This window comes from Algivirga pacifica (assembly GCF_039543525.1).
GTDB classification, from domain to species: Bacteria; Bacteroidota; Bacteroidia; order Cytophagales; family Flammeovirgaceae; genus Algivirga; species Algivirga pacifica.
Window position 1 is genome coordinate 309 of record NZ_BAABJX010000036.1, and the last position, 230,686, is coordinate 230,994.

At 40.5% G+C, this 230,686-nt stretch carries 166 protein-coding genes, 1 tRNA gene and 1 riboswitch (1 of these 168 running past the window's edge); of the genes, 62 read left to right on the plus strand and 105 right to left on the minus strand.

What is annotated here, in order from left to right; genetic code table 11:
• Window positions 1-41: 41 nt before the first annotated feature.
• The 3 genes from ABD985_RS12070 to ABD985_RS12080 form a co-directional block, all read right to left on the minus strand.
• A tRNA-Asp gene (locus ABD985_RS12070) sits at window positions 42-118 on the minus strand.
• Window positions 119-298: 180 nt separating this feature from the next.
• Window positions 299-1,183, minus strand: a complete 885-nt coding sequence (ispE, locus tag ABD985_RS12075) for a 4-(cytidine 5'-diphospho)-2-C-methyl-D-erythritol kinase (protein ID WP_345372071.1) — start codon at window positions 1,181-1,183, stop codon at window positions 299-301.
• 45 nt (window positions 1,184-1,228) lie between these two features.
• On the minus strand, window positions 1,229-2,755 hold the full coding sequence (locus tag ABD985_RS12080) for a sodium-dependent transporter (protein ID WP_345372073.1): 1,527 nt from the start codon (window positions 2,753-2,755) through the stop codon (window positions 1,229-1,231).
• A 351-nt stretch (window positions 2,756-3,106) separates the two neighbouring features.
• Between ABD985_RS12080 and cmk the strand changes: the two genes are divergently transcribed.
• Window positions 3,107-3,793 carry a (d)CMP kinase gene (gene cmk / locus ABD985_RS12085; protein ID WP_345372075.1) on the plus strand — a complete coding sequence of 229 codons (687 nt, stop codon included), beginning with the start codon at window positions 3,107-3,109 and terminating at the stop codon, window positions 3,791-3,793.
• Window positions 3,794-3,955: 162 nt separating this feature from the next.
• Here the strand turns inward: cmk and ABD985_RS12090 are convergent, their stop codons facing one another.
• From ABD985_RS12090 to ABD985_RS12110, 5 genes are all read right to left on the minus strand, one after another.
• Window positions 3,956-4,882 carry an AAA family ATPase gene (locus ABD985_RS12090; protein WP_345372369.1) on the minus strand — a complete coding sequence of 309 codons (927 nt, stop codon included), beginning with the start codon at window positions 4,880-4,882 and terminating at the stop codon, window positions 3,956-3,958.
• A 303-nt stretch (window positions 4,883-5,185) separates the two neighbouring features.
• Window positions 5,186-6,136 (minus strand): LysR family transcriptional regulator, encoded by a 951-nt coding sequence (locus ABD985_RS12095; protein ID WP_345372077.1) that lies wholly within the window; start codon window positions 6,134-6,136, stop codon window positions 5,186-5,188.
• A 531-nt stretch (window positions 6,137-6,667) separates the two neighbouring features.
• Complete coding sequence (locus tag ABD985_RS12100; RefSeq protein WP_345372079.1) at window positions 6,668-8,014, minus strand: peptidylprolyl isomerase; 1,347 nt, start codon at window positions 8,012-8,014, stop codon at window positions 6,668-6,670.
• Window positions 7,998-8,879 (minus strand): peptidyl-prolyl cis-trans isomerase, encoded by an 882-nt coding sequence (locus ABD985_RS12105; RefSeq protein ID WP_345372081.1) that lies wholly within the window; start codon window positions 8,877-8,879, stop codon window positions 7,998-8,000. Before ABD985_RS12105 ends, ABD985_RS12100 begins: the two co-directional genes overlap by 17 nt.
• A 688-nt stretch (window positions 8,880-9,567) precedes the next feature.
• A complete protein-coding gene (locus ABD985_RS12110; protein WP_345372083.1) occupies window positions 9,568-10,092 on the minus strand; it encodes a thioredoxin family protein in 525 nt (174 codons plus the stop codon).
• Window positions 10,093-10,315: 223 nt separating this feature from the next.
• On the opposite strand from ABD985_RS12110, the gene ABD985_RS12115 reads away from it, so the two are divergent.
• A complete protein-coding gene (locus ABD985_RS12115) occupies window positions 10,316-10,963 on the plus strand; it encodes a hypothetical protein (RefSeq protein ID WP_345372085.1) in 648 nt (215 codons plus the stop codon).
• A 236-nt stretch (window positions 10,964-11,199) separates the two neighbouring features.
• Here the strand turns inward: ABD985_RS12115 and rplT are convergent, their stop codons facing one another.
• The 3 genes from rplT to infC form a co-directional block, all read right to left on the minus strand.
• The gene (gene rplT, locus ABD985_RS12120; RefSeq protein WP_345372087.1) at window positions 11,200-11,544 is read right to left on the minus strand and encodes a 50S ribosomal protein L20; all 345 of its coding nucleotides are present in this window, start codon (window positions 11,542-11,544) and stop codon (window positions 11,200-11,202) included.
• A 56-nt stretch (window positions 11,545-11,600) separates the two neighbouring features.
• A complete protein-coding gene (gene rpmI, locus ABD985_RS12125) occupies window positions 11,601-11,795 on the minus strand; it encodes a 50S ribosomal protein L35 (RefSeq protein ID WP_345372089.1) in 195 nt (64 codons plus the stop codon).
• Window positions 11,796-11,968: 173 nt separating this feature from the next.
• Entirely contained in the window at window positions 11,969-12,484 is a 516-nt protein-coding gene (gene infC / locus ABD985_RS12130) for a translation initiation factor IF-3 (RefSeq protein ID WP_345372091.1), read from the minus strand.
• A 314-nt stretch (window positions 12,485-12,798) separates the two neighbouring features.
• Here infC and ABD985_RS12135 point away from each other — a divergent pair, with 314 nt between their 5' ends.
• Window positions 12,799-14,148, plus strand: coding sequence for a S41 family peptidase (locus tag ABD985_RS12135; protein ID WP_345372093.1), 1,350 nt, complete (start codon window positions 12,799-12,801; stop codon window positions 14,146-14,148).
• Between the two features lie 140 nt (window positions 14,149-14,288).
• Here the strand turns inward: ABD985_RS12135 and pdxA are convergent, their stop codons facing one another.
• Complete coding sequence (gene pdxA / locus ABD985_RS12140) at window positions 14,289-15,974, minus strand: 4-hydroxythreonine-4-phosphate dehydrogenase PdxA (RefSeq protein ID WP_345372095.1); 1,686 nt, start codon at window positions 15,972-15,974, stop codon at window positions 14,289-14,291.
• Window positions 15,975-16,353: 379 nt separating this feature from the next.
• On the opposite strand from pdxA, the gene rsmA reads away from it, so the two are divergent.
• The 3 genes from rsmA to ABD985_RS12155 all read left to right on the plus strand — a co-directional run bounded on the left by rsmA (window position 16,354) and on the right by ABD985_RS12155 (window position 19,323).
• A complete protein-coding gene (rsmA, locus tag ABD985_RS12145) occupies window positions 16,354-17,142 on the plus strand; it encodes a 16S rRNA (adenine(1518)-N(6)/adenine(1519)-N(6))-dimethyltransferase RsmA (RefSeq protein WP_345372097.1) in 789 nt (262 codons plus the stop codon).
• Window positions 17,143-17,324: 182 nt separating this feature from the next.
• Window positions 17,325-18,431 (plus strand): DNA-processing protein DprA, encoded by a 1,107-nt coding sequence (dprA, locus tag ABD985_RS12150; RefSeq protein ID WP_345372099.1) that lies wholly within the window; start codon window positions 17,325-17,327, stop codon window positions 18,429-18,431.
• Window positions 18,432-18,831: 400 nt separating this feature from the next.
• The gene (locus ABD985_RS12155) at window positions 18,832-19,323 is read left to right on the plus strand and encodes a lecithin retinol acyltransferase family protein (RefSeq protein WP_345372101.1); all 492 of its coding nucleotides are present in this window, start codon (window positions 18,832-18,834) and stop codon (window positions 19,321-19,323) included.
• A 194-nt stretch (window positions 19,324-19,517) separates the two neighbouring features.
• Here ABD985_RS12155 and ABD985_RS12160 read toward each other — a convergent pair whose 3' ends face one another.
• The 4 genes from ABD985_RS12160 to ABD985_RS12175 form a co-directional block, all read right to left on the minus strand.
• Entirely contained in the window at window positions 19,518-23,273 is a 3,756-nt protein-coding gene (locus tag ABD985_RS12160) for a sensor histidine kinase (RefSeq protein ID WP_345372103.1), read from the minus strand.
• A gap of 129 nt (window positions 23,274-23,402) precedes the next feature.
• The gene (locus ABD985_RS12165; RefSeq protein WP_345372105.1) at window positions 23,403-23,678 is read right to left on the minus strand and encodes a hypothetical protein; all 276 of its coding nucleotides are present in this window, start codon (window positions 23,676-23,678) and stop codon (window positions 23,403-23,405) included.
• Window positions 23,679-23,696: 18 nt separating this feature from the next.
• Window positions 23,697-24,281 carry a DUF420 domain-containing protein gene (locus tag ABD985_RS12170; RefSeq protein WP_345372107.1) on the minus strand — a complete coding sequence of 195 codons (585 nt, stop codon included), beginning with the start codon at window positions 24,279-24,281 and terminating at the stop codon, window positions 23,697-23,699.
• A gap of 668 nt (window positions 24,282-24,949) precedes the next feature.
• The gene (locus tag ABD985_RS12175) at window positions 24,950-25,684 is read right to left on the minus strand and encodes a hypothetical protein (RefSeq protein ID WP_345372108.1); all 735 of its coding nucleotides are present in this window, start codon (window positions 25,682-25,684) and stop codon (window positions 24,950-24,952) included.
• A 312-nt stretch (window positions 25,685-25,996) separates the two neighbouring features.
• Between ABD985_RS12175 and mnmE the strand changes: the two genes are divergently transcribed.
• Window positions 25,997-27,388 carry a tRNA uridine-5-carboxymethylaminomethyl(34) synthesis GTPase MnmE gene (mnmE, locus tag ABD985_RS12180; RefSeq protein WP_345372110.1) on the plus strand — a complete coding sequence of 464 codons (1,392 nt, stop codon included), beginning with the start codon at window positions 25,997-25,999 and terminating at the stop codon, window positions 27,386-27,388.
• 146 nt (window positions 27,389-27,534) lie between these two features.
• The gene (locus tag ABD985_RS12185; RefSeq protein ID WP_345372112.1) at window positions 27,535-28,110 is read left to right on the plus strand and encodes a hypothetical protein; all 576 of its coding nucleotides are present in this window, start codon (window positions 27,535-27,537) and stop codon (window positions 28,108-28,110) included.
• A 147-nt stretch (window positions 28,111-28,257) separates the two neighbouring features.
• Here ABD985_RS12185 and ABD985_RS12190 read toward each other — a convergent pair whose 3' ends face one another.
• From ABD985_RS12190 to ABD985_RS12210, 5 genes are all read right to left on the minus strand, one after another.
• Window positions 28,258-29,457, minus strand: coding sequence for a Wadjet anti-phage system protein JetD domain-containing protein (locus ABD985_RS12190; RefSeq protein ID WP_345372113.1), 1,200 nt, complete (start codon window positions 29,455-29,457; stop codon window positions 28,258-28,260).
• Window positions 29,458-29,660: 203 nt separating this feature from the next.
• A complete protein-coding gene (locus ABD985_RS12195) occupies window positions 29,661-33,053 on the minus strand; it encodes an ATP-binding protein (RefSeq protein WP_345372115.1) in 3,393 nt (1,130 codons plus the stop codon).
• Entirely contained in the window at window positions 33,034-33,615 is a 582-nt protein-coding gene (locus ABD985_RS12200; protein WP_345372117.1) for a DUF4194 domain-containing protein, read from the minus strand. The genes ABD985_RS12195 and ABD985_RS12200 overlap by 20 nt, the downstream gene beginning before the upstream one ends.
• Before the next feature lie 5 nt (window positions 33,616-33,620).
• Window positions 33,621-35,060, minus strand: coding sequence for a DUF3375 domain-containing protein (locus ABD985_RS12205; RefSeq protein ID WP_345372119.1), 1,440 nt, complete (start codon window positions 35,058-35,060; stop codon window positions 33,621-33,623).
• Window positions 35,061-35,311: 251 nt separating this feature from the next.
• Window positions 35,312-36,895: a DUF1186 domain-containing protein gene (locus ABD985_RS12210; protein WP_345372121.1), complete on the minus strand. Its 1,584-nt coding sequence runs from the start codon at window positions 36,893-36,895 to the stop codon at window positions 35,312-35,314.
• Window positions 36,896-37,071: 176 nt separating this feature from the next.
• Between ABD985_RS12210 and ABD985_RS12215 the strand changes: the two genes are divergently transcribed.
• Window positions 37,072-37,317 (plus strand): SWIM zinc finger family protein, encoded by a 246-nt coding sequence (locus ABD985_RS12215; protein WP_345372123.1) that lies wholly within the window; start codon window positions 37,072-37,074, stop codon window positions 37,315-37,317.
• 19 nt (window positions 37,318-37,336) lie between these two features.
• Here the strand turns inward: ABD985_RS12215 and ABD985_RS12220 are convergent, their stop codons facing one another.
• Window positions 37,337-38,017 carry an RNA-guided endonuclease InsQ/TnpB family protein gene (locus tag ABD985_RS12220; RefSeq protein ID WP_345372125.1) on the minus strand — a complete coding sequence of 227 codons (681 nt, stop codon included), beginning with the start codon at window positions 38,015-38,017 and terminating at the stop codon, window positions 37,337-37,339.
• Between the two features lie 56 nt (window positions 38,018-38,073).
• On the opposite strand from ABD985_RS12220, the gene ABD985_RS12225 reads away from it, so the two are divergent.
• Window positions 38,074-38,331, plus strand: coding sequence for a hypothetical protein (locus ABD985_RS12225; protein ID WP_345372127.1), 258 nt, complete (start codon window positions 38,074-38,076; stop codon window positions 38,329-38,331).
• A gap of 185 nt (window positions 38,332-38,516) precedes the next feature.
• Here the strand turns inward: ABD985_RS12225 and ABD985_RS12230 are convergent, their stop codons facing one another.
• Window positions 38,517-40,079: a DUF3843 family protein gene (locus ABD985_RS12230; protein WP_345372129.1), complete on the minus strand. Its 1,563-nt coding sequence runs from the start codon at window positions 40,077-40,079 to the stop codon at window positions 38,517-38,519.
• Between the two features lie 136 nt (window positions 40,080-40,215).
• Here ABD985_RS12230 and ABD985_RS12235 point away from each other — a divergent pair, with 136 nt between their 5' ends.
• Both ABD985_RS12235 and ABD985_RS12240 read left to right on the plus strand, forming a co-directional pair.
• Window positions 40,216-41,352, plus strand: a complete 1,137-nt coding sequence (locus ABD985_RS12235; RefSeq protein ID WP_345372131.1) for a plasmid pRiA4b ORF-3 family protein — start codon at window positions 40,216-40,218, stop codon at window positions 41,350-41,352.
• Window positions 41,353-41,712: 360 nt separating this feature from the next.
• Entirely contained in the window at window positions 41,713-42,390 is a 678-nt protein-coding gene (locus tag ABD985_RS12240; protein WP_345372133.1) for a hypothetical protein, read from the plus strand.
• Between the two features lie 86 nt (window positions 42,391-42,476).
• Here ABD985_RS12240 and ABD985_RS12245 read toward each other — a convergent pair whose 3' ends face one another.
• The 5 genes from ABD985_RS12245 to ABD985_RS12265 form a co-directional block, all read right to left on the minus strand.
• Window positions 42,477-43,124 (minus strand): class I SAM-dependent methyltransferase, encoded by a 648-nt coding sequence (locus tag ABD985_RS12245; RefSeq protein ID WP_345372135.1) that lies wholly within the window; start codon window positions 43,122-43,124, stop codon window positions 42,477-42,479.
• Between the two features lie 225 nt (window positions 43,125-43,349).
• Window positions 43,350-44,969: a DUF1186 domain-containing protein gene (locus ABD985_RS12250; RefSeq protein ID WP_345372137.1), complete on the minus strand. Its 1,620-nt coding sequence runs from the start codon at window positions 44,967-44,969 to the stop codon at window positions 43,350-43,352.
• A gap of 423 nt (window positions 44,970-45,392) precedes the next feature.
• On the minus strand, window positions 45,393-46,601 hold the full coding sequence (locus tag ABD985_RS12255) for an S-layer homology domain-containing protein (RefSeq protein ID WP_345372139.1): 1,209 nt from the start codon (window positions 46,599-46,601) through the stop codon (window positions 45,393-45,395).
• Between the two features lie 393 nt (window positions 46,602-46,994).
• Window positions 46,995-47,522, minus strand: coding sequence for a hypothetical protein (locus ABD985_RS12260; RefSeq protein ID WP_345372141.1), 528 nt, complete (start codon window positions 47,520-47,522; stop codon window positions 46,995-46,997).
• A 446-nt stretch (window positions 47,523-47,968) separates the two neighbouring features.
• Window positions 47,969-48,475: a hypothetical protein gene (locus ABD985_RS12265; RefSeq protein WP_345372144.1), complete on the minus strand. Its 507-nt coding sequence runs from the start codon at window positions 48,473-48,475 to the stop codon at window positions 47,969-47,971.
• A 250-nt stretch (window positions 48,476-48,725) separates the two neighbouring features.
• On the opposite strand from ABD985_RS12265, the gene ABD985_RS12270 reads away from it, so the two are divergent.
• A complete protein-coding gene (locus ABD985_RS12270; protein ID WP_345372145.1) occupies window positions 48,726-49,415 on the plus strand; it encodes a metallophosphoesterase family protein in 690 nt (229 codons plus the stop codon).
• A 30-nt stretch (window positions 49,416-49,445) separates the two neighbouring features.
• A complete protein-coding gene (locus ABD985_RS12275) occupies window positions 49,446-50,396 on the plus strand; it encodes an aldo/keto reductase (RefSeq protein WP_345372147.1) in 951 nt (316 codons plus the stop codon).
• A gap of 256 nt (window positions 50,397-50,652) precedes the next feature.
• On the opposite strand, the gene ABD985_RS12280 is transcribed toward ABD985_RS12275, so the two are convergent.
• Entirely contained in the window at window positions 50,653-51,444 is a 792-nt protein-coding gene (locus ABD985_RS12280) for a hypothetical protein (protein ID WP_345372149.1), read from the minus strand.
• A 355-nt stretch (window positions 51,445-51,799) separates the two neighbouring features.
• On the minus strand, window positions 51,800-52,108 hold the full coding sequence (locus ABD985_RS12285) for a hypothetical protein (protein ID WP_345372151.1): 309 nt from the start codon (window positions 52,106-52,108) through the stop codon (window positions 51,800-51,802).
• 337 nt (window positions 52,109-52,445) lie between these two features.
• On the opposite strand from ABD985_RS12285, the gene ABD985_RS12290 reads away from it, so the two are divergent.
• From ABD985_RS12290 to ABD985_RS12320, 7 genes are all read left to right on the plus strand, one after another.
• On the plus strand, window positions 52,446-54,023 hold the full coding sequence (locus ABD985_RS12290; RefSeq protein WP_345372153.1) for a tetratricopeptide repeat protein: 1,578 nt from the start codon (window positions 52,446-52,448) through the stop codon (window positions 54,021-54,023).
• A 298-nt stretch (window positions 54,024-54,321) separates the two neighbouring features.
• A complete protein-coding gene (locus ABD985_RS12295; protein WP_345372155.1) occupies window positions 54,322-56,349 on the plus strand; it encodes an MGH1-like glycoside hydrolase domain-containing protein in 2,028 nt (675 codons plus the stop codon).
• A 321-nt stretch (window positions 56,350-56,670) separates the two neighbouring features.
• A complete protein-coding gene (gene lacZ, locus ABD985_RS12300; protein ID WP_345372157.1) occupies window positions 56,671-59,838 on the plus strand; it encodes a beta-galactosidase, LacZ type in 3,168 nt (1,055 codons plus the stop codon).
• Between the two features lie 67 nt (window positions 59,839-59,905).
• Window positions 59,906-63,007, plus strand: a complete 3,102-nt coding sequence (locus ABD985_RS12305) for a SusC/RagA family TonB-linked outer membrane protein (RefSeq protein ID WP_345372159.1) — start codon at window positions 59,906-59,908, stop codon at window positions 63,005-63,007.
• A gap of 12 nt (window positions 63,008-63,019) precedes the next feature.
• A complete protein-coding gene (locus ABD985_RS12310; protein ID WP_345372161.1) occupies window positions 63,020-64,462 on the plus strand; it encodes a RagB/SusD family nutrient uptake outer membrane protein in 1,443 nt (480 codons plus the stop codon).
• 159 nt (window positions 64,463-64,621) lie between these two features.
• A complete protein-coding gene (locus ABD985_RS12315; RefSeq protein WP_345372163.1) occupies window positions 64,622-66,898 on the plus strand; it encodes an aminotransferase class III-fold pyridoxal phosphate-dependent enzyme in 2,277 nt (758 codons plus the stop codon).
• A gap of 100 nt (window positions 66,899-66,998) precedes the next feature.
• Window positions 66,999-67,151, plus strand: a complete 153-nt coding sequence (locus ABD985_RS12320; protein ID WP_345372165.1) for a hypothetical protein — start codon at window positions 66,999-67,001, stop codon at window positions 67,149-67,151.
• 109 nt (window positions 67,152-67,260) lie between these two features.
• Here the strand turns inward: ABD985_RS12320 and ABD985_RS12325 are convergent, their stop codons facing one another.
• Window positions 67,261-67,854: a PhnA domain-containing protein gene (locus ABD985_RS12325; protein WP_345372167.1), complete on the minus strand. Its 594-nt coding sequence runs from the start codon at window positions 67,852-67,854 to the stop codon at window positions 67,261-67,263.
• A gap of 381 nt (window positions 67,855-68,235) precedes the next feature.
• Here ABD985_RS12325 and ABD985_RS12330 point away from each other — a divergent pair, with 381 nt between their 5' ends.
• A complete protein-coding gene (locus tag ABD985_RS12330; protein WP_345372169.1) occupies window positions 68,236-69,354 on the plus strand; it encodes a redoxin domain-containing protein in 1,119 nt (372 codons plus the stop codon).
• A 43-nt stretch (window positions 69,355-69,397) separates the two neighbouring features.
• Here the strand turns inward: ABD985_RS12330 and ABD985_RS12335 are convergent, their stop codons facing one another.
• Window positions 69,398-70,261, minus strand: a complete 864-nt coding sequence (locus ABD985_RS12335) for a hypothetical protein (RefSeq protein WP_345372171.1) — start codon at window positions 70,259-70,261, stop codon at window positions 69,398-69,400.
• 299 nt (window positions 70,262-70,560) lie between these two features.
• Here ABD985_RS12335 and meaB point away from each other — a divergent pair, with 299 nt between their 5' ends.
• Window positions 70,561-71,577 carry a methylmalonyl Co-A mutase-associated GTPase MeaB gene (gene meaB / locus ABD985_RS12340; protein ID WP_345372173.1) on the plus strand — a complete coding sequence of 339 codons (1,017 nt, stop codon included), beginning with the start codon at window positions 70,561-70,563 and terminating at the stop codon, window positions 71,575-71,577.
• A 45-nt stretch (window positions 71,578-71,622) separates the two neighbouring features.
• Here the strand turns inward: meaB and ABD985_RS12345 are convergent, their stop codons facing one another.
• Together ABD985_RS12345 and ABD985_RS12350 are read right to left on the minus strand one after the other, a co-directional pair.
• Window positions 71,623-71,751, minus strand: a complete 129-nt coding sequence (locus tag ABD985_RS12345; RefSeq protein WP_345372175.1) for a 30S ribosomal protein THX — start codon at window positions 71,749-71,751, stop codon at window positions 71,623-71,625.
• 107 nt (window positions 71,752-71,858) lie between these two features.
• Window positions 71,859-72,035, minus strand: a complete 177-nt coding sequence (locus tag ABD985_RS12350; RefSeq protein ID WP_345372177.1) for a hypothetical protein — start codon at window positions 72,033-72,035, stop codon at window positions 71,859-71,861.
• A 505-nt stretch (window positions 72,036-72,540) separates the two neighbouring features.
• Here ABD985_RS12350 and ABD985_RS12355 point away from each other — a divergent pair.
• Together ABD985_RS12355 and ABD985_RS12360 are read left to right on the plus strand one after the other, a co-directional pair.
• Complete coding sequence (locus tag ABD985_RS12355; protein ID WP_345372179.1) at window positions 72,541-72,966, plus strand: tetratricopeptide repeat protein; 426 nt, start codon at window positions 72,541-72,543, stop codon at window positions 72,964-72,966.
• 105 nt (window positions 72,967-73,071) lie between these two features.
• Window positions 73,072-74,115: a flavin-containing monooxygenase gene (locus ABD985_RS12360; protein ID WP_345372181.1), complete on the plus strand. Its 1,044-nt coding sequence runs from the start codon at window positions 73,072-73,074 to the stop codon at window positions 74,113-74,115.
• A gap of 69 nt (window positions 74,116-74,184) precedes the next feature.
• Here ABD985_RS12360 and lpdA read toward each other — a convergent pair whose 3' ends face one another.
• The 4 genes from lpdA to ABD985_RS12380 form a co-directional block, all read right to left on the minus strand.
• Entirely contained in the window at window positions 74,185-75,579 is a 1,395-nt protein-coding gene (gene lpdA, locus ABD985_RS12365; RefSeq protein WP_345372183.1) for a dihydrolipoyl dehydrogenase, read from the minus strand.
• Between the two features lie 184 nt (window positions 75,580-75,763).
• Complete coding sequence (odhB, locus tag ABD985_RS12370) at window positions 75,764-77,299, minus strand: 2-oxoglutarate dehydrogenase complex dihydrolipoyllysine-residue succinyltransferase (protein ID WP_345372185.1); 1,536 nt, start codon at window positions 77,297-77,299, stop codon at window positions 75,764-75,766.
• A 124-nt stretch (window positions 77,300-77,423) separates the two neighbouring features.
• Entirely contained in the window at window positions 77,424-77,855 is a 432-nt protein-coding gene (locus ABD985_RS12375) for a GNAT family N-acetyltransferase (protein WP_345372187.1), read from the minus strand.
• 129 nt (window positions 77,856-77,984) lie between these two features.
• A complete protein-coding gene (locus ABD985_RS12380) occupies window positions 77,985-80,738 on the minus strand; it encodes a 2-oxoglutarate dehydrogenase E1 component (protein ID WP_345372189.1) in 2,754 nt (917 codons plus the stop codon).
• Between the two features lie 565 nt (window positions 80,739-81,303).
• Here ABD985_RS12380 and ABD985_RS12385 point away from each other — a divergent pair.
• Window positions 81,304-83,727, plus strand: a complete 2,424-nt coding sequence (locus ABD985_RS12385; RefSeq protein ID WP_345372191.1) for a TonB-dependent receptor — start codon at window positions 81,304-81,306, stop codon at window positions 83,725-83,727.
• Between the two features lie 174 nt (window positions 83,728-83,901).
• Here ABD985_RS12385 and ABD985_RS12390 read toward each other — a convergent pair whose 3' ends face one another.
• From ABD985_RS12390 to ABD985_RS12405, 4 genes are all read right to left on the minus strand, one after another.
• A complete protein-coding gene (locus tag ABD985_RS12390; protein ID WP_345372193.1) occupies window positions 83,902-86,088 on the minus strand; it encodes a 7TM diverse intracellular signaling domain-containing protein in 2,187 nt (728 codons plus the stop codon).
• Entirely contained in the window at window positions 86,054-86,761 is a 708-nt protein-coding gene (locus tag ABD985_RS12395; RefSeq protein WP_345372195.1) for a transmembrane-type terpene cyclase, read from the minus strand. The genes ABD985_RS12390 and ABD985_RS12395 overlap by 35 nt, the downstream gene beginning before the upstream one ends.
• A 13-nt stretch (window positions 86,762-86,774) precedes the next feature.
• Complete coding sequence (locus ABD985_RS12400; RefSeq protein WP_345372197.1) at window positions 86,775-88,007, minus strand: oxygenase MpaB family protein; 1,233 nt, start codon at window positions 88,005-88,007, stop codon at window positions 86,775-86,777.
• A gap of 226 nt (window positions 88,008-88,233) precedes the next feature.
• On the minus strand, window positions 88,234-89,049 hold the full coding sequence (locus tag ABD985_RS12405; RefSeq protein WP_345372199.1) for an ion transporter: 816 nt from the start codon (window positions 89,047-89,049) through the stop codon (window positions 88,234-88,236).
• 363 nt (window positions 89,050-89,412) lie between these two features.
• Here ABD985_RS12405 and ABD985_RS12410 point away from each other — a divergent pair, with 363 nt between their 5' ends.
• The 3 genes from ABD985_RS12410 (at window position 89,413) to ABD985_RS12420 (ending at window position 92,446) form a co-directional block, all read left to right on the plus strand.
• Complete coding sequence (locus tag ABD985_RS12410; protein WP_345372201.1) at window positions 89,413-90,150, plus strand: hypothetical protein; 738 nt, start codon at window positions 89,413-89,415, stop codon at window positions 90,148-90,150.
• A gap of 45 nt (window positions 90,151-90,195) precedes the next feature.
• Window positions 90,196-91,290 (plus strand): hypothetical protein, encoded by a 1,095-nt coding sequence (locus ABD985_RS12415; RefSeq protein WP_345372202.1) that lies wholly within the window; start codon window positions 90,196-90,198, stop codon window positions 91,288-91,290.
• 103 nt (window positions 91,291-91,393) lie between these two features.
• Window positions 91,394-92,446, plus strand: a complete 1,053-nt coding sequence (locus ABD985_RS12420) for a hypothetical protein (protein WP_345372203.1) — start codon at window positions 91,394-91,396, stop codon at window positions 92,444-92,446.
• Window positions 92,447-92,525: 79 nt separating this feature from the next.
• Here the strand turns inward: ABD985_RS12420 and ABD985_RS12425 are convergent, their stop codons facing one another.
• The 16 genes from ABD985_RS12425 to ABD985_RS12500 all read right to left on the minus strand — a co-directional run bounded on the left by ABD985_RS12425 (window position 92,526) and on the right by ABD985_RS12500 (window position 115,106).
• On the minus strand, window positions 92,526-94,493 hold the full coding sequence (locus tag ABD985_RS12425; RefSeq protein ID WP_345372205.1) for a response regulator: 1,968 nt from the start codon (window positions 94,491-94,493) through the stop codon (window positions 92,526-92,528).
• 4 nt (window positions 94,494-94,497) lie between these two features.
• Window positions 94,498-95,088, minus strand: a complete 591-nt coding sequence (locus ABD985_RS12430) for a YfiR family protein (protein WP_345372207.1) — start codon at window positions 95,086-95,088, stop codon at window positions 94,498-94,500.
• Between the two features lie 37 nt (window positions 95,089-95,125).
• Window positions 95,126-97,378 (minus strand): TolB family protein, encoded by a 2,253-nt coding sequence (locus ABD985_RS12435; RefSeq protein WP_345372209.1) that lies wholly within the window; start codon window positions 97,376-97,378, stop codon window positions 95,126-95,128.
• A 119-nt stretch (window positions 97,379-97,497) separates the two neighbouring features.
• Window positions 97,498-98,733 (minus strand): hypothetical protein, encoded by a 1,236-nt coding sequence (locus ABD985_RS12440; RefSeq protein ID WP_345372210.1) that lies wholly within the window; start codon window positions 98,731-98,733, stop codon window positions 97,498-97,500.
• A gap of 205 nt (window positions 98,734-98,938) precedes the next feature.
• Complete coding sequence (pheA, locus tag ABD985_RS12445) at window positions 98,939-100,006, minus strand: prephenate dehydratase (RefSeq protein ID WP_345372212.1); 1,068 nt, start codon at window positions 100,004-100,006, stop codon at window positions 98,939-98,941.
• A gap of 436 nt (window positions 100,007-100,442) precedes the next feature.
• Complete coding sequence (locus ABD985_RS12450; protein ID WP_345372213.1) at window positions 100,443-100,877, minus strand: hypothetical protein; 435 nt, start codon at window positions 100,875-100,877, stop codon at window positions 100,443-100,445.
• A gap of 59 nt (window positions 100,878-100,936) precedes the next feature.
• Window positions 100,937-101,830, minus strand: a complete 894-nt coding sequence (locus tag ABD985_RS12455) for a hypothetical protein (protein ID WP_345372214.1) — start codon at window positions 101,828-101,830, stop codon at window positions 100,937-100,939.
• A 503-nt stretch (window positions 101,831-102,333) separates the two neighbouring features.
• Entirely contained in the window at window positions 102,334-105,468 is a 3,135-nt protein-coding gene (locus ABD985_RS12460; protein WP_345372216.1) for an ATP-binding cassette domain-containing protein, read from the minus strand.
• Window positions 105,469-105,791: 323 nt separating this feature from the next.
• The gene (locus ABD985_RS12465) at window positions 105,792-106,154 is read right to left on the minus strand and encodes a DUF1987 domain-containing protein (protein WP_345372217.1); all 363 of its coding nucleotides are present in this window, start codon (window positions 106,152-106,154) and stop codon (window positions 105,792-105,794) included.
• A gap of 2 nt (window positions 106,155-106,156) precedes the next feature.
• Entirely contained in the window at window positions 106,157-106,681 is a 525-nt protein-coding gene (locus tag ABD985_RS12470; RefSeq protein WP_345372219.1) for a SiaB family protein kinase, read from the minus strand.
• A 313-nt stretch (window positions 106,682-106,994) separates the two neighbouring features.
• Entirely contained in the window at window positions 106,995-110,474 is a 3,480-nt protein-coding gene (locus ABD985_RS12475; protein WP_345372221.1) for a PAS domain S-box protein, read from the minus strand.
• A 165-nt stretch (window positions 110,475-110,639) separates the two neighbouring features.
• Entirely contained in the window at window positions 110,640-111,635 is a 996-nt protein-coding gene (locus ABD985_RS12480; RefSeq protein ID WP_345372223.1) for a GAF domain-containing protein, read from the minus strand.
• Window positions 111,636-111,734: 99 nt separating this feature from the next.
• Entirely contained in the window at window positions 111,735-112,319 is a 585-nt protein-coding gene (locus tag ABD985_RS12485) for a chemotaxis protein CheB (protein WP_345372225.1), read from the minus strand.
• Between the two features lie 22 nt (window positions 112,320-112,341).
• Window positions 112,342-113,172, minus strand: coding sequence for a CheR family methyltransferase (locus ABD985_RS12490; RefSeq protein ID WP_345372227.1), 831 nt, complete (start codon window positions 113,170-113,172; stop codon window positions 112,342-112,344).
• Between the two features lie 294 nt (window positions 113,173-113,466).
• Window positions 113,467-113,604, minus strand: a complete 138-nt coding sequence (locus tag ABD985_RS12495; RefSeq protein ID WP_345372228.1) for a hypothetical protein — start codon at window positions 113,602-113,604, stop codon at window positions 113,467-113,469.
• A gap of 434 nt (window positions 113,605-114,038) precedes the next feature.
• Window positions 114,039-115,106: a homoserine O-acetyltransferase family protein gene (locus tag ABD985_RS12500; RefSeq protein ID WP_345372370.1), complete on the minus strand. Its 1,068-nt coding sequence runs from the start codon at window positions 115,104-115,106 to the stop codon at window positions 114,039-114,041.
• A 190-nt stretch (window positions 115,107-115,296) separates the two neighbouring features.
• A riboswitch (SAM riboswitch) is annotated at window positions 115,297-115,400 on the minus strand.
• 303 nt (window positions 115,401-115,703) lie between these two features.
• On the opposite strand from ABD985_RS12500, the gene cysM reads away from it, so the two are divergent.
• A complete protein-coding gene (cysM, locus tag ABD985_RS12505) occupies window positions 115,704-116,588 on the plus strand; it encodes a cysteine synthase CysM (protein ID WP_345372230.1) in 885 nt (294 codons plus the stop codon).
• Window positions 116,589-116,862: 274 nt separating this feature from the next.
• Here the strand turns inward: cysM and ABD985_RS12510 are convergent, their stop codons facing one another.
• The 4 genes from ABD985_RS12510 to dacB form a co-directional block, all read right to left on the minus strand.
• Window positions 116,863-117,573, minus strand: coding sequence for a cytidylate kinase-like family protein (locus tag ABD985_RS12510; RefSeq protein ID WP_345372231.1), 711 nt, complete (start codon window positions 117,571-117,573; stop codon window positions 116,863-116,865).
• Between the two features lie 63 nt (window positions 117,574-117,636).
• A complete protein-coding gene (locus ABD985_RS12515) occupies window positions 117,637-119,154 on the minus strand; it encodes a tetratricopeptide repeat protein (protein WP_345372232.1) in 1,518 nt (505 codons plus the stop codon).
• Window positions 119,155-119,244: 90 nt separating this feature from the next.
• Entirely contained in the window at window positions 119,245-120,159 is a 915-nt protein-coding gene (locus ABD985_RS12520; RefSeq protein WP_345372234.1) for a hypothetical protein, read from the minus strand.
• A 385-nt stretch (window positions 120,160-120,544) separates the two neighbouring features.
• Window positions 120,545-121,984, minus strand: a complete 1,440-nt coding sequence (dacB, locus tag ABD985_RS12525) for a D-alanyl-D-alanine carboxypeptidase/D-alanyl-D-alanine endopeptidase (RefSeq protein WP_345372236.1) — start codon at window positions 121,982-121,984, stop codon at window positions 120,545-120,547.
• Window positions 121,985-122,206: 222 nt separating this feature from the next.
• Between dacB and ABD985_RS12530 the strand changes: the two genes are divergently transcribed.
• From ABD985_RS12530 to ABD985_RS12545, 4 genes are all read left to right on the plus strand, one after another.
• The gene (locus tag ABD985_RS12530; protein WP_345372237.1) at window positions 122,207-123,181 is read left to right on the plus strand and encodes a PhoH family protein; all 975 of its coding nucleotides are present in this window, start codon (window positions 122,207-122,209) and stop codon (window positions 123,179-123,181) included.
• 123 nt (window positions 123,182-123,304) lie between these two features.
• Window positions 123,305-123,994 (plus strand): rhomboid family intramembrane serine protease, encoded by a 690-nt coding sequence (locus ABD985_RS12535; protein ID WP_345372239.1) that lies wholly within the window; start codon window positions 123,305-123,307, stop codon window positions 123,992-123,994.
• Between the two features lie 24 nt (window positions 123,995-124,018).
• A complete protein-coding gene (locus ABD985_RS12540; protein ID WP_345372241.1) occupies window positions 124,019-126,082 on the plus strand; it encodes a thioredoxin domain-containing protein in 2,064 nt (687 codons plus the stop codon).
• 122 nt (window positions 126,083-126,204) lie between these two features.
• Window positions 126,205-127,191 (plus strand): OmpA family protein, encoded by a 987-nt coding sequence (locus tag ABD985_RS12545; protein ID WP_345372243.1) that lies wholly within the window; start codon window positions 126,205-126,207, stop codon window positions 127,189-127,191.
• A 154-nt stretch (window positions 127,192-127,345) separates the two neighbouring features.
• On the opposite strand, the gene ABD985_RS12550 is transcribed toward ABD985_RS12545, so the two are convergent.
• From ABD985_RS12550 to ABD985_RS12560, 3 genes are all read right to left on the minus strand, one after another.
• Window positions 127,346-128,053: a S24 family peptidase gene (locus tag ABD985_RS12550; protein WP_345372245.1), complete on the minus strand. Its 708-nt coding sequence runs from the start codon at window positions 128,051-128,053 to the stop codon at window positions 127,346-127,348.
• 209 nt (window positions 128,054-128,262) lie between these two features.
• Entirely contained in the window at window positions 128,263-130,542 is a 2,280-nt protein-coding gene (locus ABD985_RS12555) for an N-acetylmuramoyl-L-alanine amidase (RefSeq protein ID WP_345372247.1), read from the minus strand.
• 53 nt (window positions 130,543-130,595) lie between these two features.
• Window positions 130,596-131,417, minus strand: a complete 822-nt coding sequence (locus ABD985_RS12560; RefSeq protein WP_345372248.1) for a TolB-like translocation protein — start codon at window positions 131,415-131,417, stop codon at window positions 130,596-130,598.
• 750 nt (window positions 131,418-132,167) lie between these two features.
• Between ABD985_RS12560 and ABD985_RS12565 the strand changes: the two genes are divergently transcribed.
• The gene (locus ABD985_RS12565) at window positions 132,168-133,085 is read left to right on the plus strand and encodes a glutaminase (RefSeq protein ID WP_345372249.1); all 918 of its coding nucleotides are present in this window, start codon (window positions 132,168-132,170) and stop codon (window positions 133,083-133,085) included.
• 239 nt (window positions 133,086-133,324) lie between these two features.
• On the opposite strand, the gene ggt is transcribed toward ABD985_RS12565, so the two are convergent.
• On the minus strand, window positions 133,325-135,022 hold the full coding sequence (gene ggt, locus ABD985_RS12570) for a gamma-glutamyltransferase (protein ID WP_345372372.1): 1,698 nt from the start codon (window positions 135,020-135,022) through the stop codon (window positions 133,325-133,327).
• Between the two features lie 229 nt (window positions 135,023-135,251).
• Window positions 135,252-136,385 carry a fatty acid desaturase family protein gene (locus ABD985_RS12575; protein WP_345372250.1) on the minus strand — a complete coding sequence of 378 codons (1,134 nt, stop codon included), beginning with the start codon at window positions 136,383-136,385 and terminating at the stop codon, window positions 135,252-135,254.
• A 731-nt stretch (window positions 136,386-137,116) separates the two neighbouring features.
• Between ABD985_RS12575 and ABD985_RS12580 the strand changes: the two genes are divergently transcribed.
• Window positions 137,117-137,665 (plus strand): ankyrin repeat domain-containing protein, encoded by a 549-nt coding sequence (locus ABD985_RS12580; RefSeq protein WP_345372251.1) that lies wholly within the window; start codon window positions 137,117-137,119, stop codon window positions 137,663-137,665.
• A gap of 658 nt (window positions 137,666-138,323) precedes the next feature.
• Here the strand turns inward: ABD985_RS12580 and ABD985_RS12585 are convergent.
• From ABD985_RS12585 to ABD985_RS12645, 13 genes are all read right to left on the minus strand, one after another.
• Window positions 138,324-140,231, minus strand: coding sequence for a WG repeat-containing protein (locus ABD985_RS12585; RefSeq protein ID WP_345372252.1), 1,908 nt, complete (start codon window positions 140,229-140,231; stop codon window positions 138,324-138,326).
• Window positions 140,232-140,508: 277 nt separating this feature from the next.
• Window positions 140,509-146,157 (minus strand): golvesin C-terminal-like domain-containing protein, encoded by a 5,649-nt coding sequence (locus ABD985_RS12590; protein ID WP_345372253.1) that lies wholly within the window; start codon window positions 146,155-146,157, stop codon window positions 140,509-140,511.
• Window positions 146,158-146,263: 106 nt separating this feature from the next.
• The gene (locus tag ABD985_RS12595; RefSeq protein ID WP_345372255.1) at window positions 146,264-151,921 is read right to left on the minus strand and encodes a family 10 glycosylhydrolase; all 5,658 of its coding nucleotides are present in this window, start codon (window positions 151,919-151,921) and stop codon (window positions 146,264-146,266) included.
• A 130-nt stretch (window positions 151,922-152,051) separates the two neighbouring features.
• Window positions 152,052-152,867, minus strand: a complete 816-nt coding sequence (locus ABD985_RS12600; protein ID WP_345372256.1) for a TolB-like translocation protein — start codon at window positions 152,865-152,867, stop codon at window positions 152,052-152,054.
• 739 nt (window positions 152,868-153,606) lie between these two features.
• Window positions 153,607-155,916: a TonB-dependent receptor gene (locus ABD985_RS12605; protein WP_345372257.1), complete on the minus strand. Its 2,310-nt coding sequence runs from the start codon at window positions 155,914-155,916 to the stop codon at window positions 153,607-153,609.
• Between the two features lie 184 nt (window positions 155,917-156,100).
• A complete protein-coding gene (locus ABD985_RS12610) occupies window positions 156,101-158,287 on the minus strand; it encodes a fasciclin domain-containing protein (protein ID WP_345372259.1) in 2,187 nt (728 codons plus the stop codon).
• A 348-nt stretch (window positions 158,288-158,635) separates the two neighbouring features.
• The gene (locus ABD985_RS12615) at window positions 158,636-159,349 is read right to left on the minus strand and encodes an RluA family pseudouridine synthase (protein WP_345372260.1); all 714 of its coding nucleotides are present in this window, start codon (window positions 159,347-159,349) and stop codon (window positions 158,636-158,638) included.
• Between the two features lies 1 nt (window position 159,350).
• Entirely contained in the window at window positions 159,351-160,424 is a 1,074-nt protein-coding gene (locus tag ABD985_RS12620) for a sensor histidine kinase (RefSeq protein ID WP_345372262.1), read from the minus strand.
• Window positions 160,425-160,638: 214 nt separating this feature from the next.
• Window positions 160,639-161,778: an SO2930 family diheme c-type cytochrome gene (locus ABD985_RS12625; RefSeq protein ID WP_345372264.1), complete on the minus strand. Its 1,140-nt coding sequence runs from the start codon at window positions 161,776-161,778 to the stop codon at window positions 160,639-160,641.
• Window positions 161,756-163,042 carry a parallel beta-helix domain-containing protein gene (locus ABD985_RS12630; RefSeq protein WP_345372265.1) on the minus strand — a complete coding sequence of 429 codons (1,287 nt, stop codon included), beginning with the start codon at window positions 163,040-163,042 and terminating at the stop codon, window positions 161,756-161,758. Before ABD985_RS12630 ends, ABD985_RS12625 begins: the two co-directional genes overlap by 23 nt.
• Before the next feature lie 317 nt (window positions 163,043-163,359).
• Window positions 163,360-164,139, minus strand: a complete 780-nt coding sequence (gene proB, locus ABD985_RS12635; protein WP_345372267.1) for a glutamate 5-kinase — start codon at window positions 164,137-164,139, stop codon at window positions 163,360-163,362.
• 451 nt (window positions 164,140-164,590) lie between these two features.
• Window positions 164,591-165,784, minus strand: coding sequence for a glutamate-5-semialdehyde dehydrogenase (locus ABD985_RS12640; RefSeq protein WP_345372268.1), 1,194 nt, complete (start codon window positions 165,782-165,784; stop codon window positions 164,591-164,593).
• A 197-nt stretch (window positions 165,785-165,981) separates the two neighbouring features.
• Window positions 165,982-166,764 (minus strand): tRNA pseudouridine synthase A, encoded by a 783-nt coding sequence (locus tag ABD985_RS12645; protein WP_345372270.1) that lies wholly within the window; start codon window positions 166,762-166,764, stop codon window positions 165,982-165,984.
• Window positions 166,765-167,184: 420 nt separating this feature from the next.
• On the opposite strand from ABD985_RS12645, the gene ABD985_RS12650 reads away from it, so the two are divergent.
• From ABD985_RS12650 to ABD985_RS12660, 3 genes are all read left to right on the plus strand, one after another.
• The gene (locus tag ABD985_RS12650; RefSeq protein WP_345372272.1) at window positions 167,185-168,735 is read left to right on the plus strand and encodes an arylsulfatase; all 1,551 of its coding nucleotides are present in this window, start codon (window positions 167,185-167,187) and stop codon (window positions 168,733-168,735) included.
• 69 nt (window positions 168,736-168,804) lie between these two features.
• Complete coding sequence (locus ABD985_RS12655; RefSeq protein WP_345372273.1) at window positions 168,805-169,839, plus strand: HAD family hydrolase; 1,035 nt, start codon at window positions 168,805-168,807, stop codon at window positions 169,837-169,839.
• Window positions 169,840-169,932: 93 nt separating this feature from the next.
• Entirely contained in the window at window positions 169,933-170,145 is a 213-nt protein-coding gene (locus ABD985_RS12660; RefSeq protein ID WP_345372275.1) for a YgaP family membrane protein, read from the plus strand.
• Between the two features lie 118 nt (window positions 170,146-170,263).
• On the opposite strand, the gene ABD985_RS12665 is transcribed toward ABD985_RS12660, so the two are convergent.
• Window positions 170,264-171,529, minus strand: coding sequence for an aminotransferase class I/II-fold pyridoxal phosphate-dependent enzyme (locus tag ABD985_RS12665; protein ID WP_345372276.1), 1,266 nt, complete (start codon window positions 171,527-171,529; stop codon window positions 170,264-170,266).
• Window positions 171,530-171,829: 300 nt separating this feature from the next.
• Here ABD985_RS12665 and ABD985_RS12670 point away from each other — a divergent pair, with 300 nt between their 5' ends.
• On the plus strand, window positions 171,830-172,528 hold the full coding sequence (locus tag ABD985_RS12670; RefSeq protein WP_345372278.1) for a Crp/Fnr family transcriptional regulator: 699 nt from the start codon (window positions 171,830-171,832) through the stop codon (window positions 172,526-172,528).
• Between the two features lie 124 nt (window positions 172,529-172,652).
• Here the strand turns inward: ABD985_RS12670 and ABD985_RS12675 are convergent, their stop codons facing one another.
• Window positions 172,653-174,524: a mechanosensitive ion channel family protein gene (locus ABD985_RS12675; RefSeq protein ID WP_345372279.1), complete on the minus strand. Its 1,872-nt coding sequence runs from the start codon at window positions 174,522-174,524 to the stop codon at window positions 172,653-172,655.
• 204 nt (window positions 174,525-174,728) lie between these two features.
• A complete protein-coding gene (locus ABD985_RS12680) occupies window positions 174,729-175,403 on the minus strand; it encodes a hypothetical protein (RefSeq protein ID WP_345372280.1) in 675 nt (224 codons plus the stop codon).
• Between the two features lie 397 nt (window positions 175,404-175,800).
• Between ABD985_RS12680 and ABD985_RS12685 the strand changes: the two genes are divergently transcribed.
• Window positions 175,801-176,481: a hypothetical protein gene (locus ABD985_RS12685; protein WP_345372282.1), complete on the plus strand. Its 681-nt coding sequence runs from the start codon at window positions 175,801-175,803 to the stop codon at window positions 176,479-176,481.
• A 56-nt stretch (window positions 176,482-176,537) separates the two neighbouring features.
• Here ABD985_RS12685 and ABD985_RS12690 read toward each other — a convergent pair whose 3' ends face one another.
• From ABD985_RS12690 to ABD985_RS12700, 3 genes are all read right to left on the minus strand, one after another.
• Window positions 176,538-178,424: a M23 family metallopeptidase gene (locus tag ABD985_RS12690; protein WP_345372284.1), complete on the minus strand. Its 1,887-nt coding sequence runs from the start codon at window positions 178,422-178,424 to the stop codon at window positions 176,538-176,540.
• Between the two features lie 187 nt (window positions 178,425-178,611).
• Window positions 178,612-179,436, minus strand: coding sequence for an energy transducer TonB (locus ABD985_RS12695; RefSeq protein WP_345372285.1), 825 nt, complete (start codon window positions 179,434-179,436; stop codon window positions 178,612-178,614).
• Between the two features lie 351 nt (window positions 179,437-179,787).
• A complete protein-coding gene (locus ABD985_RS12700) occupies window positions 179,788-180,852 on the minus strand; it encodes an aminotransferase class V-fold PLP-dependent enzyme (protein ID WP_345372286.1) in 1,065 nt (354 codons plus the stop codon).
• Window positions 180,853-180,982: 130 nt separating this feature from the next.
• Here ABD985_RS12700 and ABD985_RS12705 point away from each other — a divergent pair, with 130 nt between their 5' ends.
• The 4 genes from ABD985_RS12705 to ABD985_RS12720 all read left to right on the plus strand — a co-directional run bounded on the left by ABD985_RS12705 (window position 180,983) and on the right by ABD985_RS12720 (window position 184,392).
• Window positions 180,983-181,816, plus strand: a complete 834-nt coding sequence (locus tag ABD985_RS12705) for a queuosine precursor transporter (RefSeq protein WP_345372287.1) — start codon at window positions 180,983-180,985, stop codon at window positions 181,814-181,816.
• A gap of 117 nt (window positions 181,817-181,933) precedes the next feature.
• A complete protein-coding gene (locus tag ABD985_RS12710; RefSeq protein WP_345372289.1) occupies window positions 181,934-182,299 on the plus strand; it encodes an Hpt domain-containing protein in 366 nt (121 codons plus the stop codon).
• Between the two features lie 214 nt (window positions 182,300-182,513).
• Window positions 182,514-183,539 (plus strand): pseudouridine synthase, encoded by a 1,026-nt coding sequence (locus tag ABD985_RS12715; RefSeq protein ID WP_345372290.1) that lies wholly within the window; start codon window positions 182,514-182,516, stop codon window positions 183,537-183,539.
• 280 nt (window positions 183,540-183,819) lie between these two features.
• The gene (locus ABD985_RS12720; RefSeq protein WP_345372291.1) at window positions 183,820-184,392 is read left to right on the plus strand and encodes an NUDIX domain-containing protein; all 573 of its coding nucleotides are present in this window, start codon (window positions 183,820-183,822) and stop codon (window positions 184,390-184,392) included.
• Between the two features lie 304 nt (window positions 184,393-184,696).
• Here ABD985_RS12720 and ABD985_RS12725 read toward each other — a convergent pair whose 3' ends face one another.
• Window positions 184,697-185,650, minus strand: a complete 954-nt coding sequence (locus ABD985_RS12725) for an L-threonylcarbamoyladenylate synthase (protein WP_345372293.1) — start codon at window positions 185,648-185,650, stop codon at window positions 184,697-184,699.
• 344 nt (window positions 185,651-185,994) lie between these two features.
• On the minus strand, window positions 185,995-186,417 hold the full coding sequence (gene aroQ / locus ABD985_RS12730) for a type II 3-dehydroquinate dehydratase (protein WP_345372294.1): 423 nt from the start codon (window positions 186,415-186,417) through the stop codon (window positions 185,995-185,997).
• 87 nt (window positions 186,418-186,504) lie between these two features.
• Here aroQ and ABD985_RS12735 point away from each other — a divergent pair, with 87 nt between their 5' ends.
• Window positions 186,505-188,046, plus strand: a complete 1,542-nt coding sequence (locus ABD985_RS12735) for a hydroxymethylglutaryl-CoA reductase (protein WP_345372296.1) — start codon at window positions 186,505-186,507, stop codon at window positions 188,044-188,046.
• Window positions 188,047-188,198: 152 nt separating this feature from the next.
• Here the strand turns inward: ABD985_RS12735 and ABD985_RS12740 are convergent, their stop codons facing one another.
• From ABD985_RS12740 to ABD985_RS12755, 4 genes are all read right to left on the minus strand, one after another.
• Window positions 188,199-188,762, minus strand: coding sequence for an AraC family transcriptional regulator (locus tag ABD985_RS12740; RefSeq protein ID WP_345372297.1), 564 nt, complete (start codon window positions 188,760-188,762; stop codon window positions 188,199-188,201).
• 142 nt (window positions 188,763-188,904) lie between these two features.
• The gene (locus ABD985_RS12745; RefSeq protein WP_345372299.1) at window positions 188,905-191,571 is read right to left on the minus strand and encodes a SpoIIE family protein phosphatase; all 2,667 of its coding nucleotides are present in this window, start codon (window positions 191,569-191,571) and stop codon (window positions 188,905-188,907) included.
• Window positions 191,572-191,854: 283 nt separating this feature from the next.
• Window positions 191,855-192,898, minus strand: coding sequence for an ABC transporter ATP-binding protein (locus tag ABD985_RS12750; protein ID WP_345372300.1), 1,044 nt, complete (start codon window positions 192,896-192,898; stop codon window positions 191,855-191,857).
• Window positions 192,898-193,965 (minus strand): iron chelate uptake ABC transporter family permease subunit, encoded by a 1,068-nt coding sequence (locus tag ABD985_RS12755; RefSeq protein WP_345372301.1) that lies wholly within the window; start codon window positions 193,963-193,965, stop codon window positions 192,898-192,900. The genes ABD985_RS12750 and ABD985_RS12755 overlap by 1 nt, the downstream gene beginning before the upstream one ends.
• A gap of 155 nt (window positions 193,966-194,120) precedes the next feature.
• Between ABD985_RS12755 and ABD985_RS12760 the strand changes: the two genes are divergently transcribed.
• The 5 genes from ABD985_RS12760 (at window position 194,121) to ABD985_RS12780 (ending at window position 200,828) form a co-directional block, all read left to right on the plus strand.
• Window positions 194,121-194,768 (plus strand): HAD-IA family hydrolase, encoded by a 648-nt coding sequence (locus ABD985_RS12760; RefSeq protein WP_345372302.1) that lies wholly within the window; start codon window positions 194,121-194,123, stop codon window positions 194,766-194,768.
• Between the two features lie 303 nt (window positions 194,769-195,071).
• Window positions 195,072-196,211: a hypothetical protein gene (locus tag ABD985_RS12765; RefSeq protein ID WP_345372304.1), complete on the plus strand. Its 1,140-nt coding sequence runs from the start codon at window positions 195,072-195,074 to the stop codon at window positions 196,209-196,211.
• A gap of 242 nt (window positions 196,212-196,453) precedes the next feature.
• Window positions 196,454-198,904: a penicillin acylase family protein gene (locus ABD985_RS12770; RefSeq protein WP_345372306.1), complete on the plus strand. Its 2,451-nt coding sequence runs from the start codon at window positions 196,454-196,456 to the stop codon at window positions 198,902-198,904.
• Between the two features lie 15 nt (window positions 198,905-198,919).
• Window positions 198,920-199,267 carry a hypothetical protein gene (locus ABD985_RS12775; protein WP_345372308.1) on the plus strand — a complete coding sequence of 116 codons (348 nt, stop codon included), beginning with the start codon at window positions 198,920-198,922 and terminating at the stop codon, window positions 199,265-199,267.
• 217 nt (window positions 199,268-199,484) lie between these two features.
• Window positions 199,485-200,828, plus strand: a complete 1,344-nt coding sequence (locus ABD985_RS12780) for an NAD(P)/FAD-dependent oxidoreductase (RefSeq protein ID WP_345372310.1) — start codon at window positions 199,485-199,487, stop codon at window positions 200,826-200,828.
• Window positions 200,829-200,873: 45 nt separating this feature from the next.
• Here the strand turns inward: ABD985_RS12780 and ABD985_RS12785 are convergent, their stop codons facing one another.
• On the minus strand, window positions 200,874-201,755 hold the full coding sequence (locus ABD985_RS12785) for a YicC/YloC family endoribonuclease (RefSeq protein WP_345372312.1): 882 nt from the start codon (window positions 201,753-201,755) through the stop codon (window positions 200,874-200,876).
• A gap of 320 nt (window positions 201,756-202,075) precedes the next feature.
• On the opposite strand from ABD985_RS12785, the gene ABD985_RS12790 reads away from it, so the two are divergent.
• From ABD985_RS12790 to ABD985_RS12810, 5 genes are all read left to right on the plus strand, one after another.
• Window positions 202,076-202,492: a SpoIIAA family protein gene (locus ABD985_RS12790; protein ID WP_345372313.1), complete on the plus strand. Its 417-nt coding sequence runs from the start codon at window positions 202,076-202,078 to the stop codon at window positions 202,490-202,492.
• Window positions 202,493-202,597: 105 nt separating this feature from the next.
• Complete coding sequence (locus ABD985_RS12795; protein WP_345372314.1) at window positions 202,598-202,813, plus strand: heavy-metal-associated domain-containing protein; 216 nt, start codon at window positions 202,598-202,600, stop codon at window positions 202,811-202,813.
• Between the two features lie 4 nt (window positions 202,814-202,817).
• Window positions 202,818-204,998, plus strand: a complete 2,181-nt coding sequence (locus ABD985_RS12800; RefSeq protein WP_345372315.1) for a heavy metal translocating P-type ATPase — start codon at window positions 202,818-202,820, stop codon at window positions 204,996-204,998.
• A 59-nt stretch (window positions 204,999-205,057) separates the two neighbouring features.
• A complete protein-coding gene (locus ABD985_RS12805) occupies window positions 205,058-205,891 on the plus strand; it encodes a thymidylate synthase (protein WP_345372317.1) in 834 nt (277 codons plus the stop codon).
• 296 nt (window positions 205,892-206,187) lie between these two features.
• Window positions 206,188-207,543, plus strand: coding sequence for an N-acetylmuramoyl-L-alanine amidase family protein (locus tag ABD985_RS12810; protein ID WP_345372318.1), 1,356 nt, complete (start codon window positions 206,188-206,190; stop codon window positions 207,541-207,543).
• A gap of 193 nt (window positions 207,544-207,736) precedes the next feature.
• On the opposite strand, the gene ABD985_RS12815 is transcribed toward ABD985_RS12810, so the two are convergent.
• Entirely contained in the window at window positions 207,737-208,435 is a 699-nt protein-coding gene (locus ABD985_RS12815; RefSeq protein ID WP_345372319.1) for an LrgB family protein, read from the minus strand.
• Complete coding sequence (locus tag ABD985_RS12820) at window positions 208,432-208,794, minus strand: CidA/LrgA family protein (RefSeq protein WP_345372321.1); 363 nt, start codon at window positions 208,792-208,794, stop codon at window positions 208,432-208,434. Before ABD985_RS12820 ends, ABD985_RS12815 begins: the two co-directional genes overlap by 4 nt.
• Before the next feature lie 277 nt (window positions 208,795-209,071).
• Here ABD985_RS12820 and ABD985_RS12825 point away from each other — a divergent pair, with 277 nt between their 5' ends.
• On the plus strand, window positions 209,072-210,190 hold the full coding sequence (locus ABD985_RS12825) for a tetratricopeptide repeat protein (RefSeq protein ID WP_345372322.1): 1,119 nt from the start codon (window positions 209,072-209,074) through the stop codon (window positions 210,188-210,190).
• Window positions 210,191-210,199: 9 nt separating this feature from the next.
• Window positions 210,200-212,227, plus strand: coding sequence for an OmpA family protein (locus ABD985_RS12830; RefSeq protein WP_345372324.1), 2,028 nt, complete (start codon window positions 210,200-210,202; stop codon window positions 212,225-212,227).
• Window positions 212,228-212,383: 156 nt separating this feature from the next.
• Here ABD985_RS12830 and ABD985_RS12835 read toward each other — a convergent pair whose 3' ends face one another.
• The 3 genes from ABD985_RS12835 to ABD985_RS12845 all read right to left on the minus strand — a co-directional run bounded on the left by ABD985_RS12835 (window position 212,384) and on the right by ABD985_RS12845 (window position 217,174).
• A complete protein-coding gene (locus ABD985_RS12835; protein ID WP_345372325.1) occupies window positions 212,384-213,514 on the minus strand; it encodes a hypothetical protein in 1,131 nt (376 codons plus the stop codon).
• Window positions 213,515-213,556: 42 nt separating this feature from the next.
• A complete protein-coding gene (locus ABD985_RS12840) occupies window positions 213,557-216,481 on the minus strand; it encodes a toll/interleukin-1 receptor domain-containing protein (protein ID WP_345372327.1) in 2,925 nt (974 codons plus the stop codon).
• Between the two features lie 63 nt (window positions 216,482-216,544).
• A complete protein-coding gene (locus ABD985_RS12845) occupies window positions 216,545-217,174 on the minus strand; it encodes a toll/interleukin-1 receptor domain-containing protein (protein ID WP_345372328.1) in 630 nt (209 codons plus the stop codon).
• Window positions 217,175-217,424: 250 nt separating this feature from the next.
• Between ABD985_RS12845 and ABD985_RS12850 the strand changes: the two genes are divergently transcribed.
• Window positions 217,425-218,033 carry a hypothetical protein gene (locus tag ABD985_RS12850; protein ID WP_345372330.1) on the plus strand — a complete coding sequence of 203 codons (609 nt, stop codon included), beginning with the start codon at window positions 217,425-217,427 and terminating at the stop codon, window positions 218,031-218,033.
• A 169-nt stretch (window positions 218,034-218,202) separates the two neighbouring features.
• On the opposite strand, the gene ABD985_RS12855 is transcribed toward ABD985_RS12850, so the two are convergent.
• Complete coding sequence (locus ABD985_RS12855; protein WP_345372331.1) at window positions 218,203-219,387, minus strand: MFS transporter; 1,185 nt, start codon at window positions 219,385-219,387, stop codon at window positions 218,203-218,205.
• A 128-nt stretch (window positions 219,388-219,515) separates the two neighbouring features.
• On the opposite strand from ABD985_RS12855, the gene ABD985_RS12860 reads away from it, so the two are divergent.
• Window positions 219,516-220,937 carry an MptA/MptB family glycosyltransferase gene (locus ABD985_RS12860; protein WP_345372332.1) on the plus strand — a complete coding sequence of 474 codons (1,422 nt, stop codon included), beginning with the start codon at window positions 219,516-219,518 and terminating at the stop codon, window positions 220,935-220,937.
• Complete coding sequence (locus ABD985_RS12865; RefSeq protein WP_345372334.1) at window positions 220,934-222,238, plus strand: pyridoxal phosphate-dependent aminotransferase; 1,305 nt, start codon at window positions 220,934-220,936, stop codon at window positions 222,236-222,238. The genes ABD985_RS12860 and ABD985_RS12865 overlap by 4 nt, the downstream gene beginning before the upstream one ends.
• A gap of 91 nt (window positions 222,239-222,329) precedes the next feature.
• Here ABD985_RS12865 and ABD985_RS12870 read toward each other — a convergent pair whose 3' ends face one another.
• From ABD985_RS12870 to ABD985_RS12895, 6 genes are all read right to left on the minus strand, one after another.
• Window positions 222,330-223,322 carry a DUF4097 family beta strand repeat-containing protein gene (locus ABD985_RS12870; protein ID WP_345372336.1) on the minus strand — a complete coding sequence of 331 codons (993 nt, stop codon included), beginning with the start codon at window positions 223,320-223,322 and terminating at the stop codon, window positions 222,330-222,332.
• A complete protein-coding gene (locus tag ABD985_RS12875) occupies window positions 223,300-224,088 on the minus strand; it encodes a hypothetical protein (protein ID WP_345372338.1) in 789 nt (262 codons plus the stop codon). Before ABD985_RS12875 ends, ABD985_RS12870 begins: the two co-directional genes overlap by 23 nt.
• Before the next feature lie 10 nt (window positions 224,089-224,098).
• The gene (locus tag ABD985_RS12880) at window positions 224,099-224,617 is read right to left on the minus strand and encodes an RNA polymerase sigma factor (protein ID WP_345372339.1); all 519 of its coding nucleotides are present in this window, start codon (window positions 224,615-224,617) and stop codon (window positions 224,099-224,101) included.
• Between the two features lie 381 nt (window positions 224,618-224,998).
• Entirely contained in the window at window positions 224,999-225,421 is a 423-nt protein-coding gene (locus tag ABD985_RS12885; RefSeq protein ID WP_345372340.1) for a Fur family transcriptional regulator, read from the minus strand.
• Between the two features lie 261 nt (window positions 225,422-225,682).
• Window positions 225,683-226,300: a hypothetical protein gene (locus ABD985_RS12890; protein WP_345372342.1), complete on the minus strand. Its 618-nt coding sequence runs from the start codon at window positions 226,298-226,300 to the stop codon at window positions 225,683-225,685.
• A 6-nt stretch (window positions 226,301-226,306) separates the two neighbouring features.
• Window positions 226,307-227,260, minus strand: a complete 954-nt coding sequence (locus tag ABD985_RS12895; protein WP_345372343.1) for an MlaD family protein — start codon at window positions 227,258-227,260, stop codon at window positions 226,307-226,309.
• A gap of 469 nt (window positions 227,261-227,729) precedes the next feature.
• Here ABD985_RS12895 and ABD985_RS12900 point away from each other — a divergent pair, with 469 nt between their 5' ends.
• Window positions 227,730-230,686, plus strand: the 5' portion of a protein-coding gene (locus ABD985_RS12900) for a putative LPS assembly protein LptD (protein ID WP_345372345.1). The gene runs 46 nt beyond the window's last position; the window shows 2,957 of its 3,003 coding nt (coding positions 1-2,957); the start codon lies at window positions 227,730-227,732; the stop codon falls past the right edge of the window.

Here is a 230,686-nt window from a genome sequence, read left to right on the forward strand (position 1 = left end):
GCTCCTTTTCCGATTACTTTTTAGACCTATCGGTGGTCTGTTGGCGGAACAGACGGGACTCGAACCCGCGACCCCCTGCGTGACAGGCAGGTATTCTAACCAACTGAACTACTGCTCCAGTGTTTTTTTATTGAACTTTCCCGTGAAAAGCGATGCAAATATGCATGGTCCATTTATATTTTGCAACTGTATCCTCAAAAAAAACAACCCTCGTGTTAACATATGATGCTAACCCTCTAGTAATCAAATATGAAAATTTAATCTTTTAATTTTCATATTTGATCAACCTTGTATCATGTTAGAGTGTCCCTTCCCAAGTCATTATCTCCTTTTCAAAAGACAGCCCTAGAGGTTTCTCATCAAAAATTCCAAAAACGGTAGACCCAGAACCTGTCATGCTTGCGTATACCGCTCCTTTTTGATACATATATTCTTTTAGATTTTGAATAGCTACATACTTTTTTGCTATAGGCTCTTCAAAATCATTCTTCACAAACGCTTTCCAGTGGGCTATATCCCCTTCTAATTCTTTTTTAGTGTTCCTAGTTGGTTCTTGAGGAGTAATCGCACCATACGCCTCCGCTGTGGATATGTGGATACCCGGATTAGCTAGGACGATATATTTCCCGGATAAATCCAATTCAACAGGCTCAAACACCTCTCCTCTTCCAGTTACCCATACCGGCTTATTCTCAATAAAAAATGGGCAATCACTTCCCAATTGCTCCGCATAAGTTTGTAGCTTTTTTATACTTAACCCCAAACCAAACAAATCATTTAAGCCCTTCAAGGTAAAAGCTCCATCTGCAGATCCTCCTCCAAGACCTGCACCAATAGGTACAATCTTATGAAGGTGTATATGTACTGCTGGTATATCGAAGTCTTTTTTCAGTAAATCATATGCCTTCGTACAAAGATTGTTGGAAGGATCTCCGGGAATCTCTATTCCTGTAGAAGTAAATTTATACGATTCAGCCTCTGTTATTTCTAGCACATCGGCCCATCCTACGGGATAAAAACAGGATTGAAGAGCATGAAAACCATCTGGACGCTTATACAGCACGTTTAGTCCCAGATTAATTTTTGCATTTGGAAAAAGAATCATCTTTTGTTGAAAGAATAAGGTAAGAAAAGTAGGAAAACATGAACCTTCCATATAGCTATTCGCTAAAGGATGACTCATGTTTTCCTTAAAAACTTGTAAGTAATATTAGAGCTTATTTATAGACTAGTCTACTACAACAGATTCATGCTTTTTAGGAGTATAAAGCTTATAAATCATATTGTTAAAGAGTACTGCTATTCCTAAGATAAATCCCCATTGTGTTACCACAGTCGCATTAGAATAGACATCAATCACATTCCACACACCATCTTCAGTAAACCAAGGGTTTTCACTATATCCCTGCGACATCCACCAATAGATCAAGATTCCTCCCAATGGAAGAATAGCCCACATAGTGGCTACATAGAACCAGTCTGGAAGAATGATGTCGGAATCCTTATCAATGTACTTATGCTTAAATGATTTTAAGCCCTCTTTATGAGCCACAATCACCATGAAAAGTCCTGAGATGATCAAACCTAGACCCCAAACCCAATCTTGATTAGTAAAGAAGTCCAATGACCAAGCTGACGGAAAACCAAAAATAAAACAACCTGCCGCTGCAATCAAAGAAGAAACCCTTCTACTGATCCCTAAGTCTATCGTCAGACGAATACACATCTCTATCATCGTCAACAGCGAACTAAACGCCGCCAGTGTAAAAGCTGAAAAGAAAATAATAGAAAGAATGTCTCCACCTGGGATCTCTGCAAACAGCTGAGGAATTACCGTAAACGTCAAGGCTTGGTTTCCTGACTGCAAAAGGGAAATTGCCTCCGCTTCTGTGTTAGCTAAAGCAAATACAGAAGGTAAGATCGCCATACCTGCGACAATAGAGGAAAAGTTGTTTCCAATACCACTAATCAAGATATTGAGTGTTACATCTTCTTTTTCTCGGCTATAAGAAGATAACGTCAGGATCAATCCCCATCCAGCACCGGTAGACCATGCTGATTGTGACAATGCTTCAATCCAAACTTTTGGTTCGGAAAATAAAGCCATATCCAAACGGAACATATATTTAAGTCCATCGATACCTCCTTCTTCTTGTAAGGCAATACCCGATACTAAGAAAAGAAGTATAAACAGGGATGGAATCAATACCTTATTCACCTTCTCCAAGCCTTTCTGAATACCGAAATACAGTACCAAAGCACCAACTGCTACGGCAACCAGGTGTAAAACTACTGTCGTGGTGTCTCCTGTTGAGATATTGGTCCAAAATGTATTCAAAAACTCGCTATCCTTGGCCAGGTGATCCGATAATGGCTCCTTGGACATTACAAAGAAATCCAATGCCATTCCTAAATAACGTAATCCCCATGCAGTGACAACAGAATAATAAAAAGTAATTCCTAGTGTACAGAGCGCTATAAAGGTTCCCATCCAAGCATACTTCCTCCCAGCTGCTTGTGAGATAGATGCAATCACTCCTTTTTTATAACGCTTACCAATAGAAAACTCTGTCAATAAAATAGGCACGGACCATATAAACAGGAACAATAGCCATAATACAAGGAATGTTCCTCCGTACTGCCCTGCCAATCGAGGGAATCGCCACAGGTTACCTGCGCCAATTGCCATACCCAAGGCAGCTAAAATTAATCCCCATCTACTACTAAATTCTTCATTCTTTTTAATTTTACTCATTACAGTTTAAGAAGTTCTGTTAGTTGAAAATTAGTGTTTACTACTTTTTTACGCGCTTGTCTAGACTATCTATAGTAATAGTTTGTCTTCGTAACTCCAAAAATGAACCTTGTCATTCGGGAGTTTTTTAGTTTATTTGCTTCTAGTCGCCTTAGATTATTCTGATTCTACTCCCCTCTAATTTCATAAAAGAAGGGGGATCTTTGATTTAAAAAGCTTATTAAAAGCCAGTTAATAAAATAAAAAAACTGAAGCGACAGTGCATATGGTATAAAATTAATATGGATTTTACAACTTCTATCCTTGATTTAATACTATAACATTGCCAATCGTGATTCAACTTTCAATAATATGTCATCAAAAAATAAAATTGTTATAGCCATGGATGGCCATGCCGGATGTGGTAAAAGCAGTACTGCCAAGGCACTCGCTAACAAGCTAGATTATATTTATATTGATACTGGCGCCATGTATCGAGCCGTTACCCTTTATTTACTTCAGCACAATATTCCTATAGATAATCAACAAGAGGTAGAAAAGGAGTTAAGTAACGTTCATCTCTCATTCGCTCATAACCCATCCAATGGACGTAAAGAAATTGAACTCAATGGAATGATTGTGGAAGAACAAATCCGTACTCTTAACGTATCATCCAAAGTAAGTAAAGTCAGCAGCATCCCTGCCGTTCGTCACTTCCTGGTAGAGCAGCAACAAGCAATGGGAAAGCAAAAGGGTATCGTTATGGATGGTAGAGATATTGGCACGGTAGTCTTCCCCGATGCGGAACTAAAGATCTTTATGACTGCTTCGGCAGAAGTGAGAGCTAAAAGAAGACAGTTAGAAATGGAGGAAAAAGGACAAAAAGTAGCCTTTGAGGATGTCTTGAATGATCTGGTAAGTAGAGATAAAGAAGATAGCAGCAGAGCTGAGAGTCCACTTAAAAAAGCTGATGATGCTATTGAGGTAGATACTTCTAATTGCACTTTTGAGGAACAATTGGATAAAGTATATCAATTAGCAATTGATGCGATACAATAGTCTTTTGTTGAGGCGGCTTACGCCGCTGGTTGAGCGCTTTGCTGTTGAGTAGCCCTTCGGGCTGTTGAGAAAGAACAGTACTGTAAAATCTCAACGGAGCGAAGCTCCACTCAACGGCACGCAGTGCCTCTCAACCAGCGGCGTAAGCCGCCTCAACTTAGCTTATAGCAATTCTCTGATAACATCCTGAATCGTAATCCCTTCTGCCTCTGCCTTAAAGTTACGAACTACCCTATGACGCATAATTGGCAAAGCCACTTCCTGCACATCTTCAATATCTGGAGAATACTTCCCATTCAATAAGGCATTACACTTAGCAGCCATCACCAAGAACTGTGAAGCCCTTGGCCCTGCTCCCCACTCCAAGTATCGATTCGTAAACTCGGTAGCATGAGCTGTACCTGGACGGGTTTTCCCTACCAGTTTCACAGCATACTCTACTACGTTATCAGCGATAGGCACCTTACGCACTAATTCCTGAAAAGCAATAATTTCTTCTGCCGTAACAACTTGTCCTGCTTTAGGCTTGGTACTACTCGTAGTATTTTTAACAATGTTGACCTCATCCTCATACGATGGATAATCTAAAGTGATATTAAAAATAAAACGATCCAGCTGGGCTTCTGGCAAGGGATATGTTCCTTCCTGCTCAATTGGGTTTTGTGTCGCGAGTACAAAGAAAGGTGCCGGCAGTGCAAAATGTTGATTGGCAATAGTCACCGAACGCTCTTGCATCGCTTCCAACAAAGCTGACTGGGTCTTTGGAGGGGTACGGTTAATCTCATCCGCAAGAACTATGTTGCTGAAAATAGGTCCCTTGACAAACTTAAACTGTCTATCTTTATCCATCGTCTCTGCTCCCAGAATGTCGGAAGGCATCAAGTCAGGTGTAAACTGCACCCTATTAAACTCTAAGTCCATCACGGAAGAGATCGTCTGTATCAAAAGGGTTTTGGCCAATCCCGGCACCCCTTCCAGTAAAGCATGTCCCTGGCAAAACATCGCTGTCAAAACTAACTTGACAGTTTCATCTTGTCCTACAATTACTTTCCCGATCTCTTCTTTTAGCTTTTGGTAAGAAGCATACATCGCATCTGCCGCTTCTTTGTCTGATTGAAATTCTACTGTTGTTCTCAATGTGTATAGGCTTTTAGTTGATTTAGCTATTGACCGATGATGTCACTGAAGCATATGTTTAGAACACCAAGTCTTCTAGTTGAGGATTTCTATTTAAATTAGAATTTTTCAAATAGGATACCAAATATATTACTCCTTCCTGTCATAAGAGTGCCTCCTCCATCCTATCAGCACAGTAAACCCATTGCTACAGGTCATATCATTTCATCACGCTACGATCAATATTTACTCTTTATATCAAGTTGTATGCTTCTTTTAGCTTTTCCCTTTAATGCTCTTGGCTACATACTCATCAATCCACCCAAACTGCTCCTTAATAATGGCATCCTTTTCTTTTTGAATTAACTGCAGAAAGGCTGTTGCTACAGATGTTAATCGCTTCTTCTTGAGCCAGATCAAGTGCCAAGTAGATTGTATCGGAAACCCTTCTACCGGAAGTATTTTCAATAAGCCATCATTCAGCTCATTTTTCAAGCCAATCACAGGCATAATTGAGCAGCCTAATCCTGCCAATACAGCTTGCTTAACTGCTTCATTAGTTGTCAGCTCCATTTTCTTCTCAACAGCTATATTATTAGCCTTAAAGAACTGCTCCATGACTTGTCGAGTACCAGATCCCTGTTCCCTGTAGATCAAAGGAATATTCGTCAAATCTTCCCATGTATTAATATCATACTGGGAAGCCAACTCGGTGTTAGCTACCACATAAAGTTGGTTATACATTAATGGCATATGCTCCAGAGAGATACCCCCTGGCATCACGGACACCAAAGCAAAATCTACTTCATTATTTTCAAGACTCTTGATCACAGAACTTTTATTTGTCACGTCCATGAGTAGATCTACACCTACATGCTCTTTCATAAAGTCCGATAGCAAATAAGGCATGATATATTTTCCTGTGGACACTACAGAAATCTTGAGGCGACCAGCCAACAGGTTTCCATAAGCCGAAGAGATATAGTTGATCGCATTGGCTTCTTCCAATATTTTTTCCGCAGCCGCTGCTATTTCTTTTCCAAAGTCTGTGATATACAATTTACGGCCCACCACCTCTGTTAAGGGCATCTCAAACTGATCTTGAAAGTTTTTCAACTGTATGGAGACTGCTGGCTGCGTTAAATGCAACTCTTCTGCCGACTTTGTAATACTCCCTGTTCGAGAGATAGTTAAAAAAACATGGAGTTGATGTAATGTATAATTCATAAAATCGTCGTATAAATTAGCCACTTAATATAACTAAAATACAGATACTTCGTTTGTGGCGGACAAGTAATTCAGTTTATTGATAGATAGTTTTGGTTATAAGCATAGTCAAAAGAGATAGGGTATTACGATTCCCATAAGTACTCATAGAATATAAATATAAGCCATCCCGTATTAACAAATGACTTAGGTTTCTGAGAATTCATCACTTTACAGCTATATCACAAGCCCTTTATAAGCTTCTTCATTTTTTCCTTGATGAAAAAACGAAGCAAAAAAATCAAGGCTTTGAAGAATTTGCCTAATTTTTAATCGCAAAAGCTAAAACCATTACATGGCGTATTCAACTCGCTACGCTCAAACAATGGAATTTTATTAACGCTTTTACGAGTAAAAATTTTGACGGCAATTCTTCAAGGCCGTTTTCAAATATATAAAGGCCCTTTTTTTACAAAAAAAACATGAGTTACCCCTTAAATATTAATATGGGATAACTCATGTTCTTTATCTAATAAAAGATATTTCACCTTATCAATTCTTGAACTCTTCGATAAAGGCACATCCTTTAAATTTATCATCTATTTCAACATAAACATCCTTACGAGCTTTTTTGACCCACTCTTGAAGGATATCATTCTTACGAGCATTCAATGTCAACTGGTAAAGCTTCTGGAAATCATCCTTTAGGTTTGCAGTATGTGGCTCCTTATAGTCTTTGTAGTAAAGGATTCTTACCGCTTCTTTCCCTTCGGCAGTACGGTACTGCATAGGCTTCGTGATATTCCCAACGGTCATGGTGTCAATTGTAAAAAAGACCGTAGGCTCCAACTCATCTGTAGAAACCATTGAGCTACCTGTCAGCTGGTTTGTAAAATATCCGGCATTTGCTCGTGTCTGTTGATCTACAGAAAACTCCTGAGCAGCCTCAGGAAAAGTCATACTATCTGCCAAAATAAGTCCTCTAACACTATCCGCTTTGGCATAGGCTTGCTCCAGATCTTTACTATTGGACTTCGGACGAATCAAAATATGTCTTGCATTAAAACGGTTTCCTCTTCTTTCCATCAACTGAATTAAATGGTATCCAAATTCTGACTCTACCGGATTAGCGATTTCTCCTTCTTCAATCGTCAATGCAACTTCCTCAAATTCTGGTACCAATTCCCCTCTTCCGTGCCAGCCAAGTTCTCCTCCTTTTCTACCTGAACCATAATCTTCTGAATACTGCTTAGCCAAAGTAGCAAAGTCCTCTCCATCCAAGACCCTTTGCTTGATTTGCATCAATTGCTCCTTTACTTTCTCTTTCTCACTCTTGCTTACCTCAGGCTCTAGTACAATTTGACCTACTTGCACTTCAGCAGAAAGGAAAGGCACCTCTGAATCCGGAATAGCCTCGTAGAACTTCTCTATTTCCTTAGGAGTAATCTTTACATCGTTGATGATCTGACGTTGCATATTCTGTACAGTCATCTGCTCCTTAACTTGCTCACGAAGATCATCTCTCAACTCACCCATGCTCATACCATAAGTCTTCTCAAGCTTTTCCTGTGATCCAATCTGCAGAATCATGTATTGCATTCTGCGGTCCATCTCTTGCTCAACACCGGCGTCATCTACAGCTATAGAGTCAATCTCTGCCTTGGCATACAAGACCTTGTTCATGATCAAACTCTTAAGGATTTCACACTTAGCTTCTTCCTTATTGGGAGGATACTCCCCATTGGACAGCATTTGCTGATACATTGCCTCTACTTCAGAAAGTAGAATAATATGATTATCTACCTTTGCAACAATCTTGTCAACGACCTGTTCTTGCGCTAGCAAACTGTGCCCAAATAAAAATACACTTAGAAAAAATGTGCTAATTAAATATTTCATAGTCTTCATTAATTGTCGCTTTTTGATAAAGATCTTTACTCAAATTAGTGGATAGTCGTACCTTTCGTCGATTGAGAATAACGGCTTCTACCTGATCTCTCACAAACTCCAACGGAGATACCTGATCTACAATCTTATACTCTCTGATATAGAAAAAATAAGCATAGCCTCCATCTTCAGTTTTCCAAAAGCGCTTACGTTTCAACATTTGTAACTGATCAGAAGTAGTTTTCATAAAAGGTGTCCCAAACAGCAACTCATCCAACTCCATCCAAGAATCATCATTGGTATAAGCAAAATCCGCATAACTCAACGCAAGACTTCTGATTTTAGCCATAGATGCGTCTCCATCATCCTTCATCCACTGTTCTAACTTATCCAGATTAGGGGTTTCTTCAGGGAACTTCAAAAAAACACCTCTTACAATATTAGACTTAAGAACAAACTCTTTCTCATTCTCCCCATAATATTTTTCCAATTCTTCTTCCGTCACCAAGGTATCCAGGTTTTCAGCTACATATTTTTGCTCATAAGCATAAGCCAATAACTGAAATTTATACTCCTCGATTTTACGCTCCAACTCTGCCTCATCCATTTCCATATTCTCTTCAGCCTCATGCAAAAGCAACTCTTTACGCACCCATGAATTGACATAACGCTTGACTAAGGTAGAATCTGCCTCTGATGCCACCGTCAAATCCATTATCCCAGCAAGATCTTTTTCGTAAAGAACCTTGTCATGTACTCTCGCCAAAGCCTTCCCTTTACTGGCAGTGATGTCTTTTGCAGAAGAAAATACCGTACGCACCTCCTCACAAGCGCTCAGCGATAGCGCGGCCAGAAAAAATATAATATACTTGTTCATCCTCGTTCAGTCTTGTAATCTATATGAAATGACACTTCATAATTGAAAAAAGTGGCACATCCATCCAATCTCTCTTTATACTAGACACTTTTCATGCCTAAAGTATTTCTTAATATTCACAAAGAAAGTAAGCCCAAAGAGCAATCAAAGGATTGCGTTCCTTTATTTAATCTTTTTTAACAACACAAAGATATAATTAAAAGATTTTCACGCATAAAGAATTGATGAATTTGGAGTGACGAATAAAAAATACGAATCATCCCATATTAACAAATGACTTAGCTTTCTGAGAGTTCATCACTTTGCAGCTATCTCACAAGCCCTTTATGAGCTTCTTCATTTTTTCCTTGATGAAAAAACGAAGCAAAAAAATCAAGGCTTTGAAGAATTTGCCTAATTTCTAATCGCAAAAGCTAAAAATTCCAAACTCGCTGCGCTCAAACAATGGAATTTTCTTAACGCTTTTACGATTAAAAATTTTAACGGCAATTCTTCAAGGCCGTTTTTAAATATATAAAGGTACTTTTTAAACAAAAAAATATGAGTCTCCCTTAAATGTTAATATGAGATGATTCATGTTTATCCATTTGAAAATGAGAGATCCTATTTCTCAAATGGCTTAACGTTCGATTATTAAAAAAGTGTAGAGGTGTTACGTTTAAACTTTTACACTTCTACACTCAGTCCACTAGTAAGGAGACTTATAAACCTTAGGATAATCCTGCCAAGGAATCGTATCCTTTCCCTCTTCCATATAGGAGAGGATCATATGCATACGCTCCTTAGGGTGAAACCCTGGAATAGGTTGGATTAACTCTAACTTCTCATTCAGAAAGACCACCGTAGGATAACTCAACTTATTATTCAATAAAGACGCTGCTAATTCATTATACCCTCTTCTGCCCGACGGGACAAACTTAAAAACATACCCCATAAAATCCAGGTCACGCTTATCCTCTGCATTAAACTTCACTGCATAGTAGTGGTCATTAATATAATTAGTCACCTCAGGATCTTGAAAGGTTACCTTATCCATCTTCTTACACCAACCACACCAATCAGTATATACATCAATGATTACTTTTCTAGGTTCTTTGGCCATAGCTTCCTCTAGTTGAGTAATATCCAACCATTGGATGTTTGCACTGTTCTGAGCATATAAAATTGGTCCTAGTCCCCATATCAGGAGTATTAAGAGTGCTATTTTTTTCATATCGATGGTTGATTTTTAATTTTCAATAGTTAATTAAAATATTGTTTCACAGGGCAATGCCCTGTGCTATTAGCGATGCCTTGTACTATTGGCAATATCTTGTGCTATTAAATAATAACCCTTCAGCACAAAAGTTTATAATTTTAAGATACAATAAACCTTAAATTTCCTACAAATTATCGTCTTTTGTATTTCTATCATGTAGCATTAATCACAGAACGATATGGAACTGACCCCTTTTAAGGACTTGAATGCAATAGCCCTCAAAACTTTTCGGGTTTGGAGCAAGCAAGCAAAATATCATTACCAATCGGTAGATTTCTATGCCGCGGAGGAGCAAATTGTACAAGACTTCACTTCTGCGTTGGAAAAGTCATTAGAAGAGATCAAGCGAAAGGGATACGAGCAGCACCGTCAGCGTCCGGGCTGGGGGAGCAGTGTTTATCTAACCTTATTGGCTAAAAATTTACATTTTTACTGGCATAATGTTTTTGTATTGGGCGCTTCTCCTGAATATAAAACGGCCGTTTGGCTTCGAGCGACACTATCCTATATTGATAAACACCCTGAAGCCATTAAAAACATCAATCGTCTCTATACAGCAGCCATAGAACAACGTTTCCCTTTTGAGCAACAAGAAAAAACAATGCTTAGCAAGGATGAAATCACTCAACATCATCTGGTGGCAGACCTCAACTATACCATGAACTGGGATATGCATCGCAAACAGCTTACGGAGCAATTAAAAGAAACCTTCCGTGAGTTATTGGATCAAAGGGGGCCTCGCTTCCTTTCGCCTGAGAACTTCTATGAGTTTATCGACTTGCAAGAATTGGATAACTTTCTGGAGCTGAATTTACATATTCTGTAACTGGAGGCTGGAGCCTCCATACAATCGCTTGTGAGTCGTAAGCTGGAGCTTACGACTAGTAAGAGGGCTTACGACTAGTAAGGGGGCTTACGATTAGTAAACGACTAGCAGAGGCAAGGGTAACAACTAAACAATATGAACGAGCGAAGCTCAATTAAACAACATGAACAAAAAAAATCCACAGTAGCCCGAAAGCTTCTGTGGATTTCTTATCGATTTAAAATAAGACGCGATGCTTATTTTACTTTTTCTACTACTGCTTTGAACGCCTCTGGGTGGTTCATTGCAAGGTCAGCCAATACTTTTCTGTTTAGCTCGATACCTGCAGCATTCAATTTACCGATCAATTGAGAGTAAGACATTCCGTGCAAACGAGCACCAGCGTTAATTCTGGTGATCCAAAGTGCTCTGAATTCTCTTTTCTTCTGCTTTCTATCTCTGTAAGCATAAGTAAGACCTTTCTCAACGGCGTTTTTCGCTACCGTCCAAACGTTCTTTCTTCTTCCCCAGTAACCTTTAGCTAACTTAAGGACGTTTTTTCTTCTAGCTCTTGAAGCTACGTGATTAACCGATCTAGGCATTGTATATCTTGTTTAAGAAAATTAAAAACTAAAATAAGATGATGTAACAATAAAGATTACATCCAAAGCATTTGCTTCACCAAACGCTCGTCTGCTTTGTGTACCTCACCAGTACCTGTAAGATTTCTCTTTTGTTTCTTAGTTTTCTTAGTCAAGATGTGACTTTTGAAAGCGTGCTTTCTTCTAAGTTTGCCTGTACCTGTTACGGTGAAACGCTTCTTAGCGCCAGATTTCACTTTTACCTTTGGCATTTTTCTAAGATTAAAATGTTACAAAATATATTAAACGCTACCTTCGGCAGCCAAACGGCCTCGGTAAGCTATATAGCTGCATTTTTTTGAACAAAAAAATGCACGCCTGTATCAAACAAGCGTGCAAATATAGTGAATTTTCATTCAAACAATACAATGTTTCGAATAAAAAATTATTTCGCTGCTAAAGGAGTTAAGAACATAATCATTCTTCTACCTTCCATACGAGGATGTTGCTCGACTTTTCCTACCTCTTCCAAGCCTGCAGCAAACTTCTCCAAAAGCTCTTTACCTCTGTCCTTATAAACGATAGAACGACCATAGAAGTGTACATAAGCTTTCACCTTGTTTCCTTCTTTCAAGAACTTAATCGCATGTTTTTGCTTAAAGTTCAAGTCGTGATCATCTGTATTCGGTCCAAAACGTATCTCCTTCACTACCGTCTTAGCGGCTTTGGCCTTCAACTCCTTCTGTCTTTTCTTCTGATCGTACTTAAATTTCGAATAATCAATGATCTTACAAACAGGAGGCTTTGCAGTGGGAGAAATTTCGACAAGATCCAGTCCTTGCTCGTCTGCCATCTTCAGGGCCTCATCTCTCGAGAAGATACCATTTTCAACATTTTCTCCTACTATCCTTACCTCTCTCGCTCTGATCTTATTATTAATTCTGTGTCGGATCTCAGCCATCTAGTTCTTTTTAATACTAAAATTTAATTTTTTTATAATTTGTCCTGTGAAAACATTTCCACAAATATAAGATTATTGCCTGATTTAATGAATATATTTTAAGAAACATATTGCTAATTCTCAAGGTTTCATCATTTTTTCGAAAAATTCCTGAGACGATACTGGTAAATCTTGCACAATAATTGTCCAATTTAGAGAAATGATTCCTTATACAGGAAGCAATGACTCGAAAATTTTCAGGATTACATGCCAGCCATAAAACTTTTTCATGCAACATCACATTTATTACTAAACTTCCACCAACCATTTACTAGATGAAAACATACATTTCAATAGGATTTAGCTTATTATTTATATTGAGTATAATAGGCTGTAACGATGAGGCTCCAACTCCTGAGGAACAGGAAGATTTAGCCAAAGAAACACTCTTTGAACTCATGAACACCTACTACTTATGGGAAGATGAGATTCCAAATGGCATTGACCCTGATGATTATGCCGACGTCCATGAGTTACTGGATGCAATGCGCTATCAGCCTAGGGATGCCTCTTTAAGTTACGTAGAAGACTTACAAGAATTTAGAGACCGCATTAACTCTGGAAGCACTGGCAATGTAGGCTTTGGAGTTAATCTGGTAGCTGAATACGATGAAACTAATCCGAACCTCCTGGAGACCATCTATATTCGTGAAAGCTTCTCCAATGCCCGAGATGCAGGCATTAACCGAGGAGATCAATTAATTGGTATTAACCAGCAGCTGATCAAGGGACTTACTACAGATCAATTCAACAATCTACTTGCAGAAGTATCTGAAGCGGGAAATGCAGTGTTTAACCTGACAACAGTAGATGGTATTGATCAAGACATACAAGTAAGTACAGGTGAAATCAATATAGAAGCCATTACGCTTGATCGTATTATTGAAAGTAATGGTAAGAAAGTCGGCTACCTTGCACTAAGAAGCTTTTTACGTGAAGGGCTGGCTAATGATGTTCGTGCTATATTCCAATCTTTTGCTAGTCAAAATATCGATGAGATTGTTCTGGACTTTCGATATAATGGCGGAGGGTATGTAAGTGTAGCGCAATTAATGGCTGAGATGATTGTCCCTGCTGAGTTTTATGGAAAGGAATTTATCACTTTTCAACATAACGATATCATCAGTGCCGAGTTTGACTCTACACTAATATTAACTGCACCAAACAGTAGCCGCAACTATCCAGAGCTCAATCTTCCAAGAGTCTTTATCCTTACGACTGGAAGAACCGCTTCTGCCAGTGAGCTCGTGGCTGTAGGTCTCGCTCCCTATATAGACGTGTACTTAGTAGGCGCACAAACCTTTGGTAAACCTGTCGGAAGCTATACCATTGAAGATGAAGAAACAAACTATATGTATAGCCTAATCAGTTTCCAGAATGTTCAAAATGAGCTTAATATCGATTACTTTGATGGGCTTCCAGTAGATTTTGAAGCGGCTGACGGGTATCAATACCCTTGGGGTGATCCAAGAGATCCTATGTTAGGGGCGGCTTTAAACTTTATTGATAACGGTAGCTTTGGCGTTGCTGCCCGTAAGGTCAGTGTTATACCTTCTATCAACTTTGATGAGATTAGTAGCAAGGAAGAGGCTGCATATGGAGCAGTAGTTCCTTTAAAGAAATAACCTATTTGTTCATAATGTTTAGTTGAGCTTCGCTCGTTCATAATGTTTAGTTGAGTTTTAAAAGTACATCGTTTGGTACGATACAAACAACTAAACAACATGAACGAGCGAAGCTCAACTAAACATTATGAACAAACTATTTATGAATTGCCTTCCTGAGGACGAGAAGCATTCGGGTTTGGTCCTTTACGTTTTTTATGCCAACGCTTCTTCCCTCTATTACGCTGTCCCCCTCCCTTTTGAGAAGAAGGTTGCTGCTCTTTTTGACCTTCCTGTGAAACGTCCCCACCGTTATTCTCCTGTATCGTTGGAGTATCATTTGACTGTGTCGACGGTTGATCTTCTACAACTTCCTGCTGGTTTTTACCTTCAGGAGCCTGAGCTGCAGCTCTGTCCTTACGAGGAGGTCTATTTTCTCTTTGTCTCCCTTGTCTTGGTTTACGAGGCTCTTGAGCTGAAGATGATCCTTCAGGCTGAGGTTGAGCCTGTTCCTTCTCTTCCACGGCCTCTTTTCCTTCTGTAGCTACAGATGGCTTCCCTTGCTGCTTTGGCTCTACCTGTGGTTGCTGCTCCGAGCGTCTACCTCTACCTCTGGAATCCCTCGAATCTCTTCTATCCCTAGGCTTACGCTCTCTACCTTGCGTAGGATCATTTTTTCTTTTCTGTCTCTCCTCCTGCTCTGCCAGTTCTTTTTCAAATAGGCGTTGCTCTTCCTTTTCTCTTTCCACCTGTTGCTTCTTACTTTCTTCCTTCATTTGTGAAAGCAACTGCTTAGCATTAGGGCGAATCTGAGACTCCACCTTGTTTTGACGGTTCTTTACAATATCGACTGCCTGAAAAATTGCTTCCCTTAAAGATCCCTCATCAGCAAGTCCCTTTCCTGCAATATTGTAAGCCGTTCCATGATCCGGAGAAGTACGTACAATCGACAACCCTGCCGTATAGTTTACCCCACTCTCAAAAGCCATTGTCTTGAATGGAATCAATCCTTGATCATGATACATCGCCAATACACCATCAAATTTACGGTGCATCATGGTTCCAAAGAAACCATCTGCTGGATACGGACCAAAGACCAGATTGCCTTTCTTCTTCATCTCAATCACCGCAGGTTCAATGATATCCAATTCTTCACGACCAAGTAGCCCTTCTTCTCCAGCATGAGGGTTCAAACCAAGAATCGCTACTCTCGGACGTTGTATACCAAAATCCTCTTTTAAAGAGTTCAGTAAAACATTAGTCTTCTGAAAAATCAACTCCTTCGTAATGCTCTCTGGCACTTTACTTAATGGAATATGCCCTGTGATTACTCCTACTCTAAGATCATCACTACAAAGCAACATTAATGTTCCTTTCTCAGCATCTCCAAATGCCTCTGAATAGTACTCCGTATGCCCTGGAAACTGAAACTCCTCACTTTGGATATTCGCTTTGTTAATTGGAGAAGTTACAATTGCGTCGATCACTTTAGCCTTTAAATCTTCAGTAGATTTTTGGAGGGCTAAGAATGCGCACTGCCCCGCTTCCGGGGTTACCTTTCCGGGCTGTACTTCCTGAGGCTCTGCCCAGCAGTTCACGACATTAGGTTTCTTATCATTTAGATAACTATTCTCATTGAACTGATGATAGTTAAAATTTTCAATCCCTAATTGTCTCTTGTATTTTGTCAAGATTTTCCCTGACCCGTAAATTACCGGAACACAAATATTGGTAATCCGCTTATCCTGCAGCACTTTAATAATTGTCTCCGGACCTACTCCATTATAATCTCCGATAGTAATACCAATTACAGGCTTATCGGATGTTCTTTTTGTTGTATTGTCCATTATTTTCTGTTTTTCCCTTTCATCGGCGACTCGCCCCAAAAGAAGATATGCTACTCACATTCTGATATTTACAAATATTCCCTTCATAATACAGAATCCTTGAATAAACGAATATAATGAAAAGAAGGTAAAAGATAATAGGGAATAGGTAAAAGGTAGGGGCAACCATATGGGGTCGCCCAATTCAACTCCATGTAGCCCTCTGGATCTGTGCTCTATCATCACTGAGTTATAATCACACGTCATCGATCTAACCCAATGCAAAAGGATAAAACGAAAAGATCCTAAAGTACTCCTTACCTGCAGCGCATTTTTTGTACCTTTGCACCCACAAAGGCCTCTTTTACCTTTTACTTATTACCTTTTACCTTAAATTATTATGGCTTACGTTAAACCGAAGAAGCATTTAGGACAGCACTTCCTTACCGACCAGCAGATCGCCCACGATATCGTTGATGCGATGAGTCTTCACGGTGGTTATGATACTATTCTAGAGATAGGACCGGGAACAGGAGTACTTACAGATAAGCTTATCCATAAAGAAGCTTTTAAGACCACTGTAGTCGAAATTGATACGGAGTCTGTACAATACTTAAAAAATATCGTTGGACTTGCACCAGAACAAATTATAGAAGGAGACTTCTTGCAATTACATCTTGCCAAAGTTGCTCCAACCCCTTTGGGTATTATTGGGAACTTCCCTTATAATATTTCATCTCAGATCTTCTTTAAAGTTTATGAGAACAGAGATCAAGTGACCGAAGTAGTCGGCATGATTCAAAAGGAAGTTGCAGAACGCATTGCCTCTCCTGCGGGAAAGAAAACCAATGGCATTCTAAGTATTCTACTGCAAGCCTATTATGATATTGAGTATCTGTTCACGGTACCTCCACATGTATTTGATCCTCCTCCAAAGGTTGATTCCGCAGTAATTTCCTTAAAGAGAAATGACCGAAAACAGGTCCCTTGTGATGAGAAACTATTCAAGCGTGTCATCAAAACTGGTTTTGGTAACCGAAGAAAAACGCTAAGAAATGCACTAAAACCAATGGGCCTACCCGCTGAGTTTACTGCACAAGAGATCTTTGGAAAAAGAGCAGAACAGTTAGATGTAGAAGCGTTTATTAAACTAACGCAAGATATTGAAGCTGTCATGAAGCAGCAATAATGGTTATAGTTTATCGCTTTTCAGGTTATCGCTTATGGTTTATTGTTTTCATTAACAGTATACGGACGAAGCGATAACCGATAAGGGATAAATTTGTTAACAATCCCCCCTCTGCCTTGCTCATTATCCTCTGAAAATAGATTATCAACGATACACTTAATAAACGATCTATTTTCATTACTATGGCACATTGTGATCTCACCTATCAAGTCGCTTTAAGTATGCTCTCCGGCATCGGTGGTAAACTTGGCCGACAATTAATCAGCACCTTTGGTTCTCCTAAAAAAGTGCTAGAGGCCTCTTCACAAGAACTTATAAAAACCTCCTGCATAGGCCCCAAGCTATCACAAAGTATTATACAAGAACGATATGACGTTTTAAGAAGAGCCGAAAAGGAAGTTCAAGCTTGCACCGAAAAAAATATCAGTATTTTATTCTATACAGACAAAGACTACCCTTCCCGGCTCAGACGATTGGCTGATGCGCCTATACTGCTTTACCAAAGAGGAGAGACAGATCTCAATGTTCACAAAGTCATTAGTATTGTCGGCACCCGAGCTGCAGATCAATACGGAGCAAGGATTATTCAAGAATTTCTGGAAGAGCTTCGGCAACTTGAAAAGCTTATAGTGGTCAGCGGAATGGCTTACGGCATTGATATTATGGCACATAGAGAAGCGATCAAGCAAAATATTCCTACTGTAGGCGTAATGGCCAATGGGCTAGATATCATCTACCCCTCCGTTCACAAGAATACAGCTATACAGATGGTCAATACCTCTGGTTGTCTACTTTCAGAAAATCCACTTGGTACGACTCCCGATGCCAGTAAGTTTCCAGCCCGAAACCGTATCATTGCCGGAATGAGTGATATCGTACTCGTCGTGCAAGCTAAGAATAAAGGAGGAGCATTGATTACGGCAAGCTTCGCCAATCAATATAACGTAGAGGTTGCTGCTGTACCTGGAAACATACATGCAGATAACAGTCAAGGGTGCCACCAACTGATCCAACAGCATCAAGCCCACTTGATTACTTCTGCTCAGGAACTTTGCACCTTAATGAACTGGCAAGAGGGGCCTCCACAAGCTATTCAAAAGAAATTATTCATAGAACTATCTCCAGAAGAAGCGTTAATCCATCAACACTTATCTCAAAAAAGTATGCATATGGATGAGTTGCTTTCATGTACTGAACTCACTCCCGGACAGTTATCTAATGCACTTCTTCAACTAGAGTTTAACGGTATTTTACAGACACTACCTGGGAAAAGATACATCCTTAAATAATGATAAAAATAGAGTAGAGGTGTGCTTATCCAGCATCATTGACTAGTGATTGCTAAGTAAACTTATAACTGAGAGCTACTTTCAAACAGTTGAAGGAGGAAGGATTATTATCCAGAGACTCCTATACCTTTATCCTTCTTCCTTCCTCCTTTATCCATTTGGAAGTAGTCCCTTTATTTCTATCAGAAAACTTAGCGTTTAGACCACTAGTCATGTAACTATAGTCCATGAAGACAAAGCATTGTCTCCACCTTAACAATTCCCTTATAACCAAATCCCTTTCTTTTTCGTTTATAATTTATACTTTGTTAAAGAAGAATTTGACAATATTTGTTATTGTATTTCCAGCAAATATCTATTAGATTCTACACAATGGTCAGTTTTTAAACCCTATTCACCTATGGATCATTACTACGGACAGCACATCTTTATCAGTAAAGGAGTATACACACACCACGGCATTGGACTAGGCAATGGTAAGATCATTCATTATGCAGGATTTTCTGAAGCATGGGAAATCGGGCCAGTAGAAATCATTACCCTAGATGAATTTACCCTAGGTGCTGAAGTCAACATTAAAGTATACGAAGACCGTAAGTTCTCTGAGCATGAAACGGTGGAAAGAGCCCTTAGCCGATTGGGGGAAGATGGGTATACCCTATGGGGAAACAACTGTGAACACTTTGCATCCTGGGCTATCACTGGTGCCCATAGTAGTGAACAAGTTACTATTGCGGGTGTATTACTCACGATCAGTACCTTCGTTATAGGTGCTGCAGGCTATGCGGCCACTGCATATTTAGGAAAAGTAGCCTCCAATCAAAAAATAGCTCCTGTTCCAACTAAAAACAATCACTTCTTACGCAGTTTGTTGGCTCCTGAAAAAGTTTAAGTACTTACCTGGAATCCCCTATTCTCGTGCATAACGCTATACCACATAGGTAAATTATGCTTTGCACATTCATTACATCTTGATCTGGACTGGAGGCTGGAGCCTCCAAAACGCTGTTGGGTCGTAGGTGAAACCTACGACCAGTTTTATGTTTAATGGAGAATGAAAAATTCTTCATTCTTCATGCTTCATTCTTAATTATTATTTATCACTGACTTCCTAAAGTCAATATCTCCCAACTTCAACAACTCCATTTCTACAAAGAAGGAAGTTCCTACTCCTTCCTCTGTTTCAAACCAGATACTACCTCCTGAGTGCTCTACCCCTCTTTTAGAGATCGCCAATCCAATACCTGACCCTGTAGATTTTGTGGTAAACTTAGGCGTAAAGACTTTTTGCTGAATATCTTCTGGAATACCTCCCCCATTATCACTTACTTCTATTTGTACTTTCCCTGCCATATTGACTCTTAGAGATAATGCTATTCGTGGTTGTCCTCCTTCATCCACAGCCTGAATACCATTGATCACCAAGTTAGAGAAAATACGTCCCATCAGCTGTTTATCTCCCCTTACATAATAAGCGCCATCCGGAATATTCTCTACGATTTCTGCCTCATTCTTGGATTTAAACAGAATAGCTGTTTGTCGCAATACTTTAGCCACATCAAACTCTTCTTCCTTCGGCAATGGCATCGATGCATATGTAGAGAAGGACGTCGCTATATCAGCTAATGTATCTACCTGATTAAGCATCATATTCAAGGAGCGTTCAACACGGTGATCTTCCTGACCGCTCAATACCCTTTGTAACTGTTGCAACGTCAATCGCATTGGGGTCAATGGGTTTTTGATCTCATGCGCTACCTGCTGTGCCATATCCCTCCAGGCCGATTCTTTTTCGGTCTGTGCTAACGCTTTTTTACTTTCTTCCAGATTGGCCAACATTTGGTTATAGGCGCCAATCAACAAACCAAACTCATCCCTTACATGATAATCCACAATCTCGTTGCTATGATTCAAGGATACATTACTGATCTTCGCACGAATCAATTTCAATGGCTTCAATAGTGACATGGACACCAAGAAAAGGAATGGCAATAAAAGCAATAACACCACTGTAAACACCTGAAGTACGGTGGATAGCACCTCTAGTACCTGTCGGTCTAATTTATAGGCAGATCGAAAGAATGGGATACTAAAGAACCCTAGTACTTTTCCTCCCTTATACTCTTTGATTCCAATATATACCGTATTATAACTTAATGCTCCTACGTGTTCCGAGAGCATAATCTTATCTCTCTTGGATTCCTTAATCCCCGCATATGCCTCTGGATGTATCGTCTTGGAGAGTAAGGAAATCTCAAAAAGATAATCATCGCTACTTCCCACCAAAAACCCTTCTTCATCGAAGAAATGAATATCTGACTGTACCACCCCTGAAATATCATAGATCTTATTCTCCAGGTCTCGTTTAGAGATCTCTCCTTGATGATATTTCAATACATCTTCCTGCAAAGACGTGGCTACGCTTTGCGCCTTATCATAGTAAATGTTTCGTTGCTCCTCACTGTTTTGAGAGCTCATTACGGTTACAACCACAATACCCACAACAATAATTGGCATAAAGAAAGCGACATTCAGGTATAGCTGTATCTTCGTAGAGAAGTTCACCTCATACTCTTTAGGCTTACTCATGTAGTTGTTTAGTGTGTAGGTCGTCAAGAACACGAACATCAACAACAAGAACAGGAAAGAAAAATCAGCATATAGCGTACTCAACGGCTGATCGGGTACCGATACAATGATATGCTTGTCGATGCCATCCGGTTTACGGATATGGTTATATCCGTCATGCTTTAACTGTAACCTCAACAAATGTGGGTTATCATCATAACGAAAAGTCTCCAAGAGCGCATTGGCATAGTTGTATTCTCCAAAACTATACACCAATTCCCTACGAAAGTAAATTGCATAGCTAAACTCCTTTTGCCATGCACTTATTTTTCCATTCTTCAGGAAGAAATGGTGGGCATTTCCATAACTAAAACGCTTAGCCTTCAACTTCACCAATACATATCCTACTTCCCTAGGCTCTCCTCGCTCATATACAGGAACCACACAGATATAACTCTTATTCCCTGACACCTGATCGTGCTTGGCAAAAATATAGTTCCTGATTCGCTCTGCCTGAGAGTTCATAAAAGGCTGTACCTCTTTCTGTAAAGGCTCTACTCCTCCACCTATCGGCAATTTCAGACTATTATAGAAAGAGACACTAATGTCATATTTTTCAAAATACTTATTGAAAAATAGCTTCTCCATCAAGCGATCCCTCTCCCAGTTGCCGACATTCTGTTCAATAAAATACTTAGGTAAGTTTCTATCGTTACGAATTTCTTCTACTGCCTCTTCTAGTCGAAACCCGATCATCTCTTCATTATCTTGCAGCTCAGAAGCAAAATCACGCATCGCATTGATATACTCTGTTTGCTTATACTCATAACAAGTATACGTCCCCATCATCGCAAAGGCCGCAGCACAACTCAAGATATAGAAGAAGATCGTATAATCTCCAAAAACAATCCGCTTAGGTAAACCCAAAAACGTGATCCCCGCAAAGTAAATCGCATTAATATTAAAGACCACCATACTCGTACTTTCCTGAAAAAGTAATAGGAAAATAAAGTAAATAAGGGTTCCTACTCCAAGGGTCACCATGATAGACGCCAACGGCAAAGTCTTTAGCATCAGCTTGGACGCCAAATGGCAAACCCAATAATAAATAGCCACATTGATCAATAACAGGCTTATTCCCAATATGTAAAGGGAGTTATCCAGAATACTGTCATATACTGAAAAAGTAAGTCCTGACTGCTTGAAAAAGTCTAGTTGTATATAGGCCAAATAATAGGCTACTGCAAAAGTCGAAAACACTAGAGTTCCTCCCAAGACCTGCTTCTGTACAGAGCTTAGAAGCATCACCTTTCGAACAGGAATCAGATAATTAAAACTACGGGAAACGTAGATGATAAGTACCAATAAGAATAACTGATTCAACACTGTACCTGCAGCTGTAGAACTCATGGAAAGCAAGCTCCATTTAGCAGGCTTAAACACCTCTAAGTGCATTTGTTCATAAGGCCAGTCCCACCAGGAAAAACTAAACTTCAAAAGGGCTAAAAGCATAAATAGCCCTAAAAACGTCCTCCAGTAATGCTTATTTCGGGTAAGGTGCAAGCCTAGCTTGATCAACTCCCAAATCAACAATGCAAACCCTGTCAGGCTCAGAAGCATTACCGTCCAATTGAGGAAGCGATTGAAATAAGTCCCCTTATCCATTGTCAGGGTAAAAAGGTATTTCCGTGTCTTTGTCAGAATAGGATATCCCTCAGCCTCTTCCGACAGTACTGTGATCCCTACATCTTTACTGGAAAGAAAAATTCTTGGATGGGGCCCTTTAGGTAGGTAAAGGTTATTCACCTGGAAATCATAAAACAACGGTAGCAATGCGACAATATCATACGCATCGTCATAATGTCGAAAGCTGGATTTCCTCACTAAATAAAGGGCACTCCCTATACGGATACATCTTTCCAGATAATATCCTTTGATATCCTCATAACGTACATTGACATTATGATCGGACCAGAATACAATTTGTTCGTTGTTATTAAATACGTAATAAGATATACCATACCCTTCCGAAGACGTATCTTCCAAAAGGGCCGTAAAATTCACCTGTCCTTCACGCTTAATACTTTGCTTAACATCCAAAATGCCGTCGCGCATCTTATCCGATACGTCGTGCAAGTTACGCTGCACCTGAGCGGCAAACTCCTCATGATTATTTTCTTGCTGAATCAATTTATCCGTCAGAAAAGCTGCCAACAGAAAAAAGATGGCTAAAGCGACTGATAGATATGACTTCTGCAGTATACGATATATCATCCTCTACTCGATTGATTTATAAGGATATTCAAGGGCAAAAACCATACAAAAATAGCCAAAGAAAGATTGATAGACATCTTTTTTGGCTATTAAATGAATTTTATATAAAAAAATTAAGAAAACCTTTATTTAGACACGTCCCAGGGCTTGGTTAATTTTCTCTCTGTATAACATATTCTTACGACTGCTCCTATACCACATAAATGCTACCACTGCAATAAGGATATAAGGAATAGACATCAGGTAAAGGATACCCGAATTCAGTCCCGCCCCTACAGAACTACCTCCTGAACTAATATTATTTTCCACTGTCGCTCTACACATCGCACATTGTGCTGCTGCTTGCTGTACACTTCCCAATGTCAAACAAAGGAAAAGTAGAAATTGTAAGGCCTTGTATTTCATTGCTTATCGTTTTTTTGGTTAGAACTGATAAAATGGACTAATCATCAAGTAAACCACTACTCCTGAGATTGCTACATACGTCCAAATTGGCCATGTCCACTTCACAATTTTCTTATGTTTTGGCCAATTGCTTGTCCATGCATAATACATCGCCAACAACACTAATGGTACCACTGAAGCCGATAATAGAATATGAGATAATAAGATCACCAAGTACACTCCTCTAGGAATTGCCAAAGCAGCCAACTCCTCTGCGCTTACCAATAAATCGCCATTAAGGTCTCCATATTTGGTTTGTGGTCCAAAGAAGTGAAATAACACATAAGATACCAAGAAGAGAGATCCCAGAATAAAAGCAGATACCATAAAGGTCTGATGCCAATCCTTCTGCCCTTTCTTAATCGCAATGAATCCTGCAATCAAGCAAACCGCACTACCCGTATTAATCAATGCATTCAAATGAGGCAATATCGCAAAACCACCAATCTCCGCATTTTCTTTAGGCATAAATAATAAAATTGCCACCACCACAGGGATCGCTACGGAAAGTACTCCGATCACCCACATCGACAAACGCTCTTTTTTCTCTAATGTTGACTCCATTGCCAATTTTTAATTATCAATTTTCAATTATTAATGATCAATTTTTAATGAGTAGTTCCCATTATAATCACTGTTCACTGTTCACTGTTCACTGTTCACTGTTCACTGTTCACTGTTCACTGTTCACTGTTCACTGTTCAAAATTAATCATCGACTAGATCCTATCCAAAGAAATCTTGGAAATAGCCTATTTCTTTTATCTATAAGTCTTTATAGCTCTTGTATTTATTTCAGAACAATTATCTATCGTCTGCTCAATTAACTGTAGTGGGAGTATTTTTGTTGTCAATTACTTATTCATTGAGCGAGGACGCTCAATTTATGTTGAGGTCGTAACGTGGACGTTACAACTAGCGGCGGGCGACCACATGGAGTCGCCCCTACTTTTTCTTACTTCATATTCTTAAAAAATATTAAAAAACAATCATCGTCAATAAAAAAAGTCTCCCTTTTCAAAGTATGGCATTTGATTTGATATGTAAAAGACAAAAGCAGCAAACGTAAATCATAGCAATGAGAAATAGTTAGTTTTTGGGTTACTAAAACAGGTGTTCGATGGATGCCTGTTTTGTTGTTTTATAGCCTTTTTTAATTTTCAATGATCAATTTTTAATTTTTAATAATGGATTATGATTGGCTGTTAAGAAGCTAACATTGATAATCCTTCATTAAAAATTCTCCCTCAAGCTTTCCGGCAACTCTGCCAGTAAAACCGCAAACTGAGGATTATCTGGATGATAAAACACCAACTGTCGCTCCCCCTCTTTGGGCGCATGCAAGCTCTTCATCTCATATTTCCTACAGTAGAACTCTCCATTTATCTGATACTCAAAATGGACCTCAAAATGCCTTAACATGGATTTAAACAAAGGTTCTGACTCAAAAGCATCAAATAAATTGGCATACGTATAGTGTTCTAATGAAAGCAAAACCCTTAATCGCTGTACCTTCCAATACCCTAACCCTATAATACTCCAACCCAGTATAGCGCATAGCAGGGCCCACTGTCCCCAAGACAAGTTCACTCTATTGTCTTGCGCATTAATGACCATATTAATGGAAGGATCTCCGGAAAGGTACTTCACTGCCAACAGGCTCCCTTCTTCCCATATTGGCATCGCGGTAGCTTCATAAACTCCTTGTATGGGTTGATTTTCAGCATCAAAAAAATAGTAGCTATATCCATACCCCCATCCATCCTTATAGGCTATCGGATAAACAACATCAACTGTTGCTGTCATAATACTAGAAGGGAAGCAACGAAGTCTTAATGCATCACGATTGTGAGAGGAACATAACAGAATGATAAAAAATATGATACTCAACAATAGGGATATCCCTCCCCACCTCACATAAGGAGAACCTTTCAGTAACTGCCATTGCTCTTTACGACTTACCTCCATACTTCTAAAAAAACAGTGCTTAATGAGAAAATTGTCTTATCCTTATAAATTATTTAATTTTCACTTGTTAACAAAACAAAGAGAAGGTAGTAATAATTCTGTGAATGGGTTGCTAAACATTTTGCAGTATAGCAATTGACAGAGGGTGATAATTTTCAATGATCAATTTTTAATTTTTAATAATGGGGTATGATTGGTTGTTAAGAAGCTAACATTGATAATTGATAATTGAAAATCCTTCATTAAAAATTCTTATTACCTTTGCGGATACCCTTTACGTGAAAAGGACGAAAGAGGAAATCATAAATCACCATGAGACTAGACGAAGTATTAAATAGTGGAGAAAGCATCATTGCCTTGGCTACGGCTCCGGGCAAAGCTGCCATTCACGTACTCAGAGTATCTGGCACGGATGCCATTGCGATCACTAATCAGGTTTTCAAGGGAAAAGATCTGGAAAAGCAAAAGGGACATACGGCCCATTTTGGTACGCTGAGAGATGACGACAACAACATTGTAGACGAAGTATTGGTCACCGTATTCAAGGGACCCCATTCTTATACTGGAGAAAACACCGTAGAGATCTCTTGTCACGGTTCTGAATATATTGTACAAAAGATCCTGAAACTCTTCTCTGAGAAAGGTGTTCGCTACGCCAAAGCGGGAGAGTTTACCAAGCGTGCCTTTATGAATGGCAAACTTGACCTGGCACAAGCAGAAGCCGTAGCCGACCTCATCGCTTCCGATTCTGACGCTAGCCACGATGCGGCCATGAACCAGATGAGAGGGGGATTCTCCAGCGAGATTAAGATGCTGAGAGAAAAGCTAATTCATTTTGCTTCCCTTATCGAACTGGAGTTAGACTTTGGAGAAGAGGATGTAGAATTTGCAGATCGTGATGACCTGAAAGCGTTAATCTACGACCTACAAAAAGTCATCAAGGCATTGGTGGATTCTTTTGCGCTAGGTAACGTCATCAAAAATGGTGTTCCTACCGTTATTGCCGGAAAACCAAACGCTGGTAAGTCAACACTATTGAACGCCTTATTAAACGAGGAGAAAGCCATCGTATCCGAGATTGCCGGAACTACCCGTGACTTTATCGAAGATGAGATCAATATCGGAGGAATTACTTTCCGATTTATTGACACCGCCGGACTTCGCCATACTGAAGACAAGGTTGAAGCTATAGGCGTAGAACGCTCTTACCAAAAAATGAAAGAGGCTAGTCTTATCCTCTATCTGTTTGATGCCGCCAATACCGACTTTGAGGAAGTTCGTGCAGAAGTAGATGAGTTGAGAAAAATTGGCACTCCCTATATTCTTGTGGCCAACAAACTCGATCTGGTAGAAGGACAGAAACTGGACGCTGCCTTTTCGGTTTACCAAAAAGACCTAATCGAAATCTCAGCTGGACAGAAAGATGGTATTGAGGAGCTAAAAGAAAAAGCCCTTCACCTGGTCAAGGCAGATGAGTTCCGCACCGGAAATACGGTCGTAACCAATGCCCGCCACTACCAAAGCCTGTACGAAACCCAGCAATCCCTGGATGAAGTACTGCAAGGGCTAAATAATAATATTACGGGAGACTTCCTGGCACTGGATATCCGTACTTGTCTGCATCATTTAGGTGAGATTACGGGAGAAGTGACAACAGACGATCTACTTGCGAATATCTTTAGTAAGTTTTGCATTGGCAAATAAATGCACAAAACACTATTAATCATAAACCCTTGAAAATAAGTATTTTCAAGGGTTTTCACATTCTCCCTCCACTGCCATAAAACTGCACTCTCCCCTCCTACCTTCTCCACTGTTTAATCCTCTCCCCACTAAAAAACAGTGAACCTATGAAATGGATATACCACATCCAGAACAATCAGATATGGAAAAAGAATGACACGACAGGTATACAGTCACTTTTGTTACGTCCCGTATGGGAAGATGATGACAGAATCTTTACCGCAGGAATTATTGATTTCAATATAGTATCTGTAAAGCAATTACAGCGCATCCAAAAGATGCAAAGGGCACGACAAGCTGAGCAGGTACGTATCGAAGCTATACTCCATAAAATCAGCAACAAAGAATACCTTATCGAGAAAACTATCCTTAATAAGGATAATGAGACCATCTTACTGGACAAACCTTTTATGTATGTACAAGAAGATTTTAATCTAAAACAGCTATTTGAATGGTTAAAAATCTATATGCATATTCATCGATACCAGTGTAGTGAACTGGAAGCAACGGACTACAAAAGCTTTGAGGTGGATATGTATCCATTGCTTCGGCTATTTCGTGAGGGGAAGGTCGAACGGTATGAAGCGCTGTATGGGAAGGAGTGGTGGAAAAAAGAAGACTGGTATAAGCCGGGAATGGAATGGGTACATCAATTGGTAAAAGGGGGTAATAAAATATCGTAGTGCTATGAGTTGGTACGCTATAGTCTATGTGAAATAATAAAAGCGTAGCATCAAACTGCTATAGGTCTCAGACTGTAGTCTGAGACCAGTACCCGTCAGTCTTAACTACACGAAGAGTACGCCATATAATAAACTCAACAAAATTACTTACCCCAACCTCCCTAACAACCACTGTTGCCTTACCTTTTCCTGCTCCAAACGATTCTCTCTTTCTTTGGCACTTAGGTATTCATAAAACAATGTCTCTTCTTCCGTTAAATACTGTAGTTGCTTGTAAGGCTGTCGTGGAGCAGTGACTTGCGCCTCTTCGTGCGCCTCAAAGGTCGCCCGATCCATACAAATGGAAGTAAGCGTGGGAAAATAGGCACGTACCCTATTCAATATCTCAAACCCTGCCTGATCAATATCGCCCCAGTAATAGAGCTTTTTATCCTGTAGCCAGTGGGCATTTTTGAGTGCGCCTACTCCGAATCCTTTTCCAAAAATGGCTATCGCTCCCTGTTGACTTGGGAGTGTTAAAAAGTTCTCGATATTCTTGAGGCTGGCTTTATTTTCTATAATATAAACGGTAGTACAAGGAAAGTCTAAACGATTGAATTCTCCTAAGGGAATACTAAAATCGCTGACTCCAAAGGCACTAAATTGTGCTATCAACTGCTTGTCCAGGATACGGACTCTGATCAGGGGCTCACTATACAAGCAACGGTATCGGGGGGCAAAATCTGTAGCGTTAGCATCTATGGCTTCTTCTGGCAACAGAAAATCCAATAAGCTTTTCAGCACGCCCTTATGGTTTTCAATAAACTTGGTATCTACCGCAATAGGAAGCTCACGAAGGTAATAACGATAAGGAACACTCTCGTTCATAAAGTAATCAAGTACCTTCAGGATTCCCTCCCATGCGGTTTCTTCTATCAAGGTATGGGGAGAATGACTGATCCAGTCTTTCAATTGAGGATAGGACTGCAATAACAGAGAAGTTATTGAGGTAAAAGTCTTCCACTCTTTTTCTTTTTTGATCAGGAAAAGTAGGTCCTCCAGCGTATCGATCGTGATTTGCTGGGGAAGAAACTGCTCCCCTACCTGTACATTATTGACCGGAGCAATATGGAGGGTATACCCCTTTCCCTTTTGTATCTTGCTCTTGTCCATCAGTTCCTGCATCTCTTTTTGAATCGTTGGCAAGTTCTGGCTTAAAGCTTTGCTACTGATCTTTTTATAGCGCATCACCAAAGGAAAAATCGCTTGCAGTTCATCTGAAAGATAAGCCTGGAAGATTCGTTTTTTGTTCCATTCTTTATGGAGCCATGATGTAATTGTGGGGATTGTGGGTAAAAAATTATTCATATTGTATTCATAGATAGCGTACTAGAAAATGGCTTTGTTGAATCGTTGAACCGTTGATTCGAGTTGAACTGTTGATTGATGTATATATATGTACTCATACAACAAATCAACTCGAATCAACGATTCAACGATTCAACAAAGCAGATTGGTATTATGAGTCACTTATTCAAACCTAATGACACTATGACCTGTGTCCATATACCTTATCGTCCATTGATAATTTTTCCACCTATTTTCTCCAAATAGCTTTTCTCTGCCGCCTGTTTTTCTTCTATGTATTCCTTTTTTGTCATATCCCTAACGACTGACTCATCACCCATTTTGGAGACAAAATGCACGCCGTCAATATAGTTTTCAATTACGCTGATCTTCTGTAGGGGGGTAACGATCAACAATTGTAGCCCCAATTGCTGGAAAAGCTCCAGGGCATACTTGGTACTTTCATTGGAGCCTTTTCCGAAGGCCTCGTCAATCACAATGAAGCGGAAGCTCTGCGCCTGCTCCTCTTGTGTGTTCAATCCATACTGATAGGCTAGTGCTGAAGCCAAGATGGTATAGGCCAACTTTTCCTTTTGTCCTCCTGACTTACCGGCAGAATCCTCATACCGTTCTTTTTCAACATGGTCTGCAATATACTTTTCAGATGCTGAAAAATGGTACCAGTTCCGAACGTCCGTTACTTTTGCAGTCCATCGTTTGTCTTTGCTTTCCTCGCTTTTGAAACGATCAATAATAGCCTTTACCTTTTTGAAGCGTTCCTCGTTGAAGTTTTCCTCCTGTGTCCCCACAATACCACTTAGACAATCCTTCAGCTGTCGCATAAAGTCCCTAATCTCTGCGTCAGGGTTTCTCTCTGTGTTCAGGGAGATATAGGTATTGGCTCCCTTATCATAGACAATACCACTTAGAGATTGATTAATATCCCCAATACGTTCCTTTATTTTTCCCTCTCGGTCTCCCAGATGGGTATTGAAAAGCGTTAATCCCTGTATGGTTTTTTCTTTGAGTTCCTTGCGGAAACGGGTCTCATGCCTTGGCAAATCATCCTTCTCGATTTGTTTTTTGATACCAATAAAATCGGGAATGGACTCAATGCTCACGTCCATCTCTGCCACCAGCTCCGGATAAGCGCCACTGATCTGATTCATGGCTCCAACGACCTGACTCATCAAGGTACGTTGACGATTTCGATTGGTTTTGCCCATTTCTCCCAATAACAACCGTACATCATAAGGACGCACCTCTCCCTCTTGTTTCTTCTGTAGTTTGGATACTTGGTTTTGCAGCAAAGGAAAGTATTTCTCTCGATCTTGCTCACGAACTCGCTCCAGAATACCTTGTTGCTCCTGTTCCTTTGCGATATGCTGCTGTCGAGCCGTTTGTAGTCCTCCAAGGGTTTGAGAAGTAGCTGTTTGCTGCACTCTAAGTTCTTTTAAGGCTTGGTTGACTTGCTGTAGTTGCTCTTCTAATGCCTTAAGCTTATCGGTATGGGCAGAAAGGTGTTCCTGTTCTTTTTTGAGTTGCTGCTGTTGATGGTTGATAGGCTGTAGATCAATCGCTGTATAATCCCCAAAGAACTGTAGCAAGTTCTCTAGCCCACGAATATTATTCGCAAGGTCCCTCTTTTTCTGCTGTAATTTATCCGCTCGGTTTTGCAGCTGTTGCAGGTTCTTCTTCAGTTGCTCTACATGCTGTTGAATCAGTGCAATCTTTTCTTTATTGGACCATCCCAGGATATAGTTACGGACATCATCAATCTGCGTACGATCATCCTTTTCGTGCATACTATTTCCCCTCTTAATACTTCCTTGAGTGGTAATCGCATGAGTCGCCCGATAAAACTCCTCCATATTTGCCGCACATTGATAATCATAGGAGCGGATCAATTGATGTTCAATCCAATCAGCATAAGGGTTATCCTCCCGCTTGATTTCCAACTTATCGATCACCGCATATGGATGCACCGACTGTACCCCTATCGGAAGCTTGTAAAACTCCTCTACTTTATAATAAACCAACTTCCCTTGCAGGTGGGTCGCATTGATGGTTTTGCTTACCTGCTTGTACAAACGTTCCGGCACAATCATACTTTGTCCAAAACTTCTCAGCAAGCGCTCCAGACTACCTCTCCAATCCACCTCTTCCTCCTTTACCTTGATCAGTTCCCCAATAAAAGGAAGCTCCTCTTCCCGAAGGGCTAGCTTTTCAGCAATCCGTTTACGCAAACGAAGCATTTTATCCGGGATCAGGGTCGGTCGCTTTAACAAAGAATCCAGCTCCCGGCTTTCCGTATTCAACTGTTGCTGCTCTTCTCGCTGCTGTGCCTGCAGTTCCATTAATTGCTGCTCCAGCTGTTGCAGTTCCTCTTGTTGCAACTCCTTACGTTGCCCTGCCCGTATCTTGTTTTGCACAAAAGTAGACTCATTGATCTGTGCGAAGTCCTGTTCCAATACTCCATTGGATAAGATCAGGTATTTCTCCAGTTCTTTGGCGGTTCGGATCCGCTCTTTTTCCAACTTGTCCAGCTCCTGTCTGATTTCTGCCAAGCGCTGCCCTCCATTTTGCATAATGGCCGCCTTGATTTGATCCCTTTGCTGGTCAGTACTCTCAATTTGCCCTTCTAAAGTCCTCAAACGTGTTTGCTGTTCCTCCAGTTGCTCTTCCACTTCTGCCAACGCTTTCTGTGCTTTCTCAATAATCTGTCGGGCAAAAAAAGCATCAATATAGTCCATGAGCTGATCGAGCTGTAACTGCTCCTCCACCAGCTGTAAATATTGCGTTCCCTGTTCCTCTACCGGCAATAGTAATTGGAGTTGTTTTCGGGCGTTTTCCACTTGCTGATGTGCCCGTTGCAGGTTTTCATAGTTCTTGATCAGCTCCTCTATTTGAGATGCTATCCCCGCTCCCTCCAGCATTTGCTCACGCACAAATGCGGTCAGGTTGCCTACAGACTTCATAGAGACCGTCTGATAGAAAAGATCCAGTACATGAGATGTACGAATCGACAAAAGCTTACGAAAAGCCAATTGATATTCTGAGAAAGACTGAAATGTCTGTACCTCTTCCAGCTTTCCCAAGCGCCTCCACAAGTTGCCCAATTGCTCTCCAAAATCCTGAAAATGCTCACGGATCGTCAGCGCCTTCTCCGCCACAACATAACGCCTTTTCACCTCCTGTCCGACTTTCCAGAATACCTGCGCTACCGTATATGCTCGTTGCTCATCAGCAAACACCGCCAACAAAACCGTAAAAGGTGCCTCACTTCGGAAAGCCTGTGCCTTGGCTTTTTCTACCTCATCACCTTGCACCCGACCATAATGTCCTTCTACATAGGTTTTGAGCGTTCGTTCCTGTCGCTCAGCTCCTGCAGCCTTATTAAATACAATCTTTTGGTAAGGCACCAACAGCATGGTAATGGCATCCACCAAGGTAGATTTACCCGCTCCAATGTTCCCGGTCAAAAGGGTATTATTTCTATTTTGGGCGATACGGTAAATTCGCTGGTTGAATGTTCCCCAGTTCAGCACCTCAATATACTGCAGCCTTGTCCCCTTGACACGCTCTATTGATTTGTCATTATTCGTCATGTCCGCCATGTGCTTTGAGTTTTTCCAGTAGTTCTACGATTTCTGCTGCCGTGATTTTCGCCTTTAATATACGCTGTATACCATACGTCTTTTGGTAGCCTTTGACCTCCTTCAGGAATCCCAACTTATCGACCGCATTGATGGCTGTAATCACTTGCTTCCGAAGCTTGGTTTCATCCTGTCTGCTCGGCATATACCCACTCATCTCCGTTACAATCTCCTCCTCCGAGATCACCGGCATACTGAGAATATCCCTTTGTTCCTCATCCAATAATCTTTTTCTAAGCAAGACCAATAGTAAGGTCGTGTTATAGGTCAATGCTCTACGCTCCAGTAAAGGGGGTAAAGCCGATGATTGCTCCTCTTCCTCCTCCAGTTGTTCTTCTTTTAGAAAAGCATATCCGTGTTGCTCATCCACAAACAACTGCAGCCCAATTTGTCTGAAGTACTTACTCATCGTATTCCGATGGTCCAGAACCGTCAGCCATAGCTTCTCATTTTCCTGATATATTGTCCCTTTCAGCAAATGGATTAAAGCTGCCGAATAGGCGGTATTCATCTTGTCTTTCATATGCGTTATCGGTTAAATATCAATGCAGGCAACTCAATCAGGTAGCGCTCCCCGCTTTCCTTATTTTCTACCAGAATCTCTTCTTTTTCTGCTTCCAGTACCGTTGCAGTGGTCATGGTCGTCCCGATTTGAAAATAGGTCAGCACTTCCGTCAATCCTTTTTCTACGGGGTATTTTGAAAGAATTTCTTTTAAGGAAGCCTGAGGTACCTGTTGTAGCGCCTGCCTTATCCTATGTCTCAATACCTCCTCATCTACTGCCGAAGGATCAAACAAATTGGATACATCCACAGGCTTGGGTGGTTTCAGAAGGGCGTCGGCATTGATTTTTGCCACTTCCTTCGGTTGCCAGAGTTTCCGCTCCATCGCACTATTAACCATCGCCTTATCCATCGTTAAGTGAAAAAATGCTTTTTCTTCAGGAGGGTTTTCCTTGGAGAGTAATACTTGTTGCTCTACCTCACGGATCAATTGGCCTATACGCTTATTCTCCAGCAAAGACTGATCTTCAATGTAGCGTTTCACTTGCTCAAACAAGAGGGAGTTATTCTTATGTACCCGCTCCCCTGCCCGAAACAATAGTCGATGGAAACGCATAAGAGGTTTCAGCTTATCTTCCAGTTCCTGTAAAGCAGGCAGGTCTACAATTTCGTGAATATGGTGCTGCAGTTGTTCCATCTTCTGATGGGACATCAACAATCCCCAGAACGCCTGAAAGCTCTTGCCCTGATCAGAGTGATAAATAAAGTCGTGCTCCTCGAAGATATCGTCCAGTACGGCCCCCTTGGCCTGCTGGCTATTGACAATTTTCTCCCGGGTCGTTTCATACAACCCCTTGAAATTAGCTTCTACCTCCTTAAAGTCATACAATAGACGCTTGATGGCATCGTCCACCTCAAAGAAGCGTTCCCTTACCTTGGTCTCATCCATCTTGAGCGTAGCCCCTTCCCGTATAGCTTCCATCTCCTGTTGCAGTGCCGCTTGCTGCTGCTCCAACAAGGCCAACCGCTTCTGAGGATTTTCCGTATTTCGAGTCGACAGTTCTTCCAACATATCCAGGATCATGGTCAAGCGCGACTCCGTTCCTACAAATGCCTTTTGCTCCAATCCTTCTAACCATTGCAAGGCTCGTTCTGCCGCTGGCGTCAGCTCGTATACCGGCTCCTGCTCATAACTAATATAGTAATGGGACAAATAACTCGCTTCGGTCCAATCTTTCAGGTAATCAATTTCTTTCTTAGGAAAAAGAGGTTTCTCTTGCCCCTGATTGAGGTCCATCAGGTGGTTGGCCAACAACTCCACCGCCTGACTTTCTGGCAACTGTAATTCTCCCGCTTCTTTGAAAGCCTTAAAAAGAAAACTGGCTACCATCGGCATATTGTTACTTCTCAACAAGCGTAAGGTGACATTGTGCTCTGCGTAAAAAGATAAAGTGGAGTAGTTCATCATTTATTGCTTAGAAATGTTGGTAGGGTAAAAATAGGAGTTTAGAACGTAAGGGAGGTACGTTTTCTTCTCTCGTTTTGTTGAGGCGGCTTGCGCCGCTGGTTGAGTGGCACTGCGTGCCGTTGAGAGGAGCTTCGCTCCGTTGAGGTTTTGCAGTACTGCACTTTCTCAACAGCCCGAAGGGCTACTCAACGGCACGCAGAACACGCCATGTAATGGACTCAACCAGCGGCACAAGCCGCCTCAACAACTTATGTCTTATTCATGCAACACTTTTTGTACTTCTTCCCACTTCCACAGGGGCAAGGATCATTTCTTCCTACCTTATGAACCGATTCTATAGATTTCTCTTTTTTGATAGCTGTCTCTCCATAGTAATGCTGCTGTAATATTTTTTGTACCTCTTCAAAGGACTTACTACTACCATAAAAATCTTGGTAAGCATCTTCCACCCCTTTGATCGCATATTTTTGGAAAGATATACCATTTTTTATATCCCTTTGGCAAGACTTATAAGAGCCGCAAACTTGGATATCTACGTATCCCTTATCGAAAAGAGGCTTCATCTGTTCAAATAAGGAAAGACTTCCTATAGACATTACATCCACCGCTAAGCTTCCTAAAAAGCTACTATCTATCACATTATCATCCAACGTAGCCTTATTGAAAAATTGAACAATCTCCTCAAAGTGCTGAGCAATTGCCTTTTTTTGCTCTTTTTCATGATACGAGCGCTGTATCATCGACTCGCAAACCATTGACTTGGCATATCGATAAACACCTGGCTCACAAACAAACGCTTTCAGTTTCTGTAAATGTTGATTTCCTATCCAATATACCGTATGCCATGAGACTTCTGTCAGCAAATCGCCTAAGTAAAACTCCAACACATCTTCATGTTGTCGATAAAACTGAAAGATAATCGGAATATTTTCCTCATCAGCCAATTCAGTCATTAGCATAAGGGCATGTACCGGAAAAGAAATACTTTTATCATCCCATCCCTCCTTATCAACTTTTCTTTTAAAATATAGGTAACGGTCAATACTATCCTGCAGGATTGTACACAAGTCTTCAGACAACGTCTCTCTTGGCAGCTCCAAAAGCATTGGAATATTCAACTGCTTCCAGTCTCTTAACCCTGCCTCATATAATATATATAACTCTTCATGGTTCAACTTAGGCAGCTTCTGTTTTCTACTTTTCGGCAAAGGATTCATGCGTACATTAATCTCTTGTTCTTTCCAACGTTGAATCATTTCCATACTACTCTTGACCACTGCTTGATCATACCAGTCTTTTGCTTGCTCATATTGCATACTTTCTGCATCTGTATCCTCTAAGATTTGCAAGCACTCTTCTGCTTGTTCCAAATCACCTATAATGGAAAGATAACGTACTACTGTGCTATAATAAACCAATACCTCATTAATGTTAAAGACATCCCGCTGAGGGTATAGCTCTTGTAGATCCAAGGCCTCTCCTAGTAGCATAGGAACCTTATCCAGCTTTTCTTCTTGCATATATATCGAGGCTAAATTAACTTTTCCATGCAAATAGTCAGGGTGTTCTCTCACTATCCACTCTGTTACCTCATAAGCCTTGGTCACATCACCCCTATTAAAATAAGTCTTTGACAGAAAGTTTTTAAGCATAGGAACTTCGGGGTAGTCCTCAATAAGCCTATTCAACTTATTGATTACTGTTTGCTTTCCTTTTGAAACTTCTTCATAGAGGTCGTCCAATTGCACCCTTAACTCCTCAGGGATAGGGACCACTGTATTTACAATATTAGGGTCATTCATGACCTTCAGATGAGCAATCTTTTTTAACATTTTTATATACCTTGACATTATAATAGACTATCAGGGTCTATTCATAAGAAATAGACTTTTCTATTTTGGCTGGTGAACCCTCGCCACAAGGCGAGGATCTACACTACTCCATTTCAATAGAATATGATTTTTAAAAAAAGACCCTGTACTACTTACCACAATTCACAAACGGCAATATGACACTGAAAGAGTTTATCAAAAATATTTCCCCCACCATCCTCAACAGAGGGAAAGTTTATTTTAATGACGAGCATATTCTCTCTCTTTACAAGGGGCAAGATAACATTTGGTATGCTGAAATAGAAGGAAGTTACGACAACTATCAGGTAGAGCTTGTTTTAGACGCTAATGGGAATTACAGCAGTAGCTTTTGTGACTGTTGTCCTTATGATGGCATTACCTTTGACAACTCCCCCTGCTAAAGCAAGGGGGATTCTTAGCCTACGCACGAGCCAACGCTCCACGTTTACGACTACTAGCGATTGCCCTCGCTAGAATATTTTTAGCCGCGTTTATATCCGCATTATCAGTATGTCCACACTTTTTACACTCAAAGTTAGACTGAGAGATTCTATTTTCTTTGGACTGATATCCGCAAGAATGACACCTTTGAGAAGTATATTTCGCGTCTACCTTGATGAACGCTTTCCCTTGCCATTGAGCTTTATAGAAAAGTTTATCAAAGAACATGGAAGGCGCTGTATCAACGATTGCCCTATTCAACCCACTTTTAGCTTTGACATTTTTGCCGTGATGTTCGGTATCACCTTTAGCCGATTTACTCATATTCTTGACTTTTAAACTTTCAATCGCAATTAGATCAAAGCTACGCACAAGGTCAGTACTCACCTTATGCTGAAAATCATTGCGAACACGAGCAATCTTTGCTTGTAGCTTGGCTAGTTTTCTAGCTTGCTTATAGAAATTTTGAGAACGTTTCTTTTTACGAGCCAAACTTCTTTGTGCTACACGCAACTGACATTGATACTGCTGATATAAACGAGGATTGGCTATTTTACTTCCATTCGAAAGCGTTAAAAAATGGGCTACCCCCCAATCTATTCCAATCGCTTGGTTCTCGCTGATCGAAACAGTGATGGTGGATAACTCTTGCTCAAACATAATGGAAATAAAAAATCACGAGGGCTTTCTTTTCCTTTTATCGTAATATACATCTGATGTTGTATACTCCTCATCTTACGCCAACCCACGACGCTACTTTAATTCCTTACTATAAGGCCGCCATTGAAAACATCGCTACTCACCCCGGCGGAAGAAGTACGTATACCTCTTTGGTGAGATACCTACTAACGATGTCAAAACTACAAGGAGGAGAAACGGTCGCTAAAGAACTAAGCAAACAATTATTAGAAACCTACCGCAATCGTCCTGCTATGCGGGATGAGTTTAAAGGTTTACCTTGGATTTCATCATGATCCTGAGTTTTTTCGCGTAAACCGTAGGCTCTCCCACTATCGTTGAGACGGCTTGCGCCGTTAGTTGAGTCCATTACATGGCGTGTTCTGCGTGCCGTTGAGAAAGTGCAGTACTGCAGCACTTTCTCAACAGAGCGAAGCTCCTCTCAACAGCTCACAAAATACACCATATAATAGACTCAACATTACGTCTGATAAGTGATATAAGGGGCTGCAAAATAATCGTTCCCTTTCCAGAAACGCATCAGAAAGTCAAAATGATTTACGTATAAGTCGCCTTCTTCCCCATTAAGAAATGGAATCAAATGACGGTAATTCTCCACACAATAATAAGCCAACTCCACGGAAAAATCAGGCGTGAACAATAGCTCGATCGTATCGTCTGTACACTCCTCCAAATCGAAGAAAGGATTATCCTTATCCGGGAAAGCACTTAAGCATCCACTCACCATCTCCAATCCTTTCTTTGGATTGAAAAAAACAATTACCGGACTCTCAGGGTCTTTGGTTGGCACCTGTATTCGTCTAGGCTCTACACCTTCTGCCTCAGCGGACGCCTTCATAAATGCCTGTACAAACTCACTTAACTGCCCCTCCTTTAGAAAAGCAATCAAACTATTGCCATTGATCTTCAAAAATTGCTTTTCCTGTTTCTTCAATATCCCCTCATCTACCGAATGGTCTTCCATAAAGTTAAAGAGCGCCTTGGACTTGAGTGATTGTTTTTCGTCCTGTATCAAGGATGGAGAGCCCACATCATTCACCCAGACACCAGAAAACCACCATTCCCCTCTCCACGCAGCCATACCAATCATAATCACGGTATCCTTTTTGGATAAATCGCCATAATGGTCAAAAGATTTTTTGGTTAAATTCACCTTTCTTTCGGTAGCAATATGCTCCAGAAAAACCGAGGTCTCATCCTGCCCTTTATAATAGAAAAAACCAAAAACTCTTGGAGACATCTCCTGAAATGCTTTACTCAATGGTGACTCATCTCCCATCAAAGCTGCTGCCCACTCTTGCCCATTTAATCCCATTAACCTGGTCCTTGTCTTATGTACAAACCCGGTTCTCAGCTCATTCATCTTTCCGATGACATTCGTATCATCTTGATTTTCTTGTACTAAATCAAGCAACTCCAATTGAAATTTTGCGGCCGTATCTGGGTAAAAAAGATAGGTTTTGAGCAACAAAATATCCATTAGATGCCTTGCCTTATAAAAATCTTTCTCATCCGGCTCAATCGCATAGGTATTTTTCAGCAACTCGTTTTCAGGTGCATATTCCCAAGCCTCCTCCAAAACGCCCATGATCTTATGTGCAACAGCTGTCATATAAAGGTTGGTCGGGACAAAAACCACCTCTTCATTGATCGCCTGCATAAAATACCAAATCAGAAACTGTATATCCTGTAGATTAATCTCTCCAACATCGTATTTAGCCGTATCGTAAAAGGGTAAATATTTTCCGTAGGCCTTGTAGTGCAACTGCACAAACGTATTCCAAATATTGGTCTCGGAAACAAGGTCCTCTAAATAGGATGCTATAAAACAACATAACTCCCCTAGTGTTTCTTCCTCCATAAACCGCAATATTTCCCGGTCCATTTCTGTCTCTCGTATTGCCGCTCGGATCTGATTGCTTAACGCCAGGTAATAGTTATCCGTAGGTGCATGATTTTGGTAGGGCTTCAGTATCACCCATTGCTTGATATAGATTTTGGCAGCTTTAATTTTTGGTCTCATACTTAATATTTTTTTCCCCAAGTAAATAGATCTTACTTAATATCTTCTCTCCTCTTCTAATTTTTATATACTTTTGGATTAAATACCTATTTCAATCGTTCAGCAATCAATCTTGTATTCAACTAGAAATTAAACCATGTCAGCCATTACCTATACCAACCGAAAGGGAAAGACGTCCTATATCCGACAGTCTACCACCAAAACCGGTAAGATCACTTACTACGCAACCACTAAGGTCAAGAAAGAGGAAGTTAAGAATATGCTTACTGAGATGCCGGAGGGATATGAGTTTTTTGAGAATCCTGAGACGGCAGTAGTCAAAGTACGTAAGCAACCAACTTATACTTTTACTGTAGAAGAGCTTAAAACTATCGAATCTATTTTAAAAAAAGGTAAGAAAAGCTTACTTCAGATCAGTAGGGATACGGATTTTATAGGTTTTTATCACCCTATGATGTCTACTTTTGAATGGATTCAATTCTCTACGAACAGACAAATGAGCGAACTATCCGATAGCATCGTACAATATGCTCAATATGAAATTGTAGGTAGACTTCTTAAGAAGGGTAAGACCTATATCCTACAACGACAAGAAAAGACCTCTTGGGCTACAATAGAAGAGAATGATGACCTTTTGTCCTTGACCGATAAGTATAAAAAGGAGCTATTGAACAATCAGTTGAGCGAAATTCCGGTAGAACTTCCTGAAGTGCTCCCTGCAGTATTGGATCTTAAAATCACATTGGTGGGAAGTAGTCCCTCCATTTACCGTACTGTCAAAGTCAATAATGATATTTCTCTAGAACGATTGCATGATATTATTCAAATTGTGATGGGGTGGGACCGTAGTCACCTCTATAGTTTTGAATATAAGAAAGGAAAGCGTAGTGTCGAAATTACCCAAGGGGGAAACCCTTTCTGGGAAGACGAACCAGAGAGCGAAGCAGATGAGATCGATATTAAAGACTACCTGACAAACAAAGGCGATAAACTCTACTATACCTACGACTTTGGCGATAATTGGGATCATGAAATTTTGTTGGTAGGCAGCACCGAGGGAGCAATCAAAAAAATTGCTGAATGTACAGAGGGAAAAAGGGCCTGCCCACCAGAAGACTGTGGAGGGATTTATTACTATAATGACTACGTAAAAAGACAAAAGAAAGGACTCAAGCATTTAAGTGAGGATGAGATCGAATGGTTTGGGAAGCGTTTTGATCCTGAAGAGTTTTCCCTTAAGGAGGTAAATAAGAGGCTATCACGCTCTCGTTGAGATAGCTTACGCCATGTAATGGACTCAACCCTACGCCCCTCACTGAACTAACTGGTTCAAGAGTTAAATTCCAAACGAGGTACGAGTAAGGAATTGCTCTTGGACTAAGTGGTTTACTACATCAATCAAGCATAATGCGTACTGTGCTAATCCAAGAGCACTCTATAATCAAAAATGAGGATAATTCCTCTAAAAAATCAAGTAAGATAATATGCTTTAAGAGTACAGACCTACCACGCAACAGTCATTAGTGTACGTCACCAATCATCAATCGGATGACTACATTTATTTTTTAACATTCGGGGGATATATCCCTTAGATCCTCTGAGTAAATAGATACTTTTTATTCCATTATCCCTTATGCATAAAATCTCATTAAGTCTGCTACTACTTCTATGTACCTTCACGGCTAAAGCACAAAACTCCATCTCTTTTTCCATCGGAAACCTATACCACGGTGCTGACTACCCTGAAAGTCTGCTGAGCTATATGGAGGTAAATACTGTTCGTATGAATACACCCTATCTGGGTATTACCTATAACCATACTTACAAACCTCATCTTCTACTGACAACTGGAATACAATATTTTGAAACCGCTCACCAACTCAATGGAAAGGTTATCATTCAAATAACAAATAACGATCAGCATTACCAGGAGATAATTAATATTTTGCGACAAGAGTTTTATCGCACGCAATCTATAAGTTTTCCATTAGATGTCGCATTACGTTCCCAAGGTCCTTGGAACAAATATATTGCAATGGGACTTGCTCCTTCTTTGGTACTTAAACAGGAACATTTTATCAATAGAAACTATTACCCAGACCCTCCCTCTCCTTTAGGTTCATTTCGGAGAATGGGTTGCTATGGTAGAATTACAGGAGGAATCAATTTTCAGCAAGGTGATTGGGACTATGGCTTAGCCTTAACTTATCAACATAACTTTATTGACCTGTACAAATCACAAGATTTGGATGTTTATATGTCTAATATTCAACTGAGCATAATCTTTAGCCATAATTTATCTATTCTATAATCAAAAAAATAATTAAGTTCTTCTCGCTCTACTGTTAGTATGAAATCACAATTTCCGACTCTCTCGCTATAGATGTCTACTCACACCTACTTCACCCCCACTCCCTTAATCTGTGGACTCACCGGAAAAAATGTGCTCCCCCATATTTTCATGCGGTAGGCATCCAACTGCACATTAGAAAATCCTGCCTTATGGATAAAGGAGGCTGTATCTCTATTGGTATGGCAACCTTCAAAAAGCCAGCACCAAGGACCATGAAGCAGGTTCTGTAAGTGAAGTAAGCGACTATTTGATTGAGCTCTTACGTGCTCAAGAAATACAAACTTCCCTTCCGGCCTAAGGATACGCTTAATTTCCTTTAGGCATTGATCCGGATCTTGTACGGTACAGAGCACTAAGGTGCTAATGACCATACTTACCGAGTGATCAGGCAAAGGGATCTGCTCTGCCATGGCGGGAATAATTTCCAGTTCTATCCCATACTTTGCTGCTTCTTTTTTCAGAAACGGATGCATGGGGATATTAGGTTCTATCGCAATGACTTTAGTGCCTTTGGGGTAGTAACGCATGTTGGCACCAGCTCCTGCTCCAATCTCTACGAGAGATTCAGGTACTTCTTGTAGGAGTTCTTTTTTGTAGCGTCCAAAAAGGTGATGCATGCTTTCGTTGATGAGGGAGAGTCCCCAGGCATTGAATTTGCCTCTGAGTTTGTTGGTGTGGTAGGTGTAGTTCATGGTTTTTGTTGAGGCGGCTAACGCCGCTGGTTGAGTAGCACTTCGTGCCGTTGAGATTCACCTTCGGTGAGTTGAGTACTTGTTACAAGTTAGTGAAAAAACTGAAGGCTGATTAAGGTTGAATAATTAAGCGTCATACTGCTAGTTCGCTTTGTTGAGTGGCACTGCGTGCCGTTGAGTGGAGCTTTGCTCCACTCAACTAGCGGCGTAAGCCGCCTCAACAACTCAACCCTTCTTCATGCAGCATTTCTTATACTTCTTCCCACTACCACAAGGACAAGGATCATTTCTGCCGATTTTTTCCTCACGAATAATCGGTTGCGTGATTTCCAATGATTCCTGAGGGGTAAGGTAGCTATTCATAAACGCTTCCTCTTCTTCAGGCAATTCCTCAGGAATATCGAAAGAACTATCCTGGTGATCACCGTTCAACCAATTTCGTTCCTCTGCATAATAAACATAGATATCGTATAGGTCATCTTCATCTACAGGGCTTTCTTGCGTTTCATACATTTGTGAGAATAGCTCATAATCACCACAAATCATCTCATCTACATAACCTTTGTCATACAGCTCTTTCACATAAGGAAGTGTCTCCTCAAATTGACCATCGATCAGGTAAGCCACCATTACCCCTAAGGCTTCACTATCCAGGATATTATCCTCTGGCGTTACCTCAGTATAGTATTGGAATACCTCTTTAAAAGCATTGGCTACCTCTTCTCTTCGTTCAGGGTTATGTAAAGCTACTTGCAGTATTGTTCTGGCAACAGCATCTCTTGCATATGCATTGATTCCCGGTTCTTTCAGGAAATCCTTTAAAACAGATAGTTGTCCATTCCCTACCTTATAAAGCACATCCCATACCACTTCATTCAAGAACTCCCCCAAATAGAAATCAAGTACCTTATTATTCTGGCGTAGTACTTCCAGAATATTGGGTAGACTCTCCTCTGCTTTTAGTGCTCCTAATAACAACAGCGCATGTTGCAAGAAGGCATTTGTTTCCGGCCCCTCAGACTCTGGGATATGTTTTTTCAGATAGTTAAAACGATTAATACTATCCTCCAATACCGCATTAAGGTCCTCAATTAAGGCTTCTCTTGGAAGTCCCAACACCTCTTGTAATTGCTCATCAGTGGTTGCACCTGGTTCGGTGGTATAGATAAAGCTCAACGCCTCATTCTTTAATGCAGGCTGTTTCTTTTTTCTACTCTTAGGATTATTATTTTCCTTGACCGCTATAAAATTTTCAGCCGTTCCTCCATTTGAAAAGTTCCTTGCTTCCAACAGGTCCAATATTTCCTCTCCCGCTTCAATCAAATGATTTTCAGGATCAATACTACGCATCAACTGCAAACAATCTTTTGCATATTGCATCTCCCCGGCAGAGGCCGCATACTGTAAGGCGATAAAGTAATAAATGACCACCTCGCCTTGGTGAAATACCTTACGTTTAGGATATAACCCCTCAAGGGTTAGTGTTTTACCCAACAGTTCTCCCACCTTTTCAAGGTTACCCATTGACAGGAATGCATAGGCTAAGTTCATTCTGGAAAAGATATACCCAGGGTGATCTTTCACTGTCTGTAGATTTAATGCCATCGCACTTTCTTCATTTCCTGACCTTTGATAATAGTCAGCCAGCATATGTTTTAGTGCCGGATACTTGGGATATTGCTCAATTAAATCTTCTAGCTTTTTCTTTACGGAAACCTTTCCATGTTCTATTCCATCGATTAAAGAGGAATGTAAATGGGCAATAGGAGAAGGTAAAGCGATGACGCTATCGGCCTTTTCCGTATTATCTGTAACCTGATAAGGGAGACTATTCAATGCTTTCATTTTGTGGATGTTTCTAAACTTTTATTGTCCTTGCGATTTCCGTTTCAGAAGATCGTCACGATTTTTCAGTCCACAAACTTAAGAAAAGATCTGTTTTAACGTAAATGACAGAAACTTGATTATCGGTTATCAGTTATCAGTTATCAGTTATCAGTTATCAGTTATCAGTTATCAGTTATCAGTTATCAGTTATCAGTTATCAGTTATCAGTTATCAGTTATCAGTTATCAGTTATCAGTTATCAGTTATCAGTTAAGAAAATTATTTTCCCCCTAAGTAACATACAATACCCTAAGTGTATTTTTTTTTAAACGATAAGCGATAACCGATAAACAATAACCATTGCATGGCGCCCATAAACAAAAGGGCCATCATCTTATAGAAAGATGACAGCCCTTTTGACCTTTATGAGTGCAGTCTTACTTAATCAATGTACATAAAGTACTGTACTTTATCGTAATCACCATCTACCGTCATATTTCTGATATGTCTCTTTCCTTGGTTATCTACGATCCACGCATAATCTGTTTGGCCAGGGGTTACCCATTCCATAAAGAAGTAAACGTGTGTAGGGTAATATCCACCTCCATCACTATCTGGGAACCACTTATCAATCGTAAAACAGATATCTCCTTTTCTTACCTTTGAGATATCAAAAGACTGCTGGTAACCGTATCGCTGCAGTTCATACTTCAAGCAATAGCCCAATGAGTTTTCGTAAGGTGTACCATCCGTTACTGTTGCCCAGATATCATAGTCAAATCTTCTTAGCGTTGCCGATACAAAGGCTGCACATGGCGTTCCTGCTGTAATTTGCCCCCAAGCTTCGTCCAAAAGCATAGCATGATTATCGTTGGCAAAGTCTGCATACTCTGGATGTCCTCCTACAGAAGTTTCTATCTTTACCTGATAATCATTGGCAATAGGTGAGGCAACACCTTCTCTAACCAGCATCTGGAAAAGAGCGGTAACAGCTTCACAACGATAGGCCGCCTCATTTGGCCACAATCTTGATATCGTAGGATAGTTATAAACTAACCCTGCCTCTGTAGCTTTTGCGATCGAAGGTCTTGCCCATGAAGCAATAGAAGATGCATCAGTATATTGATCTAAAATAGACTCATCTGCCGTTCCAATTCCTAGGCCTGCATTCAATGCTGCAAACACCTCTGTTCTGGAGATCGTGGCATTTGGTGCAAAGGTACCATCTGGATAGCCACTCATATATCCTGCTCTAGCTACTTGTAAGATCTTGGCCTCGGCCCAATGCCCTCCAATATCAGAAAAATCTCTGTTGGCATAGGTAGGGTTTTCCTCGGGATTAAGCACTGCTACAATCATAGAAGCATATTCTGCTCTGGTAATGGTATTATCTGGCCTAAACGACCCATCCGGGTAACCTGAAATATACCCATTATCCATCATATAGTTAATTTCTTGTTCTGCCCAATGAGAGGCAACATCTGCTGTTCTAGCATTAGCGCTGTACTCCGCTCCTTTATAGCGTGTTTCTTCCACCTGCTGCACTGGCGCTGGCTGCTCTAATGATTCACTTTCTAATGTAGATTCACACCCAATAAAAAGGGCACCCAGTAAAAAAATAAGTACTAATTGAATAGATGATCTTAACATTGTAAGAATAGTTTATGAGTAAAAAAGTGCTTTTAGAATATGTTGAGTATACTCCAAAAACTAAAATTAATTTTCACATATATCAATATACACAAGTTAATTCTACATATTTTTTACTTTAAAACATAATATTGTATTTATTTTTTAATAAAAAAGACATAACACTGCATAAAAAGCAAAATTTAATTTTATATCGATACCTATTTTCTGAAATTGAAGGAAAGAGGAAGGAAATTATTTTTTGTCATCGTATCCAACGATCACAAAAAAGCCTTCAAATACCATTACGATTTGAAGGCTTTATCAAAAAATCACTGAAGTTCAATAGGTTTCTATTTATCCATTCCCCCTCTTGAGGAGGGATCTTGCCATTAGTATACATAGTCTTAAAGTTTAGCGACTCGTAACTTCCATTACAGGGATCGTGAACAACTCTTTAAAATACTGATCCAAATAGCTCAACACTCTTTCTGTTCCTCCATTATCCTTTAGCGTACCCTCTGAGTCTCTAATCGCATACTCATTCAAGTCAAAAACAGTAGGACGTGTTCCTTTTTTCTCAAACTTAATTCCTCTCACTATCACAACATATCCATCCTTTTTGAACTGAATAGCCAAAGCGGCCGACAGTGGGTAATTTAGCGCCGTCCATGTTCCAAAGTATTTTCCACCATATTTATTGTAGTTTACTTTAGCGTGATCCATTCCACCTATCAATACCACTCCGTTATCACTCAAGCCATACACCTCTGGTTGGTTGACCAAGTGTTTTTTAAGTTGTTCTACCATATTGCCAGATTCATATGGAAAAAATTTAGAGTACACTACTGTTCCATATTCAACTTTAAATGTTTCCTGTCCAAACGTATAGGTTATGCTAAACAACATAAAAGTCAGTAACGTTAATTTTAGTTTTCTCATCTTTTCAAATTTTTAGCCAATAAACACACAGGGTTGAAGAAGAAGGAGGCATTATAATCCTTTTAGTTTCGTTGGGACGACCACAAGGATCTCCCTTACCTTTTGCCTCAACCTGAAGGGAAGTAAAGTAGTTTTTATCAAAAAAAATAGCCCTATCATAGAGCTTGGTGAAAATAACAACGTATACAAATATCAAATTCTTAAAAAACAGGATTAAACCTGTGGAATCGCAGGTTTAAGATATCTCCATAAACAAGTAAAAATGACGTTTAACCCTTTTATTCATTTTAAAAAAAAAGTGACCTATATCATATTTAAAGCTTGTTTGAAATACTGATTCAGAAAAGCTCTGAATGAATAATTGAATATAGCACTGTTCGTAGCAAGGATACTACGAACAGTGCCTGTGCCCACCTTGTGCCTGAGGTAGCTCTCTCCCTTAGAGCTTATTTACTATACAGCTCAGCACCAATATCAAATGTGTCCTGAAAATACTGATGAATCACATTCAAGGTATAGTTACGGTTCTTACTATCTATCAACTCCGTACGTTCTTTATTCGCTACATATTCTGTGAGGTCATAGACCTTGCGGGAAGTACTGCTTGCCTGAAACTTAATCCCCCGGATGGTCACCGTATACTTATCCTCTGCAAACTCAACCGTTAATCCTGCTTCATAAGGGTAGTTCAGGCCTATCCACGCCCGATACGATCGTTCAAAATCCATTTTTACATTTTGGAGATTCGCAGTGAATGTCGCTCCATTGTACTTAAGGTCAAACACTTCTGGTATTCTTCTAAAACGGTACTCCAGTTCTTTTACAGAGCCTTGGGGAAAGTCAAAAGTGTGTTGATAAATGACGGTTCCATACTCTAGCTGAAATGGAGATTGTGCCATGGATACAGTCATGCAGCCGTAAAAGGACAGCAAAAAAAAGATGATTCGCTTCATGTTTACTTGTTTGTTCTGATGTTATTAAAAAAAATCACTGATCACATAGATGTGTAAATTAAAATTAAAATAAAAAAGTATTAGCCCTTATACACTTTCTTAAATCCTTTTTCTAGAATTTTTTAGTGTAGGAGTTTATCCTTAATTTGAAAAAATAGTATTTCTATCTAAAAAATTGCATCTACGACACACCCAGAATAAGTGACCAATACATCCCTTATCTTAATTATCCACTATTATATTGAGCCCAATGAACACTTTTGTACTCTCTGATATTCACGGTTGTAACCTTACACTTCAAAAGGCACTACAGAATATAGGCCTTAAAGAAGGAGATGAATTAATCTTTTTAGGAGACTACATCGATCGTGGCCCTGATAGCAAAGGGGTAATCGACACTATACTTCACCTCAAAGCATCCGGCTATCAAGTACATTGTTTAAAAGGAAACCATGAAGAGATGATGTTACAGGCCTTCTACGATACCAATGTATTAAAAGGATGGTTACGCAATGGAGGAGATACTACTCTTGACAGTTTCGGGATACAAGACCTCAGTGACTTAGACCGTCAATACATTGTTTTCTTGATGGGTCTTTCTGTGTGTTATACGAAAGACAACTTCCTATTTGTACATGCTGGGCTCAACTTTGAGGTGGCAGACCCTATGAGTGATTTGTTTTCTATGTTATGGATCAGGAACTGGTACGAAGACATCAATTACCATTGGCTAGAAGACCGATACATTATCCATGGACACACCCCTCGCCCTATTGACGAGCTAAAAACCATGTTAGATAATCTACCACAGCAAAGATATCTCAATTTAGATAGTGGCTGTATTTATACAGAAAGACCCGGGCATGGGCACCTCTCTGTACTTCATCTCAATAGTATGCAGCTACATCTTGAGCCTTGTGTGGAAGCTTTTACACAATAATTCTATTTTTTCACAATTAATATAATTTTCATGTATACCCTTACATTTAGAAACAACGATGTCATGCCTGCCCTAGGTTTGGGCACTTGGAAGTCTGAGAAAGGAGAAGTATATGATGCTGTTCTTGCAGCTTTAGAAGCGGGATATCGTCACTTGGATTGTGCTTTTATCTATGGGAATGAAAAAGAAATTGGAGAAGCACTCACAGAGGCTTACAAAAGAGGAATCGTTCAGCGTTCTGATTTATGGATAACCTCCAAACTTTGGAATGACTCCCACGCCAAGGGAAGTGTTGTCCCTGCCCTACAGCAAACACTGAATGATTTGCAAACTGACTATCTGGACCTTTACCTTATTCACTGGCCTGTAGCCCATAAAAAAGGAGTCCTATCCACCAGTAAGGCCGAGGAGCAAATCCCTTTGAGTGAGTTGCCTATTTCTGAAACCTGGACTGGTATGGAAGAAGCCGTTCGAAAAGGGTTAACCAAACATATCGGGGTATGTAACTTCGGATTGCAACGCCTAAAAGACCTGGTGGCTGTCAGCAATATTAAACCTGAAATGAATCAGGTGGAATCACATCCTTACTTACAGCAAAATGAATTACTGGAATATTGTAAGGCTAACGATATTCATTATACGGGCTACTCCCCATTAGGCTCACCGGACCGCCCTGGTGACTTAAGAAAAGAAGACGACCCTATATTATTGGAAGACAATACCATCAATGCCATTGCAAAAAGGCATAAGGTATCCCCAGCACAAGTTACCTTGGCATGGGCCTTACAAAGAGGGACTTCTGTTATACCAAAATCTGTTAACCCAGAACGTATCAAGGCTAATTTAAAAGCAAATGACCTTAAGCTGTCTGAAGAGGATATGGCGGCGATTAAAGCCCTGGATAAAAATAGAAGGTATCTGGATGGGTCTTTCTGGTTTTTGAAAGGAGGTACTTATAAGAAAGAAGACCTCTGGAAATAATCTTGTTCATAGTGTTTAGTTGAGCTTCGCTCGTTCATAGTGTTTAGTTGAATCGTTGAGGCAGCTTACGCTGCTTGTTGAATCGTTGATTTGAGCTGAACTGTTGATTGATATTATATCACTCATACAACAGTTTAACTCGAATCACAGGCCATACAATGGTCACCAAAGGTGAAGTTACAGCATCACTTAATGGGGCAAAGCTCCATTCAATCATTCAACTAAACATTATGAACGAGCGAAGCTCTATTAAACATTATGAACTATGGTTTGGAGCAGCGGCCAAACTTCTTCTTATTTTATTTTGTAACTGCATAGGCAAAGTATTCAATAAAACCGCTTTTTCTGGTTTACTGCGAGAGAAAAAGATCACCTGATCTTTCTGATACTTCTTCAACTTATTCGTATACTTTTTATGCGTATACGACTTCCCATTATAAGCATAACGATAATATACATCATAAAACAGACGATTATTACGTTGCTTAACTGTTGGCTTACTGTCTTTGAGTAACGCTATTGATACTACTGCATCTTTTAGGATATATCGAATCTTATACAGCTTGTGAAAACTAGGAAACATCAATAGTACTCCTATAATCAATGGCAACAGCCCCATCATGGATAAAAAATACCCTTCCTGCACTTTGTGAGTCCCTACAACTCTGCTGATGGCAGGGGCAGAAAGCAGGAACTCTGCTTTTACTTTCCCGGCAGGATCATCTAAATTATAGTGCTCAGAAAACGAGTATCCACGATAGGCTGTTCCATCCACATCAAATATGAAATTATATTGAAAGATCTCCTCCTGTTGACTATTAAAGCCCAAGGAAGTCTTGTGCTCAAGCGTCGCATCAACCAGACCTGTCTTTCCATATTCCAACCTTAGGCTTTCATACCACTGGATACCTGGTCCTGAGGTAAAGGAAAAGGTGATTCCAAATATAAGAAGCACTAAAGAGGTAGAGGCTCCTTTTCGAATAAGCTGCAACTTCTCTTTTATGGAAAGATGTAAGCTCAGCGATTGGTATTCCGTTGCATGTGTCATATTGGTGTCTAGTTTTAGGAGTTAGCAGAATATGTGATGGTTTATCTCTTTGTTCATGATGTTTAATTGCAGTTGTTTCACAACTGCGTTCATATTGTTTAGTTGTTGAGGTTTTTAAGTGAGTTTCGCTCATTGAATTGTTTTCTGAAACTCCTTAAATAATTCACATATCATAATCCATTCCACTCACCGAAGGTGAAATTGGAGATACCATGTAATGGTTTGTTTAACAACTAAACATCATGAACGAGCGAAGCTCAATTCAACAACATGAACAAATCCAGTAGTGCACTTGCGGAAAAGAAAGAAGGCAAACCATGCCCCCTCTCTTCCACTTGTAATCAATACTCAGACACTATTGCACCTGTGTCATTTGATCTACACTAATACTGTAAGCATGAAAAGGATGTTTCTCATGTGCTTCATTATAGTCATCTATCAAAGTCACCAAATCACTAGCTTGTTCCTCCGTCACTGCCAGCATATACATTTTAGATTCCGTTTGCATTCCTACTTGTCCAAACCACCGATAATCATCGCCTGCATTTGTATACACACCACTCACAGGGGATTCACTAAAGACTGTCGCTCCTGCAATTTGGATAATTCGGTGTAGTTCATTGTCTCGACCATCGTCCAGGGAATATATAAAGACTAGTTTCATTGGAGTAAGTGTTTTAAGGTTCGTTGATTCGTTTCATGGGGCTGTATAGCAAAGGCCATCATTTTTATAATATGACCTATTCAGGTACGGCTCTTTTGTTTTCACTACAATAATACTAAAGCCCTATTCCACAAACTGTAATCAGGGTCACTAAAATCATAAGTGTATAATCAACATTTACAAGATGGTTTTTTATTATATTTGTAGGTTTTCAACTTTGGATAACATTTCCTTTTGGTAAAAGAAAACATCCTCGTATAATTATATATTTTACTGATTTATGACAATCAGATATTTTATCAACTAGCAAGCAACATAAACAGAATAAACTACGGCTATGAATAGCAACACACTTCTTGGACTCATTCTTATTTTTTTTCAAATCAATACTTCTTTTGCCTTAGAAAATCAAAGTATCCATCATGAACCTGACCTTCTCAACCAAAGGGCACAGAAATTACAGGAAAGTTATCCGGATAGCTGTATCTATCTGGCACAGCTTGCCCTTACGGAATGGGCTGAAAAAAATGTTAATGGAAAAGCTACATCCTACTGGAACATGGCACAGGGATACCTTTATAAACATGAGTATCATTCAGCACTGATCTATAGTCTAAAAGGATTAGAATTATTTGAAGAAAATGACAGCAGTGCGATCTATCAGGAACTACTGACTACCTTGGGATGGACCTACTATGATATGGGCAATGCTTCCCGTGCTTACCCTTATCATCAAAAGGCCCTAAAAATTGCTCGCTTAAGAAAAGACCACTACAGTGAAGTTCGGTATATCAATGCGCTTGGACTAGATGCCATGAGTGAGAACCACTTGGAGAAAGCGTTGGACTATTTTATGGAAGCCAAACAGGTACATCAGCAATACAATAATGCCTATCCCGGCCTCGAAGCCACACTTGCCGTCAATACAGGTGTAGTCTATACCAAAATGAAACAATGGCAAAAGGCAAAAGAAGAGTTACTGAATGCGCTTGCCTATGATAAGCCCAGCGTTTCTCTCTCCATTGAATCCCTGACCAACCTCTGCAAAGTTGAGATGGGACAAAAAAATTATAAGGCAGCCAGCACGTATCTCAATAAAGCAGCACAATATGTTCCTGAAACATCCTACAGCTTTGTACTCCTGGAATATTACCATACGCTACAAGAGCTAAAGCAAATCACCGGAGATACTGTACAGGCTTATGAAGCACTCATTGCCTATCAGCAACTCTATAAGAAGGTACATAACCGTACGACCCAATCCGTTATGAACTACCTGCTTAGCCTACAGGAAACACAACTTCACGACAAGCAACTGATTATTGAAAAAAATCAGACACTTCAATATCAAGGTTGGATTATCGGTGGTATATCTATCCTCATCTCTATACTACTGATACTCCTTGTTATCTATAGATACAAAACCAACAATGAGAAAAAGAAGCTTAAGCAACAACTGCTGGAGGCACAGCTTCAACAAACGCTTACTGAAAAGGAAAACCTCTCTTATGAATTGTCTTTCAAAAGCAAAAAACTAGAAGAACTGGCCTTGAGTATCTCTGAACGAAATGAGATTGTGCAAGCCATGAGAGCCCAAGTCAAAGCCTCCCCCTCCAAAGAAATTCAGGAAGGCTGGCGATTACTGATTTCTCTTATTGAACGTGCTGAAGAAACAGGGGTATACTCCCAAGAGGTTATCAATGATTTTATGAGCAGACTGCACCGACAATTCCCTCACCTAACCGAAAAAGATACTTCCTTAATCGTGGATATCCGAAATAATCTTACCTCTAAAGAAATTGCGCTGAAGCACCATATTGAAGTACGCTCCGTAGAAATGGGTCGTTATCGTTTACGAAAAAAACTGAACCTAGAAAAAGGTGAATCCTTGAAAGAATTTATTATGGGAGTGTGAGTTTTTAAATTTTCAATTATTAATGGTCAATTTTCAATGATTAATCATTAATTACTCCTCATTAAAAATTACAAAAACTGTTGAGGTATACCCCTACAGCATAAAACTTCTCCAAGAATATCACAACTTAAAATATTAATCACAATTAATTGAAAATCAATAATATAACATTCACATAAAGAATACCACACTCCTTGTATAGATCGTGTATAGGTGTAAAAGTTTTGATTGAATAATCTTCCTCATTTATTTGTCTTTCGAGAGCCAATCAGACAACACAATACTACGTTCATACTTTATGAGAACTGTTCAATTTTCAGGTATTTTACTCGCTTTATCAGCATGCTTGTTTTCTTGTCAGAAACATAGCCTTTCTGACTATAATTATCACCGCAAGCACTTTAAGAATATACTGGACCTAAAAGGTATACCAGTCACTCCTCAGGATGAGCATCTGTCCTCTTTTTCTGACTTGGGAAGCTGGCATTCTTTTGGGCTACCTAAAGACAGTGACAAGGCTGCTTTTGGAGGATTTACAGGACCGTTTGTCATGAGACAACAGGAAAGTGAATGGATTAGTCCCGAGCTTTTAAAACTTACACTTCACGATCCTGTATCAGGAAAAGCCATTGCCCTTTCAGAAGGAAAACTGATAAAAAATGATTTCTACCCCGGAATACTGCAGCAGGAAATCAAGGTAGAAGACTTGAAGATCTCTTTATCACTCTTCTTTATTGATGAGCGCACTGCTTTCCTAAAAGCAAAAATTCATAATCAAGGAGAAAAAAGAGAGCTACAAACAAGCTGGAAAGGGAAAATCTTTTCACAAGACGATCGAGCGATAAGGTATAAATCCAAAGGGTTATATATCCCTATTGCCAAGGAGGAAGCCGTTGAAGTCTTCTTTCAGGAAAAGGGAAAGCTAATTACTTCCGACTCCCTTGCTTACCACTATCAGCATACTCCTTTTACCTTATTCAGAAACGGTTTTTGGGAAGAGTCTCTCCTTGTACGCTTTACCTTATCCAAAGAAGAAAGAAAACGTTCTCCACTCCAAACTGCAACCATCTTAAAGCAAGGGGATACGTTTGAGATACAAAATGAAGAACGCTGGGATAAGTATTTCAAAACACTCTTTAAAACGCATAGAAAAAAGGCATTACTTTCTGCCCAACTACACAGAACAGTTGCTGCTAAATCATTGGTTACGCTTATCCATAACTGGAGAAGTGCTGCAGGAGGCTTTCAGCATCAAGGGATTGTGCCTTCCTATGCTGCCAAGTACTTTCAGGGACTTTGGGCATGGGACTCCTGGAAACATGCCGTAGCCATTGCACCATTTGAACCAGAACTGGCAAAGGACCAGATCCGTGCTATGTATGACTACCAAAACGAAGAGGGAATGATTGCCGATTGCTTCTTCCGTGATCCCGAACTGGAGAGTGTCAACTGGAGAAATACCAAAGCCCCCCTTTCTGGATGGGCCATCTACGAAGTCTTTACTGAAACAGGAGACAGCAGTTTTGTGAGAGAACTTTACCCTCAACTCAAAAAGTACCATTACTGGTGGTATACCTATCGGGACCATGACCAAAATGGTATCTGCGAATATGGTTCTACCGATGGTACCCGAATTGCAGCTGCTTGGGAAAGTGGCATGGACAATGCCGTTCGATTTGACAGCGCTGTTATTCTGAATAATCAAACCAAAGGTGCTTACTCTATCAACCAGGAATCTATTGACCTCAATGCTTACCTCTATCAAGAGAAAGTATACCTTACAAAGTTGGCCGATATCCTGGGTATAACAGAAGATGGCAGACGCTATCAAAAAGAAGCGAAAGAGCTAAAAGAAGTACTGAAAACTTCTTTTTACCACGCAAAAGATGGATACTTCTATGATCGAAGGTTAAAAACGAAAAAACCAATCCGAATTCAGGGACCAGAAGGATGGGCTCCCCTATATAACCAGATTGCCGATAAAGGACAGGCAGAAGGAGTGGTAAAGGTAATGATGGATAGCAGTAAGTTCAATACACCAATACCTTTCCCAACCCTAAGTGCTGCTCACCCTCTCTTTAATCCTCAAAAAGGATACTGGAGAGGTCCGGTGTGGCTAGATCAGGCATACTTTGCACTCAAAGGAATGCAGTATTATGGATATAAAGATGAAGCCATTGATATGGCTGAGAAACTGATTGAGGCTGCAGATGGCCTCACTTCCAACAAACCAATACGGGAAAACTACCACCCAATCAGTAAGCAAGGATTAAATGCTAAACATTTTAGCTGGAGCGCAGCGCATCTGCTGATGCTTTTCAAGTAACCTCTGCTGTTGAGGCCGCTTACGCGGCTGGTTGAGTAGAGCTTCGCTCTGTTGAGATTCACCTTCGGTGAGTTGAGCTTTGTTGATTTGTTGATTGAATAAACGATACGTCATGCCATGGTCTATTCAATGAGCGAAGCTCTAGTATCTCAACACTAAAAAACTCAACTCACCGAAGGTGAATCTCAACAGCATGAAGTGCTACTCAACCAGCGGCGTAACCGACGCCATGTAATGGACTCAACAATTCAACAACCATATAGCTTGGTCAGGTTGCCTTCCAAAGGCAACCCTGGCTAACTATTGCCTAAACTTAAACACATGAAGCAAACCATTCCCTACACACTAACCTTGGGTTTACTCTTGCTGGGGTACACGCTCTGGGGGCAAATCCCTACATCTGATTGGGAGAATCCCCAAGTCTTTAACATCAATATGGAAAGTCCCAGAGCGACTTTCTATACCTTTCAGCAAAAGGAAAAAGCATTTCTAAAAGATTGGCAAGATTCTGAAAACTACCTTTCCCTTAATGGAAAATGGAAATTTCATTGGGCGGTAACCCCTGCCAAACGACCAATCACTTTTTATCAGGAGGACTTTGACGTTAGCCGCTGGAAAGAAATTGAGGTTCCTTCCAACATTGAGTTACAGGGATATAGCGCTCCCATTTATACGGATGTTCCTTATCCTTTTGACCCCAATCCTCCTTATGTACCAGACGACCACAACCCTGTAGGGTCTTACAAACGTACATTTACCCTACCAGCAGGATGGAATAACGATCAGGTGTTTATCCATTTTGGAGCAGTAAATTCTGCGATGTACCTATGGATTAATGGCAAAAAAGTAGGCTACGGACAAGGCAGCAAAACGCCAATGGTCTTCAATATAACAAAGTACATTAAGGAAGGTGAAAATACTCTTTCGGCAGAAGTATACCGTTTTAGTGACGGCTCTTACTTAGAAGATCAGGACATGTGGAAAATGAGTGGTATTGAAAGGGATGTCTATCTCTATCGTCGTCCGCATACGCATATTCAGGATTTCTTTGTAAAGGCAGGCCTGGATGAAAGTTATGAAAATGGAGACTTCTCGTTGGATATTGAGCTGAAGCAATTCCTTCAAGACAGATCCAACTATCAGGTAGAAGTAGAAATCATGGACAAAGACACACATGCCGTCTTATTCCAGAAAAGAAAAACTACTCGTCTAAAAAATGGAACAGCAACGCTATCCTTTTATAAAACACTGAAAAATATACGTCCGTGGAGCGCAGAAACACCTCAACTGTATGACATGCGCCTCTCGTTATATAATACCAATGGTGAACTACTGGAATCCACCGTAAGAGCGATTGGTTTTCGTAAAGTTGAGATCAAAAACCGACAGTTATTAGTGAATGGCAAAGCTGTCACTATCAGGGGTGTCAACCGCCATGAGCACTCAGCCTATAACGGTAATATTATTACAGAAGAAGAAATGCGTAAAGATATTAAGCTAATGCAACAGCTTAATATCAATGCGGTAAGAAGTAGCCATTATCCCAACCATGCCAAATGGTATGAGCTCTGTGACCAGTACGGAATGTATATCGTAGATGAAGCTAATATTGAGTCGCACGGGATGGGTTACGGGGAAAAATCATTAGCCAAAGATACCACCTGGATGGCTGCTCACCTGAACCGTACCCAACGTATGTTGGAAAGAAGTAAAAACCATCCGTCTATCATTGTCTGGTCTCTGGGGAATGAAGCTGGGGATGGCGTCAACTTTGAAGCAACCTCTGCCTGGATCAAGGAAAGAGACCCTTCCCGTCCGGTACAGTATGAGCAAGCCCGCTCCAAAGCACATACGGATATCACAGCACCCATGTATGCGACCATCGACTGGATGAAAGAATATATACAGGGAGACTATCAAAAGCCTTATATTCTTTGTGAGTATGCCCACGCCATGGGCAATAGCATTGGCAACCTGCAAGACTACTGGGACCTGATTGACAGTGAACCAAGTCTACAGGGTGGATTTATTTGGGACTGGGCAGACCAAACCTTTGTACAAACCAACTACAAAGGGGAGCAATACTATGCCTATGGAGGAGATATGGGCTATATCGGTATCTCCAATGACTCTTCTTTCTGTGCTAATGGACTAGTGACCAGCGATCGACAATATAATCCTCATGCCTGGGAAGTAAAAAAAGTCTACCAACCGATCCGAATCTTATCAGATAATCCTGCTCAAGGGGAATTCAAGCTCTGGAACCGCTTTAACTTCAATACAACCGATGCCTATACGCTCACTTACCGCATCGATCGTAATGGAGTACCTTTCAACAATGAAGTGATCCCTATGCCCTCTGTTGCAGCACAGGATACAGTATCCTTCCAAGTGCAACTCCCAGAATTACCAAAAGAAAATGGCATAGAGTATACCATCACTTTTTTTATAAAAACCAAAAAAAATACAGGAATGCTACCCAAGGGATTTGAAATTGGCTGGGACCAATTTATACTTCAGCAATCCCCTAAACGTATAGCGACTATTCCTTCCGGCACTTTGAACGTGCAGGAACAATCTACTACCATCACTATAAAAGGTTCTAATTTCCTAGTTCAATTCAACAGAGAGACGGGGGCTTTATCTTCATGGAATACCAAAGGAGAAGAGCTGTTACACGCTCCCCTTCGCCCCGACTTTTGGAGAGCGCCTACAGAAAATGACTTAGCCTGGGGCATGAAAGAAAAGCTCCACGTATGGAAAGACGCAGGAAAGTATACCAAAGTACAATCTATTAAAACCTTAGAACAGGAGGGCTATGTCACTGTCCATGTAAAACAGGCTTTAGCAGTAGTAGACAGCAGTTATGTCAATAGTGCCTATCACATTTATGCCAATGGAGAGATCGAAGTCGAAACGCACTTCCATTTGAATGACTCCCTTCCAACGGTTCCTCGCATAGGCATGTATATGGAGCTAAGAAGTGATTTACAGCAAATGGAGTGGTACGGAAGAGGGCCACTGGAAAGTTATGCCGATCGAAAGAGTGGTATGGCACTGGGGCGCTATCAGTCTACGGTTTGGGAACAGTACTATCCTTATGTACGCCCACAGGAAAATGGTCAAAAAATGGATGTTCGATGGATCAGCTTCTTGAATAAACAACAAACCGGCATCCTGATTTCAGGTGCACAACCACTACAAATCACTGCCCAGCAATTTTCACCTGAACAACTAGAACACCAAGGCGTACATACGATGTCGCATGGAGCAGAAGTCTATCCGGAGAACCTGATCAGTTTACATATCGACCTGAAACAAATGGGAGTCGGTGGTGATACCACTTGGGGATGGAGAGCGCAAGCACATCCAGAATACCGTATCACTCCGGGACACTATTACTACCGTTTCCGTATGACTCCTGTCTCTGGAAATTATCAACCTAACCAACAAAGTACCTATCAATACAACCTACAATCTGAAAAATAACAAACAATCACACGGGGAGAGCGAACCGATTCGCCCCCCTTTTTTAACATGCTTAAATAAACAATACATGAATTCACAACACCACCACTTCCTTTTCGGTAATTACCGGAAATTGATTGCGCTCATCGCAATCCTGTTTTCTGCCCTGCCACTATGGGCACAAACGACGCATTCCATTCAGGGAACGATCTCCGACGAATCAGGCATTAGTGTACCCGGTGCCAGTATTCAGGTAAAAGGAACGACCCAAGGTACCGTAACCGATATGAATGGTCATTTCCAACTTAACCTGAATAGTGAAACAGCAACACTGTTGGTATCTTTTATCGGCTACTTATCACAAGAAGTAACCGTTACTCCTCAACAAACACGCTTTGATATCACACTTAAAACAGATATCCAGCAACTGGAGGAGGTCGTAGTCATTGGTTATGGTACACAAAAGAAAAGTGACCTGAGTAGTGCGGTCTCTACGGTAAAAGCGGAGGAAGCGAATAAACTAGCCGCAGCCTCTCCGGCTCAAATGCTACAGGGACGTACTTCTGGCGTTTCCGTTATTAGTGGTAGTGCTCCGGGCGCTGCTCCTTACATCAAGATTAGAGGATTAAGCTCTTTTGGTGATGTACAGCCACTATATGTAATTGATGGTATTCCAGGTGGAGATATTTCGATGCTTTCACCAGATGACATTGCTTCTTTTGAAATCCTGAAAGACGGTGCAGCGGCTGCCATCTATGGTTCATTGGCTGCCAATGGTGTAGTCTTGATTACCACCAAGTCCGGTAAGAACAACCAACCTACCCGCGTTGATGTCAACCTTTATGCTGGTATACAGGAAGCTGCTGCTCATTTCCCTATGGCCAATGCACAGGAATGGTATAATATTCTGGAGCAATCTTATAATAATTCTATTGCTGACGGTGCGCTAACAGAAGCAAACAAACCACTTTACCTTCAAGCAGGTTCTGGCTTTGATCTAAGCAACTATGCCGATACTGACTGGCAACAAGAAACCTTGAGACAAGGTCGTATCCAAAACTACTCCGTAGGTATTTCAGGAGGTAGCGAAAATTCCAACTATAACCTGTCCATGAACTACTTTGATCAGGAAGGAGTAGTGATTAACACTGGAAGCAAGCGCTATAATTTCCGTTATAAATCTTCTTTCGAAAAAGGGAACCTGAAAGTCTCTCCAAATATCTTCTACAGTCACCAAACGACTGCACACAACACGATTCGTATGGCTTATATGCTACGTTCGTTACCAGTAGTGTCGGTCTATGACGATAGTAAAGAATCAGGGTATGGCTACCTGAATGAATTTGGAATCCGAAGTGGCGCCAACCCGGTAGGACAATCAGACATCATCCGCAACAACAGTACGCGTGATCAGCTACAAGCTAACTTAGGCTTGCAGTACAAGCTTTCTGACAGTTTCCGTCTGATTGGTAATGCCGGTTATGGAAAGTCTTTCTATAAAAACCGTTACTTCTTCCCTAAGTATACCTTAGCCTCTGATACACGCCGTGAGGACCCTTACCTAAGCGAAACACGTTCAGAATGGAGTGAACTAAACTATGACTTTACCGCCAACTACAATACTGAACTTGGCAAGCACTCTATTGGCGCTATGGCGGGTATTGTCGGTTACCGTTACGATTACCGTAACCTGGACATGAATGTAGTGGGTGGCGCGATCTTCCCTGACTTTGGTGGTTTGGAACCTTCCTTCAACAGCATGCAGGCAGGGGATTTCCTAGGTGCAGGAGGAATGCAAACGGTTACCCGTTTCAGTGTAATGAGCCGTATCAACTACAACTATGACGATAAGTACTTGCTACAAGCAACCGTTCGTACTGATGGTTCTTCCAAGTTTGGTGCAAACAACCGTTGGGGTACATTCCCATCTGTATCCGGTGCATGGAAAATCAGTAACGAAGACTTCTTTGAAGGTGCCAAAGAAGTGGTTAATGAATTAAAGTTCAGAGGCTCTTATGGTATTCTTGGAAGGGAAACGACTTTAGGTGCTTACTCAAGACAGGCATTGGTACAAAGTGGTTACTGGTACGTATGGAACAACACTCCGATCGGTGGTATAGGGTCTTTTGAGATGGCTAATGCTGACCTGGCATGGGAAGAAGCAGAAACGATTAACATCGGTGTAGATGCTGGTTTCTTTGAAGATAAACTATTCGGTACGTTCAACTATTACCAAAACAACTCTCAGGCATTGTTGATGCAAGAGCCTAACACGCCTATGTCGGCAGGGGTTAGCCCTCCAATTGTCAACCTGGGAACCATCTCAAACCAGGGTATCGAGATTGAGCTGGGTTACAGAGGAGAAGCCGGAGACTTCCAGTACAGCTTTACAGGGAATATGACAACCATTGACAATAAAGTGGTGGAACTAGGTTCGGAAGAAGGGGTATTACCAGGAGGTGATATTGCCTATACCGGAGCACAGACCTTCTCTAAAGTAGGTGCACCTGTTTCCCAGTTCTATATGTTTAAGACCAATGGTGTCTTCCAGTCTCAGTCAGCAATAGATAACTATGTAGGTCCGGAAGGAGACCTGATTCAACCGAATGCCAAACCGGGAGATGTGATTTATGTAGACGTGAATGGAGATGGTATTATTGATTCCAATGATATCACGGATGTAGGTTCTCCACTTCCTACACTGGAATATGGATTGAATGCCAGCCTAAGCTACAAAGGACTTGACTTATCGCTTTTCTTCCAAGGGGTATATGGCAACAAGATTCTAAATGTAAATGCTTATGAATCGGAAGCACCTAACTCTGGTTACAACATCGCTTCTAAACTATTGGATGCATGGACACCGGAAAATCCAACAAGTACAATTCCTAGAAACGTACAGGTAGACAACAATAACAACTATATGATGTCTGATCGCTTCCTGGAAGATGGCGCTTACCTACGCCTGAAAAACATACAGCTAGGCTATACATTACCATCTACCGTATTGGAGAAAGTTCACTTCTCAAAAATGCGTTTCTATGTGAATGCCGATAACCTATGGACATTGACCAACTACCAAGGATTCAATCCTGAACTAGTTCCTGCCAATGCCCTAACACAGGGAATTGATTATGGCAGCTATCCTATGTATCAAACGATCACGGCAGGTATTCAGGCAACTTTCTAAACTTCGAACAATATGAAACTATACAATAAATTATTCGCGTCATTCTTTCTGGTATTCAGTCTAGTCTCCTGTGACAGCTATCTGGAGCAAGTATCTCCGGATCAGCCTACAACAGATCAAACATGGGTAAGCTACGAAGCCGCCGAAAAATATATGGCCAGTACTTATTCTTATATGCAAGCCAATGGATGGCGTTATCATGAGTATTTTTATTTACCACAAAACTTCAGAGCAGATGATATACACCCTGAGTATGGGACAACAGCATGGAGTTATCTGGGGCGTATTGTAGGCTTTAACAATACGGCTTCTGATGGTGTCCCTTCTGTAATGTGGTACTACTGGTACAAGGGCATTAAGTTGTCTAATGACTTAATAAAAAATGTGCCGGAAATGGACGTCTTGACAGAAGAGGAAAAAGAAAGTATGGTAGCAGAAGCACGTTTTCTTCGTGCATGGTACCACTTCAACCTATTGAAAAACTTCCATGAGATTGTACTGGTCACAAAAGTAGCTGAAACTCCTAGTGAGTTACAGTTGCCAGGTAGTAGTAAGGAAGCCGTTTATCAGCAACTTGAAGAAGACCTTTCTTATGCTGCCCAGCATCTTCCAGCACAGTGGGAAGATGCTTACTGGGGCAGGGCTACTGCCAATGCCGCAAATGCTTACCTAGGAAAAATTCTTTTGTTCCAGGGAAAATGGCAAGAGGCGTTGACAGCCCTAGACAAAGTAAGTGGTCATGAGCTAGTAGCAGGCACTGAATATAGAGGCTTATTTGATGGTAGTATGGAAATGAACTCAGAAGTGATCTTCTCGGGTGCTTTTACAGCACAGCAGATGGATGCCCTTGGCTTATACCACCAACTAGGAGTAGCTATGGCTCCGGGAGAAATTAATGGTGGGTGGCATATGGCCTCGATCTCGGATTACTATATGAATGCCCTGGAAAGTGGTGATATCCGTAAAGCTGCAACCGTGGTAGAGCACGGAGAAACTTTTGATGGAGAAACGATCCTGTTTGATGACCCTGAGTTCAATATGAGTATTAAGTATATGGAATCGTTGGAGTCTATCACGACTAACCGCAGTACGGTAGACCTTATCTTTATGCGCTATGCGGATGTTGTTCTGATGCAAGCAGAGGCACTTTATGAACTAGGCAGAGAAACAGACGCCTTAAGTAAAGTAAACCTGATTCGAGAAAGAGCTAACCTTGCTCCTTCTTCAGCTTCCGGTACGATTCTAAGAGATGAAATTCGTACACAGCGTATGATTGAGCTAGTAGGAGAAGGTCATCGCTTCTATGATTTAGTACGATGGAAAATTGCTGCCGAACAACTAAATGCTTCCGGACAACAGTATGCGGAAAACTTTGAGGAGAAACACCAATACTTCCCGATTCCATTGGAAGAGGTACAGAGAAACCCTAACCTTACCCCAACACCTGGGTTTTAAGTTTTAAGTGATGAGTTATGAGTTATGAGTTATGAGTGAAAAAAATAATTTATAACTCATCACTCATCACTCATAACTTCTATTTTTGTAGAAAAGGGATTTTTTCCATTCTTCAACTCTTTAACAGCACCACGTAGTGGTTTAAAATTGCATTACACTATGGTTGACTTTTTACGACAACAGTACGGGCTATCTTCTGCACGAATCAAGAGGCTAGTAGGATATGATAACGTGAATTATCTAGTTACGGCGGGCAACAAAAAATACATTTTCAAGACTTATGATGATGCTGAGATGCTTCCTTGGCTGGAGATGGAAACTCGCATGTTATGCTATCTTCAGGAGCAAACTGAAAGCCCACAGCAATACCCTGCCCCTATCGCCAACCATAAAGGAGATTATGTATTTCTGGCAATTATAGAAGAAGGTAAAACAGCTCAACCTGTACGATTGCTCAGCTTTGTGGATGGCGAGTTCTTAGGAGATATCAGATGGACAGATGATACCTATGCCTCTTTAGGAGAATTTCTGGCAAGAATGGATTTGTCATTATTATCGTATAAGGATATCACGCTGAAGGCTAAACAGTCACCATGGGACTTGCAATACCTACATTTGAACAAGTCTTTCATTCACCACATACCACAACCGGAAAAGCGAAAACTGGTTACCTACTTCTTTCAGCAGTTCGAAGAGCAGGTACGGCCACATTTCGACACCTTACGACAAAGTATTATTCACAATGATGCTAATGAATGGAATGTCCTATCAAAAAACGGTAGTGTCAATGCTATTATAGATTTCGGAGATCTAGCCTATACATTTCTAATTAACGAGTTGGCCGTATCTCTCACCTATATGTTGATGGGACAGGATCAACCCTTGGAAAAAGCGGCCATTACCTTAAATCATTACCATCAGATCTTACCACTAAAGGCGTTAGAAGTTGATTTACTTTATTACCTGATTGCAGGCAGACTATGCACCAGCCTTTGTCAATCGGCTTACTCCAGAGCGAAAGACCCTACTAATACTTACGCCAGCAGTAGTGAAGAAGGCGCTTGGGCTTTATTGGACAAATGGTTTACCATTAACCCGACACAAGCTAGCAATACCTTCCGTGAAGCTATCGGTGTGGCTACAAAAGAAGTCCCTGCCTCTGATGAAGCCTTGGCGTATAGAAACGAGCATTTGAGCAGTATTCTTTCTGTAAGCTACAAGAAGCCTATCTATATGGAAAGGGCAGCATTCCAGTATATGTATGATCGCTACGGCAACACCTATCTGGATGCTTACAACAATATCCCTCACGTAGGGCATATGCACCCTAAAGTAGTGGAGGCAGGGCAACGACAGATGGCCCAACTCAATACCAATACCCGCTATCTATACGATGAACTACCAAAATATGCAGAGAAATTATTAAGCTACTTCCCTAAGAAGTTGAATAAGGTATTCTTTGTGAACTCAGGAAGTGCTGCCAGTGACCTTGCGATGCGATTGGCGACAACCCATACGCAGAAAGAGCAATTGCTGGTGATGGAGCATGGCTATCACGGCAACACACAAAAAGGTATCGACATTAGTCATTATAAGTTTGGCAATAGCAAAGGGCAGGGACAAAGGCCACATATCCTTAAAGCCACGATTCCAGATACTTACAATGGACCTTACCAAAACAATGACGGTACTGCTGGCAAGCAATATGCAGAAGATGTTATTCGCATGTTGCAAGATCAAAATGCAGACATCGCCGCATTTATTACAGAACCTGTGGTAGGTTGTGGAGGACAAGTACCTTTGGCGAAAGACTATCTTAAAACACTATATCCTTATATCCGTTCACAAGGAGGTGTGTGCATCAGTGATGAGGTGCAAACTGGCTTTGGTCGATTGGGAGAGGTATTCTGGGGATATGAAGCACAAGAAGTTACCCCTGATATTGTGATCTTGGGGAAACCTATTGCCAATGGGCACCCTATGGGAGCGGTCGTTACGACTACTGAGATTGCGGCCTCTTTTGAACAAGGCGTGGAGTTTTTCAGCTCTTTTGGTGGGAACCCTGTCTCTTGTGCCATTGCTGAATCTGTATTGGAAGTCATGGAAGAAGAGCAACTGCAAGAGAATGCACGCCTTACTGGATTACATTATACACAGCAATTGAAAGAATTGCAGCAGACCTATGCCTGTATAGGAGATGTAAGGGGAAGTGGCTTGTTCCTGGGGGCCGAGATTATTGATCCTTCTACCGGAAAAGCGGATACCGAAATGGCTTCTTATATCAAGAATTATTTAAGGGAAAAGTATATTCTGATCAGTACGGATGGCCCTTATGACAATGTGATCAAGAGTAAGCCGCCATTGTGTTTTAGTAAAAGGGATGCGGAGCAGACAGTGGAAACTATTGCTGAAGCTTTACAAAAATACTATGAATAATGACATTGAGCGAGGACGCTCAAATGATGTTTTGGTCTTCGCGAGGACACAAAGACCAGTTTCTACTAGTGGACTAGACGCCAAGTAAACTTATAGTTAAATGCTGATTTTAAGGGGTTTAAGGAAGAAGGATAAAGGATTACTATCCATAGGTTTCTATTCCTTTATCCTTCTTCCTTCCTCCTTTATCCATTTGGAAGTAGTCCCTTTATTTCTATCAGAAAGACCACTAGTGACTAGAAACTGGTCTTAGGCTCTACCACGTCATGTAATGATAAGACCTAAAGCAGATTCGCACTACGTAAACGACGACTCCTATTTTGTTAAGTTGATAGTATTTCCATTTAAAACAGTCATCTGTTTTACTTCTTAACATACTTCGTTAGGATAACTATCTGCTGCCCATTTACCTTTCCTTCTATATGTTCAGGATTATCATGCACTAAAGAGATGTTACGTACCGCAGTTCCTCTCTTGGCTGTAAAGTTGGCCCCTTTCACATTCAAGTCTTTAATTAAGGTTACGGTATCCCCTGCTTCCAATACATTGCCGTTACTATCTTTATGGATTAATGCAAACGCCCCATCTACCGGATCTTCCTCTAGCGTTTCTTGTGCCCTTGCCATCAGATCTTCCTCCATATATACCTGATCCAACAAATCTTGTGGCCAACCTTCTTTTCTTAACCTGTGTAACATACGGTAAGAAACAATCTGTATTCCTGGAACAGCGCTCCATATGCTATCATTAAGGCAACGCCAATGATTGGCATCCATTTCTTCTTTTTCTTCGATCTGGTCATGGCAGGTTGGACAAATCATTAAGGCCTGCTCTGCATCATTTTCTATCACTGGAGGTACGTGATAGATCTGTAAATCGGTATCTGCTCCACATAGTTCGCAGACATAATTACCTCTATCCAACAATTCGTGCTCTAGCTTACTGGGATTACTCATATCATTTATCTTTTATCTGTGGTGATGGATGTTTAGTAGTTAGTAATAAGTGACTAATGATTCGCTATATATTCATCATTACCCCTCTAAAATACTCACATCATAAACAGTGCTTTTCATAGTTATTTATTTATAACAACAAGTTCTAAGAGCTTGAAAGCACAAAAGTATAAAAATAAAAAATAGATCTATGATGACCCCTGAAGTGATCGTTTAAATCAGAATCACTTTAAATATAGATGGTATTGTTTCTTTTGAAGAAACTCTTCATCGACAAGTATTAAATCATCAATTCCTCCCATTATCTTTTTAGATCTTCTGAAGAACTTATATATTACCAAAGAATCTTCAAATAATTATCTTTTATAAATAAACTAATCAATGAAGAAATTAACTTATCTAGTGTTAGCGGGGGCGACCCTATTCTCTTGTGCAAAGCAAGACAACAATACCGAAACTGGTAAATATAACCTGAAAATGAACTTTGCGGATGCTGCTTCAGGAAAAGCCGTTCTACATAACGGAGAGAGCAAGGATACTGTGGCCATTGTCAATCATCTTGCTAATTTCACAGGACATATAGCCTCTCCTGCCATGGTTTCTGTAGAAGTTATTGCCGATTCTTTGGATAGACCTTTTGGGACTTCTCTATTTCTGGAAAACAGTGATATAAAAGCTACTATTACAGAAAAAGGAAGTGAGAAAGAAATCACAGGCTCCACCGCCCAGGATGAGTTGAAAAGCATTGAGGATAACTTCCCTGGCAAAGCACAAATGGATGCTTGGATGGAAGAGTATAGGGCTGCTGCCAAGGCAGGTGATGAAGCAAAGATCAAAACACTACTTCCTACCTATGATAGTTTAGATGATGCAAAGAAAGCTTATTATGCATCACAAGTAGCGCAATACAATAAGAGTCATGCTATGGCCTATCTGATTACACGTATGACTTATTCTACTCCAGTAGACGAGATCGAAGCTATGACCAAAAAATTTGCTCCTGAAATGGCCGATACAAAATATGTGAAGCGCCTAATGGAGCATGTAGAAAAAGAGAAAGCATTGGCAATTGGAAAAGAAGCTCCTGATTTCACTTTGGCAGGACTTAACCAAACCGATTCTGTATCTCTTTCTGACTTTAGAGGAAAATACGTATTGGTAGACTTCTGGGCTACTTGGTGTGGTCCATGTATGAGAGAGCTTCCTGAGATCAAAGAAATCTACGCACAATATGCAGGCGCTAACTTTGAGATTTTTGGAGTTTCTCTGGATAATGATGGAGATAAATGGAGATCGATTGTAGAGAGTAAAGAAATGACGTGGGCACATGCCTCTGACCTGAAAGGATGGGGAAGTGCAGCTGGTAAGATTTATAATGTTCGTGCAATTCCTAATAATGTCTTGGTAGGACCTGACGGTACTATTGTGGCTAAGAACCTTCACGGAGAAGAGTTGGGAAATAAATTGGAAGAAGTACTAGGTGCTGTCTCTAAAAAATAAAAATATCCTAACTATGGGCGACCACAAGGGTCGCCCTTACTTATTACTTGCTCCAACGGTCAAGGCTAATTTCTTTAGTGATCGTAGAGTCACCTACTACCAAAGAAACTACTGCCAGTTTATCACAAGTACCTTCACCAAAATCAACAGTTAATGTTTTACCATCTGCCTCAATAGACTTCTGTCCTGAAGTTGGCAACCAGAACATTTTCTCTGCGATATCACAAGCCAATGTAGAAGCTACCGGCGTCTCTGAGTCAACAGTTGTCTTATAAGACACCCCTGCCTTGTTTACACCTTCTGCAGTTCCTACCAAAGTTCTTGGCGTTTCAGAATCTAGCAAAGTACCTGCAGTCAAGGTCCACGCTGCTGAACGGCTAGCAGTTGATCCATCAGCAAATGTGATACTTCCGTCTTCCAACGTCACATCATATACAGAGCCTTCACCTTCTACTGCAGTAAATGTTCTTGTACGTGTACCATTCAATACTACACCATCAACCGTATAATCCTGGAAATCGGTCACCAGTGATAGTTTTCCGGCTACCGCTTCCTGAAGCGACTCAAAAGAAGCTACGACAGCTATCTTACCAGCAAACTCTGACTCCTCGATCATTACCCCCTCAAAATTCAATACAAATGAAATAGAGCCTGCCTGGATTACCCAATCCTCTACTTTAGGACCTCCTTCTGTTACTCTGAAATTATTATTTGAAGAAGACATGTTTTGCAATGCAAATGCCTCTGCATTTTCGAACTCAGCATCTACTACTACATCATTATTGACCATTTGTACGTCGGCACTTGTAATTTCTGTTGCCGTTGGGTCATTCTCTTTATTACATGCAGTAAATGCCACAGAACCTACTGCTACTACTGTTAAAAGTCTTGTCGTAAATTTTCTCATTCGAGTATAATTTAAAGTTGATATTAAAAAAACACCTTGTTAGGTGATTGTTTATTCACCGACAATATTATCAAAAACCCGACCAATAAACCACTGATATTTATATTTACTCATAGAATCCTATCAATATCAACACTTTCTATTAACTTGATAGTGTATCAAATAGGCATGTTTTAGATTATTTAACCACTTTCATTGCTTGATATCATTTCTTCACCTTAATTCGTTAATAAATCTTTTTATACTATAAAACCGGAGAAACTCCAACAATAAACCACTAACACATTCCACTAACAACCATGAAACAATACAGAAGAACCGCTAGACGACACCCCATACAATATTACATTGATGGCATTCTGAACGGAAACAGAATTACGTTAAGCCAAGCCATTACACTAGCCGAAAGCCAGCTTCCATCTGATCAGCAACTTTCTGAGTCTATCTTAACGGAACTACTTCCACATACCGGAAAAAGTATACGTATTGGCATTACCGGAGTACCTGGTGTGGGAAAGAGTACATTTATTGAAGCCTTTGGAGCACTACTGACTCAGGAAGGGTATAAAGTTGCCGTTCTTACTATAGATCCTAGCAGTCCCAAAACCAAGGGAAGTATTCTAGGCGACAAAACCAGAATGGAAAAGTTAGCGGCAAACCCCATGGCTTATATACGTCCTTCTGCTTCTGGCAACACCTTGGGAGGAGTAGCCGCTGGTACCAAAGAGAGTATCCTGTTATGTGAAGCGGCAGGGTATGATGTGATTCTAGTAGAAACCGTTGGCGTAGGACAATCAGAAATAAGCATACGTGAACTCACGGACTTCTTCTTACTACTAATGCTGGCCGGTGCAGGAGATGAGTTACAGGGCATCAAAAAAGGTATTATGGAAATGGCGGATACGATTGCCATCACCAAAGCGGATGGGGATAATATCACGGCCAGTAAACTGGCTAAAAAATCTTATCAGAATGCCCTTCACCTTTTTGCTCAGTCCGAACAGGATTGGTACCCCAAAGTATTTACCTGCTCTGCATTGGAAGGAAATGGTATGCATACTATATGGAAGGAAATTTTACGCTTTGAGTCCCATATGAAAGAGCGCGGATACTTTCAGCAAAGACGAAAAGAACAAGACCTCTATTGGATGCATCAGTATATTAACGAGCAACTTCACAAGCATTTTTATCAAGACACTAGCATTCAAAAAATGCTATCTATTAAAAAGGATAATATATTGAATGGAGAAGAACTACCTATCCAAGGTGCCAAGGTCTTATTGGAGCAATACTTCAGTTCTATCACCAAGGCATAGAAAAACCTCCAGTTTTCCGGAGGTTTATTTTTTTCAGATAATAAATTAAGCGGCCTTTTTCACAGCCTTAATCATTTCGATACGGGTTTTGTTCTTGGCTTTGCGGCGACGTCTTACGCCGTATGAGCCTTTCGTAATTTTTCCTCTTCGGGTTTTCTTGTCTCCTTTTCCCATAATTCATTCAGTTTAGTAATTAATAAATAAGGTTATTTAAAATACAAAACTTAATAATGAATTAATATACTTTTTCGATATTTTATTTCAATAAAAAATCAATATCATTAATAATGATGGTGATGAAGTCTCGCCCTCCAAATTGCACGCAAACCACAAAACAAAGCCATCCCCCCTACTCCTGTAAAGATTAGTGCAGGTAACCCACCTTCTCCCATCAGCATTAAACTGCCTAACAGTGTTTGCAACACTCCTAATATTACATAGCCAATACTTCTGTCCATAGCGTAAATCAATTTACAATTGGAATAATATAATAATGTTCTGCACTGCTATTATACATAATAAAACCCATATATCCTACCTACCATATAGACTTATTATAACTCAATGATAAACTTATAACTAGACGCCACTTTCACACAGTTTAAGGATAAAGGAGGAAGGAGGAAGGAGGAAGGACTATTAATTACTCTCCAGCGATTGTATTCTTCATCCTTTACCCTTTGTCCTTTATCCTTATGTCGGGGCGACCACAAGGGTCGTCCTTCCTTTATCCTTGCACCTCTATTTGTATCAGAAAGCTTAGTCTTTAGTTTACTAATGAACAATACTGACCGTAAACGGACGGTTCACAAACACCAATAACGATACAATATATTGGTTATCAATTATTTAAATAATACAGGAATAAATTTGGCATCATTACTACCTAAAAAAGAGGAATAAAATATTCCCATTTAACTAACCCAGCATCACCTATTATTCTAGTGTCAAATTTTAAATATCATGAAAATTAAGAAATCTATCCTTCTCGCTTTTGTAGTAAGTATTCTTACACTCTCTTCTTCTACTTTGTATGCCCATGACGAAGGAGATAAGAAGACTCAAAAAACTGTTGAAATGCTAAGAAATACCCTAAGTAAACCCAACAAGCAAACGTGGCAAATGTACTCCAAGGCTGCTCAGTTGTGTATCAATCGAGGTATTAACCTAGAAGAAGCAAAAGAATGGATTGATAAAGCGGTTACGCTTAACCCAAATGAATACACCCTGGAAATCATGGGAGACTTTTATTATCGTTCTGAGATGGTAGAGGAAGCATGGAAATACTATAGAGAAGCCTTATTAGCAGGAATGAACAATAAAGATCGGGAGCTTATTCATCGTCTTCAGTATAAGATACTCCGTGTAAACGACTACCTTAAGCAATAAGGGCTACCTCAACAGCAGTGTGCTCTTATTCACAGATAATATCAATTAAATATTGATATTATCTTATTCCTCCTTGTATCTTTAGGTGAACCAATCCCATAAGATATGCTAGATTTCATCATTGTTGGCGGAGGACAAGCCGGATTATCCATGGCTTATCACCTGCAGCAACTCAAACAAAACTTTTTGATTGTCGATAAAGAAAAAGAGGTAGGCGCTTCCTGGCTCAACCGATGGGATTCCCTAAAACTATTCACCCCTACAGAATTCAATCATCTCGTAGGATATCCTTTTCCGGCACCTAAAGGGTTCTATCCTAACAAATGGGATGTTGCTAATTATTTTAAGGAATATGTCAGCCATTTTAATATCCCTATCCAATTAGATACACTTGTTACCTCTATTGAGAAAAAAGATGACTTCTTTGAATTGACCTCTCAACATGGCATCCTAAAAGCCCGAAATGTCATTATCTCTACAGGTCCTTTCCATACCCCTTATACTCCTCCTTTTGCGAATAAAATCACCAAAGGAATCTTACAAATTCACAGTAACTATTATAAAAACCCAGAAAGTTTACAAGAAGGTGCTACTGTAGTTGTTGGTGCGGGAGACTCAGGATTTCAGATTCTGGAAGAAATTGCCAACACTGGACGTACTGTCTACTATGCAGGAGAAACGAATGTCAGCACCCTTCCACAAACCTTCCTGGGAAAAACATTATGGTGGTGGTTTACCAAAACAGGGTTCCTGAAGTTCAATAAGTATAGTTGGATAGGAAAACGTATACAATCCGGCAGACAACCTGTTATTGGAACGGATGTCAAAAAGATCCTTCGCAAGGAAAATATCATTCCTGTAGGCCGAGCAATCAATGCAGATGAGCAAAGCATCACCTTTGAAAAAGATCGTATCAATAACATTAAAAATATTGTTTGGGCGACAGGGTATCGTCCCAACTTCTCCTGGATACAAGGACTAGAACTAGACAAACATGGTTATCCCAAAAACCATAGGGGGGTGAGTGCTATCGAGGGACTTTACTTTATTGGGTTGCCCTGGATGCATACGCGTTCCTCTGCTACCTTGGGAGGAGTATCGGAAGATGCGGCTTATCTGGCTGATATTATTCAAAAAAAGCGTAGCTAAGACAGCTACGCTTTTCGTATGAATCGTATTAACCTTGGCGACTAATAGGTCACCCTTTTCTTTTCACTATTAGATGTGCAGTGCTCTATCCTCCGTAGCTGCCAAACAAGCTTCCTTGATTGACTCTGTATACGTCGGGTGTGCATGTGACATACGTGAGATATCTTCTGCAGAAGCTCTGTATTCCATCGCTACTACTCCTTCTGCAATCATATCAGCCGCTCTTGGACCAATAATGTGCATACCAAGAATCTCGTCAGTCTCAGCATCTGCCAATACCTTTACCAAACCATCTGTATCCATAGAAGCACGAGCACGTCCAGAAGCTTTGAATGGGAATGCTCCCGATTTGAACTTACGTCCTTCTTCTTTCAGTTCCTGCTCTGTATATCCAACACTAGCAACCTCAGGCCACGTATATACTACCCCTGGGATCAACTTGTAATTGATGTGCGGTTTTTGTCCGGCAATACTCTCTGCTACGAAAACACCTTCTTCCTCTGCCTTGTGTGCCAACATCGCACCTTTTACCACATCACCAATAGCATAGATACCTTCTACATTGGTTTGTAGGTGTCCATCAACCTCTACTCTACCTCTGTCATCCAATTTTACACCAGCATTTTCCAACCCTAGTTTATCTGTGTATGGACGACGACCAATAGATACCAAACAGTGAGATGCTTTGATCTCAATTTCTTTTCCTTTCTTGTCTTCCGCCTTGATGACTACTTCTTCGCCTTCTGTTTTTACAGAAGTTACTTTTGTCTTCAAGTGGAATTTAAAGCCTTCTTTCTTAAGCACACGCTGTAGCTCTTTACCCATAGCAACATCCATAGTAGGGATGATTCCGTCCATAAATTCCACTACAGTGACCTGTGCCCCTAGTCTTCCGTATACGGACCCTAGTTCAAGACCGATTACACCACCACCGATAATTACCAAATGCTCTGGTACCTCATCCAAACTTAACGCCTCCGTAGAAGTAATCACACGCTTCTTATCAAACTCGATAAATGGCAACATGATTGGCTTAGAACCTGTTGCGATGATTGTCTTGTCTGTTTTAATTTCCTCAGTACCGTCTTCCTTCTCGATCTTGATCGTGTTCTTATCTACAAAAGAACCAAATCCTTTATAAACATCGATCTTGTTCTTCTTCATCAGGTACTCAATACCATCACATGTTTGCTGAACCACTTCCCCTTTTCTTTTCATCATCTGAGGGAAATTGATTTTTGGCTCTCCAATCTCAATACCGTGTGTCGCAAACTCATGTTTTGCTTTATGGAAATGCTCTGAAGAGTCCAATAGTGCCTTAGAAGGAATACAGCCTACGTTCAGGCATGTTCCTCCAAGGGTATTATATTTTTCGATCAATGCAGTCTTCATTCCTAGCTGTGCACAACGGATTGCTGCAACATACCCACCAGGACCTGAGCCGATTACGGTTACATCATACATATTTTAGAGTGGTTTGTGGTTAGTGTTTATTAAAGTTGTTAGGGGTTGAAGATTGAAGAATAGAGACAGTCTCAAAAGTCAGTAGACTGTAGTGATAAACCGCCATTGGTCGTAGGCAGGAGCCTACGACCAGTATCTACTACTTTTTTAGGACAGTCTCTTCAGTAAGTTCTTCCTCAAATCATTAAACATCCAACAATAGTCTGATTGGATCCTCCAATAGCTCCTTCACTCTCTTCAAGAAGCTTACAGACTCACGGCCATCAATGATTCTGTGGTCATAAGACAGTGCCACGTACATGATTGGACGGATATGCACTTCTCCGTTGATCGCTACTGGACGCTCTACGATATTGTGCATTCCCAAGATAGCTGACTGAGGTGCATTGATGATTGGCGTAGAAAGCATAGAACCAAATACACCACCATTCGTGATCGTAAAGGTACCTCCTTCCATTTCTGGAATAGTCAACTTATTGTCTCTCGCTCTCAATGCCAGACGTCTTACTTCTTTCTCAATATCTGCTAGAGAAAGCGACTCTGCATTACGGATTACTGGCACTACCAATCCTTTTGGTGCTGATACCGCAATAGAAACATCTGCATAGTCATTGTATACCAACTCATTGCCATCAATGTAAGCATTCACTGCTGGCCACTCTTGCAATGCTACTGTAACGGCTTTCGTAAAGAAAGACATGAATCCTAGTCCGATCTCATGCTTTTCCTTAAACATCTCCTTGTATTTTGCACGAAGGTCCATTACTGGCTTCATGTCCACCTCATTGAACGTCGTCAACATCGCCGTTTCGTTCTTCACAGAAACCAAACGCTTAGAGATTGTCTTTCTCAATGAAGTCATTTTCTCACGACGCTGTACACGGGCACCGCTTGCTGCAGGTGCTGTAGCTTCCTCTTTCTTAGGCGCTGCTGCTGCCGCTTCTTTCTTAGGAGCTGCTGCTTGCTTCTGTGCTTTTTCAGCATCTTCTTTTGTGATGCGACCGTCTTTACCCGTTCCTTTTACGGTAGAAGGGTCAATTCCTTTTTCCGACAAAATCTTTGCCGCTGCAGGAGAAGCATGTCCTGTCGCATAAGTATCGTTTTCTGAAGGAGCCGCAGCATTATTGCTTGAAGCCTCTGCTTGTGGCGCTTTAGAGCCATTAGCTGCAGGAGCTCCACCTTCCATTACCTCAATCTTACAGATCAAGTCTCCGATTGCCAACGTATCTCCTTCTGCAGCAAATACCTTAAGAATACCGCTTGCTTCTGCTGTCAGTTCAAATGTTGCTTTATCTGATTCGATTTCACAGATGATCTCGTCTAGCTCCACATAATCCCCTTCCTCTTTTGTCCATGACGCAATTGTTACTTCACTGATCGACTCTCCTACTGCAGGAACAGTCATTTCCAGTACTTCACCTGTAGCTGCTGGAGCTTCAGATGATGCTTCTGAAGTCTCTTCTGAAGCTGCTTCTGCAGAACCTTCTCCCTCTTCGATCGAGCAAATCAATGCGCCGATTTCTAGTGTATCGCCTTCTTCCGCAGCGATTCTCAACGTACCGCTTGCTTCTGCTGTCAGTTCAAATGTTGCTTTGTCAGACTCTAGTTCGCAGATCACCTCATCCATTTCTACGTGATCTCCGTCAGCTTTTAGCCAGTTTGCTATTGTTACTTCTGAGATGGATTCGCCCACCGCAGGAACATTCATTTCCAATGCCATAGTGTTATTCTATATTAAGGTAGTCAGTAGAAGATAACCGATAGAAGCCAGAGATATAAGGTATGAAAGTAAGCAGATATAGGCTTTTGACTTCCCCGGGCTCCCCATAATACCTTCTACGGGATTACAGATTCTTTATTACTTTATAATGTGGAATTCCAATTTCCTCGAATTGCTCCCCTTCTTGCTTATAGTCAAGCTTTAGGTAAAAGTCCAAAGCGGTTTCTCTTACGTGCGCTTGTATAAGTTCAAAACCATGATCGGCAGCAAAGAACTCTGCAAAATTAACGAGCAACTGTCCCAGTCCTTTACCTTGCTGTGTTTCCTCTACAGCCACCTGTCTCATTTTCACTTCTGTACCTGAAACAGGCTTGAGCACCAAGCAAGCCACTACTTCGTCATCTTCGTTTAAGGCTGCCAAGTGGTAGCTATCAAACTCATTCTCCAACTCTTCTTCAGAAAACTGTAGCTGAAGTGGTTGACGCAGGACCTTATCACGAAGGGCGATCGTTTTCTTTTGCTCTTCCGTACCGAAGGTTACTTCTTTAATAATCATGATCTTGATGGTTTAATGACTGTTGATATTTTCCTGAGAAACACAAATATACCCACAATCATTGCAATTCTTATCGGATAAAGGCTGCAAGCTGTTGTTAAGACAACAGCTTACTGCCTCTTAAATTCATTACTTGGAGAAAGATACACTTACGATGCGATCTTGCTCTGCTTTATGGATCTTAGGGAATCCGGTAGCCGGTGAAGCACTTGGCTTTCTAGATACCAGTTTCATTTGGATCAAGCGCTCCTCATTACGATAAGATCTAAGGATAAATGTCCAATACCCCATATTGGCTGGTTCTTCCTGTGTCCATACCAATGATTCATAATTCTTGTAAGAATCCAAGATTTCATCTACCTGCTTCTCTGGGAATGGTGCTATCTGCTCCACTCTCACCACCGCAGTATCCTCAATACCTTCTGCCTCTTTGTACTCCATCAAATCATAGTATACCTTACCCGTACAAAGGATCACACGTTTTACCTTTTTCTTGTCCTTTACCGTAGCATCATCGTAGACCTCTCTGAACTTACCATCCATAAAATCCTCCATCGGAGAAACACATTTCGGATGACGAAGCATTGATTTAGGAGACATGATGATCAATGGCTTACGGAACTCCCATGCCAACTGTCTTCTCATCGCATGGTAAAGGTTTGCAGGAGTCGTTAGGTTAGCCACTACCATATTATCTTCTGCCGCTAACTGCAGGTAACGCTCTGGTCTCGCATTGGAGTGCTCTGGTCCTTGTCCCTCATAACCATGAGGCAACAACATCACCATACCACTCATTCTGTTCCACTTTGACTCTGCACTAGAGATAAACTGGTCAATCATGGTTTGTGCACCATTGGCAAAGTCACCAAACTGCGCTTCCCAGATGACCAATGCATGAGGGTTGGCTAAAGAGTACCCATACTCAAAACCTAATACCGCATACTCTGAAAGCAATGAGTTATAAATCTTATGCTCTCCTTGCTTCTCTGTAATATGGTTTAAGCTATAATATCTTTCGTTGGTGTCTGCATCACTCAATACTGCATGACGGTGAGAGAAGGTGCCTCTTTGAACATCCTGTCCGGACATACGAACCGTTTTTCCTTCTGCCAAGATCGTTCCATAAGAAAGTAGCTCTGCTGCTGCCCAGTTCAGTTCCTTCTTCTCAAAGAACATTTCCTTGCGCTCCTTGATTAGCTTCTCGATCTGCTTCAATGGCTTAAAGCCTTTTGGTACAGTTGTCAACGCTTTCGCTACCGAATCAATTACTTCTTCCGAAACCCCTGTCTCAGGAGAAGCATCGAAGTCCTCCGCATTGGAATATCTCAATTGTTTCCACTGTAGCTCAAGCTCCTGTGGCTTATAAGGCAATGGATTCTGACGAACGTCATTCAAGCGATCCTGTAACAATTTACGGAACTCCTTGTCCATCTGCTTTGCCAACTGCGCATTGATATCTCCCTTAGACTGCAACTGCTTGTTGTAAATCTCTCTAGGGTTGGCATGCTTAGAGATCAAGTTATAAAGTGTTGGTTGTGTAAACTTAGGCTCGTCACTTTCGTTGTGTCCATGACGACGGTAACACACCATATCAATAAATACATCTCTCTTGTAACGCTGACGGAACTCTACCGCCAAACGAACCGCATAAGCTACCGCTTCTGGATCATCTCCATTGACGTGCATTACCGGAGATTCGATTAGCTGTGATACATCTGTAGAGTAAATACTCGAACGAGCATCATCAAAGTCTGTTGTAAATCCAACCTGGTTATTAATCACGAAGTGGATTGTACCTCCTACTCTATACCCCTTTAGGGCATGCATCTGAGTAGTTTCATAAATAATTCCTTGTCCTGCCAATGCTGCATCACCATGAATAAGGATAGGCATAATACGGCTATAATCACCATCGTATAAGCTTTCTCCTTTGGCACGCACATTACCGATCACCACTGGATCTACTGCTTCCAGGTGAGATGGGTTAGGCATCAAGTTTAATAAAATATCTTTTTTGGCTGGAGTTGTTAGTCTTGAGGAGAAACCAAGGTGGTATTTCACGTCACCATCTCCCATCGTCTCATCTGGAACAGAGTTTCCTTCAAACTCATTGAAGATCTCCTCATAGGTTTTGCCCAAGGTGTTCGCCAATACATTTAGACGACCACGGTGTGCCATACCCACAACAACCTCTTCTACCCCTAGTTCAGAAGCTTTAGTTAGAATATTGTCTAGTGCTGGAATTGTGGATTCACCACCTTCCAAAGAGAAACGCTTTTGGCCAATAAATTTCGTATGCAAGAAGTTCTCGAACACTACCGCTTCATTCAACTTTTCCAGAATACGTTTCTTTTCATCCTGAGAAAACTCAAAGGAAGGATACTCCTGCTCTACTCGACTCTTGATCCACTCCAAAGGCTCAGGCTCACGAATTGATGTAAATTCGAAACCAATATTTCCTTCGTAAATCGTTTTAAGACGAGCTAGAATATCTTTCAACTTAGCAGCACCCATTCCCAGTTCCTCTCCCGCAGAAAAGGTGGTATCCAGGTCTTTCTCTGACAAGCCAAAATCCTTCAGCTCCAAAAGTGCCTTACGGTCTTTTCTTTTTCTTACCGGATTGGTGGTTGATTGCAGGTGTCCTCTTTGACGGTACCCATCAATCAATTTACGTACTGCGATTTCTTTCTGCAGTGTATCCTTGCTAAGGGTCGCTGCACTGCCATTCAAGCCCTCCTCTCCATATTTCTGTATAGAGAACTCAAATCCTTCAAAAAATCGTTGCCATGACTCATCTACGGAGTTCGGATCTTCTTGGTATGAAGCATACATTTGATCCAGATACGCACCATGTGCATTGGCAATATATGAGTATTTGTCCATTTGATATTGTATTGGTTAATTCTCGATTCACAACCAAATGTAGGGGGAATAAAATAAAGGCAAAAACCGTTAAAGCGAATAAACAATTTTGCAAACTAAATATATACGTAAATCCGCTTTCAATAATCAATTCCCTCTCCATTAAAAAAGGATTCTCTATCCCTTCCAAGAAGCTTAGTAAATAACACATCTTCAGAAGAAGGTATAAATCAAGTCCCTAAGCGTACTTTTTACATTTATGACCTTTATTTCGCTGAAATGTACCTTTCTCAAGAAATGAATATCACATTTTTGATAAAATTTGTTAACAATTGTAAATGAAGATAAACATTTTGCTTTCTACACGATCTACCTTATTGGCTTTCTTCTTTTAAAAGGATACTCCGTAAAGTAACTCTCCATAAATAAAAATGTTGAAATATTGTTTTTTGAATATCTTTGTGGAAGAATACGTGTTATGGAGCTCCTATGGAGTGAGAGAAACCATCCATTTGAATCGGTATTCCAACAATCTTCTGACCATTCAATTATAAAATTAGTGTCAACCAATCACAATCAAACAAACATGAGACTTATACTGTCTATCATTGTGCCTTTACTTTTTCTATTCACTACAGTCAAGGCCAATCCGAGTAACAATCCTGTGGGTGCTGAAATATCCGGGATCATCGTAGAACAAGGAAGTAACCAACCTATTGAGTACGCTACCGTAGCTCTTTATCAAAAAGCACCAGAAAAACTGATCAGTGGTACTGTTACGAATGAGAAAGGCTTTTTCTCTATTAAAAAAGTAACTCCTGGTACCTATTTCCTAAAAGTCTCTTTTATTGGTTTCGAGGAAAAAATCATTAATGATGTTGTGGTATCCAAAGGAAACAACAACGTCAAACTATCTCCTATTTCTTTGAGCAGTGATGCTGAAGTACTGGAAAGTGTGGAGGTTATTGGAAGCAAGCCTGCTATGCAGTATGAAATTGACAAGAAAGTCCTGAATGTCAGCGAGCAGATTACTGCTGCTTCAGGTACCGCTGCCGACGTCCTGCAAAGTGTTCCTTCTGTGAACGTAGACGTTGAGGGTAATGTAAGCCTGAGAGGTTCTTCAAGCTTTACCGTACTGATAGACGGCCGACCGAGTGTTCTTACCGGTAGTGATGCCCTACAGCAAATCCCTGCCAGTATGATTGAAAATGTAGAGATCATTACCAACCCCTCAGTAAAATACGATCCTGACGGAACATCCGGTATCATCAACATCATCACTAAAAAGAATGCCCTGCAAGGTCTTACAGGTATGACCAGTATCAGTGCAGGTTCTTTTGGACGTCACGGTGGTGACTTTACCTTAAGTTATAAGCATAAGAAGTTCAACTTTATTGCTGGAGGAGATTATAACAAGCGAATCTTCCCGGGAACAATCTATAGTCGACGTATCACAGAATTTGAAGGAGCTGATCGTATTCTGGAGTCAGAAGGAGAGAACGAGTTCAATATGAATAGCTACTCTGGTAAGCTAGGGGTCGAATGGACGCCAACAGAGAAAGACTTCTTCGGAATCAATGGTCGTATTGGTGGTAGAAATATGCGTAGAGGGTCGGAATTAAACTATATCGACATGATACAGTCCTCGGGCATCACTGAAGAATACCAAACAGAGGATGAGTGGCAACTAGATATGTTCTTCTATGACATCACAGGTAATTACCAACACAAGTTCAGAGGAAAAGGGCATGAACTAAATGCTCAGGTATCCTTTGCTGATCGAGTAATGACAGAAGAATCCACCAACAGGGTATTGGACAATGGCGTTGCCTATAATGGACAGCTGAATACAGAGGAAGGGCCTATGCAACGTCTACGTGCCCGTTTGGATTATACGCGTCCCCTGAGTAAAGATCACAAAGTAGAGGCTGGTCTACAAGCCCGTATCTTCGGCAGTAATGACGACAATGGCTTTTTCGAGTTTGACGAAGCAAGTGGAACGTTTCTACCAAGAGAAGAGAATCCATATTATACCGTTTCTTATAAGCGTAACATCTATGGTGCTTACTCCCTATATGCCGGTAAGTTTGGTAAACTTGGGATACAAGGTGGCTTGAGAGCAGAGTATACAGACCGTAGTATTGATATTGCAGAGGACACAGAACAACCATTTGTCGTAGATCGTGTAGATTTCTTCCCAACCGTGCATTTATCGTATAATATCACGAAAGAAGATCAATTCATGACCAGTTACTCCAGAAGAATTGACCGCCCTAGAGGATGGTTTCTGGAGCCTTATGAAACATGGTCTGATATCAATAACATCCGTAGTGGTAACCCTGCGTTACTTCCAGAATATATTGATGCCATGGAAATGGGCTATCTAAAGCGTATGGGCAAGCATACCTTCTCTTTTGAAGGCTACTACCGTATCACCAACAACAAAATCGAAAACGTACAAATTGAGCACCCTGAATACCCTAACGTAACACTCAACACCAGAGAGAATGTCGGTACCGATTACTCTTTGGGAACGGAGCTTATGCTAGGATTAGATGTAACCAACTGGTGGCATACCGACTTGATGGGTAACCTATACAGCTATCGTGTAACAGGACAGCTTTTTGAGCAAACGTTTGACCGAAGCAGCTTCAACTGGAATGCACGTTTTAACAATACCTTGAAGTTTGGCAAAAACACTATGATTCAACTGAATGCCAACTACAATGGCCCTTCAGCTTCAGCACAAGGAACACAAGAAGGCTACTTCATGGCGATTGCCGCCTTCAAGCAAAACTTCCTGGACAGAAAACTTACGCTAACAGTACAAGCGATGGATATTTTCGCTACGGCAAGACGAAAAAGTACTGTAGAAGGTGTAGGGTTCAATATGTATACAGAACGCTTCAGAAGCGCACCAAATGCCTCTATCACTCTTAGCTACAAGTTGAATAACTATAAGCGCAGAAGAGGTGGAGATAGAGAGGATGGCATGGATGCTGAGTTCTAGGAACAACTTTATATAGAAATAAAAAAATCCCTCAAGTTTTAGCTTGAGGGATTTTTTTATCTACTTTTTTAAAAGGTATATCCACATATGAATCCAAAAAAATAAAAGCTTATCCGGAAATCATCTGCCAATTCATAGAAGTTTCCTTGTCAAAACCTGGATTCCAAACAAACTCTAAGAAATTCTTCCTCCAATCACCAAAATGTCATCAATCTGAGATTCATCTCCCATCCATTCTCTTAACCTAAGCATCAACTCTTGCTTTTGATAGTTCATTGGAATATCGTGACTATCGCTTAATGTTTGACGAAATCTCTTCGACATAAACTTCTTACCCTGAGGGTTAAACTGATCCTGATAGCCATCAGAATAAATATAGAATGTAATAGGCTTCTCCTTATAACTGATTACTGTCGCTTCATAATTGACATCAACCTGTTTCAATAACTCTCCACCAATGCTACATTTCGTCCCTTTGATGACATTTACCTCTCCATCCTGTATATATAATAAAGGATTTTTTGCTCCAGCAAAAGATAAGGTCTTTTTGGTCGTATCGATAACACACAATGCCATATCCATACCGTCTTGATTATTTGTCTCATCCTGATGCAGTACCGCTCTAACACGCTCATTGAGCACTTTCAGAATCATTCCCGGATCCTCTACTCTCCTTACATTAACGATATCAGTCAATTGTTGAACAGCAATCAAACTCATAAAAGCTCCGGGTACTCCATGTCCCGTACAATCCACTGCCGCAACAAACAACTTATCTCCATGTTTGGCACTCCAATAAAAATCTCCGGATACCACATCCCTAGGAAGGTAAAGGATAAAGCTATCATCCAGGTTTTCAATAACCTCCCGTTCATTAGGAAGTGCTGCACGTTGTATACGCTCTGCATATGAAATACTGGATGTAATATTTCTTTGAAAGACCGTGAGTTTATCATTAGCTTCTTGGATCTCTGAGTTCAACTGATTCAGCTCTTCATTTTGCTGTTTCAGTTCTTCTTGAGATTCAACCAGCGCCAAGGTACGATCCTTCACCTTCTTCTCCAGATCCTTATTATGTTCGCTGATCAGCAACATTCTTTTATGCTCCTCCTTTCTTTTCAGTACTTCCTTTTCCAAACGCTCTTTGCTTAGCTTATCCTTCGTCTCATTAATTCTAGCACCTAAACTCAATGAAAATATCGCTAACTCCAGTCCACCTCCCAATAATAGAGGCCCAATACTTTTCATCCCAAAAAGCTCTGGAATAATATTAAAGGTCTGTAATGTGTGTACTCCTAAAGCAGTAAAGTAAAGTACATTCGCCGCTAAATAATATTGAGCAGTAAGACTTCCTCCTAACATTTTCTTGAAGGAAATATAGATCAGAATCATATAAGTACTAGCCAATAGATAAGTACCCATAGGGGTGATCAAGAAATAGTTTTCTGTCAACACCAATCCACATCCCAATATCAAAAAGATACATTGCCATTTCAAATACTTATCCAGCTTAGGGAAATACTTAGATGTTCTAAGAATAACTCTCGACAGTAGGATAAAGAAAACGATGGCCGAAAATCCTGCCCAATGCAATAATTGTTCGTAATAAGCATTACTCTCCAATAGGTCTACTACCTTCCCAGAAAACACATAATTGAAGAATAGCATAGAAAGGGCATTCAAAGAGTATAGTAAATAGCCTATTTCCTTGACCATCAAAAAGAGGGCTAAATTGTATAAAGCCATAATACAAATAGCTCCCATAAAGATGTTAAATGCATTATTTCTCTCGTCACGCTTTGCAATTAACCAGCTTTCCTCCTCAAGACTCAAGTCCATAGGTACAGACTGAAACTCAAAGATGGGCTTATCCTCATAAGTACATTTCAAATAAATTGTTTTATGCGCTCCAGCCAGCAAACTTACAGGCGCATAAGAGTTATTGCGATTTACAATAACCTTTCTAGTATTAAGTTCTTTCTGTCCCCCATAGTACTTTTTATATATCCCATGATTATCTGGCACATAAAAAGTAATATAATCAAACCTACTATAACCCAAGTAATACAAACATTCCTTGTTGCTATCGTTATGGACCTCTAAACGTATCCAATAAGTATTCTTTCCACTTTTGACCTTTTCAAAAGCATATGGTGTAAACTTCTCCTTAAGTCTAGCTACTTCCTCAAAAGAATATCCCTCATCCTTCAGCATCAATGCCTTTGGTGATACTGGAATATAGTTTTTTCCTTCTGAGATCACTAAAGTTCCTTCCTGTGCATTCAGGCTCGATATAACTAAACATAAAAAGAATATAACGAGACCATTACCCTTGAAGAACGGTTTCAGATATTTGTTCATCTTGCTTATTCTTTTTGATAAAAGCAATTACTTTTTCTCTATTAAGTGTCAACCCCATATAGAAGAGGTCCAACATAAATGTAATGGAGGCTACCGCTATTACAAATGGAGAAGGAGTATCTCCCAAGTAAATTCCTATCCCCACGAAAACAGTCCCAAATCCTTTCCAAAAAGCAATCGGGAAATTCAACGCTTTTTGCTCTGGGTGTGCTAAGAATAGGAAGATAAAAAGCGTTGACATAATGATATTTAATATATACCCTGTCCCTGCTCCTATAGGATCTCCGTATTCGGTGGCAAATCCGTAGATAATCCAACACCAGAATACAAATCCAATGATGGATGCTAAATGGAAAAACTGTTTAATAAGTGGAACCCTAACCTGCTTCGCTCCATATTTAAAGTGGAAATAAATCATGACTACATCCGTGAATAACCATAGACGTATTCCCCATACAAATAAATCCCCTAGCTCAGTCGTAAAGAAAAAGCTAAACATCAATTCCCATGCAATATTGGCTACCGCAGCTTCTACTGGTATTCCAAAAAACTTATATTTTCTGGCATAATAAATCACCAACAGATAAGTGACTGCCCAGAAAATTGCATCTGCAAAAAATAAAACCTGTTGTGTAACTGTATAATCCGTAAGATTAATCCATTGACTTCCCATTCCTATATTTCTGTTAGTTCTTGTGTTGCAAACTTAGTCTCCAATTAAGCATCGAAGGAGTTGATAAAACTTCTTTCCAGTTATGTTGCTTCGAAGTATTAATCCAATTATCTCTAAGCGATGGAGGAATATAAAAATGTGTTTCCGCATCAGGGTTGAAATAATTGATCATTCCCTGAAGTAAATGCTGATTGAAATACGTCGCTAAGTAACGTACCAATGAGGAATGATCTATGGCATCGTCAATACCATCCTGTAAAAAGCAAAGGACCTTATTCATTAATCGGCCCACTCTTTCGTGAGAAGTTGAGATCCCCACCATTTCAGATAGTTCATCTCCTATCAAAAAATTGATCAACACTTGAGGATAGAAGTCAAATAAAGTTCCGGGTGTTACATGCTCCAAGAAGTCAACACAAGCCTTTGTCAGTTCTTTTCCTGCCTCTGAAGCCTCTTTCTGGTCATTAAGAATTTCTAACCCCAACTGTTCTCCTTCTTTGAAGGATTGAGGGATAAGTTCCTCTTTTACTCCCATAATTCTACCGATATGCTGCCAAACATAAAGATAAGCTTCCTTCTCCTCCTCTGAAACTTCTACTCCTATCTGCTCCAAACCTTGTATAGGGTATACCGCAAAGGACAGTAATGTCCCCGCCATGTCTTCCTGATTAATGGGAATACCAAGATCTTCTTGATCCCAACTAACGTGGGTATTATTCAATAGGTAATAACGGATAGCTGCATGCATCAATCGAACCTTTTGAGCAGTACGCACACCGACACCATTGGATAAGATCCCTCCTTCTGACATCACATCTAACACAAACTGAGAAGTTTCCATTAGTCTTCGTACAAATGGATTAAGGCTACCCTCTTTTGACTTCATAAAACGCCCTGTACGGTACAACACCTCTACACCCCTGCGACAAGCATAGGTGGAGGGTAAAGACTTACACAAAAGCATCATAGAAATTTGTGGACCATAAGCCTTAAAAAAAGCCATTCCTTTTTCTACTTTAGCTTGATCAATTCCACTTAGTATATTGTTAGAAGTGTCAAAGTACTCTTTCAGGTAACTTGGTAGGTTCTCTGGCAGCTCCTTATTCCTTCCTAATAAGTCAAAGACGAAATTCACACCTTCAAGTGTATTGTCTTCCATGATTTTCTGAATCAGGTCATCTGCATATTGGTCTCCTACAAGACGGGCTTCAGAAAGTCGTTGGCTCTCTATTGAGATCGTTTTCATAAAATAACAATGAGTATATGGGACTTATACTATTCACACAAATTCTAAATGCAAAAAAGCAACGCAATAAGTACATTCAATGTTCTTGGTAGTTGTACTGCTAACACTTTATTTCTGCTTAAAAAGTAGTAATATCCAAACAAATATAAATAAAGCAATATTCAAAACGATAAACAAATAGATTTTCAATCGCCTTAAAAAATATTGAAATCAAGATTCTTTCTCCTTATAGCTCTTCCCCACAATACTTACAAAACTTGGCATCCTGATCATGCCCTTCTCTAGAGCAATTGGGACAAGCCTTGGTTGTCACATTCGCATGTGCATTGGCTAACTCCACAGAGACAATTCCTGTAGGCACAGCTATAATTCCGTACCCCAAAATCATAATCAAGGAAGCAACAAATTGTCCAAAAGATGTTTGAGGAGCGATATCACCATACCCTACCGTAGTCAAGGTGACAATGGACCAATAGATACTTCTGGGAATACTTGTGAATCCGCTTTCACTTCCTTCGATCAGGTACATTAAAGTTCCCAGAATGATAGAAAGCGATAACACTGTTAACAAAAATACCGTGATCTTAAAACGGCTTGCGATCAAGGCTACGATCAATACTCTCCCTTCTCCCAAATAGCGACCGAGTTTGAAAATACGGAATACCCGAACCAGCCGTAATGCCCTGATCACAGTGAGAGCATGTCCTCCAGTAGTCAATAAACCAATATACGTAGGAAGGATGGCCAGTAAATCAACGATCCCAAAAAAGCTATAAATATAGTGTATTGGTCTTTTTACGGCATAGATTCTCGCAAAGTACTCTATGGTAAACAATATCGTAAAAACCCATTCCAAGGTCTTTAACCACACTCCATAATGAAGAGCTACATCGGTAATGCTTTCCAACATCACCACGGCAATACTCATGAGGATAAGAAGTAGAAGTGCCACATCAAAAAACTTTCCCCAAAAGGTATCTGCCTCAAATATGATCTCATGCAGCCGTTCTTGAAGTGTTTGCTTAGGTAAAGGTGGTCTCATTTTTCAAAGGTTATTCTTTTGACTTTCAATTAGCTTATTTTCTATGAATCCTTCAAGAAGGTAGAGGATATATTAAAAAGAGAAATGTTACTACATGGGGTCTTCTCACCATCATTCTACAGGCCCTCCTGCCTTCGAGCAACCACAGGATCGCCCTTACTTTTAATTTTTTTTAAGATTTTCCTGTCCACTCTCAGAAAATGCTTGTCTACCAATAAAGCTTACAAAAGTAATCGGTAATAAGTAAAAGGCAACAGGTGTATTTCACTTCGCTTTTGACAGCTTACCACTTTTGGATCGCTTAATTATTAACAGGGGGTATCCCCGTCAATTTACTATTCACTAAAACACAAGCGTAATTAAATGATGAGAAAATTAACCTTATCGCTGTGTCTTTTTTTTGCTCTTGCAACGCAAATGCATGCCCAAACAAAGTGGTATGTAAAAGCTGGTGTCAATTGGATTAATGGATTTCAAGTTCCTGAAACGGAAGCCAACAGGCTGGTCATAGCCCCTGAAGGGATTATGAACTTTACGGCTGTTGGAAAAGACGACTTTGATGAAGACGCTGTCCCGCTCAAATCGTTGGTTAATGGCTTGCCGGTTGTCGGCGTCTATGCCTCGTTTCCTTTCTTGCTTACCACAGGACTTGAATACCAACCACTGAGCACCCGAACGCTGTATAGAAGCAAAGGACTCAACAGTACAGGGGTATACCATTACCTCAAGGAGTACAACACGGTACACTCCCTTTCTATTCCTCTTTTTCTGGACTTCCGTAGAACCTCCAGAAAATCCTCCATCTATGGAGGCGCTCGACTACATTTCAACCTCTTTGGGCATCAGATCCAAAAGAGTAGTTGGAGTAATTCAGCACTGAAACGGAGTATGTCCGTCACTGATGGAGAGATTGATCCTATGAACCTATCCTATGTAGGGGGTTTCAACTATGGCATTCTTAACTTTGAGCTAGCTTATTATCCTAAGTCTGTGCTCAATGCAAACTATGTCAACAGTGCCTTGAATCGCCCTTACCTGGCCTTTGACGAAGAATCAGTCATTAAGTTCTCTACCTCTATTATTCTAGGAGGAAGAAAATAAACACTTTTAAAACGAATTTTATCCTATCAGATATACTGAACGATTATGGAAAAACTAAAATCATTATTCATTAGCCTGTTCGTACTACTTACCTTTAACAGTTGTGACTATATCAGTGACTTTGTTGATCCTGAACCTACCTTTGATGTTACAGAAGATGCCGGAAACCTGGTCATCAATAACTATTCTGACCATGCATTGGTACTATATCACAATGGAGAGCCTTATAAGAAAATCCCTAATAGTGCCACGGACTTTATTATATGGTTGCCCAACGATAATGATATGACGTTTGATCTACAGCTCTATAAGTACGATGATGTAGCTCCTAACTTCCCTGCAAATCCAGACCTCACCAAGGTCTATAAGCGTTGGAACATCAACCTTTCCGACTCCAAGGATATCGAGAAGAGGGCGACCTGGCACATCACTAATAACGAAGCAGAGATCAACTCTGGTAACCTTAAGTTCTCTTACGTTGGAGGTACTGACTATCAAGTGGACGTCTTCCTGAACAATCAAAATGGCGCCAAGATCATCACCCTTAAACCAGGTGATCAATACGACAAGATCGTAGGTATTGATTATGGTGCTTATACGCTTCATTTCCGTTACTGGATCTCTGATCCTAACACTCCAGAAGGACTACAAATCAAAGGATGGGTTGAGAAAGAGGTGGTTGCCGGACAAGAAGTAGATATCTGGGCTGTTATCAACTCCAACCGTCCTGAGAAGCACCTATTCATTCCACACTACGACCAAGTCAATGCGGTTCCAGACCGAAGAGGTAGTATCAAGATTATCAATCAATACCCTGAACCAATTGCTATCCGTGCGAATGGAAGAGACATTGAAGAGCTAATGTACCTGGATGGAGATACACAAGCTGCCTCTATGCTAGCCTATGGAGATGCTATTGAGTTTGTATTGGATGAAAACATCTATACGCTAGAAGCTACCTCAATTACAGCAGGAGGAACACTAGCTACGGCTGTTATTGATCTAAGTGTAGGTGAGAATGCTGAGTGGACGATCAAGGTAGTTGATGGAACAGTAGTCTCAGAAGTCGTAGACCCTGAGCCTGTGGTTGAAGAAGAGGAAGAGGAAACTCCTCCAGCAGAAAGCGAAACTACCAACTAAAGTAATAGGTAAAAGGTATGAGGTAGTAGGTGTTACTTTATGCCTATTACCTTATACCTTTTACTTTCTACCTTAAACCTTTTTTTAAAAAATAAAGGAAACTATGCAAAGGTTACTATATATTCTCATTGGGGGCCTATTGTTGGGAATATCTTCTTGCTCCACCTTTGAGGGGGAATATGATCCCTACGAAGAGATCTTAATAGAAGAAGGAAGTTATACCAGTGTATCAGACAGCTATTTATCTTTTCCTGATACGGAACCCAATTTGTATTTATACAACGATACAGAGTACAAGCTGTACCTCTATGTGGACCAGAAGCTCACAAAGATGATCCCAGCTTACACCATTGAATTTGGAGTACGAGTAGAGACTAATGGATATGCTACCAATAACCTTAAGTTATTCAAGGTGATTGATCTGGAAAAAGAAGATATCTATAACCCACCTGCGGAAAAAATATTTAAGCAGTGGGATGCTATTTTACCAGTGGATACATTTAATGCGATTCAGTGGACAATTGATAATGAACAGGAAAGTGATACCATTGAGAAGTCAATTGTACATTTTCATTATCCTACCAAAGATGCTTTGGGAAAGAGTAATATCTATTCCGTAGATATTTACCTCAATAACCAGAATGGTGCTAAACTGGCCTCCTTACAACCAGGAAATGTGGTAAGTATCGCCTTGGATTATGGATTGCAAACCTTATTGTTTCGCTATTGGGTCTCCGATAATACTGACAGCTCTGGTTCCAGAGAAATAGGGTGGGTAGCACAAAAGCCCAACGGAACAGACTATACTGTTATCGCTAATAGTAATAATAAAGAAATCTCCTTTGAGATCCCTGTATACTTTAGTTCTTATACTGATGACGCTACAGGTTTCTTAACCATAGCAAATACGAGCAGTGATGACCTGCTAATCAAAGCTGATGGCAAGCTATTAGAAGACTTTATTATTGTAGAAGGTGAATCTACCCAAGGGATGTCCTATATCAGTGGAAAAGAGTCCGGCAACAATGTCATGACGGTGAAATTACCCGTTGGCAACTTGTTACTAGAAGCATTTAAACCCACTTCGGGCGAACGAGTAGCTTCTACCGTTGTAGAAATTACAGAGGGGAGTTCAATACATTGGAATATTCAATAAAAAGTAAAAGGTAAAAAGGAATAGGTAAAAGGTGTAAATACATTGTAGAATCTACTTTATACCTTTTACCTTTTACCTTTTAAGAAGAATGCTCTCTGGTATAATGACTTAGTTTTTCGTAAAGGTCATTCTTATTGAATGGCTTGGAGATATAATCATTCATCCCTGCTTCCAGACAACGCACGGCCTCATCCTTAAGGGCAGAGGCAGTCATGGCTATGATAGGTACTTCGGCCTTATAACCTTCAAATTTGCGTATATGGCGAGTCGCATCATATCCATCCATCTCTGGCATATGAAGATCCATTAAGACAATATCAAAATCCTCTTGTCTTAATTTCTCAAGGGCCTCCCTTCCATTTCTGGCTAATACACAAGCATAGTCCCATTGCTTAAGTAAGGTCTGTACCAACATTTGATTGACTTCGTTATCCTCAACCAAGAGCACTTTTAAATCCACCTCTGATATCTCAGTTCCAGGTTGCTCCAATGCAGACTGCCACAAGTTGTCCATGACCTTTACTTCTTCTGCCACTGCATCAACTAGCTGCTCCTCTTTATTTTTCAAAAGGGTAATTTCACAAGAGAATGTACTCCCCCTTCCTACTTCACTTTCCAGGAAGATCTTTCCTCCGTGCAACTCCACCAGCTGCTTAGTGATCGCTAGTCCTAATCCAGTTCCTCCGTATTTACGGGTCGTATCGTTAGAGGCTTGTGTAAAGCTTCCAAATATAGCATCGTACTTACTTCTTGGAATACCTATACCGGTATCCTTTACAAAAAAGCGAATCGTAATTTCCTCTGTAGTTTCTCGAACTAAAGAGGCCCCTATCGTAACTTTTCCTTTAATCGTAAACTTGATGGCATTGGAAAATAAGTTGAGCAGGATTTGATTTAAACGAACAGAATCTCCTATTAATGTTTGTGGCAAGGACTCATCTACCTGTACATCTATCTCCAGATTTTTCTTTTTGAGCTTTGGCAAACAAGATGCTACTACTGTCTCTATCACATTCATCAGGTAGAAAGCATTTTGTTCCAAGGTCAATTTACCTGACGCAATCTTGGAGAGGTCCAGGATATCATTAATAATCACTAAAAGATTGTCTGCTGAGCTACGTATAATATTCAGGTATTTCTTCTGCTGTTCAGAAAGTGTGGTTTCTGACAGTAAATCGGCCACACCAATAACTCCATTCATTGGCGTACGGATCTCGTGACTCATATTGGCCAGGAATTCCTGTTTGGTCTTGGCTAGGTATTCTGCCTCTTCTTTTGCTGTAATTAGACTCTCATTCTGTAGCTCTATTTCAGAGAGCATCTCATTAAACGCAGAAATAAGAATTTTTATTTCACTTTCTTCACTCTGCTTATGCTTCAGACGTATGGAATAATCTTTTTGAGAGGTGATTTTCTTGGCTACCTCTGCTAAGTCAAGGATTGGCTTGGAGATCAACCCTTGTAAACGGGTTGAAAGAAAGTAAGAGAAAAACAATGCACAAACAAAGAAGATGATATAGATCGCCACATAACGGTATACTATACTATAAAATTCCGTTAGTGCTACCTGCAGGTATACTGTATTGACGACCGTTTCTCCATCTTTAATAGTAGTATAAATCTGTAAGCTATTCCCCCAAAAATCAAAGTCCACCATATCCTGTTGATACCCTGGTGTACGTTGGGCTGCGGCCACGACTTTGGCTACAGGTAAAGGTCCCTCAGCATTTTTTTGCTGATATACTTCTAGGTCATAAAGGGAGAATAGTTGGTTTTCTAGATCAAAAATAGCCGCCTGTTTGACATGAATATCGCTGCGTAGGATATCGTATAGATTGGATTGTGTCGCTTCTCTTTGCATCAGAGCAACTGAAGCATCATTATAAGTTCCTATAATATCTGCTAACTTCACATACTCATGCACTACTTTGTTACGATAAGAAACCAAATCGTAAGACAGAAAAAATGTAGCAGCCAGAAATAAGGAGCTTGTACTGACTAGCATAATAATCCATACTATTTTTTGCTGTATGGATGTATTTTTCATAGGGTTAGTAACCATTTTCATAGGAATCATCCGGATCGTAAGGAATAATATCGCTTGCCAAACGAAGCAAATTGACATTGATCGTTAATTGGGCCCGATTAGCTGCCATAACATTGAGCGTGTATAAGTTTTCGGTGAGGTTAATAACCCCTCCTATTTCACAAAAACGATCAATTTGATCTCCTATTGTTAATACCATGGCATTTCTACGACTATAAATCTGCCGAAGAATCTCTTTCACCTCTTGCTTAGAGTAAGCATTACTCACAAAAATAATGTGGGCGCCTCTTACCTCTTCCACTGCTCTACCTCTACGAATTTCCCAGGTTTTTCCTTTGATAGGTCGATTTTTCAAGACATCATCAATGACCTGACCAAAAGGGTCATCTCCCAAGATACCCAACACCAGATGGTCTGCCTCTTTCCAGGCATGTTCTGGCCAGGTTACTAAGCGCCCAAAGGTATAGATCATTCCAGCCTTCCGCTCATATTCCGTATATTGTGCTTGCCCTACCAACGGCAGCAGCAAGCAACATCCCAGAAGATAAGTCCTGAGGTTGGAAAAAGAATTAGATATATGCTGTTGTGCTATCATATAGAAATCACAAGCCTCCTCAAAAGAGACTTCTGGTTTAATTTGTTGCTATTTGAATTAATTTTACCGTAACGGTTGCCTGATCTTCTACAGGCCCCTCTACCATGACAGGTGCCGCCCTATATTGGTAATCTGGCAGGTCTAATGAAGACAAATAAGCTTCTATATTTGCCACTCGTTTCCGGTTATCCCCATCAAAACGCTTACTATTCTTTAACCAACTAAACTCAAGCATCAACAAATGTTCTTTACTAAACTTAGCTAATTGTTGTAAGTATTCCTTTTGGGAATCGCTTAGAGAAGTACTCCCCTTTTCAAATAATAAATCATACTTCCATCGTTTCAACTGATGATCAACCATCAACTGCTCCTGCTTTTCTCCTCCTAGCTTATGCAAAGTTAGTAACTTATCGGGAGCCATTTCATGAAAAGCCTGAGATATTACATCAATTAATGGAGTATAATAAGAATCTGGCCCCTCTTCTTCAGGTTCTTCCTTGATGACAAGCTCATCCAATTGATTTAAACTCATAAATCCCTCTTTATCTACACGCTCCACAATTTCCTCCATGAGTTGTAATAAACCATCATAACGAATATCATCTATAGACTTCCCCTGTATATCATCTAACATCAATGTTTGATAAGAAACACTATCCTGCTTCACCATAGCTCCTACTGTCATCCCTAATAAATCAACTGGTTGTATGGAAAAGTGTTGTATTAATTCATAATGAAACAATCCTTCTGGAAGATTAATTTTGGTTGTTTGTATTTCTTTACCTTCCGCAAAGAACTGAATCGTGTAATTACGCTTAGGCATCAGGATCATAAAAAACTTACCGGTCACTATATCTGGATTATAAATATAATGCTCATAAGACTGATTGAGGTTATCTGTAACCTTCAACGTGACGGGTACATTTTTTTCATATTTCTTTAGAAGAATCTCTCCTGAAACCATGGCCCTCTTGATTCTTTTAGAAGGAGTAAAAGAGGTATAGATGTCAAATCCCCCTATGTGCCCTGAACGTAAACGATCTGAAGCCCAAAGTGCTGTTTTTTGCCCTCTGATCAGTGTATATTGATCATCATTCCCTGCACTGTTAATAGGAAAACCTAAATTTTTCTCCTCTCCCCAAGATGCCCCTTCCTTCTCTATCACAAAAATATCTCTCCCTCCCATAGAGCCTTCCCTATCAGAACTAAAATACATGGTCTTATTGTCTGATACCAGAAAAGGGTACGTCTCATCAGCAATCCCATTAATTTGAGGGCCTACATTTTGTGGAGTACTCCACTCTCTCTCTCCTACGCGATAAGCCTTATAGAGGTCATATCCCCCATAACCTCCCGGTCGATTGCTAGCAAAGTAGATGACCTGTCCATTCAATGCTAAGCAAGCCCCCATATCCTCCTGATAAGAGGAGTTAATCACTTCGGGCAAACGATAAGGTTTCCCCCACTTTCCTTTATGATTAAACACCTCATAAATACCTCGTTTATTTTGACTATTGGAAGCTACGTACAATAACATTTGCTTCCCATCAGAAGAAAGATACAAAGGATAACTATACTCTCCATCCTTCATTAGCTTTTGTAGAAAAGGATATCCCCATTGTGTGTCTTTTCTTTTTGTAAAATAAATATTACTTCCCTCACTCTTCTGTGTATCTGACCAAAAGGGCATAGACTCATCCAGGATATATTCTACTTGATTCTTGCGACGAGCAGAAGCATAGAGTACTTCTTGAGAAGATCTATAAAGTACAGGGTGCCTTTCATCATAAGAGGAATTAACAGGTACCGGAAGTGCTGAAACCTGAATGGAGGAAGTTTTTTTCGTTGTTAGCTTCAGTCCATACTCACACATCTTAATTTGGCGAGATATTTCCTTAAAGCCAATTTTCCCCTGTCCTGCCGAAGCCTCCAGGTATTCATTATAATAATTAATAGCCTTTAAAAAATCTTCTTTCAGATGAGATAGTCGAGCTTGATAGTAATAATATAGGGAAGGAAGTTGTCCTGCATCGGGCTTGCAGTAATCAAAATAAAATTGGGCTTTATAACGGAAAGCGTCTGCATGAAAAAAACATACCCCCGTCCAATAATAACGCAAAGGAGAGGCTATTGACTTACTTTCCTCTTCAGACAATTTTAAATAAGCCTGACGGTATTCTTGTCGATCAATAAGTTGTTGTATTTCTGTCTGCTGCAGACTTTGAGCCTGTAAAGACCAAAAATTACACACATAACAAAGTAATAGTAGTATGAGTCGTTTAAGGTTCATCCAATAGAAATTATATGGTTGAATGAATACAGTTATTCGATAATAATCAAGAGAAGCTTCAGTGGTACAAAAAATGCCCCCAGGAACTTCCCTGAAGGCATTTTAATGGATGGAAATACTTACATTCCATTCTCTCCTGTCTTCATAACCAAGACTTCGTAATTATTACTGCCTTCCGTCTTGTTAGACCCTACCACTACAAAGCCACTATCTTTGCTTTCTACAATATCAAATGCTCGCTGTTCTCCTTCACCTCCCAAAGAGCGTCTCCACAGTTCTTTACCACTTACATCAAACTTCACTATAAAGACATTGTGTCCTTCCAAGCTAACATTATCACCATACTCATCTGGCTTCCAGTCTTCTGTATATCCTGCCAATACATAATGCCCATCCTTTGTTTGTATTACAGAAAAAGCCTCATCGGTACTTAATCCCCCAAAGTTGGCAATCCACTCTTGCTGTCCTTCAGCAGAGAACTTTACCACCCAGCAGTCCAAACTAGCCTCAGCAAAAGTATAAGAAAAACCCGCTAACAATACCCCTCCATCATGAGCCAACTCCAATGCGTTTCCTCTATCGGTATCTCCACCTCCATAGGTACGTTCCCAGATCTTTTCTCCTTGGGCATCAATTCTGTAAACTAATGCATCCCACTTCCCTTTTCCATAAGAGTCCGTATCTCCCAAAATACAGTAGCCGTCTTCTAAAGGAATGATATCGGCTCCTACATCACTCTTTGCACCTCCAAAAGTTTTCTCCCACACCATCTCTCCTTGACCTGTTACTTTCAGGACTAAAATATCACTTTGTGCCTCCTCAGCTTCCAGGTCAATCGTAGACCCCACCAATAGATAGCCTTCGTCATGAGCTTTGGCCAGTGCTTTCCCCTCTTCAATTCCGGTGGTCTTTCCATAGTTCTTTGACCACAACAATTTGCCTTGAGCATCGACCTTAAACAACCAGACATCTTTAGTCGTTCCGTTATCAAAAGAATCCGAGCTTCCCAACACCATAAAAGAGCCATCCTCGTTTTCAAGAATATCGGCTACTTCTTCCGTTTCTTCCTCTCCAAATTTACGATGCCACACCTCACTGCCATCAGCATTGAGTTTCCATAGACTAATGTCTGCATTTCCTGAAGTAGAAACTGTCCTTCCCGCTACCAAATAACCTCCATCCCCAGTCTGTATGATTTTCTTGCCCTCATCAAATGGTCCTGACCCCAGATTCTTTATAAATTTAAGTATAGGTATTTTATCCAAATTATACCTTTCCAATCGCTTTGTACCCGCCCAACCTATTGTAGAAAATAATAAGGCTGCAAGAACAAGCGAGGTTGATAATTCTCTCATGGTATGAAAAGTTATTGCAGATCGTATCAAAAAAACATTTAAATAAACAACGTTATAGTTTAACGTTTAGTCTAAAAGGCAATGGTTATCTGCGGTAACACATTCACTCAAGTATAGGAAATATACTACAGAATATTGCAGTAATCCCATGGCTTTTTATGAAAACATCCTATAATCTCCCCTTAAACACACCGTTTTACGTCTGCTAACACAATTTCACATAACTACCCAAGAAAGTCACCGTCCCAGGATTCTGGTCGATTACTTCTCTCACAGGAGCATCATGATAATGTCCGTCAAAGTCTATCAGGAACCAATACTTAAAACTATCCTTTATTCGAGCTGGACGACTCTCTATTTTAGTCAGGTTAATCCCTCTTTCGCTGAACTCCTGTAGAAAAGCCACTAACCCTCCTGGTTCATCGGGTAACTTTGCCAAGATAGAGGTCTTATCTTCATTACTTTTTTGGTTGACAAAATCCTTCGCAAGGATCAAGAAACGAGTCACATTATCTTTACTGTCTTCTATATTGTCAAACAGGATAGGCAACCCATACAATTTTGCTGCAATATGAGAGCAAATGGCCGCTGAGTTAGGATTCTGCAGGGCCAGTTTGGCCGCCTTGGAAGTGGAAGATACTTCTATGAATCGAACGTGTTCGCCAAAGTAATCCTGCAAGAACTCTCTACACTGTCTGAACGCGATATCCTTGGAGTAAATAGTTTCTATATTCTTGGTATTGTCTTCCAGACTAGCAAATGAGAATTGTATTGGCATAGGCAGCTCTGCTACAATCTTCACATCTTTCTCACAAAGCATATCAATCGTTTCAGCTACAGAACCTTCCTGATTGTTTTCTATAGGGACTACGCCAAATCGAACTCTTCCCGTCTCCACATTATCAAATACAGAACGAATATTTCTTAGTGGAATATACTCACTCATCCCTCCAAAACGGCTTTCAGCAGCTTGGTGTGTAAAGCTTCCTTCTGGCCCCAGGTAGCATACTTTTTCTGGTAGCTCAATATTTCGGCTCACGGCAAAGATCTCCTGAAAAATTGCTTCTATGGCCGTTCGGTTAAGCGCACCCTGTGACTGCGTCTCTAAGCGATCGATAATAGATTTTTCTCGCTCAGGACGATAGATAATAGATTTTTCCTGGTTTTTAAGCTCTCCTACTGCTTTTACCACCTTCATTCTTTCATTGAGCAACTCCAATAGTTGATCATCAAAATTGTCTATCTTTTGTCTTAACTCGTGCAATAATTCCATACAGATCTTATTCTTTATTGTTGCACATCAGCCCTGTTAGGGCAAATGCTAAATAAACTTATAGCTAAGTGCTAATTTCAAACGGTTTAAGGATAAAGGAAGAAGGATAAAGGATTAATCATTACTCTCTAGAGGTCTATATTCCTTTATTCATTTAGAAGTAGTATCCTTATTTTCATCAGAAAACTTAATATTTAGACCACTAGTACTAATATGACAAACATGCAACACCTAAGTAGAATACAATATTATAGTTTTATTCTACAAATTTAAATTTAACCGTTACAATCCCCTATTTCTTTGTGAGATTATTTTATTTTTTAATTCTTTCACAGAATAAAGAATAACAAAAAAAGACATGAACGACCCCAAAACACTATTGAGAGTCATTCATGTCTTTTTGATTCCTTAAAAAGGATCTAGCTTCCTTGAGCTTTTATCTTTTGAAGCCTAAAACAGCGGCACCACAGTAGCTTTTAGAATCCTTAAAAGTAAAGTGTAAGTAGTAAATACCTGTCGCCGTACACTTGAATCTCCAAGAGTTGTGGAACTTATTACCAATGAAAGAAGTGATTTGCTTATTTCTTTTCGCATCATAAAGTGTCGCAATCATACCTTCTGCATCACCATCCTGTCCTCTCATTGCAATCTCATAACTTGTATCCTTGGCAAACACACAAGTATACTTAATGGTTTTACGGGTACCGTTACGTCCATCAATACGATAGCTCTTAGAGAACTGATATCCCTTTGAAAGCGCTTTCATACTCTTGGTCACGTAAAGTTCAGTACTACACTGAGCGTTCACCTGTTGAGGGGCAAAAAAGAATGCCATTACCCCAATCACAAATAATCCAATAATATTTTTCATCTATAAAATCAGTTTGTGTCTGTCTTTTAACGTAAATAAAAATCGGTTTTCTGCAATACCTATCGAATGATTTTGTTTCTTAATGAGCGAAGCAAAACAGTAATCTTACGGATATCATCGTCCGTCACTTTGACTTCTGTTTTCTTTCCTTGTACTACGGTCAAAACACCGTCCTCTTCTCTCATTTCTGGCTCTCCTTCTGTTTCGATCACCTCAATTTGCGCATATACTTCCTGCAAGCTTGTAAGGTCTTTAATCAAATCAGCAAAACCATCCTTATCATTATAGATATCCAATACCAACAACAATCTATCCAATACTAAGCGTTGGTCTCCAATTTTCTTTTTCAAAAGATCATTATTCTCACGCTCGTTGATCATAGCCGTCAAATAAATCGCCTCAATCCATCCACCTGTCAAGGTCAATACACTGATTTCTTCTCTTTTTCTTTCACGCAAGTGCGTATTGATCTTCTCAAAGTTCAATGTCGTTTGCGTAATTAGCTCGTCTAGATTGCCCTTGCTTTCCGCTAGCTTCTTGATAGTTTGATAATCAAAAAATGCACCCACTCCTAAGTCGTCTGCCAACTTTTGTACAGAGTTCAGGTAGCTCAAAGCATCCTGGTTTTTCCCATAGATATTGGCATACCCAAGGTCTGTTCCATATACCCCTAAGTTAAGGGCTTTTTTGATGGTTCTGCTGTAACGGTTAACCATGTCTGGGTTATTCAGATCAGATCTACGGTATACCGTACCTACTTCCTGGATCAGCACTGAAATCTCCAAAGGAGTAGGGATAGACTGTAGAATCTCTTCGATCTGGAAAACATCATCCTGCTCGGGAGCATTCACCAATCTAACTGGCTCACCGCTGTCAACAACAGCAGAAGCATTGAAGGGCAATGATAGCATTGCTGCAGCAGATAAAATTGCTAAGTATAACTTTCTCATCATCTCAGGTTTCAGAATTAATGACTGTTTTCAGTTTTTTTATAAAAAATTTACTAAAAGTATGAAATTATATAGAGAGAGAAAACCCTATTTACATGAAATCCTATTAGTAGATTGATTACTAAGTGAATTGATAGCTAAGTACTAGTTTCAAACAACTGAAGAAAAAAGGATCAAGAATTAATCATCGTTCTTCCGAAGACCCTATTCTTTTATCCTTCTTCCTTCATCCATTTGGAAGAGTATATTTCTATCAGAAAACTTAGCGTTTAGCCCACTAGACTTCATACTATATTTTTTCTCCCTTGACGCTATTCATTCACACATAACGGAATTATTAATCACTTTGCCTCACGATACGGTATAAGTTATATCGATATCATCTCATTAATATTGGTTTATCGATTATTGTTTATCGCTTATAAACGCTAACCGATACGCCTACTACTTTCCAGTAGATTGTAACGAAATCAACCTTAAAACTTAAATAACATGAAGCAATCGCTTTATTTCCTGTACTTACTTCTCAAATAAGTAGGTAAATTGATCAGCTTGGCCAATAGATCAAAGTACAATGTCACAAATAAGACAAATGACATAAACCATATTGCCAAAACATTATACCAATACGTATCAAAAAACTGTCCAAAAAGATACTTTACTGGAGCAAAGAAATGTGTTCTATAGTCCAATGGATGTGCCATATCCTTACGCACAGCATAAATAGGATCTGAATTTTGAATAATACGCTCCTCAAACACCTGTGTTTTATTCAAGGCATCCTCATTTCTAAGTAGTTCTTTCAGTCGATCATTGAAGGTATTTTTCTTCACTTCATAAATCGATGTTTCCTCCGCTGCATACAGTTTTTCTACCTCTACGATACGCTTATCCTTCTCACTCATCGCTTCATTCATCTGATCACTATAATGCATAGAAACATCAAAAAATGATTTTCTTAAAGCGGATACTTGCTCATAGACCAATGGCTGCTTATCCAACAGACCATACAAATGTTGGCGATCTTCTTCTTCATAGTAATCCATCAGTGCGATTTCATTCTTCAGCACCTTCACTTTTTCGTCAATCAATTGAGCCGTTGAATCGTTGTAATCCAAGCTCAGCATCTCTACTTCGTTTAGCAATACCTCCATTGCAGGCTGCCAATACCCTGAGATATAATTGCTCTGACTGATTTTCTGATCCAGGTCAAAGAAATGTTTTTCGTACTCATTGTTCTTGAACTGCTCTACGGTAATTGCTTCATATGCCCAACGAGAACCCATGAAATCTGCAATCATTGGTGTTTTCCCTGGCTCGCTGATGACATTATTCAACTTATCGAAATCAAAAATCAAACCACTCAGAATCATCTGAGGAATCAACAAGATTGGGATCAGGATATATACCGTAATTGCGGAATTGAATGCTGAAGAAATATTCAAGCCAATCATATTGGCATGACAGGATACAGTGAATAGTACAATCCAATACATCACATGCATCCCTTCTATACCTAGTATCCAGTTACCAATCAATACAAAGGTAAACGTTTGTGCTGCCGATAAACCAAAGAGTATAATCAACTTAGACAGCAGGTAACTACTTCTACTTAGGTTTAGGAAGCTTTCCCGCTTCAATATCTTACGATCCTTAATAATCTCCTCTGCGCTGACCGTCATCCCCATAAACAAGGCTACGATAATACAGATCAAAATATATGCTGGTACGTTTTCATTGTACTGGAATACATAAGAATCTTCACCATTAGCGGTATAACGAATCACAATACTCAACATGAAGGCCAACAGAGGGGCTTCCAACATATTGATCAGCATATACTGTGTATTTCTGATTTTGGAACGATAATCTCGAATCGTAAAAATCATCGTCTGCATCAGGCGGTTTTGTATATTCAGGTTCTTAGGAGGTTCTTCTGTTACCTCTTCCACCTCATTTAACTTAAACGTCTCCTGATACACCTGATGCCATTCTGTAGGCGCTACCTTTCGTTTGTTAGTAAACTCCCCGTACTCATCGACCACTTGCCCTTCGATAATATTAAAGAGCTGTTCAGGGTTTACATTACCACACGTACCACACTGTCCACGATCACTGTCCACCTGTCCTGCTGCAGCCTTGAAATAAGTCACTGCCTCAATAGGGTTTCCATAGAAAATAGGATATCCACCCGTATCCATCAACCACATCTTATCAAACATCTTGTAGATGTCAGAAGAAGGCTGGTGAATAACCACAAAAATTAATTTCCCTTTTAAAGAAAGTTCCTTCAAAAGGTCAATCACATTTTCTGAATCTCGGGAAGAAAGTCCGGAAGTAGGCTCATCAACAAACATCACAGCCGGCTCACGGATCAACTCCAAAGCAATATTCAAACGCTTTCGCTGTCCTCCACTAATCAGTTTATTCAGTACGGAACCTACAACAAGGTTAGCAATTCTATCCAATCCCAAGCTTTCCAGAACATTCATCACTTTCTCGTGAAGTTCTTCTTCAGGCATGCCCTTGAAGCATAGCTTGGCATTGTAATACAGGTTTTGATAAACCGTTAATTCCTCAATCAATAAATCATCCTGAGAGATATACCCGATTACACCTTCAATATGTTCCTTGTCCGTATGGATATTATACCCATTGATACGAACCTCTCCTTGTGATGGGGTTTCTAATCCTGCAAGAACATTTAATAGGGTGGTTTTTCCGGCTCCACTGGCTCCCATAATACCAATAAGTCCTCCGGATTTCTCAGCACAGTTGATATTTCTCAACCCCAATGCACCATTTGGAAAACGAAACTCCAAATTATCAGCAACAAAGGATACCTCCTCTATATCGCTATCACTATTATAGGTACTTACCAGGTCACTATAATAAAGTGGTGCTCCTTTTGGTGTTTTAAAGACACTACCAGGGGAGAATAGATTGATCACACTCTTATTGACTAGCTTACTATTCAAATAGATCGAATCTTTCCCTGTGTACTTCGTAAAGTAAAGGTTAACACTCTTGATACGGATAAAGATGATCTCTCCATCCAACAGCCCGGAGTCAATAAACTTAATCTTACTACCTTCTTGAGGTTTTTCATCATCGAAGATAAGGATATCTTCATGGTCCAAAAGGGAAGAATGATCAGCGATCACGAATTTCTCCAACAACTTGAATTCCATTGTAGGAATATTGAAGACATCCGCTACGGTATTAATGATCTCCATGCGTTGAGGGGTAAGCGAACGGTTCGTTGCGACCAACTCCAACAGCTTCACCAACACAATAACCTTCTGCTTCTGAGAAAGCGTCGTATTAATCTTACGGCAGAGCGCCAAAGTACGCACAGAGCTTCTCATACTCACCGTACTTTTTGCTTCTGTTACAACTTCCGGCTTCAAGCCTTCTTTTGCTCTTTTTTTCTCTTCTCGAAGCTTACGCTTTTTCATGCGCTCTTCTTCCTCTTTTGTGAACTCATCATAGAGAGCCACATATTCTTCTACCGTCTTCTTATCCAAATCCTGCTTCAGGAAGCTGATCACGAAATTCCTTTCGGATTCATCACTTCCATCATCCTGACTTGAAATAATAGCAAAAAGTTGCGTTAACGCTTTTAGTATTTCCTCACTCATGGCTTACGTTATCCAACGTGTCTTTAACTAAATCTTAAAAATTTCAAAAGATAGATAGAAGCTACTCTAGCTCTACTACCTTTTTTGTGACGCTTAAAAAATGCTCATGTAAGAAACGATTGCGTCCATATAGCGTCATTAGTATTACCAAGGTAATTGAGTAACACTAACTATAAATATAATGATTCTACCCTTTAATTATTGTACGCAGCTATTTAAAAAGAAAATAATTTCAAGAAAACATAAAAAAAGCGCCTGATCACATCCATTAAAAGATGTGATCAGGCGCCCTAGAAAACCGGCTAGCGGTAGTGTATTTTTATTTAATAAGTGGAAAATTCAAAATCCACCTCTACCAACTCTGAGAATTCCTCTCCTGCTTCTTCCATATCTTCGTCATCCTCGTGGTAGTACCATACTACCTTTGTTCCGTCGACATTTTCTAATTTAGATAGAATATCCAAAATCAGTTTTGAAGAAGCTGTATTGAAGTACTCCAACTTGAAATTGAACACAGTTTCTGTGTTGGCCTCATCCTTGTAGCCGTCCAACCAGCTCAATACCGGACTAAAGAATTCTGCAGAATCCTCCGGCAAAGATCGACCTGAAATCTCAAATACTCCGTTATCTTTATCTAAAACGATTTTTGGTGTATCTTCTGTACCCTCAAGCTTTAAAACATTCATACTTATTTAACTTTATTTCTTGGAACTGTCGTTTTTAGCGAAAAGAATGTAAATGAATCATCTATTGGTTCAAAATCAAAGCAAAGTTTCTCACCTGTCTTTTTAGCCATATCAATGAACCCTAAGCCAGCACCTCCTTTGGGTGAAAGCTCCGTATTTCGAATAACTTGTTTGTAATGTTCTTTTAGACCTTGCTTATCCAACTCATTAATAAATGCAAGCTTCTTGGAGATGTTTTCCACTTCCTCATTCAACACGGGGTTTCCTGAGGTAATCAGATAAGCATCATCCTGCTTGGCAATCATGAATATGGCATTAAGTTCTGCATGTCTGGTTATATTTTGAAGGGTCTCTACCATGACATTAAAAACTTTTCTTTTGGTTCGAGACTCTTCCCCATATGCATCCATGTTTCGTTCTGCCATAGAAAGAACTGACTTAGTAATTTCTTGTGTAAACTCCCCTTCATAGACCAAAATCAGGTCTTTACCAAGCATCGTTTTATGTAAGTCATAGATATATTTCATATGATTTTCTTTTAGGGATTCATTTTCTAGAATGAAAACTTATAACACAATACAGTATGCTCTATACCGATGTATCCATATATATAGCTTCTCCATGGTTGTTGCAAAGCACAAATAGGCTAATACAAGCCAAAGCAATGATATCCTAAAACAAGCAAAAAATATGTATTATTCAAAGAGATATTTTACATATATGGAGGAAAATAGCAATACATTCTTTTAAACGTTGAATCAACTACAATATGATAAATTAATAACAAATAAATAATCAGCTCTTAAGCAGTTTACAACTACCTGCTAACCAGCACGACAACTACTCTACTTTTAGTCCTACCATTAACATATCATCCGTCTGCTTTTGCTCTTTTTTCCATTCTTGCAAATCATTGGATAATGCTTCTCCTTTTTCACCTATCGTGGCATATCGGTAGGTTGTTAGCCGCTCTCTCAAGCGTTTAAGCCCAAATTTCCTATTTTCATCCCCTCCAAATTGATCTGGAATACCATCAGAAAACATATATAGCTCTAAACCGGACTTCCAGGATAACTTATGCTGGGTAAACGACTTTCTGTTTGTGGCATCGCCACCCCCGATCGACATACGATCTCCCTTATATTGCTGTAATATTCCAAGATCAGAATCGTACACATATAACGGTCGATGTGCCCCTGCATATTGTATTGAGCGGTTCTTAAAATCGAATCTTAACAAAGCCGCATCCATTCCATCTTGTGCAGTTGCTTTATGATCCTGTTGCATCACACGTACCACCTCTTCATGAAGTCGATCCAACACGACATTCGCTTCTTCTCCCTCATTGGTTTGCATAATGTAATTCAAGGTAAATGACCCTACCAAAGACATAAAGGCTCCCGGCACTCCATGCCCTGTGCAATCAACCACTGCTACATAAAAAATATCCCCTCGTCTATAGTGCCACAAAAAATCTCCACTAACAACATCTTTAGGCTGAAATAATACAAAAGAGTTTGTAAACTGTTTCTTTAACGACGTTATATCTGGAAGTATTGCCCCTTGGATTCTTTTTGCATAATTAATACTCTCATTTACTTTTCTATTTTTCATCAACAACTCCAATTCCGTTTGCTTTCGCACCGTCACATCATGCGCGACAAACAAGACAGACTCCAGCTCAGCCCATTCATTAAACTCCGGAATAGTAACCAAATGCATGATACGATCTCCTTCCGAGGTTGGAAAGGTAAACTCTGTATCCTGTTTTTCTTTTTCTTGTTTTACCTTCTCCAATACATACTGTAAATGCGTCACCACTGGATCAGGAAATAATCCTTGATTCAGGTTTGTCCCTATCAAAAAAGTCTGAGGTTGTTGCATATACTGCCGTACAGCAGGGTTTACATAAAACAAGACTCCCTCCAGGTTTACTCTTAAGATCAAATCTGGAGAATTTTCAGAAAGGGCCTGCATTTGATCCCTCATTCTTCGCTCTTTTGCCGCTCTTCTCTCTTCTGTGATATTACGCGCATTGATTACTATTCCCTGAACTGCGGCATCTGCCAACAAGTTTGTCCCTTTGGTCTCCAACCAAATCGTTCCTCCATCTTTTAGCAAGCACTCAAACTTAATCGCCATGCTTTCTTCCTGATTCATTTGCACCACAACATCCAGAAACTCCTTCATCCGTCCACGGCTATCCTCATGGGTGAAATCAAGTAGTGACTTCCCATCTATTTCTTTTTTGCTATACCCCCACATACTACGTACAGAAGGGCTACTGTACTTCACGACACCTTGCTCATTCAAAATGATAATCACTTCAGCAGCATTTTCCAGCAATAGCTGCATACGCTTTTGAGAGTTCCTTGCTTCCGAAATCTTATCATTCAATTGCTGATTAATTGTTTTCAACTCCCTTTGTGTATGCTCCATTTGGCTGGCATTATCCTGTAACACTAGCTGTTGCTGCTTCATTTCTCCACTCATCTTTTGGGACTCCTGCCACAAATGATACGTACGTTCATTCATCCGAATATTATGGATAGACCGCGCAATAATCACACTCAGCTCTTCCACCAATTCTATGTCCTCCTCCCTGAATACCTGAAAACTCCCTAATTCTAATACACCATACACCACCTGCTCTGACACCAATGGCACAATCATAATGTTTCGGGGTTTTTGCATTCCCAGAATTCCTGAAACAATTCTGGTATAATTATCCGGAACTTCTGTTCTAAGCAACGTGCTCTGCTCTATAGCAGACTGTCCCACTAAACCTTCTCCAAACTTAAAAGCGGTCTGCATGAACTTCCTTTTTCCATAGGCATGACTAGCAACCATTCTAATCTCCTGACCTTCATGCTTTTTAAGACCATACTGCCCTTCTCTTTCCTCTCCTTCCACCACATAAAATGCCGAAATCAATGCTTGTGTCTTCTGACATAAGAAAGCAGTGACCTGTTGTCCCACTTCCTCCAACCCTTGATGATTCCTCAAGATTTCTCCCACCTCTGTCACTCCCGACATCACCCATCCTCGCTTCGTATCTTCCTGTTCCGACTTCTGTATACTGTCCCTCATAGCCAACAAGGCATTCCCCAACAAGTCTTCCTCACTCAAAGGATTATAATGCATGGAATACCTACCTTGCTCAATATCCCCCGCAAACTGCACCGTTCGCTCCATGGCCTGTACTACTTCTTTCAACGCTAAGGTCATCTCCCCAATCTCATCAGCTCCTGCATCTTCTATTTTAGCTGGAAGAATCCCTCTGGAAAGTAGCTTCAGTTTAGATTTTAAGGATTGTATTGGTTGTGTCAGATATTGAGAGAAGATAACGGCAATCAGGGTAGAGATTAATATAATGACAAAAGAAGAGACAATAAACATGAATACTAATCCATCCAAGCCATGCTGAATCTCGTCATAGTCCATCTTGACCACCAACCCCCACTTAACAGAGGGTATAAAATCAGCGTAAGCGAGTGTTTTCACTCCCCTATAGTCTATATCAAAACCAAAGTCACCTTTACTGCCATTGACTGCTCGCTTAGCGGCTTCATTATTGGGAGAATCAAACAGAATATCATCCAAAGGTCCCATGGCGTCATGGTAAGTATCATTAATAAAAGTGAGCATACTTTTATGCTTACGAAACAGCTGCACTTCTCCTGAACTTCCCAACCCTGTTCTATTCTCAACAATCGGAAAGATATGTTTACTAAGATTAACCAAGATTGCCACATACCCTAGCTTTACTCCTTTCGTCTTAATCAAAGGAGAAAGCACATACATATACACATCCTTATCTACCTCAAATGGAGCTGAAAAATATAGTTCTTCATCCCCTTGATTAATGCATTTATAGAGGTCTTTATTTCTCTCTCCTTGAATTAACGAAGACGGAAAACGATAAGTGGTATACAGTACTTTTCCTAAATGGTCTATCAATACAATATTCTGATACCCATTGACACTCTTCTTCATCAACAATTCATAGTACAAAGATTTATTCAACTCATAATAAGCTGGATCTTTGAACGATGGTAATGCTCTCAATTGTTTTACCCCATTTACAATAAGTCGGGATTTAGACATATAAATGATATCGGTAGAAATTCTCTTAAAATAATTATCGATCTGTTCCACCTTGGTATTACCAATCACCTTAAAAGTGTCTGAGTATTTCTCTTCTACAGACTCCTTGGATTTGATATAGGAAAGATAACTGATCGCTAATACAGAGAGCATCACTCCTATCAATACCACCAGTATAATCTTTGTTCTTATCCTGAGTTTTCTGAATGACATTATGGGTTAATTAGGGTTATTAGTATAGTAGTAAAGATTGAATCTCTCACTTGATATATGTTGATCACTTACTATTGATAAGCGATCAATGGTATACAGTTCCGTAGATAATGACAGGTTTTTCCTGAGACCATATCATATACTTCAACAACAGTAATGACTTATTTATTGGGCTGCTGCTTGAAAAGTCATCGTGTCCCAAAACACTGCGGTATCTTCCAACACGAGAATAGTATCTTGTGTAACTCCAGTAAATGTCCCCACTTCCAATACTGCGACTACTTGAGCATCCTGATTTTTGATAGGAATAATAGTAAGATAAGATGGAGGAGTACTTCCTATTCCAGAAACTACTTGCATAGTACCCTCCGGTAGCTTACCTGTTTGCAAGACCTCTCCTGTTAATGCCACTTGCCCTACCATTCCGTCCCCTAACGTATATTGTATATCCTTGATCGCCTTACCGTAATACGCATAGGTTGCTACTGGAGACAGTACTTCTTCATTCAACTTATATAACACCCCAACACTAGCCTCTAAATAGTCACAAAAAAGGTTCAAACAATCCCTATAGGTACTTTCCGGATCCTGTAAAAGCTTTTCCCAGTGTTTGCGAAATATCTCTTGTTTACTATTTTCTGTTTCCCCAGCCACCTCCACAGGAGCTTTCTGCCCCTCAGGATATATAAATCGAGTCACATACTCCACATTCTTCTTTCCTTCCCGCCCAAGTACACTCGACAACTGGTACAAAAAGATAAATAACAGGAACAAATTGATATACAAAAGTTGAAAAGTAGGAGACACAACTTCTATCGCTTCTTTGCGGGTGGCTACATCTGAAATCCCTACGGCACTTAAAAGCATCGTTGGCATTTCGTGTAATTCTATCATTACATATACGGAAAGCACTACCAAGAATAAACCCAATACCGGTTGAAGCACAACAGGATATACTAGTCTCAGTAAAAAACCAACGAGTATCAGCTCTGTAAACCACATCCAATTCCTATAAATCTGCATGGAGGTTTCATTCCACTCCGTCCCACTCAAACTCAACAACACTTGAAAGATATCAGGTAGGGCATGTATCAGCAGCAAGGTAGCAGTAAGCATGACCAAAGGTAAAAGGACAAGTGCTAGCAGCAACTTTTTTTTCATATGTGGGTTTAGGTTAATCAAGGGTTAATATTCTCTCTACAACTCCTTACAGGGGTGCCTGTAGAGATCCTCTAATTACATCTTCTCATGCAAAAAGAATTATACTGTCAATTTGATAAGCAAGTCAATAATCTCCTTGTATGATAATGTATAATCAATCTCTGCATGTTTTGCTGCCGCTTTCGGCATAGTATTCATACTACACTCTTCTGGGTCCTGAATTACCGTCGTACCTCCTTTCTCTTTCACCCAATACATTCCCTCAGCCCCATCATCATTAGCTCCCGAAAGTAAGATTGCCAGTAACCCTTCTCCATAAGCATAAGCAGCTGTCTCAAAAGTAACGTCAATAGAGGGTCTCGAATTGTTCACCAACTCATCTGTTGATAAAGAAATACAATCATCCTGCTCCACGCACATATGATAATTGGAAGGTGCCAGATAAACAATCCCTCCTTGTATCTTTTCCTTATCCATCGGTTCTCTCACTTCCTTTGCACTCCGAATCGATAACGCCTCTACAAATCCGTGTCTCACAGTTTTCAAACGATGCAAACATAAAAACACAGGCAAAGAAAAGCCTCTAGGTAAAGCCTCCAGCAACTCATTAATGGGCTGGAAACTACCTGCTGACCCGCCGATCACTACTGCCTGGTACTTTTTATGTGCTCGATTTCTTCCCATGACCTTTCCTTGGTCTTATCCTTTAATCTCTTACTTTCTTATAAATCTTCTCCTCGTTATTAACAACGACAAACTTATTCGCAATATCACACCATATCAGAGATTCCTTAGATCCTATAATAAGGTTGCCAAAGCGAAACAGACTTCCATGTAACTTTTTCAACACATCATTCTGTAAAACCTGATTGAAGTAAATCATCACATTTCTACACAAAACCAAATCAAATTTAGCAAAAGAAGCATCTTTCACTAAGTCATGCTTACGAAAAGAAATGTTTTGCATCAGTCGAGGGTCTATAACAGCCATCCCTCCCTTTTCTGTAAAGTAACGATCCAGTGTATGTACTCCTCCACTCTTCTCATAGTTCTCCTGATTTAAGGCCATGGTCTTCAAGGCCATTTCCCCTTTCTTGGCTTTACTAATGATAGCAAGATCAATATCAGTCGCAATAATGTTAGCTTTATCCAGGGCATTAAGCTCGTCCAACATAATAGCCATAGAAATCACTTCCTCTCCAGAAGAGCATCCTGCGTGCCATATATTTATACGACGATGTTCGTCCAACTGCTCTGGTAAAATCGTATCCCTTAACTCTTTCCAGAAGCTAGGATCCCTAAACATTTCTGTCACGTTCACAGTAATCTCGGATACAAATTCCTGAAAAAATGTTGGGTCTTTTTTTAGCTTATGAATAATATCATCCACCGACGTATAACGGTAAATCTCCATTAAGCGCTTGATACGCCTCCTAAAAGAAGACATCGCATAATTACTAAAATCATAATGAAAGGTTTCCTCAATAAATCGGGTTAGTTTCTCTATCTCATAAACCTCTAACTCTTCTATAAACATTGGTGAATAGCTGTTTTTAAGTCTTATTTTAAAAAAGTCTACCATTTCACTGGCTCCATCGGTGTCCCACTCCACAATGCGTTAACATGCATTAATAATAAATAGGTTTTGAAAGGTAATTTAAAATTTTCAAAAAAAAGTATGTAACATATTATTTTTAGCATACAATCTCTAAAAATCATACATCCTTTCAGCAACCTCGTTTTATAGAAATAATTTCTATCCTAGGTAACAATCAAAACAAAAAACCTTTATCAAAGTAAAATCCATCTACTTTAATAAAGGCTTCTACCTTTAACTCTCTAAGAAGATTCCTCTCCCTTTTGTACTATCTTTTCTTTCTGATAACGTATGTTTTTGATCCTGTAGGACAAGTCGAATGTCTGGCAACTGACTCGTATTTAGCTCTCTGTCGCTTTTGGTATTTTGCATTAGCCTTTTGATAAGATGAACAAGAACTCATGCCTAAACTCAACAAAAAACCGATTAGAATGGTAAAAAGGTATCCTCTCATTATCTCGTTATTTTTAAGAAACAAATCGTCTTAGTATCACTCCTTTGTTTCTCATAAATGGTCAATAGTTTTAGAAATAGCAGCTTCTTTTCAATAAATCCATTTAGAGAACTTATTGCTTAAGAGCATATTTGGAATTGTAATTCAGAAGTATCTTACTCAAGGCAATATTCCAAATGCGCTTATTATTTATCAAAAAGAATGCCGTAAATGTTTTTCGACTATTCCTTTTCCTTTCTATTCAAAAGAAAAACAGCATTAACATAACGAGCTATCAATTACAAATGATATATCACTTGTCATTTTTTTTAAATAAAAAATATGGCGAACATTTTTTTTATTTTTCAAAAAGCTATCCCACCTGTAGTTGCACCCGTTCTGCGGCATAATAAAAATGATCAATACACTCCTTCAACTCTTCAAAGTGTACCAAAAAACCATCATGTCCATAAAGGGACTCCAGCTCATGGTAGGTCGCTGACGGAATATGTTCCGCAATCAGTCTTTGCTCATTCACCGGGAATAAAACATCACTAGAAATACCAATGATCAACGTCTTTGCTTTGATACTTTTCAACGCCTTCTGCAGTCCTCCCCTGCCTCTTCCGACATGGTGTGCATCCATCGCTTTTGACAACACCCAATAAGAATAGGCATTAAAGCGTTCTACTAATTTATCTCCTTGATAACGCTGGTAGCTAGACGCTTTATAATTATCCAGTTGCTCTTCCTGCTTATCCGTTTGTGTCTGACTGTAAGTCTCATAATGCCTGTAAGAAAGCATTGCAATAGCTCTAGCAGCTCTTAAGCCATTTTGGCCTGCATCTTCTCTATTCTCATACCAGGTAGGGTCCGCTTGCAAAGCCAAACGTTGCGACTCATTAAATGCAATACCCCATGGAGAATGCTGAGCATTACTCGCTACCACGATAAGGTTTTCAAACAAATCAGGACACTGAATAGACCATTCCAAGGCTTGCTGTCCTCCTAAAGACGCACCTATTAACGTGTCAATATGCCCAATCTCTAACGACTCTCTCAATAGGTTTAAGCTACGGGCAATGTCTTTAATCGTAACCTGAGGAAAATCATGAAAATAAGGTTTTCCTGTTTTGGGATTAGTGGACAGTGGTCCCGTACTTCCATAACAAGAACCCAGAACATTGGCGCAAATCACAAAATGTTCTTTCTCATTATATAATTTTCCTTTTCCAAATAAGCCATTCCACCACTCCTTCACATCAGCATTGCCGGTCAGTGCATGACACACCCAAACGATTTTCACACCTTCTTTCAACTCCCCCATTGTATTATATTCCAGTTCAAAACCAGGAAGAACTTCTCCTGACTCTAGAATAAAATCTTCTGTATGTTTATAGGTATGTACCTTCATTCCTCCAATATTTACCTTTTTAGTCATCATCACCATTTTTTAAATTCTGAATACCGTTAAAATTATTTGGTTTGTTGCACCTGAGTCTATCACGTGTTTTTATCAAACATCGACCTACTCAACAGCATAAACCTATCAATGGGATTTGAACCAATCTTTACATAAAAAAACAGACGGGGGTTCACCGTTACGGGTATAGTATTCATAAGTATTTTCCAGTTTATATTTCCTAAAATGACTAGGCCAGGAATTAGCACCTTTCCAAGTTGGGGGTTGCCAGAGGGTCATCAAGCCTGCTCTCTTACCTCTTCTGTATAAACCAATTATATGCACTAACAAAAAGTTATTGACTCCTTGCTATGCAAATTTAAGGGCCGTAAATCAGAAACTTAGAATCCTGTTCTAATTTATATTTCCATTATTCATTCTTTTACTGGGTATTTTTTCTACAAATCATCTAATCGATAAAATACTTGCGATTTTGCCATCAATACCCCTCTCAATTTTATAATTTAGCAACTTCTGAGCAGTCTCTTTTGAGGGGTGCTCAACCAATAAAGAAAAAACATTCATCGACCCTTTGAGTTAGAATTGAAAACACATTAACAACAAACCAACATATATATGTCATCTATTCTGGATTTAGTCGGCAATACTCCTTTGGTGGAAATCAAACACCTGAATCCCAACCCAAATGTTAAGCTATTCGGTAAGTTAGAAGGTCAAAATATTGGAGGAAGTGTCAAAGATCGTCCCGCAGCCAATATGATCAAGAAGGCGATGGAAAGAGGAGAGCTTAAGCCGGGTATGAAACTCGTCGAAGCCACTAGTGGTAATACAGGAATTGCTTTAGCCATGATTGCCAGTGCCCTGGATATCGAGATCGAATTGATTATGCCTGAGCACGCAACTGCCGAACGTATTAAGACCATGCAGGCCTATGGAGCAAAAGTGATTCTCACGCCTTCCAGTGCGTCTATGGAGGGAGCCATTGACTTGGCAAGAGAAAAAGCAGCCACAGGAGAGTATCTTATGCTCAATCAGTTTGGCAACGAAGACAACTTTATGGCTCACTACCATAGCACAGGACCAGAGATCTGGAAAGACACCCAAGGGAAAGTAACCCACTTTGTTTCGGCTATGGGTACTACAGGTACTATTATGGGGGTATCCAAGTATCTTAAGGAGCAAAATGAAAATATTCAAATTGTCGGCACACAACCTACGGAAGGCTCACGCATTCCAGGTATACGAAGATGGCCTAAAGAATATCTTCCAACTATCTTTGACCCGACTCGTGTGGATCGCATTATTGATGTTTCTCAGGAGGATGCCACCACTATGGCCAAACAACTCGCTAAAGAAGAAAGTATTTTCTCGGGCATGAGTAGTGGAGGAGCCGCTATAGCTGCTTTACAGTTGGCTAGGGAAATTGAGGAAGGAGTGATTGTCTTTATTGTATGTGACCGAGGTGATCGATATCTTTCGTCTTCTTTGTTTGAGAAATAATCTCAGCAGCGTTTGTTCATACTGTTTAATTGAGCTTCGCTCGTTCATAATGTTTAGTTGTTGAATTTAGGTCTTTTTCATAGAAAATAAAAAGCCTTATAGCTACTCGAAACACTATTCTTTTGTAGACCCTTGCCGTGAGGCAAGGGTCTACATTACTCCATTTCAATAGAAAATTATTTTTATGAAAAGGTCTTGTAGCGTAAGCAGACTTAACAATAAACTCAACTAAACATCATGAACGAGCGAAGCTCAATTAAACAACATGAACAAATCATTCTCCCTTGATTTTGCCGTACTCTTCTTTCTTCGCCTTTAAGGCTTCCTTGAGAAAGTGGGCCGTCCCAACCGTTGTGAAGACCTCCCTATCCATAACTAAATCATAATGGACATCCGTTTCTCCCGAAAGCATTTGAATGAAACGCTCTCTTTTCGCTCCTTGTTCTCTTATCGTTTTTCGGGATTCGTCCAAGGTAATATTTTGCTTTTGAGCAAGTGCATGTATACGATACTCCAAATCACCTACCAGCCTCACGTTTAATACATTGGGAATTTTCTGTCCATAAAACCCTGCCCCTCTACCAACAAAAATTACATTCCCTCTCTGCATATAAGCATCAATTACTCCTCTCAAGGCCTTAAAAAGTGCCTCATCTTTATCATAAGCATCAAAAGCTTTTAATATTTGATCAATCACTCCTGGGTTAGCAGTACTGATTTCAGTCACCTTATCTGTATTGAGCTTAAGTTCTTTGCCAACTTGCCGAATCACTTCACTATCCACAATCTCCCATTGCTTATGATTATCCGATAATGTCTTATCAGCATTCAATAACTCCATCAAAGACAAAGCTACGCCCATTGCATCACAGCCATAATCCCTGCTGATCGCCACAGCAAAACCATTGCACTTCAGAAAGGGAGGGCGATTGACCTGTTCCTCCTCAAAGTAATGCTGAAAATATTCATAGGTAAGTGATTCCATAATGACTCTGTATTGGGTTTTATAATATGATTTTATATCTCAATTTGATTCAATTCAACAACTTTAAGATTCTCCTAACTTAATGACTGCATAGGAGCGAATTAAAGCATACCAAGTAGTGTCTGCATCATTCCAATCAATCACTTGTTGATAATACCTGTTTGCTAAAGGAATATCACCTTCTTCCTCCGCAATTCTAGCATATAAGTAAATTGTCAAAACATCCTGTTGATCTGCAGTACCCAATGATGTCTTTGCCTCCTGATACATCGTTTTACGCATCCGTACATAAGCCTCTAGTTGCTTTAAACGATTGCTCCATTCATCATTGGAATATAGACTTACCTCATAAGTATATTGCTTTAGCAAACGATCTGTCTCCTCGTATTCTTTCTGTATGGCTGTCGCAAGAATTCGACATTGAAATTGTTTCATTTTCAGGTCAAGTTCCATCGCTGCATCCACTTGATGCCCCTCTATATGCTCATCAACTACCTCAATATATTCCTTTGCCTGAAGCATCTCCCCCCTGAATATACATATCAATGCCATGTCTAGTAGTATATCCGCCGAGGTACCCTTCAAACCTAACTCTTCCGCTTTGGCCTTTGCATCCGACAACCCTTTCAACGCTTTATCATATTTGTTTTCGTAAAGATAAGAATCACCTATAGCTTTCAGGTGCCATACTATATTGTAGGGTTCCCTGGTCATGGACAAGGCACTATTTAATACCACCCTTGCTTCTGTATACCGTCCTTGAAAAAGCATACATTGTGCAATCTTGTGCTGTGCATGGTCAAATTTATCGTTGAGTACTATGGCTTGCTCATACGCTTTGATTGCCTTATCCAACTGCCCGGTTTTTCGATAAAAATCTCCTAACGTATCAAATGGCTTTGCCGTATTAGGCAATAGTGCTGCATATTTTCGAAATGCTTTTTCTGCACTTGCGATATGTCCCTGATATTGATAAGAATACCCTAAGGCATTATAATTTAAGGTATACACAGAATCTATGGCAATCGATTTATGAAGAGTCTCTATACTTCTCTTGTAGTCTTTGGTTTGAAAGTAAGCGTATGCCAAGCTATTCAGGATACGCTTATCTTTAGGTATTCGTTCTGATAGTTTTTCCCAACATTCAATCGATTTCTTATACTCTCCATGATATCCCCAATAAGAGGCCTCTATCATCATACCTTCACTTTCCGTCACCTTTTCCCTTAAGTTCATCGCTTTATTCACATAAAACAATGCCTCTTCTTTGGACGGTGAACACCAAGCAGTATACAGGTACGCCAAGGCAAAGCTCGAATCTGTCTCAATCGCTTCTTTGAAAAAATACCTTGCTTCTACCAATTGAACTAACTCAAAAAGGGAGCGCCCATTTTCAAATATCTCTAATGCTGCCTGACTGGATGCCGTAATAGGCATCTCTCCTTCCGAAGCAGGAAGCACCTCGGTATGGTGCTGCTTCTCTTGTTTTGACTGTTTTTCACAAGCCATTAAAAGCAGAAGAAACAAACAGTACCAACAACATCTTTGTAAATAGAAAAATGGAGTCTCCTTACCACTCATAGATTACTGAATTTCACACTGAAACAAACAAAGTAGAGTATACTGTGGGATAACATAATTACTTCCTTTCTCGTTTCATTTCATTAACAATCACTCTTTCCTGTAAAACAACTTAAACGTTAAGGTCAACTCATAGAGTACCTTCAGTTCATCATAGTCTGTTTTCATTTCCTGTCCTGCATAGGCTACTGAGAAATTGGATGCCCCACTCCTGAAAACTTCATTTTCTTCTGGATTAGGAAACACCACAAAGTCCAATACAGGACTCAATCGTTCAGGGTTACTCGCAAAAGTGATACTTCTCAAGTTGGATAGGGCAAATGGGGCAAATAAATCCAATACATGGATTTGAAAACCCACGGAAAGGATGCGGTTTATATTCCAATCAACTCCGGTACTTACCCCTGCCGTTACTCCTGTACGATTTTCTTTATAAGGAATAGGGATAGCAAAACTTGAGTCAGACAATTGCCGAGGGGTAATGACACTATCCATTACATATCCCATCTCAGCATTTCTTAGACTTGACAAGAAATCTCTGGAGTTAAAATCCGACCCTGGATTAAATCCATCAATACGTACTTCTGTATAGATCCAAGATAAAGAGGCACATACATAGGGATTTATCTTACGAAACGGGAGGATATTTGCCCTTGTCACTACACTAAAACTATGTAGAAAGTACCTAACGTTATTTTCTGGAGAGGTGGTAATCGAAAAGAAATATCGCTCATCTACTGACTGAAAAACATCTCTAAAGTTAACAGCGGAGTAATCATCTACATACCCTGTTCTCATATAGCGTAGCCCTATCCCTAATGTATTAGATACATTGCCTATCACCTGAGCAATACGCTGATAATTGGGTTCTTCTGAGAATCCAGGACTAAGTCCAAAAGTGACATCTATTAATTTTTTATCCTGAGCCAGAGTCAAATGACTAAATAGTGTACTTATAAAGACACACAGAAGCATCCATCTGTATGTAGAAAGATAAGTTCTCATTTTTGGGTTTTGATAATAGTAAAGAAGACGTTAGCGCTTGTTGATATTCTTTCACTGAACTGTACTCGTTCGTGATGCTTCGTTGACGTAGTTTAACTATAGTGTTTAATGTTAATCCTGTCGCTGTCTACCGGATAATATACAGTTTAGAGACGCCATGTAATGGGTTATCGCTTATCGTTTATAAACAATAAGCGATAACCAATAAACTCACATCATGCGACAGCTTCAATCTTAACTACTATGGCTAATAAGAAGTTAATGAAAATTTTGAAACCGGTGTTTATTCCAGCACTATGGGTTTCTGAATCCTCGTCCTACAGACCGTGTCTGAGACGAGGATCTACATGTATTTTGAATTAAAAGTTTCTCATTAAAATTACTTTTAACTCGCTAATAAGTTAAAGATTTCTTCCATACGCTGTACTAGTGATCGGGTTTTCAAGCCATAGTTATTCGCCATGATCGTAAATACCCACTCTTTTCCGCTAGCCGATTTGATGATACCAGCATAGCACTTCACTCTTTTTACAGTACCACTTTTTCCAAAAACCCTTCCGTGAGCAGTCTCTCCTTTACACAAATACTTAAAGGTCCCCGACTCACCACTTACCGCTAAAGATTCAAAGAAGGCATCATATTCTTCTGAATACTTCATTTTAAGAATAATCTGGGACATCAACGCCGGGGGAACCGCATTAAAGCGAGACAAGCCGCTGCCATCCTCCATAAAGAATCCATTTAAGGATAAGCCTTGACTTTCCCAGTACTCCTCTACTGCCTCAGCTCCCGCAGCGGTGGTTCCTTCGTTCTTCTTTTGATATCCAATCATTTTAAGCATCACCTCAGCAAATAGATTAACACTCTTCTGATTGGTTTCTTTCACAATCTCATGCAATGGAGCACTCTGCACTTCGGACAAGGTCGTTAGCTCAGTTGGGGTTAACTCCGGTGACAGTCTACAGGTCGTTGGTTTTCCTTCTATGGAAATACCCTTCTTAATCAGTAAATCATGTAATGTCCATGCCGCCCAAAATGCAGGATCAGGAACTGAGCCCTTGATCTTGAAACGATCACGATAAGGGGTGATTGTTCCCCTCAGATACTTCTCATAAGAGTACGGGCTACCATAAATGTAAGCATTATCTCCAGAACCTACTTTTCCACCAACCACTTCATTAAAGAATGTAATTTGAGGTACTTGTGGCTCCACCCCTACCACTTTGGTCGGCATGCCTGGCCCTTTAGAAGAAAAATACAAGGCGTATTGATTTTCGTTAAACGACAATCCACTCGCTCCTGTACCGTAGTAGTTTCCTAAATCCTGCCATACCCAGGTGGAAGGGACCTGTTGCGTTGCAAAGATGCGTGCATCTCCTACTACCGCCCCATTGATCTTTTGAATCCCCAAAGAATCCCAGTTGATCAGGGCCAAATCCATAGAGTCCAATTGAGGGTCTCCCCCTCCTATCAAGTACAGGTTTCCATTTAAAACACCATTGGCATCTATACTTCCATCAGTAGCTATCGTTGTTTTAAAGCGAAAATCCGCTCCCAATATTCTTAAGGCAGTACTCGTTGTCACCAACTTCATCACAGAAGCTGGCGCCATCGCTTCTTCACTCCTGTAACTCATGACTTCCTTTCCGGTACTAGCATCCCAAATGCTCATACCCAATGCCGCCCCTTGCATTTTCTTTTCTTGTTGTAATGCTTTTAATTCCCTTTTTACGGTATTCATCAAATCTTCCTCTTCATTAAAAAGAGAAAATGCCGATAAGATCAAAAAAGGAGAGAGTAATAGGATAACTCTGATCAGTTTCATAGTATTCGTTTAAATAGTTTAAGTACATCTTTTCTTAAGTGAATCCAATTCCTGATTTTGTACTTATATAAAAAGTGATAGAAAAAATGTACATTTGCTATAAGTTATTTATAATAAAATATATTATCTAATATCATTCATTGGTTTTACAGGATTCTTGCAAGGAATACTCACTAAAACCATAGTCGTGTATTGTAGAGTTTATTTAAACGCATAGAACATTTGATAGAAAAGGTTATCAATCTCGAAGGAGTCTCTCTTGTAGATTTCCTGGGAGTCGAAAATGAAAATATAAAGGAAATCTCTACCGCTTTCCCTAAAAGCAAAATTATTTCCCGAGGAAATGAAATTCGTATTCAAGGGAGTGGTCCTGAGATTATTAAAATTAATAATGCCTTCAATGAACTACTGGCACATTACCGTAAATACGGAAAGATCACTACTGACAATGTGCTGGACTACCTAGAAACCAACGTTAATAAAGAGGACTTAAATCTGAAGGACGAAATTGTACTTTACGGCGCCAAAGGGGTAGCCATACGTCCTAAAACCTCTAATCAGAAACAGTTGGTGGAGGCCGCAAATAAAAATGACCTCGTCTTTGCGATTGGTCCTGCCGGTACGGGTAAAACCTACGTGGCTGTTGCCTTAGCAGTAAAAGCACTGAAAAACAAACAGGTCAAGCGCATCATTATTACTCGTCCAGCCGTAGAGGCAGGAGAAAGTCTAGGATTCTTACCCGGTGATCTAAAAGAAAAGGTGGATCCATACCTTCGTCCGATTTATGATGCACTGGATGATATGATTCCCTCAGAAAAATTAAACTTCTACCTGGAAAATCGCATCATTGAGATTGCTCCCTTGGCTTATATGCGTGGACGTACGTTGAATAATGCTTTTATCTTATTGGATGAAGCTCAAAATACTACTCCTATGCAAATGAAGATGTTCCTAACACGTATGGGAGCTGATTCCAAAATGATTGTCACTGGAGATACTTCACAAATTGACCTTCCTCCTAGAGTGAAGTCTGGATTGGTAGAAGCTACGCACATTCTGAAAAATACAGACGGGATTCGTATTATTCACCTTAGTGGAAAAGATGTTATCCGCCACCGATTGGTGAAAAATATTATTGCAGCTTACAAACAGGCTGCAGATGATGGGAAGACGAGAGTTCCGGAAGATAATGCGTAAATGATTTGAAGGAAGGGCAACCACAAGGATCGCCCTTCCTTCAAATCATTTACATAGATTACTCAAGGGGAACTAATAAATCCCCCTTACCATATCACTACAACCTACTTATCCAATAACACTATGCGCCTCATCAGAAGCATTACCCCTCCGCTGATATTTGCCACTACCTGTGCCCTGATAGAGACGACTGAATACCTTCTTGATTTTGAGTTTCACTTCCTTGGTTTGCAACCCGGAGAGCGTCGTGGTATTCTGGGTATTTTCCTGCACCCATTTCTGCATGGAGACATACAGCACCTGGTCTCTAATATGGTGAGCTTCGTATTTCTATGCAGTAGTATTATTTTCTTTTTTCCAGCCATCTCCCGAAAGGTCATTCTTAGTATTTATATTATCACGGGAGTAGGTGTATGGTTTTTGGGACGCTCCAATGCAGTGCATATAGGAGCCAGTGGTGAGATCTACGGATTTGCTGCCTTTTTATTTTTCTTCGGGATCTTTCGGAACAACCCCAGTTCTTTAGTCATATCCCTTATTATTGCCCTGCTTTACAATGGAATGCTCTATGGAATATTACCGGCACAGCCCGGTGTATCCTGGGAATCTCATCTTATGGGAGGCTTTAGTGGCCTGATCGTTGCCTATTATTTTCGGAATTACCAAACAGAAGCTTTTCAGCATATCACCACCAAAGTGGAAGATATTATTTTTGAAGGGTACGAAAATATAGAAACCGAACAGTACAAATACACGTTTGTATCCAAGGAAGCAAGCAAAAAAAAACATCAACCACCAAAGCCATCCCAATAGGCTTTGTCTAACGTATTGCACACAATGAAAGCAACGAACAAGACGCCAAACAAACTAATTCACGAAGATAGCCTTTACCTGCAACAGCACGCCTATAACCCCGTACAGTGGTACCCTTGGGGAGAAGAAGCTTTGCAGAAAGCCAGAAAAGAAAATAAACCAATCATTGTCAGTATAGGCTACTCTTCTTGTCACTGGTGCCACGTCATGGAACGGGAGTGTTTTGAAAACCAGGAGTTGGCACAACTGATGAATACCCATTATATCTGCATTAAAGTCGACCGAGAAGAACGTCCGGATATTGATCAAATTTATATGGAAGCAATACAGGTGATGGGAATCAACGGTGGCTGGCCTCTCAACGTATTCCTTACTCCAGAGACCAAGCCTTTTTATGGGGGAACCTATTTTCCTTCCAAACATTGGAAGCAGTTACTCACTCAAGTTGCTGAGGCCTTTGACAAGCATAGAGATCAGCTAGAAGCTTCTGCCGTAAAGTTTGAGGAAGTAATCCAGCGTAGCGAACTAGATAAATACGAATTACACCAATCAGACAAGACCTTTTCCAAAGATACCTTGGAGCAGATGTACCAACAGCTCTCTGAGAAGTTTGATACGCTCAAGGGTGGGATAGACAAAGCACCTAAATTTCCAATGCCTACTATTTGGTCTTTTCTATGCCGATACTATGATGTATCCAAAAATGCAGAAGCACTAAAGCAATTGCAACTGACACTAAAGCAAATGGCCTATGGAGGAATTTATGATCAAATTGGTGGAGGTTTTGCCCGTTATTCTGTAGATGGACAATGGTTTGCTCCTCACTTTGAGAAGATGCTTTACGACAATGCACAGCTAGTTTCCTTATATGCTGAGACTTATAGTATAACACAGAACATGTTATACAAACGTATTGTTGATGAAACAATCACTTTTCTGGGACGAGAAATGCAGGCTCCACACGGAGGGTTTTATTCTGCCCTGGATGCCGATACCGAAGGAATCGAAGGACGTTTCTATAGCTGGACCTATGAGGAGTTAAAATCAATCCTGCCAGAAGAAGAATTGGAAAATTTCTGTTTACTATATCAGGTGACTCAAGAGGGTAACTGGGAGCAAGGATATAATATTCTTCACCGAAAGTGGTCCACGAAGAAATTTGGAAAAGAAGTAGGGATCAGTACCCATGAAGCAGATCAAAAAATTAGCCAATGGAAAGGCTTATTACTTAAAGCCCGTAATCAAAGAGAGTTTCCGGGGCTAGATAAAAAAATCATCACTTCCTGGAATGGATTAATGGTCAAAGCCTTGGCCGATGCTTATAATGCAACAGGGGCGCCTAAATACCTACAAATGGCCAAACGAACGGCTTCCTTCATTTTGGATCACCTTATGCTAGATGATGGGCAACTATGGCATGTTTTTCATCATGAGCAAGGAAGCATCAAAGGGTACCTAGAAGACTATGCTTGTGTCATTCAAGGTTTTATTACCTTATACCAAACTTGTTTTGATACTATATGGCTTGAAAAAGCAGAGTTACTTACTTCCTATACCCTAAAACATTTCTATAATCAGGAAGAGGGCATGTTCTACTTCACCGATGCACAGGGAGAAGCTCTGATAGCCCGAAAAATGGAACTATTTGACAATGTCATTCCTGCATCCAATTCCATCATGGCCATGAATCTTTACTTCCTAGGAGCTTTCCTGGAAAAGCCTGCTATGAAAGAAATTAGTCAGGAAATGCTCGGAAAGGTCAATAAAATGCTAGTCAAAGACGTTCAATACTTATCTAACTGGGCTAGTTTGTACTCTTACCAACTATCTACCATGGCCGAAGTCGTGATTGTCGGAAAACAGCTTACGGCCTTTTCCCAAGGGATTATGCAGGAATTTTTGCCTAATAAAATTGTCATAGGAAGTACGCAAGCAAGTGATACACTCCCTCTTCTAAAGGGCAGAACGGCAATCAATGATCGTACAACTGTTTACGTATGTCGTAATAGCAACTGTCAACTTCCTGTACATTCTTTGGCGGAAGCCTTGAAAAATATTAAAGGAGGTAGTGGTCATAAAAATATATAGTTACTTCCTATAACCTGAGAGACGTCACTTACTCTCAGGTTTATTACAACCTCCGACCCCAAAAGCATACAGCACTGTAATTTGATATGATTAATGAACGTATATTTTTTTTACTAATCTTAATGGCATGCTGCTTCTCAAAAAGTACAGCACTCTTTGCACAATCCAATTCCTATAAAATTATTGGTACTGTCTTTTATGAAAAAAACGGAAGGCCTTTAAGGGAGGTACTGATCAACTGTTACCGTACCCATCGGGATACATCGCAACAAAAGTTACGTCTTGAGTACCTTCCCGAATATCAAAGTACAACGGATAAAGAAGGAAGCTTTACACTCACTCTCGATGGAACACAAGAATATATGCTCACTTTCTTAAGTGAAAAATACACCTATTCCAATAACTTTCTATCTTTCAAACCGATCAATATCAGTGAAGGACAAGCGATGCAAGTATCTGTAGGAATGTATAAAGGAGAGAATAAGATACTTAAGGGAAAAATTATTGATCAATATACACAAAAGCCAATCAGTAAGGCGCAGGTCTACCTTCAAGGAGAACATACTCCCATCTATTGGCTCAGTAGTAATACAAAGGGACAGTTCTACTTTCAAGACCAATTTGCAGAGAAATACAATCTCCGTATCTCCAAGCCCTACTACTTCCAATTAAGAGAAAGTTTTTCCTTAGAGAAAAAAGGGGTACACACGCAGGTTTTTCCTTTGTTACCCGTTCGTATAGGAGAAGAGTACTATATGCGTTCTTTCTTCTTCAACATTAATGACTTTTCTATTGATGAAGCCCGCGCTCAGGAGCTCTTCTTCTTACTGGAAATGCTCATCAACAATCCTTCTGTTTCTGTAGAAATAGGAAGTCATACCGATGCCAGAGGAGATGATGAGTACAATATGATGATTTCTCAAAAAAGGGCTAATGTAATTGTAGATTTCCTGGTCAACAAGGGTATTGATCCCGGGCGCCTCAGAAGTGTGGGATATGGAGAGAGTAAACTACTCAATCATTGTGAGAATGGAGTGATGTGCAGTAATAAGGAACACTTGGAGAATAGAAGAATCTCTGTGAAGATCATAGATTTTGACGAAGAGTAGTTGTTCATAATGTTTAGTTGAGCTTCGCTCGTTCATGATGTTTAGTTGAAACTGTAAAACTCATTTTATAGGTTTAATAGAAAAAACAACTAAACATCATGAACGAGCGAAGCTCAATTAAACATTATGAACAAAAGCTTAATGCTTTCTATCATTAATTGTCGCTAGGCCTGATATCTACTACTCCTCCCATAGGAAATTGCTGGCTAATCACGGCAGCAAACTTCCATACTTCTACTACCTCATCCCCCAATACCTGATAATCATTGTATTTTGGGTTAGTGGATTGTAACGTATAAGTCCCATCAATGTGTAGGTTATTCAGTACTCTTTTGAAGACTGGTCCATCAGAACGCGTGACCACTACGGCAAAGTCACCACTTCTCATATACACCTTGTCGATCTGCTCACCTACAATCACAGTACCTGAGTCGAAAGGCCACATAGAGTCTCCATAGATCTTAAATCCTTTGTATTTCTTTTGGCTGGATAAGAATGGAAGTCGATAAGTCTCTTCTGCTTGCTGATCAGTGTCCTGGCTCACTCCTGGAGTATAGCCTGCTGCCGCATTGACTGGCGCGATTGTAAAGGAAGCGCCATCCGTTCCTACCACATCTGTGAACTCATTGGAGCTTTCATTATTTATAGCGATGGATAAATCTCTTTTATAGAAATCATCCATGCTGACATCATAAGTCTTTGCTACTGCCATCAGAAAGTTAACAGCAGGCCTTTGTACCCTGCCATCCTCATAGCTGCAGTACTTGGAGCGGGTAATTTTAAAGGATTTAGCAAACTCTTCCTGTGTTTGTTTCGCTCGTTGCGTGCGAATGTATTTTAGGTTGGTGGCAATGTAGCTCATGAGTATAGTATATTAGTATTGCTTATATAAAGAACATTAACTGATACAATTATAAACAATTACTCTTTTTACCGCAATGATATGTCAATAAAAATAACTTATTATTTTATATATAATTAACATTGATACTTTTTTGAGTTAAAAAAAATGAGCCATCCCTTAACTATTAATATGGGATGACTCACCTTAATAAGATTTATATTTCTTTTTTACTTAATGAAACGGGTCTGCATTGCTTCTTGCTCTCCTACTTTCAACTGTAGTACATACACTCCTTTTCGTAAATCAGTAGTCGATAATGCTATCGTGTGCTCTCCAGTAGACAAACGTTGTACTTTTTGCTGTACCCTTTGACCTTTCAAGTCATATACACTTAGCGTTACCTCTGCACCTTCTTTCAAGGTAAAGGCTACACTCGCATAATCACTTACAGGGTTAGGGTATACTTTCAATGACTGCAAAGCAATCAGTTTCTCCTCTATAGCACTTACAATCACTTCCTGCTTGGTTTGGAAATAATCCATAATTACATCCGTTAAGGCAGTATGTTCCGCTTGCACAGCTGTTTCCAATGGGAAAGCAATGTATACCACAGAAGCAGTATCCTTATTACTATCGAAAATTCCTGAGTAGGCTACCCCAGCAAACTTTCCTGGCGAAGCATACTGTAAAATATTTGCTCCACCATTTGAACTAATGGCATCTGGATAATCTTCTGTATAGGTTTTTCCAAACTCAACAGTAAGTCCTCCAAAGATCGTTTCATCTACCCCTTTTGCTGGTGTATAGTCTATCGATCCGTCATCTACAAAATTAGCTTTCAAATAGTTAGTGTAGAATTCTTGATCGCTTTCCGTTCCTTTCTCAAATAAGTCCCAACCTACCTCTGAACCAGAAACCAATAAGTTTCCTCCTGCCTGTAGGAAGGCCTTCACTTTCGCTTGCTCTGAAGTACTGAATGTCTGGTCTGCTGTAGACTCATCCCCCAGGAACCAGAATACCGTAGTGTAATCATTCAAGTCGATCTGTCCTTTTTCTACCAAAGAATTGTGTGTCGTAGAGACATTCGCATCTTTGGAATCCCTGATTGCATTAAAGTATTGTGTCGCAAAACTATGCGTACTCTCTTGGTAAGAAGCCTGACGGTTAAACCCATCTACGATAAGTACTTTTTCTTCTGAAGCTGCACCAGACGATCTAGAATAGATATCTGCTGAAGCCCCCTCAAGAGTTTCTCCTTTTCCTGCATCTACTACAGCTACTACCTTAAAGTGATATGCTCCATCTGCAGGTACCTCCTTAAACTCACTCTCATCAACAATGGATACCGAAGTCTGAGTTGCATCTATCGTTTGCTCGTCTGCAGCAAGTTTCCAGTCGCTCAATTCATCATCCGTTGCATAGTACACTCTATAACCTAGTAAACTAGGGTGCTGTACAGCGGCCCATTTTACCTCCAGACTACTTCCTCCTGTTGGGCTAATCACGTAATGTACCGTAGGTGCTGAAGGAGGATTGATTGGTGCATTTTCATCAAAGGTTTTATAGATTTCTCTACTATAGTTTCCTTCTGTCACGGTCACTGTTTCTGTGATCGTTGTTACACCTTCTTTTTCAAAAGTCAACGTATACTCTCCTGGTGTCAACCAATCAAAGAAAAAGATCCCATTGTCAATATCATCTGTCTGCACTACTTTCTCATCAGCCAAGCCTGCATTTAAGGTAACCGTTACTCCGTTGATAGGGTCATTGTTCTGGTTTCTAATAATTCCTCCTACTTCCCCATAAGGTAAGGTACCCACATCAAAGTACTCCATAAATGACTTAGCGATGGCCCAGGCAGCGGCCTTGGAGTACCCATCGTTCATCATCCTTCTACCTTCTGCCGGTACGTCATGAAAAGCACCCTCAGACAAAGTAGCAGGCATATTCGTTCCACCTAAGACACCCAAGTGATAAGGTAAAAAATCCTTGTCTGCACGGTTATAATAATCCGTTGTAAACCAAGTTTCATGAAACTTCTTAGCCAGAATACCACCCATGTACTTCGCTTCATTATAAGCAACATAGTCCCCTTCACCACGGTAAAGCAACAAAGTATAGTTCGCTTTGGCATTGGCAGCATTGGTGTGGATAGAATGCATGTAATCTGCTCCAAACGCATTGGCTACTGCCACCCTTTCTGATAAGCCTGGGTCACGATCTGGACTGTTGGGATCATTCGTATCTCTGGTCATTTTTGTTGTTGCCCCTAGTGCTTGAAGCAAATCATTGGTCAGGTTACCCACTTTCCAGGTACCCGCAGCTTCCCAATAGATGTAACCATTCCCTAAGTCAATACGTCTGTCATCACTATCCTCTCCCCCATGTCCAGGGTCAATAGCAATTTTCTTTCCTTCTAATAATTGTGGTATGTCTGCCGGAACCTGTGCCAAGGCTAATATTCCGGTACACAATACCATCAAAAAAGTAGTATATAGTTTTTTCATTCGAAATCTCGTGTTTATTAGTTCTCTTTGTTATTTAAACGGCTGATACTTCCTTAAAAAGAGATCATGTATACCTCTCCTTCTGGGGTATTAAAAACGACCTTACCCTCGTGAGCATCTGGGAAAAGAGCGATCGTATTAACATCTTTTGTCAGCTGTTCAGCTTTCTTGGTTTTTAGATTCATCACAAACACATCACTTTTTATATAGCTGTCATGATTGTCCTCTGTGACCATATACACCACTTGATCATTCCCTAACCAGCGAGGTGCTTCCAGGTCACCCAAATCTTGTAGTACGTTACCTTCCATATCCGCAATTACGGCCGTATACCCTGAGGCTTTCATTAGGACTTTACTACCGTCAGGGGATACTGAAGTCCAGATATAATCCTCTTTTGTTCCCAAAGGAGCAATCGTACGCTGGCTTCCATCTGACATGGTCAATACTACGCCATTCAACATCGAGGTGGGCTCTGCCGCTAATACGGCTAAAGCAGATGTTCTTCTTGTTTTTATTTTTTGGATTGCCTCATAGTGCGCTACTGTTTCTGAAAAAGCCGAAGTAAGAGACGTTTGCTTTCCTGAAAATAAATCAACACTTTCTAACAACTGTGCCGCTTTATTCTCGAATACAATTGCTCCATCACGGAATGCTGGCTTATACCCTGCCCCAGGCTTGTCGGTCAGTGTTCTCAAAGACTTATCTTTAAGATCAAATAATTGTAGGCCTGTAAACTTGGAAGATGTCAATAAAATTTGTTTCCCATCAGGAGAAAACTTGGGATAATATCCCTTTACTTCTAATCGACTAACCTCCTGACCCATTGCAGAAAACGCCAAGAAAAGAAGCATCGATAATGCAGTCCATTTCATATTTTAAAGAGTTTGAACAGAAAAAATATTTCAATTATCAAAAGTGAAAAAGAATGACCTTTTTCATTCTTTCAAGTTCCGTTAATCCAATAGAAATTCAAATCACAGATTTCCACCAAATGCATTCATCGCAAAAAGGGAGCCGCATCCCTGTTTTCTGACTCCATATGATGGTTTATCGGTTATCGGTTATCGCTTATCGTTTAATTAAGATTGAATAAATAACCGATACACTTCTTACGCTAAGAGATGGGTTGATTAAGGTTGAATAATTAACCGACACAGTAGTTATCTCCATCTCCGCCTAGGGTTGAAACCCCAGGCTCTTTAAGAAATACCGCTTTGCGGTTATCAATTCAATCTTTTTGTGAGAGATACGTTAGAATAGATCGCCACGAAGTGGTACTTCTTGAAGAGCCTGGGGCTTTAGCCCTAGGCGGAGTTGGGGGAAACATTTATGTCAGTTAATTATTCAACCTTAATAAACCCACCTCTGTGTGATGTCACCCTTTCAGGGTTTTGATAAATAACCCCGAAGGGGTGACATCACATAGGGGCGGATTTCAATCCGTCACTATACGAAATATGACGAATAAATATTCAAAGCTAATTAAACAATAAGCGATAACTGATAAACCTAAATGATGCGACAACTTCAATCTTAGCTACTATAGTTGTTAATTACTTGATTTTTATTATAAATGGGTAGAATAAACTATTCTATGAAAACCATAAATTTCTTTAACCACTATGCAGACCAACTATCAAGAAATACTAAATCACATTTACGACATTGTCAAGGCGGGAGATAACTTAGGCTATGTCGCGTCCTATATCCCGGAATTAGCGACTGTTGACCCTGAAAAATTTGGCGTAACACTTACCACGATAGATGAACAGGTCTATAGCGTAGGCGATTATCAGGAACGGTTCTCCATACAGAGTATTGCCAAAGTCCTCTCTCTTTCCCTCGCCTATAAGTTACTGGGAGTCCATTTATGGGACCGACTAGGAGTAGAACCTTCTGGCAACCCCTTCAACTCTTTGGTACAATTGGAGTATGATTTGGGTATCCCCCGCAATCCTTTTATCAATGCTGGGGCAATTGTCATCTGCGATGTGTTATATACGGAACTGGAGCATCCCTATGAAGACCTACTGGCTTATATCCGACACGTCTCCGACTGCCCTAACCTTACCTATAATTCCATCATTGCCAATTCCGAAAAATCTGTCGGTTACCGAAATATTGCCGTAACCAATTTCTTGAAGTCTTTTGGGAATATAGAAAATGAGGCAGAGGAGGTACTGGAATTTTATTTTCACTTGTGCTCTATACAAATGAGTTGCGAAGAGCTTTCTCGCACCTTTCTGTTTTTGGCTAATCATGGACAAAAAATCAATGGAGAGGAAATCCTGAATATCGGACAAGCCAAAAGGATTAATGCCATCATGCAAACCTGTGGTTTTTATGATGAGGCAGGCGACTTTGCCTATAAGGTAGGCTTACCTGGAAAGAGTGGTGTAGGTGGAGGGATTGCTGCCGTACTTCCGGGTGCTTATAGCATCGCACTTTGGAGCCCAAGGCTAAATGAGAAAGGGAACTCTTATCGAGGTGTAAAGTTTTTGGAGTTTTTTACGACAAAGACGGGGCATAGTATTTTTTAATTTTCAATTTTTAATTTTCAATTTTCAATTTTCAATTTTCAACAACGAAAAACTGCCTGCCGTTTGGTTTGTGACACATTCCATCTAAAATATTATATATAATCATCAGGGCCTGCTCATAAAAATTAAACTTCGATTCTGATGATATATAATGTAGCTCCTTGCCTCACGGCAAGGAGACTACGAACCAATAGTCTGCTATTGGTTCGCAAATATTCGCCATGAGGTGAGTATCTCTATTAATACCCTGCAGCATGCCCATCTTTTCGAGACTCCGAGGCACCAAAGTACACGCCTTTTTTCTCATCCCATTGAATCGCTTGATAGCCTCCATAAGAACCAACACTATAGCTGACTTTATGGCCTTTTTTCATTAACGAACGAATCGTTTCGTAATCAAATCCAGATTCTAATAAGACGGTACCTCCATCCGTCATATACCCTCCTGTAGGTTGGGAAGAACCTACATGTTGAATACGAGGGGCATCCCCTGCTTCCTGTAAGTTCATCTCAAAGTCAATCAGATTCATGACTACCTGTGCATGTCCTTGGGGTTGCATGGCGCCACCCATCAAGCCAAAGCTGATATATGGTTTTCCATCCTTGGTAATAAAGGCCGGAATAATGGTATGGAAAGGACGCTTACCCGGCTGCAAGGCATTGAAATGTCCTTCTTCCAAAGAGAACAACTCCCCCCTATCCTGTAACATAAATCCTAACTGTGGAGGAACCATACCGGAACCCATTCCCCTATAGTTACTTTGAATCAGCGATACCATATTGCCATCTTTATCCGCTACGGTCAAATAAATCGTATCTCCATCTCTAAGCTTTCCGGCATCATAGCGCCTAGCAGCTCTGAAAGGCATAATTTGTTGTCTTCTTTCCTGTGCATACTCCTTGGAGATCAATTGCTCTACCGGGATATCATTGAAATCAGGATCGGCATAAAACTTTGCACGATCTTCAAAAGCTAGTTTCTTCGCCTCTACAAATGCATGAATATACGCTGGACTACCAAATCCCATTTCCTTCACATCGAATCCTTCCATGATATTCAGAATCTGTAGCGCTGCAATACCCTGCCCATTTGGAGGTAGCTCCCATACATCATACCCTCTATAGTTCGTTGATACTGGCGTCACCCACTCTGAGCGATGTGCGGCCAAATCTTCCTTAGTCAAGAAACCACCTTGCTCCTGAATAAAAGAAGCAATGGTTTCTGCTACTTCTCCTTTGTAAAAGGCATCACGTCCTTTTTTGGCAATTTTCTCATAAGTGTCAGCCAAGTAAGGGTTTTTGAATACATCTCCTTTAGACACTGGTCTTCCTTCAATCATATAGGTTTCCTCAAAGTTTGGATATTCCTTCAGTCGAACAGAAGACAACTTCATATAATGAGCAATTAAATCGGTCACTGGAAAGCCTTCTCGGGCATACTCGATCGCAGGAGCCAACAAGGTCTTCATTTTTAGTTTCCCAAATTTATTATGCAGCTCAAACCAACCATCTACACAACCCGGCACAGATACTGGAAGTGGCCCCAATGCCGGAATCTTGGACATACGGTTATCGACAAAGTAATCGATGGTCAAGTTTTGAGGGGAACGACCGCTCGCATTCAATCCATACAGTTGCTCTGTTTTGGCATCCCAAACGATCGCAAACAGGTCTCCTCCAATACCACAACCCGTAGGCTCCATCAATCCCAAAGCGGCATTCACGGCAATCGCTGCATCGGTAGCGGTTCCTCCTTGCTTTAGAATATCAAGTCCAATCTGCGTTGCCAAGGGATGGCTACTTGCCACCATTCCGTGTTGGGCTATCACTTCTGATCGTGTTGCAAAGTTCTTTCCTGTTACCCTATCCTGAGCCTGTAGGGCAAACGAGAATGTTAATAGTAAAAATACCGTCCAGTAAGTCCGTTGTTTATTCATCATTTATTGTTTTGATAAAAAATAGAATTGGTTCCTGTAATATAAGGTCTTTAATACATAATATGTTTTTAATTTTCTTGAGATTACTCGAGGGAGGACCCTCGAAAATGCTTTTAGGTCGTAGGCTGGAGCCTCCGACCAGTGTAGAGAAGGGTACACGATTGTTAGGCATAAAAAAAATCCCGAGCATTGCCCGGGATTCCTTTACTATAAACTGTATTCTTTTCCGTTAGCTTGCTACCAACTGTCGTTGTTCTTTCTCCATTTTCTTCTCATAACTTCCATTCCCCAGACTATATAGCATTCCAAAGTGACTTCTTAGCGCACCTGCAAAGGTTTTATGGGCAACGTAAGGTATACCATACTCTTCTGCAGTTTCTTTGACAATACCTGAGATTTGTCTATAGTGAACATGACAGATGTTAGGGAACAAGTGATGCTCAATTTGGTAGTTCAATCCTCCAATAAACCAAGAGAAAGCTCTAGAGCCGTGGGCAAAGTTTGCCGTCGATTTCAATTGGTGAATCGCGAAGTTATTCTCCATACTTCCTCCATTTTCTTCTGCATCAAAAAATGACGTTTCCTCGATTACGTGTGCACATTGGAAGATCAAGGCTAGTGACAACCCACAAACGGCGTGCATCAGTAAAAATCCCCACATCGTTACCGACCATGGTAACGGAAGCACAGCGATCGGAAGCACAATGAATACAAGCGCATAGATGACTTTACTCAAAGCTATTTTGATCAACGATGTCGAAAAGGTCAGCTGTTGTGTTTTTAATAGATTCTTTTTCTTGTATCTAAAGATTTGTTGAAAGTCTTTGCTCACGAACCAATACAATGTCATGATGACATATAACATGGGAACATAAATAATTTGGAATTTATGGAAGCCCATTCTTTTTTGATTCGGTGACATACGGATAAACCCATTTCCCAGGTCTTCGTCATGCCCGCTAATATTGGTGTAGGTATGGTGAAGTACATTGTGTTGTATCCTCCAGTTGGCAGGATAGCCACCGACCAGGTACAAGATACGTCCAACCCACTCATTGGTCTTTTTATTCTTGGAGTAAGCACCATGGTTTGCATCGTGCATGACAGCCAGACCAACTCCGGACATCCCAAAACCCATAAGCCCCCATAACGCAAGTATACCCCATACATTGGTGATATACCCTGTCAGCATGAAAGCAAAAGGCACTAAATACAGAAGCACCATGAATAGGGTTTTCACTTTCATTTGGCGATTCCCGTGCTTTGAAATGTTGTTTTCCTTGAAGTAGCTGTTTACCCTTCTCCTCAACTCCGTGACAAACTCTGGTCTGTCTTCTCTATTAAATTTTATAGCGGTACTCATAGCAATTATTATTTTGTTTGTTACTATTTCTTAGTTCTGATAAAAAACCAATAATGTATCTATTACATATTGAGCGACAATTTCACAATTACATTCATTACTTCTACGAGTATATAGAATGCCTTTAATAAGATGTTTTTCGGGAAATGATTTTTGTGTTTGCGAGATTATATAGTCACCAAAAAATATCCTTCATTAAAGTCTTGATCAATAGCTCTTACAGAAAGGCCTATGATTGTCTTTATATATTTCAGAATAATTCTAGCTCAAAAAGTTAAGTAAAAGCCTATTGGATTTACTTCGGTTCATTTTTTATTCTACCGTAAATATAACGTTATCATTTAACAAATCTATTTTTTTGAAATAATATCGTATGACGCATTGGATGATATGGTGTTTTTAGGCAGAGGATGGGCTAACTGTCTGCTATTCTTGCGTAGACTGTGGGTTGGGTTTGAATATTTATCGGTGACGGATTGAAATCCGCCCCTATGTGATGTCACCCTTTCAGGGTTTTATGGTATGATTCTGAAGGTTTCAACCCATCTCTTCACGTAAGAAATGTATCGGTTATTTAATCATCCCGTCACTTTACGAAACTCGGCAATTTTTATTTGACCTATCAATCCATCATCCGCTGTAGATTACATTAACTATCAGAACAAGTGACAGAATCAATCACTCAAGCTCATTTCTAAGAGCTCTCATAAACATGAATCAAAAAAGTAATTATGATAAGTTATTCCAAATTATGTGATATTATATCAGATGGAAGAGTTAAGAAACTTAGAGATATAATAGATACCTCAGTTAGAGATATTAATCTTGTTCGATCAGAGACAGGAGCAACATTATTACATTATGCGTTATTAAACCCTAAATATGATATCATTAAATTATTAATAGATAAGGGAGTAGATGTTAATGCATTAGAAGAAACAAGGGGATATCCTTGTCTTTACTATTATATTCAAACTTATCAGCTGTATGGAGAAGACTTAGATAAATCGAAAGATGTTATTGCGTTTTTGGTTGACCTTGGCTTTGATATTAATCTTCGAGATAAATATGGGAATTCTACATTGTCTAGATTAATCTTGACATATTTTAACTCAGATAAAATCACTTACGCTGCAGTGAAAAGTGTAATTGTAGACTATAGCCATACCAGAGCTAACCTTGAAAAAGCACTTTCTTATGTTAGAGATAGATTAACACCTTCATCTGATGAAGTTGAGTTACTGGACTTAGAAAAGTTATTGGTTGCTTATATTAAGTGATTTTCACTCCATTCGCACACATTATGTCTGCATAGATAATATCAATGGAAGGCTAGCTATAATCTACTGGTCTTCCATTTTTTATACAAGTATGCTGGTGCAAGGTTATTAAGGTTGAATAATTAACCGACACACTTCTTACGTGAAGAGATGGGTTGAAGACTTACCGTCCCTACCCACCTCTTAGTGATGTCATCCCTTCGGGATTATACCATAAAACCCTGAAAGAGTGACATCACATAGGGGCGGATTTTAATCCGTCACTATACGGAATATGACGGATAAATATTCAACCTTAATAAACACCACGGCTAAAGTCTAAAGCCCACTATGTGCATCTTAGGACTGGGTGTCTACTATCTCTCTTTTTCCCAGGGCGATGCCCTGGGCTATTTGTATCACAATCTCCATTTTCCAGTCATACCACCCGAGCGTGGACGCTCGGTAAAAGCGCTTTTAGGTCTTAGGCTGGAGCCTAAGACCAGTGTCGTGGGAGGTCGTAGCGTGGACGCTACGACCAGTTTCCTACATTACTCAACAGAGCGAAGCTCTACTCAACGGGCGCAGCCCACTCAACCAGCCGCGCAAGCGGCCTCAACAAAAAAGGCCGTAAACTAAAAAGCTTACGGCCCATTTCAAATTCTATAGATCCCGGTCCTTACTCGGCGAAATATTTCACCCCTTTGGTATTGTAATATCCTCTATTCTTATTCTGGAATACCTCCAACAATCCATTCCTATAAGCGACGCGCTCATAAACTGCCGGAACAACTTCAACACCCTTGGTATTGACCACACCTTCACGATATCCTTGCCTTACCTTGAAGAGGCCTTCTACTACTTCCCTATTCTCATCTCGCATGGATTCAATATGGGTATATTTAGGCGATATCACTACATTTCCGTTACTGTCAAAAAGTGTTGCTTGCCCGTCTTTGATACCTAATAAGTAACCTTCCATATCGAAGAGGCGCTGGTACTCCATGGCAATCAGGGTTTCTCCCTTGCGGTTGATCAATCCCCACTTCCCTTCGTTTCCTACCAGGTAGCGACCTCTGGTTGTTGTCCAGTGGAACAAGCTGTACTGAGGTAACAATACGCTCTTTCCGTTCTGATCTAATAAGCCAACCTTTCCGTCTTTCTCTATTTTGAATAGCTGATCCAGCCCTTTATACTCTATTCCATCATAGATGGGTGCAACCAACTGCTTTCCTTCCTGACTCAAAGCCCCGTACTTGCCATTCACCTCCATCCACAAAGGATGCTTTCTAGATACAATCCCAATATTGCTATAACGAGCTTCTGTCAATGCTTGCCCCGTACTATCTACCAAGGCCCATTGATTGCCATTGGCTACCTTTCCTACCCCTTCGTTATCAATAATTTTTTCTTCCTCTTCTTGCTTTCTGCTCGTTGGCATATCCCACTGTCTGTCAAACTCCATTGCCATAGCGTAACTCTTCTTCCCTTTTTCCCGGGCATCAAAAATCTCATCATATTGTGGTGCAACTACCTCTTCGCCATCGAGTGTTATAAAGCCCCATTTTTTTTCCAGTTCCACCATATGTACCTGATCATTATAAGGCTTTACTTGATAATAACGGGCAGGTGCAACTTCTTCCATATTGCGGTTGATCAATACCATTTTATCTCCCTTCATCACTCGCACGTATCCATATAATGAATCAATTACCGTTGTATATGGTAAAGGTTCAAAAGCGTCTTTTTTCAGGTTCAACATTTGCCATTTTCCTTCTCGCTCTATCCAGCAGTACTCCCCCTTAAAGAAATGCATCTCTTCCTCGAATGCAGGGGCTAATACTTCTTTTCCTGTCATATCAAAAAGACCATACTTTTGATCTCTTATGACTTGGAAATATCCGGCTTCCGGCAACAACTTAATACGCTCATATTGAGCAGGGATCAATTTCTCACCCGTTACACGCATGCATCCCCATAGCTTTCCCCTTTTGGTTAATATATAGGTATCATCCAATGGAGCGATATCGTCATAAAACTCCCCGGATACTGATTGAAACTCCTTGTTCACCAGCATATACTGGTTCTCTCTTCTAATCAAAAAATAGTCCTCCTGAAAATGACTCACCCCATCAAAATCAATCTTAATCAATTCCTTTCCGTGGATATCTACCACCCCAAATTTTTTATTCAGCTCTGCTGAGAAATAGGGGGTATCCGTAAATTGTCTTAGTTTGGTGTATTGTATTGGCAATATTTCTTTATCACCAAAAGTACAAAGTCCTGTCTTCCCTCCTTTCATTACTTGAAACAAGGTATCGTTGACCGGTAAAATCAGATCATAAATAGGTTGTAAAAGGTATTTTCCTTTTCCATTCATAATCCCCTCCTTTCCTTCAATTTTCACTTTATAATACTTATCAGAAAAGAAGGAAACCTCTTGATAGTTAAAGGGAATTACCTCATTTTTTTCCTTATCCGTTGCTCCCCATATATTTCCATTTCTGAATGGAATAAGTTGTTGTTCTTGTGCCCAAGCTAAATTAAAAAATAAGGCAGCTACTAAAAATAGCATCAGTTTTTTCATATCTCGTAGTTATTGTTGAATCGTTTACAATTCGATAGCTGTCGAAATTGCAATATGGTTTTGTTTGTAGTAAAAGCTTATGTTCATAATGTTTAATTGGGCTTCGCCCATTCATGATGTTTAGTTGAACAACGAAAAATCCATTTCATGGATTTTAAAAACAAAACAACTAAACATCATGAACGCAGTTGTAAAACAACTGCAATTAAACATTATGAACATAAAAGTGGAAATCAGGCTGAACTGTTGAACATATCAACAGCTCAACCTAACAATATTAGTTTTTCAGCATCTTGGTTGTCAGCTTCATGCCGCTTCCCGTAGTCAACTGAATTACATATACTCCTGAACGGTATGCTCCTGTATTGAAGCTTACCTTATTCTGTCCTGTTCTAAAGGTTCCTCGACGTTGGTCTACCACCTTTCCAATCAAATTGTATACCGTAACTTGTACCTCTTCCTCTGCCTGTAGCGTAAAGGCTACCTGTGCAGACTGTTGTACTGGGTTAGGATACACCGTCAGTGTACTGTTCGCCACCTCAGGTGCTGTTACATTAGCATAACGTGCACCGGAAATATTACAGTTCACAAATACAAATCGAACCGCATCGGCAATCACAAACTCACTGGTTGAGGTTCCTGTTGTTCTCAGCTCTACATTACCTGCAGTACCTGCTGCAAACTCATACGTTCCCAGCGACTTCCAAGTACCTCCGTTAACCTTTTGGTCAATGAAAACTTCATTAGAACCTCCAGCGTGATTCACATCTACTGGTACGTTGCTCGCATACCCGCTATTGGCTGGATGACTCAAGAATACTTCATAAGTTCCTGCCACTTCAATAGAAGGAGTATAGATCACACTTTTTGTCCCTTTTCCTTCCTTATTATCATAAAGGTAATTATCGCCAATACGATCTGAAAGGTATGAGCTTGCAGGCCATGAACCTACCAAGGTTGCTTCTGGATTGTCAATGACAATTTCGGAAGCTGCTGGAGGCAAACAACCATTATTGGTCAAGTCTACGTAGTAATCCTCTACTTCACCATAAGCAAACGTTCCACAAGGGTTCAACGTATAATCCGCTGACGTACCATTCATTCCAACACGCATCGTCTTGATTCCTGATGCTACCCCAAATGGTATCTCAATCGTTCCTGTAAATTCTTTTTTACCTGTACCATAACCATCAAGTAGCTCTTCTCCTGCATCATCAAAATCACCATCGGCATTAAAGTCAATCCAGATTTTCCAATGCTCCTGATATGACGATCCACTAAAACCCGGTAACAAGGCTACACTATAAGATTCTCCAGTCGTAACGTAAACCGTTTGGTCGGTATGATCTCCGTATCCTCCGTCATTTCCTGATGTATGACTAAACGCTCCAATCGTCACAGACTGTAGCCATTCGTAGGTAGAGTTTGTTCCCGCTGCGGCACAAGGTGCTGGAGGTGTGGTTGGCGTCGCTTCCACAGTCACGGTAACCGTCGCTGCATTAGATCCTGCCCCATCGGCATCCGCTACTTCATACGTGAAGCTATCAGTCCCTGCAAACCCTGCATTAGGGGTATAGGTAATTGCTCCTGTTGTCGCATTTACGGATGTTGTCCCATTTGTAGCCGCAGTTTTCACAACTACAGATGTCGCATCCAATGTACCCTCAATGTCTGAATCATTAGACAATACATCTATGACTACTGGCGTAGTCTCCGAGGTCGTTGCCGCATCGTTGGCTGCTACTGGCAAGTCGTTTACTGCTGATACCGTTAGACTAACCGTTGCCAAAGAGGATACCGATCCCTCTGTGCTACTGACACGGTACGTAAAGCTATCCGCACCATTGAAGTTCGCATTAGGCGTATAGGTTACTGCACCTGTTGTCGCATTCACGGATGTTGTTCCATTCGTTGCTGCTGTTACGACGGTTACTGTTGAAGGATCAATACTTCCTTGCACAATCGCATCGTTGCTCAATACATTGACGACTACGCTGCCATCCTCATTGACTGTAGCATTGTCATTGTTTACGACAGGAATATTATCGTTCGAAAGGTTCTTACACTCTTTCAAGACAAATCGCATCGCATCCGCAATCACAAAACCATTCGTACCATCTGTACGAAGTACTACCGTTCCATTAGACCCTGCCGCAAAATCATACGTTCCCAGTGATACCCAAGTTGCTGTATTCTGTGTTTGATCTACCACTACGGTGGTCGTTCCATCAAAATGGTTGATATCTACAGGAACATTCGATGCTCTATTGGTAAATGCTGTATGAATGGTAAATACTTCATAGCTACCTGCCTGAAGGATTGTAGGAGTATAGGTCACTGACTTTGTTCCCTTATCAGCATTTCCGTCATGATAATAACCGCTTCCCAAGTAACCTACCTGAGATGAACTGCTATTCCATGATCCTGATTGCGTATACCCTGCATCACCTGCATCAATTTGAATGGCTGCTACCGTAGCACAGCTTCCTACACTACCCACATGATCAAACTCAGCAGGTAAAGAAGCCTCTACCTGATAGGCATTATTCAATAAGTAATTATAATCATTGCTCAGTTCCTTATGATACCAAAGTACGTGACCTTTCAAGCCTCTTCCTCTCGTATTGTTAATCTTATCCACTACCGTTGAAGAACTCACTTCAATACCAGAATAGATACTTGTGATCCCCGGTGTTACCTTAGAATTATCGTTTACATAAGACAATTGCTCTGTTAATGAGGTATTGTAGCTACTCAATGTCTCTCGATATACCTGAGGAATCACATAATCCAGATAGCCATTATTGACCCATGCCGGCCAGTCCTGACAGAAGTTGTTATAACCATATGGATAAGCAATAGGTGCATTACTTACTGCAATCCCCGGATCTGTTTCCTTCGCCATTTGGTAGAAGTCACCAATAAAGGCTGTCAATCGATCTGCTCTCCAACGCATCCATGTCGCATTATTGGTGGTTGTTGGCGGGAAGCTTCCTTTTTCTCTGAAATAGATTTCCTGTGTCATGGCATCGTATCCACAATCCAGATCAGGGTAACGTACACGATCCATCTGTATACCATCCACCGCATAGTTTCTAATAGCATCCCTTCCTAAGTCCAATAGGAAAGCCAATACTTCAGGGTGATTGTGTGTCAACCATACGACATCGGATTCATACTCCTGTGTGCCGTTTTGTCTTTGCGTAAACCATTCCGGTTTGGTCTGATATAGTAGATCTGTTTTTCTACCGGCAGAGAAGCCTCCTTCAAACCAAGCCACTACTTTCAGTCCTCTTTGGTGTCCTTCCTCAATCATCTCCTGAAGAATATCACGACTTCCTGCAACTGGATCAATATCTACTCCCAGTACTTTATTTAAAGTCGGGCTCTTGAAGTAGGTATATCCCATTCTCCATACCGGAACATATACCACGTTGAGGTTGGCATCGGCCATTTTCTGCATTTCAGCAGCAATCTCTGCTCTATCCGGAACATTACGCTCTGTCCACGCTAACCATGTACCTCTTAGCTCCTCCTCTCCTGCAATACTTACTTGTTGTGATTTGGAGGCTACCTTCCCGTCATTATCTGTAATTGTCAGTTCTACGGTATAGGTTCCATTTGCCGTATACGTATGAGAAGCAGTTGCTCCACTTGCTGTATTTCCATCTCCAAAATCCCATGCATAAGAAGTGATTGTACCATCATCATCGGTAGAAGTGGAAGCATCAAAACCAATCGCTGTGCCCGGTGCTGCCGGAAGACCACTGATGATAAAGTTAGCTTTAGGGGTACCTGGTGCGGCATCCAATCCAAAGTAACTTACCAGCTGTCCTGCAAAAGTTGTCTTGGCAGCCTGATCACTTACCGTTTCCAATGGGAAAGATATATAAGCCACTGCTCCAGGGGTAGATGAGTTACCAAATGTTCCCTTATAACCTACTCCACCATTCTTGCCCGCAACATTATAGGCAAACAAGGCCTCCGCTCCATTAGCCGGTGTAATGGCATCTGGATAATCCTCTGCGTATACCTGACCAAAGTTCAATACCGTACCAGCAAATTCTGTCCCTGCCAATCCTGTCGCCGGAATATAGTTTACAGAACCATCATCCACGTAAGTAGCTTTCAAATAATTTCCATAGAACGCCTGATCGGCTGCTGTTCCTTTGGCTGATAGATCCCAACCTATTTCAGAACCTGTTACGAATAGATTACCTCCTGTTTCCAGGTATTGCTCAATCAAATCTTCTTCTATCCAGTTAAAGGACTCTGCAATGGTCGACTCATCTCCTGTAAACCATACGACCATATCGTAGGCCTGTAAGTTTACTTTTCCTTGTTCTACGGCCTCGTTGGCTGCTGAGGTCACCGAGAAATCGCTGCCATTGGCATCACGGAAAATCTTTAGATAATCTGCTGTGAAGTTATGAACAATAGAACCATAAGAGGCACTTCCTCCAAAGCGGTCAAATCCATCGACAATCAGTAAGCGTTTGCTGCTACTGCTACTTCTTTGCACGTATACGTCAGAAGTGCTACTTTCAATCCCATCTGTCCCCACTGCAGCTAACTTAAAGAACTGTACATCCGAAGTTGTCGCTACTTGAAATTCACTGCTACTATTGAATGTATAAGTACCGATCCCTGCGGTTAGGGTATTCTCATCGGCTGCCAGTTGCCAATTACTCAGGTCATCCTGTGTTGTATAATACAAACGATACCCTGCCAAATCCGTCTCCGTATTTTCTTTCCAGCTTACAGAGATGGTATTATTGACGTTATTGCGTACATAATGCAATACTGGTCTGGATGGCGCATTACAGTTGTTATTACTACAATAGCCTGCATACTCATCTACGACCACATCATAAATAGCTGTTTTCAAGTTATCCCAAGCAGAACTAGGGCTTGCATATCCATTGATATTAATAGCCACAGACACATCCAGCCCTGGAATGTAGTACATGATACTGTTATACCCTGCCAAGGTTCCTGTATGTCCATAGAAGCTATATCCTCTATCCGACCAACGACGGGTACACAAACCGTAAGCACTGTTACGGGTAGAAGCTGCCTGCATGGAATTAATAGAGCTTTGTGTTAGGAAACCTTCGCTGAAGATTGCTTTAACAAACTTAGCTAGCTCCCCTGGTGTAGAGACCACAGCCCCTGCTGCAGCTACTCCACTCTTATGATACTCATAAGAACGTGTGTTCTCAGCCAACCCTGCAATAGGGTTTCCTGGATCACTACTGTCATCCAAGAATGTCTTGGTTAAGCCTAGTGGTTGTACCAACCAAGTATCCATCGCCTGATTCAAAGAAACCCCTAATATTTCTTCAATCAACATTCCCAATACATAAATACCTCCATTAGAGTAATCGTATCCACTTCCTGGGTAGAAAGAGGCGCCTATGGCATTGGAATAGGACATTACTTCACTATCGGTTAATACACGATAAGGATCCCCTACCGTTAGATTCCAGTAATTGCCATTATCGAAATGGTCACCGACACCCGCTGAATGGTTCATCAGCTGTCGAATCGTCATGGTCGAATTATAAGGTAGGCCTGAGATAATTAAGTAATCCGAAAGCTTATCATCAATATTCAATAAACCTTCTTCCTGCATACGCATCAACAATGCTCCAGTGAATGTTTTGGAGATACTGGCTACATAATATTTCGTATCAGGAGTAATCGTACTGCTTGTATACACATTACCCACTCCGGCGTGGGCATAAAGGATTCCTCTATCAGGTGTAGAGACGGCGACACTAACGCCGGGAGTATTGGTATTTTGCCATTGGCTTTGTAAAGTACTTCTAAGTCTTGCTTCTAATGGGTCTTGGGCATAGGAAGTACCTATTAGTGATAAGCATAGGGTAGCAACCCATGCTATCAATCGGAAGGAATAGTACATTAGTTATTGGATAGTTTTAGTAAACAATAATCGTGTGCGAGATACACGATTTCGGATGGAAAAAAGGCCGCAAGTTTCCTTGCGGCCTTAGGGTAATTCTAGAAGCTTAACGCTTCAGTAAGTTGGTATTCAATTCTAGTCCGCTGTTTGTAGTCAATTTGATGACATACATACCTGAGCGATACTTAGAAGTATTCAGTTGATATTCGTTGTTACCGGCACGATAGTTCGCTACGTGCTCCTCTACTACCTTACCTACAAGGTTGTACACGGAGATGTTTACTTGCTCGTCAGTGTTCAGACGGAAAGCAATGTTCGTGTAGTTGATTGCAGGATTAGGATATACCGTTAGCTCATTTGCCGTTAAGCCTTTCAGGTCGGTAGCCGTACGAGCACCAGAAACTGTACAGTTCACGAAGTCGAAACGAACCGCATCAGCGATCACGTACTTGCTTGCGTCTGTTCCTGTTGTTCTCAATACCACATTACCTGAAGTACCTGCAGCAAACTCGTACTGTCCTAGTGACTTCCATGTTCCACCGCCCGTAGACTGGTTGATCAATGTTTCTGAAGTACCTCCCAAGTGATTTACATCGAATGGTACGTTCGTCGCATAGTTCGGGTTGTCAGGGTGGCTTACAAACACTTCGTAAGTACCTGCTACTTCAATTGTCGGAGTATAAGTAACTGTCTTGCTTCCTTTGTTCTCCAAGTTATCGTAGTAGTAGTTTGCACCAACGTAGTCAGCCTCGTATGTACTTGCTGGCCATGTTCCAACTAGTGCTGCTTGGTCGTTGTCAATCACAACCGAAGTAGCTGTTGGAGGTACACAACCATTGTTAGATACATTCACATAGTAATCCTCTACCTCACCATAGTTGAATGAACCACATGAGTTCAATGTATAGTCTGCAGAAGTACCGTTCATACCGATTCTCATCGTTTTCACTCCACCTGTCACACCGAATGGGATCTGGATAGAAGAAGTATAAGCAGCAGTACCTGTACCGTAACCATCAAGCAATAGTTCTCCTTGATCCTCAAAGTCGCCATCAGCGTTGAAGTCAATCCAGATTTTCCAGTGCTCCTGGTAAGAAGAACCGCTAAATCCTGGAAGAAGCGCTACGTTGTATGATTCACCAGTTGTCACATATACCGTTTGGTCTGTGTGATCACCGTATCCACCGTCATTTCCAGATGTATGGCTGAATGCGCCAATCGTCACGGTCTGCAACCACTCATAAGTTGAGTTGTTACCTTGTGCAGCACATGGTGCTGGAGGCTCATTGTTCACCGTTACTGAAACAGTTGCTACGTTAGAAACTAATCCTTCGTCATCACTTACTTCATAAGTGAATACATCGCTACCATAATATCCTGCAGCCGGCGTATAAGTTACTACACCTGTCGTTGCATTGACTGTTGCCGTACCGTTTGATGGTGCGCTTACGATCGTTACTGTAGAAGCATTGATATCACCGTTAGGATCTGTATCGTTTGCCAATACATCAATTGCCACAGCAATATCCGTATCCGTAACTGCATTGTCATCTTCAGCAGATGGCGCAACTGCTACTGCTTCCTCCAATACTACCGTGTAATCCTCTACCTCACCGTAAGCAAAGCTACCACAAGGGTTCAGCGTATAATCCGAAGACGAACCGTTCATTCCAACACGCATACGTGTCGTTCCTGCGCTTACTCCTGCCGGAATACTCAAAGTACCCGTCACAGTGTTTTTCGCTACTGCAGGAATCGCATATACTTCCTCTCCTGCATCCTCAAAGTCACCATCCTGGTTAAAGTCAATCCATACCTTCCAGTTCTCATTGTATGCTGTAGAGCTATATCCTGGCTTCAAAGTCAATCCGTAAGAATTACCAATTGTCAACGTGAATGATTCTGCCGTTTTATCTGCATATCCACCATCGTTGGCACTTGTCTTACTGATCGAGCCTACTTTCACTTCTGCAATCCACTCATACGTTGAGTTGTTGCCTTGTGCCGCACAATACTGAGGAGCAGCTTGTACATAAACGCTTCCATTGGCAAATGGACTTTCGTTTGCGTTGTCATCCACTGCCGCTACACCGAAGTAGTTATCCGTACCTGTCAACCAAGCCGAAGATAGACCAATTTCAGTTTCACCAGTTACCGCTACGATTTTCGTTCCATCATGACGGTTAGCCGAAGTATTTGGCTCTACACTGAAACGATAAACGATATAACGCTCAGCAACGTCTCCATCTGAAGCAGCAGCCGGAGCATCCCACTTCAAGGTGTTGTTCTCCAAACGGAAGTTTGTAGGAGCTAATGGACATGTTCCGTCCAACCATCCCATCGTAGGATTGATCGACTGGTACTTATACTCATTCGCACTCAATGCGTCTTTTACTCCTTTTTGGTTACCCGTCAAGTCATTGGTTGTAAAGAATACTTGTCCCAATGTTACTTCGTTCGCTGACTTACGGTTCTCGATGATCATGTTCTGGATCGTAGAAGCTGACCAGCTAGAAGTAGACTCCAAACGGTACAGTCCCAATCCAGGGTAATGATGCTTTCCTGATGCCGCTACTTGGTTGTCCCACCATGTAGACAATGCCGTATAATCCTGAGCTCCACCAAAGTCCCAGTACAACTGAGGCGTCAAGTAGTCAATATCACCTGCTTGCAACCATGCCAAAGCATCTGCATAGATCACATCGTAAGCTGACATTCCTGAGATACCTGAAGGTACTCCTGATTTCCAGATACCGAATGGACTCACACCAAATACAATACCTTTGTTCTGTGCTGTGTTCACCTCCTGAATTTTCGCATAAACCATTGAGATCAACTGGTTCACGTTATCTCTTCTCCAGTCTGCACGACTCAAGTTATTCGGGTTGTATGAAGCAAAGGCAGAAGCATCTTTTGTGTCTGTCATTCCTTCATATGGATAGAAGTAGTCATCAAAGTGAATACCATCTACATCATAACGGGAAACGATATCTTCTACTACATCTACAACATAGTCTCTCACTCCTGGGATACCCGGGTTAAGGATATCTCTTGCTGAGAAGTCCATTACCCAATCAGGGTGCTGGTTTGCTACGTGCGATGCCGCCAAAGTAGGTGTTCCTTGCTGTGCACGGTAAGGGTTCAACCAAGCGTGCAGCTCCATTCCTCTCTTATGTGCCTCGTCAATTGCAAACTGTAGAGGGTCATAATATGGTGATGGAGCAACTCCTTGTGTTCCTGACAAATAATATGACCAAGGATCAATCGTAGAAGCGTACAATGCATCACTCTCAGGTCTTACCTGAAGCAATACTGCATTGATGCCTGACGCCTGTAGATCATCCAAGATGCTGATCAACTGTGCTTTTTGTGTCGTTCCAGATAGTCCTGGAGCTGATGGCCAGTCGATATTGGCTACCGTAGAGATCCAAGCACCTCTGAACTCACGCTTAGGGTGATTCGGGCTTACTTCAGGACCTGCTTCCACACAATTTTGAGGAGCAAATACAGAAACGGTTACCGTAGCTGTGTTTGAAACTAAACCTTCTGCATCCGATACCTGATACGTAAAGGTTGCGTCTCCTGTAAAGCCAGCTGCTGGAGTATACGTAATATTTCCAGCACCTACTGTTGCTGTACCATTTGCTGGTGCAGATACAATGGCCAGCGTAGATGCATCAATATTGCTATCTACGTCATTTGACAATACATCAATCGTTACTGCAATTCCTTCATCCGTTGCCGTTGCATCATCATTGGCTACTGGCGCTACATTGACTGTCTGAATGCTCAAGTAGTTCAATGCTTTACCCATGAAGTCCGTCTGCTCTGCAAGACTTGCTGTTTCCAATGGGAAAGATACGTAGATCACAGCACCTGTTGCAGAACCACTACCAAATGTACCGGTATAAGCTGTTGCTGCCGTCTTACCGCCATTGTAAGCCAAAATGTTCTGACCTCCATTGGAAGAGATGGCATCTGGATAATCTTCTGGATAAGTTGCTCCGAAGTTCAATAATGCTCCGTCAAAGCTTGTTCCTGCAACACCTGCTGCTGGTGTATAAGATGCGCTACCGTCATCCACAAAGTTCGCTTTCAGGTAATTGTTATAGAATGCTTTATCATCCGTAGACCCTTGGCTAAACAAGTCCCAACCAATTTCTGAACCTGACACCAAAAGCTTACCTCCTGCTTCCAGGTACTCTTTCACTTTAGTCTGCTCGATAGCAGCAAATGTTTCTGCGACTGTAGATTCATCACCTACGAACCATACTACGGCTGCATAGTTATCCAAATCTACTGTACCGTCTGCCACCTGTGCGTTGTCAGCTGTAGATACCACTGCGTTGTAGCTATCTCTGATCGCCTTGAAGTAACTTGTTCCAAAGCTATGTGTTGGATTCTTGTAAGAAGCCGATCCTGTGTAACGGTCAAAACCATCTACGATCAAGATCTGGTCTCCTGTTGATCCTGATGACCTAGAGTAAATATCACTAGCATCACTTTCCAACAATACACCATCACCTTGTGCTACCGCTTTGATCATAAAGTGGTAAGCTGCTCCCGTTGGAGCATCCACAAAGCTAGCATCGCTACCCAATGTTACTGAAGTAGTTGTTGCTGTCAATGTATTCTCGTCTGCTGCCAATTTCCAGCTATCAATATTATCATTCTCTGCATAGTATAGACGGTATCCTACCAAGTTACCTTCTCCATTCTGTGACCAACGTGCCTGTAGGCTGCTTCCGCCTGTAGGGTTACCTACAAAGTAAAGTGTTGGTCTGTTTGGAGGTGTACCCAAGCTAGTTACAGTAGGGTTAGTACGGTTAAATACTCCTGCCGATACTGTTACATTTTGTGTTGTTGTTGTGAAACCGTTCTTCTCAAACTTCAGGGTGTGCGTACCCGGAGTCAACCAATCGAAGAAATAGAATCCGTTATCAACATTATCCGTTACTACTACTTTTTCATCTGCAGTACCTTCATCCAATGTTACGGTCATACCGTTCACCGGTACACCAGACTCATCCTTGATGACACCTCCTACTTCACCGTAAGAAAGCGTTCCTGCATTAAAGTACTGTAAGAAAGCTTTCACTATCGCCCATGCTCCTGCCTTAGAGTAACCAGCGTTCATCATTCTTCTACCTTCTGCCTGCACGTCGTGGAAAGCTCCTTCTGACAGGGTAGCTGGCATGTTCGTTCCTGCCAACACTCCAAGGTGGTAAGGCAAGAAATCACGGTCCGCTCTATTGTAATAAGTAGTCGAATACCAGTGCTCATAGAAAAGCTTAGACATAATACCACCCATAGTCTTCGCTGCAGACCAAGTAGGGTTACCATTCACCCCTCTATAAAGCAGTAAGCTATAGTTGGCAACACCATTCGCTGCATTCGTATGGATAGAGTGCATATAGTCAGCACCAAAAGCATTGGCTGTCGCTACACGCTCGGACAGGGAAGGATCCCTCACTGCACTCGTTGCGCTATCAGTAGTTCTAGTCATCTTGGTCGTCGCACCAAGCTCAATCAAAAGGTCATTGACCATATTACCTACTTCCCAACATCCGGCAGACTCCCAGTAAGTAAACCCATTTCCCAATGGAGTTTGTCTATCATCTGAATCACGTCCCCCGTGTCCAGGGTCAATGGCAATTCTTTTCCCAGCCAATAGCTGAGGTACGTTGGCAGGAACCTGTGCGCTTGCAAAAATCGGCGCAAAGCAGACTCCTATCAACAACATATAGGAGAGAATTTTTCTCATTTCTGAAGTTGTTTTTTGGATAAAATAAAGACTATTCACCGTGGCTTAGTCAAAAAAATCATAACGTAATTATGGCATCATATACCTCAGGGATAGCTTATTAAAGATAAAATTGTATAAAAGAAGTGAATTAGTACTCAATCATGAATACCTCTCCTTCTGGCGTATTGAAAACGACTTTCCCTTCTTGTGCATCCGGGTACATCGCAATCTTACCAAAGCCTTCTGTTAGTTTTTGAGATTTCTGATTGTCCAAAGACAGTACGTAGATATCACTTTTAATGTAAGTATCGTGGTTATCTTCTGTCTCCATATAAATGATTCGGTTATTCCCCAACCATTTTGGTGCTTCCAGGTCGCCCAAATCTTTTACCACATTACCATTAAGATCCGTGATCACGGCCGTATACCCTGACGCTTTCATCAGAATATGCTGTCCGTCTGGTGAAACGGAAGTCCAGATATAGTCTTCGCGCGTTCCTAAAGGAGAAAATGTTTTCTCTTCCCCATTAGCCATGGTAACAATCACGCCATCCAACATAGACGTTGGACGAGCATCTACTGCTTTATTCAAGTTTTGGATCGCTTTATTTTTAAGCGCCAAAAAATGATGAGGTTGCTCCCCTTTAGCAGCACTCAATGGGGATAGTTTTCCAGAAAAAGTAGTCACCTCCATCAGCTGACGAGTCCCTTTGTCCGCAAAAACAATCTTATCACCATTAAACTCTGCGCCATAGCCAGCTCCAGGTTTATCCGTTAAGGAACGAGTAGACTTACCCGCCAAATCGTATAACTTTAATCCTGTAAACTTAGAAGAAGTTAGCAGCACCTGCTTCCCATCAGGTGATAGCTTGGGATAATAGCCTTGCACATCTAATTGCTGAATTTTCTGGCTGAATGCCGGAAAAGCAACAAATAGCAGCAAAGCCAAGCTTGTCCATTTCATGTTTGTGTTTGTTTTTGAATAAATAATTGACCACCTCTGCGAGAAAATAAAGGATGGCCTTAACCTTGAATGTGTTACCTCTTCGATGAGAGTTTAATTTGGTAGGAATGACTAAAATCATTATTGATAGTGATGACTCTCAATGATTTTTTTGCAAACGACAGTTAACACTTCGTAAAAGTGACGTTTTGGCACTACATATCAAATAACACATAACAGTGAAATTAACTCGTATCATTCAGTTACCCGTATCACTGATTTCGGTTATTTATTGTACTTATTTTTAAAAAAAATCCCTTTTAATGAAAAAAATGCAACGTAAGTAATTCAGAATATTTTATCGCAAATAACTATTTTCACCAAAACTTCAACCTGATAATGAGTAATTATCATTAGTATCACCTTAATAATCACGCTATATATAATAACAAGAATTATCGTAGTGATTTATTTACAATAAATTCACAAATCACTTCAAATCCCTAATTATAATGACTCAAAAAGCCCCTACAAAAGGGGATAGGAAAGGGCTTTCCTTGTAGGTACTCCGAGGAGAAAGGAGAAAGGAGAAAGGAGAAAGGAGAAAGGAGAAAGGAGAAAGGAGAAAGGAGAAAGGAGAAAGGAGAAAGGAGAAAGGAGAAAGGAGAAATTTAAATCCCCCTTTACCTTATACCTATTACTTTTTACTTTTTCTCCCTGCAAGAGTAGATACTGATATGCAACATGTTAGCATCCTTCATTAATACTCCCATTTAATCCCTAAGTACAATTCTCTTCCATGATTGGGCGCATAGGCGTAGGAAGTATCAAAGTAATCGCTAAACCCTATCGGTCGATTCGGGTCATTATAACCGATCAATGGAGAAGCTTCTTGTCTAAAATTAAATAGGTTCTGAATTCCTGTATAGAATGAAAATCCTTTATTAAACTGTTTGCTTACCTGAATATTATGCAAAGAAAAAGGCGTACTTCTCGTAGGGCGTGGTGTTTCCAGAGGTACTCCCTGATCATTCAAATCATATACCTCTGGTAAGGTCATTACTCCTGTAACCCTTGCCGTATAAGCGAATACCATTCTTTTTTCTTTCCATTGATAGTTAATACTCCCGACACCACTCCATTCTGGGGCGAAAGGAATAGCATTGGTCTCCCAGCTTCCAGCATCATTCTGCTCTGTTTCTGTAGCACGCTGCACATTAACTCCTAGGTTCATAGCCAATGGAAAATCAAAATTGTGATCTACTGTCACACCTACCCCCATGGTACGGGCATACCCTTCTGAATTCGCATAGATAATTTGTCCGGGCGTATCATAATCCGGTATAATCTTATTTGTGAAATGGGTATAATAGGCTTCTACATCAATAGAGCCACTACCTCCCATAGAAGCATATACCTGATTGATATTCAATGACAGGTTATAGGACTCTTCCGGCTGTAGCTCCTCTTTGATCACGACTTCCCGCTGTCCTGTCACAAACGCATGATCCTCTGTAAATAGGTTGACAATGCGAAATCCTGTGCCAAAATTAGAGCGTACGGTCGTCCACTCAGAAGGTTTCCATTTTGTACTCAAACGAGGAGCGAAGATCACTCCATGAGAATTATAGTGATCCATACGCAACCCTGACAATAAAGTGAAGTTGTCTCGAATAGTCCATTCGTCTTGCACAAATATCCCCGGGATAAACTGATTATTGGGTTGGTTGATCACCTGTCCATTTTGCTCCACTTCCGTTGCGACACTGTTATCATCATAAGCGTTATAACGAGCCGTCAACCCTGTAAGAATATCATGCTTCTTCCAATTAGTATTCCACAAGAAGTTAGCAAAAGCAATCTGCTGTTGTGCCACATAATGGTCACTTCCATAATAACTATCCTGATCGTGGTGAGACAAAGAAAAGTCCACTTTTAAAGAAGGTGCAGTATTCAGTTCATAGGTACCAAAAAGTTCTGTACGGTTCGTGTAGATACTCTCTCCATAGATCGTATCCGATCCTCTTAACGTACGGTAGTTACGATCGGCTAAATACTCTTCCACCCCATTTCTTCTATCCTCATAATAGTATTTCCCGGCCAAGGTGAATTTCTTTCCACTCTTTCGGTAGATATTCCATTTCGTAAAAAGAGAATAACGATCCATATTCGCTGCATCTCCAAATCCATCCCCATTGGCATCGTCAAAATCATTGATATAGGCATAGTTCAAACCAATATATCCTGAGGACTTCCCGATCTTCGGTGCTATCGCGATATTCCCAAAGCTTTCCAGATGAGACGTTCCCATAATATCCAAAGACAATAAAGGCTGCTCTGCCGGATCCTTTGTAATAATGTTAATTACACCAGCAACGGCTTCAGAACCATACAAGGTGCTGCTTGGTCCCTTAATCACCTCAAAGCGGTCAACAATCATATTTGGAATCCCATTCAAGCCATAAACAGAGGCCAGGTTACCATAAATGGGAGTTCCATCCATCAGCACTGCCGTATAAGGTCCCGGCAACCCATTGATACTAATACTATTCGTATAGCATACCCCACAAGCGACTACTTCCTGCACCCCGTTGACTAACTGCATATTTTCCACCAATGACGTACTGGCCGTAGGCAGGAAAATTTCCAGCTGCTTGGAGGTCACCACATCTATTTTCACCGGAGAGTCAGAAACAAAGGTAGGTTTCATGGTACCAGTCACCACTACCTCCTCCATTTGCTTTTCGTCTTCCTCCAATACAAAGTTCAATTGAAGGGTTACTTCCTCCTGCACCTCTACAGTTTGTTTAATCGAAAGATATCCCACAGAAGATAGCTGTAAAGTATATTTTCCTACAGGTATATGATCCAGAACGTATGTTCCGTCTTTGCCTGTTGTTGTTCCGATTTTACTGCCCTTAAGCCCTACAGATACAAATTCCACAGGCTGCCCTGCGTGGGTCACTTGCCCCTGAATACGTCCCTGCTGTGCGCTTACGGTACTGACAATTCCTAGTGATAATACTATAAGTAGCGAGAATAGAGAATGTTGTTTTATACTCATTGTCATATGGCTTCATTTTTTAGACAATACAAATATCTAAATTTAGGTTAATCTAAAAAATAAATTAGAGTATATTTCACTTCTTTTTATTACATGCAAAAAAAAGACATCCCACAGGGATGCCCTTTTTATATTCACCTTATAATAGTATTTCGATAGAACGCTATACTATTGATTGTAGTTTTAATCATTAAGGCAAAAGCACAGAATCTATTACGTGAATAATACCATTGGTAGCCATCACGTCAGCCTCAACTACATTAGCGTTGTTAATCATCACTCCTGAAGATAAGTCAACTGTCAACTCACCTCCTTGAAGGGTTGGGATCATTTGCTGATCCATAAGGTCCATAGACTTCACTTTTCCTTCTGCAACGTGATACGTTAATACAGCAGTCAACGTCTCTACTGTAAGGTCATCTAGGCTGCTAATACCGTTATCTGCATCAAATAGCGCTTGGAAAGCCGCATTGTTAGGTGCAAATACAGTATATGCTGCCATATCATTTGTGAAAGTGTCCACCAACTCTGCTTTCTGCAATGCAGCTAGCAAGAAGCTGAAGTCATCATTCATTGATACAATCTCAGCGATATTCATTGGTGTTGGAGGCAACAATACCTGGTCGATCACGTGAATTACGCCGTTAGCCGTCTTCACGTCAGCCATCTTCACCATTGCTCCATTGATATATACGTTACCGTCCATGATCTTCACCATTAGCTTTTCGCCTGCAAGTGTTTCGATCATGTCTCCGTCCATTAGATCCATAGACATTACATTACCTTCTGCTACGTGGAACTTAAGCACTTTTGTTAAAGTCTCCATGTCCAGGTCGTCCAGGCTGTTGATGCCATTATCTGCATCCAGCAATGCCTGGAAGGCCATGTTATCCGGTGCAAATACTGTATAAGAAGCCTCAGCATCTGCAAATACTCCTGCTAGTTCTGCTTTTTGTAAAGCCGCTAGTAGCGTACTGAAGTTCTCGTCCATGCTAACTACATCTGCAATGGTTTTTAGTGACGTCGGCATCAATACCTCATCAATAACATGAATCACGCCGTTACCAGTTTTAACGTCAGCCATTTTCACCATCGCACCATTGATATATACATTACCATCCATGATCTTCACCATTAGCTTTTCGCCTGCAAGTGTTTCAATCATGTCTCCGTCCATTAGGTCCATAGACTTCACCATTCCTTCTACAACATGGAACTTAAGCACTTTTGTCAAAGTCTCCATGTCCAGGTCGTCCAGGCTGTTGATACCATTATCCGCATCCAACAATGCCTGGAAGGCCATATTATCTGGTGCAAATACTGTAAACGATGCTTCTTTGTCCGCAAATACCCCTGCTAGCTCTGCTTTTTGCAAAGCCGCTAGTAGCGTACTGAAGTTCTCGTCTGCACTCACTACATCCGCAATTGTTGTTAGTGATGTTGGCATCAATACCTCATCAATAACGTGGATCACACCATTGTCTGTAGTCACATCAGCAGTGGTAACCATCGCACCATTTACGTACACCATGCCATCCATCACTTTGATCATCAGCTTCTCGCCCAATAGCGTTTCTACTTCCATGCCATCAGATAGGTCAGTAGACATCACATCTCCTTCTACTACGTGGTATTGTAGTACCGTAGTCAATGTTTCTTTATCCAGGTCATCCAAGCTGCTGATTCCATTATCGGCATCCAGCAACTTTTGGAAAGCGGCATCATTTGGTGCAAATACCGTAAATGATGCTTCTTTGTCTGCAAATACTGCTGCTAGTTCTGCTTTCTGCAAAGCCGCCAACAATACGGTAAAGTCCTGGCTTGTGCTTACCACATCCGCAATCGTATTAGAAGGCATCTCCTCTGCTGGAGGTAGCAATACTCCTCCGATAATGTGAATCACACCATTAGAAGCTTCTACGTCTGCCGTTTTTACCGGGATGCCATTTACAGTAATCGAAGAACCTGATACTGCGACCATCAAAGTATCCCCTGAAAGTGTCACTACTTTTTGTCCATCAGACAAAGCCGATGAAGCAACAGCTCCTGGTACCACATGGTACTTTAGAATTCTGTCCAAATCTTCCGCACTGATATCTCCTAAGCTAGAGATGCCATTGTCTGCCGAAAGCAATGCATTAAAGGCTGCATTATCTGGAGCGAAAACGGTGAAAGTACTTTCCTCACTTCCAAAAACACTAGCAAGATCTGCAGTCTGAAGTGCTGTCAATAAAGTAGAGAAGTCTGCGTTAGATCCTACAATCTCTGCAATGGTTTGAGACATCTCCTCATCCATCATGTCTTTTTCTTCCTCATCACAGCTTGTAAAAGCCATGAATGCCATTAAAATCAGTGATAAAAAATGATACTTTTTCATGTGCCGTATTTTTAGCTTTTAGTGAAAATTGTTTACGGGATCAGAAAAGCTTTGTTTTTTGAAAATGTTTGTATGAGAAGAGAAGCAAATCGCATATTCTTTGAATATTTCAATTACATGCTAATATTTTACATGTAAAATTCTTTAAATAATACAATCATTTATTAATAGACTTAAAACCCCTAAAAAATCGGTTTAAACAATTTCGTTAAATCCATTGTTGGTATAATTTTTGTGGATATTATTTTTAGGATAGGAAATTAAAAAAGGACACTACCTCATATGGGGCAATGTCCTTTTTTTATGAGTGGAATCCATGATTCAACTCTACGGCGAGATAACAACCGATCAAACCGACTTCTCCAACTGTCGAAGATATGCTCTAAAATCCTTAGGATACTCTGCTTCTACATGTACTTCCGTTCCATCTACATCCAAAAAATGTAGTTCACGGGCATGAAGGGCTACACGCTTCATCAAAGGCTCTTCGATCGTTCCTTTCTTCAGGTTGAACTTACGCTTCAATTGTGAAAGGTATGGCAATTGTCCACCATATAGCTCATCGGCTGAGATCGGTGCGCCCAGATAAGCCAAGTGAATACGAATCTGGTGCATTCTTCCCGTAACAGGCTTACAAGCGACCAAAGAGTGGTTGCGGAAAATCTCCAAGGTCATAAACTTGGTTTGGGCAGGTTTCCCTTCAATATCAATACGTACATTTCCTCTACCCGAAACGGCGATATTGCGATCCACCAAAATACGATCAAACTCATGCGTTCCGTCTACAATCGCATGGTATACCTTATCGACCTCTCTTTTCTCAAACTGCATAGAAAGGTTCCTGTAAGCTTCAGGAGTCTTGGCAATCGCCAGAATACCAGAAGTTTCCTTGTCGATTCGATGGCATAGCTGCGCTCCTTCACAGTAAGCCTTGGCCATCTCGTCAATATTCGTTTTGGTCTTGTCCCTGTCTTCTAAGGCAGAAACATAAGGGGGTTTATTAATAATGATATAATGATCGTTTTCCATCACGATCATATCCTTAAACTTTGGCAATTTCATATTATTCTTCTCTGTGTTTCTCCAATTCAAAACTAAAGGTACTTCCTTCACCCAATTTACTCGTCAAGCTCATATAGGAGTTGTGCTCACTCAAAATATGCTTAACAATCGCTAATCCAAGACCTGAGCCTCCTTGTTTTTTCGTCCTACTCTTCTCTACCCTATAGAAGCGCTCAAAAATACGTCCCTGGTCCTCTTCCGGAATTCCCATACCATCATCAATGATACTCACCTTCACTCTATCTTCTTTCTCCTTGAGTTGTATCGTCACATTATGCCCTTCATGATTATACTTAATGGCATTAGTGACTAAATTGAGCATCACTTGCATTAAACGATTGTAATCGGCATTTACTTCCAGTGATTCATTGTCAGGTAAATCCAGATGGATTGTAATGTCTTTCTTGGATGCTTTATGCTCCAACTGCTCATAGGCATCGACCATCAGATCCTGTATATCGAACACCTCAAAATCCATTTTGATCTGCCCTGACTCAATCTTGGATAGCGTTAGCAAATCTTCCACCAAGTGATTAAGCTGACTAAGACTCTTGGCTGCTTTCTTCAAGAATTTCTGACGCACCTTCTCGTCATCCATTGCACCATCCAATAGGGTAAGGATATAGCCTTGTGTTGCAAAGATAGGAGTTTTTAACTCATGAGAGACATTCGCCATAAACTCTCTACGAAATGACTCCATCTTCTTGAGTTTATCAATCTCTTGTTCCGTTTTACTGGCAAAGTCTGAGATCTCCTGATTGATCATCTTCAACGGATTGACCTTTTCTTTCTGTAAGATCCGTTCCTGTACCTCATTTTGTTTCATGAGGGGCTCATTAGAGAAGATTGGATTGTTTTTCAACCCATCCACTTTATTATAAATCTTATTCAACTCCCTGAAGATCATAAACTCCAAGGTGAAATAGGATAAAATAAAAGTAGAAGAAAAAGCAATACAACCCGTCACCACATAGGCCGTAGAAGGAATTCCTTCCAATAAAGACAAAAAAGAAACTGTAATAAAAGCCGTTGACAAAGCCAATAAAAAGGCTACGGCCCGAGAATTAAAAAACATAGTCCATCAATTAATTAAAACCTCTTGCACTACAAAACAAGTAAAAAATCTTGGGAACGTCTGTCTTTTGTAGGTTAATTAATTCAAGGTAAAAGGTAAAAAGTAAGAGGTAAAAGGTATTACTACCTTTTACCTCTTACTTTTTATCTTGCTTGGATGACCGCGTGAGACATCCTTATAAACTAGAGCGATGGGCGACCACATGGGGTCGCCCCTACTGCATTGGCATTTTTTCGATCCATTCTCGAATGAGACTTACCCCCTCTTTATGTACCAATCCCCTGCCCAGCTCAGGCATCATGACACCCGGATCTACACTTTCCATACGGTAAAGTAAGATCGAATGCTCTGGATGTCCGGGTACGATATCATAGTTTAGGTTTCCGGCTCCTTTTCCTGCGGCTACAGGCGGTTTGTTGATTCCTCTTTCCATAGCTGTAGAGGCAAACACCGTTAGATCCAACCCGGATGTTTTGGCCGGTCCTGATGGATTGTGGCAGTGCCCACAATTAATATCCAAATAGGCTCTGGCTCTTGCATCCAACGTTCCTGTAGAAGCATCATTCCATACGGCTACTTTTGGAATAGCATGCGCTTCTGGCAAGCCTTTCAATACGCCTTTTTCTGCCAGATAAGCCAATTGATTGAACTCCCCTTCCGCATATACATTGTTGCGATTAAGTTGTCTGGCTTTAGGTCCCAGGGGAGCAATATCCTGCCCAAATACATGGCAGCTCTTGCATTGATTCATGTTGGGAACAATATAGTTCGTGACCATATTTTCTCCATTATCATGTACCCAAGCCACTTCGGTCTCTCCTCCTGCCACTTGCAAGGTGGCTTCCGTCTGCTCCTTGTTCCAGATATAAGGCAAGGCTTTCCACCCTTTTGCTTCCTTGATTAGTAAACGGGTTTCTATAATGCGTTTCCCTAACTCAGGATTGTTAAAATCATTGGGATAATAAAAGTTCTTTATTAGTACACTTCCTTCTGGAAAGTCCAGCGCTTCTTTATCTTCATAATTAATCACTTTCCCCTCTGGCACATAGATAAAACGTTTCTTGTGTGCATAGTCTGTAAAAAGTGGGGTATTCAACTCGTAAGGATATACACGGTCTGCTGGTTGAAGGTCAGACAAGTTCCCTTTAAAAAATCCGTAAGCCGATAAGGTTTCTTTTCCAATATGGCTGGTAGATGCCAAGGTCATGGCCTCCACTTTCTTGGCTACGGGACGCTCGTTTTTATTGGAAGCCTTCTGGCACCCTCCTAAAAGAGAGAGTGCCAAAGCCCCTGCCAACAGTCCTTTCTTACCACTACGAATCATCATCTCATTAAATCGAAAGGTTGCAAGCATAATTCGTTACATCATCAGTAAAGTTCTCAAAATCATTTCCGGCATCCAGCATCACAAAGTTGACGTTCTTGTCATTCTGTACACATACTTTGTATTGCTCCTTCACTTGTCCGTTCTCGTCTCTACCATCTTCTGGCAATAGTCCGTCCCAAACAACATCAGGAATTGTCAGGCCATTTTTCAATGCCCACAAATAACCGAAGTCTGAAGAGAAAGAAGGAAGAATATACTCATTCTCAAAGGTATTGTCGTGAATGAAAATTTGTCCAGCATAAGGATTGTAGTTCTTGTCTGCCTTATAGTTGGAATCCAATCCTCTTACACCGCCAATACGTGCATCCTCCGGCATTTCTTCTGTTTGCTTGTCAGCCAGTGCATCCAGAATGCCATAACTAATAATCGCCGTACCTGCTGTTTTATGATGTGCCACACGGTTATTGTACATCTCCACTCTGGAAGTTGCCAAGATCACCACACCAGAACCCAAAGGAATCGTACTTACAATAGACCCCTTAATACCAAAGTTCTCCAGGTTGTTATCGTGAATATCGTTGTCATATACCTTGATATCGTGTCCATAGCGTGTCAACCCTGGTAGGTCAAACACCAATAGTCCACCCGTATTTTCATAGGCTTCATTTCCGTAGATTTCTACGTTACCACTATTTTCACTTTCGATACCCGCTACGTTATGGTAAGCTTTGTTATTACGGATCACTACATTTTCTGATTGTCCTACATAGATCCCTGCATCCGAAGCACCAATCGCCACACACTCCTCGATCAATACATTCTTACAGATCACCGGATAAAATCCATACGCACCATTCTCCGTAGATACTTCTCCTGTCCAGGCTACTTTTACCCTTCTGAACGTAATACTATCTGTATCTGATACCTTAATGTTATCGCCATCTGCATCCTCTACAGCAAAGTCCTCTAAAGTGATATTTACGCCATTGGCGATCTTGATTCCCTCAGCACCTTGCTTCTGTCCTTTAAAAGAAAGGATTGTCTTATCCATCCCTTTTCCACGGACAGTGACGTGTTTCTTGCCATCCATAATCAATGATTGACTGAAAAGGAAATGCCCTTCTGGAAGTTCAATAACACCGCTGTCTTCTACGGTAATGAATTGTGTTAAAATGGCTTGCTCCATGTCCAGATACTCTCGTTCCGGCGTATAGGAAGGTTTCGTGCTACACGCTGCAGCCAACACGGCCCACAGCATCAGCATCCCTGTTCTAATGGTTCCCGATTGCATAAAATGCTTAGTTAGTTTAAAAATAGAAATACATGAATAAGATGAATAATAAGTCCATTATCCCTGCGAAACAATGGCTTAACATCCAATAATGAATATTTATTCTTTTAAAAACAACAAACTAAGCTGTATTATTTGGGTGAATGATTATTCAATTATAGAATATACTGCAATGAAAATTAGTCAAAGAGCGATTTTATCTATGATGCTTTTCATTCTTTCATGAAGTGTAGAAGCCGATAAAATCTGAACTCTTTGACTAGAGGAGAAAATTAAATCCCCTTTTACCTTATACCTATTACTTTTTACTTTTTTTATTAAACAGCCACAACTGGTTCAAATCGGGTACACGGAATCTTTCCTTCCAGGGAATGTATAATAAACGAAGGACGACTACCATTCACCAACATGACGGGGATACGTTGTGAGAAGCAAATACGTACTGCGCTAATTTTAGAGGTCATCCCTCCCGTGCCCAGTCCATTGTCCCTTTCTTCAATAAAGGAAGCGACTTGATGTAAGTCCGTCACAGATTCAATTAAAGCCGCATCAGCATGCAAATGTGGATTCTTATTGTATATACCGTCAATATCTGAAGCTATCAAAAGCTGATCGGTATCTAATAAGGTGGCTACCAAAGCGGAAAGCTTATCATTATCTCCCAGGATTAGTTCCTCTACTGCTACTGTATCGTTTTCGTTAATGATAGGGATATACCCATGTTTCATTAGTTCATTGAGCGTATTGAGCGTATTGGTTCTGGATTCCCCTTCCTGAAAATCACGATAGGTCAAAAGACATTGAGCGATCTTTAAACCAAAATCACGGAATACCTCTGAGAATATTTGCATCAATTTAGGTTGACCAATCGCAGACAAAGCTTGTTTGGAAGGCAGGTCTCCCTCCTCTGCCCATCCATCAATTGTTATAAACTGGCGAGCGGTTGCTACGGCCCCAGAAGAGACCAATACTACCTGAACACCTTGTTGCTGTAGCTCTACGAGCTGCCTGGCAATATCCTCGATCTTTCCTCTGGAGATACTCTTGGTCCCCATGGTCAGGGTAGAGGTTCCTATTTTTATAACTAGTCTTTTCATAGTGTCATATCATTGTTGAGACCGTTTAGACGGCTGGTTGAGCTGTGTTCGTTGATGATGTCAATAGACAATGCCGCCAACTTAGTGTGATGTTACTCGTAGATAGGGTAGTGCAAACCCGCTTTAGGTCTTAGGCTGATTAAGGTTGAATAAATAACCGACACACTTCTTACGCGAAGAGATGGGTTGAAACCCACCTCTATGTGATGTCATCCCTTCGGGATTATACCATAAAACCCTGAAAGGGTGACATCACATAGGGGCGGATTTCAATCCGTCACTATACGGAATATGACGGATAAATATTCAAACTTAATCAGCCTAAGACCAGTGACTAACCATTGGTTGAGCGCTATGCTGTTGAGTTTTAGCGGTACTGCTCTTTCTCAACAGTCCGAAGGACTACTCAACAGCGTAGCGCTCAACCAGCGGCGCAAGCCGCCTCAACTGCTCAATTTCTTATTTGTCCTTGCCCCTGAATAAACCATTTATTGGTCACCAATTGTCCTAAACCAACCGGTCCTCTGAAATGGAGTTTCTGCGTGCTAATCGCAATCTCGGCACCAAAACCAAACTGTCCACCGTCCGTAAAACGAGAAGACGCATTATGGTATACTGCTGCACAATCCACTTCATGCTGAAATGCCAAGGCCGCAGTAGCATCCTCTGTGACAATCACTGCTGAATGTCCTCCTGAATAAGCATTAATGGTTTCTATAGCTGTTGGCATATTCTCTACGAGACCTAATAGTATTTTCTCGGATAAAAACTCTTCGGCATACATCGCTTGATGCTCCATCGCCTTTACCCCCCTAAACCAAGAGAAGTACTCTCCATCACCATATACCTGTAGCTGTTTTTCAAACAGTGCATCAACCAGTCGGGAAACCTTTTTATCCAAGTCTTTGATCCCTTTATCAATCAATACTTTATCAATCGCATTACATACACTCAAGCGACTTTTCCCGTTCAGGACCAAATCAATCGCCATATCAAAATCAGCATCCTTATGAATATAGATAAAGTTGTTTCCTCTACCACTGATGATCAATGGCACGGCAGTATTCGTCTTGATATAATTGATCAAGCCCTCTCCCCCTCTTGGAATGATCAGGTCCAGTTTATGGGTATTCTCTCTCAATAGCTTTTGCGTCTCTTCCCTAGAGATATTCAGGTATTCTACCACTTCTTTGTCAATACCATTTTGCTCCAATGCCTGATGCCATAGAGAAACCAAGTAAAGATTCGTATTCACCGCTTCTTTACCTCCTTTCAAAACAATCTTATTCCCTGCCTTAAAGGCTGAGATAGCCGCTTCTATGGTCACATCGGGTCTCGATTCATAGATAATCAAGATCTTACCAAAAGGAACGATCTTATTTTGTACCAAGATACCATTAGGGTGGGTATACTCACTAATCACTTTTCCTTGAGGATCTTCCAATGCGATCACCTCCTCTACGGCAGCCACCATACCTTCTACTTTTTTGGCATCAACCCTTAGGCGATCATACAGCGTGGGGTCCATTCTGGCTGTACTCTTCAGGTCTAACTGGTTCTGCTTTATAATTTCCTCTTTATTGGCTGCTATCAACGCCGCCAGATCCTTTAAGGTTTTATTTTTAAGTGATTCGTCAAGCAACATGGGATTCTTTTTAATGATTAATGAAGAATTATTAATGAAAAATAAGTCATTGCTCATTCTTCTAGGTAAATCCTTCCATCTCCTTTTATTATATTTTTAAAAATATAGATAATAACTATAAGAATCCTTAATAACTACTAGTTTTTAGGCTAAAATCACAAAAAAAGGGGAAGCTTTCATCCCCCTTTTTCAATCCATTACAAAAACTCCATATTATAAAGCTGTAACCCGGTTGGTGGAGCCAAAAATCCTATGGGTTGATTATCTCCACCCTTTAGGGACTCTTCTATATCCTGTAACGTAATTTCTCCCAATCCTAAACGCATTAGCGTCCCGACCATCAAGCGCACCTGATTTCTTAAGAACCCCTTCCCTTTCACTCGATAGATATAACTTCTTTCGGGAAAAAAATTAGCTTTAAACAGATCATTCTCTACGATTTCACTCAACAGGATCTCTCGCTCAAAAACGGTATCTGCCGAAGGCTTCTTGCAGTACTTCTGAAAGTTGTGCACCCCTTCAAATAACTTCGCTCCTTCCTGCATTAATGCTATATCCATTTCCTCTCGCATACAAACCATAATAGGAGAACAATACGGGTGATTTTCCTGTGCCGAAGCAAACAGGTACAAATACTCCTTCACCTTCGCATGCTGAATGATATTAAAAGAAGCATCCGTTTCCTCCATGCTAAGGATCTTGATATCATAGGGAAGCAATCTGTTGAGCGCTTCTACCGTCCCTTCAATTTCTACCGGTTCAAAGGTAAACAACTCAAAAGCCGACATATTCGCCGACACCCTTCCATCTGTACGGCTAGCCCCTAATGTCTTAAAGCGATCATGTCCCAGCACATTCTCAAAAGAACGCTCAATCATCCCCTGTACGGTCTTGACATTCTTCTGCTTGGCCCACCCATGATAACGCAATCCAAGGTACTGCACTTTTAACAGGTAAAAATATTCTTCTCTGGTCTTCATAATTACTGATGCAACAGTTAAATCATTTTGTTCATGATGTTTAGTTGAGCTTCGCTCGTTCATAATGTTTAGGTGAATCGTTGAATTTCTCCTTCGGAGAGTTGAATTGAGCTTCGCTCTATTACATGGCTTCTTGATTTAAGTTAGGCCGTTCATTGATTCAATTTTAAATAGATAACCAATCCTATCTTAATTGATCAATAAACAACTCAACGAGCAAAGCTCAAATTAAATAATTCAACTAAACATCATGAACGAGCGAAGCTCAACTAAACATCATGAACAACAAAGGTAAGCAATATCACATAAGCAAGCGGAACGATTTTTAATCAACATTTGTAAATAGAGCAGTTACTTCAACTAATTGCGCTTTTATATCAACCCATTAAGCCAAAGCGTAATCATTATACTTTAATCGCTATGAAACGACATTATTTCTCTTCTCTCCTATGCATCTTCTTGCTATGGGGATTTCATGAAAGCTATGCCCAGAAAAAAAGTAAGCCCAACATCCTGGTCATCTGGGGCGATGACATTGGTGTAGCTAATATCAGTGCCTACACTAAAGGTATTGTAGGGTATCAAACTCCTAATATTGATCGGGTCGCTAAAGAGGGTATGATCTTCACCGATTACTATGGGGAGCAAAGTTGTACTGCGGGCCGCTCCTCCTTTATTACAGGACAGAGTGTTTTCCGTACAGGACTTAGTAAGGTAGGTATGCCCGGTGCTGAGCTAGGGCTTAGTGGAGAGGACCCTACGATTGCTGACCTATTAAAACCTATGGGGTATGCGACAGGACAATTTGGTAAGAACCACTTAGGGGACAGGGATGAACACCTCCCAACTAACCACGGTTTCGATGAGTTCTTTGGTAACCTATATCACTTAAATGCCGAGGAAGAACCTGAGCATCCTGATTACCCTAAAGATCCAAAATTTAAGGAAAAGTTTGGCCCAAGAGGGGTTATCCACTCGTATGCCGATGGTCGTATTGAAGATACAGGACCTTTGACCAAAAAGCGTATGGAAACCATTGATGATGAAACGGTGGCAGCGGCAATCAAGTTTATCAAGAAAGCCAATGAAGAAGGAACTCCATTCTTTGTTTGGTGGAATGGTACCCGTATGCATTTCCGTACACACGTGAAGGAAAGTAATCGAGGGGTATCTGGTACACGTACCCAAAGTGAGTATGCCGATGGTATGGTAGAACACGATATGCATGTCGGTGAACTCCTTAAGGTATTGGATGAATTAGGAATTGCTGAGAATACTATTGTTTTCTATAGTACAGATAATGGTCCTCATGCCAACACCTGGCCAGATGCTGCCAATACTTATTTCAGAGGAGAGAAAAACACCAACTGGGAAGGTGGCTGGAGAGTTCCTGCCATGGTAAGATGGCCAGGAACCGTAGAACCAGGGTCTGTATCTAACGACATCATGCACCATATGGATTGGCTACCTACCTTCCTGGCTGCAGCAGGAAAAGATGATATTAAGGAGTCCTTAAAGAAAGGATACAAAGCGGGTAAAAAGTCGTTCAAAGTGCACTTGGATGGATATAACTTCACGGATGTATTAAAGGGAAGTGCTGAGCAATCCCCTAGGGAAGAGATCTTCTACTTCTCCGATGACGGAGATTTGACGGCTTTACGTTTCAATGATTGGAAAATTATTTTCATGGAACAGCGAGTAGAAGGCACCTTGCAAGTATGGGCTGAGCCGTTTATTCCATTGAGGGTCCCTAAAATCTTTAATCTAAGAATGGATCCTTACGAACGGGCCGATGTCACCTCCAATACCTATTATGACTGGCTTATTGACCATGCGTTTATTCTCGTACCCGCCCAAGCCTATGTAGGACAATTCCTGGAAACATTCAAGGAATTTCCTCCGAGACAAGAAGCGGCTAGTTTCTCTGTGGATCAAGTCATGGAAAAACTTAAAACTGCTACCAAGAATTAAATAGTCAATTTCAGAGGATACCTCATCTCACGATGAGGGTCCTCTTTTCTCATACCTCATTTTTTATTTATGAAACCTCACAATCTCTTTTGCTATATCCTTTGCTGCTGTAGTTTATTCCTGGGGTGTAATTCTAAAAAAGCTCCCACAGAAGAGAGTATCTCCACTGTTGCTCCTAAAAAGACTCCTCTCTCCTCCTGGCATGAATCGAAAAGTAAGCAAGCGATCCTCGACTTTGTATCTGTTGTGACTGACAGTAATCATCAAGACTTTGTTCCCATTGAAGATCGCATTGCCGTATTTGATAACGATGGAACACTATGGGTAGAGAAACCATACTATACGCAATTAAAGTTTGCTCTGGATAGAATCAAGGCCACAAGTAAAGAGCATCCAGAATGGAAAAAAGACCCTATCGTTCAAGCTGTCCTTAAAGATGACCTACAAGCGATTCTTAAAGAAGGAGAAAAAGGACTGATGAAAGTGGTAATGTACTCCCATGCCGGCATGACAACTGAAGAATTTGACCAACAGGTAAGCTCTTGGCTCGACACTGCCAGACACCCTAAAACACAGAAGAAGTATACCGAGATGGTCTACCAACCCATGATTGAGCTGATCCATTATCTTCAGGAAAATCAGTTTAAGGTATATATATGTTCCGGAGGGGGCATCGACTTTATACGTCCTTGGGCCTATAAAGTCTATAATATCTCAAAAGAAAATGTTATCGGAAGTAGCTTAAAAATGGCCTATGAAATAACTCCCGAGGGGCTTGTCATTAGTCGTCTTCCTGAGATAAACTCAATCAATGATAAAGAAATCAAACCGGTCAATATCCAACTACACATTGGACAAAAACCTATTGCGGCTTTCGGCAACTCTGATGGTGACTTAGCCATGCTATCATGGACAGCCTCAGGAAAAAATCATAGCCTAATGGCCTTTGTGCACCATACCGATAGCATTCGAGAGTGGCAGTATGATCGGGACAGTCATGTGGGAACATTTACAAAAGGCTTGGATAGTGCCCGTTCCAAAGGGTGGACCTTAATTGATATGCAAAGAGATTGGAAGGTTATCTACCCTTACCAGAAAAAGTGACGATAATCTCCCTTTTCCCATAGCAAGCATCACTACCCCTATTAAGTGTTTGATGTACATTTGAGCATTCAATCACCTGAAACCAATACGATCATGAGAAAAAATATGGGAAATATCGACCGGATTGCACGTGTCATTATAAGTATCATTATTGGTGTATTATTTCTGACGGACGTCATCCACGGAACTATCGGGATTAGCTTGATCGTTCTTTCTGGAATATTTCTACTTACCAGTGTCAGTAGCTTTTGCCCACTGTACACCCTGGTAGGCATGTCTACTTGCTCCTATGAATCCAAAGAATAAATGAACCCGAAACCTGTCTTTTACGCATGAAAGATAATCCCCCTAACAACATTGCTGTAGGGGGATTTTTCATTGTCTAATTTTTAGTGATTCCTTATCAATTTTCAGTGGACAAGCTCTAACAATATGTTTTTAAATTCTTACTAAAGTCAGGGATTCCAAAATCTTTTGCTAACTGAGTAAGAGAAGCACCCACAGTCTCTAAGCCCTCAACATACTCCCATTGCAAAGTAGTCAGCATTCCTTCAATCTGTTCATAAGATACGTTTCGGGTAATTAAAAAGCGTAACCCTCCTCTTTTCATTGGTGCTGCGGGAAAAAATGCCGCATTCAAGAAATAGCCCTGTTTCTTCATTCTCAATAAAATTTCACTAACATGCTCTGGAACTCCCACCGGTATAAAGAACAAAGGGCTATTGTTTTCCACAATTTGAGGAATCCCCAACTCCCTCAATCTTCTATTGGTAAAAGCCACTTTCTCTTGAAGCTCTTGCTGCAAAGCAGGTAACTCAGCAGAACAATGTAACCTTGCAGAAGCCAATGCTGCGCCTAGCATTGGAGGCTGTATTGGTCCACAAAACATCAAGGTACTACCACAATTCTTTACCAGCTTTTTCATTTCCTCATTTGGAAAGACCAGTAGACCTCCTGTCGCCGCATAAGACTTCGCTAAAGACATTACCAATACCATACGATCATGATGCTTGATCTCTGTCCTTACATAACCTACTCCATTTTCTCCTGCCCACCCCATACCATGAGCATCATCTATATAAAGGTGAAACTTCTTATACTTATTTAGAAGTCTTTCCAGTTCTTTCATGGGAGCAAAATCCCCATACATAGAGTAAACACCATCTGCCAAATACCACACGCGATCATACGTTTTGGAAAGTGTTTTTAGCTTCTTTTCCAGTTGCTCCATGTTATTATGCTCTACACGATCGACCTTTACCAATCGTTCCTTCAGTAATTTCACCGCTACCTGCATACTGGAGTGTGCCTGATAGTCCAATATCACGGCATCATTGTCTCCTATTATGGTAGGAATCGTTGCAAAGTGCCCCAGTGTCGTTGTTGCAGCCAAAACTACTGGCTTTTCATAAATCCTGGCAAACAAGGCTTCCAGTTCATCGTACATTCCTATAGACAAGTAAGAACGAGAAGATGAAAACTGTGTACCATACTTTTCTACTGCTTCTTTCGTTTTCTGTTTTAGAGTCGGGTGAAACTCTAGTCCCATATAACTACAGGAACCAAAGTTGACCATAGTCTTTCCTTCAATCCTTACCATTGCATTAGAAAACGCTTGATCTTCTGTTGACTGTTGGATAATGCCTTTTTGTGAAGCATTCTCAATAATTCCATTAATCGTTTTTAGCATAAGTTCTTTTCAATTAATCCGTAAGATATCGTGATAGAACAGCTCTTTAGAAGGACAGTATAACGGGTACCACGCTACTCCTTTCTCAATTCTATCATATCCCGAAGGTTCGGTAGCTCAGGGTACTGAAAAAATAAACTCTGCTAACAAGCTTAAAAACGATCAAAAAAATAGGTACGTACTATTAAAAAGGTCAATTCAGGAAAGCGTACTTCAGTAGAAGTTGTACAATTTATTCACTTTATCTCTCTATAATTCTTTGGAAATAAGTAACTTCACAATTGATAAAAACCAAATATCATGAATTGTTTAAACTGTACTAATGCAAACTGCCTCGTCAAACGCAGCTGTTTTCCACTTATACAAAAAGACTACCCTCTGAATATCAATACCATTAATTGTAAAAAAGGACAAACATTTATACTGGAGGGAAGTCCCGTATACGGTCTATTTTTTATACGCAAGGGAATTGTAAAAGTAAGTGCAACTGGCTATCAAGGGAAAGAACAAATCTTACGATTTGCTGGAGCAGGAGAAATCTTAGGACATAGGGGATACGGCACCGAGGAAGTATATCGAATCAGCGCAACCACAATGGGAGAGAGTGTCATTTGTCATATTTCTAATCAAGACCTGCAACAGCTCTTTAGAGATTACCCTAATTTCACCTACAATATGATGCGCTTTTATGCGGAAGAGCTCAACCGAAGTGATACCAAAGTACGTAAGCTCGCGCAAATGACCGTAAGAGAGAAGGTCATCGACACCATCCTTTATATCAATCGCAAATTTGGTCAGGTTAACCAGCTTCTAAGCCTTACGTTAAGCCGTAAAGAAATTGCTGATTTTGCAGGAACTACCGATGAGCAAGTCATTCGAACCATCTCCTCTTTGAAAAAAGAAAAGCTATTGATCAGTAAAGGACGTAAAATTGGAATTCCTGACATCGATCGATTGAAAAAAGAAATCGCTGAGCATAATTTCTTTTTGGACGCTTGATACACAGGGCGGTGCCCTGTGCTCGCGTTGCCCTGTGCTCGCGGTGCTCTGTACTCTCGTTACCCTGTGCTAGCGACTGACTCCCCGTGCTAACGATGCCTTGCAATAGTGATATCCTGTATTATTATTTATCCTTATTGTCATCTTTTTCTATTTTCACAGAAAACGATGGAGGCCTATATGTTGGAGGAAGGTATTGTTCGGGGATTGTCGTTCTATTCCCATCCCTTTTAGCATGGTACTGTGGTGATAGAATTTCCACTTCTGCCTCATTAAATGCATCCTGAATATTCGCATGCAATTGTGAATATATTTTGGCCGCTTTATCCGCCTCCTCTGTATAGGCATTGAGCTGGTAACTTACATAATAATCGTCCAAACTCGTTTGTAAAATAAATGGAGAGGGATCATGCTTGATATATTCTGTCCCTAAAGCGGCTGATATTAATAATTCATGTACTTGCCTCCAAGGTACGTCATAACCTATCGTAATGGTCGTGTTCAGAATCAGTCCCATGGTACGAGCATTGGCACTATAATTAGTGGTACTTCCATTAAGGATAGCTGAATTTGGAATCGTAATATCCTCATTCTTGATGGTACGAATGCGAGTGACCAATAGGTTTTTCTCCTGCACATCTCCTGTAGTATCCCCAATCTTCACTCTGTCTCCAAGTTGAAAAGGCCGCATATAGGTAATCACTAGCCCTGCGATAATATTGCTAATCGCCGAAGATGAACCAAGTGAAATAAGCAAACCAAAAAAGACACTGACTCCACGAAAAGCGGGAGAATCGCTTCCCGGTAGGTAAGGAAAAATAATCACAAAGGAGAATGCGTAAAGAATCACTCTTAGCAGACTGAACGTAGGAATTGCCCACTCTGGATAGAAACCCGGTAAGTGTAGTTTTTCTTCCTTGACCTCCTTTGCCAGAAAAGCTAAAAAAGTCACTACATAATGTGTTATCGCGAGAATAACTAAAATTGTAAACAAGACAGGAATATAGTCTAGAATAGCTTGAACAAACCTTTTTAATGGATCTAGCACATAATTGATCAAGGTCATGGCGATTCCTTCGGTAGAAGGAAATATTCCAAAAATCACTGGGAGAGTCAAGTAAACCACTAAAGCGATCATAATCCACTTCAGCACTTTAAGTATCGAACGAACGACTTTTGCTTGCTGTCGTTCGGAAAGAAGTTGATAGGTGTTGAACCGGAGGCCCTTCAGGTAACGGCGACACTTTTCCATCGTCCAATCATTGAGACGCGTAAACCCTTTATTCATATACCGTATCCCAAAAAAGAGTAGCAATAGCACCAACAACATGAGTCCTATACGCTGTAGTACATACACCCACCCTGTCTCCTCATAATAGGTAGATACGTGTTTCCGTAGTGATTTCTCAAAATGTATCGCTAGTTCCTCTCGACTATTCGAAACCCAGAAGGCATCCAGGTCTGTTACGCTCATAATAATTGTACTATCGTACATGACGTCGTGACTCTCTACCCCTGCGACAATACTCAGTTTGGTAGAATCAAAAGCTTCTTCCTCTACCAAGGTATTAATCTTTTCTTCAATATTTTGCACACGTTCCTCAGGAGAGAGTGGCCCTAACTTGGAGTAGATATAAAACAACGTATCTGCCCCCAAAACAACGGCAACTCCACTAGTTTCCGCTCTCAAGGAATCTACCCGTTGCCTTATTAAGGTATTATGGTTTTGGAGGGTATCTTGCAGTGCTTCCAGCTTTTCCACCAGCACTTTTCGGTCGGGGCTATCGTCAGACAAGTTGCCTATTTTTATTTCCTGTGTCTTAATGTCTAAACTATCCTCGGCACGTATAGAGTCTGCCATCGTCATGAGACTTTGAATTTGGTCTATACTTTCCTTTAAGGAATCCTGCTGACCGAAAGCTGATAAGGTAAGAAAAAGTAGCAGTACTGTAACCGAATTCTTTTTCCATGAAAATAGCATATTGAAGGCTAGCATAAGTAGAGTAGAAGTAGTCGCTTGTGCTGTATTGACTGGATCAATGCTACAACACGATCGTTAACACTTATTGATTATGCTAGTAAAACACTTTGGATAGGAGTGAAAGTTCAGGCCTAAAAAAGAGTCTTTCCTTAGACCTGTCGCATCATGGCAATGTATCGAGTATGAATAGCCACTAAATCGATAAAATCACGAAATGATTTATCGAGTCTCGGGGCATTTGCAAGCTCTTAGTCCCAAGTCTTTTGCTTTGGCTACGGTATAGGTAAAGATTTCCTTCGTACATCGTTTTGTTAATGCAGCATGCGTCTTACTGTTATGATATACTTTGCTTGTTCCACAACGATACACTTGCGTAGTTCCTGTATTGGAGTGTAAATAGACACTGCCAACTCCACCTGACAATAACAAGAAAGCAGTAAATACTAACGCTAATGTCATTTTTTTAGAACTATTTTTTCTAGGAGTCATCTTAGCTTGATCGCCTCCACATCGTTCCGCATAATACCACTCAATAACACTATTCATAGCTATAATAGTCTTATCTATGTTCCCTTCAGCTAAAAACTGCTCATTACCTGCATGCACTCCTACATTACTTTCCAGTCTTATCGTATTGAATTGTAATATCACGTAATCTGGTAAATAAGGCTTCAAGTGATGAATCTGCTCCGATAACTTATTAGACGATTGCTTGACCCCATATATCACACTCCATTCTTTCATCAAGGTTTCTAAAAGCAAACGCATCTTGAGCAACCCTGCAGGAATATCTCCTCTTTCCTGATGTTTTACTGCCTCACTCAGATTCTTTTCTACAAAGGGAAACTCCTTAAAAAAAGTACTATATGCTGTACTACTCCATTTTTTCTTCATGAAATCGCGCTATAAATACCTAGAATAATGCTACATCTCTTTTAATACTTGATGATACAAACATTTTTAGGATAAATGAAGAAAAATCACTTCTCAATATACTAGTGGACCACGCTAAGTTTTCTGATAGAAATAAAGATGCTACTTGCAAATGGAAAAAGGAGGAAGGAGGAAGAAAGAAGGTATAGGAACCTCTGCTCTGGATAATAATCCTTCATCTTTCTTCCGTAGCAATTGCTATAAGTTTATTTAGCAATCAATCCACTAGTGCTATATGTATAATGTCATTCTTTATTATCCTTATACTCTTTATTTTAAATGAGAGTACTTATAGGAGAGATTTAATCCCTTTTACTTTATACCTATTACCTTTTACCTTTTATCTATTACTGTAACAATGAAAAAAATCCTTATACTATTGGCCTTCTTATGTGTCGGAAGTTATAGCTACGCACAACGCCCTAACCATAAGACCTACTATTCTACAGGAAGTGAATTTATCTTTTCTTTCCCGAATGTCAACAACCTGGAAGATGAGGGAACAGTCATGCGTTTCTCAGCCTTCTTTAACCCTGAGATATTCATTCATCACGACCTTACTAAACAAGTAGGATTCTTTAGTGGGCTAACACTCCGTAACGTGGGGTTTATTATTGACATCCCAGAAGAGCTTGTAGAAGTACCGTCTCAGGATGTACGTAAGAAGATCCGTACTTACAATGTCGGTATACCTCTAGCCTTAAAATTTGGAGCCCTGGATCGATTTCATATGTATGGAGGATATGAACTAGAGTTTCCGATTAATTACAAAGAAAAAACCTTTATCAACGAGAGTAAAGAAGACAAATTTAATGTATGGTTCTCTAGCCGTACCACAACCTTTAATCATTCCTTCTTTGTCGGCTTTGAAACTCCTTATGGAACAGATATCAAGTTTAAATATTATGTCAGCAACTTCTTTGACGATAGTTATGATCGCACCCTAAAGAGTACCTCTCTCCGCTATAGTGACTTTGACGTCAATGTCTTTTATGTCTCCTTAAGCTTTAGGGTGTATCATTTTCTTCATGGTATGTAATTTTGTTTATCGTTTACCGCTTATCGTTTATAAACGATAAGCGGTAAACGATAAACTTAAAGTTTCCTTTCAAACACAGTCACATTATCCAATTGGTCCTTGACCTCCATTCTAAAAACACCTTTCAGGGGTTTGGTTTGATCCTTTTTCAAGGAATAGATCAAATCCTTTTTGGGATCATAGTGCATCAATAAAAATTCTCCATTGAGCGTACAGGTAGTACTTTTTACTCCAGAGTCTTCATCTTTTACCTTAAACTTTAATCGACTAGAGGATACTTCCAATACATTTATGACAGGGGGCACTGTATCTTCTGCAATCGTAAAAGTACCGAAGCCTCCACTTGTAAACTCTATATAATCTCCATTCCAGGTACCTCCTACATAAAAGCGATCTCCTTTAGCACTTAGCTGATAAACCGCTGACTTTTCCTTTTGCTGTAGAGACTTTGTAGCGGGCTTAAATGCTGCCGTAAATTTTCTTCTCAACGGAATCGTAGTATTTCCCACCCATAAGGTATCACCTTTTTGGAGTACCCGAATGTACTCTTTCTGAAATACTGCATTAGGCTCAAATTTGACCGTAATATCATTTTCCTGAAACAATACGGGCTTGTCTTTTTCTACCTGAAGATTTACCTGAGGGATTACTTTTTCATTTTCCACCCAGAATAGATCTGGGATACCATACTTCAAGGCCCATAAGTAGATATTCTTATCTCCTACTCTATAAGCTGGAGACAACTTTATCTTATAGTCTGAGATCAATACATTAGCTGCTTCTCCCATCTTTGCAGGCAATACCACCTTCAAAGTATTAGCATAACGCTCACAGCCCACCGTAACAGGTGCCACCTTATCCAAGGATAACACATGATTTCCTGCAGTTCCCTTCAAACCAAAGGACAACTCTCTCATATTATCAAAGCTATCCCATAATTTAAGCACTACTTGATGCTCCCCTCCATCCTTGATGTCCAAGATACCTGTTAAATGTTCTTCCGGATAAATGGGCAACTGATTGGCTTCTGTACGATACAAACGTTGGTAACGGTCTCTATCCTTGCGATAGCGCTCAAAGTTAACAAACGTATCCACAAAGGTATTCATATGAAAAGGAACACGGTCAATCACGTGTTTATACTGTATTTTACCATCTAGCCAAACTTCAATACGGTTGATTCCAAACTTATTGAAGCGGTTGTTATCCGCCTTGTCATAGGTTTGTATCTCAAAGGCTACTTTACCAAAAACCTCTGGCGACCTTACTAACTGGTAAGCCTTTCCATTTCTTGTCACCGAAAAATCACTCGTTTCATATTGTCCTTCTACCCTCGCTTCTATATTCATCGGAACAATACTCAAACGCTGTATGGTTGGTGGAGTCGTATCCTTAATCTCCTTGAAACCAAACTTCACTGGATTCATCGGACGTTGCTCCATATCCCTGATCTCAAAGTGAAGATGTGGTCCTCCGGATGAACCTGTATTTCCTGAGTAACCTATTATATCTCCTTTCTTAAACATAAAGGTTCCTTTTCCGGGATATAAATCTACTGAAAAACTATTGCGCTGATATTGTTGCTCAAGAACATAGTCTGCAACTACTTTGGTAAAACGCTGTAAGTGAGCATATACAGTAACCTGTCCATTCTCATGCTGCAAATACATCACATGTCCATATCCATAAGGTGATACCCTGACTCTATTCAAGTAGCCATCTGCCGCTGCATAAATCGGCAATCCTTCTATCCCTGAGGTTTTGATATCCAACCCTCCATGAAAGTGTGTTCCCCTGATTTCCCCCATCGTTCCAGCGAAGGCATTCACTTGATTTGGGCGAACCGGAAACATATAATACCCTGGTTGATACCCCTGTTGGGCCGAAAGTAAAAAGGGGTATAGTAATAAGTTAGTTATCAAAAAAATAAAGTATCTGGACATTGGTTTAGTTTACTTCTATGAATGGTTACACATATATACTAGGAAAGAAATAAAGATAACTTCCTCTCCAGAATCAATCAATAATCACACCTATTTCTTTTCTAAGCCTCCATGTGAGGATATAAAAAAAAAGCCCGACAGAAATTATCCGTCAGGCTTCTTTTTGTATAGATCTTTCGATCAACAATTATCCAAGTTTAAAGGCGATAGGTAATACCCTTCTGGATTTTACTGCTCTACCTCTTTGCTTACCTGGACTCCATTTCTTGGCTTTTTTCAATACACGTACTGCTTCTTCGTCACAACCAGCACCAATACCTCTAACTACTTTAATGTCTGTCAGGCTACCGTCTTTGTCTACAACGAATGATACGTATACTTTACCTTCCACACCCATACGTCTTGCTTGCGCAGGATATTTCATGTTTTTACCTACCCACTTGTAGAATGCACCAAGTCCTCCAGCAGGTTGAGCTTCTTCCTCTACAATCTCGAAGATCTCATCTTCTACTTCCTCTTCTTCTGGCTCAAACTCCTCAATTACTGCATCCTCCTCTGGTTCTTCGAAGAACTGGATATCAAGGTCTTCCTTAATTTCCTCCTCATCTTTCACCTCTTGGATCTTAGGGGCTGTAATTTTTGGTGGTGGAGGTGGTTGTTGTTGTGTTGGAGGAATTTCAAATGTTTCCTCTTCATCCATAACCAATGCACCTGCCGTTTCCTCTTGAGATTTTTCATCATAAGTAGGATACTCAAATGCCACCAATGTGATCAACAAACTCAAAGACAATCCAATCAACATCAATAAAGAAGAATACTTGGAAACGTCTACAGAGTTGTACTTCTTTACCAAAGTATCTGACGCATCGTGCGCTTGTTTTTTCTGCTCCAGGATATCGCTTCCAGCCTTTCTAATCAGAGATCTGAACAAGAAAATCAATCCTACAATCAGAAGCACAAATATCGCCAAGATACCCGAAAGACCTAACTTGCCTAGTACTTCTACAAACATTAGATAATAATTTAATAGTACGTAAATTAACTATACTGCTAATTAATCACTTCCGTTACAAACGTAATCTTCTTAATAGATTAGTATGTATTAGAAGATTTCTTGAAACTTTTCAAGCTTTCACTTCGTAGAGTACAAATGTAACTTACCAAAATCAAACACTCAATGATATTTATCAAATCTTCAATAAGAAAGCGTTCGCACTCTATTTACATTTTGTAAAGTTAGCATCTTACTATAAAAATTCAAAGAATAAGCTATACAATACAGTTGAAAATAAATATAGCCCACTCCCCTGCAGAATATAACTAACTCATTATAAAGCTATTCTTAAGCACTGCTTCAGGCATTTTATTTTATCGCTTGCTTCAAGAAGTTTAGTAACTGTTCTACTTCTGTATCCTCAATAGCCGGAAAGTTAGCCATTCTCAAGGTATGTGGCTTCCATTTCCCATATCCATTCCCCAAGGTGATCCCCGCAGCTACTGCTTCTTTCTTTAGCTTATCAATCTTTTCAGGAGCTGCTGTAATTGCCGCAACAGTCAATGAACGTTGGCGACGTGATTCAATCAATAATTGATATCCATACTTGACCAACTCCTCATTGACCCACATCATACGTTCTTTAAGGTGATTGGCAACTTTGCGAATAGGCGCTCGCTGCTCCATCACTCTTTTCAGCAGATAAATGTCGAGAATATTGGGAGTGTGCGTAGTTTGATAGTTCAGCATTTGTTCATGGATATGCAAAAAACTATTGTAATGCTCCCGATGATTTAACCGTTGCGCCTGCTCTACGGCAAAGGGAGAACAAACCATCACTGCCAGTCCAGAAGGTAATCCCAAACACTTTTGTACAGAGGCATACCATACATCCGCAGAGAGCCAATCGTGATTTACCCCTCCCATCGAAGACGTCGCGTCTACAAAAATCAAGGAATTGCGGTAACGTTCCCTTACTGCTTTGAGTGTATTTTCACTAACCTTGGTCGCATTAGAAGTCTCATTGCTGGTCAAACACAATATATCAGTATCTGAGGGGACTTGTTTCTGTAGCTGAGTCATTCCCAACTGTCTCTGCAATCCAAATTCCACTCCATATGTATTCGTATACAAACGTCGGCGATATTCCATCCACTTCTCACCAAAAGCTCCATTATATAGGTGTAGACTATTTAGCTCAGCAAAAGACTGGGACAAGATCTCCCAACATTCTGTGGCTGAAGAAGTAAAATAGACATGATAGTTCGAGGGAATATCCAAGCGGTCCTTTACCAAGGCCACGGTCTCTTTGCAAAGGTTGATAAAAGGCTGACTTCGATGATTCTGAGATAATATTCCTTCATCCATCGCATCGGCCATAAACTGCTTAATTTCAGGGTATACCTTAGAAGGCCCTGGATAAAAAGTCATCATGGTTCCTTATTTTTTCTCAAAAAACTGTAAAAAAGCTAAACTTTTCACAGTGATTTTGGATATTTATTTTAGCAAAACATTTTCGGTTTGCTTATCTCTTACTCTATAAACTAACAACATTCTTTCCCTCATGAATCGCACTTTATCTGGTAATTCCTTGGCTACGACAACTGAAAAGCAACTAAAAAAGAAAAATACCTTGTACTTGGTTTTGGGAAGTATATTCCTTACCAATGCCTTGATTGCTGAGATGGTAGGCCCCAAAATCTTCTCTTTGGAAGCGCTACTCGGAACTGCTCCTGCACAGATTGCATTACTAGGAGAATTTACCCTTGACTTCAACCTTACTGCGGGTGTCGTAATATGGCCTATTGTATTCATCACTACAGATGTGATCAATGAGTACTTTGGTAAAAAAGGGGTCCGACAAATCTCCTTCTTAACAGCAGCCCTTATTGCCTATGTATTTATTGTACTGGGAGCTGTAACGGACTTGCCTCCAGCTCAATTTTGGCTAGACATCAACAATACCGATAATGCTGGAAACCCATTCAATATCAATGAGGCTTTCAATAAAACCTTTCTACAAAGTCAACGTATCATTATCGGTTCCCTTTTTGCATTCCTCATCGGGCAATTTACGGATGTAATCACTTTTCAGTGGCTTCGTCGATTTACCCAAAGCAAAAAAATATGGCTGAGAGCGACTGGTTCTACCCTGATTTCCCAATTGATTGACAGCTTTGTTGTCTTGTATATTGCATTTCATGCCTTTGATGGCCCCTGGAGCTTTAAGCAAGTAATTGCTGTTGGTATCATCAACTACATTTACAAATTTATCATCGCAATCATCAGTACCCCACTGATTTACCTTGCTCACTACCTGATAGACCTCTATCTCGGCAAAGAATTTGCGAGACAACTAGCAGAAGATGCTGCTGATTCAAAGTTATTTGGAAAATAATCCTTAATTTGTGAACCATCTTTGCAGGTGCAACTATCCATCACAATGGGTAGTGGCATCAAAGATATTTTTTCTAATACTCCAAACAATTTGCCAACAAACCTAACCAACGCGGCCATGAGCTATCAAAAGAAAGACCTATATCAACTAGATTTTACGGGGTTGTACGAAATCACTGCAGGCAATACTGACTTTATGCTTAGCTTGCTACAAGTGATCAGTACAGGGCTAGACCAGTACCCTCAAAAACTCAAGCAGGCTTTGGATAGCCAAGCGATCGAAGATTTTGCTTCCATTGCTCATAAGTACAAGTCCAGTACTGCTTATCTACACTTTGAAGACCTACAAGGTTTACTGAGTGAACTCGAAAAAACCGCTGTATATAACACTGATCTCTACCTAAAACATCAGATGGTAGAAGAGCTCTCCCATTTTGCCCTTGAGCAAGTCATGCTTAAAATACAGGAGCTATTACTAAAATAGCCCCCCTCTTTTATCTGTAGGCAGAACACCCTGATTAACAATAGAATTACCCTATAAAGAACTGAAGAGATTAAATCTCCAACAACTTTCTTTTATTCTAAAAAATTACTGTATCTTTGCAGCCCAAAATTTTAAGAATGGGGAATCATTCTATCATACTGCCGAGTTCTTAATAAAAGAACGTGAGGGCAGCATTATTTTAATTCATACAATTATGGCAGATAAAAAACAGCAAAGACCTTCCTCAGGGAAAAGCCGTAAAAGCGGTGCAAAACCTTTTGAGCAATTCATGAAGAAAAAAGGTACTCAAGAGGAAAGTAGTCCTTCCAGAGGGGGAGGTTTCAGCAAGAAAAACACGCAACGCTCTGCTCCAAAGGCAAAACCAAAAGCCCATGGTAGTCAAGAACACGCTGAAGCGCCATCTTATAACTTTGCTAAAATCAGACAAATTGAGAAAGAACAGCAAACCGCTGACCAACTCGACAAAAAAAGAGATGGTATTCGTCTCAATAAATATATCTCCAACTCTGGGGTGTGCTCCAGAAGAGAAGCAGACAAGCTGATTGAACAAGGGGAAATCACAGTAAACAACGAAGTAGTTAAGGAACTCGGCTATAAAGTAAAAGGAAAAGACCTCGTTCGTTACAAAGGTCGCGTACTTAAGCGTGAGAAACTCTTTTACGTATTATTAAACAAGCCTGCCGGATTTATCACAACCACCAAAGATCCTAAAGAGCGTAAGACTGTGATGAACCTGGTAAAAAATGCCTGTGAAGAACGTATCTATCCAGTGGGACGTCTAGACCGTGCCACTACAGGACTACTATTATTTACCAATGATGGAGAGTTTGCCAAGAAAATGGCCCACCCATCTAACGAGACGCAAAAGGTCTATTACGTAGAACTAAACAAGCCTCTTTCAGAAGAAGATGAGTATACGATCCGTATGCGAGAGTTCGAGTTGGAAGACGGACCTGTAGACCTGGATGGTCTATCGGTAAATGCTGAGGATAGAAGACAAATTGGTATAGAGCTACACTCTGGTCGTAACCGTATTGTTCGTAGAATCTTCGAACACTTCAATTATACCGTGGTTAAACTAGACCGTACCGTACTCGGTGGACTTACTAAAAAAGACCTTCCGAGAGGTAAGTGGAGATACTTGGACGAGCAAGAGTTAATCAACCTGAAGTACCTGGATAAAGGAAGTAGATCTTCAAAGAAAAAGAAGAAGAGATAATATAAGAAGGCTAGCCGTGAATGGTTGGCCTTTTTTGTTTTGCAAAATCCACCCGCTTTGTTGAGGCGGCTTGCGCCGCTGGTTGAGTGACACTACGTGTCGTTGAGGAGCCCTTCGGGCTGTTGAGAAAGAGCAGCACTGCAATATCTCAACGGAGCGAAGCTCCACTCAACGGCACGCAGTGCCACTCAACTAGCGGCGTAAGCCGCCTCAACTGTCGGTTACTTATTCAAGCTTAATAATCCCACCCCTTATCAAATCTCTTCCTTATATTAGTAGCATGAAAAAGGTTGAAATTATCCGTAAAACGAGAGTACTGGACCTCTTCCTGAAAGTCGACCAATACCTCTTACGTCACGAGAAGAAAGATGGTAGCATGAGTGAAACACTCGACCGGCTAACCGTAGAAAGAGGAGATTCCTGTACCGCACTGATCTATCATACAGAAAAGCAAGCTTACCTCATGACCAAGCAGTTTCGTCACGCCACCTATGAAAAAGGGCCCGGTTGGTTATTGGAGCTGGTAGCAGGTTCTATTCCGGAGGGAGAAGACCCGGAACATATTATGCGAATGGAGATAGAGGAAGAAGCTGGGTTTGAGATCACCGAAATGGAAAAGCTTTATACATTCTATGGCTCGCCAGGGGGACTATCTGAACGTATGCACCTTTATTATGTAGAAGTGAGTGAGGCTCATAAAGTCTCTGACGGAGGAGGTAAAATAGAAGAAGGAGAGGATATAGAAGTGCTTTATTATACCTTGGAAGAGCTGAAAAACATGTTGAAAAATGGGGAAATTGAAGATGCTAAGACCATTATTGGCATTCAGCACGCCCTATTATCTTGTTCATAGTGTTTAGTTGTTTGAAATTATACTAATCAAGATTGAAACTGTCGTTCGATATCAGTTTATCGCTTATCGCTTATTGTTTAATTAAGCTTAAATATTTATCCGTCACACTACCAAATCGCTCTGTTGAACCGTTGAATTGAGCTCGTTAGTAATATGACTGTTATTTATTCAAATTTAATTAAACGATAAGCGATAAGCCTGTAATCATCCCGTAAGCAACGACAGGATTAACCTTAAACACTATAGAGTTACAAACCACTAAACATCATGAACGAGCGAAGCTCAACTAAACATCATGAACATTTTATTTTGCCGCGGCTCTTCTCAGCCGGTCATTGATTGCCAGTCCTAATCCTTTTTCCGGTACCAGTTCTACCAAGATCACATCAGGTTGTACCTCATGCAATGTTCTTAGGGTTTGAAACAAATTGCGAGCTGCTTCTGACAAATCTCCTGAAGGAGAAAGCAAAAACTGTTGTTCTTCTGGAAGATCTTCAACAGATTTATCCAAGGTAACCGTAGCTATCTTTTGTCCTTCAAAAGAAACAAGGGCTTCTTGGATATCTTCTACAATATGCATTTCTATACCAGGGGAGTAATGCTTTTTAAGCATCCCCGGTGCGGTAGGTTGTGAGCTGGAATGCTCTCTTACCACGACATTGCCGATCACGGCTTCAATATCTTCTACGCTGATACCTCCTTTTCGGTATACCGTAGGAACTCCATCAGGAAAACCTACAATAGTAGACTCTACCCCCACCTCACAGGCTCCCCCATCCAATACGTAAGGAATCAGATGACCAAGGTGCTGCTCTACGTGAGCTGCAGTCGTAGGACTCACAAAGCCAAAAGGGTTAGCACTTGGAGCTGCTACTGGAAAATCCAATTTAGACAATAACTCCAGAGTAAAGGCATGACGAGGAATACGAACCGCTACAGTATCCAATCCACTGGTCACCAGATCATGAATTTGTTCACTTCTTGGTAAAATCATAGTGAGAGACCCTGGCCAAAATGTTTTTGCCAATTGCTCTGCCATCTCTGGAAACTCAGAGGTATAAGCCTTCACTTTCTCAATCGAGTCACAATGTACAATCAGAGGATCAAAAGACGGGCGTTGCTTCGTCTTGAATATAGCGGCCACTGCCTCAGGATTTAAGGCATTCCCTGCCAGTCCATAAACGGTTTCTGTAGGAATCCCTACCAATGCTCCCTCCTGCAAATATTTTTGTGCAATCTCGATATCTTTTCCAATCATAACTCTACATTTTACTAACGTTCCGCAAAAGTACAATGGTTTGAGGAAATATTGGAATGATCTAAAAGAATAATGTTGAATCGTTGAGGCAGCTTCGCATGTTGAGTTATGGTAATAGTGCTGTGATTATTAAATACGTGATTGGTGATTGGTAGTTCGTTTTACTAAACGTCCATACTAGTCACCAATCACTAATCACGAAAGACTCTGCTGTAAGAGGTTATAGACAAACCTAATCATCAGAGCACTAGTGAACCGATTGCTAAGTTTGTTGACAGAAAAAAATATCTGCTCTAAGAGTTCAGTGCTTTTTCCTTCTTACAGATAATTAACCGTGATAAACTCTAATATAGCGTTGTGATATAGTCTATGGCCATCTTGTAACCATATAATCCAAATCCAGCCATTACTCCTTGACATACAGGACTCAAATAACTGTGATGACGGAAAGCCTCTCGGGCATGTACATTAGAAATGTGTACTTCAACTACTGCCGTAGGTACTGCAGCAATGGCATCAGCCAAAGCAATAGACGTATGCGTATAAGCTCCTGCATTAAAGACTATCCCTTCGTAGTCAAAACCTACTTCATGAATCAGGTTCACTAGCTCTCCTTCTATATTGGATTGTGCATAGCGAAGCTCGTGCTCAGGAAATTGCTGCTGTAACTCCTCAAAATATTCTTCAAAAGTCTGGCTTCCATAAATCTCTGGTTCTCGTTTTCCTAAAAGATTTAGATTCGGGCCATTTAATACCAAAATTTTCATATTGTATTTTGCTTAGTTTATCTACATTTTATGTAATTTAATAAAAAAATAATCCATCATCTTATAATTAGAACAAACTACCTTACCATGTTAATACCCTCTATCCTACTCAAACAACTCTACACTCGTGGAAGTCTAAGAAACACTGCTGAGGGCATTGTTTTCTCCATCAAAAACAGGTTAAAAGACGCGAGTCTATTGGAAATCAACTCTGTAAAAGTCAACAAGCATAAAATAAGCTTTGATCAGTTAATGTTAAACCTGGGAGATCAACAACTCACCACTCATGAACTGAACATACAAGAAGAGCTTCCTTTTCCTCTTAGAAAAGTGATAAACTTCTTCGTATCCGATGTACCTCCACTAAAAGCTGGTGAAAAACATCACATAGAACTAGAGTTTAAGGTAAAACCTTTTGGTAAACTGAAACTTAGCGTAGAGGACACTATTCTAACCGAAGAGGAGGCTGGGATCCCTAGAGATGACCACGATGACTACTCTAAAGAAATCATCAAAAGTAGACAGCAATACCTAACGAACTTCACTAAAAAAGAGCTAAAACATATCAATCATTACTCTGTAGATACTCAACTATTACCAGGAAATATTGAAAACTTTATAGGGGTAGCTCAAATCCCAATGGGTCTTGCAGGACCTATCCAAGTGAATGGAGAGCATGCGCAGGGAGAGTTCCTGGTTCCTATGGCTACAACAGAGGGGACATTGGTAGCTTCTTATAACAGAGGAATCAAAGTATGTAATCTTTGCGGAGGGGTAAGAACCACAGTACAGGAAGATATCATGCAACGTGCCCCTGTCTTTGGTTTTGAGAATGCCTTAGAAGCCCGTAAATTCTCTGAATGGATTAAAGAAAATACTCCTTCTATCGCTCAAGCAGCGGAGGCAACATCCTCCGTAGCTAAACTACAATATATTGACACCTACCTTGCCAGCAAGTATACTTACCTTCGATTCAATATGTCGACTGGAGATGCCGCAGGGCAAAATATGGTCAGTAGAGCAGTAGATGCAGCGTGTACTTGGATACTTGATAATTACTCGCACCCTATTGAGCGTTTCTTTCTGGAGTCCAATTTTGCCACAGACAAGAAAGCTTCACAGATCAATATCCTAAAAACCAGAGGAAAACGGGTAACGGCAGAGATTGTCTTCAAAAGAGAAGTACTAAAAGAGGTGATGCGTGTTGATACGGTTTCACTAGAAAGACACAGTAAAGCAGCACAAATAGGCTCATTCCTATCAGGAGTCAATAATAATGGATTACACGCTGCCAATGGTATTACAGCGATGTTTATCGCTACGGGTCAGGATGTAGCCAATGTTGCAGAGGCCTCTGCAGGCATACTACACACAGAGCTTACCCCAGAAAATGACCTATACATGTCCATTACGCTTCCATCCTTGATTATTGCTACTTATGGAGGAGGAACAGGACTGAGTACTCAAAAAGAATCTTTGGAATTGATGGATTGTCATGGAAAAGGAAAGGCTCAAAAGCTAGCCGAGATTATGGCGGCGGTTGTTTTGGCTGGAGAAATCTCCTTGGCTTCGGCTATTTCTTCTTCGGACTTTGTGGCCGCTCATGAAAAGTACGGTAGGAACAGATAAAATCAATACCTGGGCGACCACATCCAATGCTGTCAAGTTAAGGAAACAGTGTATGTAGAAAGCATAGTGCAAACCCGCTGCAGGTCGTAGCGTGGACGCTACGACCAGTTTCTAGGAATATTTCGTTTAACTTGACAGTATTGGGGTAGCCCCTACAGCTCATCCAAGGAGCCATGTCCCGGACGACGAAGCTTTTTAAATGCCGAAGCGGTCATTCCTGTTTCTTTCTTAAACTGAGCAGACAAATGTGCTGTACTACTATACCCGAGCTGAAACGCAATCTCAGAAAGCGTCAACTCATCATAGAACAGCAACTCCTTTACCTTCTCTATTTTCTGCTTTACAATAAACCGTTCGATAGTATACCCTTCAACCGAAGAGAAAAGGCGACTCAATGCGGTATAATCCTGAGCGAGCTTTCCCTCCAAAAAGGTAGAGTAGTTTACTGATAAATTATCTTCTTGATGATGAATTTGTTCGATCAACAGTGTTTTGATCTTTCCAATCAGCTGGCTTTTTTTATCTTCCAGTAACTCAAACCCTTCCTGTTCCAATGCCTTAGCCAAAGCAGCCCGTTGCTCATCGGGCAAAGGATTCTCCACCGTAACCTCTCCTAAAGCCACCGACTGATAAACAATACCCTCTTGCTCCAACAGGTTCTCTACCGACCGTATGCAACGAGGGCAAACCATATTCTTTATATATATTATTTCCATTAATAGAGTGCTATATTTTAAATAGAAAAACATGAGTTACCCCTTAAATGTTAATATGGGATAACTCATGTTTCTCCTTCATCCTTTCTCCTTCATCCTTTCTCCTTCACCCTTTTTCGAACGACCACAAGGGGCGCCTATACTAGATTCTCACGCCCAATATCGTAATATCATCACGTTGCTCTACACCAGCCATATGTGACTTCAGGGCTTTCTCTAATGCTTGCTTTTGCTCTTCCCCTGACTTCCCGATATTTTTCTCCAGGATCTCTCTCAATTTCACCGAACCAATTTTCTCCTTGAAAGGATTATTCTGATCCGCATAACCGTCCGTTGTCAGGAATAACATATCTCCTTTTTGAAGGTAAAGATTATGGGTTGTGAACTGCTTCTTCACCCTATGGATACTTCCAATCGACTTTACATCTCCATACAAAATATCGAAAGACTTCTCAGAGTTGGAGTAATAATACAATGGCCTCTTAGCACCTGTATAAGACACCTTTATCATTCCAGAAGCCGTCTCTTCTATAGCACACAATCCCACATCCATCCCATCATCATTGATTCTTCTTTCCTGTCTCAAGGTTGTTTGCACTCCCTCATTCAATAGGTTCATAATCTCTACAGTATCCGTCACCCCATTGAAGTTGATAATTTCATTCAGCAATGTGTTACCAATCATAGACATAAAGGCTCCGGGAACGCCATGTCCTGTACAGTCTACTACTGCTAAATACTTAATATTTTTACCTTTATCCGTTTTCACCTCATTGTACCAATAAAAATCACCGGATACTAAGTCTTTTGGTTGATACAATAAAAATGCATCTTGGAATCCCTTCTGAATCAACTCAAAAGGAGGAAGAATAGAAAACTGAATGGTCTGTGCATAACGTATACCATCAGTGATATGTCTATTCTTTTGTTTCAGCTCCTTATATACCTTATGGTTAGCCACTGCAATTGCTGCATAAGAAGCCAAAGATTTGAGGTTGGAAATACTCACCTGCTTATAAGCATTCTTCTCCATAGACTGCATCTTGATAAGTCCTACAGGTTGTGCACCAATGATCAATGGCATAAAGATCATGGAACGAGGCTGAGGCTCAGAGAAATCAATACTACCCTCAGGAATATATAAATGATACTCCTCTTTCAAGTCATTAATGATCAACTCTACTTCATTACGAAAACTCCACCCAGCCAAACTTGATTGATCGTCTAATCGTACCACCTTGGAAGAGCCCTCCTTTTGAGTATAACCTTGATCGTAGAACTCAATGACCTGCTCTTGCTCATGGTAAATACCTATACCGAACACTGAGGCATCCAACAATAGGTTAACACCTTCCTGTAACTCATCTATATGTTGTTCAAAATCCAGCAAGGCCGTAAATCGCTGTCCTATATCTGTTACAGCCAAGGTTTCTTCATGAACTTTTACGACTTCCTTTCTAGCCTGATTCAAGCTTTTGGACAAGGAGTCTAGTTCATCTCTTTGTTTCTTAAATTTTCTAGAAAGAATCACCAGTACCAATACCATAATCAAAAAGACCACAATAACTGCTACTGAAATATACAGGCTTCTCTTGACCTCTTGCGTTTCTATTTCTTTTTGCTCAATCTCCTCATCTTTTTCCATGATTTGACTGCGCATCCTATTGAGCATCTTATTCGTTTTATATTGGGCATTTTCAAAGGCCAAGTCATTATCAATCAGGGATTCTTGCAAACGTTGTAAATAGGCCTCTAATTCTTTTTTACGCATATTAGAAGGTGCATCACGTTCCAGACGCTCACTGATCTTCATGATTTCCTTTCTCAAGTACTGCCCATTCTCCTGCAAGAGCTGCTTTTCGGCCTCCAATGCATTAAACACCAAATGAAAGTTCTCTTTATATTCTAAATGCACTTCCTCTGGCTTCTTCTCCTTATTTTCATCCTTGATATACAAGAACAAGTAGTTATCCTCGAAATCATAACGACGGTTTTCAATGCTATGAGACGGGATACTCACCTCACTATTATTAATGGAATCTGCTAAGATTTCAAATTCCCCATGTTGATTCGTTTTATATTCCTTACCATCAATAAATACACTGACATTGGAAGCTGTAGAAATATCCTCCTCATACACTACCACAACCAGTACAGGACTAATATCTGGTTCAGTTTGCAGTTCAACCTCTTTTCTTTTTTCGACAACTTTCTGCTGTATTTCAGGGCTCACTTTCTCTTCCGTTTTAGCCACCAGCAATTGGGGCTTGGTCAAAATAACGGAATTGCCATTTTCTCCTATATGAATTCCTTCCTTGGGAGTAATCATCCCATCAATCAGGAAATTACTCTCCTTGGTAATCTCTGCATAAGGGGGAAGATGAAGAACAAACTCTCCTCTAGCATCTGTTCGTACTTTTTGAGGAAACTGCTCTCCTTTTAATTTAACCTCTACATCTGTGAGTGGATTTCCTATATGATCTACAACTTTTCCCCTCAACTGAAAATCCATTTTGACCATCATGATCTTCACCTGAGCATCATCCATCATAGCCCAATCACCCAAAGAATAACGTTCTTTGCTAACCACCACCGTATTGATAGATGTTTCCCCCAATATATTAGGGATGTAAAATGTTCCATCTTTTGTGGTCATCACAGGATCAAAGTCATTAATCTTTACCTGTACATCTGGTAATTTTCTTCCATGGTCATCTGTTACCACTCCTTGGATCGCCTTACCTCCTTGGCCAAAGGAATAAATCGTAAATAATGTAGACAGTAGAAAAAACAGTAATTTTAGTCTCATAAACAGACAGGCTATATTCAGCGATTAGTTTTCAGAAAAATATATGGTTCAGTAAGGTACTCGAGATCACTTTCCAAGACTATAGCATAAATAGTCTTTTTATTGGCAAGTTTTATTTTGTGTTTGTTTGCATTACGTCTTCTCTGAATAATACAAGCAAGGAGTTCACAAATACTTCCAAAACAATCATAACACGTGATACATAATAACGCATTCATAACGTTACCGCCTAAAAGTTATTATCTATAACCATCATTCCTTTCACGTCATATTAAAATCAGAATCAACTCATTTTATCAATTGTGGAAAGCAGTTGCAATAGTTCACCAGAAGAAGACACTCGTTTACTTCCTTCAGAAAGCAATGTCGTTGACACTTCCATTTCACCAAAGATATTAAATAATATTTGTACTTCCGCTTTTTCAGCTGAATTGACAAGCTGAAATCCTTCTCTGGACAACATGCGACCAATCCATGTATATTTCAATTTCACAGCCGGAGTACATTCCTTTTCTGTCAATGCAAAAAATAGCTTTCTACGCTCTGCCCCTGACACAAAATGAAACGTCCCATTCAAGCGATCAAAGCAAACTCCTTCAGAAGTAAAATACCGTTCTAATAACCCACTCCCTACTAGTTCCTCTACCTGACCGAAATGATTTTGCTCTCCACCTGCCACCAGCCATAAATAATCTGCCGACTGCAAAGCCAACTCCAATTCATGGGTAGTCAGTAAGACCGTTTTATTATACTCCTTCACTACCTTACGCAATAATCTCACCAATTCTATTCGATTAAGCATATCAAGGTGCGCAGTAGGCTCATCCAAAATAATCAATGGGGTATCCTGCACCAACGCTCTACCTAGCATCACTTTCTGTCTCTGCCCATCACTAAGTGCATAAAATGGTTTATGAATCAAGTCGGATAAATGCAATTGTTCCACCACTTTATCAATGACCTGATGATCTTTTTCTTTCAATGTCCCCCACCAGCTCGTATAAGGGTATCGGCCCATTGCCAGTACTTCCAAAGCTTTCATATTCCCTACCGCAACGGCATCTGTCAAAACCATACTAATGGATTGTGCCAGTTTTTTGGGAGTATAAGTGTGCAAGGGTGCTTGGTTTAAAAGAATCTTCCCTTCCAATAAAGGCTGCACTCCTGTGATCGAGCGCAATAAAGTTGATTTTCCAGCCCCATTGGGACCTATCATACAAATAAATGCCCCTTGGGGAATTTCAAAAGGCAAAAAAGTCCCTACCTCTTGAGAAGGATACCCCGTTTTAATAGAAGTTTCTGTCTTAAGTAATGGTTTACTTTCCATCAAAATGCCCTTTTAATTTTATTTCCTCTAACGATCACCCAAACCACTACTGGTGAACCAATTAAAGCAGTTACTACATTGATAGGAAGGGCCATTCCATCACCAGCCCATTGTGCCAGAATATCACAACACAATAATACTGTAGCCCCTATTAGGATCACAGAAGGAAGTAATACTTTGTGGTTCCCTTCACTAGTCCATTCCCTACTTAAGTGAGGCACCGCAATACCTACAAACCCAATGGGACCACAAAAACCTGTTACAGCCCCCGCTAACAAACTGCTGGAAAGGATCATCCCGGCACGTAATTGTTTCACCTTCACGCCCATACTTCCTGCATAACGCTCTCCCAGCAACATGACATTCATACTATTGGCCATCCATAAAGCCAATAACAATCCCAAGGCAATACTACCTGCCAGAAAAGGCAATTGTTCACTCGTCACTCCTCCTATGCTTCCAAAAGTCCACATCAAATAATCTTGTATACGCTCTGGCTCGCTCAAGTACTGCCATACACTTACCAAAGCAATCGTAAGGTTTCCCAACATCATCCCTACAACCAACAAAACAATATTGTCTCTTAAACGGGAGGCTATCATCAATAACAATAGCATAATAGCCCCACTTCCCGCTATAGAAGCCCCAATCACTAACCAGGCACCAGAAATCCCTACTTTCTGAATTGCCGCTAGTCCAACACTTCCTCCTGAGAGGAGCATCACTGCCCCTACCCCCAAGCTAGCCCCGGAAGTAATTCCCAATACGGAAGGCCCCGCCAAAGGATTCCTGAAAAGTGTTTGCATTTGCAAGCCACTCACAGACATAGCTGCACCTGCCAATATAGCGGTAATCGCTTTGGGCAAGCGGATATACCAAATAATCTGCTCATTAACCGAGTTAGCAGGGGTACCAAATAACGTATTTAACACTTCCATAAACGGAATGTGAACACTACCTACCGAAAGGTCAACAAAAAAAGCAACGATGATGAAGAAAATGAGAATAAACCACCTGGTTCCTTTGTTTAAATACTGTTTTTTTGAATATTCCTTTATTATTAGCATATGACTTAAAAAAATGATCGTTACAAAGGAACGTAAAAAAGATCATTCTACCTTAAAAGCGTCACGATAGAAGCATTATTATTCCTATTTCGTTATAAGTTTACTTAGCAGTCAATCCACTAGTTATATTCTTTTGATTAAACACCGTACTAACAATGATTCGTCCCTCTACCCCTAAAAAGTCCTTGGTCATTTTTGACTTTGACGGTACTATTGCTGACTCTTTTGAACAAATTATCAGTATCTCCAATAAATTAGCCCCCCGCTTTAACCTAGCTCCTGTCAGCAAGGAAAAAGTCAATACCTTAAGAAACCTCCCAGGAAAAGAAGTTATACATCAACTGGGTATCTCAAGGTTTAAACTCCCCTTCTTTATCAGAGCTGTAAAGAAAGAATTTACACAGGAACTCCATAAAGTGAATATTATTCCCGGCATCAAAGATTGTGTCATTCAACTGACCAAGGAAGGACATCAACTGGGTATCGTTACCTCGAATACAGAGGAGAATGTCAGAACCTACCTTGAGCAACACGGGCTACATACTTTCTTTACTTTTATCTATTCATCTTCTAATATCTTTGGGAAACACAAAGTATTAAAAAAAGTGCTGAAAAAACATCAGGAATATACTTCCCAGACATTTTATGTAGGCGATGAATGTCGCGACATTGAAGCTGCCCACAAATGTGATATCCGCATGATCTCTGTGTTATGGGGCTTTAGCTCCAAAAAAAGAATTGAAGAGCTATCTCCTTTCTACATTGCGCAAAACCCTAAGGAGATTCCATTGGTGATTCATTGATATCGGTTATCGGTTATCGGTTATCGGTTATCGGTTATCGGTTATCGGTTATCGGTTATCGGTTATCGGTTATCGGTTATCGGTTATCGGTTATCGGTTATCGGTTAAGAAAGTTATTTTAACGATAAGCTATAACCAATAAACTTTTTTCAACATTTTTTTTAAACGATAAGTAATAACCATTGCATGGCGCCCGAAAACTTTTTTCAACGATAAACCATAACGTTTCTCCCTCCTCAAGGAACTATCTTTATCATTAATAACTTTTAATCGCAGGAACCTTTATCTCAATAGCTTACTGTGATGCAAAAGTTTATTATCCCTTTACTTGTTCTCATCCTGACTTCCTCTTGTATTTTCGAGAGTGAAAAAGCAAAAAAGGCCAAAAAGCTCGATAAGCAACAATCAGCACTGATGAAATCTGCCGATCAAGCTGTAGAGATTACCGCCTTCGACTTGCGTCAAAAGATGCATGCTTTCCTGATGTATTTCGCGGGAACGGTAGAGGAAACTGCTGATGAAATTATTCGCTCCAGTGAAAGTATGGAGGTAAAACGAAATGCCCTCACCTGGAAGCTCTATGCCATTCCGGCGGCCCAAAGGGCTGTTCTGGTCAATGATCCTCTCATTGGTCTGTTTGACATCAGTATCTTGTGTGTACAAATGCGAAATTTCTTCTTATCAGAAGAAGGAAAAGACCTCTTTGGGTACCATCAGGGGCTTGTCATGTCCCAAACAGATTCTTTGATCGTTAAGTCTGTAAGAGTCTATGAGATGCTATCCGAAAATAGAGACCCTACACAAGCAGCAGGGTTGATCAAGGACTTCGCAAACGATTATCCTATTCATAGTCTTTATTTTAATCGTATGTCAATTACACCTTTTCTAGCAGAATACCATGATAGTGAAAAAATGGGGTTAGCAGCGATGGCACAGGGTGCAACGGATAATCTGGAAATACTGACAGAACGGTTGAATGTATATATCGGCTTACTTCCCCGACAAGCTCGGTGGGAAGCTGCCCTCCTTATGGAAAATGCCTTGGAACAAGCCTTAGGTGATTCTTTACCACAAGAACTCCTATACCGGGTAGACCGCTTGGATAGTTACCTCAACCGCCTCACCACAGTTACAGAGCAGATTCCCGGACTCATTAATCAACAACGACTCTATATAACACAAGACCTCAAAGAGGAGAGAGCTATATTACTACAAGCATTACAACAAGAAAGGATGGCTATCTTTTCAGAACTATCAAAGGAAAGAGAAATTATCTTAAAAGAAAGCAACAAGGTTGTTTCTGATAATATTGATCTTGCTTTTGATCGATTAGATGGAATTATACAGAAAGCCATATGGACCATTATTATCAGTACGGCTATTGGTATCATTTGCCTTGGTATTGTGGCCTTTATTCTTCTAAAGCTTATTCAGAAAAACTAAATCTGATTTATGCTAATGTTTAGAGCTTGTCTCATCCTTAAACCTCATAACAATCTACTAATTCACTGAATTATACAATAGAACTTTCATTCATTATTTTTTTTGAATGTAAAATATCATCATATTGCAATCTTGTAAACAAGCATTAACAAACATGATCTACTACTTTTTATTTTTAGGCTTCATTAGTGCTTGACATAATGCTGATAGAATACTTTCCATACTTATTAAACTAGATTAACATGAAATACTACTTGGGGCTAATGAGCAGTTTGCTCAGTATTGGCCTTATCGCTGTACTTAACACCAAGATCGGAGTGGTGCCTCCATTGGGTAAGTTTTTAGATCCTTTCAATGGGTTCTGGCAAAATGCCAAGGAAAAAAATATCGCAGTAGACGAAAATATTGCTCATCAACAATTAAAAGGCAAAGGGACCGTACTCTACGACTCCCTATTGATTCCACATATTTATGCAGAAAATGACTTGGATGCTTACTTCCTTCAAGGATATGTAACTGCCTCCAATCGTCTATGGCAAATGGAACTACAAACACATGCCGCTGCCGGTAGACTTTCAGAAATTCTTGGAAAAAATGAGAAAGTACTGGGCATGGACCGAGAAATGCGTCGCAAAGGAATGGGATTTGGTGCTGAGAACTTCCTTCGTCAACTGAAAAAAAATCCTGAAGCACTAGCGGTGACTGAAGCCTATCGTAACGGTATCAACGCCTATATCAATAGCTTATCTTACGCTGACCTACCGATAGAGTACAAGTTATTGGACTATCGACCAGAGCCATGGACCTTATTGAAATCGGCTTACTTGCTAAAGTATATGGCGGAAAGTCTTAGCAGTTGGGATGCAGACTTCGAATACTCCAATGCTTTAGCCCTGTTAGGGAGAAACACTTTTGATCTTCTTTATCCGGATATGCTTAAGATGCAAGATCCTATCGTCAATGGTACGACTCCATGGGATTTTCAAATTGCCGCAGCTCAAAAGCCTAACAATGTAACTCCATTGTTAACACATAAAAAAGACCTGAACACTAAACCTGATCCGGATAATGGTTCCAACAACTGGGCCGTAAGTGGCGCCAGAACACAGAGTGGTCACCCTATGCTGGCCAATGACCCACACTTGGGCCTTAATGCTCCTTCAATCTGGTATGAGATTCACATCACCTCTCCGGAGCAAAATGTTATGGGCGCATCCTTACCGGGAGCTCCTGGTGTGATCAGTGGATTCAATGAGAATATCGCCTGGGGAGTTACCAACGCTCGTAGAGACGTAGTCGATTGGTATAAGGTAACCTTTAAGGACAGTACGAAGAATGAGTACTTATTAGATGGGAAATGGGTAAAAGCAGAAAAACGTATCGAGACCATTAAGGTTCGTGGAGAAGAAGCTTTTATCGATACCGTCACGTATACGCAATGGGGCCCAGTAATGTATGACGAGACCTTTGGTACTCATAAGGAGAAGCAAAACTACGCTATGCGTTGGGTAGCGCATGATCCAACGGAAGAGGTAGTCGCTATTTATCATCTAAATAGAGCAAAAAATTATGCAGACTACCGAAATGCGATAAAATACTTTAGCTGTCCTGCGCAAAACTTTGTATTTGCAGCCAACGATGGAGACATCGCCTTGACAGTACAAGGTCGTTTCCCTCTTAAGTGGGAAGAGCAAGGCAAGTTCGTAATGGATGGTTCCCGCTCTGATATGGCATGGCAAGGATTCATTCCTGCAGAACACAATATCTACACACGAAATCCAGAAAGAGGATTTGTAAGTTCTGCCAATCAACACCCTGTAGATGATAGCTATCCATACTATCATTTTGATGCGCATTACGAATACTACCGTAACCGCCGTATCAATGATCAACTGGGGCAAATGCAAAATGCTAACCATGAAACCATCGAAGGGTTACTGAATGATAACTATAACTTGATGGCCAAAGAAGCATTGGAGGTAATTATAAAATACATCCCAGAAGAAGCGCTCAACGGTCACGAGAAAATTGCTCTACAATCTTTAAAGGATTGGGATCACTTCAACGATGCGAAAAAAATTGCTCCTGTATATTTTGAGCAATGGTGGAGAATCCTATACCCTATGATATGGGATGAGATGGCCAAGGACCAAGACATTAGTTATATCAAGCCTAATAAAACGGTCACCATCAAACTAATGGCAGAGCAACCGAACCTTTCATTGTTTGATATACAGGAAACTCCTGAGAAAGAAACTGTTCAGGATGTTGTACTTAAATCTTTCCAACAAGCCGTAAAAGAAGTAAACGACTGGAAAGGGAAACAAGAAGGGGAAAAAGATTGGGCAGCCTTTAAAAGCACAACCGTCCAACACCTTTCCAGAGTACTAAAACCGTTTAATATCACTGGTATTCGTAACGGAGGTAACCGAGGAGTAGTCAATGCCACGAGCGAAAAGCATGGGCCATCGTGGAGAATGATCGTAGAGCTAGACCCTAAAGGTACTAAAGCATGGGCTGCCTATCCAGGAGGACAATCAGGAAACCCTGGCAGCCCTTTCTACGACCAACAGATCAACAGATGGGAAGCTTGTGACCTTTATCCTCTGGACTTCATGAGCAAGCAAGCCATTCAGGAAGGAAATATTGATGGACAACATATCCTATCCAAAATTAGCTTCGACAAACAATAAAAGCATTCAACACCTATGAAATATATACTTTTAAAAACCACATTAGTTGCCCTTTCTGCTGGGCTACTTCAACTTGTATTACCGTGGTGGAGCATTGCCATCGCAGCCTTCGCTGTTAATATCATTATTGGCAGTCGCAAGTTCAGCTCTTTTTTATCTGGCTTTCTTGGAGTAGGAATACTTTGGGCCATTGTAGCCTGGAATATTGACCAAGCAAATGCTTCCCTACTATCAAGCAAGATTGCTGAGATCCTGCAAGCCCCTAACCCTGTTTCTGTGATGCTATTCACTGCATTGGTGGGTGGACTGGTAGGCGGTATGGGAGGCCTAACTGGTGGCATACTGAATGGTAGCAAAAGGTAACCTTTTGATAAAAAAGGACCATAATATAAGGGGTGACCACAAGGGTCGCCCCTACTGTTAACCTTTTCTGACTTTCTACGTATACTATTGTGATGAAAACGAGAGACAATGTAAACTAAACAAGCATTCTACTTGTATTCCTTTTATAAGTGTTTCATTGGAAGTATTAACTCCCTCATCGGGAATACAGGTTACCGTTCAACACAATCGTATTTTTATGGAAAACATTGCTGTACCCCCATTAAATGTTCCACGAATCGTTATTATTGGTGGTGGGTTTGGAGGCATCCGTCTAGCCAAAGAGTTTAAAAACAAAGAAGTACAAATCGTCCTCCTAGACAAAAACAATTATCACACCTTTCAACCACTTCTCTATCAGGTAGCAACCGCCGGTATAGAGCCCGACTCTATCTCTTTTCCTTTAAGAAAACTTTTCAAGCACCAACGTAATATCACCTTCCGAAATGCTCGGGTCAGAAAAGTCATTCCCGAAGAGCAAATCGTAGAAACCAATATTGGCTCCCTTAGTTACGACCACCTTATCATCGCGACAGGGTCCCGTACCAACTTCTTTGGAATGAATGTGATCGAAGATCAATCCATGCCCCTGAAAACCATCCGACAGGCTTTGGACCTTCGTCACCTCATGTTACAAAACTTTGAAAAAGCGCTCATCACTGCCGACCTTAAAAAAAGGGAGAGCATGATGAGCTTTATTATTGTAGGGGGAGGTCCTACAGGAGTGGAGTTGGCCGGTGCACTGGGAGAGCTCAAGAGACACGTACTCCCACAAGATTATCCTGAACTGGATGTGCGACGTATGCAGATCCACCTGGTAGAAGCCGGGCCAAGACTATTGAGTGCCCTCTCCGAAAAATCTTCTCAAAAAGCATTGGACTACCTCAAACGACTGGACGTAAATGTATGGCTAGATACGATGGTCAAACATCACGATGGACATAAGGTAGATGCTACCGTGAATCCTTCAGGACAAAAACTAGAGATCATGGGCAGTAACCTGATCTGGTCCGCAGGAGTAAAAGGCAATCATATTGCGGGCCTAAAAGAGGATGTTGTTCAGAATAATGGAAGAATTAAAGTGGACTCCTTCAACCAAGTGGAATCCTACGATAATATTTATGCGATTGGGGATGTAGCGCAAATGACTACAGAAGATTATCCTTTTGGACATCCTATGGTAGCTCCTGTAGCTATTCAGCAAGCTAAATTATTAGCAAAAAACATCTGGGCTAAAGTAAAGGGAAAAAATCTGAAAACCTTTACCTATAAGGATAAAGGGGCTATGGCTACCATTGGTAAAAACAAAGCAGTAGTTGAAGTAGGCAAGTTCAAGTCCCAAGGAGCCTTTGCCTGGTTTATCTGGATGTTTGTCCATATCATGTCCTTGGTAGGGTACCGCAACAAAGCCATTGTCTTTGTGAACTGGCTATGGAACTATGTCAATTATGATAGAGGTATTCGACTAATCATACGCCCCTTCGACTTACAGCTTCGAAATGATCGAAGGAAAAAAGAAGAAGAAGAACGCATTGTGTTTTAAATCAAAAGGGCCGCATCGTGGATGCGGCCCTTTTGATTTAATCCTTTATAGTACATTCAGTACTTGTTCTTTAATCTTCTCCAACTCTTCCTTCATATTCACGACCATTTTCTGAATCTCCAGATCGTTAGCCTTGGAACCAATAGTATTGATTTCTCTACCGATTTCCTGACTGATAAAACCTAGCTTCTTACCATTGGACTCTGCAGATTCCAGGGTCTCAATAAAGTAAGAAAGGTGGTTGCTCAATCGCACCTTTTCTTCAGCAATATCCAACTTTTCAATATAATAAATTAGTTCCTGCTCAAAACGGTTAGGATCAAAGTTATCGTTATTCTCCAGCTCCTGTACCTGCATTCTCAGTTTTTCTCGGATCTTCTCTAAACGGATAGGATCTCTATCTTCAACTCCTTTCAGGTTTGTACCAATCGTATCGATATTATCCTTGAATGCTTTCTCTAGGGCTTTTCCTTCCTCTTTTCTATAATTGATACAGTTTTGGATCGCTTCCTCTATGGCCTGCTTAATAAAAACCCAGTCATTCTCCAATACCTCAGCATTACTCTCCTTGGCGTATACCTCTGGCAGTCCCATAATAGTCGCCAACAAATCACCCGTTTCCTCACTTCCCACTTCCTGAGTAATCTCCTTCAACTCCTGATAATAGGCCTTCACCACATTTTTGTTGATTTTTGCCTTTTGCGCTTCAGCGCTTTTTGAGGCGTAAGCGATGGTAAGGATCACCTTACCTCTCAAAAGACTATTGGTCAACAAATTACGTACTTCGATCTCTTTGCTTGAAAATGCATGGGACATTTTCACCATCACATCAGCAAACTTGGAGTTCAAAGTTTTGACTTCTACGCTTACACTAAGTTGATCGTTTTCAATCTGAGCACGACCAAATCCCGTCATTGACTGAATCATATATAGGTATATCTAATTTATTATTTTATGCACTATAGCTTCCTTAAAGATAGTACTTTTCTACTAAGGAATACTAAGGCTTTAATGTATTCTAAACAAGTCGATAGGGATGAATAGTAATGAACTAACCCCCAAAAACTTACAAATTGATATTTTTACTTAATAACTGTAAACAATATTATTTTCTTATCGTTGTATCTGAGGTGCTTAATAAAAAGCATTATTCTTTATTGATACCCACACCAATCTATTACCTTTATTCCATACTTAAACTAACTCAACATCAAGTAAGTGAATCACTACAAAACCCAATTTCACTCATGATCATTCAAGAGTCTCCATACATCAGTATTACCCATCGGTGTAATGAAAACCTTATTGAAGTGCAATGGAAGCCTGCTTCCCTGCAAATGGATGCGGAAGCCTACCAAGCGACTTTATTGGATTTAATTACTATTGCAGAACAACACCAACCTAAAAAATGGCTGGGAGACACTCGACTCTTTTTCTTTCAAATCTCTCCCGAGCTACAACACTGGACAGTTCAAAAATTCAATATTCCCTTAAAGAATATAGGGGTAGAAAAGATGGCTATTTTGGTGACTCAGAAAATTCACGAAACCTTTGTGCAGTATTCTCAACAAGACTACTCCTCTTTCCCTTCTAGCGAAACACAATACGAATACTTTAAAGATAAAGAAGAGGCTATGGACTGGCTGACTACCTCACAAAACTGAGTAACCACTTAAATTTTATAAAACAATTCCTGAATTCTATAATTATTCTAAGTGAAAGGAATACGTAATTTGTTCTATTATTAAATCACTAAAAATAATTATACGATGAAAACCTATCAGTTTCATACCAATATCAACTGTGGCAATTGTATTGCAAAGGTAACCCCTGCCCTCAATGAAGAATTTGATATCCTAGAGTGGTCTGTTGACACCGATAACCCTAAAAAAGTACTGACCGTAAAGGGTGAGGATGAACTAACGGAAGCACAAGTTATGGCTGCCGTAGAAAAAGTAGGGTTTAAAATTGAAAAGGCTGGGTAAACCAATGAAAAAAACGTTATCTGTCAACGGAATGACTTGTGCTGCCTGTGCACAAATCATCGAAAAGCAACTCCACAAGCAACAAGGTGTACAAGAGGTGTCTGCCAGCTATGCCAATCATTCTGTGCAGATCACTTTTGATGAGCAAAAGGTGCAAGTTCAAGACCTCACACCCTTACTAAAGGACTTGGGATACACCCTAAAAGAAGAAGGGGTAGCCGCCCCCAACACCGTCGAGCAAGAAGACCATTCCCCCAAATATAAACTATGGGTTGCCATGAGTGCTTCTTTCCTGATTATGTTCATTGCCATGGGACCTTGGACCATCCCTTTTGCTCCTTACCTAATGTTTTTGCTCACCTTACCTACAATTTTCTATAGTGGCAAAGACTTTTTTGTCACTGCCTATCGACAAGCCAAACACGGCTCCGCCAATATGGATACCTTGGTGGCGATGGGAACAGGAGTGGCATTTCTATTCAGTGCGGCACAAACCTTCTTTCCGAATTGGAGCGGCACCCAAGGCTTCTATTATGAAGCTGCCAGTATGATTATTGCCCTTATCCTCTTAGGAAGGTATTTAGAAAGCAGAGCCAAACGACAAACCCGAACGGCCCTGGAAGCCTTGATTGCCTTGGGAGCCAAAAAAGCTATAGTTATCCGTAATGGAGAAGAACATTCCATCCCTGCCCAGGACATCAAAAAAGGAGATCGCCTATTAGTAAAAACAGGTGAGAAGTTTCCTGCAGATGGACGTATTATTCGAGGAAATACCTATGCTGATGAAAGCATGATTACAGGAGAACCTGTTCCTGTATATAAAGAAAGAGGACATACAGTAACAGGGGCTACGATCAATACAGGGGATACAGTGACTATGATTGCTGATAAGGTAGGAGAAGAAACTACCCTGTCCCATATTGTACAAATGGTCAAAGAAGCTCAAGGAAGTAAAGCCCCTATTCAAAAGCTGGCTGACAAGATTTCTAGTGTATTTGTTCCGGCTGTTATTCTTATTGCCCTGATTACTTTTTCCATCTGGTACTTCGTCATTGGTAACTCTTTTGCCTTTTCACTATCCATGATGGTATCTGTGCTGATCATCTCCTGCCCATGTGCCTTAGGATTGGCAACCCCTACTGCCATTATGGTGGGAATAGGCAAGGCCGCTCGCATGGGAATCCTTTTCAAGAATGCCGAAAGCTTACAGGCTCTTCAAGAGTTGGATATTATGGGATTTGATAAAACGGGTACTATTACAGAAGGGCGTCCAGAAGTTCGTGAACTGCAATGGCATCCGATGGCTGCCGAGGAGTTGAAAAGTGATGCACTTGCCGTGGTCTATGCCATGGAAAAAGAAAGTACTCACCCCTTGGCACAGGCTATTATTAACTTTATGGATAAAAGAGGATATTATCCTATTACAATAGAAAATAGTAAAACCTACCCAGGGGAAGGTATGACTGCCAGCTATGAAGGAAAAAAATATTGGTTAGGCAACCGACGTATTGTAGAACGCTTTAGTAAAAGTCAGGCAGACTTATTCAAGCCCAAAAGTCAAGATAGCACACAGGTTTTCTTTGGTCAGGAAGAACAACTACTGGGAGACTTCCAGATCGCAGACAATATCCGTCCGACCTCCCGAGCAGTAGTCGATTCCTTACAAGACTATAGTATGGAAGTACATCTACTGACCGGTGATCAACCTATGGTCGCTCAGGCGATCGGACAGGCAGCAGGCATTACTCATCTACATGCCGGGTTGATGCCCCATGAGAAACTCACATTAATCAAGGAATGGCAAAAACACGCTAAAAAAGTCGGAATGGTGGGTGACGGCATCAATGATGCTCCAGCCCTTGCCCAAGCTGATATAGGCATTGCCATGGGAACAGGGACTGATGTCGCTATACAAACTGCTGATGTTACCCTATTGAAAGGAGACTTAGGATTATTGAATAGTGCCATTAAGCTATCACAGCTAACGCTAAAAAATATCAAGCAAAATCTATTCTTAGCCTTTATCTATAATATTATTGCCATTCCTATCGCCGCCGGGGCTTTTAGCAGCTTAGGACTAACGCTTAACCCTATGATTGCAGCAGGAGCCATGTCTTTAAGTTCTATATCTGTGGTATTGAATAGTCTGGCCCTCAAGCGCAAAAAAATCAATCGACCGATATAGTAAGGAAAAATCTTTACCTTTGCAGCCGTAAAGATTTTAGCGACCGTCTAATTAGAACTATGCAACAATACCACCAACTATTAGAAGATATCCTAGAGAAAGGTACCCAAAAGGGTGACCGTACTGGTACAGGAACCAAAAGTCTCTTCGGTTACCAAATGCGTTTTGACTTATCGGAAGGTTTCCCTATTGTTACCACTAAGAAAATCCACTGGAAATCCGTTGTCCATGAACTGCTTTGGTTCTTGAATGGGGAAACCAATGTACAATACCTACAAGAGAACGGCGTAAAAATCTGGAATGAATGGGCTACAGAGACAGGAGAACTAGGGCCAGTATATGGTGTGCAATGGAGACATTGGAAATCACAGAACGGTCAGGAAATTGATCAAATTGCCCGTGTGATTGAAGACCTAAAAGTAAGACCTAACAGTAGACGTATCATTGTTTCTGCCTGGAATGTAGGAGACTTACCGGATGAAGGAGTATCTCCACAAGAAAATGCTGCCCAAGGGAAAATGGCATTAGCCCCTTGTCATGCTTTTTTCCAGCTCTATGTTGCAGACGGAAAGCTTTCTTGTATGCTTACCCAACGTTCTGCAGATAGTTTCTTGGGGGTTCCCTTTAATATTGCAAGCTATTCGCTACTTGTACATATGATTGCCCAGCAATGTGACCTGGAAGTAGGTGAGTTTATCTGGACCGGAGGGGATGTACACATCTACAACAACCACTTTGAGCAAGTTAAGACTCAGCTATCACGTACACCAAAGAAATTACCAACCTTAAAGATAAAGCGTAAACCTGACTCTATTTTTGAGTACAAGTTTGAGGACTTTGAACTCATAGGTTATGAGTATGATCCAGCAATCAAAGCTCCTATCGCTATTTAATGTTGAATCGTTGAATTTCACCTTCGGTGAGTTGAATTGAGCTTCGCTCGTTGATTCGAGTTGAATTGTTGACTGAAGTCATAAAACGATTCAACTCGAATCAACGAGCGAAGCTCAATTCAACGATTCAACGGTTCAACCACTATACGAAAGTGGGTTGTTTATTCGTTATCAGAACAATATTATTACACGAAATCCATCTATCAGCAAACATCATAACCCTAGAATATTTTTTCTGACCGTACCATACTGTGGCGATGCCTGCTTCTATCGCTTTAAGAGATGTTTCTAATATTATGAAAGTAACTTATTCCTTTAACATATTCATCATCAAACAGGCGCTATTGGTAGCCCTTACTATTGTGGGATTTATCACCAATAGTTGGGGACAACCACCGGTATCAGAAATCACAAAACTACAGGAATACTATCAGCAAAGAGCCAATCGATTTCTTGTAAAAGATGCCATAATTCATGAATACTATAAGATTCACGAAAAAGGCATCAGCATGTATGCCTCTCCAGAGGATAAAAAAGCTGACAAGCCAGAGTTCCATTTGGCATGGGACGAACTTGAACGCTTTAAAGACTTGATTGAGTATACTGATCGTAACCTGCAGTTCGCCCTTTATCAACGAAAAGGCACTCGTCCATTCAATATACAAGAGAATACGACCATCGAGATCCTGAAGCGCAATCACTATCTTGAAAAAGCTGCAGAAGGAAAGAAAAAACTGCCTTTGTCGGGTATCCGCATTGCCATTGACCCAGGGCATATTGCTGGAGACATGGATCTTGCAAAAGCTGAAGGGCGTTTTATTGAAATGAACTACAAGGGGAATACCTATAAACTGAAAGAAGGTGACCTTACGCTTTCTACGGCTATGGTTTTAAAAGATAGTCTGGAAAAGCAAGGCGCCAAGGTCTTTATCTCCAGGGATCAGCCTAATCAAGGGGCCAATGGAAAACCTTATGAGGTATGGAAGAAAACAGACCTAACCGAAAAACTAAAAGACATGGGGCTTTCCTCCCACAAGATACAGCAAACACTCCTTAAATCACCGGAGTACAGGATTTACCGAGAGTACTTCCTACAGGATGACTTGGAGTTGAGAGCTGCAGAAATCAACTACTTCAAGCCTCACTTAACCATTGTCATTCACTATAATGCAGATGATAAAAACTTTGGATGGAAGCAGCCTTCCAAGAGAAATTTTGGAATGGTGTTCGTCCCTGGTGCTTTTCTTAAATACGAAATGAGAACCCCTAGAGATCGTTATGACTTTATTCGGGTATTGGTTAGTGAACAAGTAAAAGAATCTTCGAAACTCTCTGCACACGTCATGCAGGCTTTTGAAAATAAACTACAGGTCCCTGCCGTTAGTAAACAGGAAGAACCTGCCTATTTGCAAAAACTAGCGATTCGACTAGATAAAGGTGTGTATGCCCGAAATCTCCGTTTGTGTCGACTATTGAATACGCCAATCTGTTATGGGGAACCTTTATTCCAAGACAATGAGCTAGAGCTGAAAGCTTTAAATGGCAATAATCTTAAAGAAGGGAAAATCAGTAGCAGAGTGGTACAGGTAGCCAATGCTTATTACGAGGGAATTATGAAGTACCTTTCTGACTCAAAAATACTTACCGAATAAAAAACACAAGGGCAGACTTAGAAGCCTGCCCATTGTGATTCTTTCAACCAGCTATGAAAAATTAATTGTCAGAAGAAATAATCACCACAAAATGATAAAAATTTCCCTTTATGATTCAAATATAGTGAATAAATCTTAATAGACAATTATAAATGGAACTTTTTTATATTTTAAGCACATCGGTAATAATTCATTAAAATAGTCTAAAAATCGCCCCTATCAGCGGTGTAATAAAAGCGGTAAAGCCCCCCATTATTCCTATTGCTACACCAGCTGCAGCTCCTTCCAATATCCCAATTTCCAAGGCTTTTGCTGTTCCTATTCCATGTGCTCCTGCTCCTAGAGACAAACCAATGGCTACCTTATTTTTGACTCCTGCCCACTGCAAAAGCTTTGGTCCTACTACTGCTCCAAATATTCCGACCAAGATCACGACCACCGCAACCAAGGACGGAATCCCTCCCAACAACGTAGTTATTTTCATCGCTATAGGTGTCGTCACTGATTTAGGTGCTAGTGTAACCAGTAATACCTCATCTACTCCCAGCACGAACAATAAAAGCACCACACTCAAAACACCTACTACACTTCCGATAAAAAGGGCCAATACTAAGGGCTTAATATTTCCTTTAAACATAGGATACTTCATGTATAGCAACACCCCCAAAGCAACCACAGAGGGACTCAACAAAAAGGAAATTGACGCTGCACTTTCCTCATAAGCGACATAAGGCACATCCAAGGTATATAAAACAACGGCCAACACCGTGATACTCCACAATATTGGATTCAACAAGGCCCATCGGAAATGTTGCTGAACCTTTCTAAAAAGTAAATAAACCAGAATTGTCAGAAGCACAGCTCCCCACTTAGACTGTAATAACTCGCTCATATTCTTTTTCTGTTTTCCAGGTACTCATACGTTTTCCCCACAACCAATATTACCAAGACCGTACTCACACTAGAAGCCAACACAATCGGCAGCCAAGCTTGTTGTAATAAGTCCAGGTGCTGTAAAATCCCCACTCCTGCCGGAATAAAAAATAATGCCATATAAGTGGTTAACTGTGTTGCCGTCTCTCTAACCCAATGTAGAGGGATCAGCTTATACTGTAAGCTCACAAAGATCAAAGCCATACCCAGTACACTTCCTGGTAGGTACCCCTCAATCAACCTACTACATAACTCTCCTATACCCCAGAAGAGCAACAAGAGAAGAAATCCCCGGAGCATCTCATATATTTTTCTCATAATCACTGTATCAAATTTCCTTAAAAATCGTTCTTTTGGTATAGATTTTCTGTACAAAGTACCAATTTTGCCTAAAATTTGTGTTCATGATGTTTGGTTGAATCGTTGAATCGTTGAATTTCACCTTTGGTGAGTTGATTCGAGTTGAACTGTTAGCTGATATGTGTCATACTCATATAACATATCAACTCGAATCAACGAGCAAAGCTCAATTCAACGATTCAACGATTCAACCAAACATCATGAACAAACACTGTAGAAACAAACTAAACACTCTATGTATAAAACGCTTATCCTACTCTTCCTTGCCTTACTCCCTTTCTTGCAAGTAGCAGGGCAAGAACAAAGGAGAAGTCAATATTATCGCTATCAAGGAAAGATTATTACTGCAGAGGATTTTCAGCAGTACCCTGAACCGGTACAAGCCAATATTATAAAGGAGCAACAGGAATACAGTAAAGTATTGTTATTAAAAGCCGTTGAAGCGGAGTCTATGGCACAACCTAAAGCTGCCTTTGCCTATCTGGATACAGCCCTAAGATTGTACCCCGAGTTTGCTGAAGGGTTTGCCAATACGGGATTGTTACTTTTGAAAAATGGCTATCGTGAAAATGCTGTTCGCTACCTGACACGGGCTACCCAACTCAACGATAGTCTAACCTATGCCCATTGGGGACTTAGTCACCTCTATACCTCCATGGAACAATACGACAAAGCTATCCTAGCACTCAATAAAGTAATGGAGTACAATCCTTCTGAAAAAGCCTTACAACAACGAAGTGATCTTTACTTTGCACAAGGCGATTATACCCTTGCCATCAAAGACATCAACCAGCTTCTTGAACAAAATGAAAGTGCTGCTGACCTATGGGCACAAAAAGGAAAAATCTTGTTACTACAAGAGGATATGGCAGGTGCTACACAAGCTTATCAGCAAGCGACTACTATAGCTAAGGACTCTACTCTTTATCTGACTACATTGGGCGTTTTACTGGAGCAACAAAAAGAGTATAAACAAGTTGACCTTCTGATCACTACACTGGAACAACAGCAAGCTTCTACAGCAGAAGCCTACTTTCTGTATAGTTTACAAAAATACCGTCAACGCTCTTATATAGAAGCGATGGCAGATGTCAACAAGGCCATTAGCATACAACCTAAGGCTCATTACTATATTCACCGATCAGCCTTATATATCCTGCGTTCGAAGGCGGAATCAGCACTCAATGATACTAATCAGGCTATCGCACTTTCGCCAAAGAATGGAAGTGCCTACCTCAACAAGGGCATTGCAGAGGAGATGCTACAACAGTATGACAAAGCCTGTCAATCATGGCAAATAGCTGCTGCAAATGGCGTTAGTATTGCCAACGAATACCTAAAGGACTGTAAATAGATGAAGTTCATGCCTATACTACCGAAAATACAGATCATTTTTTCACTCATACTATTGTCCCTACAAGTCTATGGACAAAACGTACCTTTTGAGTCTGCTTCTTTCCCTGAAAAAAAAGAAGACCTCAAAAGAGCCAAACGAAATATCCGTGAAGCAGATGGCTTAATTAGCATTGAGCAAAACTACAAACAAGCACTAAAACTGTACCTTAGGGCCTATAGATTCAATCCTTCCAACCAGGAACTCTGCTTCAAAATTGGGGAATGCTATTTCAATAAAGAGTCGATTCAAATCGATGAAGCCCTTCGTTATTGGCTGCAGGCAGATGAGCTTTACGAAGAACGTTCCGCCAAAGTAAAGCTAAGAATTGCGCAAGCATACCATCTAAATAGCGATTGGGATAAAGCAATGATCTACTTACAAGAAGGGAAATCACTTCTTAATGGGGAGGACCCTTTATATGAAGAGATCAAACGAGTAGAGCAATATGTATCCTCCGGAAAGCTTCTGGCTGATCAGCGTAGCGGCTCTACCATAGCAGATCTGGGTATGAGTATCAACTCAAGACTCAACGAATATGGTAGTGTCATTCATCCTGATGGTAAAGTGATGTATTACACTGCTCGACGCTATAATTATCGTGATGAGACGGTTGATATTGATCAGGAATACTATGAAGACATTTATATCTCTAAAAGATATAGTTCAGGAGGGATATGGAATCGAGGAAAAAATGCCAAAACGACCTTAAACAGCACTGGTCACGAGGCAGTATGTAGTATCTCTTATAGCGGAAAAACCTTGGTACTCTACTACGGGGCCAACAATGGAGATTTGTACTATAGCAAGGTTTCTCCCCATAACCCCACTAAAGTATCAAAATCAGCTCCTTTTCCTAAACCTATCAACTCTCCATACCGAGAGACATCAGGCTGTTTCTCTCAGGACGGTAATACCTTCTACTTTACCTCTGACCGAAAAGGAGGGAAAGGTGGCTTAGACCTATATGCAGTTGAGCGAAAGGGTAATCAGTGGGGCATTCCTACTCCTATTACCACTTTGAACACTCCTTATAATGAAGAAAGTCCTGTAATTAGTAAAGATGGGACACAACTATATTTTTGCTCCCAAGGGCACAATAGTATAGGAGGCTATGATGTATTTGTATCAGAATTAAAGGATGGTGTATGGCAAGCCCCCGAGAATCTGGGCATCCCAGTCAATACTCCTTTCAACGAGCTTTACTTGTCTATGGGGCCTAGCGGACAATCCCTCTACCTATCTTCAGACCGACCAGAGGGACAGGGACTTTTTGATTTATATTCTGCCTTTTTACCAAAAACCAACCGTACACCTACGCTGGAATACCGATCCGTAGATTCTACCTTTCAGTTAGCGGAAAATCAAGATTTAGATCACCTTCGTCCTTATACACTAGGGCAAGATTTAATCTATGGTTCTTTGAAAGGAAAGCAAGCTACTGAAGTCATTCAGGCTACCGTGACTGTCGCCGACATTAACTCACAACAAGTGATCAAAGAACTGACTACTGAGAATAATCGCTTCGCCTTACTGCTTCCTAAAGAAGGAAGCTATGCAATTAATATTGCAGCGGATAATTACCTATTTCACTCTGTCAATGTAAATGCTGCACTCAATAAATTCTTATCCATAGAGCTACAACCTATTGCCATAGGAAGGCGTATGGTACTGAATAACTTATTTTATGAAGTAGGAGGCAGTAGACTAACCAAGGCATCTTTATTTGAGCTGAAGCAAATTGCCCGTTTCCTTGCACTACACCCCGAGTTAAAGGTAGAGATCTCTGGACATACTGATACTACAGGTGATGAGACCTTTAATGTCAAGCTCTCTCATCTAAGGGCAGAGGAAGTGATTAAGTTTCTAATGAAGGAGGGTGTTAAGCGATACCGTATTAAAGCCTTTGGGTATGGCTCACAGCAACCTATTCGTGACAATACAACAGAAGAGGGGCGTTCAGAAAATAGACGAATAGAACTGAAAATCATTCAATAGTGAATGTTCATGATGTTTAATTGAGCTTCGCTCGTTCATAATGTTTAGGTGAGTTGATTTGTTTATTGATTCAACTCAACAGCAAGCTGTTGAAATGCAACAGTTCAACTAAACATTATGAAAGAGCGAAGCTCACCTAAACATCATGAACAAAAACTACGGCTTAAAGAAATCTCGTTGCAATACGATATTGATCGTCGCATAAGCCACCCTAAAAGGATCTTCTACGTATACCTCAGGGCGATAGTCTCCCATAGTCAACATCTGCTCATATAAACTAGGTCTATTCTCCAATACCTGTACCTGCTCGCTGTCAGAAAGGTTATTGTTTAACCCAAAATGTAACAGCAGCTCCGCAGCTACCGACCATTCTTTATATAGTTTACGCTTATATCCTACTCCCAATTTAGCTTCCGTAAGATACTTTTTACGTGGTAAGTTAAGGTATACATCTTCGTTGTCAATACTTACAGAGGAGATAAAAAAGTTCTGCTCATCGGAGTAATCCATGGACAATATACTCTGTTCTGCAAAAACGGCCTTCAGTCCCATACCTCCCAAGAGATAATAGCTGCTGCGATCATTTACCGACCAAGAGGGCTCATAGATATAAAATGTTGATAAACCCAAGGCATCTTGTGACTCTGACATAGACTTTTCTACCTCCATAAAATAGCGTTCATCTACATCAATATACTCTACATAAGCTTCTGTATAAGACAAACGCTGGAAACTCCCCATAAGCCTTAATTTATGTTTATCTCTCAACCTCCATGTTCCCAAAAGTCCCCATTCAAATGTAGGATGCTGGCTAGTTACACGATCCGAATCTTCTCTATCAATCGACAACCACTGTCCTTCGGATACCTCTATATCCACGACACTGGCTGATAATACTTTATTGAAATGTATTGTACGAGATAAACCAACCCCTAAAGACATACCTAGCTCAAAGAAAGGATATCGGTTATATCGATTAAATAGTTTCGCATAACTCAACTGGTGTTTCCCTTCCTCCGTTGGAAAATAATAAGGGTCCTGCTTTAGGATAAGGTAAGCTGCTGAATCGGCCTGTTGATAACGACGCATCTCCAGATGGGCTTTAGCCAATAGCTCTAAGGCTTTGACTTCTTTGCCTTTTTCAAATTTCTTACCTTCTAATAGGGAGCATACTTTATCAAAGTTTCCTCCATAGTAATATCCTTCTGCCTTTTGTAAAATTGTTTGTGCATTCGCTGCTAATGGAAAAGTCATTCCCAAAACCAGCAACAAAAATAATGCTCTCATAATTGGTTATATCTCTTTAAACCATCTATTGGCAAGACTACCTTATAGTCCTGTTTGTAAATTGACTTCATCCGGATCCTTCTCCTGACTTCCTTCTACGGCTCCTGCCCGAAACATCTCACTGTACTCCGACCCCACATACTCTTCCCATTCTTGTTCTGTTAATGTATCAGAAGAAACTTCATTCAGCTTATAAAACAGACGATCCAACCTCACCTCTACGACATTTACCGCTCCACTATTCGTCCCGATAAATACTCTCTCCTCATCTGGACTAAAAGCCACCTGATGAATCCAATTATCAAAATCATCGATTTCAATGGCTCTCTCCTTAGGCTCATCGGCCTTCCATATGCGTACGGTACGATCATATCCCGCACTTGCCAGATACTCGCCACTATCGCTGTAACGCAGGTCACTGATCATGGACAGGTGTCCTTTGGAAAATGGTTTGATAAGCATTTTCTTCCTCCCAAGCATTCCTTGATACATTCTCCCTTCTACAGAAGCAAACGTCACCTCATTGGCATGAGGTGGAAGGGCTATATTCCAAAGCCTATGCTTCACTTTCACCCATTGAGAGGTACTATCAGGAGAAATCACTTCTACGGTACCTTCTTGTGTACAATAAGCCCATGTTCCATTAGGAGATACCGCCAAGTCTGTTACTTTCTCTCCTTTTGCATGAATATCTATTATACTCCACTCCCTTCCAGCAAGGTCAAAGCGATACAAGATTCCTTCAGCACTTAACAACAATAACGACTGCTCATTTTCCTGCGCAATAGAGATGATAGATTCTTTAAACTTACTCAGGATACGCTCTGGTTTATCATTTCCTTTTACCGTATAAATATCTCCTTCCCTGGTAGCTATAAATAGTTTATCCTGAAAAGGATCATAGGCCAAGGAGGTTACATTTTTGTCCTTAAGAAGCGTTTCTTTATTCTCATTTAAACGATAAAGTCTTTCATCCTCAGATGCGACAAAAACCTCTTCCCCTTTCCCCAGTACCATCGCTTGTACCGGATGCTTAAGCTCCGCCATATTTTCAGAAAGCGGCACTTCTTGTATCTTCAAGGCAGACCTCAAGCTTCTATAGGCATCACTATCACTGCCTTTCCCTCCCAACAATTGATAAGCTACGTAAGCTTGTCTAGCCAAGCTACTGCGCACATGTTGATCTTCCATATCCGGAGCACGAAGCATCATGTTTTGCGCTACCGATAATTGCCTATACTTCTGAATCTCTTCCGTTACCTGCTGTGCCTTCTTTAAAGCGCCTTTAGCGGTTTGCTCATTAAAAGTGGCCCGTTCAGCACTCTGCATAGCTATTAATCGCAAGGAATCAGCCTGTTGACTTTTTCTGAGTGCATAAGCCCGTTGGCGATCCGCCTCTTCCTTCTGCCTTTCTGCTAGCATCGCATGCGACTCTGCCACTAGTCGCAAGGAATCCGACGTATACTTCGCCTGCAGTGCCCTCAAACGAGCCTCTTCTGCCCGTTGCTCTGCTTGTTCAGCTTTTTCTTTCTCAATTAATACCAATTCTTTTTCCTCTTCCAGCTCCACCACTTGAGCAAAAGCATATACTGCAAAGATTACGGCCAGTACCATAAAGACGACGTTTCCGATGGCGGCAAAACGCAAGCGTCTATTCTTTCGACTTTCTCGATGACTGGCCTGTATAAACTCCCGCTGTAGTTTAGTCACTCTAGGACGTTTCTCTGCCTTACTGGCCTCTACCATCCAGTTCCATGCCTCCCGACCGATCACTCCTCTCAACAATAAAGCTGGGTTACGGGTTGCTTCCTCCCACTCCCTCGCTTTTCTATCCCAATAGCTATGCATACTAACATAGTCACGGTCTGTATCCAGTTCCCGGATCAGCTGTCCAAAAGCACTGATATAATTATCCACATTAGAAAAATCAATCCAATTGATTGACTTTAATTGCTTCGGGAACTGCTCTATGTCAGCATCCTCATAATTAATGGTAATGATACGCTTCCCTAAGGATGCCGCATATTCCACCTCCTGTACACAATACTCAGAATTAATAGAATCAGGAGAAATCACAAAAAGGTAGTTCATGGATGCTGCAATTCCCTTTTTGATCTCTTCCCAGAAATCTTTGGCTCCAGTAGGAATATTCTCTTGGTCAAACCAGGTGGTCTTTCCCCTTTCCTCCAGGTCATTATTTAGCTGTCTAACAAAACGGCTATCTTTTCTGGAATAAGAGATAAATACCTCATAATCCAGTTCATTACGTTTCTGGTCGCTTTCCAGAATAAAGTCTCTCTGTATTTTGGTAGGCTTGTTCTTCTTTCGGTCTTTAGCTCCTTCCAGCCAATCCAAGGCACGATCCAGTGCATGCCCTCTCAATAGAATAGCATTATTGTGATTAAGCTTCTCCCATTTTAGGGCCTGGATCAAGATATGCTTATGCTGATTCAAGTAATCCTTGTCTTCCAATAGCTCTATTGGCAAGGACTCTTTCTGCATCTTCCAATCAATATATTGTAAATCCCGAATAGGTTTAGGTAACTCCTCATCCGGAGTATTTTTTACCATCACCGGGATCACTTTCTTTTGTAAAAGAAAAGCGTAACGCAACTCCTTCTGACAAGCCTCTGAAGCTATGGTTTCCGGAGAAATCAAAAACACAAAAGTGTCGGCTTGCTCAATCCCCTTCTGTACCTCATCATTATAAGATTCTCCTTTAGGAATATCCTCTTGGTCTATCCAGGTGGTCACTAAATGACGATGCAAAAAAGCTCGCACTTCCTGCATCTTGGAGGATACCTTTCTAGAGTAAGAGATAAAGGCATCAGTATAAAGGTTTTCGCCATTCTTACGACTCTCTGCCAGATAGAATGTATGCAACTCCGAAGGTACACAAGGAACTGTAATTGCATCAAACTTATGCAATAGCCATTTCTCAGCCTCCATACGCTCTTGTCCTACCAATAGGAAAGAGGGGTCCTTGCTATTTTCCAGCCAGCTAATGGCTTTCTCTAGAATACGGGTATGCTATTGAACATAAGCCTGCTCAACCTTTATAATACTTTCTATTTTCTGAATGACCCCCTCAAGTTCATCAATCACACTCCATTGAATAGGGCATTTCCATTCATTCAGGTAAACTAGGTTATCGTGCTTTTTCCAATGGTTTTCATAATCTTCTCTCCATTGGTTATACACTTTTATATCTCCCAAATGCTCCCTGGCATAGATCCAGTCCGTCTTGGATAATACCTCTAGCCAACTCTCCACCTCCTTAGCCTGTGAAGCTTTTCCTTCTGCCCTCAATTCATTCACGGCATGCTTCCAATCGCCTGAGTCTGGCATCACATGCACAATAGGAATAATTCTTTTCCCAAACTTAATGGCATGTCCCAACTCAATCAGGCAATAAATAGAACGGATAGAATGGGGGGCTATTACAAAAATAAAGTTATCAGCCCGTTCAATACCATGGTCAATCTGCAACTGATAATCTTCCCCATGGGCAATATTCACCTTATCAAACCACACATTGACGCCTTCCAACATCAATTGTTGATGTAGGCGAGCAACAAGGGCCATACTCTCCCCTCTCCCATAAGAAATGAAGACATCCCTAAGTAGTATGTTCGTTTTATTGGTTTCTACAGCTACCATAGTTTTTGAGGTTTATCCTTCTAAAAAATGCACGCACTGCGGTCGGCTCTGTTGGTTTTAATTAGCAAGCAATCTGATGATTATTCAGCAAGTTACACAAAGCCTTGTTATACTACAATAGCATTCTTGCAAAAGATATATTTTTGACTTTAGTCTAACGTAATAATATATCTGCCTTCTTATTTATTACTTTTACAAAAGAACAAATCAAAGATCACTATAACGCCAAACTAATAGATTGACAATTGCCATGAGTTACCCGACCCATCATACTGTTTTACTAACGCTACTCTATTGTCTCTGTTTCCATACGTTAAAAGGACAATCCTATACCAATACTTGTATCAGTAAAGAAGACCATAAACTTATTTTTCTTATCAATGAAATACGCAGCAAGCAAGATTTACCCGTATTACAATACGCCCAGGGATTGACCTATGTTGCTCAAACACACCTCGCCGATCTCAACTTGAATCATGTACCCGAAGGCCCCTGTTTACCTTATAGCTGGTATCAGGTAGAAGGAGTTACTAACTGTTGTATCGAAGCCTCTAAACCTGATTGGTCCTGTGTTATCAGCAAACCTCATGAACTGATCGATTACCCAGCGAAAGGATTTGAGGTGGTGCTTTCCTTACATGAGGAAAATATGAATGCACAAGAGGTCATCCATCAACTGAAAACATCCAGTCAAGCAATGACTATGGTATTAAATCAAAAAAATTGGTCTGCAATAGAATGGAAGAGTATAGGGTTATCCATTGGAGAAAAGTATGCGATCCTTTGGTTTTCCAATTATCAGGAAACTGCACAGAAGATCATCATCTGCGAAGAAAGTACCTCCTCTATTGCTCCGTGACTGTTGAAGTTGCTTACGTGGCATAATGTCTTCAACTTAAGGAAATAGTACATATAGAGAACGTAGTGCAAACCCGCTGCAGGTCGTAGCGTGGACGCTACGACCAGTTTCTACCTTTTTACTTTCGGCTTAAGTTCACGGCATTGCGCCTGGGACGAGGGTGATGCTACTAATATTTTTCCTGAATCATTTTCAAGGCAATTGCAGAAAGGAACGTAATCCCAATCGCAAGATATCCCGTCACTTCATAGTTCTGATAAAAACCCTCTGCACTCATCGTAACAATAAACCCTGCCAGGAAAGAGGCTGATGCAGAAGCAAACTGTTGCATGGCTGTACGCACACTCATGAATACGCCTCTCTGTTGAGGGGGAGCTGTACTCAACACCAATGCATTACTAGGTATAAAGCGACTACCACTAACAAAGAACAATGTTGTATAAAATAACACTAAAGGAATAGGGGTAGGCTCCAAATGGGTCACCAACCACATAGGAATCATAGCCGTCAACGAAAGAAGTGCTACCATTTTAAACTTCCCGTAATCGTCCGAAAGTTTCCCCACCAATGGAGAACTAAAGATGGTTGCAATTCCTCCAATCAAATAAATCCAGGTAAGATCTTGCTCCTTAAAACCCACATTCACCACCATATAAGGGGCTAGAAAAGGAATCACAATAAAGTGTCCAAAGAACAAAAGGAATATCGCTCCCAGTGCAATCAATTGATTGCTATTTTTCAACATTTTCTTCAGTTCCTTTACGGTATCCCGAGCAGCCTGACTGATATGAGGCATCGTCGGTAGGTTACGATACAACAATACCCAAATCACCATACCAATCAAGACAATACTAATAAAAGGCACTCTCCAGGAAAAAGTCACCCCAAAGTACAATCCAAAAGGCACTCCCAATGCTGAAGCTCCAGAAAAGCCCATCATCAAAATCCCCATGGCTCTCCCTCTCAACTGTGGAACAATCATATCTCCGATAATGGCAAACAATAAGGCATTGATAATCCCTCCAAATACTCCTGTAAATGCCCTGGCACCCATCAAGGAGTAATAATCAAAGGCAAAAGCACACCCCAATGTTCCTACCAGAAAGCCTCCGTAGAGCATTAACAAAAACTTCTTACGCTCGATACGATCTATAAAAAATATAGAGACCAGCCCTGAGATTCCTGCCGCAAAAGTATAAGAGGATATAACCATACTCCACATGGGAGGCGTCAAGGAGAAGCGCGTCTGGAACTCATGTCCTAACGGCATCATCACCATAAAATCTAATATATTGGTAAAACTAACCCCTGCCAGTAGGTAGAGGTTGAATAACTCTTTTTTTGTGAGTGACATAAAATTATGAAATGGTCTCGCTAATCAATAAAAAGCAAAAGCAACGAGAATACAATAATCTTGCTACCTTTACTACAAAACAGTATAGACTGTAGTGAACTAACACAAACCTAAAAGGTTTTTTTTTGATGAACATCTCTTCTCCTTTATTAAAATTATTTGGCACAGGAAAAGCAATGCTCACCGGTGTCTTTTTACTTCTTTCCACTTGGGGTTATTATCAATTAGGCTATGAAGTCGAACGAACAAACTTCCTACTTCTTTCCAGTATATGGGGAGGCTTATTTCTAATGTACGCCTTTCTACTTATTCAAAAAACAGATTGGAAAATACTTCTCTTCAGTAGTATTGCCTTTCGGGTTCTATTACTTCCCGCCGTTCCGGGGCTTTCGGATGACCTCTATCGTTACTTATGGGACGGCTTGCTCCTACAGGCTGGAGAGAATCCTTTTCACCACACTCCCTCCTTCTGGATGCAGACACTTTCACCAGCAGAAGGATTGGATACCTTTCTCTTTGAACAGCTTAACTCCCCAGACTACTTTTCGATCTACCCCCCCTTATGCCAATTGTGGTTTTGGTTTGGAGGACTCTTCTATTCTTCTGGAGATGTATTCTACAGTACTCTGTTTATGAAGGCAACGTACCTGCTAGCAGAGTTACTAAGCTTTTACTTTATCTATCAGTTATTGCATCAATTATCACTTCCTGCCCATCGAATTCTTCTATACGCCTTAAACCCACTGGTTATCGTCGAGCTCAGTGGTAATATGCACCCGGAGGGGTGGATGGTATTGGGACTAAGTGGAAGTCTTTATTACTTATACCAAAGAAAATTTACCCTAAGTGCTTTTTGGCTGGCAATGGCTATATCTGCCAAACTGCTGCCATTGATGTTTCTTCCGTTCTTTTTGCGATACAAGGTATTCTACCGTGACCCCTTGCCTCAGGCAAGGACCTACATGAAACCTATTATTACGGTATTAAAAAATCTTACCCTTTGGCGCTTTTACAGTACTGTGGGTGTATTCTGCTTACTTGCATGGCTACCTTTGCTAGACCTTTCCATGCTTCTTGGGTTTCTGGATAGCCTCGATCTTTACTTCCAACGTTTTGAGTTCAATGCTTCTATTTATTACGTGGTCCGAGCCATTGGCTATCAAGTAAAGGGATATAATATCATACAGATAGCCGGACCATTATTATCTCTATTCACCGTTATTTTTGTCTTTTGGACGGCCTTAAAACGTCCCATCAGCTTCGATACCCTTATCAAGCGATGGCAAATGGCTTTAACGGCCTTTTTCCTGATGGCAACCATTGTACATCCATGGTATATTGTTACCCTTGTTTTTTTTAGTGTTTTTACCCGTCAGTGGTATGCCCTGATATGGTCTGCCTTAGTCATTCTTTCCTATTATGCTTATCAACAACAAAACTATGAAGAGCATATGGGTTTGATCGCTTTGGAATATTTAGTAGTTTTCGTAATTCTATTTGGAGAATCCGCTCTAAAGAAGAAAATTACTAAACTAACACACTCCATATGAGACAGAAATTACTACGACAAGGTGCCAACGAACTAAGTTACGAGATTCGGGGTATCGTAAAAAAAGCAGAACAGCTCCAACAGCTAGGACAAAAAATCTACTGGGAAAATATTGGTGACCCTTTTCAAAAGCACCACCAAATGGCTCCCTGGATGAAAGAAACTATACAGCAACTCGCTCAAGAAGATACAGCCTACGGCTACTGTCATTCTAAAGGAGTACTACAAACGCGTCAGTTTTTGGCTGAGCGTACCAATGCATTGGGAGGTGCTCAAATCACGGCAAACGATATCCTATTCTTCAATGGGTTAGGAGATGCTATCGCTAAGCTCTATCAGTTCCTTATTCCTGCCTCAAGAATCATAGGTCCTTCCCCTGCGTATTCTACACACTCTTCTGCAGAAGGGGCGCACGCCAATGCTCACCCCTTAACCTATAAGCTTGACCCTAAGAATAACTGGTATCCTGATATGGATGACCTTTACCTTAAGGTCAAGTATAACCCCAATATCGTAGGTATATTGATTATCAACCCAGATAATCCTACCGGTATGGTTTATCCTAAAGAGATCTTGGAGCGCTTTGTTGCTATCGCCAAGGAATTTGACTTGTTTCTGGTATGTGATGAGATCTATTCCAACATTACATACAATGGAGCAGAAGCCTTCCAATTGGCAGAATACATAGGGGATGTTCCCGGTATTGCCATGAAAGGAATCTCTAAAGAGTTCCCTTGGCCGGGCTCTCGTTGTGGTTGGATGGAGTACTATAATCGAGATAAGGATGAGCAGTTTGAAAAGCTGTGCCAGACCTTGGACAACGCCAAGATGATTGAGGTTTGTGCGACCAAGCTTCCTCAAATGGCCATTCCAAGAATTATGGGAGATGAGCGATACCAATCCTATCGAAACGAAATGAACGAAGAAATTGGTAAGCGCAGTAAATTAATTAAAGAGTTATTGGAAGATCTTCCTCAACTCTACTTCAATGAGACCTACGGGGCATTCTACAATACCATTATCTTCAAAGATGATGCGTTAAAAGAAGGGCAGTCCATCGAAATTGACAATCCTGAAGTTGCTGAACTGATGGAACAGTGGTTAGCCCAAGAACCTGATATGCCTTTGGACAAACGTTTTGTCTATTACCTTTTGGCTTCCAAGGGCGTTTGTGTGGTTCCTGTGTCCTCCTTTGCTTCCGATTTGCAAGGGTTTAGAGTCACACTTTTGGAAGAAGATGAGGAGCTAATGCAAGAAACTTTTATGCGTATAAGGGATGCTGTAAAAGAATATTGCAGCTAGGTTGAGGCAGCTTACGCCGCTGGTTGAGTGGCACTATGTGCCACTCAACCAGCGGCGTAACCGACGCCATGTAATGGACTCAACAATAATGTTAGTCTGAGAAACGGACACTTCCGTAACGAGAGTCTACCTCTACCCTCTTGCCCGTATTCTTCTTATTTCTATATCCCTCGTACTCTCCACTAGTATTTTTCTCATATTCCTTCATAATATCCAATCCTTCTAGTGTAGTACTGAACCCTCCATACTTGGTAGTGACCGCAAAGTCAAAAGCAGTATCCTTATCAAAATTAAGACGCACTCCTCCATAAGAAGAATCTACACGGATATCGGTAAAAGATGTCGCTATACGATCCACCTTAAGCGAACTATAATCCGTTTCCCAAGACAACACACCTGTTAATTCTCCAATCTTTAGTTTGGAATAGGCACTTTCTCCTTTCAGCTGATGAACTTTACCAATAGAGGCCGAGCCATACTTATCCTCCCAGTCCAAGTTTCCAGCCTCTTGAATATCGAACGAGCTACAATATTTAGACTCTATATTTCCTCCTTTCAAGTAGTCAATGGAAGCCTTGCTGTACTTAATTTCTAGTTTACACTCTTCGGTTTCCAGTTTTTTGGCATAAAGCTGACCATATCCCAATTCAAGACTAAGCTTTCCGGTATAATCTTCCATAGAAATATTCCCATACTTATTCTCCAGATCCAAAGCCAATGCTTTCGGCATTTTCACATGATAATTAATCTCATATCCTTGACGGTTGTTACTGCCATTTCCTCCATGTATAGTCGTTTGATAAAGGTACCTGCCTCCTGAGATACTTTCTGAAATCTCTATATCATCCAAGATGTTTTGTGCTTTCTTGGCTGAACTAGCCCAAGCCTTTACCTCTACCTTGATATCAATTTCTTTTCCATCATTTGTAGCGATTACCACATTCCCGAAACGGTTATCAATCGACAATAAGTCACTTTTATCTACCTTATGATTGTACTGAAAGGTTTTGGTTTGTTCTTCTTGTGCCTGAGCGGAAATCACCCCCAAGAGCAAAAGCATACTAAATAGATATATCTTCTTCATCGTCTTCTACTTTATCGTTGTTTTTTAATTGTTCCAAAATGCTGATTTGCTTATTGAGTAAAGCAATTCGTAACTGTAGGTTCTGTATCATTGCCTCTAATACCATAGGAGCCCCCTGCTGCTCTACAGCTTCTTGTTTAAGCTCATCAAACCCATCTTCCAGCAACTGTTGTTCCTGTTCAAAGTCACTCAATAATCGAGGGTCACTACAAGGCAAGGTTTGTACATATCGTTGCTTCATACTTATCAGAGAAGTATAATGTCGCTCTGCTTCTACAATCTCCTTTGGTAAAATAGGAGACTGCCCGGTTCCCATCCAAAACTGAAACGTATACCCCAGTCCAAATCCTACCAAGATCACAGCCGCAGCATATTGCCATAATTGACGTATACTTATTGCGATTGTCTTCCCTGTTTCCTTGGTTGCTGTACTTTCTGTATCCTGAATAGCATCGGTCTTCTCAAAGGCCGGCAACTCTCCTTCTATCTTTGTCCATAACTTATCTGAAGGCTGTAATACGTCCAATGCATTCTGCTGCTCCTTGATGTGATCTTCCCAGGATTGCTCATCCCTTAAGGTTGTCCGAATCGATCGCCACGAGGATTGAGAAGGTTCTTGCTTATTCAGTTTACCCTTTTCCACAAAGGTTTGTGCCGACAAACCATCTTCCAGCAAACTGTTGAAACGCTCTCTACTCATCAAGGATGGTGTATATACCTCCAACGCCTCCTGATGTTTGATGATAAATTTCTCCAACTGATCCATATACTGAAGGTTAAAGGTTTAACAATTGTCTCAGCTTTGTTTTGGCTCTGCTATACTGTGACTTGGAGGCAGATACTGAGATTCCTAAGACCTCTGCTATTTCCACATGATCGTATCCTTCTAATAAGTAAAGAGAAAAGACTACCCTATATCCGTCTGGAAGCAACTGTATAGCCTCTCGGATTCTATGGATATCATATTGTTCCTGATCAACCTCCGACGTATCCGTTGCAGGTTCTTGATACATATCATCCAGACTGTCAAACTGTACTTTCTTTTTGTGGAGATGATTAATACATTGATTGACCACAATACGCTTGAGCCATGCACCAAATGTGGCATCTCCTTTATAAGATTGGATATTAGCAAATGCCTTGATAAAGGCTTCCTGCAATAAGTCCTCCGCCTCCTCAATATTATTGGTCATACGAACACAAATATTGAACATCGCCTTGGCATATTGCTGATACAATTCATATTGGGCCTTCCGGTCCCCTTCCATACATCGTTGGACAACCTGTGGTAACATGTCTGTGGATTTGTTGCAAAAGTTTCTTCACTCCCTAAGTACTTATCTAAGGGAGCTATTTTAATAGACCGCAAAAAATTGGAAGGGTTGCATGTTCAGTGGGCAGTGAACAGGGAATAGTTATGAATTATGGGTGATGAGTGATGAGTTGGTTCGTTTGGAGGTATAAGGTAACTATAGTAGTTAAGATTGAAGAAGTCGCATTTTATGTTTAAAGACGCCATGTAATGGGTTATCGCTTATTGTTTATAAACGATAAGCGATAAACAATAAGCTGTATATTATTCCGCAGACAACGACAAGATTAACCTGAAGTACTAAAAAGGGATAAGGAACCTTTTACTTATTACCTACTACCTTATATTTTAAGTCGGGGCGCCCTTACGCATTGTTGCATTGGTCGCAAACACCGATCACCAAAAAGTTAGCTTCTAAGGCTTTAAATCCCACAGGCAGTTTAACATGTTGAATAGCAATCTCATTCATGCAAATCGTCTTGCCACACTGCTGACATTTAAAGTGTACATGATCATGGTTATGTTCCCGTTCCGAGCAATAAGAATGATCACAAAGAGCATACTTTACAATATTATTCTCATCAATCACTTTATGCAGAATCCCTTTTTCTGTAAAGGTTTTTAGGGTACGATAGATCGTTGCCCGATCACACATTCCATTTATTCTCAGCTCAAGGTCATTCTCAGAGAGCGCCTCCTTATGCTTGGTGAAAATATCCAGAATCTGCGTACGGCTTGCAGTACGTCTCAAAGAAAAATCGTTCAATATATCGATGGAAGAAGACATGGCTTAAGGTAAAAGGTAATAAGTAAAAGGTATAAGGTGATCACTAATCAAATGACTACCTACTCTATGGTCATCAAGGTTGGAACTATCTTATTCGTTTATTGTTCATCCCTTAAAAAATATAAACGATAAGCAACAACCTATGGCAAGATGAACCTGACACACCATATGTACAAAGGTAGAAAAGATCTTAAAAACTGCCTAAACGAAAAAAGATCACCTTGGTGGTGATCTTTTTTCGTTTACGATAATCGCAAGATATTACTTATTCTCCCTTACGGTAAACGTATAACAGAATGCCTCAAAAATTGGCACGTTATCAATTTCTAGTTTACGACCAATCTCCAAAATTTTCTCCAACTCTACCTTGTTAATGGTACGCTCATTGATCAGGTCATCATCTTCTTCCAGGAATAGGAAAGAAAGAAACTTCACAAAGATAAAAGGCGCATTCAGGATATCCCTTTTGATATCTCCCGTTAATGCGTCTGGGTTTTTCAGTGTTTCCAGAATCACATTATTCTTCTTTAGGGAAGAGTGCATGGTCACCTTGATTACTTCATAGAAGCGATCTTCCCACTCAGGGAAATTCTTAATCAAGTATTCTACGGCAGGGGTAATAGGATCAGAATTTAAGAAAAAGCTTCTTCTGGACAACTTTCTTGCTTTTTTGTTCAAGGTAAGCTCCTCAAAAAGACTTACACTTCCGTTGGCAAGGGCTACTCCAATAGAAGGAGCCAAGAGGATAAGAGAAATAAACTCAGAATCTCCCATATCCATAAAATTATCATCTACTTTAAGGAAGTCTTTTTTCAGGTCCATAATCGCCTGCATTACTTCCTTTTCTCTGACAAGAGCAATCAGTTCACTTCCAGTCATGTTGAATTATTTAGTTGATTTAACGTTTTCCGTTTCTTGTGCAGTCTCCTCTCCTTTATATGGAATGTGTTTTTTTCCAAAGATCGAGAAGTGCACGTATCGTTTAGGGTATTCTCTAAAGTCAATTAACAAAGCATCCAGATCTTTCATAGTTGTCAACATCTCATCATGCAATGCTTCCTCTTTCATAAGCTTGCCCAGGGTCCCCTCTCCTTCATTGACAGCCTTCAGTGTGGATTGCAAAGATTTCAATGTTTCATTGGTTGAAGCGATCGTCTCACTCAACTGCGCACTTTTCACCGTATCGGTAATCGAATTAATATTATTCATCAGTGCAGGAATATCCTTATTCAGGTTATCCACTAATAGGTGTAGTCCTGAGACAGTTTGATTAATTTTATATTGATTTGCGGCCATCAGTTGCTGTGTGGTCACTAATGTCTTTTGTGCTTCCAATCCAACCTGAGCATAGATCTCCATCATCTGCTGCACGCTATCCATGGTTACTTTCAAAGAGCCAATCAAAGGATCTGCCTTCTTTTGGATAGAAGACAATATATTCTCTTCAATCTCTCCTTTGATATAATCACCACCTTCTAAGTAGGTGACATTTCCTTTGGATTGAGGAATATCAAGATCCACCATTTTCTCTCCCAAAAGACCGTTATCCGATAATTTCGCTACGGTATTTTTAGGTAAGCGCAAAGCCTTATCAATAGCGATCTCTACTCCTATCTTATTTCCTTTGTCTTGTAAAATTTTAATATCTCTTACAGTTCCCACCTGAAAACCATTGAGCTGAACGGTATTGGATTCCAATAACCCTGCTGCATTATCATAGACCACATAGTAAGTGTTCTCTGATGAAAATACATCCACACCTTTCAAAAAATTAAATCCGATATATAGGATTGCCCCAGCAATCAGGGTAAACACTCCAACTTTGATCTCTTTCGTCACGTCTGGTTATAGTTTTTTATGACTAATTCTTAGCTTTTTACTTTCTGGTTCTATCTGTTCACTTCTTATACGATGTACCTTTATTTGGTCTTTTCCAGAAAGCACATCATGTAGTTATACGAAATTGCAATTTAAAAGGGTTTCGAATATATAAACAGATTTAAGGTATAATTTTCAATTTTTTAAAAAAATATTCCTACCCACCTCCCTTTAGATTTACATTTATTAATGATTCAAGTGCGAATATTGTGCTAAATCTCCTAGCTTGTGTTAAATTCGTTAATTAAAAAGAGAATTTCTTGTGTAAGTCAGACCTTTCGTCTAATTACCTCTTCAGCTAAGAACATATATACTACTAAAACTACCAGTAAAAGGTTTGAGAGTTTTACTTTTTCATAGATCATCCATAACGAACTTGAGATTGCTTCCTCAACTTAACATTATCAAAGTCACCTTACTCATGTGGGGGATGACCCTACTTTCTATTGGCTTCTCCAATGCCTCTACTTTTTCCACAACAACAAGTAATGATATTGTCATTACGCAAGAGCAAGATACCGCCAAAGTAAAAGCTGCCGTTCGTGAGTTATACCTTACGGTAAAGGAAATGAATAAAAAGGCCGATAATGAATCACTGAAACAATTAAGTGTCGGCTTAGGGAACTTTGCCAACAAGCCTATATTCCGAGGGGATCGTTATAAACTAGATCTCATGGAAGAGATGGCCGAAGAACAAAGGGTGCAGGCATTCATCAAACTAGACAAAGCCTTGCTGGCTGAGGACCAATCGCTATGGGAAGAGTTTACTCCTGAAGACCCCGTTTTTGAGTACCTGGTCGATATTGCTTATGAATTTAATGAAGAAGCAGCTTTAGAAGGCCCTGAGCAAGTCCATGAGCTATTCGATAAATTCAAAAAAGGAGGTGCCGGAGCTCTGGAAAAACCTAAAGGCTTATTGGATACGGGGATCGATTATGACTCTGATAGTAGCCGTCTGGACTTCAAGCGACAGCTCATGTACCTTACAGGAAATGCCAAGGTGGTTTTTGGAGAACGAGAACTCAAGGCCGGCCAAATTGAAATGGCTTATACTACCTCTACAGTCAAAGCTTATGGTATCACTGACTCTGTCGGGAATTACGTAGAACGTCCCGTCTTCAAGGAAAGCGGCAAGACTTACAATGCCAACGAAATGCTCTTCAACTACAAAACCAATAAAGGGATTATCAAGGGGATTGTAACCGAAGAAGGAGATGCCATTATCCAGAGTGGTGTCATCAAGAAGACCCCTAAGGAGTCTATCTATATGGAGGACAACGTCTATACTACCTGTACACTGGAGCATCCACATTACGGCATCCGAAGTAAACGCATGAAAATTGTTCCTCGTAAACACTACGTGACTGGACCTTTCTTGTTTGAGCTTAACGAGATTCCACTGCCTATTGGCTTTCCTTTGGGACTATTTCCAGCACAAAACAAACGTTCCTCTGGGATTATCTTACCAGGGTATGGAGAATTTAGGGAAAGAGGGTTTGCGCTAGAGAATGGTGGCTTCTTCTGGGGAATTAATGATTATGTGACACTAACCCTTACAGGATCTATTTTCACCCTAGGAAGCTGGAATGTATCCTCTAAGGTCAATTACCGTAAACGCTATAGTTTTTCAGGAAACTTTGGCTTTGACTATGCGAATAATATTAGGCAACAAGATGACGGTACTTCCACAACCTCCAAGGATTATCGCCTGATATGGAGTCACACTCAACAAACGTATGGATCTTCCCGCTTCAGTGCTAGTGTCAATTTGGCCTCTAGTAACTTTAACCAAAACAACTCCTACGATGTCAACGACAGGGTACAGGCCTCTACCAACTCCAGTATTCGATACTCTAATAACTTCACTATTGGCAATGCCACTTTATCCGCCAACAGTAGTTTACGTCACAACCAAAACCTAACGACAGGAGAAGCTAGTATCAACCCCGATTTAAGTGTTGCTTTAAGTAGAATTCGACCTTTTGCAGGACTATTTAAAAGAAGTCAGAATATTTTATCACAACTTAACTTATCTTATACGGGACGTTTCAATGGAGAAATCACCAACGACCCTCCGACTTCTAGTTTTCCTTTTCCTGTTGTTCAAAATGACACAGAGATCGATCCCAATGCGGGCCTAGGGGAAGATGAATTGTTACCAGACTTGTTCCTGAACTTTGGGGATTATATTGACGACTTCCGATATAATATTACCCATAACATTCCTATATCGACCAACTTCACCGTACTCAAGTATTTCAACGTCACTCCGTCTGCCAACTATACTGAGTACTGGGTTCCAAACAAGTATGATTATACCTGGAATGGTGCAGAAGGAGCCGTGGAAGTAGACACTATTTCTTCCTTTGCTCGCTATTATGAGTTCAGTACAAGTGCTTCCGTTAGTACCAACATGTATATGTTCTATGACTTTACGAATGGTGCCAGACTTCGACAAGCGATTCGTCCAACAGTCAGTATGAGCTTCCGTCCAGACTTTGGATCTCCGGATTTTGACTTTTACCAAGAGGTACAAACCAATGAAAACGGTTCTTCTTCTCAGGTATGGCGTTCTTCTGGTGCTTTAGGAGGAAGTCCTTCAGTAGGTCAAAGTGCCAATATGAGTTTTAGCGTATCCAACCAGTTTGAGTTAAAGAAAAAGAGGAAGGAAGATGAAGAAAAAGCAGAGAAGATCAAACTAGTGGATGACCTCTCCCTTAGTTCATCCTATGATTTTGCTAGAGACTCCCTGAACCTCTCCAATATATCATTGAGAGCACGTACTCGCTTATTCAATATCTTTGACGTCAGCTTTGCCAGTACCTTTGATCCTTACCGCTATGTACCGACCTCCATCTCTGTAGACCCTATTACGGGAGAGGAAACAATCCTTTCTTCTGTAAAAACCAATGATTTCTTATTAGGAACAGAAGGGAAGTTGGCTCGATTAACACAGATGAACATCTCTATCGGTGCTCGCTTCTCTCCAAAGAACTTTCAAGACAAAGCGGAAGAAAAATTGGAGGAATACGAACCGAAGAATCAAACCGAAGAGTTAATCATTGAAGATATACGCCGTAATCCAAGTGATTACATCAACTTTGAGGTACCCTGGAGCTTAAGCGTCAACTATATCTATAACATTAGCCGAACAGGTCTACAAGAGCTTAGACCTACACAAAATATTCGATTGAGAGGTGATCTTAGTCTTACTCCGAAATGGAAGGTGGGATATACTACAGCTTATGATATTGAGGAAAATGAGTTTACCTCTACCCAAATCAATATCAATCGTGACCTTCACTGCTGGCAAATGACCTTAAACTGGGTACCCTTCGGTCGAAACCAAAGCTATAGCATCAATATTAACGTGAAGTCATCGGTACT

Coding starts and splice junctions, on each gene's coding strand:
- ispE (WP_345372071.1), bottom strand. CDS start 1,183: ATGAGTCATCCTTTAGCGAATAGCTATATGGAAGGTTCATGTTTTCCT.
- ABD985_RS12080 (WP_345372073.1), bottom strand. CDS start 2,755: ATGAGTAAAATTAAAAAGAATGAAGAATTTAGTAGTAGATGGGGATTA.
- cmk (WP_345372075.1), top strand. CDS start 3,107: ATGTCATCAAAAAATAAAATTGTTATAGCCATGGATGGCCATGCCGGA.
- ABD985_RS12090 (WP_345372369.1), bottom strand. CDS start 4,882: ATGTATGCTTCTTACCAAAAGCTAAAAGAAGAGATCGGGAAAGTAATT.
- ABD985_RS12095 (WP_345372077.1), bottom strand. CDS start 6,136: ATGAATTATACATTACATCAACTCCATGTTTTTTTAACTATCTCTCGA.
- ABD985_RS12100 (WP_345372079.1), bottom strand. CDS start 8,014: ATGAAATATTTAATTAGCACATTTTTTCTAAGTGTATTTTTATTTGGG.
- ABD985_RS12105 (WP_345372081.1), bottom strand. CDS start 8,879: ATGAACAAGTATATTATATTTTTTCTGGCCGCGCTATCGCTGAGCGCT.
- ABD985_RS12110 (WP_345372083.1), bottom strand. CDS start 10,092: ATGAAAAAAATAGCACTCTTAATACTCCTGATATGGGGACTAGGACCA.
- ABD985_RS12115 (WP_345372085.1), top strand. CDS start 10,316: ATGGAACTGACCCCTTTTAAGGACTTGAATGCAATAGCCCTCAAAACT.
- rplT (WP_345372087.1), bottom strand. CDS start 11,544: ATGCCTAGATCGGTTAATCACGTAGCTTCAAGAGCTAGAAGAAAAAAC.
- rpmI (WP_345372089.1), bottom strand. CDS start 11,795: ATGCCAAAGGTAAAAGTGAAATCTGGCGCTAAGAAGCGTTTCACCGTA.
- infC (WP_345372091.1), bottom strand. CDS start 12,484: ATGGCTGAGATCCGACACAGAATTAATAATAAGATCAGAGCGAGAGAG.
- ABD985_RS12135 (WP_345372093.1), top strand. CDS start 12,799: ATGAAAACATACATTTCAATAGGATTTAGCTTATTATTTATATTGAGT.
- pdxA (WP_345372095.1), bottom strand. CDS start 15,974: ATGGACAATACAACAAAAAGAACATCCGATAAGCCTGTAATTGGTATT.
- rsmA (WP_345372097.1), top strand. CDS start 16,354: ATGGCTTACGTTAAACCGAAGAAGCATTTAGGACAGCACTTCCTTACC.
- dprA (WP_345372099.1), top strand. CDS start 17,325: ATGGCACATTGTGATCTCACCTATCAAGTCGCTTTAAGTATGCTCTCC.
- ABD985_RS12155 (WP_345372101.1), top strand. CDS start 18,832: ATGGATCATTACTACGGACAGCACATCTTTATCAGTAAAGGAGTATAC.
- ABD985_RS12160 (WP_345372103.1), bottom strand. CDS start 23,273: ATGATATATCGTATACTGCAGAAGTCATATCTATCAGTCGCTTTAGCC.
- ABD985_RS12165 (WP_345372105.1), bottom strand. CDS start 23,678: ATGAAATACAAGGCCTTACAATTTCTACTTTTCCTTTGTTTGACATTG.
- ABD985_RS12170 (WP_345372107.1), bottom strand. CDS start 24,281: ATGGAGTCAACATTAGAGAAAAAAGAGCGTTTGTCGATGTGGGTGATC.
- ABD985_RS12175 (WP_345372108.1), bottom strand. CDS start 25,684: ATGGAGGTAAGTCGTAAAGAGCAATGGCAGTTACTGAAAGGTTCTCCT.
- mnmE (WP_345372110.1), top strand. CDS start 25,997: ATGAGACTAGACGAAGTATTAAATAGTGGAGAAAGCATCATTGCCTTG.
- ABD985_RS12185 (WP_345372112.1), top strand. CDS start 27,535: ATGAAATGGATATACCACATCCAGAACAATCAGATATGGAAAAAGAAT.
- ABD985_RS12190 (WP_345372113.1), bottom strand. CDS start 29,457: ATGAATAATTTTTTACCCACAATCCCCACAATTACATCATGGCTCCAT.
- ABD985_RS12195 (WP_345372115.1), bottom strand. CDS start 33,053: ATGGCGGACATGACGAATAATGACAAATCAATAGAGCGTGTCAAGGGG.
- ABD985_RS12200 (WP_345372117.1), bottom strand. CDS start 33,615: ATGAAAGACAAGATGAATACCGCCTATTCGGCAGCTTTAATCCATTTG.
- ABD985_RS12205 (WP_345372119.1), bottom strand. CDS start 35,060: ATGAACTACTCCACTTTATCTTTTTACGCAGAGCACAATGTCACCTTA.
- ABD985_RS12210 (WP_345372121.1), bottom strand. CDS start 36,895: ATGTTAAAAAAGATTGCTCATCTGAAGGTCATGAATGACCCTAATATT.
- ABD985_RS12215 (WP_345372123.1), top strand. CDS start 37,072: ATGACACTGAAAGAGTTTATCAAAAATATTTCCCCCACCATCCTCAAC.
- ABD985_RS12220 (WP_345372125.1), bottom strand. CDS start 38,017: ATGTTTGAGCAAGAGTTATCCACCATCACTGTTTCGATCAGCGAGAAC.
- ABD985_RS12225 (WP_345372127.1), top strand. CDS start 38,074: ATGTTGTATACTCCTCATCTTACGCCAACCCACGACGCTACTTTAATT.
- ABD985_RS12230 (WP_345372129.1), bottom strand. CDS start 40,079: ATGAGACCAAAAATTAAAGCTGCCAAAATCTATATCAAGCAATGGGTG.
- ABD985_RS12235 (WP_345372131.1), top strand. CDS start 40,216: ATGTCAGCCATTACCTATACCAACCGAAAGGGAAAGACGTCCTATATC.
- ABD985_RS12240 (WP_345372133.1), top strand. CDS start 41,713: ATGCATAAAATCTCATTAAGTCTGCTACTACTTCTATGTACCTTCACG.
- ABD985_RS12245 (WP_345372135.1), bottom strand. CDS start 43,124: ATGAACTACACCTACCACACCAACAAACTCAGAGGCAAATTCAATGCC.
- ABD985_RS12250 (WP_345372137.1), bottom strand. CDS start 44,969: ATGAAAGCATTGAATAGTCTCCCTTATCAGGTTACAGATAATACGGAA.
- ABD985_RS12255 (WP_345372139.1), bottom strand. CDS start 46,601: ATGTTAAGATCATCTATTCAATTAGTACTTATTTTTTTACTGGGTGCC.
- ABD985_RS12260 (WP_345372141.1), bottom strand. CDS start 47,522: ATGAGAAAACTAAAATTAACGTTACTGACTTTTATGTTGTTTAGCATA.
- ABD985_RS12265 (WP_345372144.1), bottom strand. CDS start 48,475: ATGAAGCGAATCATCTTTTTTTTGCTGTCCTTTTACGGCTGCATGACT.
- ABD985_RS12270 (WP_345372145.1), top strand. CDS start 48,726: ATGAACACTTTTGTACTCTCTGATATTCACGGTTGTAACCTTACACTT.
- ABD985_RS12275 (WP_345372147.1), top strand. CDS start 49,446: ATGTATACCCTTACATTTAGAAACAACGATGTCATGCCTGCCCTAGGT.
- ABD985_RS12280 (WP_345372149.1), bottom strand. CDS start 51,444: ATGACACATGCAACGGAATACCAATCGCTGAGCTTACATCTTTCCATA.
- ABD985_RS12285 (WP_345372151.1), bottom strand. CDS start 52,108: ATGAAACTAGTCTTTATATATTCCCTGGACGATGGTCGAGACAATGAA.
- ABD985_RS12290 (WP_345372153.1), top strand. CDS start 52,446: ATGAATAGCAACACACTTCTTGGACTCATTCTTATTTTTTTTCAAATC.
- ABD985_RS12295 (WP_345372155.1), top strand. CDS start 54,322: ATGAGAACTGTTCAATTTTCAGGTATTTTACTCGCTTTATCAGCATGC.
- lacZ (WP_345372157.1), top strand. CDS start 56,671: ATGAAGCAAACCATTCCCTACACACTAACCTTGGGTTTACTCTTGCTG.
- ABD985_RS12305 (WP_345372159.1), top strand. CDS start 59,906: ATGAATTCACAACACCACCACTTCCTTTTCGGTAATTACCGGAAATTG.
- ABD985_RS12310 (WP_345372161.1), top strand. CDS start 63,020: ATGAAACTATACAATAAATTATTCGCGTCATTCTTTCTGGTATTCAGT.
- ABD985_RS12315 (WP_345372163.1), top strand. CDS start 64,622: ATGGTTGACTTTTTACGACAACAGTACGGGCTATCTTCTGCACGAATC.
- ABD985_RS12320 (WP_345372165.1), top strand. CDS start 66,999: ATGCTGATTTTAAGGGGTTTAAGGAAGAAGGATAAAGGATTACTATCC.
- ABD985_RS12325 (WP_345372167.1), bottom strand. CDS start 67,854: ATGAGTAATCCCAGTAAGCTAGAGCACGAATTGTTGGATAGAGGTAAT.
- ABD985_RS12330 (WP_345372169.1), top strand. CDS start 68,236: ATGAAGAAATTAACTTATCTAGTGTTAGCGGGGGCGACCCTATTCTCT.
- ABD985_RS12335 (WP_345372171.1), bottom strand. CDS start 70,261: ATGAGAAAATTTACGACAAGACTTTTAACAGTAGTAGCAGTAGGTTCT.
- meaB (WP_345372173.1), top strand. CDS start 70,561: ATGAAACAATACAGAAGAACCGCTAGACGACACCCCATACAATATTAC.
- ABD985_RS12345 (WP_345372175.1), bottom strand. CDS start 71,751: ATGGGAAAAGGAGACAAGAAAACCCGAAGAGGAAAAATTACGAAAGGC.
- ABD985_RS12350 (WP_345372177.1), bottom strand. CDS start 72,035: ATGGACAGAAGTATTGGCTATGTAATATTAGGAGTGTTGCAAACACTG.
- ABD985_RS12355 (WP_345372179.1), top strand. CDS start 72,541: ATGAAAATTAAGAAATCTATCCTTCTCGCTTTTGTAGTAAGTATTCTT.
- ABD985_RS12360 (WP_345372181.1), top strand. CDS start 73,072: ATGCTAGATTTCATCATTGTTGGCGGAGGACAAGCCGGATTATCCATG.
- lpdA (WP_345372183.1), bottom strand. CDS start 75,579: ATGTATGATGTAACCGTAATCGGCTCAGGTCCTGGTGGGTATGTTGCA.
- odhB (WP_345372185.1), bottom strand. CDS start 77,299: ATGGCATTGGAAATGAATGTTCCTGCGGTGGGCGAATCCATCTCAGAA.
- ABD985_RS12375 (WP_345372187.1), bottom strand. CDS start 77,855: ATGATTATTAAAGAAGTAACCTTCGGTACGGAAGAGCAAAAGAAAACG.
- ABD985_RS12380 (WP_345372189.1), bottom strand. CDS start 80,738: ATGGACAAATACTCATATATTGCCAATGCACATGGTGCGTATCTGGAT.
- ABD985_RS12385 (WP_345372191.1), top strand. CDS start 81,304: ATGAGACTTATACTGTCTATCATTGTGCCTTTACTTTTTCTATTCACT.
- ABD985_RS12390 (WP_345372193.1), bottom strand. CDS start 86,088: ATGAACAAATATCTGAAACCGTTCTTCAAGGGTAATGGTCTCGTTATA.
- ABD985_RS12395 (WP_345372195.1), bottom strand. CDS start 86,761: ATGGGAAGTCAATGGATTAATCTTACGGATTATACAGTTACACAACAG.
- ABD985_RS12400 (WP_345372197.1), bottom strand. CDS start 88,007: ATGAAAACGATCTCAATAGAGAGCCAACGACTTTCTGAAGCCCGTCTT.
- ABD985_RS12405 (WP_345372199.1), bottom strand. CDS start 89,049: ATGAGACCACCTTTACCTAAGCAAACACTTCAAGAACGGCTGCATGAG.
- ABD985_RS12410 (WP_345372201.1), top strand. CDS start 89,413: ATGATGAGAAAATTAACCTTATCGCTGTGTCTTTTTTTTGCTCTTGCA.
- ABD985_RS12415 (WP_345372202.1), top strand. CDS start 90,196: ATGGAAAAACTAAAATCATTATTCATTAGCCTGTTCGTACTACTTACC.
- ABD985_RS12420 (WP_345372203.1), top strand. CDS start 91,394: ATGCAAAGGTTACTATATATTCTCATTGGGGGCCTATTGTTGGGAATA.
- ABD985_RS12425 (WP_345372205.1), bottom strand. CDS start 94,493: ATGAAAAATACATCCATACAGCAAAAAATAGTATGGATTATTATGCTA.
- ABD985_RS12430 (WP_345372207.1), bottom strand. CDS start 95,088: ATGATAGCACAACAGCATATATCTAATTCTTTTTCCAACCTCAGGACT.
- ABD985_RS12435 (WP_345372209.1), bottom strand. CDS start 97,378: ATGAACCTTAAACGACTCATACTACTATTACTTTGTTATGTGTGTAAT.
- ABD985_RS12440 (WP_345372210.1), bottom strand. CDS start 98,733: ATGAGAGAATTATCAACCTCGCTTGTTCTTGCAGCCTTATTATTTTCT.
- pheA (WP_345372212.1), bottom strand. CDS start 100,006: ATGGAATTATTGCACGAGTTAAGACAAAAGATAGACAATTTTGATGAT.
- ABD985_RS12450 (WP_345372213.1), bottom strand. CDS start 100,877: ATGAAAAATATTATTGGATTATTTGTGATTGGGGTAATGGCATTCTTT.
- ABD985_RS12455 (WP_345372214.1), bottom strand. CDS start 101,830: ATGATGAGAAAGTTATACTTAGCAATTTTATCTGCTGCAGCAATGCTA.
- ABD985_RS12460 (WP_345372216.1), bottom strand. CDS start 105,468: ATGAGTGAGGAAATACTAAAAGCGTTAACGCAACTTTTTGCTATTATT.
- ABD985_RS12465 (WP_345372217.1), bottom strand. CDS start 106,154: ATGAATGTTTTAAAGCTTGAGGGTACAGAAGATACACCAAAAATCGTT.
- ABD985_RS12470 (WP_345372219.1), bottom strand. CDS start 106,681: ATGAAATATATCTATGACTTACATAAAACGATGCTTGGTAAAGACCTG.
- ABD985_RS12475 (WP_345372221.1), bottom strand. CDS start 110,474: ATGTCATTCAGAAAACTCAGGATAAGAACAAAGATTATACTGGTGGTA.
- ABD985_RS12480 (WP_345372223.1), bottom strand. CDS start 111,635: ATGAAAAAAAAGTTGCTGCTAGCACTTGTCCTTTTACCTTTGGTCATG.
- ABD985_RS12485 (WP_345372225.1), bottom strand. CDS start 112,319: ATGGGAAGAAATCGAGCACATAAAAAGTACCAGGCAGTAGTGATCGGC.
- ABD985_RS12490 (WP_345372227.1), bottom strand. CDS start 113,172: ATGTTTATAGAAGAGTTAGAGGTTTATGAGATAGAGAAACTAACCCGA.
- ABD985_RS12495 (WP_345372228.1), bottom strand. CDS start 113,604: ATGCAAAATACCAAAAGCGACAGAGAGCTAAATACGAGTCAGTTGCCA.
- ABD985_RS12500 (WP_345372370.1), bottom strand. CDS start 115,106: ATGACTAAAAAGGTAAATATTGGAGGAATGAAGGTACATACCTATAAA.
- cysM (WP_345372230.1), top strand. CDS start 115,704: ATGTCATCTATTCTGGATTTAGTCGGCAATACTCCTTTGGTGGAAATC.
- ABD985_RS12510 (WP_345372231.1), bottom strand. CDS start 117,573: ATGGAATCACTTACCTATGAATATTTTCAGCATTACTTTGAGGAGGAA.
- ABD985_RS12515 (WP_345372232.1), bottom strand. CDS start 119,154: ATGAGTGGTAAGGAGACTCCATTTTTCTATTTACAAAGATGTTGTTGG.
- ABD985_RS12520 (WP_345372234.1), bottom strand. CDS start 120,159: ATGAGAACTTATCTTTCTACATACAGATGGATGCTTCTGTGTGTCTTT.
- dacB (WP_345372236.1), bottom strand. CDS start 121,984: ATGAAACTGATCAGAGTTATCCTATTACTCTCTCCTTTTTTGATCTTA.
- ABD985_RS12535 (WP_345372239.1), top strand. CDS start 123,305: ATGCGCCTCATCAGAAGCATTACCCCTCCGCTGATATTTGCCACTACC.
- ABD985_RS12540 (WP_345372241.1), top strand. CDS start 124,019: ATGAAAGCAACGAACAAGACGCCAAACAAACTAATTCACGAAGATAGC.
- ABD985_RS12545 (WP_345372243.1), top strand. CDS start 126,205: ATGGCATGCTGCTTCTCAAAAAGTACAGCACTCTTTGCACAATCCAAT.
- ABD985_RS12550 (WP_345372245.1), bottom strand. CDS start 128,053: ATGAGCTACATTGCCACCAACCTAAAATACATTCGCACGCAACGAGCG.
- ABD985_RS12555 (WP_345372247.1), bottom strand. CDS start 130,542: ATGAAAAAACTATATACTACTTTTTTGATGGTATTGTGTACCGGAATA.
- ABD985_RS12560 (WP_345372248.1), bottom strand. CDS start 131,417: ATGAAATGGACTGCATTATCGATGCTTCTTTTCTTGGCGTTTTCTGCA.
- ABD985_RS12565 (WP_345372249.1), top strand. CDS start 132,168: ATGCAGACCAACTATCAAGAAATACTAAATCACATTTACGACATTGTC.
- ggt (WP_345372372.1), bottom strand. CDS start 135,022: ATGAATAAACAACGGACTTACTGGACGGTATTTTTACTATTAACATTC.
- ABD985_RS12575 (WP_345372250.1), bottom strand. CDS start 136,385: ATGAGTACCGCTATAAAATTTAATAGAGAAGACAGACCAGAGTTTGTC.
- ABD985_RS12580 (WP_345372251.1), top strand. CDS start 137,117: ATGATAAGTTATTCCAAATTATGTGATATTATATCAGATGGAAGAGTT.
- ABD985_RS12585 (WP_345372252.1), bottom strand. CDS start 140,231: ATGAAAAAACTGATGCTATTTTTAGTAGCTGCCTTATTTTTTAATTTA.
- ABD985_RS12590 (WP_345372253.1), bottom strand. CDS start 146,157: ATGTACTATTCCTTCCGATTGATAGCATGGGTTGCTACCCTATGCTTA.
- ABD985_RS12595 (WP_345372255.1), bottom strand. CDS start 151,921: ATGAGAAAAATTCTCTCCTATATGTTGTTGATAGGAGTCTGCTTTGCG.
- ABD985_RS12600 (WP_345372256.1), bottom strand. CDS start 152,867: ATGAAATGGACAAGCTTGGCTTTGCTGCTATTTGTTGCTTTTCCGGCA.
- ABD985_RS12605 (WP_345372257.1), bottom strand. CDS start 155,916: ATGACAATGAGTATAAAACAACATTCTCTATTCTCGCTACTTATAGTA.
- ABD985_RS12610 (WP_345372259.1), bottom strand. CDS start 158,287: ATGAAAAAGTATCATTTTTTATCACTGATTTTAATGGCATTCATGGCT.
- ABD985_RS12615 (WP_345372260.1), bottom strand. CDS start 159,349: ATGAAATTGCCAAAGTTTAAGGATATGATCGTGATGGAAAACGATCAT.
- ABD985_RS12620 (WP_345372262.1), bottom strand. CDS start 160,424: ATGTTTTTTAATTCTCGGGCCGTAGCCTTTTTATTGGCTTTGTCAACG.
- ABD985_RS12625 (WP_345372264.1), bottom strand. CDS start 161,778: ATGCTTGCAACCTTTCGATTTAATGAGATGATGATTCGTAGTGGTAAG.
- ABD985_RS12630 (WP_345372265.1), bottom strand. CDS start 163,042: ATGCAATCGGGAACCATTAGAACAGGGATGCTGATGCTGTGGGCCGTG.
- proB (WP_345372267.1), bottom strand. CDS start 164,139: ATGAAAAGACTAGTTATAAAAATAGGAACCTCTACCCTGACCATGGGG.
- ABD985_RS12640 (WP_345372268.1), bottom strand. CDS start 165,784: ATGTTGCTTGACGAATCACTTAAAAATAAAACCTTAAAGGATCTGGCG.
- ABD985_RS12645 (WP_345372270.1), bottom strand. CDS start 166,764: ATGAAGACCAGAGAAGAATATTTTTACCTGTTAAAAGTGCAGTACCTT.
- ABD985_RS12650 (WP_345372272.1), top strand. CDS start 167,185: ATGAAACGACATTATTTCTCTTCTCTCCTATGCATCTTCTTGCTATGG.
- ABD985_RS12655 (WP_345372273.1), top strand. CDS start 168,805: ATGAAACCTCACAATCTCTTTTGCTATATCCTTTGCTGCTGTAGTTTA.
- ABD985_RS12660 (WP_345372275.1), top strand. CDS start 169,933: ATGAGAAAAAATATGGGAAATATCGACCGGATTGCACGTGTCATTATA.
- ABD985_RS12665 (WP_345372276.1), bottom strand. CDS start 171,529: ATGCTAAAAACGATTAATGGAATTATTGAGAATGCTTCACAAAAAGGC.
- ABD985_RS12670 (WP_345372278.1), top strand. CDS start 171,830: ATGAATTGTTTAAACTGTACTAATGCAAACTGCCTCGTCAAACGCAGC.
- ABD985_RS12675 (WP_345372279.1), bottom strand. CDS start 174,524: ATGCTAGCCTTCAATATGCTATTTTCATGGAAAAAGAATTCGGTTACA.
- ABD985_RS12680 (WP_345372280.1), bottom strand. CDS start 175,403: ATGAAGAAAAAATGGAGTAGTACAGCATATAGTACTTTTTTTAAGGAG.
- ABD985_RS12685 (WP_345372282.1), top strand. CDS start 175,801: ATGAAAAAAATCCTTATACTATTGGCCTTCTTATGTGTCGGAAGTTAT.
- ABD985_RS12690 (WP_345372284.1), bottom strand. CDS start 178,424: ATGTCCAGATACTTTATTTTTTTGATAACTAACTTATTACTATACCCC.
- ABD985_RS12695 (WP_345372285.1), bottom strand. CDS start 179,436: ATGTTTGTAGAAGTACTAGGCAAGTTAGGTCTTTCGGGTATCTTGGCG.
- ABD985_RS12700 (WP_345372286.1), bottom strand. CDS start 180,852: ATGATGACTTTTTATCCAGGGCCTTCTAAGGTATACCCTGAAATTAAG.
- ABD985_RS12705 (WP_345372287.1), top strand. CDS start 180,983: ATGAATCGCACTTTATCTGGTAATTCCTTGGCTACGACAACTGAAAAG.
- ABD985_RS12710 (WP_345372289.1), top strand. CDS start 181,934: ATGAGCTATCAAAAGAAAGACCTATATCAACTAGATTTTACGGGGTTG.
- ABD985_RS12715 (WP_345372290.1), top strand. CDS start 182,514: ATGGCAGATAAAAAACAGCAAAGACCTTCCTCAGGGAAAAGCCGTAAA.
- ABD985_RS12720 (WP_345372291.1), top strand. CDS start 183,820: ATGAAAAAGGTTGAAATTATCCGTAAAACGAGAGTACTGGACCTCTTC.
- ABD985_RS12725 (WP_345372293.1), bottom strand. CDS start 185,650: ATGATTGGAAAAGATATCGAGATTGCACAAAAATATTTGCAGGAGGGA.
- aroQ (WP_345372294.1), bottom strand. CDS start 186,417: ATGAAAATTTTGGTATTAAATGGCCCGAATCTAAATCTTTTAGGAAAA.
- ABD985_RS12735 (WP_345372296.1), top strand. CDS start 186,505: ATGTTAATACCCTCTATCCTACTCAAACAACTCTACACTCGTGGAAGT.
- ABD985_RS12740 (WP_345372297.1), bottom strand. CDS start 188,762: ATGGAAATAATATATATAAAGAATATGGTTTGCCCTCGTTGCATACGG.
- ABD985_RS12745 (WP_345372299.1), bottom strand. CDS start 191,571: ATGAGACTAAAATTACTGTTTTTTCTACTGTCTACATTATTTACGATT.
- ABD985_RS12750 (WP_345372300.1), bottom strand. CDS start 192,898: ATGGAAAGTAAACCATTACTTAAGACAGAAACTTCTATTAAAACGGGG.
- ABD985_RS12755 (WP_345372301.1), bottom strand. CDS start 193,965: ATGCTAATAATAAAGGAATATTCAAAAAAACAGTATTTAAACAAAGGA.
- ABD985_RS12760 (WP_345372302.1), top strand. CDS start 194,121: ATGATTCGTCCCTCTACCCCTAAAAAGTCCTTGGTCATTTTTGACTTT.
- ABD985_RS12765 (WP_345372304.1), top strand. CDS start 195,072: ATGCAAAAGTTTATTATCCCTTTACTTGTTCTCATCCTGACTTCCTCT.
- ABD985_RS12770 (WP_345372306.1), top strand. CDS start 196,454: ATGAAATACTACTTGGGGCTAATGAGCAGTTTGCTCAGTATTGGCCTT.
- ABD985_RS12775 (WP_345372308.1), top strand. CDS start 198,920: ATGAAATATATACTTTTAAAAACCACATTAGTTGCCCTTTCTGCTGGG.
- ABD985_RS12780 (WP_345372310.1), top strand. CDS start 199,485: ATGGAAAACATTGCTGTACCCCCATTAAATGTTCCACGAATCGTTATT.
- ABD985_RS12785 (WP_345372312.1), bottom strand. CDS start 201,755: ATGATTCAGTCAATGACGGGATTTGGTCGTGCTCAGATTGAAAACGAT.
- ABD985_RS12790 (WP_345372313.1), top strand. CDS start 202,076: ATGATCATTCAAGAGTCTCCATACATCAGTATTACCCATCGGTGTAAT.
- ABD985_RS12795 (WP_345372314.1), top strand. CDS start 202,598: ATGAAAACCTATCAGTTTCATACCAATATCAACTGTGGCAATTGTATT.
- ABD985_RS12800 (WP_345372315.1), top strand. CDS start 202,818: ATGAAAAAAACGTTATCTGTCAACGGAATGACTTGTGCTGCCTGTGCA.
- ABD985_RS12805 (WP_345372317.1), top strand. CDS start 205,058: ATGCAACAATACCACCAACTATTAGAAGATATCCTAGAGAAAGGTACC.
- ABD985_RS12810 (WP_345372318.1), top strand. CDS start 206,188: ATGAAAGTAACTTATTCCTTTAACATATTCATCATCAAACAGGCGCTA.
- ABD985_RS12815 (WP_345372319.1), bottom strand. CDS start 208,435: ATGAGCGAGTTATTACAGTCTAAGTGGGGAGCTGTGCTTCTGACAATT.
- ABD985_RS12820 (WP_345372321.1), bottom strand. CDS start 208,794: ATGAGAAAAATATATGAGATGCTCCGGGGATTTCTTCTCTTGTTGCTC.
- ABD985_RS12825 (WP_345372322.1), top strand. CDS start 209,072: ATGTATAAAACGCTTATCCTACTCTTCCTTGCCTTACTCCCTTTCTTG.
- ABD985_RS12830 (WP_345372324.1), top strand. CDS start 210,200: ATGCCTATACTACCGAAAATACAGATCATTTTTTCACTCATACTATTG.
- ABD985_RS12835 (WP_345372325.1), bottom strand. CDS start 213,514: ATGAGAGCATTATTTTTGTTGCTGGTTTTGGGAATGACTTTTCCATTA.
- ABD985_RS12845 (WP_345372328.1), bottom strand. CDS start 217,174: ATGGTAGCTGTAGAAACCAATAAAACGAACATACTACTTAGGGATGTC.
- ABD985_RS12850 (WP_345372330.1), top strand. CDS start 217,425: ATGAGTTACCCGACCCATCATACTGTTTTACTAACGCTACTCTATTGT.
- ABD985_RS12855 (WP_345372331.1), bottom strand. CDS start 219,387: ATGTCACTCACAAAAAAAGAGTTATTCAACCTCTACCTACTGGCAGGG.
- ABD985_RS12860 (WP_345372332.1), top strand. CDS start 219,516: ATGAACATCTCTTCTCCTTTATTAAAATTATTTGGCACAGGAAAAGCA.
- ABD985_RS12865 (WP_345372334.1), top strand. CDS start 220,934: ATGAGACAGAAATTACTACGACAAGGTGCCAACGAACTAAGTTACGAG.
- ABD985_RS12870 (WP_345372336.1), bottom strand. CDS start 223,322: ATGAAGAAGATATATCTATTTAGTATGCTTTTGCTCTTGGGGGTGATT.
- ABD985_RS12875 (WP_345372338.1), bottom strand. CDS start 224,088: ATGGATCAGTTGGAGAAATTTATCATCAAACATCAGGAGGCGTTGGAG.
- ABD985_RS12880 (WP_345372339.1), bottom strand. CDS start 224,617: ATGTTACCACAGGTTGTCCAACGATGTATGGAAGGGGACCGGAAGGCC.
- ABD985_RS12885 (WP_345372340.1), bottom strand. CDS start 225,421: ATGTCTTCTTCCATCGATATATTGAACGATTTTTCTTTGAGACGTACT.
- ABD985_RS12890 (WP_345372342.1), bottom strand. CDS start 226,300: ATGACTGGAAGTGAACTGATTGCTCTTGTCAGAGAAAAGGAAGTAATG.